The sequence below is a fragment of the Streptomyces sp. NPDC025638 genome, assembly GCF_055558775.1.
Genome location: NZ_JBVHLX010000004.1, coordinates 339755 through 566497, shown reverse-complemented (window position 1 = coordinate 566497; position 226743 = coordinate 339755). Strand labels below are relative to the sequence as shown.

Genomic DNA, 226743 nt, shown 5'->3' with positions numbered 1-226743 from the left:
GCTGACCGAGGACTCCTTCCCCGGCATGCTCGCCAACGTCATCTCGGGCCGGATCGCCAACCGGCTGGACCTCGGCGGGGCCAACTACACCGTGGACGCGGCCTGCGCCTCCTCGCTGGCCGCGGTGGACGTGGCGTGCAAGGAACTCACGGCGGGCACCAGCGACGTCGTCCTGTGCGGCGGCGCCGACCTGCACAACGGCATCAATGACTACGTCCTGTTCTCGTCGGTCCACGCGCTCTCCCCGACGGGCCGGTCACGGGCCTTCGACGGGTCGGCCGACGGCATCGCGCTCGGCGAGGGCGTCGCCTGCGTCGTCCTCAAGCGGCTGGCGGACGCCGAACGCGACGGCGACCGGATCTACGGCGTGATCAAGGGGCTGGGCTCGTCCAGCGACGGCCGCTCCCTCGGCCTGACCGCGCCCCGGCCCGAGGGGCAGCGGGTCGCGCTGGAGCGGGCGTACCGCAACGCGGGCGTCTCACCGGCCACGGTCGGCCTGGTGGAGGCGCACGGCACCGGGACCGTCGTCGGCGACCGCACCGAACTCACCGTCCTCGGCGAGGTGTTCGCCAAGGCCGGGGCCCGGCCCGGCGGATGTGTGCTGGGCTCGGTCAAGTCGCAGATCGGGCACACCAAGTGCGCCGCCGGTCTCGCGGGCCTGATCAAGACCACCCTGGCGCTCTACACCGGCGTACGGCCGCCCACCCTGCACCTGAAGAGCCCCAACGCGGCGTGGGAGGAGGGCGCGGGCCCCTTCGCCTTCCACACGCGGGCCCAGCCGTGGGCGACTCCGGCCGGCGAACGCGTGGCCGGAGTGAGCGCGTTCGGCTTCGGCGGGACCAACTTCCATGTGGTGCTGGGGGCTTACGCCGACGCCGTACCGCCGGAGCAGGGTCTGGAGGAGTGGCCCGCCGAGCTGTTCACCTTCCGCGGGAGGGACGCGGCGAGTGCCGGTCGGGCGATCGAGGCGGTCCTGAAGGCCGCCGAGGCCGACGGCCGTCCCTGGCGGCTGCGTGACCTCGCGCTGAGCGCGGCCCGGCGCTCCGACGCCTCGCCGGAACCGGTGCGGGCCGCGGTCGTGGCCACGGACGTGGACGGTCTGATCCGGCAGCTGCGCAGGGCCCTGGCCGGGGAGCACGACCCGGCCGCGGGCATCCACCTGGCCGACGCGGCCGCGCACGGCGAGGACAAGGTCGCCTTCCTGTTCCCGGGCCAGGGCAGCCAGCGCCCCGGCATGCTCGCCGACCTCTTCATCGCCTTCCCCGAACTGCACCACTACCTTCGGCTCGGCCGGGCCCACGCCGACCGGCTGTACCCGCCCGCCGCCTTCGACGACGCGGCCCGCGAGTGCCGGCGGGCCGGGCTCACCGACACCCGGGCCGCCCAGCCCGCCCTCGGCATCACCGGCCTCGCCGCCCACGCCTTCCTCACCACGGCGGGGGTGAGACCGGACATGGCGGCCGGACACAGCTACGGCGAACTGGTCGCCCTGTGCGCGGCCGGCGCCCTCGACCCCGAGACGCTGCTGGAGCTGAGCACCGAGCGGGCCTCGGCCATCCTCGCGGCGGCGGGCGACGACCCCGGCAGCATGGCCGCCGTCTCCGCCGGCGCCGAGGACGTCGAAGCAGCTCTGCGCACGGCCGGGGTGCCCGCTTCGGTCGTCCTCGCCAACCGCAACTCGCCCCGGCAGACGGTGATTTCCGGCCCGACCGAGGAAGTCGCCGGCGCCGTACGGCTGTTGCGCGAGGCCGGGTTCGGCGCCAAGCGCATCCCGGTCGGCTGCGCCTTCCACAGCCCCTTGGTGGCGGGTGCGGGCGAGACGTTCGCGGAGGTCCTCCGGGACAGGACCGTACGCCCGGCCGAGTTCCCGGTCTGGTCCAACCGTACGGCCGCCCCGTACGCGGCGGACCCGGACGCGGTGCGCGCGGAGCTGGCCGCCCAGATCGGGGCGCCGGTCGCCTTCGCCGCGCAGATCGAGGCCATGTACGAGGCGGGAGCACGGATCTTCGTAGAGGCGGGACCCGGCACGGTCCTCACCCGGCTGGTCGAACAGATCCTGGGCGACCGCCCGCACCGCACCGTCGCCTGCGAGCCCCGCGACGGCAGCGGGCTGCGCGGCTGGCTCGACGCACTCGCCCAACTGGCCGTCGCGGGTCGGCCGGTGCGCACCGGCCGGCTCTTCCGGGGGCGCGATGCCGTCGACGCCGTCCGCACCCCGGCACCGAAGCGACCCGGCTGGACGGTCGACGGCCACCTGGTCCGCACCGCCGCCGGAGAACTCCTTCCCGGTGCCCTGGCACCGGCCCGACGAGTCGTGGAGACGACTGTGACGACGAACCACCCGTACGGCGTCCCGGCCGGCCAGGACGCGCTGATCTCCGAATTCCTGCGCACGAGCCGGGAGATGATCGCCGCCCAGCGCGATGTTCTGCTCACCTATCTGGGCGCGGTGCCGGGCCGGTCCGCTCCCGCACCCGCGGCGCCCGGCCCCCTGGTGGCGCCCCAGATCCAGCCCGCCGAGCTCGTCGCCGCCCCTCAGCCGGTCCCGGAGTCCGCCCCGGCCGACACCGGCACGGACCCGGCAGCCGATGTGGAACGCGTCGTCCTGGAGATCATCAGCGAGCGCACCGGCTACCCCGTCGACATGATCGAGCCCGACCTCGACCTGGAGGCGGACCTGAGCATCGACTCGATCAAGCGGGCCGAGATAGCGGGCGAACTCGCCAAGCGGCTGGGGATCGGCGCCGGGGCGGACGTCACGGCCCTGGACGACGCGGAGCTGGAGGAGCTGGCCAAGGCGCGTACGGCGGCGGCCGTGACGCGCTGGCTCGCGGCGCGGCTGCACGGGGCCGGGGAGCAGAGTGCCGTCCCGTCCGAAGTTGCTGGTTCCGCAGAGGAGTTGACGGAGCGGGTCGTCGGCGTCGCGCCGAAGAGACTTCAGCTCCGTCCGGTGCCTCCGAGGCAGCCGGACCGCCCGGCGGATCCGGCCACCGTCCTGTCCGGGAAGCGGTTCGTCGTGCTCGGCGACGGAGGCGGCGCGGCTGCGGAGATCGCGGCGCGGCTCGCTCCGTACGGCGCCGAGGTGGTGACCGTCGACGCGGAACACCTGCCGACCGAGGCGGACGACGTGGTGGACGGCGTGCTGTACATGGGGGCGCTGCCGGGCGCCGAGCCGCCGGTCCTGCCCGACGCCTTCCCCACGCTGAAGGCCGCCCTGGCGCACGGCCCGCGATGGCTGCTGGCCGTACGGCCCGCCGACGGCGACGACGCGCTGCGGGCGGCGGGGCTGGACGGCCTGTTCCGCACCATCGCCCGCGAATACCCGGAGACGGTCGCGCGGACCGTCGCCCTCGCCGACACGGGGCCGTCCGCCGTCGCGGACGCCCTGCTCGCCGAACTGCTCGCACCCGACCCGGCACCCGTCGTCCTGCGCACCGCCGCCGGCCGGCACGGTTTCGAGCTCGTCGAGGCACCCCTCGGCACGCTCGGCAGCACCGGCGCGGGACCGGCCGGCGACGGTGCCGCCGAGGCCGCCGCGCTCGGCCTGGACCGGGACTCCGTGGTGCTGCTGGTGGGCGGTGCCCGCGGGATCACGGCGAAGTTCGCGGCCTCGCTCGCCGCGGCCTGCCGCTGCCGCATCGAACTGCTCGGCAGAACGCCCGCGGCCACCGGCCCCGAGGACCCGCGGACCGCCGCCGCGCGCACCCCGGCCGAACTGCGGGCGGCCCTCGCCTCCGGCGGCTCGCTCGGACCCGCCGAGGTCAACCGGGCCGCCGAACTGATCCTCGCCCAGCGGGAGATCGCCGCGACACTCGCGGAACTCACCGCGCTCGGCAGCCGGGTCCGCTACCACGCCGTGGACTTCCGCGAGCAGGACGCCGCGCTCCAGGCGGTCAAGGAGATCCATGCGGAGCACGACCGCCTCGACGGGGTGGTGTTCGCGGCCGGGGTGATCGAGGACCGGCTGATCGCCGAGAAGACCGCCGAGTCCTTCCAGCGCGTGTACGGCACCAAGGCGGCCGGAGCCGCCACCCTGCTCACCGCGCTGGAGGAACTGCCCAACGGGCCGGGGTTCACGGTCCTGTTCGGCAGCATCTCCGCCGTACTCGGCAATCGCGGCCAGGCCGACTACGCGGCCGCCAACGACGCCCTGGAGACCCTGGGCACCGCCTGGGCCGCCCGCACCGGACACCGTGCGCTGACCGTGCACTGGGGGCCGTGGGCACCCACCGGCTCCCACGGCGGGATGGTCGGTCCGGAGCTCGGCCGGGAGTACGCCCGGCGCGGCATCCGGCTGATCGACCCCGACGAGGGCACCGCGGCTTTGCTGCGGGAACTCGCCTGGGGCGAGGAGTCGGCCCGCGCGGTCGTCTACACCGCCTCGGGGTGGTGACATGCGTCAGGACGCGGTCGCCATCGTGGGGATGGCGGTGCTGCTGCCCGGCGCCGCCGGTCTCGACGCCTACTGGCGCAATCTGCGGGACGGCGTGGACGCGATCGGGGAGGTGCCGGCGGGCCGCTGGGACACCGACTACTACCGCCCCGGCTCCGCGGCCGGACCTGCCGTGGCCGACCAGGTGTACTGCCGGCGCGGTGGCTTCGTGGACGGCCTGGCCGAGGTGGAGGTCACCCGCTACGGCATCATGCCCGCCTCGGTGCCCGGCACCGAGCCCGACCAGCTGATCGCGCTGAACGTGGCCGCCGAGGCGCTCGCCGACGCGGGGGCCGGAGAGCGGCTGCCCGACCGGCACCGCGTCGGGGTCGTCCTGGGCCGGGGCGGCTACCTCACCCCCGGCCTGGTCCGGCTCGACCAGCGGGTCCGCACCGCGGGTCAGCTCGTCCGCACCCTGGGCGAGCTGCTGCCCGACCTGACACCAGGTCAACTGGACCGGGTGCGCGAGGCGTTCACCGACCGTCTGGGGCCGACGAGCCCCGAGTCCGCGATCGGCCTGGTCCCCAACCTCGCCGCGTCCCGGATCGCCAACCGGCTCGACCTGCGCGGCCCGGCCTACACCGTCGACGCGGCCTGTGCCTCCTCGCTGGTCGCCGTCGACCAGGCCGTCGGCGAACTCACCTCCGGGCGCTGCGATCTGATGCTGGCCGGGGGAGTGCACCACTGCCACGACATCACCCTGTGGAGCGTCTTCTCCCAGCTGCGCGCGCTCTCCCCGAGCCAGCGCATCCGCCCCTTCCACCGCGACGCCGACGGCATCCTCATCGGCGAGGGCACCGGCATCGTCGTACTGAAGCGCCTCGCGGACGCCCAGCGCGACGGCGACCGTGTCTACGCGGTGATCCGGGGCACCGGCGTGGCCAGCGACGGCCGTACGGCCGGACTGGTCAACCCCGACCCCGGCGGTCAGGCACACGCCGTGCGCCAGGCGTGGCGGGCCGCCGGACTCGACCCCGCCGCGCCCGGCTCGGTCGGCCTCCTGGAGGCGCACGGCACCGCGACACCTGCCGGGGACGCCGCCGAACTGGCCACCCTCACCGCGGTGTTCGGGCCGGGCGAGGCGTACGGCGACGAACGCGCGGTGATCGGCTCGGTGAAGTCGATGATCGGCCACACCATGCCGGCCGCCGGAGTCGCGGGACTGGTCAAGGCCGCCCTCGCGCTCCACCACCGCACCCTGCTGCCCACCCTCCACTGCGACACCCCGCACCCCGCTCTCGCGGGCACCCGCTTCCGCCCGCTGGAGAAGGCGGTCCCCTGGGAGACCGGCCCCGAGCGGCCGGTACGGCGGGCAGCGGTGAACGCCTTCGGGTTCGGGGGGATCAACGCCCATGTGGTGCTGGAGGAAGCACCCGGCGCGGCCGCGCGGTCCACGGGGAGCCCAGGGCCCCGAGCCACGGTTGCCGTCGCCGAAGCCGAGCGTGTCCTCCTGCTCGCCGCCGACAGCCCCGAGCGGCTGGCCGCCGCCCTGGACACCGACGACTCCGCAGTCCTCGCCTCCGGGCTCGACGCCGCCCACACCCACCCGGACGCGGGCCCGGCCCGCCTCGGCATCGTCGAACCGACCGCCAAGCGGCTCGCCCTGGCCCGCCGGGCGGTCGCCAAGGGCCGGGCCTGGCAGGGCCGCAACGACGTATGGTTCCGCCCCCGGCCGCTCCTCGGCGGCGCGGACGGCAGGCTCGCCTTCGTCTTCCCCGGCCTCGAAGGCGACTTCGCGCCCCGCGTCGACGACATCGCCGCCCACTTCTGCCTCGCCGCGCTCGCTCCCGCCGACGAGGAGGTGCGGGTCGCGGACGTGGGCCGGCACGGATTCGGTGTCGTCGGCGTCGGGCGGCTCCTCGACGCCGCGCTGCGCCGCATGGGGGTCGTCCCCGACGCGGTGGCCGGGCACAGCGTCGGCGAGTGGACGGCGATGGCCGTGGCAGGGCTGTACTCCGGCGATCAGGTCGACGCGTTCATGGCGGACTTCGACCCGGACACGGTGACCGTGCCGGGCCTCACCTTCGGCGCGGTCGGCGCGTCCGCCGAGCGCGTCCGGGCGGCCCTGCGCGAGGACTGGGCGGGTGCCGGGATCGTGCTCTCTCACGACAACGCCCCCCACCAGTCGATGGTGTGCGGGCCGGACGGCGCGGTGGAGGAGTTCGTACGGTCCTTCCGGGCCCAGGGCGTGATCTGCCAGGTGCTGCCGTTCCGGTCCGGGTTCCACACGCCGATGCTGGAGCCGTACCTCTCGCCCATCAAGGAGGCGGCGGACCGGTTCCGGCTCCATCCGCCGACCGTGCCCGTGTGGTCGGGGACGACCGCGGCACCCTTCCCCGAGGGGGAGGCCGCGGTCCGCGAGCTGTTCGTCCGGCATCTGCTGGAACCCGTCCGCTTCCGGCAGCTCGTCGAGGCCCTGTACGCGGCCGGCCACCGCACCTTCGTCCAGACCGGCCCGGGCAGGCTCGCCTCCCTCATCGGCGACACGCTCGGCGACCGCGACCACCTGGCCGTTGCGGCCAACTCACCGCACCGCCCGGGACTGTCCCAACTCCGTTGCGTGGCGACGGCGTTGTGGACGGCGGGCGCGAGCGTGGCACCGGCACTGCCGACCCCGGCCGCCCGGGCGGCCGGTCGCGGTGTCCCCGAGCGCCGACCGGTCCGGCTCGATCTCGGGGGAGCCCTGGTCTCCCTCGACGACCGGGTCCTCGGCGGGCTCCGTACCGACCTGCGCACGGCATCCCCGGCGCCGTCGGGTGCCGTACGCGTCGGCGCGGCCGATCCCACCCCGTCGCCCCTCGACGCCGTGGCCGGACGCTTCCCCGTGGCCGCCGAGCTGAGCGCGCTGCTGCGCGACACCGCGGACATGGCGGCCGCGCTGATCGGCGCGGCCGACCGCCCACCGAGCAGGGCCTACGTTCCGACCGCGGTCCGGCCCGGGGCGCCCGCCAAGGCTGTGCACGGGGCGGTCACCACCCCGACCGCGCCCCACGGCAGCTCCACGCCCCATCAGCCACCGACCACCCCCGACACCTGGCAGACCACCCTCCACGTGTCCCCGCACACCATGCCCCACCTCCTCGACCACTGCTTCTTCCCGCAGCGCCCCGGCTGGCCGGACGTGGCCGACCGCTGGCCCGTCGTCCCGGCGACCACGATCGTGCGGCACATGATGGACGCGGCGGAACGGGCCGCACCGGGCATGCGGGCGGTCGCCGTGCACGGGGCGCGCTTCGACCGCTGGCTCACCGCGACGCCCGCCGTCGACGTCCCGGTCACCGTCACCCGGACCCCCCAAGACCCGAACCGGTGCACCGTCACCTTCGGCCCCACGGCCCGCGCGGTCGTCGAACTGGCCGCGGCCCACCCCACCCCGCCCCACGTCCGAACAGAGCCGCCCCGACCCGAACGCACCCCCGACCACACGGCCGCCCAGCTCTACGAAGAGCGCTGGATGTTCCACGGCCCGGCCTTCCAGGGCGTCACGGAACTCACCGCGATCGGCGAGAAGCACATACGCGGGGTGATCACCACACCCGCGGCCCCCGGCGCCCTGCTCGACAACGTGGGCCAGATCCTCGGCTACTGGATCATGGCCACGCGCACCGAACGGACCGTGGTCTTCCCCGTGCAGATGCGGCACATGCGCTTCTACGGGCCGCATCCGGCTCCGGGCACGCAGGTCGAATGCCTGGTGCGCATCACCTCGCTCGCCGACACCCTCCTTGAGGCGGACATCGAGCTGACCGTCGCGGGCCGGGTGTGGGCGCAGCTCACCGGCTGGCAGGACCGACGCTTCGACAACGACCCGCAGACCCGCCCGGTCGAACGCTTCCCCGAGCGCAACACCCTCTCCGAACCGCGCCCCGGCGGCTGGTCGTTGCTGCACGAGCGGTGGCCGGACCTCGCATCGCGCGAGCTGATCATGCGCAACTCACTCGGCGGAGCGGAGCGTTCCGAGTACGCCGCGCAGGCCCCGCGCGGCCGCCGGCAGTGGCTGCTCGGCCGGATCGCCGCCAAGGACGCGGTGCGCCGGTGGCTGTGGGAGCACGGCGAAGGGCCCTTGTTCCCGGCCGAACTGCGGGTCCGCAACGACGACTTGGGCCGCCCGTACGTCACCGGCGAGCACGGCCGCGCCCTGCCCCCGCTGGACGTTTCCCTTGCGCACCGCGCCGAGGCCGCCGTGGCGATCGTACGGCCCCACACCCCCGGTCCCGGCCCCGGTATCGACATCGAAGAGGTCAGCGAACGCGACCCGGCGGCCCTCGCCGCCGCCCTGGGCGCCGACGAACTCCGGCTCCTGCGCGCCCGGTGCGCGGACGGCGAGGACTCCGAGCCACTCTGGTTCACCCGGTTCTGGGCGGCGAAGGAGGCGGTGGCCAAGGCGGAGGGCACCGGATTCGGCGGACGGCCCCGGGACTTCGCAGTGTTCGACGCGGCCCCGGACGGCAGCCGCCTGCTGGTCTCGGGCCGTCTGGAACGCGCGTACACGGTGCACTGCCGATCCGTCCGCAACACCCCCGCACTGCCGGACCGGGAGTACGTCGTGGCCTGGACGACGGGACCGGTGGAGGCCGGAGAACTGCCCGCAGCGGCATCGGACGAAGAGGAGCACCGTCGATGAACCCCATCCAGCCGACCACCGAGCCCGCCGACGAGGAGGCCGTGCTCGCCGACATCAGAGGCATGCTCCTGATCCTCCTGGAGGAGTACGGCGAGGACGACGTGGAGATCGGCATGAGCACCACGTTCAACCGCGACCTGGAACTGGAGAGCATCGACCTGGTGACCCTGGCGGGCCTCCTGGAACAGCGGTACGGAGACCAGGTCAACTTCGCGGAGTTCCTCGCCGGTATGGACTTCGACGAGATCATCGAGCTCACCGTCGGCAGGCTCGTCGAGCACGTGGTGCAGAGCCTGAAGGCCGCGGAGGCGGGCTGACACATGGCGATCGTCGACACCGGTGACATCCGGCTGCACGTACAGAGAATGGGCCCCCGCCAGGGGCGCCCGAAGGTCGCGACCGCGGTGCTCGTGCACGGGCTGCTCACCGACAGCCTGGCCAGCTACTACTTCACCGTGGCCCCCGCCTTCGCCGTGGCGGGCATCGACGTGGTCATGTACGACCTGCGCGGTCACGGCCGCAGCGAACGCCCGCGGAGCGGCTACACCCTCGACCACAACATCGACGACCTGGAGGCGCTCCTCGACCGGCTGGACGTCACCGGCCCCGTCCACCTCGTCGGCAACTCCTACGGTGGCACCATCGCCTTCGGCTGGGCGGCCCGCCACCCCGGGCGCACGGCGAGCCTCACCCTGATCGAGTCCGAGCCGGCGACCGCGGCCTGGGCGGCGAAACTGGGCGGCATCCTGGACCGGGTGGTGACCGAGCTGGCGTACAACGAGCCCGACGCGATCGCCTGGATCACGTCCCACCGCAGCCACAACACGGCCCGTCTGGCCAAGGGCGCGGCGCGGCTCGCAAGGGAGACCACCCTCGGCCGGGACATCCCCGCCAGCCGCGTGCTGACCGAGGACGAGATCAGGTCCGTGCGCTGCCCGGTCCTCGGGGTCTACGGCGGTGACTCGGACCTGGTGGAGCTGGTGTCCCTGAAGGAGACGCTGCTCGGGGACTTCCGGTCCGTCGTACTGCCGGGGCACGAGCACTCGGTGCTGGTGGAGGCGCCGGGGGCCGTCGGCGGGCACATCCTGGAGCTGATCCGCACGGCGAGCGGGGGCCGGCCGGTGGGGGCCGAGGCCCGGTGAGCCGTTTCCTGTTCGTGGTGCCGCCCCTGGTCGGGCACATCAACCCGACGGTCGGCGTCGCGGCCGAACTCACCGCGCGCGGGCACCGGGTGGCGTGGGGGTGCGCCGATCCCGGGCTGGTGCGCAGGCTCGCGGGAGCGGACGCCGACGTGTTCCCGTGCGACGGCGTCACGGGGGTCGAGCGGCCGCCCGACCTGCGTGGCCCGGAGGCGCTGAAGTTCCTGTGGGAGGGGTACCTGGTGCCGCTCGCCGACGCGATGGCCCCGGGCGTGCGGGCGGCGGTGGACGGCTTCCGGCCGGACGTGGTCGTCGCCGACCAACAGGCTTTCGCCGGCGCCCTGGTGGCCGAGCGCCTGCGGCTTCCCTGGGCCACCTCCGCCACCACGTCGGCCGAGTTCACCGACGCGTACGACGGCATGCCGAGGGTCGCCGCCTGGCTGCGGGAGCGGCTGACCGAACTGCGGGGACGGATCGGCGACCCCTCCGGCACCGCCGATCCGCGGTTCTCACCTCACCTGGTCCTGGCCTTCACCACGCCCGAACTCGTCGGCCCCACGGGCGAGAAGGGGGAGGCGATCCGCTGTGTCGGCCCCTCGATCGCGGACCGTCCGGCCGAGCCCGGCTTCCCCTGGGAGTGGCTGGACCCGGGCCGGGCCAAGGTCCTGGTGACCCTCGGCACCGCCAACGCCGACGCCGGTGGCCGGTTTCTCGCCGAGTGCCTGACCGCGCTGCGCGAACGGGCCGACCGGGTACAGGCGGTGCTCGTCGATCCGGGCGGCACCCTGGCCGCGACCGGTGGCGACGAGGACGTACTGATCCTGCCCGCCGTGCCCCAACTCCCGCTCCTGGCAAGGGTCGACGCGGTGATCTGCCACGCCGGGCACAACACGGTCTGCGAGGCCCTGTGGCACGGGGTTCCGCTGGTCGTCGCCCCGATCCGTGACGACCAGCCCGTGGTGGCCGCGCAGGTGGTCGACGCGGGAGCCGGCATCAGGGTGAGGTTCGGCCGGGTCACCGCACCCCGGCTGGGCGCGGCCCTCGACACCGTCCTGCACGAACCCGCCCACCGCGAGGCGGCCGCCCGCCTGCGCACGGCGTTCCGCACCGCGGGCGGCGCCCACGCGGCGGCGACCCACCTCGAACGGCTCGGGACAGGCCGAGGGCACGACCGACAGCCATGAGCGGAGACGCGATGAGCGACAAGACACAGTCGAACGGCGGGAGCGAGCCCATGGACGCAACCGAATCCGTGGGCGACGGAGAGCTCGCGGACGCAACCGAACCCGTGGGTGGCACGGAGCCCGTGGGCGCCACGGAACCTGTGGACGCAACCGAGTCCGCCCACGCCCCCGACCGCGCCGCGCGCATCGCCGCCCTGCGCCCCCGCTACCAGGCCGATCTGGCCGACGGCGTGGGCCGGTTCTTCGAGCCGCGGCGCACCAGCTGCCCCTGGTGCGGCTCGGAGCGGCTGAGCACCCGGCTGCGCACCACGGATCTGCTCCAGCACAAGCCGGGCCGCTTCGAGCTCGACCGGTGCGAGGACTGCGGGCACACCTTCCAGAACCCGCGGCTGAACGAGGCCGGTCTGGAGTTCTACTACCGCGACTTCTACGACGGCCTCGGCGAGCAGAAGATGGGCGGCACCTTCGGCGGCCGGACCAAGATGTACCGAGGCCGCGCCGAATCCATGCTGCCGCACGACCCCACCCCGAAGAACTGGCTGGACGTCGGCACCGGCCACGGCCACTTCTGCGAGGCCGCCCGCGAGGTGCTGCCGGGCACGGTCTTCGACGGCCTGGACTTCACGGACGGCGTCGAGCTCGCCGAACGCGAGGGAAGGGTGGAGCACGGCCACCGCGGCTCCTTCCCGGAGCTCGCCCCGGAACTCACCGCCCGCTACGACGTGGTCAGCATGTTCCACTACCTGGAGCACAGCACCGACCCCGACCGCGAACTGCGGGCCGCGCACGAGGTCGTACGGCCCGGCGGCCATCTGCTCATCGAGGTCCCGGACCCGCAGAGCCGCTACGCCCGCCTCCTGGGCCGCTGGTGGCTGCCCTGGCTCCAGCCGCAGCATCTGCACTTCGTGCCCGTCGCCAATCTGCGCCGCCGCCTGACCGACCTGGGATTCACGGTGGTCGCGGAGCAGCACGCGCAGCCGCACGACCCGGTGGATCTGCTCGCCGCGGTCTGGCTGGCCCTGGACCACACCGCCCCGCGCGAGGACGCGCCGTGGCTGGCGCAACCGCCGGGCGCGGTCCGGCGCGGGCTGCGCACCGCCGTGGTCCTCGCGGGGGTGCCCGCCCTCGCCCTCGGCACGCTCCTGGACCGGTTCGCGGTACGGCCCCTCTCGCACCGTCTGGGGCTGTCCAACGCCTACCGGCTCGTGGCCCGGCGCGACTGAGCCGGGGCTCAGAGCACCTTGGCGCGGATCAGTGCCGACAGCACGAGGGCCCCCGGCAGCAACGGCAGCCAGTCCGTCAGCACCCGGAAGCCGATCACGGTCGCCGTGGCCAGGGCCACCGGGGAGCCGAAGGCCGCCAGCGTGAACACCAGCGCCGCGTCCACCGCGAGGCCCCCGGGTGCGGGCACCGCCCCCACCGCGGTGCCCGCGGCGAGGTAGGCGAGGACCACGTGCGCCCAGGGGACCGGCAGCTCCAGCGCGGCCCCGACCGAGGCGATCACGCACCCCTGGAGCAGCGGCATCGCGGCCGCCCCGCCCCACAGGGCGAGCACACGGCAGGGCCGGGTGTGCAGCAGGCGCGCGTCGGCCAGGGCGGTGCGCAGCAGCCCCGTCACCGGGCGGCGCAGCGGACGTACGACGGCCAGGGCCAGCCCGGCGACGGCGGCACCGGTGCCGACGACGGCGAGCACCGGTACGAGCGTCCGCCCGTCCGGGAGCAGCTCGCCCAGCCGCCGCCAGGCCGGGGAGGCCGCAAGGAACACCACGAGCACGATCGCCTTCGCGACGGACTTGGCCAGGGAGTACAGGGCGATCGAGGCGGTGGCGCGGTCGAGCGGTACCCCGCGGCCGCGCAGGAAGCGCACGGTGACCGCGTGCGCGCCGATGCCCCCGGGCAGCGCGTGGTTCGCGGCCCCGGCGGCGAACTGCGAGGCCAACAGCAGCCCCGGCGGCAGCCGGTCCGGCACGGCGCCCTGGCGGACACACGAGGCCGCGACCCAGCCCAGGCAGGTGAAGCCCCCGCCGGCCAGCAGCCACCAGGGGTCGGCCGCGACCAGCCGCGCGGCACCCTCGTGGACGAGGGACCGGTTGGTCAGTCCCCAGATCCCGGCCAGCAGGAGAGGGCTCAGGCACAGCGCCAGCCGGACGGGACGGGCGACCATCGGGTGCGCGGGCGCGTCGGAGCGGAGTGGGGACGTCGATGAGAGCGAGGACAGCGAGGACACGGGCACGTCGTCCTTCCGCATCGGGCCGCGCGGCGGGACCGGGAGATGCGAGGCGGCGGGGGGAACCGCGGGGGAGCCTTCCCGTTCCGTGTGACATGCGGATGTCCGAAAACCGAAGGACCGTCGGCGGGACGGTGCCGTGCTGCCGGGGCTTGCCCGGCTGCCGTCGCGCGGCGAGCAGGTAGCCTTCCTTGGGGCGCGCCTTACGGGTGACGTCCCGGAAAGCAAGGACGCGACAGGGGAGGAAACGGCGTTGCACGTCCAGGAATGGCTCGACACCGTGCCGGCGGCCGCCGTCTATGCCGTGGTGGCCCTGGTCATCGGTCTGGAGAGCCTGGGTATCCCGCTGCCGGGCGAGATCGTCCTGGTGTCGGCGGCCCTGCTCTCCTCGCAGCACTCGGGCATCAACCCGATCGTTCTCGGTGCCTGCGCGACCGTGGGCGCCGTCGTCGGCGACTCCATCGGCTACGCGATCGGCCGCAAGGGCGGGCGTCCGCTGCTGGCCTGGCTGGGCAAGAAGTTCCCCAGGCACTTCGGCGAGGGCCATATCGCCACCGCCGAGCGGTCCTTCGAGAAGTGGGGCATGTGGGCCGTCTTCTTCGGCCGCTTCGTCGCCCTGCTGCGGATCTTCGCCGGCCCGCTCGCGGGTGTGCTGCACATGCCGTACTGGAAGTTCCTGATCGCCAATGTCCTCGGCGGCATCTGCTGGGCGGGCGGCACCACGGCGGTCATCTACTACGTCGGCGTGGTCGCCGAGGACTGGCTCAAGCGCTTCTCGTATCTGGGCCTGGTGGTGGCCGCGCTGATCGGCCTGACGTCGGTGCTGGTGCTGAAGCGGAAGGCGAAGAAGGCGGCGGCCGAGCGGGCCGCGGAACAGGAACCCGTCCCGGCCGCCGACTAGGACCGGGAGCAGGAGCAGGAGCAGGACCAGGACGTCAGCAGGGCGTCACGCCTTGTCGTGCACGTCCTGGTGTGCCTTCGCCAGGTCCGCGTACAGCGTGCCGTTCAGGGTGACGCCCTCCCGCTCCTCGGCGGTCAGTTCCCGCTTCACCTTGGCCGGCACCCCTGCCACCAGTGAGCCCGGCGGCACCACCATCCCCTGCGGTACCAGCGCCTGAGCGGCGACCAAAGAGCCCGCGCCGATCACCGCCCCGTTGAGCACGGTCGCTCCCATGCCGATCAGACAGTCGTCCCCGACGGTCGCCCCGTGCACCACGGCGTTGTGCCCGATGGAGACCCGCTCGCCGACCGTGACCGGAAACCCGGGGTCCGCGTGAAGGGTGGCGTTGTCCTGGACATTGGCGCTCGCACCGACGGTGATCCGCTCGGTGTCGCCGCGCACCACCGCGCCGTACCAGACACTCGCTCCCGCGAGCAGGACCACGTCGCCGATCACACAGGCCGTGGGCGCGACGAACGACTCCGGGTCGATCTCGGGGTCCTTGCCGCCCATGCCCACGATCAGCGCCTTGTGCGTCATCACGGTCTCCCGGTCTTTGGTCGTGTTCGGTACCCCCGCACCGTACGCCAACGGTGGGGCGAAGATCACAGCGGTCCGGCCTCATGGGCACAGTCGGTGCTGAGTACCGTGAGTGGGTGCCCAAGCCCAAGAACACGTTCTCATCCTGGCGGCGCCGCATCGCCCAGCGGGCGGTCCACGCCGGCTGGGCCTGGGTGCAGCGCACGGGATCCGTCACCGCCGAGCGCCCGGGGCGCCTCCGCTTCGGCGCGATGGGAACAGGTACCAGACTCGCCTTCCCGCTCGGCACGGTCTTCGGCGAACCCTGGATCCATCTGGGCTCCCACTGCATCGTCGCCGAGCAGGTCACCCTGACCGCGGGCCTGATGCCCGATCTCGACCTCGGCCCCGACCCGATCCTGCGCATCGGCGACGGGGTCGTCCTGGGCCGCGGCAGCCATGTCATCGCCGACACCACGGTGACGATCGGCAGCGACTGCTACTTCGGTCCGTACGTCTATGTCACGTCCACGAACCACTCGTACGACGATCCGCACGAGCCCATCGGCAGGCAGTGGCCGCGGATGGAGCCGGTGGAGATCGGTCCGGGCTGCTGGATCGGCACGGGTGCGGTGATCCTGCCGGGCGCGCGGATCGGCCGGAACGTGGTCGTGGCGGCCGGTGCCGTGGTCCGCGGGACGGTGCCCGACCACGCCGTGGTGGCCGGGGCACCCGCCCGGGTCGTACGGCGCTGGACTCCCGGCGACGGCTGGCAGCCGCCGCTGCGCACACCCGCGCCGGTACCGATCCCGGACGGTGTCACCCCGGATCAGCTGCGGGCCCTCGCGGACCTCGACGAGGAGGGCGCCGAGCGGCTGGCCCGGCTGGAGGCCGACGGCTGACTCAGCCGGTCGCCAGCAGGAGCGTCCCGAGCAGGGCGAGTCCGGCACCCGCGGCCTGGACGGCCCGCAGCCGTTCGCTGAGGAAGCCGCGTGCGGCCAGGGCGGTCACCACCGGGTAGAGCGAGGCGAGGACCGCCGCCACGGTGACCGGGCCGTGCTGGGCGGCGACCGAGTAGGTGCCGTTGGCCGCGACGTCGGCGAGGCCGACGAAGGCGAGCGCGGGCAGCGAGGCCCAGGGGAAGCCGCCCTCGGGAAGGGCGGCGCCGCCCCGCCGGACCGACACGTACAGCGCGGCGCCACCGACCGCGACATTGGTCAGCCGCTGTACGAACAGGGCCAGGAACAGGCCGGTGACGGTGGTCGAGGCCTCGGTGATGAGCGCGAACACCGTGCCGAAGCCGAGCGCCGCGACGAGCGTGAGCACGATCGTCTGCCGCTGTACGGGGGCGCCCCTGAGCTGGGGACCGCCCGCGAGTACCACACCGGTCACGGCGACGGCGATGCCCGCGACCTGCAGCAGCCCCGGACGCTCGCCGAGGAACAGACCGACACCCACGGGAACGCCCACGCTGAGTGTGGCGAGCGGGGAGACCACGCCCATCGGGCCCAGGGCCAGCGCCTTGTAGAAGGCGAACAGGGCGACCGGACCCACCAGGCCCGCCGCGAAGGCGAACCACAGCCGTGGACCCGCCTCGGTCCAGCCGCTGGTCGCCACGACGACCGCGCCGAGGACGGCCGCCGCGATCCCCTGGGAGACGACCACCACCGTCAGGGCCGGAGTGCGCCGTGTCAGCAGCCCGCCGCCGAAGTCGGCCAGGCCCCACAGGAGACTGGTGGCCAGGGCGAAGAATGCTGTCACGGGCCGCCTCGCAGTACAGTTCGGTGAACGATCAGGTGCACCCCACCGTAGTTCATTCAATTAAACTATGTCATCCAGAATATTGGACGGAAAGTGTCGGACCTCGACCTGCTGACCCAGTCCCTGGCGCGCACCGTCAAGCACTGGCGCGCGGTGCGCGGCTTCACCCTGGACGTACTGGCCGCCCGGGCAGGCGTCAGCCGCGGCATGCTCATCCAGATCGAGCAGGCCCGCACCAACCCCAGCCTCGGCACCGTCGTCAAGATCGGCGACGCGCTCGGCATCAGCATCACCACACTGCTCGACTACGAGCAGGGCCCGAAGGTCCGGATCGTCCCCGCCGAGCAGGCCGTACGGCTCTGGCACACGGACGCCGGCAGCTACAACCGGCTGCTCGCGGGCACCGAGGCCCCCGGTCCGCTGGAGATGTGGGACTGGCGCCTGATGCCCGGCGAGCACAGCTCCTCCGACCCGCACCCCACCGGCACGGTCGAACTCGTCCATGTCACGGCCGGGGAGCTGACCCTCACCGTCGACGGCACGGACTACCGCGTCCCGGCCGGCGCGAGCGCCTCCTTCGAGGCCAACACACCCCACACCTACGGCAACACCGGCGACGTACCGATGGAGATGGTGATGGCGGTCTCGGTGCCGCCCGTCCCCTGAGACGTCCGGCCGCCCGCCGTTTCACGGCTGTTAGCGTGCGGCCATGCGCGCACCCATCGGACACTTCGACACCGCCGCACCGGCCCCCGACTGCCTGGACGAACTGACCCGCCCGGTCGCCGACGCCGTACGCCAGTGGCGCGGCAGCGTCCCCGCCGACCAGATCGTCTACGTCGAGACCGATCCGCAGTGGGCCGACACCGCCGTCTTCGTCGAGCACTACGGCCGCGAGCTGCTGGAGCGGTCGGCCAACTGCGTGGTGGTCGCGGGCAAGCGGGGCGGCGAGACCACCCTGGCCGCGTGCGTCGTGCTGTCCACCACCCGGGTCGACGTCAACGGCGTCGTGCGCCGGCAACTCGGTGCCCGCAAGGCCTCGTTCGCCTCGATGGACCTGGCGACGGGGGAGACCGGCATGGAGTACGGCGGCATCACCCCGGTCGGACTGCCGGGCGGCTGGCCCGTGCTGGTGGACTCCGCGGTCGTCGATCTGCCCTATGTCCTGGTCGGCAGCGGACGCCGGCGCGGCAAGCTGCTCGTGCCCGGCAAGGCGTTCGCCGAGCTGCCGGGCGCGGTGGTGCTGGAGGGGCTGGGGATCGCCTGACGCCGGACCGCGGCGAGCGGGGCGTCAGCCCGTCAGATGGTGGGCCAGGGCCAGATGCGGGTCCGCCTCGCCCGGCACGGGTGCCGGATCGGCGTGGACCAGCGCCGCGGTGAGCCTCGGGACGGCGTGCAGCAGGGCGTGCTCGGCCTCGACGGCGACGGCGTGCGCCTGCCGTACCGTCGCCTCGCCGTCCACCACGACCGCGACCTCGGCCCGCAGCCGGTGCCCGATCCAGCGCAGCCGCAGCTCGCCCACCTCGCGTACGCCCGGCACCTCCCGCAACGCCCGCTCGGCCCGGTCCACCAGTGCCGGGTCGACGGCGTCCATCACCCGCCGGAACACCTCGCGCGCCGCGTCCCGCAGCACCAGCACGATGGCGGCGGTGATCGCCAACCCCACGAGCGGGTCGGCCAGGTGCAGACCCAGCGCCGAACCCGCCGCGCCCACCAGCACGGCCAGCGAGGTGAATCCGTCCGTACGGGCGTGCAGACCGTCGGCGACCAGCGCGGCCGAGCCGATCGACCGGCCCACCCGGATCCGGTACCGGGCCACCCACTCGTTGCCCGCGAATCCGACCAGGGCGGCCATGGCCACGGCCGGTACCTGCGCCACGGGGCGCGGATCGAGGAGCCGTTCCACCGCCGCCCACGCCGCGAAGGCCGCGGACGCGGCGATCGTCAGCACGATCGCGATGCCCGCGAGGTCCTCCGCGCGTCCGTAGCCGTACGTGAAGCGCCGGGTCGCGGCGCGGCGGCCGAGCACGAAGGCGATGCCCAGCGGTACGGCGGTCAGCGCGTCCGCGGCGTTGTGCACCGTGTCGCCGAGCAGGGCCACCGACCCGGACACGACCACCACGACCGCCTGTATCAGCGCCGTCGCGCCCAGCACGGCCAGCGAGACCCAGAGCGCGCGCATGCCCCGGGCCGAGGACTCCAGGGCCGGGTCGAGCTTGTCGGCGGTCTCGTGGGAGTGGGGGGTGAACAGATGGGTGAGGCGGTGGCGGAGACCGGTCGAGGGATGGGTGTGGGCGTGGTCGTGCCCATGGTCATGGCCGTGCCCGTGGGCGTCCGCGTGCGCATGGCCATGGTCGTGGGAGTGGTGCCGGTCGCTCACATCGATCACCTTCCGGTGCGCGGGAGTGGACGGGGGACGCCCACGGAGCCCATTATGTGCGTATGAGCGCACGCATGCACCTATCACCTGCGCATCATGCGCATCCGCGTACCCCCGGCGACGAGCAGTTCGCGCTCGCCGCCGATCTCCTGGCCCTGCTCGGCGACCGCACCCGGCTCACGCTCCTGCACGCGCTCACCGCCGGGGAGGCCGATGTCACCACGCTCACCCAGGCGTGCGACGCGGCCCGGCCCGCCGTGAGCCAGCACCTGGCCCGACTGCGGCTCGCGGGCCTCGTGAACACCCGCAAGGAGGGCCGCCGGGTGGTCTACTCACTCAGCGACGGCCATCTGCGCCGCCTGGTCGACGAGGCACTGAAGGTCGCGGACCACCGGCTCGGCGAAGCGCAGCGCCGAGCCGCTCCTTCGTGAGGCGGGAAGGGGCTGCCGGCCGCACTGAGGAGCGTGCGGCGGCCGTCGCACGGGTCGGGTTCGGCCCTTCGCCTCGACGGTGCCTGACCTCGGGGCTGCGGGCCGTGTGACCGGCGAGGCCGCGCGGATGGCTGCCGAACCGCACACGGAAGACGGCGGCGCCTGGGCGAGCAGCGCCGGAGCCGGCGACAAGGTCGCAGTGCATCAGTCGGCGTTGCCCCGCCCTAGGGCAGAAGTACGACACCGCGGGCTGGTCCGTGTCCAGGTCGTGCAGCCGTACGTCCCGCACGCCGAAGCGGATGCCGCCGCCCTGTGCGTCGGCGTACTCACGCACCGGATCCGTGACCGGCAACGGCTGTGTGCAGACGTAGTGGTGACGCCCCGTCAGCCTCGACGCTCGCGACACCGCACCCCCCCGCATGACGGTGTCCCGTCCGCCGCGGCAGGGCAGCCGTGGTGGACGGGACACCGTCGACGATGCGTCGGTCAGTGCGCCGGGGCGTCGGTGATCACGACCTCGTCGATGCTGCGCTCGATCTCCTCGGGACGCGCCGCGGTCGCCTTGGCCCAGTAGTAGATCAGCAGCGAGAAGGCGGTGACGACGAGGATGTCCCACCACAGGGGAATCGTGCCCTGGCCGCCGAAGCCGCCGAGCCAGGAGATCACGCCCATGCCCACCAGGTAGCCGGGCAGCCACTGGGCGGACTTGAAGTTCATCCGGGGAGCGTCGGGCAGCCCCTTGCTGGTGGCGTACCAGGCGTAGCCGCCGAGCAGCACATAGCCGAGGACGATGGCGAAGCCCAGCCGCCACAGGGTGTCCCAGCCGGCCCAGTAGATGATCAGGTTGGCCACCACGAACGACAGCGGGGAGATGATCTTGCCGAGGGGCAGACGGTAGGGGCGCTCGTGGTGCGGCAGGCGGTCGGAGAAGACGCCGTACGCCAACGGCGCGCCCGCGTACATCAGCACGCTCGCCGAGGTGATGAAGCCGACCAGCTCCTGCCAGCTCGGGAACGGCAGGAAGCAGACCACGCCGGTCACGAAGGACATGATGAGGCCGAACCACGGCACGCCGCGGGCGTCGGTCTTGGCGAACGCCTTCGGCGCGTAGCCGTTCTTGGCGAGGCCGTAGGAGACGCGCGAGGTGGCGGTGGTGTAGATCAGGCCGGTGCCGCCGGGGGAGATGATCGCGTCGAGGTAGAGGACGAAGCCCAGCCAGCCCAGGCCCACCAGGGTCGCCAGGCCCGCCCAGGGGCCGCTGATGCCGGGGAAGTCGAGCTTGGCCCAGCCGTGCGCGAAGGAGGTGTGCGGCAGCGCGGCGATGAACACGACCTGGAGCAGGATGTAGATCACGGCGCCGATCGCGACCGAGCCGAGGGTCGCCCGCGGCAGGTCGCGCTTCGGGTTGCGGCTCTCGCCCGCCAGTTGGATCGCCTGCTCGAAGCCCAGCAGCGCGAAGATGATGCCGCTGGAGCTGATGGCGCCGAGCACGCCCTTGGCGCCGAACGGCGCGAAGCCCTCGGACGTGAAGTTCGACGTGTGGAAGTTGCCGATCGCGATGATGAAGATCGCGGCGAGCGGGACGGCGATCTTCCACCAGGTCGCGGCGCTGTTGGTGTGCGCCAGCGCCCGCACGCCGAAGAAGTTGACCCCGACGAAGACGGCCATCAGGGCGACGGCGATGACGAAACCGCTGGTCGTCAGCGTTCCGTCGGTGTGCTGGAGGCCCTGGGCGAACTTCCAGTGACCGGCGTAACCGATCATCGCCTCGACCTCGATCGGGGCCACGGTCGCCGCCTGCAGCCAGGCGAACCAGCCGAACGACATGCCGGCCAGGCCGCCGAACGCGTAGTGCGGGTAGCGGGCCGTGCCGCCCGCCACCGGGAACATGCCGCCGAGTTCGGCGTGCACGAGGGCGAGCAGCACGATCGCGACCGCGCCGATCACCCACGAGATGATCGCCGCGGGCCCGGCCACCACGACCGCCTTCTCGGCGCCGTAGAGCCAGCCGGAGCCGATGATGGAGCCCACGGAGGCCCACATCAGGCCGATCAGCCCGACGTCGCGCCGCAGGCCGCCGGTCTCCTTCGTGGCTTGGGGCACGGCATGGTCGACATTCACCATGTCAAGGGGCCTCTCAGATCTGTACGCGGGTCTAACGGACAAGAGGCCACAGGTTAGGGACTTATTCGCGAGCCGCAAAAGACCGTTTCCCAAATTTTGACTCAGTCCTTGGGCTGCTGTTGGGGTGGTCTTTACACAGGTCAGCGGCTGATAACGAATGTGTGTATTCAGTTGCGTATTGCGCGAAGATCGCTCGACAACTACCGGAGAGTAGGAATTTCGATCGCCGGGCAGCGGTCCATGACCATGTCCAGCCGGGCGTTTCGGGTCCTTTCGTACGCGTCCTCGTCGACCACTCCGAGCTGGAACCAGACGGCCTTCGCGCCCTTGGCGACCGCCTGGTCCGCGATGAGCCCGGCGAGGTCGCTGTTGACGAAGACATCGACGACGTCCACCTCGAAGGGGATGTCCTCCAGAGAGGCGTAGCCGGGCTCGCCGTGGACCGTCTCCGCCTTCGGGTGCACCGGGACGACCCGCTTGCCGAACCGCTGGAGCACCTCCGCCACGCCGTACGCCGCGCGCCGCCGGTTCGAGGACAGGCCGACCACCGCCCAGGTGTCACCGAGCTCGGTCAGGATCCTGCGGATCGTCGCTTCGTCGCCGTACACGGTCGGCCTCCTCGGGCTCCGGGGATGTGTGCTCCCGGCAACAGCGCGGGCCGGAGCGCGATTCCCCCGCCCGGCCGGGAGGAGTACCCGATCTTGCGGCACGGTGTCCGGATTCGGCACCAAGTGCCTGCGTACGGCCCTCCGTCCGCCTACGCTCGGCCCGTGCTGCGCATCACCGACGCCCGAAGCGGCGAGACCGTCGACGCCGCCCCCGCCCGCCGGGGCCTGACCCGGGTCGAGGCGCATGCGTCGGCCTTCGACCCCTCATCCCTGCGTGTGCTCCTGGTCGCCGACCTCCTCGTCCGGGCCCTGGAGCTCGGCGGCACCCCCGTCTGGGCGATGCTGACCGGCCACCGCCGCCAGGCCGAGCTCCGCGGGGCGGCCGCGACCCTCGGCATCCGCCCCTTCGAGGACGCCCACGACCTCGCCTCCGGGCTCGGCGAGGCACAGATCGTGCACGTCGTGGGGGACGGCGGTGCCACGCCGGCGGACGGAGTCGTGGTCGGGGTCGCTCCCGCCGTCGGGGCGGGGGAGCCGTCCGGCAGCGCCTCCACGGTGCGGGCCGGTGAGCCGTCCCCGGCTGCTTCCGCCGATCTCCCCGGCCTGCTCTCCGACCCCTCAGCCCTGCGCTTCGCCCTGCTGGCCGGCCCGCGCACCGCCCCCGTGCGACTCGACGCGGCCGCGCTCGACGAGGCCGGGCGGACGCTCGCGCGCTGGCGGCAGGCCGTGGCCACCTGGGCGCGCCGGCCGTCGCGGCCGATTCCCGACGAGGTACGAGGGCGGCTGCGCGCCGCATGGGAGGACGATCTGGACGTGCCCGAGGTACTCGATGTCCTGCGGTGGGTGGAGACCGCCCCCGACCTGACGGACGGCGCCCGCTTCGAGACCTACGCCTACACCGACCGTCTGCTGGGCCTCGACCTCGCCCGCGACCTCGGGACCCTCGCGTGATCGCCCGCGCGGGAGTGGGCCCGCTGCGCCGGCTGGTCGTCCTGCGGCACGCCAAGTCCGCCTGGCCCGAGGGCGTCCCCGACCACCAGCGGCCGCTCGCACCGCGTGGCCGCCGGGACGCCCCGGCCGCCGGCCGCGCCCTCGTCGAGGCCGACTGCCTGCCCGACCTCGCGCTGTGCTCCACCGCCGTACGCGCCCGCCAGACCTGGGAACTGGCCTCGGACCAATGGGGCACGCCTCCTCCGGTGCGGCACGACCGGCGGCTGTACGCGGCCGGTGCGGAGGACCTGCTGGACGTCGTGCGCGAGGTACCGCCCGAGGTGGAGACGCTCCTGCTGGTCGGGCACAACCCGGGCCTGGAGGAACTGGTCCTCGACCTCGCGGGCGACGGCCTGGACGACGCGCTGGACCAGGTGCGGGCGAAGTTCCCGACCTCCGCGATCGCCGTCCTGGCCTGGCACGGCACCGGCTGGGAGGCACTGGGCCCGGGCACGGCGCTGCTGACGTCGGTGATCGTGCCGCGGGGGAAGAAGGAGTAGGCACGGGAGCGGGGGCCTCCCGGGCCACCGCGGGAGTCCGCATAGGCTGTCCGGATGCAGGACGAGTACCGCACCGTCGCCCACGCCGGCGTGCACGAGACAGAGGTCAACCGCTCCCGATTCCTGTGCGCCCTCGCCCCGGCGGCCACCGAGCAGGAGGCCCAGGACTTCATCGCCGCGATCCGCAAGGAGCACGCGGACGCCACCCACAACTGCTGGGCGTACGTCATCGGCGCCGACGCCTCGACCCAGAAGGCCAGCGACGACGGCGAACCGGGCGGCACGGCCGGAGTCCCGATGCTGCAGATGCTGCTGCGCCGCGACATGCGGTACGTCGTAGCCGTCGTCACCCGCTACTTCGGCGGGGTCAAGCTCGGCGCGGGCGGCCTCATCCGGGCCTACGGCGGGGCGGTCGGCGAGGCCCTGGACGCGCTCGGCACCCTCACCCGGCGCCGTTTCAGGCTGGCCACGGTGACCGTGGACCACCTGCGCGCGGGCAAGGTGCAGAACGACCTGCGCGCGACCGGACGCGAGGTGCGCGACGTGCGCTACGGCGAAGCGGTCACCATCGAGATCGGCCTGCCGGACGCCGACGTGGACGCCTTCCGCGCCTGGCTGGCCGACGTCACCGCGGGAACGGCCGGGTTCGAACTGGGCGGGGAGGCCTACGGGGACGCGTGACGCGCGATGCGGGATGCGCGACGCGGGATGCGTGATCACGCCGGCTTCGGGGTCTGTTCGCCGTGTTCCTCCTTCCGGCCCTGACCCTGGCCCTGGCCGTCGGGGAGTGTCGGACGGTGATCACCGGTGGCGATCCTGGCCGCCATTCCGGCGAGCTGCCCGCAGGCGCGCGCGATCTCCAGCTGGGTCTGGTTGCGCTCGGCGACGGCTGCCGAGAGCAGGAGCGCGGTCAGCGCGGTGGAAGTGTTGAACGCCTGCAGGGTGATCATGTTGGTGAGCAGGTCGTGACCGGCGAACGGGCCCGATCCCCGGGTGGCCGAGATGATCGCGAAGGTCGAGATCGCCAGTGCGCAGGGCGCGGCCCCGGCCAGCTGGAAGCGGAAGCCCGCCCAGATCAGCAGGGGGAAGCCGAGGAACAGCAGCGGCGCGCGACTGGTTTCGAGGAGACCGACGCCGGCCGTGGCCGCGACAAGGAGCAGTGCCTCCGCCCAACGGGGCGGCGGCACGTCCCTCGGCAGGCGCGCCGAGCGGAGGACCAGCAGGACCGGCGTGACCACCAGGACGCCCATCGCGTCGCCGGTCCACCAGACCGACCACGCCGGCCAGAAGTCGTCGGGGCCCAGCACTCCGGCCAGGCGCAGGGTCCCGCTGCCGATCGTCGAGCTGACCAGCATCCCGGTGAACGCACCGAGAAAGATGAGCGCCAGCGCATCCCGCAGACGGTCCAGTTCGACGTGGAAGTCCGCACGACGGAGCAGCGCGTACGAGCAGATGGGCGCGAGGGTGTTGCCCGACGCGATCGCGAGCACGGCCAGGGCGGTCGGCCCGAGCGTGATGTTGACCAGGAAGGCGCCGATCGCGATCCCGGGCCAGACCCGGGGTCCGCGCAGCAGCAGGCTCGCCAGGGCGATACCGGTCGGCGGCCACAGGGGGGTGATCTGGCTGCGCACCAGCTGCTGGAGCAGCCCCAGCTTGGCCGAGCCGAAGTACAGCCCGGCGACCACGCAGATCTCCAGGACAGCCAGGCCACCGCGCCGGAGCCGGTCACGCCGCTCGACACTCATCGGGCGACCTCCGTATCGACATCGCCACGAGGTCCATCATCCGTCCGATCCCTCGGATCCTCCACGGCACACCCGAGCCGGCCCGTCCGGCACCGTCGGCCGGCGTGCGGCCCGGGGGTCAGACGGGCGGGGTGCGCAGGGCGAGGATCGCCATGTCGTCGTGTCCGTCGCTGGGGTGCTGATCGGCCAGCACCTGAACGAACTCCCGCAGGGGCAGATGGGCATGCGCGCCGGCGAGTGCGGCGAGCGCGTTCAGACTCGTGTCGATGGAACGGTGAGGATCCTCGACCAGCCCGTCGGTGAAGAAGACCACGGTGGCGTCCGGGGGCAGGAAGCGGGAGTGGTCGGGGCGCGGCTGCTCGGGGTCGACCCCCAGCGGCAGCCCGGGCTCGGCGAACAGATATTCCGCCTTCTGCTCCGGGGTGATCAGCAGGGGCGGGACATGGCCCGCGGTGCTCCAGTGCATTCGCCAGCCCGGTCCCTCCGGCTCGATGCGCGCCAGTGTGGTGGTGGTGACGGGATTGTTCGTGATGGCCTGCAGGGTGCGGTCGAGCCGGGCGAGGACCGCGCCGGGCGTATTGCCCCGGTCGAACAGCAGCGCACGCAGCATGTTGCGGGTGGAGGCCATGGCGGCGGCGGCCCGCAGATCATGGCCGACCACGTCACCGATGACGACCGCCACGACGTTGTCGGGCAGCGGGACGGCGTCGTACCAGTCCCCGCCGACCTGACTGGGCTCGGCGGCGGGCCGGTAGATGGCGGCGGCGGTGAAGGGCCGCAGGTCGGGGAGGGTCGGCAGCAGAAGCCGCTGGAACTGCTCGGCTCCGACGCGCACCTGTTCGAACAGGCGGACGTTCTCGATGGCGATACCGGCGGCGCTGGCCAGGGCCACCAGGATGTTCTCGTCGTGGGCGTCGAAGGGCAGCCCGTCGTGCCGCTCCGAGAGGTAGAGGTCGCCGTAGATCTCGCCGCGGACGGTGATGGCGACGCCGAGCAGGGTGCGCATACGAGGGTGGCCGGGCGGGTAGCCGACGGAGGCCGGATGGGTCTGGATGCTGTCGACCCGCAGGGGCGCTGGATGGCGGATCAGGTGGCCGAGGACACCCAGACCGCGAGGCGGGTCGATCTCGGCCAGGTCGGCGCGCTCCCGCTCGGACAGACCGGCGGTGATGAACCGCTTCAGGCACTCTCCGTCCTCGTCGAGTACGCCGAGCGCTCCGTAGCGGGCGCCGACCAGGTCCATGGCGGTGGTCACGATGCGGTCCAGCACCGCGGGCAGCTCCACCTCCCGGCTGATGGCCACCACCGCGTCCAGCAGGCCCTGCAGCCGGTCCATGGCGTCGAGCAGGGAGCGCAACTGGTCGTCGATGCGGCCCAGCTCGGCACGCAGACGCAACTGCAGGTCGGGAAGGTGTGGCTGCCGGGGTCGTTTCCCTTCCTTCTCTCGTGCCATTGCTCTTGGTCGCCTCCAGCCCACGGATCCGCCTGTACAGCGTCTCATCCGAGGGGTGCAAAAGGTGCAGATATCAATTTCCTGGTCACACTACGCCTGCTCGGATCATCACGGATATATCTGGTCATGTGCCACCGGATGCGAGTGACACATCGAGGTCCGTGATGGATCAGGCACCCAGAGGCGTTAGCGTGGTGGGTGCCGACGGCGCGCCTGTTGCCGGTCGGTGCTGGTCCGAGGGGCGTCGGAGGGGGAAGCGTGCGGGGCGGAGCGGTTTCTTGAGATTGCTGCACACGTCCGACTGGCATCTGGGCCGGGCGTTCCACCGCGTGAACATGCTGGGCGCCCAGGCAGAGTTCATCGGTCACCTCGTCACCACCGTGCGCGAGCGCGAGGTGGACGCGGTGGTCGTGTCGGGAGACGTGTACGACCGCGCGGTGCCTCCGCTCGCCGCCGTCGAGCTCTTCGACGACGCCCTGCACCGGCTCGCGGCACTGGGCGTGCCCACGGTGATGATCTCCGGCAACCACGACTCGGCCCGCCGGCTCGGCGTCGGCGCCGGTCTCATCGGGCGGGCCGGTATCCATCTGCGGACCGAGCCGGCCGCCTGCGGCACGCCGGTCGTGCTGGCGGACGCCTTCGGGGACGTGGCCCTCTACGGGCTGCCGTACCTCGAACCCGCCCTGGTGAAGGACGAGTTCGGGGTCGAGAAGGCAGGCCACGAGAGCGTGCTCGCGGCCGCCATGGACCGCGTCCGCGTCGACCTCGCCGCACGCCCGCGCGGCACCCGCTCCGTCGTCCTCGCGCACGCCTTCGTCACCGGGGGCGAGGCCAGCGACAGCGAACGGGACATCACCGTCGGCGGAGTGGCCGCCGTACCGGCCGGGGTCTTCGACGGCGTCGACTACGTCGCCCTGGGCCATCTGCACGGCTCCCAGACCATCACCGAGCGCGTGCGCTACTCGGGCTCCCCGCTCGCCTACTCCTTCTCGGAGACGGATCACCGCAAGACCATGTGGCTCGTCGACCTCGGCGCCGACGGCTCGATCGGCGCCGAGCGCCTCGAATGCCCGGTCCCGCGACCGCTGGCCCGCATCCGCGGGACGCTGCAAGAACTCCTCGCCGACCCCGGCCTCGCCCGGCACGAGGACGCCTGGGTGGAGGCGACGCTCACCGACCCGGTCCGCCCCGCCGACCCCATGGCCCGGCTCGCCGAGCGCTTCCCGCACGCGCTCAGCCTCGTCTTCGCGCCGGAGCGCGCCCCGGACGACCCCGACGTGTCCTACGCCGGACGCCTCGCGGGCCGCAGCGACCAGGAGATCGCCGAGGACTTCGTGGCCCATGTCCGGGGTGCGGGTCCCGACGAACGGGAGCGGGCGGTGCTCCGCGACGCGTTCGACGCGGTGCGCGCGGGCGACGTCGTACGGGAGGTGGCGCGGTGAGGCTGCACCGGCTCGACGTGACCGCCTTCGGTCCCTTCGGCGGCAGCCAGAGCGTCGACTTCGACGCCCTCTCGGCCGCCGGGCTCTTCCTGCTGCACGGACCGACGGGCGCCGGAAAGACCTCCGTCCTGGACGCCGTGTGCTACGCGCTCTACGGCTCCGTGCCCGGGGCCCGGCAGACCGGCCAGGGCCTCTCCCTGCGCAGCGACCACGCCGACGCGCGCACCCGCACCGAGGTCCGCCTCGAACTGACCGTCGCCGGACGACGGTTGGAGGTCACCCGGCAGCCACCGTGGGAGCGGCCCAAGAGGCGGGGCTCCGGTACGACGACGGACAAGGCCCAGAGCCTGCTGCGCGAGTACGACGCGCCGGCCCGCGCCTGGAAGGACCTCAGCCGCTCGCACCAGGAGATCGGGGCCGAGTTCGAGCAGCTCCTCGGCATGAGCCGTGAGCAGTTCTGCCAGGTCGTCCTGCTGCCCCAGGGCGACTTCGCGCGCTTCCTGCGGGCCGACGCCGAGGCCCGCGGCAAGCTGCTGGGCCGGCTCTTCGACACCCGCCGCTTCGCCGAGGCGGAAAAGCGCCTCGCCGAACGCAGGCGTGCCACGGAGGTACGGGTGCGGGACGGCGATGTCGCGCTGCTGGCCGACGCGCACCGCATGCAGCAGGAGGCGGGCGACGCCATGCCGCTGCCCGAACTGGCCCCGGGGGAGCCGGGCCTGGCCGAGGCCGTGCTGGGCGCCGCGGCCGTCGCCCGCAGCACCGCTCGGGAACGGCTCACCCTCGCCCGCTGCCGCCTCACCGCCGCCGAATCCGCCCAGGCCGTCGCCGACCGTGCCCTGGCCGACGTACGCGAACTGGCGCGGCTGCAGGGCAGGTTCGCCCAGGCGCGGCAGCGGGCGGCGCAGCTGGAGGAGCGGTCCGGGGCCCACCGTGAGACGCAGACGCGGATGGAGCGGGGCCGCAAGGCGGACACGGTGGCGCCGGCCCTGGAACTGCGGGAGGCCGCCGACGCCGAACACCGGGCAGCGGCCGCCGCCGAGGCACGCGCGCGTGGACCGCTGCCGGAGACCTTCACGGACGCCGGTCCCGCCGGGCTGGCCGCCGCCGCCCGCCGGGCCGCAGAGGAGCTGGGCGGCCTGGAATCGGCCCGCCGCGCGGAACAGCGGCTCGCCGAGATCGCCGACGAGCGGGCCGGACTGGACCGTCAGGAGCGCGCCGACGAGGACGTGCTGCGGGAGGCCGCGGGCTGGCTCGCCGGATGGGACGACACGCGCGCGGGGCTGCAGGCCCGGATCGACTCCGCGCAGGAGGCCGCCACCCGCTCCGAGCAGCTCGCCGTACAGCGCGATCCCGCGCGGCGGCGGCTGGGCGCGGCCCGGATGCGCGACCAGTTGGCCGGTGACACCGAGGGGGCCCAGAAGCGGGTGCTCGCCGCCGAGCGGCAGGCCCTTCAGACCCGTGCCCACTGGCTCGACCTCAAGGAACAGCGCCTGAACGGCATCGCCGCCGAACTCGCCGCGCACCTCACCGAAGGCGAACCGTGCGCCGTCTGCGGAGCCACCGAACACCCCGCGCCCGCCCGCAAGGTCGCCGGGCACGTCGACCGCGAGGCCGAGGAGCGCGCCCTGGCCGCCTCCCGGCAGGCCGACGAGCAGCGCACCGAGGCCGAGCGCCGTCTGGGCGTCGTACGGGAAGCCCTGGCCGCCGCCACCGCCGAGGCGGGCGACGCGCCCACGGCCCGGCTCGCCGCCGAGGCGGACGAGCTGGAGCGCGCGTACACACAGGCCCGCCGGGACGCCTCCGCGCTGCACCCCGCCCACGAGGAGCTGCGGCGGGCCGAGCGCGAACGCGAGCGCCGCCAGGCCGAGCTTCGGCAGGCCGAGGTCGCCGCCGCCTCCCGGATCGCCCGGCGCGACACCCTGGAACGCGAAACAGCCACCCTGGAAGAGGAGTTGACGCAGGCGCGGGGCACCGCCGGCAGTGTGGCAGCGCGGGCCGCGCAGCTGGAACGGCAGGTCGCGCTGCTGACCGACGCGGCCGACACCGCGCGCGCCGCCGAGGACACCGCCCAGCGGCTCAAGGACGCCGACGCCCGCCTCGCCGACGCCGCCTACCGGGCCGGCTTCGAGACCCCGCAGGCAGCGGCCGCGGCGCTCCTCGACGATGACGAGCACCGCGAGCTCCAGCGGCGCCTGGACGCCTGGCAGTCCGAGGAGGCCGCCGTACGCGCGGTCCTCGCCGAGGCCGACACCGCTGCGGCCGCCCAGCAGCCGCCGGCCGACCTCGCCGCTGCCGAACGGGACGCGGCCGCGGCCGCCCAACGCTTGCGCGACGCGGCCTCCGCCCGCGACTGGGCCGCCCGCTGCTGCGCCGAACTCGACCGGCTCTCCGCCCGGGCGGCCGACGGCGTACGACGGCTCGCGCCGCTGCGCGAGGAGTACGACCGTGTGGCCCGCCTGGCCGCCCTCACCGCGGGCACCTCGGCGGACAACGAACGCAAGATGCGCCTGGAGTCGTACGTCCTCGCGGCCCGCCTCGAACAGGTGGCTGCCGCGGCGACCGTCCGGCTGCGGCGCATGTCCTCCGGCCGCTACACCCTCGTCCACTCCGACGACCGCACCGGCCGTGGCCGCAGCGGGCTCGGGCTGCATGTGGTCGACGCCTGGACCGGACGCGAGCGGGACACGGCCACGCTGTCGGGCGGCGAGACGTTCTTCGCCTCCCTCGCGCTCGCCCTCGGTCTCGCGGACGTCGTGACGGACGAGGCCGGCGGGGTCCGCCTCGACACGCTCTTCATCGACGAGGGCTTCGGCAGCCTGGACGACCAGACCCTGGACGAGGTCCTCGACGTGCTCGACTCCCTGCGCGAACGGGACCGCAGCGTCGGCATCGTCAGCCATGTCGCCGATCTGCGGCGCCGGATCCACGCGCAGCTGGAGGCCGTGAAGGGGAGAACGGGATCGGTGCTGCGGCAGCGGGGTGCCGGCTGAGGTCAGCGCCCCAGCGGGCGCCGGGGCAGGGGCGACGAGTACACGACGCTCGTGGTCACCGAGCCGAGCGCGCCGATCTTCCCCGAGATCGCCTCCAGATGGGACATGGACCGCGCGGCGACCTTGATGACGAAGCAGTCGTCGCCCGTCACATGGTGCGCCTCCAGGATCTCGGGCGTCGCGGCCACCAGGTCGTGAAAGGGCTTGTAGTTGCCGTTCGGGTACCTCAGCCGCACGAACGCGAGGATCGGCAGGCCCAGACGTTCGGGGTCGACGACCGCCGCGTACCCCTGGATGACTCCGGCCTCCTCCAGCCGGCGGACCCGCTCGGTGACGGCGCTGGAGGACATCGAGACGGCACGGGCGAGCTCCGCGAAGCCGGCGCGGCCCTCGCGTTGCAGGATGTCGAGGATCCGCCAGTCGGTGGCGTCCGGGGAATAAGCGGTCATCACCGAGAAATAGCAGGGGAATCCCCGGCCGATCAAGGGGAACCCCGGGCATCTCTACTTCAGGGAGCGGGTCGGCGGTCATAGATTCCTTGCCATGATCACCGACACCGTGAACCCCGTCCTGCGGGTCGCCCCCGCCGTCCCCGCCGAGGCCGCCGCCCACTTCCGGGCGAGCCTCGCCTTCCACGCCGACGTGTCCGACGTGGCCGCCGCGCTCGCGGGGGACGGCGATCCCGGCTTCGTCGTCCTCGACTCCCGCTCCACCGCGTCCTGGGACCAGGGCCACATCCCCGGCGCCATCCACCTGCCGACCGCTCTCATTCCCGAGCAGGCCGAGCAACTCCTCGACAAGTCCGTGCCGGTGGTGACGTACTGCTGGGGCCCCGGCTGCAACGGCGCCACCCGGGCCGCCCTCGCCCTGGCCGAACTCGGCTACCAGGTCAAGGAGATGCTCGGCGGATTCGAGTACTGGGTGCGGGAAGGCTTCGTCTACGAGACCTGGCAGGGGCCGGAGCGCCGGGACGCCGATCCGCTGACGGCACCCGTGGCAGGCGAGTGCGGCTGCTGACGCCCACCCGTGTAGGTTCTGCCCATGGCTCGATACGCGGAACCAGGCGTTCTGGAGTGGGTGGAGTCGGGAGGCGGCCCGCTCATAGCCGTCCCGGAGGCGGTGCTGCCGTTCTGGTCCGGGGCCGACGGCGAGGAGATGGACACCGACTACGACCGGGCGTGCGAGGTCGACGGATACGTCGGTCTGCTCCCCGTCGGCGACAGCGCGGCCCTGGTCCTCGGCGACGAACCGGCCTCCACCTCCTTCCTGCCCGACCACGGCACCTTCGTACGGTGGAGCGCCGCGAACTCCGAGGACGAACTGCTGGCCGGCGTTCCCGCCGCACTCGACGCGGCCGTGTGGGAGGACGCGGTCGGCTGGGACATACCCGGCCCCGTCGTCCTGTTCGACTCGGCCTGGTCCGGCACGGACTCCGCCCACCAGGAGCACCTGAGAGTGCCGCTGGAACCGGGCCGGTACGCGGTCCGTGCCGCCTACGCCCAGCCGGGACCGGAGACCTGGGTCGGGCTCGTACAGCTGCGACGGCTGCCGCACTGAAGCGGCGGCCGGTGACCGGCGGCGCCCACGCGGGTGCCGCCGGTCACGCGCTCGCTCAGAGCTGGGACAGCTCGTCCACCAGGTCGTCCAGGCCCAGCGAACCCTGGGAGAGGGCCGCCATGTGCCAGGCCTTCAGGTCGAAGGCGTCGCCGTGCCGCTCGCGCGCGTTCTCCCGGCCCAGCAGCCAGGCCCGCTCGCCGAGCTTGTAGCCGATCGCCTGGCCCGGGATGGTCAGATAGCGGGTCAGCTCGCTCTCCACGAAGTCCGCCGGGCGGCTGCTGTGCGCGCCGAAGAACTCCTGGGCGAGCTCCGGCGTCCAGCCCTCACCCGGGTGGAACGGCGAGTCCGCCGGGATCTCCAGCTCCAGGTGCATGCCGATGTCGACGATCACGCGGGCCGCGCGCATCATCTGCGCGTCGAGGTAGCCGAGGCGGTGCTCCGGGTCCGTGAGATAGCCCAGTTCGTCCATCAGACGCTCCGCGTACAGCGCCCAGCCCTCCGCGTTGGCGCTCACCCCGCCGATCGTGGCCTGGTAGCGGGAGAGGTCCTTGGCCACGTGCGCCCACTGCGCCAGCTGGAGGTGATGACCGGGCACGCCCTCGTGGTACCAGGTCGACACCAGGTCGTACGCCGGGAACCGGGTCTGGCCCATCGTCGGCAGCCAGGTGCGGCCGGGGCGCGAGAAGTCCTCCGAGGGGGCCGTGTAGTACGGGGCCGCCGCGCCGCCGGGCGGTGCAATGCGGGCCTCCACCTTCCGCACCCGCTCGGCGAGTTCGAAGTGCGTGCCGTCCAGGTCGGCGATCGCGCGGTCCATCAGGCCCTGCAGCCACTCACGGACCTCGTCGACTCCCTCGATGTGCGTACCGTGCTCGTCGAGGTGCGCGAGCGCCACCCACGGCGTTTCGGCACCCGGCAGGATCTTCTCGGCCTCCTGCTTCATCTCGCCGAGGATGCGGTGGAACTCCGACCAGCCGTACGCGTACGCCTCGTCCAGGTCCAGGTCCGTGCCGTTGAAGTAACGCGACCAGCGCGCGTACCGCTCGCGGCCCACCGTGTTCGCAGAGCCCTCGATGGCCGGCGCGTAGACGTCCCGCAGCCAGTCGCGCAGCTCCACGACGGCCGCGGTCGCCCCGTGGGCGGCCTCGTCCAGCTCCGCGCGCAGCGCCTGCGGCCCGGCCGAGACGAAGTCCTCGAACCAGCCGCGCCCCTGGCCGTCGGTGTCCGACCACTCCGTGAGCTGGTCGACGTGGGTGGTGGTCGGACGCGGAGCCGCGTACAGCTTCCGCTCCAGACCGAGCGCCAGGGACTCGCGATAGCCGGCCAGCGCGGCCGGGACCGCGCGCAGCCGCTCGGCGATCGCCGACCAGTCCTCGTCCGTCTGCGCCGGCATCACGGTGAACACGTCGCGCACCGCGTGTCCGGGCGTGTGCAGGTTGCCGATCGCGCGCAGGCCCTCCTCGGCCTCGTGCACCGCGAGCTCGGCGGTGAGCCGCTCGCGCAGCAGACGCCCGCAGCGGCGCTCCACGTCACTGTCCGCCCCGGGCTGCCGCTCGGCCTCGTCCAGCTTCGCGAGGGTGGTCCGCGCCAGTTCCGCCAGGGCCTGCTGGCCCGCGGGAGAGAAGTCGGGCAGCCTGCTCGCACTCTCCTTCACGCCGAGGTACGTGCCGGTGATCGGGTCGAGGGCGACGAGCTCGTCGACGTAGGCGTCGGCGACTTCACGGGGCAGCGGGCTCTTGGTCTCAGACATGCCGCCCATCCTCATACGGCGACGATGTCTGCGTCACCCATGTATTCCTGATTCAGCTGTGGGCGTGGCCGGGGGCAGCAGGGGGCCGCACTCCCACTGCTGGAAGATCAACCGGGTCTCCACACGTGCCACTTCGCGGTGGGCCGTGAAGTCGTCGAGGACCAGCCGCTGCAGGTCCGCCATGTCCGCCACCGCCACGTGCACGAGGTAGTCGTCGGGCCCGGTGAGGTGGAACACCGTCCGTGACTCCGGCAGCGCCCGGATCCGCTCCACGAAGGGGCCCACCAGCTCCCGGCGGTGCGGCCGCACCTGCACCGAGAGCAGCGCTTCCAGGCCGCGCCCCAGTTTGGCCGGATCGAGCCGGAGCTGATGCCCGAGGATCACGCCCGAGCGGCGCAGCCGGGCGACCCGGTCCAGACACGTCGACGGCGCCACGCCCACCTGGGTGGCGAGGTCGCGATAGGTGATCCGGGCGTCGTTCTGCAGCAGGCGCAGCAGATGGAGGTCCACCGGATCCAGTACGACAGATTCGGCCATTGGCCGAACGTAGCACGGTGTTCGATTCTTGTGACCCGCTCTGTGTTCACCCTCAGCCCATGGACTCAGCGAGCACGGGTGCCTACGACGCCGTACGCACCGCATCGAGAGCACTGGCCACCGAGGCCGTGCACGCCGGACGCGACGACCTCGCCCGGCAGGGCCTGCACGCCCCGCCCATCGACCTGTCCACCACCTACCCCTCGTACGACAGCCGGGGCGAGGCCGCCCGCATCGACGCCTTTGCCGCCACCGGCGCCGCCCTGGACGGCACGCCGGTGTACGGGCGGCTGGGCAATCCGACCGTGGCCCGCTTCGAGACCGCGCTGGCCCGGCTGGAGGGCACCGAGTCCGCGGTCGCGTTCGCCAGCGGGATGGCGGCGCTGAGCGCGGTCCTCCTCGCCCGCTCCGCGACGGGCCTGCGCCACGTCGTTGCGGTCCGCCCCCTGTACGGCTGCAGCGACCACCTGCTGACCGCCGGACTGCTGGGCACAGAGGTGACCTGGACCGATCCCGCCGGGATCGCGGACGCGCTGCGCCCGGACACCGGCCTCGTCATGGTCGAGACCCCGGCGAATCCGACGCTGGCCGAGGTCGATCTGCGGGCGGTCGCCCACTCCTGCGGCTCCGTGCCGCTGCTCGCCGACAACACCTTCGCCACACCCGTGCTCCAGCGCCCGGCCGAGCAGGGCGCCCGGCTCGTGCTGCACAGCGCCACCAAGTACCTCGGCGGGCACGGCGACGTGCTCGCGGGCGTGGTGGCCTGCGACGAGGAGTTCGCGCGACAGCTGCGGCAGACACGGTTCGCCACGGGCGGCGTGCTGCATCCGCTGGCCGGCTATCTGCTGCTGCGGGGACTGTCCACGCTGCCGGTGCGGGTGCGGGCCGCCTCCGCGAGCGCCGCCGAACTGGCCCGGCGCCTCGCCGCCGACCCGCGTGTCGCGCGCGTCCACTATCCGCGGATCGGCGGCGCGATGATCGCCTTCGAGGTCCAGGGTGACCCGCACGAGGTCATCGCCCGGGTCGGGCTGATCACCCCGGCCGTGAGCCTGGGCAGCGTCGACACCCTCATCCAGCACCCGGCGTCCATCAGCCACCGCATCGTGGACGCGGAGGACCGGCGCGGAGCCGGAGTGAGTGACCGGCTGCTGCGGATGTCCGTGGGACTGGAGGACGTCGAGGATCTGTGGGCGGATCTGGACGCCGCGCTGGGCGAGCACGGCGAGGTGTCGTCGACGGCGGAGCTTCAGGCGGCGGTGAGCTGAGGCCTGGCACGGGGCAGGTCGACGGGTGAACGGCCCGGCGGGGTTCCGCCGGGCCGCTCGCCGTTCGCCGAGCGGACGCTCGGTCCTGTCCCTCTCAGTCCCGGCTGGCCGGCCCGCCGAACTGCCCCTGCCTGCCGTCGTACGACAGCAGCGAGGTGACCGGGGCGGCGTCCAGGCGGGCCGTGATGACCAGCGTGCCCTCCTCGATCTGGTAGTCGAGGGGCAGCCCCAGACCGCGCATGGCGGTGACCATGCCGGTGTTGGACGCCTGCGTCACGGCATACACGCTCGCGCAGCCGGCCTCGACCGCCATCGCCACCAGACGGCCCAGCAGTTCGCCGCCGATGCCGCGCTGCTGCCACTCGTCCTCGACGAGCAGCGCGACCTCCGTCTCGTCGCCGTCCCACAGCAGATGACCGAGGCCGACGATGCGGCCCGACGTCGTCTGCACGGCCAGCGTGCGCCCGAAACGCGGGCTCAGCAGGTGGTTCAGATAGCGGTACGCGTCACCGATCGGCCCGTGGTAACGCATGCCGAGCGTCCGCGCCGAGCACCGCTCGTGCATCGCCTTCGCCGCCTCGACGTCCCGCGTGTCGGCCCGGCGCACGGTGATCGCGTTGCCCTCGGGCAGCGTCAGCACGTCCTGGCTGCGCGGGATGCGCGGGCCGAGCCGGGCGTCCAGCTCCACCAGCGCCCGCGCCCGCGCGAACTCGGTCGGCGTGAACGGCAGATACGGCCGCTCCACGGTGATCACTCCGCCTTCCGGCGCCCGCAACCGCATCACGGTGTCCTCAAGTGCTCCCTCGGCCGGCACCTCCTCCGGTGCCCGGCGGCCGCCGACCGGCGTGGCGGGCAGCGAACGGATGGTGCACCGTCCCAGCAACTGCCGCAGCGCCAGCGGAAGTTCCGCCGCGTCCAGCGCGGTGCGCGCCGCGAGGCCCAGGACCCGGGTCGGCGCGTCCACCAGGTCGTGCGCGTCGGCCCGCTCGATCCAGGTGGTCGTGCCGCCCGCCCGCGAGAGCGCACGGCTGATCTCGGCAGCCGGGAGCTCACCCGGGGCGCGCAGCAGGAACTCGTCCACCGTGCCCTCGGCCAGCGGATGCGTCTGCAGGCTCAGGATGTCGACCCGCAGCCCGGCGAGAGCCGTGCACAGCGCGGCCAGCGAGCCCGGCTCGTCCTTCACCGTCGTCCGCATCCGCCACAGCGTGCTCGGCCCGGCCACCGCCCGGGGCGTCGCCGCGCGCTCGTCGGACGGCCCGGCCTGGGTGATCGGCCGGGCACCGGTATCGCTCGTCGGCGGTGCGTGACCGTGGCGCCGTGACCACCAGATGTGGAACCCCGCCGTCGCGGCCAGCGCCACCGCCGAGATCAGCAGCAGCGCGGGGCCGTCGGGGCCGTGCCCGATCAGGTTCGCCACCACGTCCGCCACCGCGACGGCCGTGAACAGGGCGGCGAGTTCGACGACGTCCCGTCGCCAGTGGTGCACGGGACGCCCGTGCTTCGTCCGTGTCACATCAGACATTCCTCGATTCATGCAGCCACTGTGAAGGAACGGTGTTGCGTGATCACGAACGACTTGTGACCGATGGGTAAAGCATGCTTCTGCCCCTTTTGTTGTTCTTTCTATTACTGGGCGGGAGCGGTCTATTGCCGGGCGGGCGCGGCCAGGGCGTCCTGCAGTCGCCGGGCCTGGGTAACCAGCCGGGACGAACCACGCCGGGCAGCCGTCTCGGCGAGGTGCGGCAGCTCGCCGCGCGCCCCGGACCGCTCGGCGCACTCGGCGGCCACGGCCAGCAGGTCCCCGAGCCCACGGGCCGACGCGGTCTCCAGGTCCGCGAGCAGCACGGGCAGGGTGTGGCGGAGCATCTCCCATATCGTCGCGTTCGCCCCCGTGGCCGCCGCAGTCCGGGCCGACTCGGCGAGTCGGAGCGGCTTCACCGTGCCGTTCTGCACCAGCAGGCCGAGATCCGTCCCCAGCCGCTGTACGTCGAGCTGGCCGCGCGCGGCGAGCACCAGCAGCGCGTCCACCGCGGCGAGCCGGTCCTCCGCCTGCCGGGCGCCCAGTCCGTACGCCACGCACAGGTGCACGCTCTCGCCCGCCTCACCACCGGACTCGGCCAGCAGCGGGAGGACGCCGACGGGGCCCCGGGTGTCGTTCACGGCCGCCCTGGAGAGGTCGTGCACCATCCGTGCCGCCACCAGTTCGCGCTGCTCCGGGAGCGCGGCCAGCCAGTGCTGCCGCAGCTCGTCGTTCCAGTGGGAGCAGTGCCAGTGGGCCCCGTAGGCGGCCAGCGGACGCCCGAGCCGCTGGAATTCCGCGGGGAAGTCCTCCTGCAGTTCCCGCAGTTCGCCGAGCTCGACCACGATCCGCGTCGCCGAGGTCTCCCGGCCGGCCCGGGGCAGGGTGGGGCCCTTTGCGGCCAGCCAACGGGCGAGCCGGTCTCCCTCCGCCGTGCCGAGCGCCGCCGCCCGCTGTGCCGCCGCGGCGGCCGCCGTCCGGTCCGTGCGCCGCACCCGCAGGAGGGCCTGCGCGAAGTCGGCCGCCGAGACGCGGGCGCCCAGGCGCCGGTAGGTGCCGAGGCGGTCCACCAGCTCGTCCGGCTCCAGGAGTCCCGTGCTCCAGGTGGGCGTCGACAGCAGCAACGGCAGCGGGTCGGTGCGGAGCCGGTACGCCACCTCCCGCAGCCGGGCGTCGAACGCCTGGGAGAGGCCACCGTGTACGCAGCCGGCGCCGTTCGAGCCGTTCCGCAGCGCACGGTGGAGCGTGCTGGTCTTCACCCCACCGCGCAGCGTCGCGAGGAGGAGGTCGAGAGCGTCCTGGGCGCTGTGCAGGTCGTTGTGCGGGTTGAAGTACGAGTCCGCATGCCGCCACTGGCCCGGTTCCGCGGTGTGCCAGTGGCGTCGGACGATCACCGGTTCGAGCGCGTCGAGCAGGGCGTCGAGGTTCTGGTGGGCCTGGCGCACCAGGCCGTCCAGGGCCCGCTCGAACGCGGCCACATCACCGCCGGCGGCCAGCAGGGCGCTCACCTCTTCGGCCAGTTCGACCGCCGTCCCGGGTGCCGCCGCGAGGCGCACCGGCTCCGGAGCGGGCGGCAGCACCTCCTCGTACACCGCCGGTGCCGGGTCCACGCCCGTGAGGCCCAGGCCGGCCACCGCGCGGGCGCGCAGGGAGGGCGTCAACTGCTCCACCGCGAGCGCCAGTTCGTCTCGAAGGGCGTCGGAGTCGAGCCTCTTTGCGTGGCGCTCGACCAGTTTGAGCGCCCGCTCCTGCACCTGGGTGTCCTCGTGCCCGAACACCTGGGCCGCGACGGGAAGCAGCTCGGCCGCCACGGACGGATCGCGGGACAGCACCTTGCCGAGCAGCACGAGCTGGGCCCGCACCAGTTTCTTCTCGGCGCGGAACAGCAGCCCTTCGGAGGCCTCGGCCAGCAGCCGCGTGGTCAGCTCGCCGTCCAGCGCGAGGGAGGCCAGGACCGACTGGGCGTGGGAGGCGACGGGGGAGGCGGCGTCGCGGGCCAGGGCGATCCAGTCGGCGGTCCGCTCCCGCTCCTCCTCCCGGGTGAGGTCGAGCAGTTCGAGCAGGGGGAGGAAGACCCGGTGGTCGGTGGGGCCACCGCCGCGCAGGAGGCGGGCGACACAGGCGTCGACCATGGTCGTGCGGTCCAGCGATCCCTTCCGGGTGAGCTCGGCGAGGGCGCTCTGCCAGGAGTTCGGTCCGTCGCCGAACAGCCAGCGGACCTCACTGAGATCCGTGAGGTCGAAGAGGCCGGACACGAGCCGGGCCAGATCCGGCTCCCCGCGCAGCCGGTCGATGATCGAGCCCTGCCCCCAGGAGCTGCCGATGTGCCGGATCCAGCCGACCACATAGGCGTCCGTCACCGGGACGTCGCAGCCCGCCCGGTGCACCAGCCCGGACATCAGCTCGTACGGCACGTCCGCGGACACCGGCCGCTGCGCGAGCCGGTGCGCCACATCGGCCAGCCATGCGCCGTCACGGCCCTCCAGCGCCTGCAGCAGCAGCTTGGGCGACGCCTGCCACCAGCGCATGTCCGCGCCCGACAGCCAGCTCGCGGCGGCCGCCGCGCCCGTGTGGCAGACCGCCCCGGCCGCGTGCAGCGCCGGGTGGGCGTCGCGGGACGCGTTGCCCCAGGGATCGGTCCGCAGCTCCTTGCGGACCGCCTTCAACTCGGGCAGCAGCGCACGCCGTTCGCCGTCCGTCATCCCCTTGAGCAGGCGCAGCGTCTCGGCCGTCCGCCCCGCCCGCACGGCCGTCATCACCGCACTCATCGCGCACCCCCGTCGACTCCCGCGAACTCCTGCCCCACCACGGCACCCCGCCGCACCATCCGCACCGCCAGCGCGTGCTTGCACGGCCCGCGCCCGCCGCGGTACTTCGCCCACCACAGACAGCTGCAGCTGAGCACCCCGGCCTCGTCGCGCACCCGGTGCACATGGCCGTCCTCGGCGGTCACCGTCCCCAGCGGTCCGTCCAGGGCGACCGCGCCCGCGTCCACCAGCGCCCGGGCCGAACGCAGCCGCGGATTGTGGCGCTCGACGCGCCCGGCGTCGTACGGCAGCTCCCGGTGGAAGTAGGCCGCCTCCGCCGTGTCGTAGCCGACGCGTCCGGAGGTGCCGAGCCGGACCAGGGCCGCGCGCACCCGCTCCGGGGTGAGCCCGCAGGAGTCGGCGAGGTCGGCGACGTCGACGCGGGGCTCCCAGGCCAGCAGCACCTCGACCAGTTCCGCGTCCTCGGCGGCCTCATCGGTGGCGAGCGCGTCCAGCACGCCGCCCTCGCCGGAGAACCCGCGCGAGGCGTCGGGCGACAGCGTGAGCGTGAGCCGCATGCCCGGCAGGACCACCTCCCAGGCGGCCGCGGTGGCGCCGGCCCCGGCACCGGCGACCGCCGGGCCGTACACCCGCAGGGCCGTCGCGTGTCGCAGCACCCGCTGGAGCGCGGCCAGCCGCTCGGGGCCGGGCAGGCACACCGCGCCCGGCACCTGCCGGGTGGTCGGCCGCAGCCCGCGGCCCACCGGCACCACCCAGCGCGGACCGCCCGCGGCACGCCCCGATCCGCCCGCCCGGGGCAGCCCGCGCAGGAACCGCACCGCCTCGTCGGCCGGCAGCTCGGCCCGCAGGTCGAACCCGGCCGCGATCACCTGGGCCTCGGCGAATCCGCGCAGCCAGCGGTCCGGGAGCGGCACCTTCTTCTCCACCACCGGCCCGTCCAGCGTGGTGACGGCCAGCTCCTCGGGGCCCACGCGCAGATGGAGCGGGTCGGCCGTGCCGATCCGGGACAGGGCCTCGCGCAGCGGGTTGTTGACGTCGACGTTGGTCGTGCCGTGGCCCACCTCGCCGCCGTCGAGGCCGGGGCCGAGGATGTCCAGGCGCGCGTACACCCCGCCGCAGCCGGAGAAGGACTCGAAGCGCAGCCGGTCGCCGTTGCCGGTCACCACCGGGTCGAGCGAGGCGCGCAGCTGCGGCTGGTAGTAGCGCGCGGCCGCCACGTCAGCGACCGCGAGCAGCCCGGCCGCGGCGACCTGAGGCGTGGTCAGGAAGCCCGCGAAGAAGCGCGGATGGTCCTCGACACCGGTGGGTGTCGCGCCCCGGGAGGTCTCGAGTCCGAGGCGTCGTCCGTCCGCTGCTGATTCCAGCACGGAGGGTTGGCGATAGGCCACGGCCTGTACAGATCGCGTCATGGGAAAAACCGTAGAGGCGACCACTGACAATCGGTCCTGACCTGCGAAAACGCCCCTCCCGGCGATGAGTTGGGAGGGGCGGTGCGGTGCCGCGCGCCGGGGGATGACGCCGGTGCGCGGCACACGGAGAGGGTACGAGAGTTACTGGCCGACCAGGCCCGGATGAAGCGTCTGGGTGAACAGCACGGTGCCGTCCTGCTCGCGCAGCCGCACCGTCAGCTCTCCGCTGTGGCCGTCGATGTCGACCTCGCCGAAGAACTGGTAGCCACCGGCGGGCGAGACGTTCGAGGCGGTCGGCGCCTTCACGAACACCCGCTCCGGACCGAAGGTGTTGTCGAGGGTGTTGGCCGGGAAGGCGCCCGCGTTCAGCGGACCCGAGACGAACTCCCAGAACGGCTCGAAGTCGGTGAAGGCGGCCCGCGACGGCTGGTAGTGCTGGGCCGAGGTGTGGTGCACGTCCGCCGTCAGCCACACCGTGCCCGTGATCCGCCGGTGCTTGATGAACCGCAGGAGCTCGGCGATCTGCAGCTCACGGCCCAGCGGCACGCCGGGGTCGCCCTGGGCCACCGCCTCGATGTTCGGCAGGCCCTCCATGGGGTCGGGCACGACCAGCCCGAGCGGCATGTCGGCCGCGATCACCTTCCACACCGCCCGCGACCGGGACAGCTCCCGCTCGAGCCACTCCAGCTGCTCCCGGCCGAGGATGCCCTGCGGGTCCACGGTCTGGTTGTCGGGGGAGTTGGCGTTGCGGTACGTCCGCATGTCGAGGACGAACACGTCGAGCAGCGGCCCCTGCCGCAGGACGCGGTACACCCGGCCGTCCTTCGCGCCCGGCCGGAGCGTCGAGACGGGGAAGTACTCGCTGAACGCCCGCCGGGCGCGGGCGGCCAGGACGTCGATGCTCTTCTCGGTGTAGCGGGTGTCCGAGGCGGCGATCACCTCGCCCGGGTACCAGTTGTTGCGCACCTCGTGGTCGTCCCACTGGATGATCGAGGGGACCTGCGCGTTGAACCGCCTGAGGTTCTCGTCGAGCAGGTTGTAGCGGAAGTTGCCGCGGTACTCGGCGAGGGTCTCGGCGACCTTGGACTTCTCCTCGGTGGTGATGTTCCGCCAGGCGCTGCCGTCCGGCAGGGCCTGGGTGGCCGAGATCGGCCCGTCGGCGTAGATGTTGTCCCCGCTGCAGATGAAGAAGTCGGGGTCGAGCTTCGCCATCGCGTCGTAGATCCGGTAGCCGCCGAGGTCGGGGTTGATGCCCCAGCCCTGGCCCGCCAGGTCGCCGGACCACAGGAACCGCACGCCGTCGCGCCGGTGTGCGGACACGGTGCGGAAGGTGCCCGGCACCGGCTCGCCGGTGCGCCGCGGGTCGTCCGGGTCGGCGAGCAGCACGCGGTAGTGGATCTGCTCGCCGGACGGGAGGCCGCGCAGCCGCGTGGTGCCGGTGAAGTCGGTGTCCGGGCCCAGCAGCGGACCGTGCCATCTGTGCGGGTTGCGGAACGAGTCGGTGGCCGACGTCTCCACGATCATCCGGGCCGGCCGGTCCGAACGCACCCACACCAGACCGGAGTCGGAGGTCACGTCGCCCGTCTGCACGCCCCAGCCCGCCTTCGGGCGTCCGGACAGGGCGAATGCCGGTGCCGCGCCCAGGGCCGTGGGCAGGGTCAGGGCCGCCGACGCGGCCAGGGAGCCGCGCAGGACGCTGCGGCGGCCGGGGAACGGACGATGTGACATGGAAGGGCCTCCTGAACGGGATCCGGCCGATGTGCACTGTCACAACTACTGGTGCGCCGCAGCGCACACGGAAACCACAAATGAACAACTGACCCCATCGGCAAGGGAACCGGTGTGGGATTCAGAGGGTGCCGGAGGCCCCGGCCGTCACCCCGGTGGCCCCGGCCCTCACCCGGCCAGCGCCTCGGCCATCAGCCGCACGCCCGCCCTGATCCGCGCCGGCGACAGATGCGCGTACCCCAGGACCAGCCGGACACCGGAGGCATCCGTACGCGCGTGTGCGCACGCGCTGAGCGGACGCACCGCGACACCGGCGGCGGCCATCCGCTCCAGGAAGCGCTCCTCGGGCCCGTACCGCCGCGGCAGTTCGGCGATGGCGTGCAGGCCCGCGGCGATCCCCGAGACCCTGGCCTGCGGGAAGTGCTCCTCCAGCGCCGCGACCAGGACGTCGCGCCGCTCGCGGTAGGCGCGCTGACAGCGGCGCAGCTGCCGGTCGTAGTCGCCGTGCTCCAGGAAGCGCGCGAACAGCGCCTGGTCCAGCGAGGGATGCCCGAGATCCATGGTCCGCTTGCGCTCGACCACCTCGTCGGCCAGCCACTCGGGCACGAGCAGCCAGCCCAGCCTCAGGCCCGGGGCGAGGGACTTGCTGACCGACCCCGTGTAGGCGACCCGCTCCGGGTCCAGTCCCTGGAGCGCGCCCACGGGGGCACGGTCGTACCGGAAGTCGCCATCGTAGTCATCCTCCAGGATCAGCCCGTCCCCCGCCCGGGCCCAGTCGAGCAACTCGGTGCGCCGCCGCGCCGAGTACGCGATCCCGGTGGGGAACTGGTGGGCCGGCGTCGTCACCACGGCGCGGACTCCCGAGGCGCGCAGCGGGCCCAGGGCCAGGCCCTCGTCGTCCAGGGGCAGCGGTACGGTGCCCATGCCGGCCGCGGTGTACAGGGCCTCGTGCTGCGGGCTCCCCGGGTCCTCGACGCCGACCGTGCGCATCCCGCGCGCGTGGAGCACGAATCCCAGCAGGGTCGTGGCCTGCGCGACGCCCGAGACGACCACGATCCGCTCCGGGTCGGCGGCCACGCCCCGGCGACGGCCCAGCAGTTCGGCGAGGGCGGTGCGCAGCCGGGGCAGTCCGCGCGGGTCGGGGTAGCCGAGGTCGTGGTGCGGCAGGTCCGCCAGCACCGCCCGCTGCGCCGCGGCCCAGGCGGCGCGCGGGAACAGCGACAGGTCCGGTGTCCCGGGGACGAAGTCGGCGCGCGCGCCGGGGGAGCGTGGCGCCAGGTCACGCGCGCGGGGCGAGGCCGCACGCACACCGCCGCCCACCCACGTCCCCGCTCCCCGGTCGCTGCGCAGATAGCCCTCGGCCGTCAGCTGCTCGTACGTCTCGGTGACAAGCCCGCGCGACACCCCGAGGTCGGCCGCGAGGTCCCGGCTCGACGGCAGCCGGGTGCCCGGCGCGAGCCGCCCCGAGCGGACCGCCTCGCGCAGTGCCGCCTGGAGCGCGCGGCCACGCGCGCGTGCCGGCGTCGATGCGGCCGGGAGCAGCAGTTCCCATGCGGCGGTGCCCGTCAGCCCGCCCGGATTGGTCCCCGATGACGTCATGGAAGTGGACCTTAAACCGGGCCGCCGCGCTCCCTAGCGTCGCCGTCATGAACGCCACCCGTCACGGCGCCCTGCTCGCCGCGTTCGCCTGCGTGCTCGTCGGAGGCTCCTTCACCGCCAACAGCCTGCTCGGCGACTACCCGTACGCGGGCGGCCAGTGCCTGCGCTACGGACTGGCCACTCTGCTGCTCCTCCCGCTCGCCGGCCGCGGGTCGACGCGGCGCCTGCGCGGGCTCACACCCCGCCAATGGGCCCGGCTGGCGCTGCTCGCCGCCGTCGGCATGGTCGGCTTCAACCTGTCCGTCATCGCCGCCGAGCGCACCGCCGAGCCGGCCGTACCGGGCGTCTTCGTGGGCTGCGCTCCCGTGGTGGTGGCGGTCGTCGTCCCGCTCCTCGACGGCCGCCGTCCGCAGCGCGTCGTGCTGTACGGCGCGCTGCTGGTCGCCGTCGGCGCGTTCACCGTGCAGGGGTGGGGCCGTACCGACGCGGCCGGGATCGCCTTCTCCACCTGCGCCCTGGCCGGTGAGGTCGGGTTCGCGGTCCTCGCGGTCCCCGTGCTGCGGCCGCTGGGACCGCGGCTGCTGTCCGCGATTGTGAGTGCCGTCGCCGCCGCCGAGTCGGCCCTCGCCGGCGTCGTCCTCGACGGGGACGGGTGGCTGCGGCGCCCCGACGCCACCGAGGCCGCCGCGCTGCTCTGGCAGGCGGCGGTCGTCACGGTCGTCGGCTTCGTGTGCTGGTACATGGGCATGCAGCGGATGGGCGCGGAGCGCGCCACGCTCTTCTCCGGGCTCATCCCGGTGGCGGCCGCCTGCACCGCGCCCTTCGCCGGAACCGGCTCCTACCATCTCGCCCAGGCCGCGGGCAGCGCCCTGGTGGGCGCCGGAGTCGCCCTGGGTTCGGGGACCTTGACCGGGGTCCGGCGCCGGTCAGTGGCTGCCGTCGAGGATCACGCGGGCGACGAGCGCAGGGTCGTCGTTCATCGGGCAGTGCCCGCAGCCGGGCAGCCGCACCAGCCGGGCCCGGGGGATGACCTGCTTGGCGCGGACGCCCTGGCGGCGCACCAGCAGCCAGTCCCTGGTGCCCCAGCCCACGGTGACCGGGATCCCCGGGAGGTCGTCGGTGAACTGGACGGCGGCGCCGGCCCGCAGCGTCGCGTCGAATCCGGTGGCCTGGGCCAGCGCGAGTGTCTCGGCGACCACGGCCTCGGGTGAACGGCGGGCCGGACGGGCGTAGATGGTGCTCGTCAGGGCCGTCCGGCCGGCCGCCGTGCGGGCCAGCCGCTCGACCAGCGGCACCGGGAGCTGCTGGGAGATCCGCCGCATCGCGATGAGGACGCCAAAGGCGTACAGCCGCTCGGCCTCCGACCAGAACCCGGCCGGGGACAGGGCGGTGACCGACCGTACGAGCTTCTCGCGGCCCAGTTCCAGGGCCAGCAGGCCGCCCAGCGAGTTGCCCGCCACGTGCGGGCGGTCCAGATCCAGTGCCTCGAACAGGGCGGCGAGCACGGAGTTGGTGGTGGGCAGGTCGTAGGCGAGGCCGTCCGGCAGGGCCGGGGACGCGCCGAAGCCGGGCAGATCCACGGCGATCACATCGCGCTCGGTCGCGAGGATGTCCACCACGGGGTCCCAGGCCTGCCGGTGGTGGCCGATGCCGTGCAGCAGGACCAGTGGGTCGCCGTCCCCCACGCGCGCGTAGGAGACGGTCACCGGCCGCTGGCCGTGCGCGGAGGGGACCGTGAAGGAGACGGTCGCGGACATGGGGTGCTCCTCGTCTGGACTGGCCGATGGACGCCGTAGACAGCTTGTCAGCAATTGCTACCGGCGGGTAGCCCCCAGTTGCGGCGTGTCGCGCCGCGGCAGGGGCCTCAACGCGCCGTACGGACCTGCACGTTGAAGTCGGCGTGGCCGAGGCTCTGCATCAGATTCATCCACAGCGGCAGATACATCTCCAGGGAACGCGCCGCCCGGATACCGCCCAGGTCCAGGACCCTTTCGGCCGGCCAGCCGAACTCGCCGAGCAGGGCCGTCACCTGCTCCTTGGCGTCGGCATCCTCCCCGCACAGGAACATCTGGTGCTCACCCGGCACCCGCGCCGGATCCACCATCACCTGGCAGTTGACGGTGTTCAGCGTCTTCACCACGCGCGCGTGCGGGAAGGCCCGCTGGAGCCGTTCGCCCACACTGTCCGACTCGACCGGGTCCAGCCGCAGCTGCCCCTCCTCGAACGCCAGCGGGTTGGAGACGTCGACGACCACCTTGCCGTCGAGATTCGCCGCGCCGGCCGCCTCCAGAGCCATCGGCGCCACCCGGCCGCCCACGGCGTTCACGATCACCTCGGCGGCCGCGGCCGCCTCCGCGAACGTCCCGGCACTCGCCCCGGCGCCCGCCTCCCGCGCCCACTCCAGAGCGGCCGGATTGTCCTTCGTGCGCGAGCCCAGGGTCACCTCGTGCCCCAACCGCACCAGCTTGCCCCCCAGGGTGCGGCCCACCTCGCCCGTGCCCAGCACCGCGTACCGCATCGGCCACCTCCCGTGCCCGGTCCGCCGACCGCCGACGGTCCGCCGATCATTGTGGTCCGGGCGCGCTCTGGACGGGTCGATTCCGCCTGGACAGCACGCGTTGTGTCGGATGGGATGGAGGCGTGAGCGCCGACACCGTGACCGACGTCTTCGAGGAGCACCGTCCCGTTCTCATGGGCGTCGCCTACCGCATGCTCGGGCGGGTGGCCGACGCGGAGGACGTGGTCCAGGACGCCTGGCTGCGCTGGTCCGGCGCGGACCGCGGCGACGTGCGCGAACCGCGCGGCTACCTGGTGCGCGTCACCACCCGGCTGGCCATCGACCGGCTCCGTCAGATCCGGGCGCGGGGCGAGGCGTACGTCGGCCCGTGGCTCCCGGAGCCGTACGTCACCGACTTCGGCGACACCGTCCCGGACACGGCGGAGCGCGCCGTGCTGGCCCATTCCGTCTCCCTCGCCGTGCTCGTCGTGCTGGAGTCGCTGTCCCCGCTGGAGCGCGCCGTGTTCGTGCTGCGGGAGGCGTTCGCCTATCCGTACGCCGACATCGCGGCCATGCTCGACCGCGGGGAGGCGGCGGTGCGTCAACTCGCCGGGCGGGCCCGCCGGCACGTCGACGAACGGCGGCCGCGCTACGAGGTCGACCCGGCCCAGCGCCGGGACCTGACGGAGCGGTTCCTCGCCGCGGCGGCCGAGGGCGACCTCGCGGGCCTGATGGCACTGCTGGCCCCCGACGTCCGCCTGGTCGGCGACAGCGGCGGCAAGGCGAAGGCACCGCTGCGGATCCTGGAGACCGCCGACAAGGTGGGCCGGTTCGTCATCGGCGCCGCGCGCAAGGACGGAGCCGGGCTGTCCTTCCGCCTCCTGGAGGTCAACGGCGGCGTCGCGGTGCTGGCCCTGTCCGGGGACAAGCCCGACAGCGTGCTGCAGATCGACGCCGCCGACGGCGTCGTCCGCGCGGTGTACGTCATCCGCAACCCCGACAAGCTGCGGTCCCTGGCCGCCCGCTGATCCGTACCGTCCGAGGCCCCCGTCGTGCGACGGGAGCTTTGCCGCGATGTCACGAACACGGCCTCGTGAGAACGCCTCATGAACGCTCCGCGGCGCCGGTCCTGTGCGTTGCGTAAGGGATCGAGGATTGGTCTTGACCAAGGGTGGGGGCCGCCCTATGGTCGCAGATAAGTGCAACAACCTTTAATAAACAAGGGCGCCAAAAACGCCGCCGGACCACGGCGATTGCGGAGGACAGGGTGGGGACCACGCAGCTGGAATCGGTGCCGGAACCGAAGTACTGGCACCTCAAGACCGTGCTCAGTGAGGCACTCGACTCCGAGTTCTCGGTCGGCGAGATCCTGCCCAACGAGCGCGACCTCGCCGCCCGCTTCGGCGTCGCCCGCGCCACGCTCCGCCAGGCCCTCGAACAGCTTGAGCTGGAAGGCCGGCTGCAGCGCCGCCGCGGCGTCGGGACGACCGTCGCCCCGCCGCGCGTCGGCGTGTCCGTCGGCGCCGAACAGCACGTCTGGCCGGGCGCCGCCGGTGACGCCTGGCAGCCCGCCGACAGCACGCGGACGGCACCGCCCGCCACCGTCGCCGTCGCCCTGGGGACCGACCCCGAGGAGCCCGTGCACATCGTGCGCCGCTCCCGTGTCTCCCACGGCCAGCCGGTCGCCGCCGAACTGCTCTACATCCCGGCCTCCTCGGTGCCCGACCTGTCGGCGATCGACGCACCGAACGGCACCGCACGCGCGCGTGCCGTCCTGCGCGAACTGCAGCGCCTGGAGCTGGAGGGCCAGGACCGCTCCGTGGAACTCGGCTCGGCCCGCGCCGACGACGCCAAGGAACTCGACCGCCTTCCCGGCGCGCCCGTCCTCGTCGTCACCACCCGCTTCTTCGCCGAGGGACGCACCGCCGCGCTCTCCGTCGCCACCTACCGCGCGGACACCTGCCGGCTGACCTTCGGCGACTCCGGCGGCGTGGAGATCCACCACGGCCCCGAGCGGCAGGCCTCGTAACCCCGCGCCACCTGAGCCCCGACACACACCGACCGCGCCCCGGAACGCCACCGGGGTGCGGTGCTTTTCCCGTCATCTGCGGCAGCACCCGACTTTCCGCAGCAGCCGTACGCCGTGCCCGCCGCGCCCGGAGTCAGCGGCGTGCGGTCACCGTGCCCTCCACCGCGAACAGCTGCTCCTCCACATGGTCCAGGGCGAGCCGTAGGGCGCCCGTGGCCACGGCCGCCTCGCCCAGGAGGGAGAGCGTCACCCTGGGGGGTCGCAGACAGTAGCGGGCCAGTTCATGGCGCAGTGGCTCCAGCACGCCGTCCAGACCGGCCGCCCAGCCGCCGACGACCACCAGCTCCGGGTCGAGGGCCAGGACCAGCGCCGCCACGTCGTGGACCAGCCGCTGGATGAAACGGTCGACGGCCGCGCGGGCCCGTTTGTCGCCCTCGCGCGCGAGCGCGAACACCTCCGCCACCGCCTGCTCGTCCAGCGGGTGCAGCGGCTCGTCCGTGGTGGACAGGAGCGTCTCCGGGGTCGCCTCCCGGCCCAGCAGATGCAGCGCGCCGATCTCACCTGCCGCCCCTCCGTACCCGCGGTGCAGCCGCCCGCCGATCAGCGAACCGGCGCCCGGGCTCAGTCCCGCCAGGACGAACACGACGTCGTCCGACTCGGTCGCGGCACCCTTCCAGTGCTCGGCGACGGCCGCGGCATTGGCGTCGTTCTCGACCAGGACCGGGCACTTGAAGGAGCGGCTGAGCCGCTCGCCGAGCCGCAGGCCCGTCCACTGGGGCAGCGCGGTGCCGAGCCGCACGGTGCCGTCGGCCTCGACGATCCCCGGTGCGCCGACGCCCACCGCACGCAGTGAGCCGCGCGCGACCCCGGCCCGGCGCAGCAGCTCGGCGACGGCCGTCCGCAACCGCTCCAGGCGCTCGTCCGCGTCGGCCGTCTCGTCGACCTCCTTGGCCTGCGCGCCCAGCACCCGGCCGTCGAGGTCGGCCAGGAGCGCGGCGACGCGGTGCGCCCCGATCTCCAGGCCCAGCAGATGTCCGGCCTCGGCCCGGAACCGGAAGCGCCGCGCGGGTCGCCCCTGACGCCGGGTGACGCCCTCCTCGGCGGCCTTCTCGACGACGAGACCGCCCTCGATGAGCCCCTCGACGACGCCCTCGACGGTCGGCCGGGACAGTCCGGTGACCCGGGTGATCTCGGTGAGCGTCGCACAGTCCGTGGCACGCAGCGCGTGCAGCACCACCGCGGAATTGATCCTTCGGAGCAGCGAGGGATCGCCGCCGGTCAGCCGCCCCAACGTCCGTCCTCCCAGCTCGTGCGCGTGTTGGGCGGATCGTACTCGGCACGGCGGAGCCGGGCGAGTGCCGGGCTGCCCGGAACGCGCGGGCGCACCGGATCAGCCGGGTGCCACGAACCCCGACTCGTACGCCGTGATCACCGCCTGGGTGCGGTCCCGGGCGCCGAGCTTCGCCAGTACGGCGCTCACATGCGACTTGACCGTCTCGGTGCCGACGACCAGCCGGTCCGCGATCTCCGCGTTCGACAGCCCCCGGGTCATCAGCCGCAGCACCTCGGCCTCCCGCTCGGTCAGCCGGGCCCGCTCCAGCACGGCGCGCGCCGCCCGGTTTCCCCCGCCGTCGCCGTACTGCGCGGCGAGTTGGCGCACCGACGCGGGGAACAGCAGCGACTCGCCCGCCGCGACCAGCCGCACGGCGTGCACGATCTCGGCGGGCCGGGCCCGCTTCAGCAGGAACCCGTCCGCGCCCGCGCGCAGCGCCTCGTACACGTACTCGTCGTTCTCGAACGTGGTCACCACCAGGATCTTCGGCGGATCGTCGACGGTGCGCAGCACCGCGCGCGTGGCCTCGATCCCGTCCAGCAGCGGCATCCGCACGTCCATGGCGACCACATCGGGCCGCAGCTGCCGCACCAACGGGATCACCGCCGCCCCGTCGGCCGCCTCGCCGGCCACCTCGATATCGGGCTGCGCCTCCAGCACGGCTCGCAGACCGGCGCGGACCAGGGGTTCGTCGTCGACTAGGAGAACGGTGACCGGCATCCGCCAAGCCTAGATCACCGCAAGGGCAGTTCGGCGTGCACCTGCCAGTCGCCCTCGTGCGGTCCGGTGTGCGCGCGCCCGCCGAGCAGGGCCGCGCGCTCGCGTATGCCCCGCAGCCCGCTGCCCCGGCCGGGACTGGGTACCGGGGCCGTGAGCGGATTGCGCACCTCCAGCGCGAGGGTGCCCCGGGCCACCGTGACACGCACCCGCACGGGCACGGCCCCCGCATGGCGCAGCACATTGGTCAGCGCCTCCTGGAGGATGCGGTAGCCCTCGCGGGAGACCGGTCCCGGCACCGTCTCCACGGGACCGGTCACCTCGGCGTCGACCTTGGCGCCGGAGGCGCGCGCGGAATCCAGGAGCCGGCCGGCGTCGGCCAGGGTGGGCCGGCCGCTCACCGGCCGCTCCGACTCGCGCAGGACACTGAGCACCCGCTCCAGGTCCTCCAGCGCGGCCCGCCCCGTCTCCTCGATGGCGCTCAGGGCGCGGTCGGTGAACTCCGGGTCGCCGGCCGTCCGCGCCGCGCCCGCCTGCACCACCGCCACCGTCAGCGCGTGCCCGATGGAGTCGTGCAGCTCACGGGCGATACGGGTGCGCTCCAGGAGCTGCTCGGTCCGCTCCTCCAAGGCGGCGAGCCGCTCGGCCGCGGACGTACCGAGCAGCCGCCGCGCTACGGCGGTGACGAGCTCGCCGAGCCCGACGAGGGCGCCGTAGAGCGCGACCAGGGGGAGCGGGATCAGCAAGGCGTAGGCCCAGTGCGGCTCCGCCCGGTCCAGTACGGGGACATCGGCAACGTGTCCCCACGCCATGCTGCCGAGTTCGTACGCGAGCAACGGCAGCCACACCGAGGCCATCGAGGTGGCCACGCCCAGGACCAGCCGCACCTCCATCCACAGCACCGTGCGCAGCCGGTCCGGCCAGGTCGCCGACGGCGTCACGGAGATCCCCGGCTCCTCCACGCCGGGCGTGAGCAGCAGCCGCGCCTGCACGCCCTCGCCCATCCGCACGACCGGGAGGAGCCCGAACGGAACGAGCACGAGCGCGGGCACCCACGGCTTCGACGAGTCGATGAACATCCACACGCTGAAGATCAGCATCGGCAGCCACAGATGCAGCAGCCGTGTGTACGTCGTCCCCCGCGTCAGCGGGCGCAGAAAGCGGGCCATCGGACCATCGTGGCAGGTGGCACCGACAACAGGCCTCCCCCGGGCGGGGGAGAGGATCTCCACCGGCGGGGGAGGAACCAACGCCCGTGAGGCGTCAGGGTGTTGCCATGACCAGCATCGAGGTACGAGACCTCACCAAGGAGTACGGCAGCCGACGGGCCGTGGACCGACTCACCTTCCGTGTCCGCCCCGGCCGCGTCACGGGCTTCCTCGGCCCCAACGGCGCCGGAAAGTCGACCACCATGCGGCTCGTCCTCGGCCTGGACCGGCCGACCTCAGGCACCGCCACGATCGGCGGCCGCGCCTACGGTGAACTCCACGATCCCCTGCGCAAGGTGGGCGCCCTGCTCGACGCGCGGGCCGCGCACGGCTCCCGCACCGCACGCGACCATCTGCGTGCCCTCGCGGCCTGCAACCGCATCCCGGACCGCAGGATCGACGCCGTGCTGGAACAGACCGGACTCGCCTCCGTGGCCCGGCGCCGGGTGAAGACGTACTCCCTCGGTATGCGCCAGCGGCTCGGCATCGCCGCCGCCCTGCTCGGCGACCCGGAGGTGATCCTGCTGGACGAGCCGGCCAACGGCCTCGACCCCGAGGGCATCGTCTGGATCCGCACCCTGCTGCGCTCACTGGCGGCGGACGGCCGGACCGTCCTGGTCTCCAGCCACCTGATGCACGAGACCGCCGCCTTCGCCGACCACCTCGTGATCCTCGGCCGCGGCCGCCTCCTCGCCGACACCCCCGTCCAGGAGTTCATCCACGCACGCGTACGGCCCCAGGTCAGGATCCGCACCACCGACGACGCCGCGCTCGGCGACCTGCTCGCCCGGCACGGTCACGACGCCTCCCGGGGCGAGGACGGGACGTGGACCGTACGCCACGCGCGCGTGGACGACCTCGGCCGCCTCATGTCCGGGGCGGGCGTGCCCGTACTGGAACTGGCCGCCCAGGAGGCCACCTTGGAGCAGGCCTACTTCGATCTGACCGCGGCCGAGGCCGAGTTCACCACCCAGCCCCAGGAGACCTGACCATGCCCTTCGCACCCGTTCTGCACGCGGAGTGGATCAAGATCCGGACACTGCGCTCGCTCGTCGGCAGCCTGGTGGCGATCCTCGTCGCCACCGCCTCCTTCTCCGCGCTGGCCTCCGCCTCCGCGGACGCGGGCACCGACGACACGGACCCGCTGTTCTCGGTGTTCTTCGGCATCAGCTTCGGGCAGATCGCCGCGATCGCCTTCGGTACGACGGCCCTGTCCTCGGAGTTCCGGGGCGGCGCGCTGCGGCTGACCCTGGCGGCCGTGCCCGACCGGCGGCGCTGGTTCGCCGCGAAGGCCACGGCGATCGCACTGCCCGTCCTCGCCGTCGGGCTGGTCACCGGGATGGTGACCTTGCTGGTGGGCAAGGCCGTCCTCGGCGCCTCCGGGCCGACCTGGGCCGAGGGAGTGCGCGGCGCGCTCGGCTGTGGCCTGCACCTCACGCTGATGGCACTGTTCGCCGCCGGACTCGCGGCCGTGCTGCGCAGCGGCGTCGCGACCCTCTCCATCCTGATCCCGTTCCTGCTGATCGTGTCCTTCGTCATCGGCGACCTGTCCGCGGGTGTCGCCGACTACCTGCCCGACCGGGCCGGCCAAGTGACCCTGCACAGCACGTGGGACGGCTCCCTCGGCCCCTGGACCGGGCTCGCGGTGACCGCGGTGTGGGCGGCGGCGGCCCTGTGCGCGGGAGCCTGGAGCATCCAGCGCAGGGATGCCTGACAGCCCGCCAATTGTCAGTGGGGCCCGCTTTACTGGATCACATGGACATCGCGAACTGCCTTGCTGTGATCGAGCGACTGTGCGTCCGGGAGTTCCCTGAGGCGGACGGCAGGACCGATGTGGGCACGGGCGGGCCGGGGTACCTGATAGCCGAGTTAGAGACCAGCGGCGATTTCTACGAGGACGACGGCACCGAGCGGGAGGAGACGGAGGCGCAGTACGAGGCCGACCGGGACGCGTTGGCGGAGCGGCTGGCCGAGCGGTGGGGACCGGCGGACGTGTTCAGCCTGGACAGCGTGTTCCGGCGCGGCATGGAGGGGGAGGAGCCGGCGGAGCCGTGGGGCACGCTCGCCTCGCACGTCCCCGATGTGCATCTGTGGCGGACGGAGTCGGGCCGCTGGCTCGCGCTGGGCGTGTCCCAGTGGGACACCGAACTGCCCTTCCAGCTGCTGGCGGTGGTCACCGAGACCGACCCGCCCTGACCCGTCAGGTCCGCGCGGCCTCCCGCAACCGCCCGAACTCCTCCGCCATCGTCGCCGCCGTCCAATGGGCGTTCAGCCCGCTGGGATTGGGCAGCACCCACACGCGCGTGTCCCCGATCGTCCGCTCCTGCGGCCCCACCTGGGCCCCGCGGTCCCCGAAGGCGGCCCGGTAGGCGGTCACCCCGACCACGGCCAGCCACGTCGGCCGCAGTCGCGTCACCTTCGCCGACAGCAGCCGCCCGCCCTCCACGTACTCCTGGGGCGTCAGCTCGCCGGCCCGCGCGGTCGCCCGCGCCACGACGTTGGTGATGCCGAGTCCGTACGACAGCAACTCCTGCTGCTCCGCGGGCTTCATCAGCCTCGGCGTGAACCCGGACCGATGCAGCACCGGCCAGAACCGGTTCCCGGGACGGGCGAAGTGGTGACCCGTCGCCGCCGTCATCAGCCCGGGGTTGATCCCGCAGAACAGCACCTGGAGACCGGCCGCGACCACGTCGGGGACGAGACGGTCGCGGGCAGCCTCCAGTTCCGCCTGGGTGAAGCGTGTCAGAGGATCGCCCCCGGTGTGTAACCGGCGGCCTCCGGGTGCTGCTTGACGATCTCCTGGATGCGGCCGACGACGACACCCACCTGATCGGCGGCGGCGCCGGTGAAGGACAGCTTGTCGGCCATCAGCTCGGCGAGCTGCGCGCGGTCGAGCGGGAGGCGCTCGTCGGCGGCCAGCTTGTCGAGCAGGTCGTTGCGCTCAGCGCCCTGCTCGCGCATCGCGAGCGCGGTGGCGACCGCGTTCTCCTTGATCGCCTCGTGCGCCACCTCACGGCCGACGCCCGCGCGAACCGCGCCCATCAGCACCTTGGTGGTGGCGAGGAACGGCAGGTAGCGATCGAGCTCACGGGCGACGACCGCCGGGAAGGCACCGAACTCGTCGAGCACGGTCAGGAAGGTCTCCAGCAGACCGTCGAGCGCGAAGAAGGCGTCCGGCAGGGCGACCCGGCGCACCACCGAGCAGGACACGTCACCCTCGTTCCACTGGTCGCCCGCCAGCTCGCCCGTCATCGAGGCGTAGCCGCGCAGGATGACCATGAGGCCGTTGACGCGCTCGCAGGAGCGGGTGTTCATCTTGTGCGGCATCGCGGACGAGCCGACCTGACCGGGCTTGAAGCCCTCGGTCACCAGCTCGTGCCCGGCCATCAGCCGGATCGTCTTGGCCAGCGAGGACGGCGCCGCCGCCAGCTGCACCAGCGCGGTCACGACCTCGTAGTCCAGCGAGCGCGGGTAGACCTGGCCGACCGAGGTGAAGGCCCGCGAGAAGCCGAGGTGCGCCGCGATCCGGTCCTCCAGCTCGGCGAGCTTCGACGCGTCGCCGCCCAGCAGGTCCAGCATGTCCTGCGCCGTACCGACCGGGCCCTTGATGCCGCGCAGCGGGTAGCGGGACAGAAGCTCCTCGACGCGGCCGTGGGCGACGAGCAACTCGTCGGCCGCGGTCGCGAAGCGCTTGCCGAGGGTGGTGGCCTGGGCGGCGACGTTGTGGGACCGGCCGGCCATGACCAGCTCGGCGTACTCGCCGGCCAGCCTGCCCAGCCGCGCCAGGACGGCCACCGTACGGTCGCGCATCAGCTCCAGCGAGAGCCGGATCTGCAGCTGCTCGACGTTCTCCGTCAGGTCGCGGGAGGTCATGCCCTTGTGCACGTGCTCGTGCCCGGCGAGGTCGTTGAACTCCTCGATACGGGCCTTCACGTCGTGCCGCGTGACCTTCTCGCGCTCGGCGATCGAGGCCAGGTCGACGGTGTCGAGGACGCGCTCGTAGTCGGCGATCGCCTCGTCCGGCACCTCGATGCCGAGGTCCTTCTGGGCGCGCAGCACGGCGAGCCAGAGCTGCCGCTCCAGCTTCACCTTCTGCTCGGGGGACCAGAGCGTGGCGAGCTCGGCGGAGGCGTAGCGTCCGGCGAGGACGTTCGGGATGCGGGGCTTGGCGGGCGCTGAAGTCACGTAGACGGATTCTACTGGCGATTCATGCAGGCCAGCGCCACGGGGCCGTTCGGCGGAACCTACAAGGGGCCGGCGAGGCCCAGGACACATCGTTCCCGAGGCCTAGGACACGTCGTCCGTGTCGGCCAGTTCCGCCAGCACGTCCGCATGGCACGGCTCGGGTGCGCACCAGCAGGCCAGCCTTTTCCCGCGCAGCTCCGGCACCAGGTCGAGCAGCTCGGGCCGCTCCAGTAGGTACGCCCGGTACATCGCGATGACCTCGGCCCGGGTGCCCTGCCGCTTCTTCTTCGGGGTGTCGTAGGCGAAGGGGTTGTACAGCGGGTGCCGGGGCAGGTCCCAGCCGCCCAGCGTCCAGCGCCGGCCGACATAGACCACGTCCTCGGGGGCGTGCTCCAGCCGCGGGCCGAACTCGTGGATCCGGCCCCGGACGTTGATCACCCGCGTGGTCACGGCCGCTACGCCGCCGGACCCTCGTACGGCAGCAGTTCCGGCCGCTTCGCCGGGCGGCCGTCCCCGGACGAGCGGCCGGTCAGTCGGCGGCCGATCCACGGCAGCAGGTGCTGCTTGGCGAACCGCGCGTCCGCGGCCCGCCGGGTGACCCAACCCGGTGGCGGCGTGGCCGCCATCGCGGTGCGCCACTCGGTGTCCTCGGGCGGGTAGCCGAGCGTCTGCCAGACCGCCTCGGCGACCCGCCGGTGCCCCTCGGCCGTCAGATGCAGCCGGTCCACGTCCCACATCCGCGGGTCGGCCAGCGAGGGCGCCCCGTAGAGGTCCACCACCACCGCGCCGTGCCGCTCCGCCAGCTCGTCGACGCAGGTGAACAGCTCCTCCATGCGCGGCCGGAACCGCTCCAGGACAGGACCCTGGCGGCCGGGGCTGCGCATCAGCACCAGCTGCCCGCAGGCGGGCGCCAGGCGCTCCACGGCCTCCGTCAGCAGACCCTTCACCCGTCCCATGTCGCACTTGGGCCGCAGCGTGTCGTTGAGCCCGCCGACCAGAGTGATCACATCGGGGTTCATGGCCGCCGCCACGTCGATCTGCTCGTCGACGATCTGCCCGATCAGCTTGCCCCGCACCGCCAGGTTGGCGTACCGGAAGCCGGGGCTGCGGGCGGCCATCCGCGCCGCGAGGAGGTCGGCCCAGCCCCGGTAGGAGCCGTCCGGCAGCAGGTCCGACATGCCCTCGGTGAAGGAGTCGCCGATCGCGACCAGGCTGGTGTGCGTGGGGTGTGTGGGATTCGTCTGCATGGCGACAGCGATGGTATCCGGGCTCCATACCCAGCGGTCGGTCGGCCCCTGACCGCCGACCCGGGAGCGGTCAGGCGTGCTGCCCGAAGAGCTCCCGCAGCACGTCCTCCATCGTCACCAGCCCCGCAAGCCGTCCGTCCGCGCCGAGCACGCCCGCCACATGCGTACGGCTGCCCCGCATCGCGGTGAGCACGTCGTCCAGCGGGGTGTTCTCCCGCACGCGCGCGATCGGCCGCATGTCCCGCAGCCGGAACGCCTCGTCCCGCGGCGAGGCGTCCAGGGCGTCCTTGACGTGCAGATAGCCCACGATCCGACGGCCCTCGTCCACCACGGGGAAACGGGAGAAGCCCGACTCCGCCGACAGCCGCTCCACCTGCTCCGGAGTGACACCCACGCGCGCGTAGACGACACGTTCCAGCGGGACCACGACGTCCCGCACCGGCCGGCTGCCCAGCTCCAGGGCGTCGTGCAGCCGCTCCCGCGCCCGGTCGTCGATCAGGCCCGCGTCGCCGGCGGCCTTGACGATCTGGGCCAGTTCCGCGTCCGAGAAGGTCGCCGCCACCTCGCTCCTGGTCTCCACCCTGAGCAGCTTGAGCAGACCGTTCGCGAACGCGTTGACCGTGAAGATCACCGGACGCAACGCACGGGCCAGGGCGACCAGGGGCGGGCCGAGCAGCAGCGCGCTGCGCACCGGTTCGGCGAGCGCGATGTTCTTCGGCACCATCTCGCCGAGCAACATGTGCAGATACGTCGCCAGCGTCAGCGCGATCACGAAGGACACGACGTGACCCGCGCCCTCGGGCACGCCCAGCGCATGGAACACGGGCTCCAGCAGATGCGCGATCGCCGGCTCCGCGACCACACCCAGCACCAGCGTGCACAGCGTGATGCCGAGCTGGGCGGCCGCCAGCAGCGCCGACACGTGCTCCAGGCCCCACAGCACGGCCTTCGCGCGCCGGTCGCCCTGCTCGGCGTGCGGCTCGACCTGGCTGCGGCGCACCGAGATCAGCGCGAACTCGGCTCCGACGAAGAAGGCGTTGGCGACCAGCGTCGTCAGACCGATCAGCAACTGTACGGCGGTCACTTCGCGCCCTCCCCCTGCGTGCTCTGCTCGTCGTCGAGCGGCGCGTGCAGCAGCACCCGGGCCGCCCGGCGCCCCGACGCGTCCACCACGTCCAGCCGCCAGCCGGCCACCTCGACGCGGTCACCGGTCCGCGGTATGCGGCCCAGTGCGGTCGCGATGAGGCCGGCCAGTGTCTCGTACGGCCCCTCGGGTGCCCGGAGGCCGACGCGCGCGAGCTGGTCCGTGCGGGCGGCACCGTCCGCCGAGTACAGCGCCCGGCCCTCCTCGTCGGCCCCGGCGGGGGCGAGATCGGGGGTCTCGTGCGGGTCGTGCTCGTCCCGCACCTCGCCGACGACCTCCTCGACGATGTCCTCCAGGGTCGCGACGCCCGCCGTACCGCCGTACTCGTCGATGACCACGGCCATCGTGCGCTTGCCGGAGAGCCGGTCGAGGAGCCGGTCGACGGTGAGCGACTCGGGGACCAGCAGGGGCTCGCGCATCACCTGGGAGACGGGCCGGTGCGGCCGCTCGTCGGCGGGCAGGGCCAGGACGTCCTTGATGTGGGCGATGCCGACGACCGAGTCGAGACTGCCGCGGTACACGGGGAACCGGGACAGTCCGGTCGCACGGGTCGCGTTCGCCACGTCCTCGCAGGTGGCCTGGACATCCAGGGCGACGACCTGGACGCGCGGCGTCATCACGTTCTCCGAGCTGAGGTCGGCGAGGTTCAGGGTCCGTACGAACAGTTCGGCGGTGTCGGCCTCCAGGGCGCCCTCCTTGGCGGAGTACCGGGCCAGCGCCACCAGCTCCTGGGGCCCGCGCGCGGAGGCCAGCTCCTCGGCGGGCTCGACACCGAAACGGCGCACCACATGGTTGGCCGTGTTGTTGAGGTGGGTGATGAAGGGGCGGAAGGCGGCGCTGAACAGGCGCTGCGGATTGCCCACCCGCTTCGCCACGGCCAGCGGCGAGGAGATCGCCCAGTTCTTGGGCACCAGCTCGCCGACGACCATCAGGAACACGGTCGACAGAGCCGTGCCCAGCACCAGCGCGACCGAACTCGCCGTGCCCGAGGAGAGCCCGAGCGCCTCCAGTGGGCCCGCGATCAGTTTGGCGATCGACGGCTCGGAGAGCATGCCGACCACCAGGTTGGTGACGGTGATGCCGAGCTGCGCGCCGGAGAGCTGGAACGTCAGGCTCCGTACGGCCTTGAGGGCGCCCGCCGCGCCGCGCTCGCCGCGTTCGGCGGCCCGCTCCAGCTCGCCGCGCTCGACCGTGGTCAGCGAGAACTCGGCGGCGACGAAGGCACCACAGGCGATCGAGAGCAGCACCGCCACGAGCAGGAGGAGCACTTCGGTCATCGGGTCACCTCCGTCCCATCGTCGGACAGGGCAGGGGGGAACGCGCGATGTCGTTGGCCGGGAGGCTCGCCCATGGGCGGACGCTCACACCTTTCGTCGGAGGCCGAGTGGCCGGAGTCGTTCCCTCAATAGTAAAGGACGGGCAAAGTGACTCAGTCGGTCAGCGGCTTCACCCAGCGCCGCCAGTGCTCCTCCGGCGCGTACCCGGACGCCCGCCAGGCGTGCTGAGCGGTCTCGTTGCGGACCAGCACCATGGCGTCCCCGCGCCGGCCGCCCAGCCGTACGAACCGCTCCTCGGCGGCGGCCAGGAGCGCCGAGCCGATGCCCTGCCGACGCCGCCCGGGATGCACCGCGAGCCGGTACAGATGACAGCGCCAGCCGTCGAAGCCCGCGATCACCGTGCCGACCAGCTCCCCGCCCAGCTCCGCCAGGATGAGCGCCTCGGGGTCGCGGGCGACCAGCCGCTCCACACCGTCCCGGTCGTCGCTGATGCTCGTGCCCTCCGCGGCCGACTTCCAGAAGGCCAGCACGGTGTCGTGGTCGTCGGGTCCGGCGGCCCGTATACGCAGTTCCGTCATGCGGACGATCACACCACGGGCCATGGAACCCGACGCGGAATTCCGGCATGCGGACGGCTACTCGCCGCGCAACTCCGCGATCACCGGCGCGAACTCCTCCATGTACGGCTCCAGCACGGTCAGATACGAGAACCCGTACCGCTCGCGCCGCGCCCGCACCTGCTCGACGAGCCGCTCCAGCGGGCCGGCCAGCACGATGGGCAGCTCCAGGGCCTGTTCGGCGGTGAGTTGCGGCTGGCGCTCCAGCAGCGGTTTGAGCGCGGTTCCGGGGTCGTCCGTGAGAGCCACCGTCTGGAGGAGCAGGTTCAGCTCGGCGGGCTCCGTTCGTCCGGCCGCCAGTTCCCGGTAGCGGCCCACGCGCTCGTCCAGCTCCCCGGCTGTCATGGGCCGCAGCCGTCCCGTCGTGCTCCCCGGCACCAGCCCGACCCCCGTGAAGCCGGCGATGTCGGCGTGCTCGGCGGTCAGGCGCAGGACACGGTCGCCGTTGCCGCCGATCAGCAGCGGGACCCGCGACTGAGCCGGGCGGGGCTGGTGGTCCGCGGAGCCGAGCAGCCGGTCCAGTTCCTCGACCGTGCGCCGGAGATGGTCCACCCGCTCGCGCGGTGAGCCGTAGGGCAGGCCGGCCGTGTCGTGCTCCGCCTGTACGTAGCCGGTGCCGAGGCCGAGTTCCAGGCGGCCGCCGGTCAGCGCGTCGGTCGTCGCCGCCTCACGGGCCAGCAGCGCCGGGTTCCAGAAGCCCGCGTTGAGCACGAATGTGCCCAGGCGCGGCCGCTCGGTCGCCTCGCCGGCCGCCACCAGCGCCGGGAACGGCGCGGGCATGCCGAGGTGGTCGGGGACGAGGATCACGTCGTACCCGAGCTCCTCGGCACGCCGGCACTTGGCGCGCCACTGTGCGGTCGGCGCGGGAGCGAGCAGGTTGACCCCGAAGCGGAACGGACGCGGCATGAACTCTCCTCGACGGACGTGACTTGAGATTCCGCCGCGATTCCATCACCCGCGGGCGATGGCCGTCGGCACGTTCCTCACGCATGCGCGGCGGCCGCCGGCACCTTCGTCATTCGTGTGCGATGGCCGCCAGCACATTCATGCGGGAGGCACGCAACGCCGGCAGCAGTGCCGCCACGATGCCCACGACCGCGGAGCCGATGACGACCGCGACGATCGTGCCCCAGGGGATCGCGAGCGCCGTCATGCCCTGCAGCGCCAGCACCTGCTGGGTGCACACGCCCCACACCAGTCCCAGCGCCAGCCCCAGGACCGCGCCGAACACCGCGATCACCACCGACTCCAGCCGGATCATCCGGCGCAGCTGCCGCCGGGCGAGCCCGATCGCGCGCAGCAGGCCGATCTCCCGCGTACGTTCCACCACCGACAGGGCGAGGGTGTTGACGACACCCAGTACCGCGATGACGATCGCGAGACCGAGCAGCGCGTACACCAGGTACAGCAGCACCGCGATCTGGTCGTGGACCAGCTTCTTGTAGTCGGCCTGGTCGCGCACCTGCACCTGCGGATACGCGGCGAGGGTCTTCTCCAGGCGCGAGCGCAGCTGGTCGGCGGAGGTGCCGGAGGACTTGTTGACGTACAGGGACGCGTCCTGGCCCCCGGGCACGTACTTCTCGGCCGTGCCGATGCCGAAGAACAGCCCGCCCTGCATGCCGAACCCGCCGGAGCCGGCCTGGTCGGTGAGCGCGCCGACCTTCATCTCGGTCGTCCGGCCGCCCGGGAACTCGACCGGGATCACACTGCCGAGGCGCACCTTGTGGTCCTTGGCGAAGTCGGAGTCCATGCCGAGGCTGCCGTCCGCCAGCGCGGCCGCGGTGTTGCCGCTCGCGTAGGTGACGTGGGCGACGTCGTCGACCCGGGAGTCGTAGCCGGCGGCGGTCGTCTTGATCCGCTTGCCGTCCGGCAGCCGCACCGCCACGGGCGCGAACCGCTGCCGTACGACCAGGCCCACCCCCTCCGTGCCGCGCACCTTGTCGGTGATCTCCTTGGTGAACGGCAGGAAGTTGCTGTTCTGCACGACGAAGTCGGCGCCGAGCGTCTTGTCGATCTGCTGGTCGAACGACTTGGACATGGAGGCGCTCGCCACCGACATCCCGCCGACCAGGGCCAGTCCGACCATCAGGGCGGCCGCGGTGGCGCCGGTGCGGCGCGGGTTGCGCAGCGCGTTGCGCTGGCTCATCCGGCCGACGGAACCGAACAGCGCGGGGAAGGCCCCGCCGAGGACGTGGATCACCGGCCGGACGAGCAGCGGTCCGGCTATCACGGTCGCGATGAGCGTCAGGACGACACCGAGGCCGAGGAACGAGGCCGCCGAACTCGTCCTGGTCGCCGTCGCGCACCCGGCGAGCGCGGCCGCGCCGGCCGCCCCGACGACGGATCCGACGATCGCCCGCGTCCGCAACGGCCGCCCCACACCGGCGATCTCGGCGTCCGCGAGCGCCGCCATCGGCGACACGGTCGCCGCGCGCCGGGCGGGCAGATACGCCGCGACGAAGGTGACGCCGACACCGACGACGTACGCCGCGACGGGGGTCGGCCATCCGACGACCATCTCGGTCGCCTTGAGGTTCATGCCGAACGCGCTCATCAGCTTGATCAGCCCGAACGCGAGGCCGATCCCGGCCGCCAGACCCAGTGAGGAGCCGACCACGCCGAGCAGCACCGCCTCGGTCAGCACGGACCGACGCACCTGGCGCCGGTCGGCGCCCAGGGCACGCAGCAGGCCGAGTTCGCGGGTGCGCTGGGCGATCAGCATGGAGAAGGTGTTGACGATCAGGAAGATGCCGACCAGGACCGCGATCCCGGCGAAGCCGAGCATCACGTACTTGATCACGTCGAGGAATCCGCCGAGGTCGGCGGCGTCCGACTTGGCCTGCTCGTCGGCTGTCCTCAAGTCGTAGCCGCCGGTGCCGATCGCCTGGCCGACGCGCTGTTTGAGCACGTCGTCGGTCACGCCCTTCGCCGCGTCCACCGAGATGGCGGTGGCCTGTTCGGCGGAGCCGAGCAGTTCGCGGGCGGCCACGGCGGGGTCGAGGAAGACGAGCGCCGCGCCCGGGTTGGTGGTGGTGAAGGTGGCGATGCCGACGACCCGCACCTCGAAGGTGCCCGGCTGAGCCTGCACGGTGAGCGTGTCGCCGATCCGTACGTGCTTCTTGTCGGCGGTGTCCGCGTCGAGGAGCGCCTCGCCCGCGCCGCGCGGGGCGTGGCCGGAGGTCAGCTTCACCGGACTGCGGTCGGTGACGTACCAGTCGGTGGCGATGGTCGGGGCGCCCGTGGTCGGGCCGACGGACTTGTTCTTGCTGTCGACCACCACGATGTTCTGCACGGACACGTCCGCGTGGGTCGCCGCGACCCCGTCGACCTTCGCGACCTGGTCCGCGAGGGCCGCGGGGACGGTCGGCACGGCGCCGGTCGGCACGGACGACTTGAGGTCCTCCTTCGGCCCCACCGTCACATCGGCGGCGGTGGAGGCGAAGAGCCGGTCGAAGGTGCGGCTGACCGTGTCGGAGAAGATCAGGCTGCCCGCGACGAACGCCACGGACAGGACGACGGCCAGCGCGGACAGCAGCAGCCGTCCCTTGTGGGCGAGGAAGCTTCTGAGAGTTGCCTTCAGCACCGGGTCAGTCCTCCTCGGCGGCGCCGTCGCCGTCGCCGTCGAACGAGCCGCGTGCCACGTCGAACCGCTTCATCCGCTCCAGGACCGCCTCCGCCGTCGGCTGCTCCATCCGGTCCACGATCCGTCCGTCGGCGAGGAAGAGGACCAGGTCGGAGTGGGCGGCCGCGCCCGGGTCGTGGGTCACCATGACGACCGTCTGTCCGAGGTCGTCCACGGCGTCCCGCAGGATCCCCAGCACTTCGAGGCCGGCGCGCGAGTCGAGGTTGCCGGTCGGCTCGTCGGCGAAGATCAGCTCGGGCCGGGAGGCCAGCGCCCGCGCACAGGCGACGCGCTGCTGCTGTCCGCCGGACAGCTGCGTGGGCCGGTGCCCCAGCCGGTCGCGCAGCCCGAGGGTGTCGATGACCTGGTCCAGCCACTTCTCGTCGGGCTTCTTGCCCGCGATGTCCATGGGCAGGGTGATGTTCTCGGCCGCGTTCAGCGTCGGGATGAGGTTGAACGACTGGAACATGAAGCCGATCCGGTCCCGGCGCAGCCGAGTCAGCTCCCGCTCCTTCAGACCCGTGATCTCGGTGTCGCCGAGCCACACCTGACCGGCGGAGACGCTGTCGAGCCCCGCCAGACAGTGCATGAGGGTGGACTTGCCGGAGCCCGAGGGCCCCATGACCGCGGTGAAGCGGCCACGGGCTATGTCCACGTCCACCGAGTCGAGGGCGCGCACCGTGGTTTCGCCCGAGCCGTACGCCTTCGTCAGACCACGCGCACGGGCGGCGGTCCCGTCGACCGACCGCCCCGGCGGGTGCTCCGCAGCAGGTGTGGACAAGGCCGCCTCCTCGCTCGCCTGGACTTCAGCACTCCCTTGCCGCGGCCGAGCCTAGTGTGACGGTGGGCACAGCCGGTATCCCCCCTGTGGCCGAGGCGGTCTCCGCCCCAGGAAGGGTCCCTGATACCGGTGTAAGGGGCAGCCTTCACCCCGCTGGATCAGCTCTCCGCCGCGCCCGATGCGCGATCGGCGGCCCCCTCGGCGTGGCCGGGGCGTCGTGCCGAGCCCAGTACGCAGTACGAGGTGGGCAGCTTCGGCCCCTTCTCCGGCATCAGCACCTGCCGGTACGGGCCGAGTTCGAACCCGGCCTCGCGCAGCGCGGCGACCGGTTCCCGGGCCAGGTGGCAGCCGCCGCTCAGCGCGGGCCACAGCGTGCGGTCCAGGGCGCGCTGGGTGAAGGTCATCGCCCGGCCGCCGCCCCGGCCGTGCTCGAAGAACCGCACCTCGCCGCCGGGGCGCAGCACGCGCCGCAGCTCCCCGAGGGCGCGCGGTACGTCACGGACGCTGCACAGCACCAGGGACAGCACGGCCGCGTCGTAGGCCTCGCTCTTCACCGGGAGCGCCTCCGCCGCACCCGGCACCACGTCCACCGGCACCTCGCAGCGCCGGGCTGCCTGCACGGCCAACTGCCGCAGCAGGCGCTCCGGTTCGATCGCGACCACCTCCGACACCGTGCCCGGGTAGTGCGCGAAGTTCAGTCCGTTGCCCGCGCCGATCTCGATCACGCGCCCGGACAGTCCGGCCAGCAGCCGGTCGCGCACCCGGGCCATGCCGAGTCTGGTCTCGGCGCGTGTACTGACGCGGGCGTAGCAGCGGGCGAACAGCGGGTGGTGGACGGGATCCCGCGCCAACTTGCCGGAGTCCGCGGGTCGAACCCCCATGGCAACCTCCCAGACAGGACGGCCAGGTCGTACGGGGATTGTCCCCCGTGGGAGCCCGTCACACCCCCCGCCACGGGCTCACGCGATGAAGTCGCGCACCTGTTCGTATATGCCGTGGTCGTTGTTGGTGTCGGTGTGCGAGACGCAGCCGACGTCGACGTTGGCCGCCCCGCTCAGCTGCGCCGAGGAGTCCGGGTTGATCGCCTCGTCGCAGTGCGACCAGTAGGCCGCGTACGACAGGCTGCCCGGGGTCTCGTCACCGGAGTTCAGCGCGGTCAGGAACGAGCTGCCCGTCTGCATCTCCTTGCAGGACGTGTACAGCCACCCGCACAGGGAGGCGATGTCGGTGCCGTGGTTCACCCCGGCGACCGACACGAAGTCGTCGACGTACGACGTCCCGCCGAGGTTCTTCAGGTAGTACCGGCCGCTGAGCGCGCCCATGGAGTGGACGACCAGGTCGACCTTCGAGGCGCCGGTCTTCGCGAGCACGTTCTTGACCTCGGTGGCCAGCTGCGAGGCCGTGGTGGCGTTGGACTGGGACCAGTCGTAGGACCACGCGAACAGCTCCGAGGACGAGTAGCCGTCGGCCTCGAAGTCCGCGACCCAGTCGTTCCAGCTGCTCGACGAGCTGCTGATCCCGTGCACGAACACGATCGGATTGTGGCTCGCCGCGTGCGCCGGGGCCGCGGTGAGGGGGAGCGACAGAAGGAGCGATGCGGTCATCGCCGACAGTGCCGTGGCGATGCGACGCTTGTGGCGTTGCATGGATGCCTCCTGAAAAGGGTGGGGTTGTTCAGGAGTGTCGGGACGGGTCTACGCGCGCCGCATCGGTGAAGTCGCCAGTCTTTACGAGTCAACTAACTCGCCAGTAACGTCAATTGCGTGGTGACGCCGGTGAATCCCCCACCTCTTGACCGCACTTTGCCACCGCAGCTCACCGACGCGGGGCGACGCCTGGATCCCGCGCTCCCCGAAGGCGTCCGCGCCCGGGTCCTGCGGGTCGCGCACGGCGATCCGCATGCCGCCGCCGAACTCGCCGCCCGCCTGACCGAACGGCAGACCGCGGGTCTCGACCCGCTGCCCACCGAACCCGTCGACGTCGCCCCCGAGTTGCTGCGCGCCCACCGTGGCGAGATCCGCGCACTGCCGGACGCGACCCGGCTGCTGTTGCTCCTCGCCGCCGCGGACCAGTACCCCCTCGCCACGCACGCGTTCCCGCGCGCGGTCGCGGCCGCCCGTCTCGACATCCGCCCGCTGGACGCCGCCGAGGCCGCCGGCGTCGCGCACGCCACGGTCGGCGGCGTGGCCTTCCGGGACGCCTGGACGCGGATCGCGGCCTACGAGACCGCGTCCCCGGCGGACCGGCGCGACGCCCACCGGCTGCTCGCCCGGGTACTGAGCGGAGCGGGGGAGACATCCCTCCGGTCCTGGCACCGCGGAGCGGGGTCGCTCGGGCCCAGCGGACGGCTCGCCGCGGAACTGCGCACGGCCGCGGACCGCTCCCGGGCCGCCGGCCGGCTCGCCCTGGCCGGTGCGCTCACCGAACGCGCGGCCGCCCTCTGCCCCGAACCGGCCGAACAGGACCGGCTGGTGGCCAGGGCCGCGGCCGACGCCTGGTCGTCCGGAGACGCCGACCGGGCGCGCCGGCTCGCCGCCCGCACGGACGACCCCGCGCTGAGCGGCATCCTCGCCCTCCGGGCGGGAAACGCCCCGGAGGCCTTCGACGCCCTGCTCGCGGCCGCGGTCCGCCGGCCGCGGGCCGAGGACGCCACCGAACTGCTGGCACTGGCCACCGAAGCCGCCGTCTACACCGGGGACCTGAGGAGATGCCGCGAGGCGTTCGTCGCCGCCCACTGGCTGGGCGTCGCACCGCCCGGCGCCCTCGCCGGGCTCTGCGCCTCCGTCGAGGGCCGCTACGAGGATGCCCGTGCCGTACTCAAAGCGGCAGCGGGCCGGTGCGGGCCCGGCGGCGACCCCACCCTGCTGATCCACTCCGGAATCGCCGCCCTGATGCTCGGCGACCACACCCGCGCCGCCACCGCCACCCTCCGGGCCGCCGCCTCCGCGCGGGCGCGGGGCACCCCCGTCACCGCCGTACAGGCCATGGAGTTCCGTGCCTACGCCGACTTCTGGACCGGACGGACCCGGGCCGCCGAGGCCGCCGCACAGGACGCGCTGGCCCAGGCGTACGCCACCGGGCAGGACAACGGGGCCTGCCATCTGCGGGCCGCCCTCGCCATGTTCGCGGCGGTCACCGGGGACGAGGACGCCTGCCGGGAACGCGCCGCGGACGCCCGCGCGCACGCCCTCGCCCGCGGCCTGGGCCTGCCCGCCGCGCTGGCCCAGTGGGCGCTCGCCTTCCTGGACCTCGGCAGCGGGCGGTACCCCGCCGCCGCGGCCCGGCTGCGCGCCCTCGCCGGATTCGGGCCCGGCCACGGTCACCGTGCCATCCGGCACCTGGCCACCCCGCACTACGTCGAGGCCGCCGCACGCACCGGGGACACCCGGGTCGCGCGCGCCGCCCACGCCGACTACCAGCGCTGGGCGAGCGCCGTCCGCAGCCCCGACGAGCTGGCGCTCGGCGCCCGCTGCCAGGCCCTGCTCGCGCCCGGCGCCGAGGCCGTGGAGCACTACCGAACGGCCCTCGATCTGCATGCCCGCGGCACCCGCGACTTCGAACGCGCCCGCACGGAACTGCTGTTCGCGGGCACCCTGCGCCGACTGCGCCACCGCACCGAGGCCCGCGACCGGCTGCACAGCGCCCTGGAAGCCTTCGAGTCCTTCGGCGCCCCGCACTGCGCCACGCAGGCCCGTGCCGAACTCCGCGCCCTGGGCACCCCGGTGCCGGCGCCCGCCGCCACGGATCCGGCCGCCGTGCTCACCGCCCAGCAGCTGATGGTCGCCCGCATGGCCGCGGAGGGTGCCACCAACCGCGAGATCGCGGACCGCCTCGCGCTCAGCCCCCGCACGATCGACCACCACCTGCGCGGCGTCTTCGCCCGGTTGGGCATCCGGTCACGGATCGAGCTGGTACGGCTGCTTGCGCGGGGCGACGGCTGAAGCGCTCCGGAGCGCGGGCACGGGGCGGCCTTGCGCCCAGTCCGCCTACGGGGCCTCTCGTACCCGGAACGCCTCCGCGTCCCAGCTGCCGTCCAGGCGAGGCGACAGCCAGCCCGGAGCCGCGCTGCGGAAGTCGGCGGGTGACAGTGCCCCAGCCCCGGCGGGCAGCGCGCCCAGCAGTGGGGCGGCCGCCACCTCCGGCAGGTCCGCGAGGTTGCAGCGCGAGGCGAGGTCGGGTTCGTCGGGCCAGCTGCCGATCACCACGCCGAGCAGCCCGATCTCCCGGAACCGCAGTTCACGCGCCGTCAGCTCGGTGCTGTTCAGGGTGCCGAGTCCGGCGCCGGCGACGACCAGCACGGGCGCGTTCAGCAGTCGCGCCGCGTCCGCCAGCGTCCCGCCCGCCGCGTCGAACCGTACGAGCAGCCCGCCCGCCCCCTCGACCAGTACGAGGTCGTGGTCGGTGGCCAGCTTGGCGGCCGCCTCGGCCACCTCGTGCGGGTGCACGGGTGCGAGGCCCGCCCGCCGCGCCGCCGTGCCGGGCGCCAACGGGTCGGGGTAGCGGGCCAGTTCGGTCGCCGTCACCGCGCCCGCGAGACGCGCGACCTCGTCGGCGTCCCCGCGCTCGTCCGGCCGTACCCCGGTCTGCGCGGCCTTCAGCACGGCAACCGACCGTCCGGCCGCGAGCGCGGCCGCGGCCACCGCGGCGGTCGTGACCGTCTTGCCGACCTCCGTGCCCGTGCCCGTGATCACCAGTACCGGCATCTCACCCCTCCCGCGCCGCCGCGCACACCGCGCGCGTGATCCGCGCCAGGTCCGCGTCACCCGTCACATAGGGCGGCATCGTGTAGATCAGATCGCGGAACGGTCGCAGCCACACGCCCTCCCGCACGGCGGCCCGGGTGGCCGCCGCCATGTCCACCTCGTGGTCGAGCTGTACGACCCCGATCGCGCCCAGCACCCGGACGTCCTTCACCCCGGGCAGGTCTGCGGCCGCGGCGAGCCCGTTCCGCAGGCCGGTCTCGATCCGCTTGACCTCGGCCTGCCAGTCCTGGCCGAGCAGCAGCCCGATCGAGGCACAGGCCACGGCCGCCGCCAGCGGATTGCCCATGAACGTCGGACCGTGGGCCAGCACCGGCACCTCGCCCTGCGAGATGCCGTCGGCCACCCGCGATGTGCACAGGGTGGCCGCCATGGTCAGATAGCCGCCGGTGAGCGCCTTGCCCAGGCACATCACGTCCGGCGTCACGGCCGCGTGGTCCGCCGCGAACAGCGCGCCCGTGCGCCCGAACCCCGTCGCGATCTCGTCGAACACCAGCAGCACGTCGTGCGCGTCGCACGCCTCGCGCAGCACCCGTAGATAGGCGGGGGAGTGGAAGCGCATCCCGCCCGCGCCCTGCACCACCGGCTCGACGATCACGGCGGCCAGTTCGCCGGCGTGCCGCTCGATCGCCGCGCGCAGCTGCTCGGCGTACGCCTCCTCGTACTCGGCGGGCGGCGCGTCCGTGAACACCTGGCGCGGCAGGATGCCGGACCACAGCTGGTGCATGCCGCCGTCGGGATCGCACACGGCCATCGGCTGCCAGGTGTCCCCGTGGTAGCCGCCCCGCCAGGTCAGCAGACGCCGCTTCTCCGGACGGCCCAGCGAACGCCAGTACTGCAGGCACATCTTGACCGCGACCTCGACCGACACCGAGCCGGAGTCGGCCAGGAAGACATGCTCAAGTCCATCCGGCGACATGTCGACAAGAAGCTTCGCGAGCCGGACGGCGGGCTCGTGCGTGAGCCCGCCGAACATCACATGGCTCATCCGCCCGAGCTGCCCCCGCGCCGCCTCGTCGAGCACCGGGTGGTGGTAGCCGTGGATCGCCGACCACCAGGACGACATGCCGTCGACGAGTTCGCCCGAGCCGTCCGCGAGCTTCAGCCGCACCCCGCTCGCCGACTCCACGACGAGCGGTTCGACGCGCCCGGGCATCGGGCCGTACGGGTGCCACACGTGCCGCCGGTCGAGCTCCAGCAGTTCGGGCACGCTCAGGTCAGGCATTGGGCGCGAGATCCGTTCCGGCGCCCCGGCGGCGCACGGCGACCAGATCGGTGCGCGGCTCGTTCGCCTGCGCGGTGGCCTCCGCCGGCGCGGCGGCGACGGAACCGCAGACCCCGCCGCCCTCGTGCGACCCGCAGCCGCCGCCCTCGTGCGACCCGCAGCCGGCACCTTCGTGCGACCCGCAACCCGCCTCGGTGTGCGAACCGCAGCCGCCCGCGGCATCCGCGCGGTGCTCCGGGAGCGTCACCTGGTCGGAGCCCTCCACCTCGAACCCGGCGTCCGCGATCATCTCCAGGTCCGCCTTGCCCGCCTGGCCCTCGCTGGTGAGGTAGTCACCGAGGAAGATCGAGTTGGCCAGGTTCAGCGCGAGGGGCTGCATGGTGCGCAGATGCACCTCGCGGCCGCCCGCGATCCGCACCTCGACGTCCGGGCAGACGAACCGGACCATCGCCAGGATGCGCAGACACCGCTGCGGGGTGAGGTTCCACTCCTTGCCGAGCGGGGTCCCCTCGAACGGGATCAGGAAGTTCACCGGCACCGAGTCCGGGTCGAGCTCGCGCAGCGAGAAGACCACGTCCACCAGGTCCTCGTCGCTCTCGCCCATGCCCGCGATCAGACCGGAGCACGCGGACAGACCGGCCGAGTGCGCCTTCTGCACCGTGTCCACCCGGTCGGCGTACGTGTGCGTGGTTGTGATGTCCGCGTATGTTCCCTCGGACGTGTTGAGGTTGTGGTTGTACGCGTCCGCGCCCGCGTCGCGCAGCCGCTCGGCCTGGCCGTCGGAGAGCAGACCGAGACAGGCGCACACCTCGACGCCCTCGTTCTGCTCCTTGATCGCCTTGATGGTGTCCGACACCCGGTCCACGTCCCGGTCCGTCGGGCCGCGTCCGCTGGCCACCAGACACACCCGCTTGGCACCCCCGGCCAGGCCCGCCGCGGCGGCCTGGGAGGCCTCGTCGGGCTTGAGCCAGGTGTACTTCAGGATGCCCGCGGTGGAGCCGAGCCGCTGCGAGCAGTAGGAGCAGTCCTCCGGGCACAAGCCGGACTTGAGGTTGACCAGGTAGTTAAGTTTTACGCGCCGGCCGAACCAGTGCCGGCGCACCTTGCCGGCCGCGGCCACCACATCGAGCAGGTCGTCGTCGGAGGTGGCGAGCACGGCGAGTGCTTCGTCGCGGGTCGGCAGCTCGCGCCGAAGCCCCTTGTCCACCAGCGTGTTCAGCAGGTCCATAAGGTCCGATCCTGTCCTACGGGACCGCCCCGGGCCAAGGAGAGTTTGTACAACGGAGACCGATCACCGTGTGGGTATTGCCACACCCTGGGCGGCTGGGCGTCCGGCTAGTGTCTGTCCGCTACCTACAAAAGCCCCGGAGGACCCATGGCGTTCGGCTGGATCGACGACCAGGTGGAGCAGCGCCGCCGCGCCGGACTCGTACGGACGCTGCGCCCCCGCCCCGCCGACTCGCCCCTGTTGGATCTGGCCAGCAACGACTATCTCGGACTGGCCCACCACCCCGAGGTCACCGAGGCAGCCGCGGCCGCCGCGCGCACCTGGGGCGGCGGTGCCACCGGGTCCCGGCTGGTCACCGGCACGACCGAACTGCACACCGAGCTGGAGCGCGAGCTGGCCGGGTTCTGCGGCTTCGAGGCGGCCCTGGTCTTCTCCTCCGGTTACGCCGCCAACCTCGCCGCCGTCACGGCACTGGGCCCGCACGGCTCCCTGATCGTCTCCGACGCGGGCAACCACGCCTCCCTGATCGACGGCTGCCGGCTCGCCCGCGGCGCCACGCAGGTCGTGGGGCACGCCGACCCGGACGCGGTGCGCAAGGCGCTCGGCATGCACGAGGGACCGGCGATCGTCGTCTCCGACACGGTGTTCTCGGTCGACGGCGACGCCGCGCCGCTGGCCGCGCTCGCGCGGGCGAGCCGGGAGCACGGCGCCGGGCTGGTCGTCGACGACGCCCATGGGCTGGGCGTCCTGGGCGACGGCGGGCGGGGCACCCCGCACGCGGCCGGACTCGCGGGCGCCAAGGACGTGGTCGTGACCGTCACCCTGTCCAAGTCGCTGGGCAGCCAGGGCGGTGCCGTGCTCGGTCCTGCCCGGGTGATCGACCACCTGGTCAACGCGGCACGGACGTTCATCTTCGACACGGGCCTGGCCCCCGCCGCGGCCGGCGCGGCCCTGGCCGCGCTGCGGCTGCTGCGCCGCGAGCCGGCGCGGGCGGAGCGGGCCCGCGGGGTGGCCGCCGAACTGCACGCACGACTGACCGCCATGGGTCTGGAGGCGGTGCGCCCGGACGCCGCGGTCGTCTCCGTGCGGGCGCCCTCCCCCGAGGCGGCGGTGCGCTGGGCGGCCGACTGCCGTACGGCAGGCCTGGCCGTGGGCTGTTTCCGTCCTCCTTCCGTGCCCGACGGCATCTCACGGCTCAGGCTGACCGCCCGCGCGGACCTCTCCGAGGCCGAGATCGAACGCGCTGTACGTGTGATCGGCGAGGCGCGACCATGAGTCGGCGTGACACGGCCGTGCGCCGCCTGGACGGAACCGATCAATAGCGATCGGCCGGATCGGGTCGTACGGGGATCAGCGGAACGCGGCCAGGAACCCCGCCCAGCTCTCGGGGGAGAGGAGCAGCGCGGGTCCGGCCGGTGCCTTGGAGTCGCGCACGGCGAGCAGTCCGGTCAGCGGACCGGAGCGCGGCCGTGCCGTCTCCACGCAGTTGTTCGCTCCCGTGCTGTAGCTGCTGCGCAGCCATCGCACGTCGTGCAGATCGGTACTGGTAGGTACGTTCCGAGGCAGTGCAGACATGGTGCCTCCTTACGCGCCGTCAGCTATCCCGGCGATGTAATCCAACGATTCCTCGGGCGAAAGGGCGTGGATCCGAAGGGTGTTGAAGGCCTCGGAGTAGGCCTGGAGGTCTTCTTTCCGTTCGAGATAGAGGCTACTCGTCAAGTGGTCGAGAACAACCACATCCAGATCAGATGTGCTCGGAAATGAGAAGATAACGAAAGGGCCTGTGATGCCGATGTGCGCTCCGGCCGCGAACGGCAGGACCTGAAGCCTCACTTGGGGCAGGCGCGCCGCCTCCACCAGCCGTTCCAGCTGCCGCGCCATGACGTCCGGGCCGCCCACCTCCCGCCGCAGCACCGCCTCGTCCAGGACGGCTCGCAGCTCCAGCGGCGGCTGTGACCGCAGCACGTCCTGCCGGGCCAGCCGCACCTTGACCAGCGCGTCCAGCCGCTCCTCGGCGTCGTCGAAGCCGCTGACGGCCGCCCGGGTCACCGCGCGGGCGTACTCGGGCGTCTGCAGCAACCCCGGGACCACCGACGTCTCCAGCGTGCGCATCCCGCGCGCCTGCGACTCCAGGCTGATGAAGTCCCGGTAGGCGGGCGGCAGCACCCCGCGGTACGCGTGCCACCAGTGGTGCCGGCCGCCGACGTCGTCCGAGCCGGCCAACACCATCAGCAGCTCGCGAAGTTGACCGTCCACCACGCCGTACGCGTCCAGGAGTAACCGCACATCGGCCGGTTTCACCCCACTGGCGCCCGTCTCGATGCGGCTCACCTTCGACTGGTGCCAGCCCACCAGTCGGGCCGCCTCACCGCTCGTGAGGCTCGCCCCGGTGCGCAGTGCGCGCAGTTCGGCGCCCAGTTTCCGGCGGCGCACCGCGGGACCGTTCTGCATGGGCTACTCCCTACTCCCTTCGAGCCGCCCAAATACGCTCTGCCGTCGCAGAGTTCACCGCTTCGAGCGACAGATATATGCATATCTTGGTGGATCGCCCCCGTGACACGTGCCGCAATGGCAGTCTGACGACGAAGCACCAGTCCGGGACCGTACTCGAACCATCCGGCTCCGTGCCGGACTGCGGTCCCGTGGGAAAGGGACGACGTCGTCATGGCAGACCATCTGGAAGCATCCGTCACTCTGCCGAGCGATCCCGCCTCGGTCGCCGCGGCCCGTTCCTATGTGCTGGCCACTCTCGCGGAGTGGGGTCTGCCACCGGACACGGAAGTGGCCGACACGGTCCGGCTCATCGTCTCCGAACTCGCCACCAACGCCGTACAGCACACCTTCGGTCAGTCACCCACCTTCACGGTGGACCTCGTGCTCGACCGTGACGAACACCTGCGTATCGGCGTCACCGACAGCCATCCACGCTTCCCGAAGAGACTCCCCGCCGCCGTCCAGCAGGACAACGGCCGCGGCATGGTGATCATCCGCTGGCTCACCGCCGAATGCGGCGGCAAGCTACGGGTCCGGCCCACCCGCGAGGGCGGCAAGACCGTCTCCATCGAACTTCCCTGGACGGTGCCCGCCCAGCCGGTCACGGCGGCCGGACAGCAGGAGCCGTAACACTCAGGCCCCCGGAATCCGATGCGCACGCCCGAACGCCCCGCGCAGCAGGGCCCGGAAGGCGTCGGCGGCCGGAGCCACTTCCTCGGCCCGGTACGCGACCGAGATCGTACGACGCAGTTCTCCCGCCCCCAGCGGGCGCACCCCGACCGGAGTGACCGCCGTCCGCGCCACCATCTCCGGTACGACGGCCACGCCGAGCCCGGCACTCACCAGCGCGCACACCACGGCGTAGCCGGGGGTCGGCACCAGCACGGACGGAGTGGCCCCCGCCTGCGCCAGGAGCGCCTCCACGCCCTGCCGGGCGGGCAGTTGCGGAGCCATGCTGACCAGCGGCTGACCCGCAAGCCCCGACAGCGGCAGCCGGGAGGAGCCACTGCTCAGGGCGTGCCCCGGGGCGGTCACCAGGACCAGCTCCTCCACCAGCACCGGCTCCAGACCCACCGAGGACGGCACCGGAACCGGCTCCGCCGGGTGATATGCGTGCGTCAGCGCCAGGTCCACCGCCCCGCCCGCCACCGCCGCCACGCCGGCCGGCGGATCGTAGTCCGCCACCGACAGTTCCACATCCGGATGCGCCCGGCGGAACGCGCTCAGCACCGGCGGCAGCAGATGGATCCCGGCCGTCGGAAACGTACCGAGCCGGAGTGTGCCGCCCGACAGACCGGCCAGCCGGGCCAGTTCGTGCCGGGCCCGCTCCAACTCGTCCAGCACCCGGCGGGCCCGGGCCACCAGCAGCTCGCCCGCGTCCGTCAGTCGCGCCCCGCGGTGGTGCCGGACCAGCAGCGCCGTCCCCGCCTCCCGCTCCAGCTTGGCCAACTGCTGGGAGAGCGCGGGAGGTGTGTAGCCGAGCCGCTCGGCGGCACGCGTGATGGACCCCGCCTCCGCGACCGCGACGAGGGCGGCGAGTCGGGTGGGGTCGTACATACCGGTTGCCTGCCCAGAGGAATGTCCGAAGAATGCGAGCCCAAAGGAACGCTTAAGGCTCACCCAGAATATCCGAAATACCTGCTGAAGGCCCGTCCACGGCAGGCTGGCAGCCATGGACGGACAGCTCATCGCCTTCACCGGGATCGCCGCCGGCATGGTCGCCATGCCCGGCGCCGACTTCACCGTCGTCGTACGCAACGCACTGGTCTCCCGCCGGGCGGGCATCGCCTGTGCGCTCGGCATCGCGGGCGGGCTGCTCGTCCACACGGCTCTGGTGGCCGCGGGGGTCGCCACGGTCCTGGTCGCCGTGCCCTCGCTGTTCCGCGCTCTGCAACTGCTCGGCGGCGCGTATGTGCTGTATCTGGGCGGTCGGACGCTGTGGTCGCTGCGGCAGCCGCAAGGCGGCGACACGGACAGCGGCACGCCCTCGGCCGCGAACCCGCTGCGTCAGGGGTTCATGACCAACGCCCTCAACCCCAAGGCCTCGCTGACCTTTCTCAGCCTGCTGCCCCAGTTCGTACCGGCGGGCAGCGCCGCGCTGCCCAGGACCCTGCTGCTCGCGCTGATCGTGATCGGGCTGACCCTGGTGTGGTTCCCGACGGTGGCGCTGCTGGTGGACCGGCTCGGCCGATGGCTGCGCCGGCCGCGGGCCGCCATGGCCCTCCGGTCGGCGACCGGTGTGGCGCTGACGGTTCTCGGTGCCGCCCTGCTCCTCGAACCGCTCCTGGCGTGACACCGGTTCAGGCCGGAGCGGACCCGAGGGGGTGACGGTGCGACAAGGCCCGCCACCCCCTCGGGCGGGTCAGCTGACCCGGCCGTACCAGACGCTCCTCGTCCAGATCTTCTGCAGCTTCACCACGTCCCCGGTCTTCGGGGCGTGCCAGATCTTCCCCTTCCCGGCGTAGATCCCCACGTGGTACACGCTGGAGCCCGAGTGGAAGAAGACGAGGTCACCGGCCTTGCGGTTCTTGGCCGAGATGTGGTGGGTCTTGTTGTACTGCTGGGCGGCCGTACGGGGCAGGGTCTTGCCCGCCTTCTTGTACGAATACAGCGTCAGCCCGGAGCAGTCGAACCTCCGCGGCCCGGTGGCGCCCCACTTGTAGGGGGACCCCTTCTTGGAAGCCGCGACCTGGAGTGCCTTCGTCGCCATCGTCGCGGCCGATGCGTCGGCGGCGACACCCGGAACCACGATCGAGCCGCCCACGGCGGCGATGGTGAGGGCCGAGGCCGTACCGGCCCGGGCCATGAGCGACGGGACACGATTGAGCGCAGTCATGCGCAACCCTTCGTCAGCCGCCTGTGAAGGATGACCTGTCGGATTCGGGCTGGCGAAGTTGCCCGGCCGCGTTGCCGCGGCTTCACCCCAAGGGCTGCTCGGAACGAACAAACAGACGAACGAACATCCGTTCCGGCGACCCGTCTTGCTTGGGTCCTCCACTCCTGCCGATCCACTCCTGTCGACCGGTCATCCGGGCGGCGGCAGGACTCGGCGTCCGCCCGGACCGCCCCGCCGCTGTGGCGGGGGCTTGTCGTCAGACAGGGATCTTCACTCACAGGTGTCCGAAAATCCCAATGGAATCGGGGATTTGTGGTGTTACTCACCACTCACCCGTTCGGGTGGACATCGCTGTGTTCGAGTCATGGTCGAGGGGGTCAGGTACCCCCGGACCAGCGCGGAAGCACCTCACCGTCCCCTCCGGGCAAGCGTGTTGCGCAACCTCCACGGCCTCGGAAAAGGACCCGCGACTACTCCGAACAGCGGTACGCCTTTTGGGTCGTTTCAACTGCGTTGCGGACGGCAGCGCGTCAATCGGCGGCAGGGGGTGGGACGGTGACCCTCGCGGTCCGGCGCTCGCCGTCCAGCACCCGCAGTGCGCGCGCCAACGTGGCAGCGTGCAACTCCGCCTCGCCGCGCTGGTGCATGAGGGTCAGCGCGTCGCGCAACTCCGCCGACGCACGGACCAGTGCCTGGGCGGCCCGCAGTCCGCGATAGGTGTCCGAGTGCTGGGCCGGATTGATCCGGCCGAGCAGGTCGACCACATCGAGGTAACGGTCGATCAACTCACCCTCGGCCCGCGTCAGGGCGGGCAGCGGTGGCAGCTCCGGAGGCAGCATCCGTCGGCTCACCCCGCGTCCCGAGCGGTGCGGGAGGCCTTGCGGCTGGGGATGATCCCGTCCACCAGCCCGTATTCCAGCGCGCCCGGCGCGTCCAGGATCAGATCCCGCTCCAGGTCCTCGTGGACCTGCTCGGGGCTGCGTCCCGTGTGCCGAACGAGCATTCCTTCGAGGAGGGCCCGGGTCCTGGTCAACTCCTCGGCCTGGATGACGAGGTCACTCGGTTGGCCCTGCACCGGTTCGGACAGCGATGGCTGCCGGATCAGCACACGCGCGCCGGGCAGCGCGAACCGCTTGCCCGGTGTCCCGGCGGCGAGCAGCACCGCGGCGGACGAGCCGGCCTGCCCCAGGCAGATCGTCTCCACGTCGCAGCCGACGTACCGCATCGTGTCGTAGATCGCCGCCATCGCACTGAACGAGCCGCCGGGCGAGTTCACGTACAGCGAGATGTCCCGGTCCGGGTTGTCGTGTTCGAGATGCATGAACTGCGCCATCACGTCGTTCGCCGATGTGTCGTCGATCGGCGTGCCCAGGAAGACGATCCGCTCCTCCAGCAGCTTGGAGTACGGATCCAGCGTGCGGTGACCCGTGCTGGTGCGCTCGGTGAACTCGGGCAGGACATAGCGGGCGGACGGTCGGGACATGGCGTACCCCTCCTTGCGGCAGAGCCGACTCCGGCAGAGCTCTCTGTAGAAAATGTACAGGATGTACAGAGCGCGGGTGCAAGGGTCCGTCCGCGACGCAGAACCTGCGGGCCGCCGGAGGGGTCCCCTTAAGCTGGGGGTATGGCCTACGAGATTCCGGTGACGCAAGCCAGGGCTGAGCTCGCCGACCTGATCAACCGGGTGGTGTACGGCGGTGAGCGCGTCGTCGTGACGCGGCACGGAAAGCCTCTCGTCGCCCTCGTCTCCGCCGCCGACCTCGAACGGCTGGAGGAGCTCCAGGAGTCCGCGGAGGACCAGGTGATCACCTCGGTCGCCGGCGTCCACGAGTCCGCGCCCGCGCCCTCGGCCCACGACCGCCGGCGATTCGGCATCGCGGCGGAGCATCGGGGGGCCGGCGGCGCGTAGGGCCTCCGGCCCGCCTTCGCCGGGAGCGGTTGGACGGGTCCTGGCCGTGCGGTGATGGGGGCCGGTCCGTCGTCGGCCGTCGCCGGGCCGTCGTCGGTGTGACGGCAGGGTTGAAGGCCGCGAGGAGCAGACCGAAATGACCGTGCACCCCCGTCCGCTACGGCGGGGATGCACGGCCGCTTGTGCGAGCGCAGGTCAGCCGATGGGTGCGAGCTCCCGCTCGGGCACCGGTTCGCCGCTGCGGGCACGTGACTTGAGCGCGCTGCCGAGCAGCACCGCGCCCAGGCCCAGCGCCGCCCACCAGCCCAGGGTGAGGGCGGGGACGGTCGCCGCCGCGCCGTCGAAGTACGACACCGAGCGCAGCAGGGTCGTCCCCGCGCCCGGCGGAAGCCACTGACCGACCGTCCCGACCGGCTCGGGAAGCATCTGCGGGGCCGAGGAGGCGCCGGAGAACGGGTTGCCGAGCAGCATCACCACGCCGGCGGCGATCCCGGTCCCGGAGGTGCCGACGAGCGCGGCCAGTCCGGCGACGGCACCGCTCACGGCCAGCGTCGACAGCCCGAACGTCGCCGCCTCCGCCCACCAGTCGCCCGTGATCACCCCGAGCCAGCTGTCCGCGATGCCGGCGGCGGCCACGCCCACCAGGGCGGAGGCCCCCACCAGCGCGGTCACCGCGCGGACGCCGCGCAGCCCGAGCAGGGTCACCACCGCGCCCGCCGCTATGCCGGCCAGCGCCAGCGGCAGCACACTCGCGGTCAGGGCCGCGCCACGCGGGTCCTTCGGGGAGGCGGCGACGACGTCGACCGTCTTCATCGGCGTACTGGTGGCCGAGGCCTGCCCGGCCACCGCCTGCTGGAGGAACTGGGCGACGACCGGGCTCGCGGCGGAGGCGGTGAGAAGTTCGGGACCCCGGTCGGTCACGACCACCGCGCCGTATACGGTCCGGTCCTCGATCGCGCCGCGCGCGGCCGCCTCGTCGGCGTAGCGATGAACCTCGAACGCGCCGTCGTGCGCCGCCAGTTGCTGCTCCACCTGGGCCGTCGCGGCCGCCGGGCCGGCCACGCCGAGCGGCAGGTCGCGCGGTGCGGTCCGGGCGGCGGGCCAGGCGAAGGCCCACAAGGCCAGCGCGGCCAGGGCGGGAACGAGGACGATCACCGCGATCAGGCGCCGGGCGGGTGCCCTGGTGGGGGTCGCGGAGGCGGTGGACATGGCTTCTCCTCGGATCGGGGAAGGGGTGGTGCGGGTGCCGGGCCGGGGTGGTCCTGTCGCCCGCGGCCAAAAAGAATGATCGTTCGTTCTACGGTGCCCTCACCATCCTCCGAGTGGTGTGGCTTGTCAAGAAGGAACGTTCGTTTTAAGTTGTGGACCATGGCCCGCGTATCCCAGGCGCACCTAGACGCCCGCCGCCGCCAGATCCTCGACGGCGCCGCCCTCTGCTTCGCCCGCAACGGTTTCCATGCCACGTCCATGCAGGACGTACTGAAGGAGACCGACCTCTCCGCCGGTGCCGTCTACCGCTACTTCAGCGGTAAGGACGAGCTGATCGGCGCGATCGTCGGCGAGGTCCTCGACGTGCTGCGCGAGACCTACGAGGGGGCGGCCGTGGAGACCCCGCCGCCGCTGCCCGACGTGCTGGTCCCCCGGGCCCTGCGGCAACTGCGGGAGGTCAGGCCGGGGTTGCTGGAGAGCGGGGAGTGGGTCTTCCCGCGGCTGATGATCCAGGTGTGGGGCGAGATCCTGCGCAATGCGGAGCTCGCGCAGATCGTGCAGGCCGGCTACGACCGGGTCCGCGCCGCCTGGGCGAGGGTCGTCGAGAGCTACAAGTCCGCCGGCCTGATCTCGGTGGACGCCGATGCCGATGCCATGGCCCGGGTGATGATCGCGCTCGCGCAGGGATACGCCGCACAGCTCGCCGTCATCGGCGACCTGCCGCCCGGAACCCTGGCGGACGGACTGCGGGCGCTGATGAGCATGCGGGACCCGCGCTCGGCCGGGTGACGATCACAGTTTGTTTAACGTGCCCGAAATCCGGTCCAACTAGCCTGCCCCTCCACGCCACCAGGCCCTTTGCCCCGTGGCCGCGGCAACCGGACCCCGCACGGTCCGGAGCGAGGACTGTGAGGTGGGACGTGCAACTGACCCCGCACGAGCAAGAGAGGCTGCTGATCCATGTGGCGGCCGACGTCGCCGAAAAGCGCCGGGCCCGTGGGCTGAGGCTCAACCACCCCGAGACGGTCGCGCTCATCACGTCGCACATCCTCGAAGGCGCGCGTGACGGCCGTACCGTCGCCGAACTGATGGCCTCGGGGCGCAAGCTGCTCACCCGGGACGACGTCATGGAGGGTGTGCCCGAAATGATCCACGACGTCCAGGTGGAGGCGACCTTCCCGGACGGGACCAAACTCGTCACCGTCCACGACCCGATCGTCTGACGGGGGAGGCCGCCGTGATTCCCGGAGCGATTCCCGGAGAGATCCTCTTCGCCGAGGACCCGATCGTCTGCAACGAAGGCCGCGAGGTCACCCGCCTCACCGTCCTCAACACCGCCGACCGGCCCGTCCAGGTCGGCTCTCATTACCACTTCGCCGAGGCCAACCCGGGCCTGGAGTTCGACCGTGGCGCCGCGCGGGGCAAGCGGCTGAACGTCGCCGCCGGCACCGCCGTGCGCTTCGAGCCCGGGATCCCCGTCGACGTCGAACTCGTTCCGCTCGCCGGCGCCCGGGTCGTGCCCGGACTGCGCGGGGAGACCGGAGGTGCCCTCGATGCCTGAGATCTCCCGCGCCGCCTATGCGGACCTGTTCGGCCCGACCACCGGTGACCGGATCCGGCTCGCCGACACCGACCTGCTGATCGAGATCGAGGAGGACCGCTCAGGCGGGCCCGGACTTGCCGGTGACGAGGCGGTCTTCGGCGGCGGCAAGGTCATCCGCGAGTCCATGGGCCAGTCGCGAGCCACGCGCGCGGAGGGCACCCCCGACACCGTCATCACCGGTGCCGTCATCGTCGACCACTGGGGGATCGTCAAGGCCGACGTCGGCATCCGCGACGGCCGGATCACCGGGATCGGCAAGGCGGGCAACCCGGACACGATGGACGGGGTGCACCGCGATCTGGTCATCGGCCCGGAGACCGAGGTGATCGCCGGCAACGGCCGGATCCTGACGGCGGGTGCGATCGACGCGCACGTCCACTTCATCTGCCCGCAGATCGCCGACGAGGCGCTCTCCGCGGGAATCACCACCCTGGTCGGCGGCGGTACCGGGCCGGCCGAGGGATCGAAGGCGACGACGGTGACACCCGGGCCCTGGCACCTGGCCCGGATGCTGGAGTCGATGGAGGCCTACCCGCTGAACATCGGTCTCCTCGGCAAGGGCAACACCGTCTCGCACGAGGCGATGCTGTCGCAGATCCGTGGGGGAGCGCTCGGACTCAAGCTGCACGAGGACTGGGGGTCGACGCCCGCCGTCATCGACGCGTCCCTCACCGTCGCCGAACAGACCGGGATCCAGGTCGCGATCCATACGGACACGCTGAACGAGGCCGGGTTCGTGGGCGACACGCTCGCCGCGATCGGCGGGCGCGGCATCCACGCCTACCACACCGAGGGTGCGGGCGGCGGGCATGCGCCGGACATCATGACCGTGGTGTCCGAGCCGCACGTGCTGCCGAGTTCGACCAACCCGACGCGGCCGTTCACCGTCAACACCGCAGAGGAACACCTCGACATGCTGATGGTGTGCCACCACCTGAACCCGGCGGTGCCGGAGGACCTGGCGTTCGCCGAGTCCCGGATCCGGCCGTCGACGATCGGGGCGGAGGACATACTCCATGATCTGGGCGCGATTTCGATCATTTCATCCGACTCACAGGCGATGGGGCGGGTCGGCGAGGTCGTCATCCGGACCTGGCAGACGGCCCATGTGATGAAGCGGCGACGGGGCGCGCTGCCCGGTGACGGGCGGGCGGACAACCGGCGGGTACGGCGGTACGTCGCCAAGTACACGATCAACCCTGCACTCGCGCAGGGCCTCGCCCGGGAGGTCGGCTCCGTGGAGACCGGCAAACTTGCCGACCTCGTGCTGTGGGAGCCCGCGTTCTTCGGGGTCAAGCCGCATCTCGTCATCAAGGGCGGGCAGATCGCGTACGCGCAGATGGGCGACGCGAACGCCTCGATCCCGACACCGCAGCCGATCCTTCCGCGTCCGATGTACGGGGCGATCGGGCGGGCGCCGGCCACCAACTCGGTCAACTTCGTGGCGCCGCTCGCCGTCGAGGACGGGTTGCCGGAGCGGTTGCAGCTGGGGAAGCGGTTCGTCGCCATCGACTCGACGCGTGGGGTGACCAAGGCGGACATGCGGGAGAACGACGCGCGGCCCCGGGTGCGGGTCGATCCCGACAGCTTTGCCGTGCACATCGACGGGGAGCTGGTCGAGGCGACTCCGGCCGCGGAACTGCCCATGGCCCAGCGCTACTTCCTGTTCTGATGTCCAGGGCAGCGCTACTCGTACTGGCCGACGGCCGGTTTCCCGCCGGGGGGCATGCGCACTCCGGCGGGGCGGAGGCGGCCGTCAAGGCCGGGCGGATCACCGGGGCGGCGAGCCTGGAGGAATTCTGCCGGGGGCGGTTGCACACGGTGGGGCTGGTGGCCGGTGCGCTGGCCGCGGCGGCCGTGCTCGGTGTGGATCCCGGGGAATTGGACGCGGCGGCCGATGCGCGGACGCCTTCGGTCGCGCTACGGGTCGCTGCGCGGCGGCTCGGACGGCAGTTGACGCGGGCGGGGCGGGCGACGTGGCCGTCCGGCGAGCTCGATGCGCTCGCGCGCGACTTTCCCAAGGGGGCGCATCAGCCGGTGGTGCTCGGTGTCGTGGCGCGAGTGGCCGGGCTCGGGGCGGACGACGCGGCGTACTGCGCGGCGTACGAGAGTGTGAGCGGGGCGGCCACGGCTGCCGTGCGGTTGCTGAGTCTGGATCCGTTCGATGCCACGGGGGTGTTGGCTCGGCTGGCGCCGGAGGTGGATCGGGTGGTGGATGCGGCCGTTGAGGCGGGGTGGGGAGTGGTCGAGGGCGGGGTTGACGCGTTGCCTGCGGGGGCTGCGCCGTTGTTGGAGGTCGGGGCGGAAGCGCACGCCGCTTGGGCCGTGCGGTTGTTTGCGTCGTGAGTCTCCTTGCCCACCTGCCCACCCGACTCGGTGGGCCGAGAGCGACCGTCCCCGGGGCTCCGCCCCGGCCCCCGTCCTTGCCCACCCGCCCGACTCGGTGGGCTGGAAGGCACCCCACCCCCTGGGGCTCCGCCCCAGACCCCGGCGGGGACTGGGTCCCCTGCACCCCTGGCGGGGCTTCGCCCTTGCACCCCGGCGGGAGGTCCGGTGCTGGGCAGCTCTCGTGGGGCTTCGCCCCTGCACCTGTCTGGGGCCTTGCTTGCCCACCAGCCCATCGACTCGGTGGGCTGGAAGGTAGTCCGCACCCTGGGGCTCCGCCCCAGACCCCGGCGGGGACTGGGTCCCCTGCACCCCTGGCGGGGCTTCGCCCCTGCACCCCGTCAGGGGTCCTGCACCGCCCCCCAGGCCCTGCCCCCGCACCCCATCAGTCACCCACCCCCACGGCCCGAAGGCCCCCGGCCTCGGATATCAGGTTTGCTGAATGAATCGTTCAGAGCCAGCTGGATTGGAGCCGCTGCTATGCACCTTGATCACACCCACCACCACGCGTCCGCCGCCGTAAGTGCCGATGCCCGGCGGGTGGACGGGAGTCGGCGGGCGGTGCGGATTGGGGTTGGTGGGCCCGTTGGGTCCGGTAAGACCGCTACCGTTGCCGCGTTGTGTCGGGTGTTGCGGGACGAGTTGTCGCTGGCTGTCGTCACCAACGACATCTACACGCGCGAGGATGCCGAATTTCTGCTTCGTGAGGCCGTGTTGCCGCCTGAGCGGATCGCGGCCGTGGAGACGGGGGCCTGTCCGCACACGGCGATCCGGGACGACATCTCCGCCAATCTCGAAGCGGTGGAGGATCTGGAGGATCAGGTCGGGCCGTTGGATCTGATCCTTGTCGAGTCCGGTGGGGACAACCTGACCGCCACCTTCTCCAGGGGGCTGGTGGACGCGCAGATCTTTGTGATCGATGTGGCCGGAGGGGACGACATTCCTCGTAAGGGCGGGCCCGGTGTCACCACCGCCGATCTGCTCGTCGTGAACAAGACCGACCTCGCGCCCCATGTCGGCTCCGACCTTGGTCGGATGGCCGCCGATGCCAAGGCCCAGCGCGCCGAACTACCTGTTGTTTTCCAGTCGTTGAGGAGTCAGGCGGGAGTGGCCGACGTGGCTGCTTGGGTGCGTGAGCGGGTTGTCGCGTGGAACGGGTGACCGCGAGCGGCGTGCGGGGGGCCGTGCGGATCGTCGCCCGGGAGGATGGGCGGGGCGGTACGTCGCTGCCCGTGCTGGAGGGCGGCGGGCCGCTTGCCGTGCGCCGCACACGGGCCGGCGGGGGCGAGGCGCGGGTCATGCTCGTGGGGGCGATGAGCGGGCCGCTCGGCGGTGACCGGTTCAGTGTGGAGGCCGAAGTGGGGGAAGGGGCGCGGCTGGATGTGCGCTCCGCCGCCGCCACCATCGCGCTTCCCGGGCAGGCGAAGGGACGGGCGACGTACGACGTGCGGCTGCACGTCGCCGACCGGGGTGAACTGCGCTGGCTGCCCGAGCCGTTGATCTGCGCGGGTGGGAGTGATCTGTGCGCGAGCACCAGGGTTGAGCTCGGGGGCGAGGCGCGGCTGTTGCTGCGGGAGGAGCAGGTGCTCGGTCGGGTCGGCGAGGAACCCGGGCGGCTTGCCGGCCGTCTGACAGTGCGGGTCGCGGGGCGGACCGTGCTCGACCAGGAGTTGGTGTGCGGGCCCGGTGCGCCGGGCGGCTGGGACGGGCCCGCCGTGCTCGCGGGACACCGCGCCGTCGGGCAACTCGTCGTCGTACGGCCCGAGTTCCGGCGGGAACAGCCGGCGGCCCGGGTGCTGGGGGAGTGCGCGGCGCTGACTCCGCTCGCCGGTCCCGCCGTACTGGTGACCGCCGTGGCGGCCGATGGCCTGCGGCTACGGCGGGTGCTGGACGAGGCGCTGAGCCTCCTCGGGTAGCCCACCGCTCAGCGGGACATGATCGTCCGGTTATCGGATTGGTAAAGAAGGTCTACTACCCCTGGTCTCAGGCTTCTCACAGCCGCGAGGATCCCCGTGACCATTCGCAGACATGCACGGGGAGGGGCCCACTTGAGGGACATCAGACCGAAGAACCGCGCGCTGGCGCTCGGTTCGGCCGGAGCGCTCGTCACCGCGACCCTGATAACCGGCGCCCTCGCGGCGCCCGCGGCCGGTGCCGAGAACCGCCACGGCCAGGACCGGGAGGCCCGCGGCGCCGCGATCGCCGCGGAGCGCGCCGCGAAGGCGGGCATCAACTGGCAGGACTGCCCCGCCGACTGGGGGCTGGAGAAGCCCATCCAGTGCGGCTGGGTCAGCGTGCCGCTCAACTACGCCAAGCCGTACGGCAAGCAGATCAAGCTCGCCGTCGACCGCATCGGCAACACGGGGACGAAGAAGGACCGCCAGGGCGCCCTCGTCTACAACCCCGGTGGTCCGGGCGGCTCCGGGATGCGCTTCCCGCGCCGGGTCACCACCAAGAACCCGCTGTGGGCCAACACCGCCAAGGCGTACGACTTCGTGGGCTTCGACCCGCGCGGCGTCGGCCACTCCGCGCCCATCTCCTGCATCGACCCCCAGGAGTTCGTCAAGGCGCCCAAGGCCGACCCGGTGCCGGACACCGAGGCCGACAAGACCGCGCAGCGGAAGCTGGCCCGCGAGTACGCGGACGGCTGCTACGAGCGCAGCGGCGAGATGCTGCCGTACATGACCACGCCGAACACCGCCCGCGACCTCGACGTCATCCGGGCCGCCCTCGGCGAGAAGAAGCTCAACTACCTCGGCGTCTCCTACGGCACCTACCTGGGCGCCGTCTACGGCACGCTGTTCCCGGGCCACATCCGCCGGATGATCGTCGACAGCGTCGTCAACCCGTCGCGCGAGAACATCTGGTACCAGGCCAACCTGGAGCAGGACATCGCCTTCGAGGGCCGCTGGAAGGACTGGGAGGACTGGGTCGCCGCCAACGACGCCACCTTCCACCTGGGCACGACCCGCGACGCCGTCCAGGCCAAGTGGCTCCAGCTGCGTGCCACCGCCAAGAAGAGCCCGATCGGCGGGATCGTCGGGCCGGCCGAGCTGATCTCCTTCTTCCAGAGCGCCCCGTACTACGACTCCTCGTGGGTGCCGGTCGCCACGGTCTTCAGCAAGTACGTCGCCGGTGACACCCAGGCCCTCGTCGACGCGGCCGCCCCGGACCTGTCCGACACCGCGGGCAACATCTCCGCGGAGAACGGCAACGCCGTCTACACGGCCGTCGAGTGCACCGACGCCAAGTGGCCCACCAGCTGGCGGAAGTGGGACCGGGACAACACCCGGCTCAACAAGGACTACCCGTTCATGACCTGGGCCAACGCATGGATGAACCTGCCGTGCGCCACCTGGCCGGTCAAGCAGCAGACCCCGGTGAACGTCAAGACGCACAAGGGCCTGCCGCCGGTGATGATCGTGCAGTCCACGCGTGACGCCGCCACCCCGTACCCGGGCGCGGTCGAACTGCACCAGCGCTTCAAGGGCTCCCGTCTGATCACCGAGAAGGACGCGGGCTCGCACGGTGTGACCGGCCTGGTCAACCCGTGCATCAACCAGCGGGTGGACGACTACCTGCTCACCGGCAAGCTGGACGCCGCGGACGTGACCTGCGCGCCGCACGCGACGCCCAAGCCGTGACCGCGGAGCGGTAATTCGGTACGAGGGCGGGGCGGCCGGAGCGAATCCGGCCGCCCCTTCCCTTTCCGGCGGCCGGCCCTCGCCGCGCCGCCGCCCAGGTCAACCGAGCGGTGCCCGTGGGAACTTGCGCTCCCGCTCGCCCTTCGCCGCGGCCTCGTCCGCCTTGACGACGGCCGCGTACTGGTCGACGTACTCCTGCTCGGACAGCGACAGGATCGCGTACATGATCTCGTCGGTCACGGCGCGCAGGATGGCCTTCTCGTGCTCCATGCCGGCGTAGCGGGAGAAGTCGAGGGGCTTGCCGAAGCGGATGACGACCGGGTGGATGTGCGGGATGACCTTCCCCGGCGGCTGCGCCTCGAACGTGCCGATCATCGCGCACGGAACGACCGGCACACCCGCCCTCAGCGCCATCACGGCGACACCGACCTTGCCCTTGTAGAGCCGGCCGTCGTGGGAGCGCGTGCCCTCCGGGTAGATGCCGAGCAACTCGCCCTTGCGCAGCACTCCGAGGCCCTCGCGGATCGCGGCCTGGCCCGCGTCCTTGCCGGAGCGGTCCACCGGGATCTGGCCCGCGCTGCGGAAGAAGGCCGCGGTCAGCCGGCCCTTGATGCCCGGGCCCGTGAAGTACTCGGCCTTGGCGAGAAACGTGATCCGCCGCTTCAGTATCGCGGGCATCAGGAAGTGGTCCGAGAAGGACAGGTGATTGCCGGCGACGATGGCCGGACCCGACGCCGGTATGTTGTCCAGCCCCTCTATTCGGGGACGGAAGATCAGTCTCAGCAAAGGCCCCAACAGTACATATTTCAGCAGGTAGTAGAACAAAGGGGGTCACTCCTCACTCCGGCGGATCGCTTGGGTCGCCGACTTCTCGCAGGTCAACCGGCATGTGATGGGGTGCCAGTGTATGTGCAGGCGCAGTGAGCCGGAACAGTCGCGGACGCCCGTCGCCGGACCACACTGCTGGCTCGGGCGGTGGCGCGGCAACCCGAAGCCGCAGCCTGGCGTGATCATTTCGGGGACTGGCAGACGCGCCGGTCTTGCCGCCGCGGCGTCCGGTGCTCACCCCCTCGGGCGGCGGCGGGCCGGAACGGGTCGCGAGGCCCAACTCGTCGATGCCGCGGACGAGTTCCTGAAACAGCCCCAGCGGCGCGGCGTTGCCGCCACCCGCGCTGCTGCAGCAGGTTCGGCTCACGGGCCACACCGCCCATCCAGACCGCCAGACTCACGCCACCGGTCACGCGCTTCTCGTCCCGTATGGACCGCTCGGCCATGGCTCTCCCAGGAAGCGAGGTAAGTGCAAGCCACTCCAAGGTGTTCCCGTGCGGCGCGCGGGGAAAGGCGTCCGACGGTGCTTATCACCCGATCGTGGTCCTCCGCTTCCCGTCCGGACGCACCCCGCCGAACGCGCAGTCGTGACTCTGCCTAGAATGGGCCCGATGAACCGAGCCGAGCAGTCCGCTGTGCGATCGCCTCTGGGGCGATGGCGGGCGCTGCTCGTGCTGGGGCTGCTGGCCGGCCTCCTCGGTATGCACGCCCTGGCCCCCGGCGGTGCCATGGGCCACGCGGAGCGGGCTCACGGCGTGCACATGACGGCCGAGGTCACCGCCGTCGACGACTGCCCCGGCGCCGGTCACTGCGGCGGACACCATCTCCAGCACGCCGACGCGACCTGCGCCTCAGGCGCCGTGAGCGGGGGACCGGCGCTGCCCGCGCTCGTTCCCGACCCGGTGACCACGCCCGTACGGGCCGACTCCTTGTGCTCCCGTGCCGCCGCGGCGCCGGACGGCGCCCGGGCGCCACCGTCCCTGGCGGAACTCCAACTCCTGCGGATCTAAAGGCCGCGAGGACCGCACCGGCGACCGGCCGGGAGCGGTCCACGACGTGCCCGAATCCCTTTTGCACAGCAGGAGTTCACGCATGACCACTCGTACCCTCGCGCGCCGTTTCGCCCTCGTCGCGGCCACCGCCACCGCCGCGTTCGTCCTCGCCGCCTGTGGCGGCGACAGCGGGGACAGCGGCGACGGTGCCGCCCACGACACCGGTCACGGTGCCTCGGCGTCCCCGGGCGGCCAGACCGGCGCCGGTGCCCACAACGCCCAGGACGTCTCCTTCGCGCAGGGCATGATCCCGCACCACCAGCAGGCCCTGGAGATGGCTCGGCTCGCCTCCTCCCGCGCCTCGTCCGCCCAGGTCAAGGAGCTCGCGGCGGGCATCGAGAAGGCGCAGGACCCGGAGATCAGCACGATGACCGGATGGCTGAAGGCCTGGGGCGAGGAGGTGCCCATGGCCGGGATGGAGATGGACCACTCCGGTCACTCTGGCATGGCCGGAATGATGAGCACCGAGGACATGACGGCGCTGAAGAAGGCCACCGGCAAGGACTTCGACACGATGTTCCTGACCATGATGGTCGACCACCACAAGGGCGCCGTCGAGATGGCCACCACCGAGAAGACCAAGGGCGAGTACGGCTCCGCCACCGGCATGGCCGACGACATCGTCACCGCGCAGAACGCGGAGATCAAGGAGATGAACCGGCTTCTCGGCAAGAGCTGAGCCGGACGGGCAGGGGGCCGGCGCCACGCCGGCCCCCTGCCCCGGGGTTCAACGACCCTGGGTTTCAGTGGCCCTGGGTCTCAGCGACCCTGGGTCAGGACCTTCTCCAGCGCGCCCAGCGCGGAGCGCAGTTCCTCGGCGGTGATGGTCAGCGGCGGGGCCAGCCGGATGGTGGAGCCATGGGTGTCCTTGACCAGGACGCCCTCCCGCATGAGGCCCTCGCTCACCTCGCGGCCGGTGCCGATGGCCGGGTCGACGTCGACGCCCGCCCACAGCCCGCGCGAGCGGAAACCGAGTACGCCCTTGCCGACCAGCGTCGACAGCCCGTCCCGCAGGATCACACCCAGCTCGTCGGCCCGGCGCTGGAACTCACCCGTCTCCAGCAGTTCGACCACCGCCGTGCCGACCGCGGCCGCGAGCGGGTTGCCGCCGAACGTCGAGCCGTGCTCGCCCGGCCGCAGCACGCCCAGCACGTCACGCCGGGCCACCACCGCCGACACCGGCACGATGCCGCCGCCCAGCGCCTTGCCGAGCAGCAGCACGTCCGGCACGACCTGCTCGTGCTCGACGGCGAGCGTACGGCCGGTGCGGCCCAGGCCGGACTGGATCTCGTCGGCGATGAACAGACAGCCCTTGCGGCGGGTCAGCTCGCGCACACCGGCGAGGTAGCCCTCGTCCGGGATGATCACCCCGGCCTCGCCCTGGATCGGCTCGATCAGCACTGCCGCCGTCGTCTCGTCGACGGCCGCCTCCAGCGCGGCGAGGTCGTTGTAGGGCACGATCCGGAAGCCCGGCGTGAAGGGGCCGAAGCCCGCACGGGCGGTCTCGTCGGTGGAGAAGCTGACGATCGTCGTCGTACGGCCGTGGAAGTTCTCCGCCGCGACCACGATCGTGGCCTGGTCGGCGGGGACGCCCTTGACCTCGTACGCCCACTTGCGGGCGACCTTGATGCCGCTCTCCACCGCCTCGGCGCCGGTGTTCATCGGCAGCACCATGTCGAGACCGGTCAACCCGGACAGCCGCTCGGCGAATTCGGCGAGCTGGTCGTTGTGGAAGGCACGCGAGGTGAGCGTCAGCCGGTCGAGCTGGCGGTGGGCCGCCTCCACCAGGGCCGGGTGACGGTGGCCGAAGTTGAGGGCCGAGTAACCGGCCAGCATGTCGAGGTAGCGGCGGCCCTCGACGTCCTCCACCCAGGTGCCCTCGGCACGGGCGACGACCACCGGCAGCGGGTGGTAGTTGTGCGCGAGAACCGGCTCCTCGGCGGAGATCAGGTCGGCGGAGGTACGGGTGCGGGCGGTCGTCCCGGCGGGGGCGGTCATGAGCGGATCTCCTGGGTGCAGCACTTGATGCCGCCGCCGGCCTTGTGGAACTCCGACAGGTCGACGGGGACGGGAACATAGCCGTGGTCGGCCAGACGCGAGGCCAGATTCTCGGCCCGCGGCGCGATGAAGACGTGACGCCCGTCGGAGACGGAGTTCAGACCGAACGTCGTCGCGTCCTCGCGGGTGGCGAGCACCGCGTCCGGGTACAGACGCTCCAGCACCTCACGGCTGCCCGGCGAGAAGGCCTCCGGGTAGTACGCGATGTTGTCGTCGTCCAGGACGAACAGCGCCGTGTCCAGGTGGTAGAAGTACGGGTCCACCAGCGTCAGGCTGATCACCGGCACACCGAAGAACTCCTGCACCTCGCGGTGCGCCTCGCGGGTCGTCCGGAACCCGGTGCCGGCCAGCACGTAACGGCCGGTCGGGACCAGGTCGCCCTCGCCCTCGCACACCGCCTCGGGGCGGTAGACGTCGAAACCGGCCGCCTTGAACCACGTGTCGTAGTGGGTCGACTCGGGACGGCGTTCGTTCGCGTGGAACAGGGAGCCGAAGACACGGCCGCCGACGACGACCGCGGAGTTCGCGGCGAAGACCATGTCGGGGAGACCGGCGACCGGCTCCACGGTGTGGACGGAGTGCCCGTGGGCACGGTAGGCGCTGATCAGTCCCTGCCACTGCTCCTGGGCCAGGTCCACGTCGACCTGGGAGTCGGGCTGCATCCAGGGATTGATCGCGTACTGCACGGCGAAGTGTCTGGGTTCGCAGACTAGAAAGCGCCGAGGGCGCGGCACACGGCTTTCGGGCACAGAGGTGTTCCTCCGCTTTCCTGCGGTGTCGGCTGGGGGTGACACCAAGGTAGGAAGTGAGGGGGTAGGACGACAAGAAACGACAGCTGCGTATGCGCGCAGGAATGCTGCGTTGTGTCCGGTCGTCACGCAGGACTGCTGCGTGCCGTGAGGTCTACTCCGGAACCGCGTGGGTGGCGCCCGCCTCCGGGCTCTCCGGCAGCAGATGGGAGAGGACCATCACGCTGATCGTCTTCCGGATGAACGGCTCCACGCGGATCCGCTCCAGCACCTCCTCGAAGTGCTCCACGTCCCGCGCCCGCACGTGCAGCAGCGCGTCCGCGCCGCCGGTCACCGTCATCGCGGCCGTGATCTCCGGATAGTTGCGGACCACCTCCGCGAGGCGCCGGGGCGGGGCCGCGCCCTCGCAGTACACCTCGACGTACGCCTCCGTGCGCCAGCCGAGCGCCGCCGGCGTCACCGTCGCCGTGAACCCGGTGATCACACCCGTCTCGCGGAGCCGGTCCACCCGCCGCTTGACGGCGGTCGCGGACAGGCCGACGGCCGCCCCGATCTCGGCGAAGCTCGTCCTGGCGTTCGCCATCAGCGCTGTGGTGATCTTCCGGTCGAGCTCGTCGAACGCGGCGGTCGTGCTGTTCATGTCGGCACTGTATCCAGCGCGAACGTCCACGCCCGGCACATGTCCTGCCGTACGGATTGCTCCTACACTCCACGTTCATGCTGCGCGCCCTCGCCGTCGACGACGAACGCCCCTCGCTGGAGGAACTCCTCTACCTGCTGCGCGCCGACCCGCGCGTCAGCAGCGTCGAGGGCGCCGGCGACGCGACCGAGGCGCTGCGCCGTATCACCCGCGCCCTGGAGTCCGGGCCGCACGGCCCCGAGGCCATCGACGTCGTCTTCCTCGACATCCAGATGCCGGGCCTCGACGGCCTGGAGATGGCCCGGCTGCTCACCGGCTTCGCCCGCCCTCCGCTGGTCGTCTTCGTCACCGCGCACGAGGACTTCGCCGTACGCGCCTTCGACCTCAAGGCCGTCGACTACGTCCTCAAACCCGTACGCAAGGAACGGCTCGCCGAGGCCGTACGCCGGGCCGCAGAGCAGCGCGGTGCCGTCCCGCGGATCACCGTCCATGAACCCGACCCCGACCACATACCCGTGGAACTCGGCGGCGTGACCCGCTTCGTCGCCGTCGACGACATCACCCACGTCGAGGCCCAGGGCGACTACGCCCGGCTGCACACCCACCGCGGCAGCCACCTGGTCCGCATCCCGCTGTCCACCCTGGAGGACCGCTGGCGCTCGCGCGGCTTCGTCCGCATCCACCGCCGCCACCTCGTCGCCCTGCGCCACATCGGCGAACTCCGCCTGGACGCGGGCACGGTGAGCGTCCTGATCGGCACCGAGGAACTCCAGGTCAGCCGCCGGCACACGCGTGAACTGCGGGACCTGCTGATGCGCCGGACCACGGGCTAGGGGAGGCCGACATGGAACCCACCGAGCGCCGAGTCGTCGTCACCGGACCGCCGCGCCGCATCCGACGGGCCTCCGGCTACTACCGGCCGCGCACCGAGATCGACGAGCAGACCACCCTCGGCCACACCTATGTCCGCTCGCTGATGCGCACCCAACTGCGCGCCGCCCTCGCGGTGTTCGCGGTCCTCGTGCTGCTCATCGGCCCGCTCCCGCTGGTCTTCGCGGCCGCCCCCGACCGGCGCCGCCTCGAATGGCTGGTGCTCGGCTTCTGCCTGTACGCCCCGCTGATCCTGCTGGCCCGCTGGTACGTGCGCCGCGCCGAACGCAACGAACGGGACCTCGTCCGCCTGGTCGAGGACCGATGAACTCGAGCTATGCGGTGCCCGCCGTCGCCCTGGTCGTCGTGGCGACCGTCCTCGTCGGCGCCTTCGGCCTGCGGGTCTCGCGCACCACCTCCGACTTCTACGTCGCCTCGCGCACCGTCGGCCCCCGCCTCAACGCGGCCGCCATCAGCGGCGAGTATCTGTCCGCCGCCTCCTTTCTGGGCATCGCGGGACTCGTCCTGGTCCAGGGCCCGGACATGCTCTGGTACCCGGTCGGCTACACCGCCGGCTATCTGGTCCTGCTTCTCTTCGTCGCCGCCCCGCTGCGCCGCTCCGGCGCCTACACTCTGCCCGACTTCGCGGAGGCCCGGCTCGCCTCGCAGGCGGTGCGGCGGCTCGCGGGGGCCTTCGTCGTCGGGGTCGGCTGGCTCTATCTGCTGCCCCAGCTCCAGGGCGCCGGGCTCACCCTGGCGGTGCTCACCGGCGCGCCCGGCCCGCTCGGCGGACTCATCGTGGCCGTGGTCGTCGTGGCGACCGTCGCCGCGGGCGGCATGCGCAGCATCACCTTCGTACAGGCGTTCCAGTACTGGCTCAAGCTCACCGCCCTCCTCGTGCCCGCCCTCTTCCTGGTCCTCGCCTGGCAGAGCGACGGCGCACCCCATCACGCCTTCGACGAACCGGCGGCCTTCCGCGAACAGCGCACCGTCCGCGTCCAGGACACCCTCGACCTCGAACTCCACCGCCCGCTCACCGCCACGGTGACCGGCACGGTCGACGGCCGGCCGCACGACGACACCCGGCTCACCCTCGCCGGGGGCACCCACCGGATCGCCGCCGGCACCCGGCTGACCTTCGCCCGGGGCACCCCCGTCCCCATGGCCGACCGCGGCACCAACGGCGGCATGTCCACCTCGCTCGCCGAGAGCCGCCAGGAACGCCCGCTGTACGCCACGTACGGACTCATCCTCGCCACCTTCCTCGGCACCATGGGCCTGCCGCACGTCGTCGTCCGCTTCTACACCAGCCCGCACGGGGTCGCCGCCCGCCGCACCACGGTGGCCGTGCTGGCGCTGATCGGCGGCTTCTATCTGCTCCCGCCCGTATACGGCGCCCTGGGCAGGATCTACGCCCCCGAGCTCACGATCACCGGCGACGCGGACGCCGCCGTGCTTCTGCTGCCCGACCGGATGATCGGCGGACTCGGCGGCGACCTGCTCGGCGCGCTGGTGGCCGGCGGTGCCTTCGCCGCGTTCCTGTCCACCGCCTCCGGGCTGACCATGGCGGTCGCCGGAGTGCTCACCCAGGACGTCCTCCCCTCGCGCGGGGTGCGGCACTTCCGGCTCGGCACGGTGCTCGCCATGGCCGTACCGCTGGCCGCGAGCGTGCTGGTCGGCGGGCTGCCGGTCGCGGACGCGGTCGGGCTGGCCTTCGCCGTCTCGGCCTCCTCCTTCTGCCCGCTGCTCGTCCTCGGCATCTGGTGGCGGCGGCTGACCCCGCCCGGCGCCGCCGCGGGCATGCTCGTCGGCGGCGGCTCCGCGTTCCTCGCCGTGGCCGTCACCATGGCGGGCTTCCCCGGCACCGGCCCGCTGCACGCCCTGCTCGCCTGGCCCGCGCTGTGGTCGGTCCCGCTGGGCTTCCTCACCATGGTGCTGGTGTCCCTGGCCACCGCTGCACGGGTGCCGGCCGGGACGGCGGCGATCCTGGCGCGGTTCCACCTGCCCGAGGAACTGTGGGCGGAGGCCAAGGCGTGAACGGCTTCCTCGCGGGTCTGTGTGTCGCCGTGCTCCCGTTGCTGGCCGCCGGTTTCTGGCTCGGGCGGCGCACGGCACGGCCGGAGAGCCTCGGTGACCTCGGCACGCCCGTGGAGCACGCCACCTTCCAGACCCTGCACACCGCCTCGCTCGCCGCGCCCCCGCTGCGGGCGGGCCTCACGGAGGAGACCGCGCGCAGATCGGCCCGCAGACTACGCTCACTGCTCGGCACGGACGCGCTGTGCCTCACCGACCGGGGGCAGGTGCTGGTCTGGGACGGAGTGGGCGGCCACCACCGCGCCGAGATCATGGAACGGCTGGCCGGACCGCTGGAGAGCGGCCGCGGCGAGGCCTTCCGGCTGACCTGCGAGACCCCCGACTGCCCGGCCCGCTGGGCCGTGGTCGCCCCGCTCACCGTCGACGACCGGGTGTACGGCGCGCTCGTCGCCTGCGCGCCGCGCGAGTCCGCCGTGCTGGTACGGGCGGCCGGCGAGGTGGCCCGCTGGGTGAGCGTCCAGCTGGAGCTCGCCGACCTCGACCAGTCCCGGACGAGGCTCATCGAGGCCGAGATCAAGGCCCTGCGCGCCCAGATATCCCCGCACTTCGTGTTCAACTCGCTCGCGGTGATCGCCTCGTTCGTCCGCACCGACCCCGAGCGGGCCCGGGAACTCCTGCTGGAGTTCGCCGACTTCACCCGCTACTCGTTCCGCAGGCACGGCGACTTCACCACCCTCGCCGACGAGCTCCACGCCATCGACCACTACTTGGCGCTCGTCCGGGCCCGCTTCGGCGACCGGCTCTCCGTCACCCTGCAGATCGCGCCCGAGGTACTGCCCGTCACGCTGCCGTTCCTGTGTCTGCAGCCCCTGGTCGAGAACGCCGTCAAGCACGGTCTGGAGGGCAAGGCCGACGGCTGCCACATCCAGATCACCGCGCAGGACGCCGGCGCCGAGGCGCTCGTCGTGATCGAGGACGACGGCGTCGGCATGGACCCCGAGCTGCTGCGCCGCATCCTCGCCGGCGAGACCAGCCCCTCCGGCGGCATCGGCCTGTCCAACGTCGACGACCGGCTCCGCCAGGTGTACGGCGACGACCACGGCCTCGTCATCGAGACCGCGGCCGGAGCGGGCATGAAGATCACCGCCCGGCTGCCGAAGTACCAGCCGGGGGTGCACTCGGCGGCCCGCCTGGCCGCCGAGTGAGTCCCAGGTGCTGTGCGAGCGGGTCTCAGGTGCTCTGGGTGGCGATCATCGCAAGCGTGAGCAGCCCCAGCACCACCCATCCGAACCACAGCCAGCCATTGCTCCCCAGCGCCACCGTGTACGCCGTCACCACGACGAGTCCGCCGACGGTGAGCACCCCCATCGCCTTCGTGGAACCGTTCGTAGAACCGGGCATCGCAACACCCTCCTCATGGTTCGACTCCCTCCATGGTGCCCCCGTTCCGCCTCCACACGGCACAGACGACGAAATACGCACCCGACGCCCAGGGATCCTCGCTGGTCCAGGACACGGCCCGGGGCTGCGTCCCGTGTCCCCCTCGTCAGCTCCTACGGGCGTTCAGTGAGGCCAGATAGGCGTTGTACGCCTCGAGTTCCTTGTCACCGTCCCGGTCGGCCGCGCGGTCCTTGCGCTTGGCCTGCCGCTGTTCGGAGCCGTACCACTGGAACAGCAGCGCGATCAGCACCAGGACGGACGGGATCTCGCTGAACGCCCAGGCGATGCCGCCGGCCGCGCTCTGGTCGGAGAGGGCATCGATGCCGAGTGAGGCGGGCGGGTTCTTGAACGTCTCGACCATCGGGGCCGACGCCATCATCAGCGCGATTCCGAAGAAGGCGTGGAACGGCATGCCCGCGAACAGCTCCAGCATCCGCATCAGATGGCCCGGCCGGTGCGGGCCCGGGTCCACGCCGATGATCGGCCAGAAGAACGCCACGCCCACCGCCAGGAAGTGCACCATCATCGCGACGTGCCCCGCCTTCGACCCCATCAGGAAGTCGAAGAGCGGTGTGAAGTACAGCGCGTACAGGCTCGCGATGAACATCGGGATAGTGAACCCCGGGTGCGTGACGACCCGCATGTAGCGACTGTGCAGCAGCGCCAGCAGCAGTTCGCGCGGGCCCTTGCGGCCCTTGCCCGCGACCGGCAGCGCGCGCAGCGCCAGCGTGACCGGGGCGCCGAGGAGGATCAGGATCGGCGACAGCATGCTGATCACCATGTGCTGCACCATGTGCACGCTGAACATCACCATGCCGTAGTCGTTCAGCCCGGTGCACATCACCAGCATGATGGTCAGCACGCCGACGACGTACGACACCGTCCGCGCCACCGGCCACGCGTCACCGCGCCGCCGCAGCCGCACCACACCCCACCCGTACAGCCCGAGCCCGAGCAGGCAGGCGACGAGGAAGAACGGGTCCGCCGACCACTCGAGACCCCGTCCCAGCGTGAACGGCGGCAGATCCATCGTCATGCCGTGCCCGCTGTGATCCATCCGCCGGCTCCTGATTCGTGGGGGTTGTGCGCTGTCTGTCCACAGCTGTCTGTCCGCACCCAGACTAGAACCGCCCCCGGTCACTGCCGTGACCGGGGGCGGGTTTGCGCACAGGCGGCCTACCGGCCTACAGAACGCACTCGGCCTCTTCGTACCGCTCCTCGGGAACCGTCTTCAGCGTCTCCACGGCCTGCGCCAGCGGCACCATCACGATGTCGGTACCCCGCAGCGCGGTCATGTGGCCGAACTCGCCCCGGTGCACGGCCTCCACGGCATGCCACCCGAAGCGCGTCGCCAGCACACGGTCGTACGCCGTCGGCGTCCCGCCGCGCTGCACATGGCCGAGGATGACCGGCCGCGCCTCCTTGCCCAGCCGCTCCTCCAGTTCGACGGAGAGCTGGCGGGCGATCCCGGCGAAGCGCTCGTGGCCGTAGATGTCCTTGCCGCCCTCGTCGAACTCCATGCTGCCGGCCCTCGGCTTGGCCCCCTCCGCGGCGACGACGATGGCGAACCGCTTGCCCGCCTCGAACCGATCGCCGACCCGCTTCGCCAACTCCTCGATGTCGAACGGGCGCTCCGGTACGACGATGGCGTGGGCACCGGCCGCCATGCCGGAGTGCAGCGCGATCCAGCCGGTGTGGCGGCCCATGACCTCCACGATCAGCACGCGCTGGTGGGACTCGGCGGTGGTCTTCAGCCGGTCCAGGGCCTCGGTGGCGACGCCCACGGCCGTGTCGAAGCCGAAGGTGACGTCCGTGACGGCGATGTCGTTGTCGATGGTCTTCGGCACGCCCACGATGGGCAGGCCGTTGTCCGACAGGAGCCGGGCCGCCTTCAGCGTGCCCTCGCCGCCGATCGGGATGATCGCGTCCAGGCCCAGGTCCTGGAGGTGGCCCTTGGCCCGGGCCACGCCGTCCCGCAGGTGCTCGGGACGGACCCGGGAGGAACCGAGGATGGTGCCGCCGCGGGCCAGGATGCCGCCCACGGCGTCCAGGTCCAGCTTGAGGTAGTCGCACTCCAGGAGGCCTTTCCAGCCGTCCCGGAAACCGATGACCTCGTCGCCGTGGTCGGCGACGGCACGGTGCACGACGGACCGGATGACGGCGTTCAGGCCGGGGCAGTCGCCGCCGGACGTGAGGACACCAATGCGCATAGCCCGAAATACCTTCTCAACGTGGGCCGGGGACCGGACCGCGCTGTCCGGTTGGAACCCGGTCACCCTACCGGCGTCTGGGGGTGGCTCCGTAGCGGGCGTCCGCCTGCTGGACGCGCCCGCACATGTGAGCGGACGGCCTGTCAGGCGGGCCCGTTGACGACCATGCCGGAGGACGCTAAAAGGTGCCTTCAGTACCTCTGGAACGCAGCGGTCACGCAGGCTGCTGCGCAGCTGTACCTACGCAGGCTGCTGCGCAACTGTACCTACGCAGGCTGCTGCGCAGCCGCGATGCGCTCGTTGCGGAGCGCCTCGTACCAGCGGTCGTCGATCGGCGGCAGCGCGTTGACGTCGAGTGCCAGCTTCAGCAGCAGGTCCGCGATCAGCGGATTGCGGGCGAGGACGGGCCCGTGCATGTAGGTGCCGAAGACCGTCCCGTTGTACGCGCCCTCCGTGCCGTCCCCGGTGCCGTTGCCCCGGCCCTTGCGGACCTGGGCGAAGGGGCGGGCCGAGGGGCCGATGTGGGTGACGCCCTGGTGGTTCTCGAAGCCGGTCAGCTGGGGCAGGCCGAGCTGCGGGTCGATGTCCGCGAGGACGTCGCCGACGCACCGCTCGCCCTCGCCGCGCACCGACGTCACATCGAGCAGGCCCAGGCCCGGCTCGCGCTGTCCGAGGTCGTTGATGAACTCGTGGCCGAGGATCTGGTAGCCGGCGCAGACGGAGAAGACGATCGCGCCGTTCTCCACCGCCCGGTGCAGATGGCCGTCGCGCCGCAGCCGCTCGGCCGCGAGACGCTGGGGCCGGTCCTCGCCGCCGCCGATCAGATAGATGTCACCGGAGGTCGGGATCGGCTGGTCGCTGCGCACGTCGAGCCGCGCCACGTCCAGCCCGCGCTGCCGCGCCCGCCGCTCCACGACGAGAGCGTTGCCCTGGTCGCCGTAGGTGCTGAGCAGGTCCGGGTAGATCCACACCAGCCGAAGTTGGTTGTCGCTCATGAAGTGATCGTCCTCCCTGGTCAGTTGCCGACGATCCGGCGCAGGTCCTGGAACGCGGTGTAGTTCGCGATGACCTCGATCCGGCCCGGCGGCGCCTGCTGGACGGCCTGGTCGAGGTTCTCACAGACCTGGAAGTGCTGGTTCGCGACCTCCAGGCGCACCGCGAGGTCCAGCTTCCGGTCGCCGATCACGAAGATCGGGTGGCCGGTCAGGCGGGTGTAGTCGACGTCCCACAGCCAGGAGGTGTCGGTGCCGTCGGCGCCGCGCGCGTTCACGGACAGGACGACCGGCGTCGGCGGCGGGTCGATCAGGGAGAACGTCTCCAGCCAGCCCGCGGGGTTCTTCGCCAGCAGCAGGCGCAGGTCGCGGCCCTGGTACTGGACGACGTCATAGCGGCCGGCGACCGCCTGCACCTGGTACATGCGCTCCAGGGCCACCTGCGGCGGGACGCCGAAGACGGCGGCGACGGCCGCGGAGCTCGCGGCGTTGGCCTTGTTGGCGCGGCCGGGCAGCTGGAGGTGGATCGGCCAGGCCGAACCGTGCGGGTCGAGGACGTGGTCGCCGGACAGTGCCCAGCTCGGCGCCGGACGGCGGAAGCCGCACTCGCCGCAGTACCAGTCGTCACCGGGGCGCTGCATCACGCCGCCGCAGGACGGGCAGGACCAGGCGTCGTCCTTCCACATCTGGCCGGCCGCGACCCAGATCACATTGGGGGAGGAGGACGCGGCCCACACCACCAGCGGGTCGTCGCAGTTGGCGACGATCACGGCCTTGGAGCCGGCCAGGCCCTCGCGCCAGTTCTCCGCGAGCATGCGGGTCTCGGCCGCGCGGTCCAGCTGGTCGCGGGAGAGGTTGAGCAGCGCGATGCACTTCGGGGAGGTGTCACGGGCGACGCCCGCGAGGTACTTCTCGTCGACCTCGATCACGCCGAACTTCGCGTCCGAGCCGCCGGCGAGCGCCGAGGTGATGCCGGCCGGCATGTTGGCGCCGAGCGCGTTGGAGACGACCGGACCGGCGGCGCGCAGGGCCTCGGCGATGAGGCGGGTGGTCGTGGTCTTGCCGTTGGTCGCCGAGACGAGGACGCAGTCCAGGTTCTGGGCGAGCCGGCCGAGCAGGTCGGGGTCGAGTTTGAGTGCGACCCGGCCGCCGATCACCGATCCGCTGCCGCGCCCCGCGGCGCGAGACGCCGCCGCGACCGCCTTGCCCGCGGTCACGGCGAGCTTGGCCCGCGGCGAGAGCGGGTCCGAGTTGCCTGCCATCAGTTCTCGATCCTCCTTGCGTACGCGCCGCGCCTCAGCCATTCGGTAACGTGGCGTGGGCCTCAGCCTATCGAGATCTATTCGCACACCCGAATCCCGGCCCACGCCTGCGCGGCGGGCGTGGGCCGAGGGAACCGTACCCTTGCCGCCATGCGACACGGCTCGATACCGGGCGCCCGCGGGCGCGTCCGGCCTCTCACCCTGCTCGGCGACCCGGTGCTGTACGCACCCTGCGCGGAGGTCACCGACTTCGGTCCCGAACTCTCCCGGCTGGTGGAGGACTTGTTCGCCACGATGTACGCGGCCCAGGGCGTGGGCCTGGCCGCCAACCAGGTGGGGGAGTCCTTGCGGGTGTTCGTGTACGACTGCCCGGACGACGAGGATGTGCGACATCTCGGACATGTGGTGAACCCGCGACTGGTGGAGGCGGACGGCGTGGTGATCCGCGGGCCGGAGGGCTGTCTGTCCCTGCCGGGCCTGGAGGCGGGGACCGAGCGCTACGACCATGCGGTCGTCGAGGGCTTCACGGTGACCGGGGAGCCGGTCACCGTTCATGGGACGGGGTTCTTCGCCCGGTGTCTGCAGCACGAGTGCGACCACCTGGAGGGCGAGGTATATGCGGAGCGCCTCACCGGCCGGCGCCACCGCCGTCTGATGAGGCAGGTGCGCCGGGCCTCCTGGCACCGGTGAGGGTCAGAACCCGGGGCTGCCCATCTTGTCCCCCGCCGCCGCCAGCCGTCCCCACAGCAGGTCGGCCAGGCTCTTCACCAATTCCGCGCGGGAGCAGGGCCGTTCGCCGAGCCACCAGTCGCCCGCCGCGTGCATCATGCCGACGATCCCGTGCCCCCACACCCGGGCCAGCTGCTGGCTCCCCGGTCCGAGGTCCAGCCGGTCCTCGATGACCTGGGCCAGCTCCTCGCCCATCCTGCGCAGCAGCGGCGCGGAGTGCTTGCCGACGTCGAAGCCCTGGTCGACGCCCTGGCCGCCCTCCGAGGGGTGCATCAGGAAGCGGTAGACCTGGGGCCGTGCCTCGATCGCCGCGAGGTAGGTGTCCAGCGTGGCCTCGACCCGCTCGCGGCGCTCGGCGGGGGCGTCGAGCGCCGCCCGCAGCGAGTCCAGCAGGGCGTCGGTGTGCCGCTTGGCGAGAGCGGCGTAAAGTCCGCCCTTGTCGCCGAAGTGGCGGTAAAGGATGGGCTTGGTGATACCGGCCTCGGCGGCGATGGCGTTCATCGAGGCCTGCGGGCCGTCGCGCAGCACCACCCGGTCGGCGGCCTCCAGCAGCTCGCGCCGGCGGCGGTCGGCGGTCCGCTGCTGATCGGTCCGCTGTGTGGTGTCCATGAGCTCTCCCCACCCGTGCTGTTTCGGTGACGCCTGCGCAAACTAACACTGACTGTGTCCGGCACATCGAACGGGATGCCGACAGGTCATCGAGAGTTGACTTTTCCTACCCGCCGGTAACAGACTCGGGTTACCGCTAGTAACATGCAAGTACCGCCGCTGGAGGGGACATGGCCGAGTTCACCATGGAGCTCAACGACGAACAGAAGGAGGTCCGGGACTGGCTGCACGGTTTCGCCGCCGACGTCATCCGCCCCGCGGCCGCCGAATGGGACGAGCGTGAGGAGACTCCCTGGCCGGTCATCCAGGAGGCCGCCAAGGTCGGTATCTACTCACTCGACTTCTACGCCCAGCAGTACTTCGACCCCACCGGCCTCGGCATTCCGATGGCGATGGAGGAGCTGTTCTGGGGCGACGCGGGCATAGCGCTCTCGATCGTCGGCACCGGTCTGGCCGCCGTGGGCGTCCTCGCCAACGGCACCGAGGAGCAGATCGGCACCTGGATCCCCCAGATGTACGGCGACCCCGATGACGTCAAGGTCGCGGCCTTCTGCTCCTCCGAGCCCGACGCCGGCTCCGACGTGGGCTCCATGCGGACGCGTGCCGTGTACGACGAGGCCAAGGACGAGTGGGTGATCAACGGCACGAAGACCTGGGCGACCAACGGCGGCATCGCCAACGTCCACGTCGTCGTCGCCGTGGTCGACCCCCACCTCGGCTCCAAGGGCCATGCGTCCTTCATCATCCCGCCGAACACGCCCGGCCTGTCCCAGGGCCAGAAGTTCAAGAAGCACGGCATCCGCGCCTCGCACACCGCCGAGGTCGTCCTGGAGAACGTCCGTGTCCCCGGCTCCTGCCTGCTCGGCGGCAAGGAGAAGCTGGACGAGCGGCTCGCGCGGGCCCGTGAGAGGGCCAGGGCGGGCGGCGGCGAGCGGGTGAAGAACGCGGCGATGGCCACGTTCGAGGCCTCGCGGCCGGCGGTCGGCGCGATGGCCGTCGGCACGGCCCGGGCGGCGTACGAGGTGGCCCTCGACTACGCCATGACCCGTGAGCAGTTCGGACGGCCGGTCATCGACAACCAGGGTGTCGCCTTCCAGCTCGCGGACATGCGCACGCAGATCGATGCCGCGCGTCTGCTCGTGTGGCGTGCCTCCTGGATGGCGGTCAACGGGAAGCCGTTCACCGCGGCCGAGGGCTCGATGTCCAAGCTGTTCGCCAGCGAGACCGCGAAGAAGGTCACCGCCCAGGCGATCCAGATCCTGGGCGGCAACGGGTACACGCGGGAGTATCCGGTCGAGCGGATGCACCGGGACGCCGCGATCTACACGATCTTCGAGGGGACGAGTGAGATCCAGCGGCTGGTGATCGCCCGTACCTTGTCGGGGATGCCGATCCGCTAGCGGCGATCAGCGGCGCCGCAGCGGCGATCACCGGTGCTTCAGCGGCGTGAGCTGCTCGATGTCGTAGCGCCTGCGCAGGTCCTCGATCGCCTCGTGGTCCGGCGGCCCCCCGCTCCCCAGGATCTCCAGCAACTCCTCGAAGTAGCGCTCGTGATCCGGGGGCGGGGACGCCTGGAAGAACACCTTCGCCGCGGTGTCCGTCGGGTTGGCGAAGGCATGGGGGCAGCCGGGGGGTACGACGATGAGCGTGCCGGGGGTGGCCCGGACCACGCGGGTGCCCGAACTCGACTCCCACTTCTGCCAGTTGTCGGGTGTGCGGATGCGCGGCTCGAAGGCGAGCACATCGAGCTCACCGTCCAGCACGTAGAACAACTCCTCGCTGCGCGTGTGCACATGGGCGCCGACATCGAAGCCGGGCGGGACCTCCACCTCGAAGGTGGACGCCGTCCGCGAGTGCGTGCCGGTCACCTTGAACGTCACGCGCTGGGCGGGCGTGTGCACGACGCGGCCGTGACCCGGGGGCACGAGCAGCCCCTCGGACTGCGCCGTCTGCTGGGGCGGCGCGTCCGCCCGGGCCGTGGGTCCTTCGGGTACCGCCAGTCCTTCGGTCGTCGTCATCGCCAATCACCACGTCACGGGAAGGGCCTCGGGCCCACGGATCAACGCGCCCTTCTTGAAGGGCACCTGGTCGGGCGGTACGGCCGGCCGCAGCCCGGGCACCCGGTCCAGCAGCGTGTCGACCAGCAGCTCGGACTCCAGCCGGGCGAGCTGGGCGCCGGGGCAGTAGTGCGGGCCGAAGCCGAACGTCAGATGCGGGTTGGGGCTCCGGGAGAAGTCGATCGTCTCCGGGTCCGGGAAGACCTCCGGGTCGCGGTTGGCGGCCAGGTAGGAGACGTACACCGGGTCGCCCGCCCGGATCCGCACGCCCCTGATCTCCACGTCCTGCGTGGCGATCCGGGACAGCCCGACCGCGTTGCGGTGCGGGATGTACCGCAGCAGTTCGTCGATGGCCTTCGGTCTGATCTCCGGCCGGGTGCGCAGCTGTGCCACGAGATCGGGCCGGATCATCAGGAGGTAGAGCAGCTGCCCGCTGTTGTCGGTGACCGCCTCGCCGCCGATCTGCAGCAGCACCGCGAGCCCCGTGGCCTCCTCCGGCGTCACCTCGCCGCGGCCCACGGCGGCGCCGAGCAGTGAGGTGACGTCCTCGCCCGCACTGTTCTCGCGCCGGTGGATGAGGCCGCGGAAGTAGGCGCTCATCTCGTTCCTTGCCTTCTCGCTGACCTGCTTGCCCTGCGAGGAGGACAGGATGAGCCGGGTCCAGGTGTGCATGCTGTGCCGGTCGGCCGCCGGGACGCCCATCAGCTCGCAGATCACCGCGACGGGGAAGGGACTGAGCACCGCACTGGTGAGGTCGGCGGGCGCTCCGTCCTGGAGGAGCTCGTCCACCAGTTCGTCCAGCAATACCTGGGACTTCTCACGGAGCCGTGCCACCCCCTTCGCGGTGAACGCGGGCGCGACCGCGCGGCGCAGCCGGGTGTGGTCCGGCGGATCCAGGAAGCCGACCGCGCCACGGGTCGGGATGAAGTGCGGGGCGAGCCGGGTGACCGGGTGGTCCATGACCGCCTCGCGGCTGAACCGGGGGTCATTGGTCACCGTGCGCACGTCGTCGTAGCGGGTGAGCAGCCAGGCCCAGCCCTCGCCGTTGGGCAGTTCGATGCGGCTGACCGGGCCCTCGTGCATCAGCTCGGCCAGCACCGGATCGAACTTCACCCCGGCCAGGTCGGCCGCCGGCCAGAGCCGGACCGGCGGCGGGACCTCGGTGAGCAGCTCGTCGATCATCGCGTCTCTTCGTCCGTGCCGACCCAGCGGCCCACGGTCATCTCGGCGGTGATGCCGGGGCCGAACCCGGCGAGCAGTCCGCGCGCCCGCTCGTCGGCGCCGCCCTCGTCGAACAGCCGGCGTAGCGCGTCCAGTACGACGGCGCTGGCGATGTTGCCGTACTCGGTGAGGGTGGCCCGGCTGAACCGGAACGCGTGCGGGTCGACCTGCAGGAACTTGCTGAGGTCGTCGAGTATTCGGGGCCCGCCCGCGTGGATGATGTAGAAGTCCAGGTCGGACGCGTCCCAGCCGTGCTCGCCCGCCAGGTCCTGGAGCGCCGGGGCGAGCGGCTCCATGGTGGCGGGCACCCGCTTGTCCAGCAGGAAGTGGAACCCGGTGGCCCGGACGTCGTACATGATCCAGTCCTCGGTCTTGGGGATCAGGTACGAGCCGTTGCGCTCCAGCCGGACGCCCGTGCCGCCGCTGCCGCGCACCACGGCCGCGGCGATGCCGTCGCCGAACAGTCCGTTGGAGAGCAGCGAGCCGACGCCGAGGTCGGTGGGCTGATAGCACAGCGAGCAGAACTCGCAGGCCACGATGAGTGCGTTGGCCTCGGGGTAGGCCGTGCAGAAGTCGTGCGCCCGGTTGATGGCCGCACCGCCGGCCGCGCAGCCCAGCTGGGCTATCGGCAGCTGCCGGGTGGTGCTCGGGAAGTCCATCTCGTTGATCAGCCACGCGGTCAGCGAGGGCATCATGAAGCCCGTGCACGACACGTAGATGATGACATCGATGTCAGAGGTCAGGAGTTCGGCGTCGTCGAGCGCCCGCTGGATGACCGCGGGGACCCGGGCCTTCGCCTCGCTCTCGTACACCTTGTTGCGCTCCTGGAAGCCGGGATGCTTCAGGGTCTCCTCGATCGGCTGGACGATGTGCCGGGTGCGGACGCCAGTGTTCTCGATCAGCCGGAGGGCCAGCGGGAGCTGGGGGTGGTCCGGATGACGCTCGCGCGCCAGGTCCAGCGTGTCCTCCATCGTGATCACGTGTTCTGGTACGGACACCGAGGGTCTGCACAAAGTAGCCATGAGCCGTCCCTGCTTTCGCCTTCCGGCAGGCCTTCGCCCGCCGGTCAGAAGGTGGTCCACCCAGGTTCACCCGACGGGGCGACGATCTCGCGCCGGATTACTCCGAATCGGGGACAACGGGTAAGGGGCGCCTGAGAACTCCCGGTCACCCGACCGGCCTCTCCCGCTGATCGCCGGCGGCGCGACCGGCCACGGTGAACCCGAACCCCCGCACCGGACAGAACCCCTACGGCGCCCCACTGCTGTGCGCGATGCACGCCACGTCGATACGGTCGGCGAGCTTCGCGAGCTCGATGGTCAGCGCGGCAACGGTGTTCTCGTCCAGCCCCTGCTGCCCGGCCTCGACGAGGTGCAGCCACCTTCCGCCCACGGTGCGGAGCAGCTTGCTCACGTCGGCCGCGGCCACCTGCAAGGTACCGCGGTCGTCGACGATCAGAGGCAGAGTCACTTCGCGGTTCACAGACGGGATCGTAGCCGCGGAAACGTCACGCACCCTGCCAAACAGTGGTGATGTTGCAGAACTCGCGGATCCCGTGCCCGGACAGCTCACGCCCGTACCCGGACCGCTTGACCCCGCCGAACGGAAACGCCGGATGGGACGCGGTCATCCCGTTCACATACACGGCACCCGCCTCCAGATCCCGTGCGAACCGCTCCGTCTCGGCCTCGTCGCGCGTCCACACATTCGAACTCAGGCCGAACGGCGAGTCGTTGGCGATCAGCACGGCCTCGTCCAGGTCGCCGGCCCGGTACAGCGTGGCGACCGGCCCGAACGCCTCTTCGCGGTGGATCCGCATCTCGCGGGTGATCCCGGCGAGGACGGTCGGCGGGTAGAACCAGCCGGGCCAGTTCGGGCGCCGCCCACCGCACAGCACGGCCGCCCCGCTGCGCTTCGCGTCGTCGACCAGTTCCTCCAGGTCGGCCCGCCCCTGCTCGCTGGCGAGCGGTCCGACCTCGGTGTCCTCCTGCAGCGGGTCGCCGACCTTGAGCGCCTTCATGCCCGCGACGAACCGCTCCGCGAAGGCGTCGTACACGTCCGTGTGGACGATGAACCGCTTGGCGGCGATGCAGGACTGCCCGTTGTTCTGCACCCGGGCGGTCACCGCGACCTGGGCCGCCCGGTCGATGTCGGCGGAGGGCATGACGACGAACGGGTCGCTGCCGCCCAGCTCCAGCACCGTCTTCTTGACCATGTCCCCGGCGGTGGACGCGACCGCCCGCCCCGCCGGTTCGCTGCCGGTGAGGGTCGCCGCCCTGACGCGCTCGTCGCGCAGGATGCCGTCGACCGCGCCGGAGCCGATCAGCAGGGTCTGGAAGCAGCCCTCGGTGAAGCCGGCCCGGTGGAAGAGGTCCTCCAGATACAGGGCGGTCTGCGGGACGTTGGAGGCGTGCTTGAGCAGACCCACGTTGCCGGCCATCAGGGCCGGCGCCGCGAAGCGGATCACCTGCCACAGCGGGAAGTTCCACGGCATCACGGCGAGCACCGGCCCGAGCGGCCGGTAGCGCACCCGCACCCGGGACGCCCCGGAGTCCGTCACATCGGCATCGGCGGGCTTCTCGTCGGCGAGCAGCGCCTCGGCGTGCTCCGCGTACCAGCGCATCGCCCTGGCGCACTTGGCGGCCTCCGCCCGGGCCTGTCTGACCGGCTTGCCCATCTCGGTGGTCATGATCCGGCCGATGTCCTGCCGGTCCTCGTCCAGGAGGTTGGCGGCCTGGAGGAGAAGACGCCCACGGTCCACGACGCGGCTCATCCGGTACGTGCGGAACGTCGCCTCGGCGAGCTGGAGCCGGCGCTCGATCTCCTCCTCGCCCATGGCCTCGTACGTCTTGAGCGTCTCGCCGTTCGCCGGGTTGACCGTCGCGATGGGCATGGCTGACCTCCCTGGGAGCGGGCTTGATTCGACCTTCCCGCGCGTCGGTGACGACCGCAACGCGTGCATCGCCTACTCGGCCGAGTGCTCCGCCAGCCGGTCCAGGAACGCGGCCTGCGCCGTGACGATCACCCCCCGGGCGCGGTCCAGACCGAACCACTCCACCCGGTCCAGTTCGGGGAACTCCTGGACCCGCCCCGACCTCGGCGGCCACTCCATCGTGAAGGTGCCGGGCTCGATCGACTCCGGGTCCACCTCGGCCTCGACCGCCCACGCCGTGACGATCTTCCCGTTGGTCTGCCTGACCTCGCCCAGCGGCGCGGCCTCTCCGTCGGGCGGCGGCAGGCCCAGCTCCTCCTGGAACTCACGGCGAGCCGCGTCCCAGGCGGACTCGTCGGGTTCGTACTCGCCCTTGGGGACGGTCCACGCCCCGGCCTCCTTCTTGGCGAAGTAGGGGCCGCCCATGTGGCCGAGCAACACCTCCAGGCCGTTGCCGGTGTGCCGGAACAGGAGCAGACCGGCGCTCCGCTTCTCTTTCAAACCCTCACCTCCGGTTCTCCTCAAGCCTTCATCTCCGGGTGCGCGGCCAGCAGCGTTTCGACCGTGTCCGCGTCCTGCGGTCGCTTGTCCTCGCGGTAGCGGACCACCCGGGCGAAGCGGAGGGTGACCCCGGCCGGGTAGCGGGAGGAGCGCTGGAGACCGTCGTAGGCGATCTCGACGACGAGTTCGGGGCGTACGGTCACCACCCAGCCGTCGTCCTGGACGGCCAGCCCCTGGAGTCGTTCGGTCTGCCAGGTGAGCATGGCGTCCGTCATGCCCTTGAAGGTCTTGCCGAGCATCGCGAAGGTGCCGTCCGGGGTGCGGGCGCCCAGATGGAGGTTGGACAGCTTGCCCGTGCGGCGCCCGTGGCCCCACTCGGCGGCCAGCACGACCAGGTCGAGGGTGTGCACCGGCTTGACCTTCAGCCAGGAGGCGCCGCGCCGGCCCGCGCTGTAGGGGGCGTCCAGGGCCTTGACCACGACTCCCTCGTGGCCGCGCCCGAGCGTCTCGGCCAGGAACTCCTCCGCCCCGGTCACGTCCTGCGGGCCGGACACCGCGGTCCGCCGTACCCGCATCGGCTCGGGCACCAGCCGGGCCAGCTCCGCGTGCCGCTCCGCGAACGGCAGGTCGAGCAGATCGCGGCCGTCGACCGCGAGGACGTCGAAGAAGACGGGGGAGACGGGGACCTCCTCGGCGGCCCTCGCCACGTCCACGCGGGAGCCGACCCTCCCCGCGGTCTCCTGGAAGGAGCGGGGCCGCCCGTCCGGGCCGAAGGAGAGCACCTCGCCGTCCAGGACGAACCGGTCGCCCGCCAGCTCCAGGGCCGCGGAGGTCACCTCGGGCAGCCGGTCGGTGATGTCGTCGAGGGTGCGGGTGTGGACCCGCACCGTGTCGCCGTCCCGGTGGACCTGGACACGGATGCCGTCCAGCTTCTCCTCCACCGCGCACGCGCCCAGCTTCCCGACCGCCTCCGCCACCGAGGAGGCGGTCTGCGCCAGCATCGGCAGGACCGGGCGGCCGACCGTGAGCCGGAACCGGTCGAGGGCCGCCGGGCCGTCCGCCAGCAGGGCCCGCGCCACCGTCTGGAGCGAACCGGCGAGCATCACCGCCCGGCGTACGTCCGCCGCGTCCGCGCCTGTCGCCGCCGCCAGCCCCTCCACGGCCACGGCGTCCAGGGCGCCCTGGCGCACCTCACCGGTGATCAGCCCGAACAGGAAGCGCTGCTCGTCCTCGGTGGCCGCCCCCATCAACTCGCCGACCAGCCGGGCCCGTTCCGCCTGGGAGCCGGGCCCGGAGACCTTGCCGAGCTCGGTGAGCCGGGCGTCGACCTCACGCACGGTGAGCGAGGGCTGCGCGGCCGCCGGTACCTTCCGGCTCAGCACCTTCCAGCCGATGCCGAGGCGCCCCTGCGGGAGCCGTCCCGCCAGATACGGGATGACGATCGGTACGTCGTCCGCCTCCGCGTCCCGGAACAGCTCCGCGAGCAGGGCGGTCTTCCGGGACCGTGCCGCGGTGGCGGCGACCTCCCGGGACACTTGGGCGAGCCGGGTCAGCAGCATGCAGCCATGGTGCAACGCGGGCGCCGGGACTACACCCGTGCGGACGCGTCGAGGTCGGCGAAGAGCAGTTCCCCGTTGATCGCCGCCCCGGCCCGGTAGCCCCGGCTGGCAGCGTTCACCACCTGCTCGGCGAAGCCGCTCGCGTTGCCGGCCGCCCACAGCCCGGGAACGGTCGTCAGACCGCGCTCGTCGATCACCGGGTACATGCCGAAGGGCGTCTCGCGCATCTCGGCGCCCAGCCGTGCCAGGAGATCCGTCCGCGGTACGGCACGCGGTGCCACGAACAGCACCTCGCGGGAGTGCACCGTGCCGTCCGCGAGCCGGACCCCGGTGAGCCGGTCCTCTTCGGCCGTCACCTGCGCCACTTCGCCCGGCACCACGGTGACCCCGGCCGCCGCCAGCCGGCGCAGGTCGTCGTCGGCGAGCTCCGACTCGGCGACCCGGTGCAGGAAGAGAGTCACGTCCTTGGACCACTGGGTCACCATCAGCGCCTGGTGCACGCTCATCGGGGTCGTGGCGAGCACCCCGAACGCGCGGTCGCGCACCTCCCAGCCGTGGCAGTACGGGCAGTGCAGCACATCCCGGCCGAATCGCTCGGCCAGGCCCGCGACCGGCGGCAGCTCGTCCTTCAGCCCGGTCGCGACGACCAACTGCCGCGCCCGGACATCGCGCCCGCTCGCCAGGGCCACCGTGAAGTCCCCCTCCCGTCGGACGTCCACCGCCCGGTCCCGGACCAGCTCCACGCCGTACCGCGCGATCTCCTCGCGTCCCACGGCGAGGAACTCGGCCGGTGACATGCCGTCCCGCGAGAGATATCCCTGCATGTGCGCGGCGGGCGCGTTGCGCGGCTCGCCCGCGTCGACGACCAGCGTGCGGCGCCGGGCGCGGCCCAGGACGAGCGCGGCGGACAGCCCGGCCGCGCCGCCTCCGACGACGACGACCTCGTAATGATCGGTGTTCTTGGTCATGGATGACCACCTCCGCGGCCGACGGTCGCGCGCCCCCTGTCGGATTGACAAACTTGTTTGCCGAAACTGCAATACGGACATGACCACCGACGACGTTCTCGCGGGCGTGGGCCCCCGGCTGCGGCGGATCCGCAAGGAGCGGGAGGTGACCCTCGCGGCGCTGTCCGAGGCGACCGGCATCTCCGTCAGCACCCTCTCGCGGCTGGAGGCCGGCCTGCGCAAACCCAGCCTGGAGCTGTTGCTGCCGATCGCGCAGGCCCATCAGGTGCCGCTGGACGAACTGGTGGGCGCCCCGCCGGTCGGCGATCCCCGGGTGCGGGGCAAGCCGATCGTGCGGCACGGACGCACCCACTGGCCGCTCACCCGGCAGCCGGGTGGCCTTCAGGCGTTCAAGGTCCTGGAGCCGCAGCGGGTGCTGGAGCCCGATCCGCGGACCCATGAGGGCTACGAGTGGCTGTACGTCCTGTCCGGCCGGCTGCGGCTGGTGCTCGGGGAGCACGACGTGGTGCTCACCGCGGGGGAGGCCGCCGAGTTCGACACGCGGGTGCCGCACTGGTTCGGCTCGACGGGGGAGGGACCGGTGGAATTCCTGAGCCTGTTCGGAGCGCAGGGCGAGCGGATGCACGTACGGGCACGCCCCTCGCGCCCGCGACGCGAAGGCACGTGACACGCGAGACTGTTCCCTGATGGCAAGCGACCGCTTAGTATGCGATCGACCCCGGTCAGACGAAGCAGTCCCGTGGAGGCACCGCATGCAGGCATGGCAAGTGCACGAGAACGGCGAGCCGAGCGAGGTGATGCGGCTCCAGGAGGTGGAGCGGCCCACGCCCGCCGACGGCCAGGTTCTGCTGAAGGTGCGTGCCGCCAACATCAATTTCCCGGACGTGCTGATGTGCCGCGGCCACTATCAGGTGCGGCCACCACTTCCGTTCACTCCTGGGGTGGAGATCTGCGGTGAGACCGAGGACGGCCGCCGGGTGCTCGCCAACCCGGCGCTGCCGTACGGCGGTTTCGCCGAGTACGCCGTCGCCGACGCCGCCGCGGTGCTGCCGGCACCCGACTCCCTCGACGACGCGGAGGCCGCCGCGCTGCACATCGGCTACCAGACGGGCTGGTTCGGTCTGCACCGCCGGGCCGGTCTGGAGGCCGGCGAGACGCTGCTCGTCCACGCCGCCGCGGGCGGGGTCGGCAGCGCGGCCGTGCAGCTAGGCAAGGCGGCCGGCGCCAAGGTCATCGGTGTCGTGGGCGGCCCCGACAAGGTCGCCGTCGCTCGTGACCTGGGCTGCGACGTGGTGATCGACCGGCGCGGCGAGGACGTCGTCGCCGCGGTGAAGGAGGCCACCGGCGGCCGCGGCGCCGATGTGATCTATGACCCTGTCGGCGGCGAGGCCTACACACAGTCCACCAAGGTCGTCGCCTTCGAGGGCAGGATCGTGGTCGTGGGTTTCGCGAGCGGCACCATCCCCAGCCCGGGGCTCAACCACGCCCTGGTGAAGAACTACTCGATCCTCGGCCTGCACTGGGGCCTGTACAACACCAAGAACCCGAAGCTGGTCCAGCACTGTCACGAGCAGCTCACCGAGCTGTCCGCCCGGGGCGCGATCAGGCCGCTGGTGAGCGAGCGCGTGCCGCTGGACGGGGCCGCGGCCGCCGTGCAGCGGGTCGCCGACGGTGTCACCACCGGCCGGGTCGCCGTCGTACCGTCGCTGGAGAACGGAGCCGCCGCATGACCGACGCAGTCGAACTCGAACGCCGCACGGCGGAGTTGCTGGCCGCACACCCGCCCGCGACCACCGACCGCCTGGACTTCCTGAGGGCCCGCTTCGACGCGGGGCTCGCCTGGGTGCACTACCCCGAGGGCCTCGGCGGCCTCGGTGCCCCGCGCTCCCTCCAGGCCGTCGTGGACGCCGAGCTGGAGGCCGCGGGCGCCCCCGACAACGACCCGCGGCGCATCGGCATCGGCCTCGGGATGGCGGCTCCGACGATCCTGCGCTACGGCACCGAGGAGCAGAAGCGGCGGTACCTCAGGCCCCTGTGGACGGGCGAGGAGGTCTGGTGCCAGCTGTTCAGCGAGCCGGGCGCCGGCTCCGACCTGGCCGCGCTCGGCACCCGAGCGGTCCGCGAGGGCGACAGTTGGGTGGTCAACGGGCAGAAGGTGTGGACCTCCAGCGCCCACATCGCCCGCTGGGCCATCCTCATCGCCCGCACCGACCCGGACGTGCCCAAGCATGCGGGCATCACCTACTTCATCTGCGACATGACCGACCCGGGCGTCGAGGTGCGGCCGCTGCGCCAGATCACCGGCGAGGCCGAGTTCAACGAGGTCTTCCTCACCGACGTGCGCATTCCCGACTCCCGCCGCCTCGGCGAGGTCGGCGACGGCTGGCGGGTCGCGCAGACCACCCTGAACAACGAGCGCGTCGCGATCGGCGGCATGCGGCTGCCCCGCGAGGGCGGAATGATCGGCCCGGTCTCCAAGTCCTGGCGTGAGCGCCCCGAGCTGCGCACCCACGACCTGCACCAGCGCCTGCTCAAGCTGTGGGTCGAGGCCGAGGTCGTCCGGCTCACCGGCGAACGCCTGCGCCAGCAGCTCGCCCTCGGCCAGCCCGGCCCCGAGGGCGCCGGCATGAAGCTCGCCTTCGCCCGCCTCAACCAGGAGATCAGCGGCTTGGAGGTGGAACTCGGCGGCGAAGAGGGCCTGCTGTACGACGACTGGACCATGCGCCGCCCCGAACTGGTGGACTTCGTCGGCCGCGACGCCGGCTACCGCTACCTCCGTGCCAAGGGCAACAGCATCGAGGGCGGGACCAGCGAGGTCCTGCTGAACATCGTCGCCGAGCGCGTCCTGGGCCTGCCCGCCGAACCGCGCACCGACAAGGACGTCGCCTGGAAGGACCTCGCCCGATGAGCACACAGCCGGATCTTCTCTACTCCGAGGAGGAAGAGGCGCTGCGCGCCGCCGTCCGCGACCTGCTCACGGACCACTGCGACGCGGCGGGTGTCATCACCCGCACCGAGTCGGACGCCCCGCACGACCTCGCCCTGTGGAAGGCGCTCGCCGAAGGCATGGGCCTGGCCGGGCTCCTGGTTCCGGAGGCACAGGGCGGCCAGGGCGCCTCGCATCGCGAAGCCGCCGTGGTCCTGGAGGAGTTGGGCCGCGCCGTGGCCCCCGTGCCCTACCTCACCAGCGCGGTCGTGGCCACCGAGGCCCTGCTGGCCTGCGGGGACGAGGACCTGCTCGGCCGGCTCGCCTCGGGCCGCACCATCGGCGTCCTTGCCGTCGCCCTGCACACCGCGCCGGGCGCCGCGCTCAGGACCGTACGCGTCGAGGACGGCCGGCTGCACGGCGAGCTGACCGGGATCGCGGACGCGGCCGCGGCCGACGTCCTGCTGGTCCCGGCTGCCGACGGCGGGCTGTACGCGGTCGGCGCGGACGCCGTCACGGTCACCCCGCAGACCTCCCTGGACCTGACCCGGCCGGTGGCAACCGTCACCCTCGACGGGGCCGCCGGACGCCGCCTGGGCGATGCGGAACCGGCCGTACGACGGGCCCTGCGGGCCGGGGCCGGGCTGCTGGCCTCCGAGCAACTCGGCGTCGCGGACTGGACGCTGACCGAGACGGTCCGGTATCTGAAGGAGCGCAAGCAGTTCAATCGGCAGGTCGGCGGCTTCCAGGCGCTCAAGCACCGGCTGGCCCAGCTGTGGCTGGAGGTGGTCAACCTCCGGGCCGCCGCGCGTAAGTCCGCCGACGCGCTCTCCACCGGCGAGGACGCGGAGGTCTCGGTCGCCGTCGCCCAGGCCTATGCGTCGGGCGTCGCCGTGCACGCCGCCGAGGAGGCGCTCCAGCTCCACGCCGGTATCGGCATGACCTGGGAGCACCCGATCCACCTCTACCTCAAGCGGGCGAAGGCCGATTCGATCGCCTACGGCACAGCAGGCGCCCACCGCGAGGCACTGGCCGAACTGGTCGACCTCCAGGCACCCTGACCGCACCACGAGAGGCCCGCCCACCTGGGGCGGGCCTCTTCGCGCGCAAGTGAACAGAGGGCGGCGGTCCGGCCAACTCCCCGCAGGGAAGGGCTACTTGGGCACGGATCGAACGCATACTCCCTTCGGTCCCATACGGCCCTACAAGGGAGGCAGAGCATGGCCCTCACCACCCGTCGCAGAGCCCTCACCACCCTCGGCGCCGCCCTCGCGGGCACTTTCGCGCTGCCCGCCGCACAGGCCTGGGCGGGCGGCGGCCACCACGGCCCGCGTCCGCTGTGGCGCGCCCACGCCCACAACGACTACGAGCACCCGCGCCCCCTGTTCGACGCCCTCGACCACCGATTCGGCAGCGTCGAGGCCGACATCTTCCTCGTCGGCGAGCAGCTCCTCGTCGCCCACGACGCCACCGAGCTCGACCCGACCCGCACCCTCGAATCCCTCTACCTCGACCCGCTGGCCGCCCGCGTCAAGGCCAACCACGGCTCCGTCTACCGGGGTTGGCGCAGGCCCCTGCAGCTCCTCATCGACATCAAGACCGAGGGCTCGTCGACGTACCTCGAACTCGACCGCCACCTCCAGCGCTACAAGCACCTGTTCACGACGTTCGCGCACGGACGCGTGCACCCCGGCCCGGTCACCGCCGTGATCTCCGGCGACCGCGCCGCCCGCGTGCCGATGGAGGCCCAGACCGTGCGCCGGGCGTTCTACGACGGCCGGCTCACCGACCTCGGCACCTCGGCGTCCGCCTCCTTCATCCCGCTGATCTCCGACAACTGGACCCTCAACTTCACCTGGCTGGGCGACGGTCCGTTCCCGGACGCCGAGCGCCAGAAGCTGCGGAGCATCATCGGGGCCGCGCACGCACGCGGGCAGCGGGTCCGGTTCTGGGGCACACCGGACGCGGCCGGTCCGGCGCGGGACGCGCTGTGGACGGAGCTACTCGCCGCGGACGTCGACTACTTCAACACGGACGACCTGGCGGGCCTGGAGGCGTTCCTGGACGCCCGTCCCACCGCCTGACATCCGCCCAACCCCCCCACGGCAGGACGACACCACACGAACGGAGGACACGTCAGCCGCCCGGATGAACCCTCCGCTACGCCACACTTGCGGCCGAACGCCGCGAAATGGGCGTGGCGGAGGAGGTTCGCGATGGCCGTTTCCATCTCTGTGGTGCTGCTGCTCCTGATCCTGGCCGTGATCTTCATGCGCAACGGCGCACTGAAGATCTCCCACGCTCTGGTCTGCATGCTGCTCGGCTTCTACCTGGCGAGCACGAGCATGGCGCCCACCATCAGCAACGGGCTCACCGCGACCGCGGACCTGGTGAGCAGCCTGCGGCCCTGAGTCACGGCGCCGAGAAGACCCCGATACCGTTCGGTACGGGGCGCTCGGCGCCGCCGCTGGGGTGGTTGCGTACCGACACGGCGCTCTCGCCCGGTGCGCGGGCGACCAGCGTCGTGGACCCGCCGCCGTCCAGGCTGAACGCGTCGGTCGATCCCAACTTCCGCATCTGGGCGGCGACTTCGGCGATCGTCAGGCCGCTGCGGTAGGCGGGCGCCCCGTCCAGCGCCAACAGCACCAGCCGTCGCCCGCCGGACGCGAAGCCCACGGCGGTGCGCACGGCCGCGGTGGCGTTGTCGAGACCGGCCAGCGGCTGCCCGTCGCGGAGGACCGGACAGCCGCCGAGGGCGAAGCGGTAGGGGGTCTTGGACGCGGACGGCAGCAGCCGGGTCCGGACACTCACCCGCTCGCCCAGGGACAGCTTGCGCAGCTGCTGGGCGCCCGCCTCCCGGCCCACCAGGACCGTGGTGCCCGCCCCGATGGGTCCCCTGCCCGGGGTGGTGGAGGCCGACACGACCCGGCCGCCGCGGACCGTCACCTCGTAGGTGTCCTTGCTGCACGCGGCGGCCCGGTCGGTGTCGGTGCCGCAGGTCGCGCGCATCCGGGAGGCGCTGCCCCACCGTGCGGTGTACGCGCCGACGGAACCCGTCGGCAGCGCGTACTGGTTGAGGCCTCGGATCGGCAGCGGCCCCTCGGCCGTGCGGACGGTCCCGAGCAGGGTGAGCCGGTCCAGGCGGGCCCGCCGGTCCACGCCCACGCCGAAGACCTCCCTGGTGTTCGTACCGGGCGGCAGCGCGGGCCCGAACCGCTGTCCGGTCGGCACCGCCGCCTTGAGCACGTGCTGGTGCGCGATCGCCGGTCCCACGCTCGCACCCGTCGCCTCGACGCCCGGGTGCTGGGTCTCGGTGATGTTGAAGAAGTCGCCGTTGACGCCCCCGACCGCGCCCGCGGAGTTCGCGAGCTTCGAGACGGGAGCGCGGGCGGCCACCGCGCCCGGGTACAGCAGGTCGAGGTGCACATGCGTATTGCGCAGGTCGACGAGCAGCACATGGGCGTGGGTCACGCCCTTGGCCGCCGCGATGTCGAACTGCTCGTAGGAGACGCCCTGCGCGATCGGGACGGTCTTCCGAACGGCGTCGGCCGGTGCCGCCCCCGTCAGGGCCGCACCGGCCAGCACACCGAACGTCGTGAGGACCGTCAGTACCGTTCTTCCAGCGGTCAATTGCTTGTGACGACGCGTCACTTCGCCCCCTGAAGTCTCGTCAACTCTGCCAGGACTCAGGGGAAGTGCACCAGAACGCGGTTTCCGCCGGGGTGGCTAGACCTCTATGACACGAGAACGGGTGAGAAAACGTACCCCCTCGGGTGCTTCCAGCGAGAAACCGCTCCCTCGGCCGGGCACCACGTCCACGATCAGCCGCGTGTGGCGCCAGGCCTCGTACTGGCTCAGCGACATCCAGAAGGTGACCGGCTCGTCGACGCCCTCGACCTCCAGCTCGGCCAGCAGCACATCGGAGCCGCCGGTGCGGAACTCGCCGTCCGGATAGCACATGGGCGCGCTGCCGTCGCAGCAGCCGCCCGACTGGTGGAACATCAGCGGCCCGTGGGAAGCGCGCAGCCGGCGCACCAGCTCGGCGGCCTGCGGGGTGAGTTCGACGCGGGGGATGTCCTGATCCATGGTCACCGTCCTGGGGCGTGACGTGGCGTGGCGTCGGGTCCGGCCGGGTCGGGTCGGATTGGGTCGGTCCAGTCTCACGGTTCGCCGGGGGCCCGTCCAGCACTGTTTCTCATCGGCCGAGGGCCCTATGGACACCCTTTGCCCGGGGCGGCACAGTGAGGGAACGGTGCCGGACGGCGGGGGGCGTCATGAGCAACGCGTCGGGGGACGAATCCTCGATACTGACCGAGCAGAACACCGACGAGGCGATGCGGCGGCTGCGTGCCATGTCCGTCTCCCATGCCCAGGCCGTACGACTGGCCAATGTGCGGATGGGTATCTCCGTGCTCCTGGCGGCCGCCGGTCTCGTCAGCACGGTCAGGCCGTCGTGGGCGGTACCGGTGACCGTGCTCGGCGGGGTCTGGGCCGTCGCGTACTCCGTCGGCCTCACCTCCTGGGAGGACGGCGCGGCCCGGCGAGCGGCGCTGCTCCAGGAACTGTTCGACGTACGGCTCTACGGCCTGCCGTGGAACGACGTCCTGGTCGGTGATCCACCCGGCGCGCAGCAGGTCAGCGGTCTCAGCCGGCGCTTCCGGGGCGACGAGCACGAACTGCGCGACTACTACGAGGTGCCCGACCTGCCGCGCCCATACGACGTGCTGGCCTGTCAGCAGCAGAACCTCGGCTGGGGAGCCCGGGTCCGGCGCCGGTACGCCCGGGTCCTGCTGGCGTTCGTGCTGACCTGGCTGGCGGCGGGACTGGCGGTCGGCGTGGCCGCGGGCCTGAGCGTGCTGGACCTGGCGCTGCAGTGGTACGTGCCTTCGCTGGCCGCGGTGATGATGGGGCTGGACACCTGTCGTACGCAGTGGAGCGTGGCGGCGGAGCGGGAGCGGGTGCTGGCCCTGCTGGACCGCGCGGTCGCGGAGCGCGGCGAGAGCGACCGACTGCTGGGGCTGGCCCGGCAGGTGCAGGACGTGATCTTCCAGTCGCGGCAGCACAACACACGCGTCCCGAACTGGTACTTCCGACGCTTCCGAAGCGCGGACCGAGCCGATTTCCAGGCCGCCATGGCCGAGTTGCAGAACGTGGTCCGGCGAACGACGACCCAGTGGGGCTGAGCCGGCCCCGGTGACGAGTACCGGGGGCTGCGCGTCACCGCACCGGGTGCTTGCTCATGATCGAGATCCGGTTGAACGCGTTGATCGTGACCGCCACCCAGATCACCGCGGATATCTGGTCGTCGGTGAGCACCTCCCGCGCGGCGGCATACGCGGTCTCCTGGGCGACGGCGTCGGACGGTTCGGTGGTCGCCTCGGCCAGGGCGAGCGCGGCGCGCTCCAGCGGGGTGAACACCTCGGTGTCCCGCCAGGCCGCCAGCACCCCCAGCCGGCGCGTGGTCTCACCGGCGCGCAGGGCGGCCCGGGTGTGGACGTCCAGGCAGTAGGCGCAGCCGTTGATCTGCGACACGCGGAGGTTGATCAGCTCCACGACGGTGCGGTCCAGGTCCGCCTCGGCCGCGGTGGTGCGCACCGCCTCGGACGTCTGCACCAGGGCGTGGTACGGCTTGGGACTCTGCTTGTCGACGAAGATCCGCCGGGCCGCCGACCCGGGCGCGGGGCTGCTGCTCAATCCGGGGCTCCCTCGGGCATAATCACTGAGCCTATATTGTTGAATTCGAAACTATCATGATTTCGAGAGGTGGTTCCGATGGGCGAGGCCGACGCGGCGACGACCGATGAGCGGAAGGTCGACATACTCACCCCGCGTGACGTGCCCCTGGGCGGCCCCAGGGCGATGACCGTGCGCCGCACACTGCCACAGCGGGCCCGGACCCTGATCGGCGCCTGGTGCTTCGCCGACCACTACGGCCCGGACGACGTCGCCCGAACCGGCGGCATGGAGGTCGCCCCGCATCCGCACACCGGGCTGCAGACGGTGAGCTGGCTGTTCAGCGGCGAGATCGAGCACCGGGACAGCCTCGGCAGCCATGCGTACGTACAGCCCGGCGAGCTGAACCTCATGACGGGCGGGTACGGCATCAGCCACTCCGAGGTCTCCACCCCGCGGACCACCATCCTGCATGGCGTGCAGCTCTGGGTGGCCTTGCCCGGCGAACACCGGTACGCCGAGCGGGCCTTCCAGCACTACGTGCCCGAGCCGGTGCGGATCGACGGCGCCGAGGTCAGGGTCTTCCTGGGCGCCCTCGCCGGAGCCGTCTCGCCGGTACGGACCTTCACGCCCCTCCTCGGAGCCGAGATCACCCTCGAACCGCAAGCGGCGATCACTCTCGCGGTGGACCCCGCCTTCGAACACGGCCTCCTCGTCGACCACGGGCACGTCCGCGCGGCCGGCGCTGCGCTGCGCCCTGCCGAACTGGGCTACATCCACCCCGGAACCGAGACCCTGACCCTCGTCAACGAGTCGGACGAGCCCGCGCGCGCGGTCCTGCTCGGCGGAACCCCGTTCGAGGAACAGATCGTCATGTGGTGGAACTTCATCGGCCGCACTCACGAGGACATCGTCCGGGCCCGAGAGGAATGGGAGAACGCCTCCGACCGTTTCGGGGCCGTCGAGGGATACCCCGGGGACCGGCTGCCGGCCCCGGCCCTGCCGAACGCCACCCTCGCACCGCGCGGCAATCCACCGCGCGACTGAACGGCAGCCGACGAACCACACTGCATGATCCGCATCCGAAGGGAATCGCGATGAACCAGCCTTCCACGGCACCGACCGTCGAGCGCGTGGACGCCCGGCACCGCTACGAGATCAAGGTCGACGGCGAACGCGCCGGCCTCACCGCATACCGCGACCGCGGTGAGCAGCGCGTCTTCTTCCACACCGAGATCGACGACGCCCACGCCGGGCAGGGCCTGGCCGGGCAGCTGGTCCAGCAGGCGCTCACCGACGTGCGCGCACTGGGCAAGCGCATCGTGCCGGTCTGCCCCTACGTGGCCAAGTTCCTGCTGAAGCACGACGAGTTCGCCGACATCACCGACCCCGTCACGCCCGACGTCCTGAAGTGGCTGGAGGCGGAACTGGGCTGATGCCGCGGGCCCCAGCGCCATGCCCGCCGCCTGGGTGAGCCGTGTCTCACGCGTGCGGCGGCTCTTGTCTATGCAACGAGTTGCATAGCAGGATCAAGGGCATGGCGCTCGAGCACGCGATCCTCGTCTCCCTGCTGGAGAAGCCGGGCTCCGGATATGAGCTGGCCCGGCGGTTCGACCGGTCCATCGGTTACTTCTGGACCGCCACGCACCAGCAGATCTACCGCGTGCTCAAGCGCATGGAGAGCGACGGCCTGCTCGCCGTCCGCGAGGTGCCGCAGCAGGGCCGGCCGGACAAGCGGGAGTACTCCGTCGCCGGCCCCGGCCGCACGGCCCTCTCCCAGTGGCTGCACGAACCGATCGAGCCCGAGAGCATCCGTCATGAACTCGCCGTGAAGATCCGCGGCGCGGCCTTCGACGACCCCGCCGCGCTCATCCGCGAGGTGGAGCGGCACCACCAGGTGCACAGCGACCGGCTCGCGCACTACCTCGTCGGCGAGATGCGTGACTTCACCGGGCCCGCCGCGCCCGCTCCGCTCGACGCCGGCCAGGAACTGCAGCACGTCGCGCTGCGCGGCGGCATCGCCTACGAGCGGATGACGGTCGCCTGGCTCGAAGACGTCCTCACCACCCTCCACCGCCTCGCCGGCCCGCCCCCGCCCTGCGCCTGAACCACGTTCGACCGACCCCTGCCCCCGACCCCTCAGAAGGTGGACCTCCCATGGCCGACCCCCTGCTCTTCAACCCGCACACCTACGACCCGGCGCACTTCGACCCCGAGACCCGCAGGCTGCTGCGCGCCACCGTCGACTGGTTCGAGGAGCGCGGCAGGCGGAAGCTGATCGAGGACTACCGCTCCCGCGCCTGGCTGGGCGACTTCCTCGCCTTCGCCGCGAAGGAGGGCCTGTTCGCCACCTTCCTCACCCCGGCCTCCGCCGCGTCGGCCGGTTCCCAGGACCAGCGCTGGGACACCGCCCGGATCGCCGCCCTCAACGAGATATTCGGGTTCTACGGCCTCGACTACTGGTACGCGTGGCAGGTGACGATCCTCGGTCTCGGCCCCGTCTGGCAGAGCGACAACGCCGCGGCGCGCGGCCACGCGGCGGAACTCCTGTCCCAGGGAGAGGTCTTCGCCTTCGGCCTGTCCGAGAAGACCCACGGCGCCGACATCTACTCCACCGACATGCTGCTGGAGCCCGACGGCAACGGCGGCTTCCGGGCCACCGGCTCCAAGTACTACATCGGCAACGGCAACGCCGCCGGACTCGTCTCCGTCTTCGGCCGCCGCACCGACATCGAGGGCCCCGACGGGTACGTCTTCTTCGCCGCCGACAGCCGCCACCCGGCGTACCACCTGGTGAAGAACGTCGTCGACTCCTCCAAGTTCGTCAGCGAGTTCCGCCTGGAGAACTACCCGGTCGCCCCCGAGGACGTTCTGCACACCGGCCGCGCCGCCTTCGACGCGGCACTCAACACCGTCAACGTCGGCAAGTTCAACCTCTGCACCGCCTCGATCGGCATCTGCGAGCACGCGATGTACGAGGCCGTCACCCACGCGCACAACCGCATCCTCTACGGCCGCCCCGTCACCGCCTTCCCGCATGTGCGCCGGGAGCTGGCCGACGCGTACGTCCGGCTCGTCGGCATGAAGCTGTTCAGCGACCGCGCCGTCGACTACTTCCGCTCGGCCGGCCCCGACGACCGCCGCTATCTGCTCTTCAACCCGATGACGAAGATGAAGGTGACCACGGAGGGCGAGAAGGTCATCGACCTGATGTGGGACGTCATCGCCGCCAAGGGCTTCGAGAAGGACAACTACTTCGCCCAGGCCGCCGTCGAGATCCGGGGGCTGCCCAAGCTCGAGGGCACGGTGCACGTCAACCTCGCGCTGATCCTCAAGTTCATGCGCAACCATCTGCTGGAGCCGGTGGCGTACCCCGCCGTGCCGACCCGGATCGACGCCGCCGACGACGACTTCCTGTTCCGGCAGGGACCGGCCCGCGGCCTGGGTTCCGTACGCTTCCACGACTGGCGCACGGCCTACGACGCGTACGCCGAGGTGCCGAACGTCGCCCGCTTCCGCGAGCAGGCCGACGCCCTGTGCGAGTTCGTGGCCACCGTTGCCCCCGATGAGCGGCAGAGCCGCGACCTCGACTTCCTGCTCTCGGTGGGCCAGCTGTTCGCGCTGGTGGTGCACGGACAGCTGATCCTGGAGCAGGCCCGTCTGACCGACCTGGACGAGTCGGTGCTCGACGAGCTGTTCTCCGTGCTGGTCCGCGACTTCTCCGGGCACGCCGTCGAGTTGCACGGCAAGGACTCCGCCACGGAGGCCCAACAGCGCTGGGCACTCGGCGCGGTCCGGCGTCCCGTGATCGACGAGGCACGTTCGGCACGGGTCTGGGCGCGCGTCGAGGCGCTGTCCGGCGCGTACGAGATGGCGCCGTAACAGCGCGGCCGGGGCCGGACGACGGCCGAGCCGCCCGGCCCGGGGGAGATCCCGGGCCGGGCGGCTGCTTCGGCGCGGCTAGAAGAAGCCCAGCTTCTTGGCGGAGTAGCTGACCAGCAGGTTCTTCGTCTCATGGTGGTACAGCTGCCGCACTGTCGTTGACCAGTAGGAACGCAGTTCATGGCCGCGACCGTTGGGCCGTCGGCCCGTGCACGGTCCGGATCTCGGTCGGCCGGGCCGGGGACGGCACGGATTCAACCGGCCGTCCCCGCTCCGTTGCCGCTCCCGGGCTCCCCGCCCGGCCGGAGCATCTGGCTCGCGGCCAACTCGCGGTAAAGGGCGCTGCCGGCCAGCAACTCCTCGTGGCGCCCGGCGGCGGCGGTGTGGCCGTCGTCCAGCACGACGATGTGGTCGGCGTGCTGCACGGTGGACAGGCGGTGGGCAATGACCAGCAGAGCGCACTCCTGGGCGACGTCCTTCATGACGGTCGTGAGCGCCGATTCATTGATCGCGTCGAGGTGAGAGGTGGGCTCGTCCAACAGGAGCAACGCGGGGCGGGCCAACAACGCGCGGGCGAGGGCGACGCGTTGGCGTTCGCCACCGGAGAGGGTGCTGCCACGTTCACCGATGACCGCGGTCATGCCGCCGGGTAGCCGGTCGACGACTTCTTCGAGCCGGGCCAGTTCGACGACGCGCCGGATCTCGGCTTCCGCGGCGTCGGGCACGGCGTAGGCGATGTTGTCGCGCAGGGTGCCGTGGACGACGTGGGTGTTCTGGTCGACGACGGCGATGCGCCGGCGGCATGCGTCACGGGAGAGCTCGGTCGCGGGCTGCCCGTCGAAGAGCACGTGACCCGCTTCAGGCTCGTAGAACCTCGCCACCAGGGCGAACACCGTGCTCTTGCCGGCCCCGGACCGCCCCACCAGGGCGACGTGCTGCCGGTGCGCGACGGCGAACGAAACGCCGCGGAGGACCGGCCGGTCCGGGTCGTAGCCGAAGCGGACGTCGCGCAGGGCGAGGGCGGGCTGTTCGGGAGTGGCGGACGGCCCCGTCGGCCGGGGCGTGTGCGCGCGGACTCCTGCCATCCGCGGTGCGGTGGGCTCGACAGGCAGACGGAGCGCCTGGTCGATGCGCTGGTGGGCGCCCATCCCGCGTTGGATGAGGCCCACGGCACGGAAGACGGAGGACAGCGGCAGGACGAGGTACGAGGCGTACAGCAGGAAGGCGACGAGGTCGCCGAGGGAGCCGGCACGGCCGTTGACGCGCAGGCCGCCGACGACCAGGACGATGAGGAAGGAGCCCTGGACGGCGAGTTCGACAGCGGGACTCATGACGGAGGCGAGCTTCGCGGTGCGTACCCCCGCTCCGTAGGCCGCCTCCACGCGTGCGCCGATGCCCGCCGCCTCGCGCTCCTCGGCGCGGTGCACGCGGACCATCGGCAGGGCGCCGAGGGCGCGTTCCAGGTCGGCGGCGATGGCACCCACCGCATCCTGCATGTGTTCGGACGCGCTTCTGATACCCGCGAGCAGCGAGGCGACGACCACAGCCGCCGCGGCCACAGTGAAGGCGACCAGGAGCAGCAGCAGGGGGTCGAGCCAGGCCATGAGGACGATCGCCCCGGCGGCGACAAGGCTTCCCGTCACCAGATCGACGAGGGCCTGCGACACGACGTCCCGGAGCAGGGTGGTGTCGGCGGTCACCCGGGAGATGAGGTCGCCGCCCCGGTGGCGGTCGTATTCCCTCATCTCCAGCCGGAGCAGCCGTCCCACCAGCCCGTGCCGGAGCTGCCGTACGACACCTTCGCCCATCCGTTCCAGGAGGAAGCGACCCGCGGCTCCCGTCGCCGCTTCGGTGACGAACAGCGCGCCGAGGAGTGCCAGCAGTGGCCAGATGACCTGCCCGCGACCGCTCGCGTCCACAACATGCTTGGCGACGAGCGGCTGGGCCAGTCCCAGGGCGGAGCCCACGAGGGTCAGTACGGTGGCGACGGCGATGGCGCTCCGGTTCCCGACGGTGAGCCGGTACATCGTGGCCACCGCCGCCCGGGTGGACTTGTCACCCTCGGCGACCGCGGCCCGGTCATCGTTCGGAACAGTCGTGCCGGTCATCGGTCCGTCGGCCGTGGCAGCGGGTCGACGGCCACCAGCCGGGCGAAGTAGCCCTCCGGCACACCCTCGCCGACAGGACGGCCCTCCGCCTCGATCCAGGCGTGCGCGGTGAAGGGCGGAACGACGCGTACGCCGGTGCACCAGGTCGGCCATGTTCCGCCGAGCCGGCACAACAGTGCCGCCCCCAGGGAGCGCGGCAGGCACCCTTTCGGTCCGGCGCAGCGCAGGCTGGCGGCGCACATGGCGTCGCGCGCGTTCTGGGCCTGCGCGGTGGTGGCGGGCGCGGCACCGCGTCGCAGGATGCCGAGTCCGGTGCGGATATGGCGGGGCGGCAGGAGGGAGAGGGCCACGGCGGGGAGCAGGACGAGCCGGGCCGCCAGCCGTCGGGCCAGGGGAACACCCGTGGGCCGTTCCAGTGCGCTGGGCGTCGTCATGAGGCGAGCCCCGAGCTCCGCAGCTCCCGAACGAGCGTCTCGACGTCCTGCAGGGCCTGCGCCTGGTCGACGTCGAACTCCCGGACCAGTGCGGCGGCCGCGTCCGACTCCTCGCCGCCGTCGAGCAGTGTCCGCACTACCAGGGTGGAGGTCGGATTCAACTCCCAGTAGGCACCTGCCCGTTCGTCCAGCAGCACCGTGCCGTAGTCGGTCTCGGCCGTGGATACGTCGTCGCCGAACCGCAGGGGCATGTGGAGGCCTTTCTGACGTAGGGATGTGGTCAGGGGTGTGGGACATGGGTGCGGCTGCGGGCGAGTCCCCGCAGCCACACCTCGGCGGCGATCGTGGAGTAGAGGATGGCGTCGGACAGCCCCGGAGAGGCGGGCCGCCGGGCGAGGCGGCGGAGTTCGGCGCCGTCCACCAGGCCCAGTTCCTCCAGCCGCGAGTCCTCCCACAGGGCCAGCAGGTCCGCGCGGTGTTCCCGCAGTCCGTTGGAGGCGTCCATGGAGGCAGTGGCTTTGTTGGCCCGCCGCAGGCAGGCCTCGGGCACGATCCCGCGCATCGCTGCGCTCAGGACGGGCTTGTACGCCCAGGGCGTGACGCGCTCGCTCGGACGTACGGCGAGACACGCCTCGATGACGCGGTCGTCGAGGAAGGGAGAGGCCATCGGCAGGCCGGCGCGGGCTGCCATCCGGTCCCACTGCCGGATGACGCGGGTGCACGAGCGGATCTGCTCCAGGTCGGTGTGCAGACCACGGTCCGGATGCAGCGGCGAGATCGTCGCCGCTGCCGTGAGCAGTGCCCGACGGGCCATCCGTTCGGCGTCGGGAGTCACCCAGTCGAACAGGCGCGGGGCCATGCCCCAGCCGAGACCCGTCGCTACCGACGGGGCCAACGGTTCCCGCAGATGGCCGACGGCGTCGGCGAGCCACTTCCCGTACGGCCGGGAGTCGGCGAGAGCGCGGACCGTGCCCGCGAGCGGCCACTGCCACAGTGCCCGGAACCCGCGCAACTGGCGCAGGGCGAAGAGCGGGCGGGTGTGTAGCAGCCGGTGGTAGTACGCCTCTGAGCACCATGCCACGTGGTCGCCGCCGATGCCGGTCAGGTGCAACCGGCTGCCGCGTGCGGCGAGGCCGGGCAGATGATGCAGGACCCGGGAGCGGTCCATGACGCCGATGGTGGGCTCGTCGAGGAGGTCGTCGATGGCGAGCAGGTCCTCGTAAACCAGCGGCGATGCGTCGGCGTCCCAGACCACGTGCTCGATGTCCGGGAGGTGCCCCATCGCCTGTTCGGCCCAGTACAGGTCGGTGTCCGCCGGATCGCGTCCCGGCCACGTACTGGCCACCACGCGGGCGGGGGAGCGGTCGGCCAGGAAGCAGATGGAGGTGGAGTCCAGGCCGCCGGACAGGTCGCAGCTCACCACGCCGCCCTGCCGGGTACGCGCGCCGACGGCCTCCTGAAGTGCCGTCCGGATCATGGGCGCCGCTTCGGCGAGCGGCCGGACCGGCTCGGGCGGCGCCCACCAGCGGGTGTGCCGTACGGTGCGCCCGTCCGCGGCGACGAACACGGCGTCCTGCGGAGGAACGGCGGTGACCGCACGCCACAGGGACGTCTCGAACAGCGGATACGGGGCGGGCCAGAGCAGCCTTACGGCCAGCTCCTCCACGTCGGGGTCGAGGCCCAGGACGGCGGCGAGCGTGTCGGCACGGGTGGCGGCCACCCGCACGCCGTCGATCTCCGCGTGGAAGACCAGTCGCAGTCCGGAGGCGGTGCCCTGCACCCTGATCTGTCCGTCGAGGGCGCCGACGAGGTGGAAACTGCCGGGGAGGGAACGGGCCAGGGCGTCGAGCTCCGCGAGATCGCGCAACCGTGCGGCCCGCCGCCGCAGTTCGCCGGCGTCGATGGGGCAGCAGCCGACGACGGCGACGGCGGCACCGCCGGCGCTCGCCGCGACCATTTCGTCGTCGTGCCACTGGCCGACCAGCCAGGGCCGGCCCGACGCATGCACAAGGGTCCGGCTTCCGGGGCGGGCGAAGGACCGGGCCACGGCGACCGCGTCCGCGCGGTCGGTGAAGACCGCGAAGTGCGCGTCGCCGGGGCCCGTCCCCGCACTTTCGTGCAGTTCAGTCATGACGTCGGATCAAGGACCGTCGGTCGTCAGTTCTTGCTCAGGATCAGCCGGTCGTTGCCGGAGCGCTGGAGGAGCCCCGTCTCCTTCCGGAAGGTGCCGAGCCGGACGAGCGTCGGGGCCTCATATGTCTTCTTCACGACTACTCCTCAAGTGCGGATTTCCCGACCACCTCCCTGACCGACGGCCCAGGCACCGCCCGGTGTGCTGTCGGTCTGCCCGGGCTCATCGGGAACCCGGGCCGAGAAGTGAACGCAGCACCTAGCTAGCTGCAGACCGTGAGCCCCGGGCAAGAGCGTTTACGAAGCTCAGCTAATATGGAGAATTCGAATTCCTCGGAGTGTGCGCCTCTCCTTGTGATTGTTTCTGACGCTGCAATGTTTTGAGGCTTGGCTGTGCGCTTGTCGAAAGAAACGTTTTGACTTGTGTCTTGGCAGATGCCTGCCGCTCCTCTCGGATGCGCCTGACGACGGCCACGGGCGGCGGCGCCGGGCGCACTCTTCGCTCCTGGACGTGCGCCGTTTCCCGCCTCTCCACCTCCGAACCGCCCCGGACATCTCACCGGCCGCCGAGCGCAGGCGGAATCGGCGGCGCCGTGCCGGGACGCAGGCAACCGGCTCAAACGCCTCCCGTACCGGCCGAGGTCCTCGACGGCTTCATCGCCGGAACCGGCCTGGCCCTCGACGACTCGACGTCACCCTGACGAGCCAAAGCCAGGTAAACGGGGACCTCACCAACAAAGCAGCGACTGCCCAGGCGGACCAGTTGGAATGGACAGGACCCGAGCACCCGGGGCCAACTGGGAGAAGAGGTCCGCTGGGGTCGTTTCCTGCGGCTGTCTGGATGCGCCGTCCGACACCATGGAGCGCACCGGAGGCTCGGGCTCCACCTCTATTCGGGACAGCGCACCCGAACGCAAGGAGTGGTCTCCCGATGACCGAGCACATCGCATCTCCGGCGGAGGCAGCCGCCGTTCCAATTGAACCGCACTTCACCGTCCTGCTCTTGAGGGACGGGATCGTGCACGTCGAGGGCCTGCTGCGCCAAGTCGCCGACGCCCAACACTTGCTGGTCCTGGCGATCGCCAAGCGCAGCGATGCATGCGCCGCTGCGTGGTGCTGCCCAAGCGGTGGATCGTCGAGCGCCTCTTCGGCCACCTGATGCGCACCCGCCGCCTGGCGCGCGACTCCGAACGCCGCACCCTGGTCGATGACCGTGCTCATGACGCGCCGCCCGGCCCTGCACCCCGCGGGCAGGCATGAACCGGGCCCGGCGTTGGCGCGGCCAGCCAGCCGCGCGCGACCTCGCTGGCGCCGTGCGTGCCGGCGTCACGGTGCGACCGAGCCAGGCGAACGCGGAGCATGCCCGGCTGCTCCTCTCCCAAGGAAGCACCGCCTGACGTTCCCGTTGGCCTTCCCTCGGCTTGGCATTCGCCCACGGCAGATGAGAAAGAGCCTGGAAAGACTGGAACCTGCTCCGAGAGCATGTCAACGTACAACGTCCCGGAAAAAAACCAGGTCAGTGAGGGTATCCAGGCTTGCGAGTCGGCCTATGGACAGGTCGGCTGTGACGGCGGACGGCACCTCATGCTGCCCGATCTCATCGCAAAGACCCCGACCCTCTAATCCGCCCGATTCATCGCCCCCATCCGCTTGGCACTTGGAGCTCCGAACGTATGGACCACATCGGAGCGAGAGAACTACGGCGCTCCTCCGCGGCGCTGTGCTTCTGTGTCTGTGCGGCCGTGTTGGTCGGCGAGGACTTGCTGCAACATAGCTACCGCCGGGACCGAGCGGTCCTCGCGCACATCGCGACACACCTGCGGCCCCCACCCAGACATGTAGCCCGAGTCGTCGCTGCTCCCGAGCACGTTGTTGCACGCGATCTTGACCGGCTCATTGACGACGGGCTGGGGGTGCTCGTGACGGACGGCGCGACCCCGTCCTCCGATCGTACCGGCGGGCCCCCTGAGTTTTGCCCGCCAGTAATCGTCCGTGAATTTCCCTGCGGGGACGCACAACATAGACCACGATCGCCGGTTGGCCAAACCGGCGATCGTGACGACCATTGAGGGTGTTCGCAGCGGCTGTGCTTGGCGGTGGAGCCCTTCGGACACTACAGCCCTTCATGTCGGTGCCCCGCACCCGCAATTGACAGCGCCTGCACATCAGCCGTGACGGAGTGGGTGCAAGTTGCGCGCTGCCGCTTGGGCGGCCGACAAATCCGGAATCCCCGAGGAAACATCAATGGCTCGTCCACCTGCGCTCAAGCTCGCCGAGGTTCTAGCGGAAATCCGGATGAGTCAATCGGCCTTCTACCGCCTACGCGCTCGCGGCCAGGCACCCCGAATGATCAAGCTACCCAATGGTGAACTGCGCTGTCGCCGCGCTGACTTGGATGCGTGGTGGGAGGTGTGCGAAAGGGATACGCCTGAATGGCGATGAGTTACAAGGTCCGATTCTGGGACATTCGCGAGCGGCCCGACGGCCGCAAGGGATTTGAGGTCCGTTGGACGGTCAACGGGCGTGAAAAGTCCGAGTCCTTCTTCACCAAGGGGCTGGCGGAGAGCCGTCGCGCCAAGCTCATGACCGCCGCTCGCGACGGCGAACCCTTCGATGCCCGGACGGGTCTTCCGGCCTCCGAACTTCGGGCACTGAAGCAGCGGATCACTTGGTACGTCCTGGCCCGGGAGTACATCGAGCAACGGCGGGACCGAACACCAGGGAACACGCGACGCACGCTGGTAGATGCCTTGGCGACCATCACGCCAGCCTTCGTTGAACCAGGAGCCAGCTACCAGGCGCCCCGCGTGCTGCGGCGAGCGCTCTACTCCTGGGCCTTCAACAAGAACGCCTGGAAGGTCGATGCGTCAGAAGAGTGCCAGGCGGCATTGGACTGGCTGCAGCGCCACTCGCTGCCTGTAGGTGAGTTGGATGATCCCGATGTGCTGCGGCGTGGCCTCGACGCGCTCTGTCGGAAGGTCGATGGAACGGCCGCTGCCGCGAAGACCGTGAAGCGAAAGAAGGCTGCGGTCAACGAGGTGTTTGGTGTAGCCGTTGAACGCGGATACTTCGCGCAGAACCCGCTGATCGGTCTTCGCTGGACGGCGCCGGAAGTCGCCGATGAAGTCGATCCCGACTGCGTGCCGAACCCTGCTCAGGTTGCCAGACTCCTAGCCGCAGTCAGAGCCCTACCCGGCCGTGGCCCTCATCTGTACGCCTTCTTCCGCTGCATGTACTACGCCGCCATGCGCCCAGCCGAGGTGATCCATCTACGGAAATCCCAGTGCCGTCTACCAGCGAGCGGCTGGGGCCTTCTGAACCTGAAGGGCGGCGTCGTGACTGTCGGTAAGGAATGGACGGATGACGGCGCCGTCCACGAGATCCACTCCCTGAAGCGGCGGGCAGTCAAGGCGACACGCCCGGTGCCGATTCCTCCAGTGCTCGTCCGCATGTTGCGCGAACACATAGGAAGCTTCGGTGTTGCACCCGACGGACGCCTGTTCCACAACGCAGAGGGGAACTACATCGACGCCTCGGCGTACGGCATCACCTGGGGGCGAGCGCGTGAGGCTGTTCTTACGCTTGACGAGCACACCCTTGACCTGGCGAAGCGTCCCTACGACCTGCGCCACGCCGGCATCTCGTTCTGGTTGGCCTCCGGCGTCGACCCCGCAGAGTGTGCGCGCCGGGCTGGACAGAGCATCCAGGTTCTCTTCCGCTACTACGCCAAGTTCCTGGCTGATGCGCGGAACCACGCCAACACCCTGATCGAAGACTCCATGCGGCGATGGGAGGAGGCGACGGACGATGACGATGCGGAGAGCGCCTTAGCGGGACCTTGGCCCGGAAATGCCCCGGAACTGCTGGTCAGAGCTGGGATACGGTTGGGAGATATCGGGAGTAAGGGCGTGTTTCGACTCGCCGCTTAGATGTGCGCCGAGAAGGGCGCCTGCCGGGCATCTGCTCTGGTCAGGCGCCCTTTTTCTGCGTCTAGAAGAAGCCCAGCTTCTTCGGCGAGTACGACACGAGCAGGTTCTTCGTCTGCTGGTAGTGCTCCAGCATCATCTTGTGCGTCTCACGGCCGATCCCGGACTGCTTGTAGCCGCCGAACGCCGCGTGGGCGGGGTACGCGTGGTAGCAGTTCGTCCAGACGCGGCCCGCCTGGATCGCGCGGCCCGCGCGGTACGCGGTGTTGACGTCGCGCGTCCACACACCGGCGCCGAGACCGTACAGCGTGTCGTTGGCGATCTTGATGGCGTCGTCGAAGTCGTCGAAGGACGCCACCGACACCACCGGGCCGAAGATCTCCTCCTGGAAGATCCGCATCCGGTTGTCGCCCTGGAAGATGGTCGGCTGGACGTAGTAGCCGCCCTTCAACTCGCCGTCGTACTCGATGCGTTCGCCGCCCGTCAGGATCTTCGCGCCCTCCTGGCGGCCGATGTCCAGGTAGGAGAGGATTTTCTCCAGTTGGTCGTTGGAGGCCTGGGCGCCGATCATGGTGTCCGTGTCCAGGGGGTGTCCCGGCTTGATCAGCCGGGTGCGGGCCACCGCCGCTTCGAGGAACTCGGCGTAGTGGCCGCTCTGGACCAGAGCCCGGGACGGGCAGGTGCAGACCTCGCCCTGGTTGAGCGCGAACATCGTGAAGCCCTCGAGGGCCTTGTCCCGGAAGTCGTCGTCACGCGCCCAGACGTCGTCGAAGAAGATGTTCGGGGACTTGCCGCCCAGTTCCAGCGTGACCGGCTTGATGTTCTCCGAGGCGTACTGCATGATCAGCCGCCCCGTCGTCGTCTCGCCGGTGAACGCGACCTTGGCCACCCGCGGGCTGGACGCGAGCGGCTTGCCCGCCTCCACGCCGAAGCCGTTGACGATGTTCACCACGCCCGGCGGCAACAGGTCCGCGATCAGGCTCATCCAGTAGTGGATGGAGGCCGGGGTCTGCTCGGCCGGTTTGATGACGACCGCGTTGCCCGCGGCGAGGGCCGGCGCCAGCTTCCAGGTCGCCATGAGGATCGGGAAGTTCCACGGGATGATCTGTGCCACCACACCGAGCGGCTCGTGGAAGTGGTACGCCACCGTGTCGTCGTCGACCTGGCTCAGCGAGCCCTCCTGCGCCCGGATCACGCCCGCGAAGTACCGGAAGTGGTCGATGGCGAGCGGGATGTCGGCCGCCAGCGTCTCGCGCACCGGCTTGCCGTTCTCCCAGCTCTCGGCCACCGCCAGCGGTTCGAGGTAGGCCTCCATACGGTCGGCGATCTTGAGGAGGATGTCGGAGCGTTCCGTCACCGACGTACGGCCCCAGGCCGGAGCCGCCGCGTGCGCCGCGTCCAGTGCCCGCTCCACGTCCTCCGCGGTGCCGCGCGCGATCTCGGTGAACGGCTGCCCGTTCACCGGGGACGGGTTCTCGAAGTACTGCCCGCGAGCCGGCGGCACGTACTCGCCCCCGATGAAGTGGTCATAGCGCGCCTGGTAGGAGACGATCGCGCCCTCGGTACCGGGCGCCGCGTAACGGGTCATGCTGGTCTGCCTCCTTCAGAAGCGCTGCCCGCCGTTGGGCAGCTCTCGCGGGGAGGGTAGGAACCCGGACGTTGCAACCACGTTGCGCGCCGGGTCAGCGCGGTGTCCGACGGGCCGGCAGCGCCAGCTCCGACTCCAGCGCCGCCAGATGCGCCCGTACCGTCGCCGTCGGCCGCACCGCCGCGAGCGCCCACCACACCTCGAGGTCGTCCTCGCCCCAGGGTGCGTGCGCCCAGTCCGCCAGCAGGTCCGGATCGCGCCGCGCGATCAGCGCCGTGCGCAGCCCGTCGGCGAGGCGCCGCCTGAGCCGCACCACCGCCGGTGCCTGCGAGCCGGGCAGCAGCGGACCGGAGTACGCCGCCACGGCAGCGGTGACCGCCCCTGCCTCCAGACGCCGCTCCACCACGGCGACGTCCGACTCGACCGGAGCCGTCAGCCGGTACGGCCTCGACGCGAGCATGCCCGGGCCGAGCAGCCTGCGCAGCCGGGCCAGTTCGGCGCGCAGCGTCACCGGCGTCACCGACTCGTCCTCGTACAGCGCGCACAGCAACTCGTCCCCGGTCAGCCCCTCCGGATGCCGGGCCAGCAGCACCATCAGCTCGCTGTGCCGGCGGCTGAGCCTGATCCGGCGGCCGTCCAGCACAAGCTCGGCCTCGTCCCGGCCCAGCGCCGTCAGCCCGGACGTCCGGTCCGTGGGCCGCGGCGGGTCGAGCAGCGCGAGCTGCGATTCGGCGGCGCGCGCCACGGCCTGGACGAACCCCAGGCTGTGCGGATGGGCCAGGTCGTCGCCGCCCGTGAGGTCCACGGCGCCGAGCACCCGCCCGGTGCGCGGATCGTGCACCGGTGCGGCCGCACAGGTCCACGGCTGCACCCGGCGGATGAAGTGCTCCGCCGCGAAGACCTGCACCGGCCGGCCGACGGCGACCGCCGTGCCCGGTGCGTTCGTCCCGACCGCGGTCTCCGCCCAGCGCGCACCCGGGACGAAGTTCATCCGGTCGGCCCGACGCCGGGTGCTCGGATGGCCCTCGACCCACAACAGCCTGCCGTGCGCGTCGCACACGGCGAGCAGATGCTCGCCGTCGGACGCGAACGTGCCCATCAACTCGCGGAACAGCGGCATCACCCGGGCCAGCGGATGCTCCGCCCGATAGGTTCCGAGTTCCCCGTCCATGAGTTCCACGCTCGCGCTGCCGTCCGGCCCCACACCCGCCCGTGCGGAACGCCGCCACGAGTCCGCCACCACCGCCCGCACCGGTAGCGGCACGGTGCCGGCCGTGGTGAACGTCTCGTGCGCCCGGCGCAGCGCCCGTACGCGCTCGGCAGGGTCGGCCCCCGGCTCCAGGGCCACCCACGGATCGGACAACTCGGCCTCCCCGAACTGCGATGCTGGGGACATCGTCACTCGGGGTGTTCACGCGGGCAACAGGTTCGACTCCGGCCTGCGTGAATTCGACTCCGGCCTACGTGAAATTGACCAGTGCGATGTACCGGTCCCAGTCCCAGTCCGGCCCCGGATCTGTGTGGTCGGAGCCCGGCACCTGGTAGTGCCCGATGATGTGGTCCCGGTCCTTGGGGATGTCGTACGTGGCGCAGATCGCCGCGGTCAGCTTCGCCGACTCCGCGTACAGGGCGTCGGTGAAGTAGGCGGGCCGATCCACCCAGCCCTCGTGCTCGATGCCGACGCTGCGGGTGTTGTAGTCCCAGTTCCCCGCGTGCCAGGCGACATCGGCCTCGCGCACGCACTGCGCGACGTGCCCGTCGACCGACCGCACCACATAGTGCGCGGACACCTCCTTCTTCGGGTTCTGGAAGATCGACAGTGTGTCGGTGTACGACTCCTGTGTGACGTGGATGACCACGCGGTCGACGTGATAGCTGCCGGGCCGGTCGGACGCCGTGTAGTTGGAGGCGCTGGCCGCCCGCCACTCGGCGAGCGGGTAGTCGACGGTGCGGGACTGCGCACCGGCCCGCGCGTCGGGGAGCAGCGCGTACGGCACGGCGGCGAGAGCAGCGCCCTTGAGGAACCGTCGCCTGCTGGGGATCGGTCTTGCCCGGTCCATGGTCGGTTGCCTTTCCATCGTGGGGGGGGTCGGGGGCATGCGGCACGCAGTCACCGGCGGAGACCTCCCGCGGTCTCGCACAGCCGGGCGTGCAGCCCGCGGTAAGTCTCGCGCTTCGGCAGCCAGTCCTTGCGGAGCTTGGCCACGCACGTGTAATTGGTGTCGCACACGTTCGCCAACGGTGATTCCACCGCCTGGGTTGCGAATTGATACGCGTCCAGTTGTCCGAACCCGTAGTCGCGCACCAGCCACTGCACCAGGTCCAGCTGGGATATCCGGAAGGCGTCCTCCAACGGACGCGCCGAGCCGGTCGAGATGATGTGCGTGTCCGACTCCAGGCGCGGCCACGGGGTGGCGACCCCCTTGAGGAGCTCGACGATCACCACCGTGTTCATCGCGCACTCGACCGCCACCCCACAGGTCTCGCCCTCACCCTGCCGGGCATGCCCGTCACCGAGGCTGAGCAACGCACCCTCGACGTTCACCCCGAGATAGCAGGTGACGCCGGCTCGCATCTCGGGCGTGTCCATGTTCCCGCCGTGTGCGTCGGGCACCAGGGCCGAGCGCACCTCCAGATTGGCGGGGGCCACGCCCACCGTGCCGTGCATCGGGTCCAGGGGCAGCTCGGTCTCGATGTCGCCTTCGTGCGCCCGGAACAGCGTCGTACGCCGGGTCCGGTCCAGTGGCCAGATCCACACCGTCTCCGGCAGCGGCGGCTGCAGCGTGGCCGTGGTGTGCGTCGAGGTAAGCGCCCCGAACAGGGGGACGGTGGTCGACGCGGCCCAGTCCCGGGCCGGTTCGATCGACACGAAGTGCACGGCGACCGTGTCGCCCGGCTCCGCGCCCTCGATGTGGAAGGGGCCCGTCTGCGGATTCAGGAACGGGAACTCGCAGACCTCGGAGACCAGATCCTTCTCGGACCGCACCCGGCCCGCGAAGCAGTCCTCCGTGTACAGGTCCAGGACGGTGCCGGGCGCGATCCGCGCCACGGGCGGTGCCCCGCCGAACGTCCAGGCGTACTCGCCGGGTTCGGGGCGCACCGTCAGGATGCGGGGGTCGGTCATCGCTGCACAGCTCCGTTCTGCCGTTGGCGGGTTGGGCGCGGGCGAGGTGGGTGAGGCGGGTGAGACGGGTTCGACGAGGTGGGCGCGGGCGGTCGCCGGTGGTCGTGGCCGGTCCGGCCCGGATGACGCCGTATCAGCACGACCTGCGCCGCGTCCGGATCGGACACCCCGTCCATCAGGCAATGCCGACCGCCGTGATGCACGTTGCGGCGGCGCCTCGCGTGAATCACGGTACGGGGATCGCGGGTTGGGCAGAAGGCCGTCACGTGGTTCGGTGGACGACGCCGGGACTGTGGACAACTCGGCCACTCGATCGGTGGCCCTGTGACGGTTCTGTGACCGGAGGAGTGGCCTCCGCCACAGCCTGCCGTGATCGCGTTCTGATCGACTCGGCGGATGCGTGCCATCTCCCGCGGCCTGTCCGCCGCCTTCGCCGGACTCCTGCTCCTGACGGCGTGCGGCCAGGAGACCGGCGCGGCCCACCGGTCCGGCCGCTCCGCGTGCGGCACCGGGTTCTCCTCGAAGCCCGCCGCGTCCCGCGAGCCCTCCGCCGAGGAAACGGACGGTGTCGTCGTCACCGGCGTCGGTGGCGGACCCCACCAGTGCGCCACCTACCAGGTGACCAACCGCGGGACGGAACCCTTCACCTACGCCGTCACCTTCAAGCTCGTCTCCGATTCCGGAGCGGCGCCGGAGTCCAGGTTCGCGACCGTGCCGTCCGTCGGCCCCGGCCGGACCGTGACGGGCAGCGTCTCACTGATCACGGACGTGCCGGACGCGCCGGAGTGGTCGCGCGTCGAGGTCATGAAGGTCAGGAGCGTCCCCGTCGACGAGGCACCTGTCGAAGGCGGGCGCTGCCCGTCGTCCGGGGTGCGTCTGTACGCCGACGACGGTGATGCCGCGATGGGCCTTCGCGTGGTGACGCTCCATCTGGAGAACTGCGGGACCGGCACGTTCCGCGTCGACGGTTACCCCCGGGTGAGTCCCCTGGGCGAGGATCACCGGCCGGTGAACGGGGTGCGCGTGCTGCACGACGGCTCGTCCATCGCCGGGAGCACCGGAGCCGACGGCCCGCCCCGGCCGCTGGCGCTGAAGCCGGGGGAGCGGGCGTATGCGGGTCTGGTGTGGCGCAACACGGTCCTCTCCGGCACGCCCGTGAACGCCCCCTACGTCAGGGTGTGGGCCGAGCAGGGTGCCGCGCCGGTGACGGTGACACCGGAACTGGACCTGGGCACGACAGGAAAGATCGCCGTCGGCCCGTGGAAGAAGGGAGAGTAGGCCGCGGTCACAGGGGCAACCCCTCCCGCAGACAGGCGACCGTTCCGGACAGAGCGGCGGTGTGCAGTGCGGTGAGCGTGGGCAGCCGTGCGGTGAGCGGGATGCCGGCCAACTCGTCGGGAGCGAACAGCGCGTGACGGTCGTGCTCGGCGCTGAGCCGGACGCGCGTGTCGTCGGCGAGGGTGCCGCCGTGGAAGAAGCAGTCGAGGACCGGCCCGGTGCCGAGGACGTCCTTCCGGTGGTCGATGCCGATCAGGTGGGGAGCGGGCCCGAGTTCGACACCGGTCTCCTCGCGCATCTCCCGACGTGCGGCCGTCCACGGGTCCTCCCCGTGGTCGAGCATTCCACCCGGCAGCCACCAGGTCCCGGCGACCGGCGCCTTGGGCCCGTAGCGCAGGAGCAGGATGCGGTCACGTGCGTCCAGCATCAGCACGCACGAGGCGAGCAGGGCCTGGGGCTGGGTCTTGATCCAGATCTCACGGGGTATCCACTCCGCCACGCCTGCCTCCCCAGTCGGATGACGGATCCCTGCCCGGATCCCGGCGGCCCGGAACCCGGTTGCCCCGCGCGGACGCCGCTGCCAGGGTCGTCCCCATGTCCCACTTCACCGCGTACGACGGAACCGAGCTGGTCTACCACGCCTGCGGCGACGGCCCACCCCTGATCTGCCTGCCCGGTGGGCCGATGCAGGCCTCCGCCTACCTCGGCGACCTCGGGGGTCTTTCCGGACACCGTCGGTTGATCATGCTCGATCTCCGGGGAACGGGGGAGTCGGGCGTGCCCGAGGACCGGGCGTCGTACCGCTGTGACCGGCTCGTCGCGGACGTGGAGGCGCTGCGCGAGCATCTGGGACTGGACCGGGTGGATCTGCTCGGGCATTCGGGCGGCGCGAATCTGGCCGTCCGATACGTGGAGCACCATCCGGACCGCGTCGGCAAGCTGGTGCTGATCACACCCGGCCCGATGGCCGTCGGTCTCACGATCAGCGGGGATCTGCGGCGCGAGACGGCCATGCTCCGAAGGGACGAGCCCTGGTTCCCGGAGGCTTTCGCGGCGCTGGAAACGATCGTCGCGGGCCGGGCCACCCCCGACTCCTGGCAGGCCATCGCGCCCTTCTACTACGGCCGTTGGGACGCGGCGGCACGCGCTCACCGCGCCGCGGAGGACGCACAGCGGAACCAGGAGGCCGCGGCCGTCTACGGAGCAGAGGGCGCCTACGCCCCCGACGCCACTCGCACCGCACTCGCGGCCTTCGGGCAGCCGGTACTGCTGCTCGCCGGCGAGTTCGACCTGAACTCGCCGCCACCCGCGATGGCCGAGTTCGCCGGGCTGTTTCCCGACGCCCGGTTCGTCGTCCAGCCCGGCGCCGGCCACTTCCCGTGGCTGGACGACCCCGAGTGTTTCCGCACCACGAGCGCGGCGTTCCTGGGCTGAGGTGCCGTCAGGCTCCGAAAAACCCTCACGCCCTGAGGGGCTGTCAGACGTGCTCCGCGACCATCGTCGGGTCGTCGAGGACGGCCCGCACCACAAAGTGCGCGGCGCCCAGCAGCGGCCCCTCGGACCCCAGCCGTGACACCGACACCGGACACGCGGGCCCCGCCGTGCGGTCTGCCAACTCGCGCTCCAGCGACGGCAGCAGCCAGGGTGAGAGCCCGGCCAGCGCGCCGCCCAGGACGACGGATTCCGGGTCGAGCAGGTTGACCGCCCCGGTCAGGGCGATGCCGAGTGCCGTCCCGGCGTCCCGCAGGGCCCGTCGTACGTCCTCGTCGCCCCCCTCGGCGCGGTGGGCCAGGAGCCCGACGAGATCCTCGCCGGGCTCCAGGCCGGCCGCGCGCAGGACCGCCTCCTCGCCGGCGTACTGCTCCAGGCATCCGCGCCCGCCGCACGGGCACGGCGGCCCGTCCGGCCGCACGGGCACATGGCCCAGCTCGCCGGCGAAGCCCCGGGTGCCGCGCAGCAGTTGCCCGTCCACGACGACCGCGGCACCGATGCCGATCTCGGCCGACACGTGCAGGAAGTCGCTGGGCGTGCGCTCGCCGAGCCAGAGTTCGGCGAGCGCGCCGAAGTTGGCCTCGTTGTCCACGGTCAGCGGGATGCCGGTGGACAGCAGGGCGCCGAGGTCCAGGTCGTTCCAGTCGAGGTTCGGGGCGCGTACGACCGTCCGCGCGTCGCGCGCCACCAGGCCGGGTACGGCGACCGCCAGCCCGGCCGGCCACAGCCCCTCCCGTTCCGCCTCGGCGACGACCCGGCGGACCAGGGCGGTGAGTTCCCGGATCACCGGTCCGGGAGCGCGGCCGCGGTTCGCGCCGTGCCGCACGGCCCGCGCGCGGACCGCGCCGCGCAGATCCACCGCGCACACCGCGAGATGGTCGACGCCGACCTCCGCCCCGATGCCTGCCGGACCGTGCCCGCTGACGGCGAGCGCCGATCCCGGCCGGCCCACCCTGCCGGGCCGTTCGGGGCCCAGTTCCTCCAGCAGCCCGGTGCGGATCAGCTCGTCCACGAGGGTCGACACCGCCGCACGCGTCAGACCGATGCGCGAGGCGACTGCGGCACGCGAGAGCGACCCCTCGGCGCTGACCGCGTGCATCACGCGGGCGAGATTGCGGCGGCGGATGCCCTGCTGGGTGTCGGGCAGAGCGCGGCCGGGACCGGCCGGCCGGGCCTCGTGCAGCGGTGCGGTCATGCCTCCGTCAGTCCTCGGTCCGTGTCCCCGGCAGACGTCCTCTGCCGGGCTCCGTCGATGGGCGTCGGTCAGTGGGCGTCGGTCAGGGGGCGTCCGTCCCCCGCTCCAGCAGCGGGGCCGCGTCGGAGAGTACCCCGGAGATCCGGGCCAGTGTCTCCTCGTCCCGCTCCACGGCGTCCAGCACCGGTCCGGCGGCGGTGTTCCAGCGGCGGGCGACGGAGGCCGGGTCCTCGCCGGTCAGCAGTCCGGCCGCCTGTGCCGCGGCACCGAGCGCGACCAACTCCTTGGCCTCGGGCACCTGTACCGGCCGGCCCGACAGCCGCCGTACGGTCTGCTGCCAGGCCGTGCCGCGGGCTCCGCCGCCGATCAGCAGCAGCGGTGCGCTGCGGTCCGCGTCCTCGTCGAGCACCAGGTCGAGCGCACCGAGCAGCGAGTGGACGGCGCCGTCGTACGCCGCCTGCAGGAGCTGCCCGCCCGTCGTGTCGTGGCGCAGCCCGTGCAGCAGACCGGCGGCGTTCGGCAGGTTCGGGGTGCGCTCGCCGTCCAGGTACGGCAGGAGGGTGACCGAGCCGCCGGCCTCCACGGACTCGCGGTCCAGGCCCAGCAGCGCCGCGATGCGATCGACGGCGAGGGCGCAGTTCAGGGTGCAGGCCAGCGGCAGCCAGTCGCCGTGCGCGTCGGCGAAGCCCGCGACGGTGCCGGTCGGGTCGATGGGGCGGTGCTTCGACACGGCGTACACGGTGCCCGACGTGCCAAGGCTCAGTACCGGGGTGCCGGGGCGCAGCCCGAGGCCCAGCGCGGCCGCCGCGTTGTCGCCGGTGCCCGGCGCGACCAGGGTGCCCTTGGAGAACGGCAGGTCGTGGCTGTCGCGCACCGTTCCTGCCACCTCGCCAGGCCTTACGACCCGGGGCAGCAGTGCCGGGTCGAGTCCCACGTGCCGCAGGGTCTCCTCGTCGTACGACTCGGTCCCGGACGCCCACCAGCCGGTGCCGGAGGCATCGCCCCGGTCCGTCGTGCCCTGGCCGGTGAGGCGCTCGGTGAGGTAGTCGTGCGGCAGGCGCACGGCCTTGACGGCGCGGACGGCGTCCGGCTCGTTCTCGGCGAGCCAGGCCCACTTCGTGACCGTGAAGGAGGCGCCGGGCACGCTCCCGGTGCGCTCCGCCCAGCCCTTGGGGCCGCCGAGCTCCTCGACCAGACGGCGGGCCTGGGGCGCCGAGCGGACGTCGTTCCAGAGCAGGGCGGGCCGCACCGGCTCACCCCGGGCGTCCAGGGTGACCAGGCCGTGCTGCTGACCGCCGATCGACACCGCGGCCGCCTCGTGGGCCGCGTCACCGCACTGGCGCAACGCCTCGCACAGCGCGTCCCACCACTGGCGCGGGTCGCTCTCCCGGCCGGCGCCGGAGGAGACGGTGTGGGGAGCCTGGCCGCTCGCCACGACCTCCCCGGTGGACGCGTCGACGACCAGCGCCTTGGTGGACTGGGTGGACGTGTCCACGCCGACGACGAGCGGACCCTCGGCTGCTGACATCGGGCTCTCCCTTTTCCCCGGCTCGCGGGATCTGGCCTGGTGTTTTCCGATGTGTCCAGGGAGTGGCGACCGGTACGTCACCCCTTCGAGGACATCTTGTCCCTTCCCAGAGACGCGAGCGCATACTAATTTGTAAACCGCCATGACGAAATAGTCGGAGCAAGCAAGGAGTCGCGGCATGAGCTACCAGCCCACCCCCGAGGACAGGTTCACCTTCGGCCTGTGGACCGTCGGCTGGCAGGGACGGGACCCGTTCGGCGACGCCACCCGCCGTGCCCTCGACCCGGTCGAGACGGTGCAGCGCCTGGCCGAGCTGGGCGCCTACGGTGTGACCTTCCACGACGACGACCTGATCCCCTTCGGGTCCTCGGACGCCGAGCGCGAGTCGCACATCAAGCGCTTCCGCCAGGCCCTGGACGCGACCGGCCTGACCGTGCCGATGGCCACGACCAACCTCTTCACCCACCCGGTCTTCAAGGACGGCGCGTTCACCGCCAACGACCGCGACGTGCGCCGCTACGCGCTGCGCAAGACCGTCCGCAACATCGACCTCGCGGTCGAGCTGGGCGCGAAGACGTACGTCGCCTGGGGCGGCCGGGAGGGCGCCGAGTCCGGCGCCGCCAAGGACGTGCGCGTCGCCCTCGACCGCATGAAGGAGGCCTTCGACCTCCTGGGCGAGTACGTCACCTCCCAGGGCTACGACCTGCGCTTCGCCATCGAGCCCAAGCCGAACGAGCCGCGCGGCGACATCCTGCTGCCCACCGTCGGCCACGCGCTCGCGTTCATCGAGCGCCTGGAGCGCCCGGAGCTCTACGGCGTCAACCCCGAGGTCGGCCACGAGCAGATGGCCGGACTGAACTTCCCGCACGGCATCGCGCAGGCCCTGTGGGCGGGCAAGCTCTTCCACATCGACCTCAACGGCCAGTCCGGCATCAAGTACGACCAGGACCTGCGCTTCGGCGCCGGTGACCTGCGGTCCGCCTTCTGGCTGGTCGACCTCCTGGAGACCGCCGGCTACGACGGTCCCCGGCACTTCGACTTCAAGCCGCCGCGGACGGAGGACTTCGACGGCGTGTGGGCGTCGGCGGCCGGCTGCATGCGCAACTACCTCATCCTCAAGGAGCGCTCGGCGGCCTTCCGCGCCGACCCGGAGGTCCAGGAGGCCCTGCGTGCCTCGCGGCTCGACCAGCTGGCGCAGCCCACCGCGGCTGACGGTCTGCAGGCGCTGCTCGCCGACCGCACGGCGTTCGAGGACTTCGACGCGGAGGCGGCCGCCGCGCGCGGGATGGGCTTCGAGCAGCTCGACCAGCTGGCCATGGACCACCTGCTGGGCGCACGGGGCTGAGCCGCACGCGCGTGGGGCGGCCGTTTCATGGCTGCCCCACGCGCGCGTGCCGGTGTCGGTCTCTGCCGAGCGACCTCTGGACGGAATGCTCCGGAACCGTGCGGTCCCTGTACGAGTCCGTATCAACTTCCTTGCGGGGGTCGCGCGTTGCCCGCTACGAGGCGACCCTTGACGGTATGGCCATGCCGCCCGTGCCACCCCGGCCGCCCGGACCTCCGAGCGACACCCCGCCTCCGGGCGGAGGCTTCGGACCGCCGCCCGGAGGCTACGACCCGCCGACGACCCCCTTCAGTGCTTTCGAGGCCCCGAGCAGGCGCCGGGCCCCGCTGTTCGCCGTGCTGGCCGTCCTTGTGACCGCGGCGGCCGTCGCGGCCGTGGTCCTGATGGCCTCGGGCGGCGACGGCTCACCGGAGAAAAAGCCGCCCGCGCAGAACAGCGCGAGCACGGGCGGCTCTCCCAGGCCTTCCTTCAGCATCCCAACCGAACTGCCCAGGAGGCTGCCGAGCGGGCTGCCGAGCGGGCTGCCGTCGGGGTTCCCCACCGAGGTGCCGAGTGACCTCGAATCGATCCTGCCGCCCCTCGCGGGTGAAATTCCCTGACGGGGCGGCTGGGGGGTGTTGTTTGGATCAGGTCGGCTGTGACGAACGGTGCGGGTTGGCCGACCCCGGGCGGGGTCATGGGGGGTGCCTGCTGCTCGAGCGAAGCCGAGAGCTTGGGGGACAGTGACGACAACGCAGCTGGGGGTCCCCCTGCTCGAAGAGCTTGGGGGAGTGCGTGCCAGACCCCGCGACGCCGGGATGATCCAAACGACACCCCCTAGATGTTCCCCTAGATGCCCTCGGGCAGGCGGACGTAGGTCACCGTCGTCTCGATGCCGCTGTCGACCAGACGGCCCTGTGCGTCGAAGGCGCCGGCGCCGTCCGTCATCCCGAGGTCGTTGTCGTTGATGAGGGCGAGCGTGTCGCGGTCCACGCGCGCGATGCCCTCGATCTTCCCGGGCACACCGCTCACCGTGCCCAGGTCCACGACGAGCCGCTTGGCGAGCACCGGGACGCCGGCGGCCGCCGGGTCCTCCAGCTGCTCCAGCGACGGGGACGTCGTGTCGTCGTCCCAGGGGCCGCCGAGGACGTCCGCCTTGTGCCCCAGCCTCACCAACTGCAGCCGGGCCGTCTTGTCGGTGCGCTCCTCGACCAGCAGCCGGTCACCGCCCACGGCGACCACCGAGGAGATCTTGAGCTCGGACGGGTCGTCCTCGCTCGGGTCGACCACGTTCACCGGGTCGAACCGGTAGGCGTACTCGCCGGTGACCGCCTTCTTCTTCGGCGAGAACCGCAGCAGACGCGTCGTGCGCGAGGCGTCACCGGCGTTCGCGTCCGGCAGGGAGAGCGGGCTCTGCACGGCCATCACCAGGTCTCCGCAAGGCAGTTGGGTCAGCCCCTCGAACCCGCGGTTGATCTTCCGGTGCAGCAGCACGGACGGCAGCGCCTCGACCACCGGGTAGTCGGTGCCCGTGAGGTTCAGCCCCTTGGGCACGTAGCGCGTGAGCACCTTCCCGCGCGCGGAGACATGGATCAGCGACGGGCCGTACTCGTCGACGAGCCAGAAGGTCCCGTCCTCGGCCCGCACGATGCCCTCGGTGTCCACACCGTTCGGGTTGTACGCCAGGGGGGTCTTCGCGTCATAGCTGTACGGTGTCTCGTCCCGGCCCTGCTGGTTGGGCAGTCCGGTGACGGCCTTGCCCGACCGGGTGGTGAGCGGAATCGCGTCGATCACCTCCACCTTGTCCCCGGTCACCCGGATCTTCACGATCGCCGGGTCGAAGCCCGGTACCGGGAACGTGCGGTGCTTCTTGCCGTCCACCTTGATCTGGCCGTTGGGGCCGCGGTCGGTGACCGTCCAGTACTCGCCCTGGCGGCCCGCCGGGTAGATGTCGCTGCCGATGCCGCCGAGGTCCACACCCCGGTCGTTGTCCACGCTGCCGGGAAGCAGGGCGTTGCTGAACGCGCCGAGCGGGATGTCGCCGAGCGTCGCCGTACGGATGACGTGCGCGGCGTCCCCGGACGGTGCCGCCGCGGCCGTACCGGCGGCCACGAGAGCGGCCGCGAGGGCCAGGGGCAGACCCGTCGTGACGGAACGGTTGACGACGCGGCGCCGACCGGTGGCGTGCGGGGACATCAGGCCTCCTGGGAGCAAGTTCATTGACAGCGGTCAGATTTGGGTCCCCGACGGAACGTCGTACGACCGTCGGATGAACGGAGGGCGTCTTCCACTCGTCGGTCGTGATGGACTCGTGCGGGGCTGGGGATCGCATGAGTGGCGGATCGTCAGGAACCGGAGAAGGCACCGGCCTTCCTCAGGACCCTCCGGACGGTTCGTCATCGAGCGACAGCCGGGCCGCCGCAAGTGCCGTCGCCGGATCCCGTTCCGGGCCTCCCGCGGGCAGCCAGAGGCCGCGCTCCTCGACGTACGGCCACCAGCGGCAGTCCCGGCCCAGGCGCAGCTGGATCCCGGCCCCCGGGACCGTCCACCGGTTGCCCGACGCCTGCAGCTGCGGCCGATCGTTGTCCTCGCCCGAGGCCACTTCGAGCGCGGCACGCGCGCGTGCGAGCGCTTCGCCCGTCACCTGCCACTCCTCGTCCAGCACGGACAGCCCTGCCGCACCACCGTGGCGCCAGGCGCGCACAGCAGCCGAAAGCCCTTTCCGGCCACGCCCCGCTCCCTCGGCGAGCCGGTCCGCGACGGCTCCCTCGGGGGCGCCGACGGCCAGGCGCACGGCATCCTTCTCCGCTGTCAACTCGGCTCGGAAGGGCCCTGGTTCCGGTACGGCGCCGAGTGCCTCCGCCAGCAATCGGTGTGCCTCCGCGGCGGTCCGCGCGGCCAGGTACGCCAGCGCCGCCGGATCGACTCCAGGGGCGGGCGGAGCCTCGGCGTCCAGGGACGCGGGCGCGCCGGGTACGTCCGGGAGGCCGGGCAACGCGGGCAGCGGAGGGAGGATGTCTCCGGCCGCCCAGGCCTCCGCGGCATCCACCCCCACCTGTTCGGCGGGCCGCTCCTCGGGGGAGGCGCCGCGCGACTGCAGCGCGTCGAAGAACGCGCTCTTTCCGATGCCGCGCATCAGCAACAGGACGAACGGATCCTCGTCCAGCAGCCGCGCCACCTGGTGGCAGAGCGCCGCCGTGTGTCCGCAGTGGTCCCAGGCGCCGCAGCCGCACTCGGCTTCCAGATCGCCCAGGCCCGGCAGGAGTTCGATCCCTATGGCCGCCGCGTCCTCGACCAGGTGCGGGGGGAGCTCCCGGTCGAGCAGCGCCGCCACGTGCCCCGCACGCTCGACGGCCAGGTCCAGGAAACGGGCCCACTGCTCGTCGGTCAGCCGCGGCAGCAGGACGTCGGCCCGGTGTGCCGCGCGCCCCGGCTCGCGCACCATCGCCGTCACACGGCCCGGGCGCACCGACACGGCGCCCACCGCACCCGCGCGGGCGAGCCTGCGTCCCGCCTTGACCTGCGCCGCGTCCAGCGCCGTGTCCTCCAGGGACCGCAGCCAGGCCCGGCCCCACCACGTCCGAGCGAAGCCCCGTCCGCGCGCGGGCGCCGGCGCGGGGAACGTGCGCTCCGTGTCGTCGTCGTACCGGCTCATCGCGCCTCCCCGCGCAGTGCCACCAGATCGGCCAGTTCCGCGTCCGTCAGTTCGGTGAGGGCCGCCTCGCCGGATCCGAGCACCGCGTCGGCCAGCTCGCGTTTGCGGCCCAGCAGCTCCGCGATGCGGTCCTCGACCGTGCCCTCGGCGATCAGCCGGTGCACCTGTACCGGCCGGGTCTGGCCGATGCGGTACGCGCGGTCCGTGGCCTGCGCCTCCACAGCGGGGTTCCACCAGCGGTCGTAGTGCACCACGTGCTCCGCCCGGGTGAGGTTCAGGCCCGTGCCGGCGGCCTTCAACGACAGCAGGAAGACGGGCATCTCACCGTCCTGGAACCGTCGCACCATCGCCTCACGACCGGCGACGGGCGTGCCGCCGTGGAGAAGCTGCGACGCCACCCCACGGGCCGACAGATGGCGTTTTAGGAGGCGCGCCATGCGCACGTACTGGGTGAAGACCAGAACGCCCGCCCCCTCGGAGAGGATCGTGTCGAGCAGTTCGTCCAGAAGCTCCAGCTTCCCCGAGCGCCCCGCGATGGTCGGGCGGTCCTCCTTGAGGAACTGCGCCGGGTGATTGCAGATCTGCTTCAGGCCGGTGAGCAGCTTCACGATCAGGCCCCGCCGCTCCATGCCGTCGGCCGCCCGGATCCGCTCCAGTGTCTCGCGCACCAAGGCCTCGTACAGGCCCGTCTGTTCCTCGGTCAGCGGCACCGGGTGATCGGTCTCGGTCTTCGGCGGCAGTTCGGGCGCGATGCCAGGGTCCGACTTGTGGCGCCGCAGCAGGAACGGCCGCACGAGCCGGGAGAGCCGCTCTGCGGCGAGGGGGTCCCGGCCGCTCTCGACGGCCTGCACGTACCGCGCGCGGAAGGTGCCGAGGCGGCCCAGCAGCCCAGGGGTCGTCCAGTCGAGGATCGCCCACAGCTCGGACAGGTTGTTCTCCACCGGGGTTCCGGTGAGCGCCACGCGTGCGCGTGCGCCGATGGAGCGCAGCGCCTTGGCAGTCGCCGAGTAGGGGTTCTTCACGTGCTGGGCCTCGTCGGCGACGGCCATGCCCCAGGGCACCTCGCCGAGCCGGGCGGCATCCATGCGCATCGTGCCGTACGTCGTGAGGACGAACTCCCCGTCGGCCACCGCGTCGAGACTGCGCCGGGCCCCGTGGAACCGGCGCACCGGTGTGCCGGGCGCGAACCGCTGGATCTCGCGCTGCCAGTTGCCGAGCAGGGACGCCGGGCAGACGACGAGCGTGGGACCGGCGGCCGACGCGTCCGTCTGCCGGTGCAGATGCAGGGCGATCAGCGTGATCGTCTTGCCGAGGCCCATGTCGTCCGCCAGGCAACAGCCCAGGCCCAGAGAGGTCATGCGGGCCAGCCAGCCGAGGCCCCGCAGCTGGTAGTCGCGCAGGGTCGCGTCGAGGGCGGCCGGTGGGACGACCTCTTCCCGCGCCTCCGGGTCGGCGAGCCGGTCCCGCAGTTCCGCCAGCCGACCTGTGGCCCGTACGTCGACGGGGATGCCGTCGATCTCCGCCGAGCCGGTCAGTGCGGCGCCGAGTGCCTCGACCGCGCTGACCTTGCGGTTCTGCCGTGCGCGGGCGCGGCGCGCCTCCTCGGGGTCGATCAGGACCCAGCGGTCGCGCAGCCGCACCAGCGGACGCTTGGCCTCCGCAAGGCGGTCCAGCTCCTCGCGCGTGAGTTCCCGCCCGCCCAGCGCGAACCACCAGCTGAAGCTGAGCAGGGCGTCGGTGGACAGGAACGAGGGCATGTCCGCCGGATCCCCGTCCCGCCCCGGCTCGCCGTCCGGCGGACCGACGGCCGCATGGACGGACAGTTCGCGCGACAGCTCCCGCGGCCAGTGCACGTCGACACCCGCCGCGGCGAGGGCGCGGCCGCCCTCCCCGAGAAGCTCGGCGACTTCGTCGTCCGCGAGTTCGACGGCGTCGGGCACGCCCGCCGAGAGCAGGGGCGTCAGCGGCGGCCAGGCGCGCGCAGCGCGGCGCAGCGCCAGCAGGGCGTCCATCCGCGCGCGGGGGCCGAAGGCACCGCCTGAGGGGCCGGATCCCGCCCACATCTCGGCCGCGTCCGCGACGACGGCGGGTCCGCTCACCCGGTGCACCTGGAGCACGGCACGGAACCGCACGGGCGTGTCGTCGTCCACCTGGTCGTCGACGGCGTCGTGCGCGGCGTCCTCGAGTCCGGGCACTTCGATGCGCAGCGAGAGCCGTACGCCCGCGTCGTGGCCCGCGGCGATGTCGTCGGCCCAGGCCCGTTGCGCGGGCAGGTGCTGCGGCTCGGGCGCCGCGTAGGCCGGGCCACCCGTCACCAGCCGCGCGGCGGGGGAGCGGGGGAGCGCGTCGGCCACCGCGTCCAGGAAGGCGCGCAGCAGCCGCTCGGGGTCCGGCATCAGGGGCGCGTCGGCGGAGCCGGCCGACGGCACGGCGTGGGCCTCGGGCGGCATGGCGGCGGCGAGTTCGCGGACGAGTTCCGTGTCCCGGGCGGACAGGGGCCCCACCCGCCAGGCGTCGTGATCGGCGGGGGACAGGCCGGGCAGCAGCAGACCGCGCGCCAGGAAGTGCAGGGCGAGCACACCCGCCGTGCCCCAGAACGCGGTCGCCCGGTGCGCGTGCGGGAAGACACGCGCGCGTGTGAGGAGCGGAAGCGCGGTGCGCACCGGCATCAGCACCGCGGGCACCCGTACCCGCTCGACGCCGCCCCCGCGGGGCAGCAGGGCGGTCAGGTCCGCGACCGCTCCCGACGCGACGGCCGGGGGAGCCTCGCCGTCGGGTCGCCAGAAGCCGACGGTGCCGGTGCGAGCGGGATCCGCCGGTACGAAGACGGTGCAGCATCCGGCCAGTTGGGACAGGTCGGAGAGTGGTGCCGCGGGGATTCTCTGCACAGCTCTGCCGCACTCCTCAAATTTGACTACTGAGATCCGGGTCGCCGAGGGTACAGCACATGGACGCGCGACCTGGAATGGCTAGGCTGTGACCCGAGCCACTTCACCAGGTGTTCGATTTGCAGTGCCGGTGCGGGCGCTCAGGGACGCGTAGGGGTTGCGTCTCAGGGACGTCTCAGGGTTGCGCTCCGGAACCGCGGGAGGCGCGGGCCCGTTTTCAGATCAGAGAGCGGCAGTGGCCGCGAAGGAGGCGACGCACATGTCGAATAGCGCGAAGATCGCCGCAGGGGGTGTGGCGGTCGGGCTCATCCTGTTGATCTGGGTGCCCTGGTGGGTGTCGTTCCTGATCGTGCTGGGAGTCCCGGCGGCCGCGTACCTCACGCTGGACCCCTCGCAACGGCGCAGGCTGCGCCGTGTCGCGCGCAAGGAGATCGGCCGCTGAGGTGCCGTCGCCCCTGCGTGTCCCCGCCCATGGCGCCCGGACATCGCCTCGGTGGCCTCCTCGGCGCCCCGGACGGCTGATGACACGAGTCCCGGCCCGTTGGCCGGGACTCGTCCCGCGTGGGCTCAACTGGGCCGTACGGCCAGCTTGTCGAGTGCCTCCAGGAGGCCGGGGAGCTCCGGGCCGCGGCCCACCGGCAGGACCTCGCCCGGCTCGTCGTCCAGCAGCACGAACGCAATGTCGTCCGTACGGGCCACCATCGACCAGCCGGGGCCGTCGGCGCGCAGGGTCCGGGCATCGCCGGGCGCGAACGAGGAGCGGACCCGGCCGAGAGGCGGTGGCGAGTCCACGTACGCGCGTGCTTCCGCCAGGACCCGCCGGACCCCGCCGTGGCCCTTCGGTGCGTCCTCCGTGCCCTTCGGAGCGTCTTCTCCCGCCTCCTCCGGCGCGTTGCCCGGCGTCGGGAAGTCGGCGTCGTCGATCTGTTCCCGCCACACCGCCCACTGGAGCGCGATCTCGTCCGCGCCCAGGCGCCGCTGGGCCGGGCCCCAGCAGCTTGTGTCCGGCGGGGTCAGCGGGTTGCCGTCCGCCATGTCGGGGCCGGGATCGTGCGGCGCCGGTACGCCCGGAGCCGCAACGGCGACCGCGAGGGGCCAGCCCGGCAGCGCGGCGACGACCGTGCGCTCGTCCGGCGACAGTTCGTACTCCATGCCGCAGTCCCAGGACGCGATCGCGACCGCGACCAGCGAGACGTCGTCGATGACGACCGTCCAGCGGGCCCCGTCGCCGTCCTGGCCCAGCACCAGCCCGTATCCGTCGGCGCGCGGCGCGAGGCCCAGCGCCGTACAGGCCTCCGGATAGTCGTCACCCAGCACGCTCGGAAACTGCGCCGGCGTGAGCAGCACCGCCGTGAGCACGTACAGCGCATCGTCCGCGGCGGCGACGGCCTCGTCTTCTGTCTCGGCCATCCCAGCCTCCCCAGTGGTTCGTCCAACGGCGCGCACCCTAGTGCGAGCGGAAGGCGGTTGTCACGACTCCCCATCACACCCGGAGCTGCAGTTTCCACCCGGAGCGGGCGAAACGACCGGATCCGCGGCCGGTAGGTCAGGACACCGGCAGCCCGAGAAGGTCGCGGGCCACTGTCCGGGGCGACTCGTCGCGCTCCCGGGCCAGCACGATCACGGCCCGGCACGCCAGCTCACTCACTCCGAACGACAGTGCCTCCGGGGACACCCAGCCTGCCGCTTCGTCGATCCGGTCCTGGTCGTCCTCCGCGCGGGCCGACACATAGGCGGCCGCGGCCTCGAACAAGTTGTGTGCGCGCTTCTCCCGGCCGACGGCCTCCTTTGTGCTCGTGGAGGATCGGAATCCGGTGACGTACTTACGGATCCTGTCGAACATGCGGACCGCCTTCCGCCTCTGCGGCTTCGACTCTGATCGTTCATCTGCTCCTGTTCAACGTAGAGTTGGAGCTTCGGCAACAGAAGAGGGTCGAATCGGTTAAGTGGTTCGAGCGGCCCGAACACGGACGTCTCAGCGGCCGGCCTCGTCGAGTGAGGCGATGGTGTCGCGCAGCCAGGTGAGTTCGGCCCGGCTCGTGGCACGCGCGATGGTGAGGATGCCGCTCCGGAAGGGGTCGTCCAGCTCTTCGGCGCGCAGCGGCCGGTCACCCTCGTAGAAGAAGCTCGCCGGCTCCTCCAGGAAGGCCAGTCTGCGCCGCAGGACCGTCGCCTGGGCGGCGGGGTCGTCCAGGTGTCCGAGGAAGGCGAGCACCGTGAACCAGCGGTTCTCGTCGGTGATGTCGCGCTGCGCCGGTTCGGCGAGCCGACGGCGCAGCTCGCTCCTGCCCTCCTCGGTGAGTGTGAGCACATGGCGCGGCGCGGCCACGGACCCCGGCTCGGTGGCCCGCGCCAGGAGGCCGGCCTTCTCCAGCCGCTTGATCGCGGGATAGAGCGTGCTCTCGGCCACGGGGCGGACATGTCCGGTCAGTGCGGCGATGTGCTTGCGCAGGACATAGCCGTGCAGCGGGGCGTCGTAGAGGAATCCGAGGATCGCGAGCTCCAGCATGCCCGCATTCTCTCGTATGCGCGCTGTACATCGAGACCTCGATACTTCGACTTACATATACCTCGTTACCGATGTATCTTGGCGGCGTGCCGAACGCGGCATTCGAGCGACTCAGGGGGACCCCGTGAAGCAGACCGAGTTCGACGGCAAGGGCAGCTGCATCCGCTGGACGGAGACGCCCGGCGAGGAGCCCGCGCGGGTGTACGTGCACGGACTGGGGTCGGTCTCGTCCGTGTACCACGCGCACATCGCGGCCCGCCCGGAACTTGCCGGCCGGCGGAGCCTGTTCGTCGATCTGCCCGGACACGGCATCAGCGACCGGCCCGAACACTTCGGGTACACGCTGGAGGACAACGCCGACGCCCTGGCCGCGGCACTGGACGCGGCCGGTCTCACCGGGGCCGAGCTGATCGCGCACAGCATGGGCGGGGCGGTCGCCATCGTGCTCGCCCGTCGGCGGCCCGATCTCGTCTCCCGGCTGGTTCTCGCCGAGGCCAACCTCGACGCCCTCCCGCCGGCGACGGCGGGGAGCAGCGGCATCGCCTCTTACGAGGAGGACGAGTTCGTCGACGGGGGGCACGCGCGCGTGCTGCGAAAGGTCGGCCCCCTCTGGGCGGCGACCATGCGGCTCGCCGACCCGCGGGCCCTGCACCGCACCGCCGTCGGGCTCCGGCGCGGCTCGGAACCCGTCATGCGCACCCTCCTGGAAGGACTGGAGATCGACCGTCTGTACCTTCAGGGCGAGCTCAGCGGTGAAGTCCCGGGCAGGGAGGCCCTGGAAGCCGCCGGCGTTCGTGTGGTGACCGTGCCCGGCGCCGGGCACAACGTCATGTTCGACAACCCGGACGCCTTCGTGGCGGCGGTCGCGGGGCGCGTGTGAGGGGCCGTTCCGGCACACGACCCGGCGGCGCCCAGCGTGCGTGGACCCGCCGCCGTGCGCGGCAGGGAGGTCGCGCTCAGCGCTCCCGGACCGCCAGCGCGAGGAAGCGGGTGTCCTCGTCGACGTACGACGTCATACGCCACCCGGAGCCTGCCAGCAGGGGACCGAGGTTGGCCTCCGCGCGCAGGTCGTCCGGGGTGATCTGCCGCCCCTGGCGCGCGGCCAGGGCCGCCCGGCCGATCGGATGGAACAGTGCCAACGTGCCGCCGGGCCGTACCACACGCGCCAACTCCCGCAGATTCTCGGCCGGATGGGGCAGGTGCGCGATGAGGCCCGCGCCGAACACGGCGTCGAGGGACTTTGACCGAAGCGGCAGCGCGGCGACGTCGGCGAGCACCAGCCGGCCGTCGCGGTCCCTCCCGGCCCGTACGGCCGCCTGCAGCATCTCCGGAGTCAGATCGACGCCCACGACCACGCCCGAGGGTCCCACGGCCGCGCGCAGCGGCGGCAGGGCGCGTCCCGTGCCGCAGCCCGCGTCGAGCACCCGGTCCCCCGTGCGCAGCCCCAGGTCGGCCACGGCGGACGCGTAGGCGGGGCCGTCGTCGGGGAACTTGCTGTCCCAGTCGGCAGCACGGGCCCCGAAGAACTCCTGGACGTGTGTGTGGTCGTCGCTCATGCTCCGCATGATCCCTCACCGTCACGGTTTCGTACGTCCACTGGTGCCTCTACGCCCATGACGCAGGGTGCCATCTACGCGCATGTTCGAGCGGGACGCGATCGTTCCAGCGCGTCTCCATGTCATATTCCAGCACCTTTCGAAATGCGCCCCCTTGGTGCACCCGTGCACCCCTAGCGTCCCGGGGCCATGGGACACCTCGACCACGCCGCCTTCGGCTGGCTGACCCCTGTGCTGTCGTATGCGATGGCCTGCATCGGCGCCGCACTGGGGCTGCGCTGCACCGTCCGCGCGCTCGGCACCACGGGCCGCTCGCGCCGCAACTGGCTCGTCACCGCGGCCTCCGCGATCGGTACCGGCATCTGGACCATGCACTTCGTGGCCATGCTCGGCTTCGGGGTCAGTGGCACAGGCATCCGCTACGACGTGCCGCTGACCATCCTCAGCCTGCTGGTCGCCATGGCCGTCGTCTGCGCCGGTGTCTTCGCCGTGGGCTACGGCCGGAACCGCACCCGGGCGCTGTTCCTCGGCGGCCTCACCACCGGGCTGGGTGTCGCGAGCATGCACTACCTGGGCATGGCGGCGGTACGGCTGCACGGCGACATCACCTACGACCCGGCGCTCGTCGCGCTCTCCGTCGTGATCGCCGTGGTCGCGGCCACCGCGGCCCTGTGGGCGGGGCTGAACATCAAGTCACCCGTCGCGGTCACGGTTGCCTCCCTCGTCATGGGAGCAGCCGTCAGCAGCATGCACTACACGGCCATGTTCGCGGTGAGCGTGCGCGTCACGCCCTCCGCCTCGGTCCTGCCCGGGGCCACGGCGATGCAGTTCATCTTCCCCCTCGCCGTCGGCCTCGGGTCCTATCTGTTCCTCACCTCGGCGTTCGTCGCCCTCTCGCCTGCGGCGGGCGAGCGCGAACCGTCCGCTGCCGCCCGGCGGACGGTCGAGAGCGCCGCCGCCCGCTAGTGGGCTCCGGCAGGGCGCGCCCCGCACCACTACCGAGCGAGGACCCATGCGTACACCCCGTAGGACCCCCACAGCAGGAGCGGAGACGCAGGCCACGCCACCATTGCGCGGCCGCCGTGCGCACGCGGGACCGCCGGCCGACGAAGGCACGGACGCACCCCCGGGCGCGACGTCGGACCACCCGCCCACGCGCGCGGTGCGATGGCGGATACGGCCGCGGACCGTCCGGGCCAAGGTCGTCTGCCTGCTGATGGTGCCCGTCGTCTCGCTGCTCGCCCTGTGGGCGTACGCCACCGTCAGCACCGTCCAGGACGTCGCCCGGCTGCGGCAGTCCCAGCGCGTCGACTCCGAGCTGCGGTCCCCGGTCGCCGCCGCCGTCACCGCCCTGCAGGCCGAGCGCGCCGCGGCGGTGCTCTGGGCGAGCGACCCGGCCGCCGGACGGAGCGGCAACCTCCGTACACTCGCCGCGCGCACCGACCGGGCCGTCGCCAGGCTGCGGCTCGGGCGCGACACCACCGTCGCCGACAGCGAGGAACTGCCCCGCGGTGTCGCCCGGCGGCTGGCCGACTTCGTCACCGGAGCCGAGCACCTGGCCGCGTTGCGGACGGCGGTGCTCGACCGCCGGGCCGGCTGGGACGACGCGTACGCGCAGTACACGAAGACCATCGCGAAGGCCTTCACCGTGGAGGGAGCCCTCACCGGCGTCCAGGCGGACGACCTCGGCTCCGACGCACGCGTGCTGCTCGAATTCTCCCGCGCGAGGGAGGCGTTGGCCCAAGAGGACACGGTGCTTGCGAGCGCCCGCCCCACCCGCGCTCTCCAGGGCGAGCGGCTGTGGCTGTTCACCGGCGCCGCCGCCACACGCCGTACGCTCACCGAATCCGCCGCGGCGGACCTGCCCGAGGCCCAGCGTGCCGCCTGGCTGGACCTCGCCGACAGCAGTGCCTACACCGCGGTCGGCACGCTTGAGGACAAGGTCCTCGCCGGTGCTCCCGGTTCCCGGGCGCTCGCTGCGGCCCCCGTGGCAGCCTGGAGCGCGGCCCACGCGCGCGTGCGGGACGGGATGCGGTCCATCGAGACGGACGCCGCTCGCACCGTCGCGGGCCGGGCCGATCCGTTCGCACGAGGTCAGCTCACCCCGGCAGGCGCCGCGGTCCTCTTCGGCCTGGTCGCCGTCGCCGCCTCGCTCGTCATCTCCGTCCGCATCGGGCGCGCCCTCGTTGTGGAACTGGTGAGCCTGCGCAACAGCGCCCTGGATCTCGCCCGCCGCAAACTTCCCGAGGCGATGCGGAAGCTGCGCGCGGGCGAGGAGATCGACATCCGGGCCGAGGCGCCGTCCGGACCACCCGCGGAGGACGAGACCGGCCAGGTCGCCGAGGCCCTCGGCACCGTGCACCGCGCCGCGCTGCGCGCCGCCGTGGAGCGCGCCGAACTCGCCGACGGGATCTCGGGGGTGTTCGTCAACCTCGCTCGCCGCAGCCAGATCCTGGTCCATCGCCAGCTCAGCCTCCTGGACAGCATGGAGCGCCGCTCCGAGGACCCCGACGAGCTCAGCGACCTCTTCCGCCTCGATCACCTCACCACCCGTATGCGACGCCACGCGGAGAGCCTGATCATCCTCTCCGGAGCGGCACCGGGACGGGCCTGGCGTATGCCGGTGTCCCTGAACAACGTGGTGCGCGCGGCCGTCTCCGAAGTCGAGGACTACGCGCGCGTGGAGGTACGCCGGCTCTCCGAGGCCTCCGTCATCGGCGCGGCCGTCGCCGACCTCACCCATCTGCTCGCCGAGATCGTGGAGAACGCCGCCCAGTTCTCGCCGCCCCACACGCGCGTGCGCATCACCGGCGAACCCGTCGGCAACGGTTACGCCGTGGAGGTCGAGGACCGGGGCCTGGGCATGGGTCAGGAGACGCTCGCCGAGGCGAACCGGCGCATCGAGCAGTCCGAGGCACTCGACCTGTTCGACAGTGACCGCCTCGGGCTCTTCGTGGTCAGCAGACTCGCCGCGCGCCACGGCATCAAGATCCATCTGAAGACCTCGCCCTACGGTGGCACGACCGCCGTGGTCCTGCTGCCCACCGCCCTGCTGCACAGCGGCGCGGCGGAACGTTCCCCCCGCTCGACGGGGGACGGGGAACGGGCGGCGGAACGCGAGTACGCGCGCGTGCCCGGTGCCGCTTCGCTCCCGGAGGCCGTCGCCGCGTCGGCCGACCGACCCGCCCTGGCGGCCACCGTCCCGGCACCGACGGACACCCCGAGCGGCCCCCCGCCGCCTGGAGTCGCCACCTTGCGGCCGCACCGCCCACCCCACGACCCCGGGGGCTCCGACAATCTCCCGCGCCGGGTACGACAGGCGAACCTCGTCCCCCAACTGCGCGAGCGGCGCACCGGGGAGCCGGCCGGGACACCAGCCTCGGGGGAGGACGACCGGCGCACCCCCGAACTCGTGCGGGACCGCATGGCGGCCTACCGCGACGGCTGGGCGCGCGGCGGGGGCAGGCACCCGGGCCGCGGCACCGCCCCGGACCCCGAACCGGGCACAGACAGCAGCGAAGGAGACCCTGCATGATCCAGGACCCGAGCATGAGGGCCGCCCAGCGATCCGGTGAACTCGACTGGCTGCTGGACGACCTGGTGGTACGCGTGGGGGAGGTGCGGCACGCCGTGGTGCTCTCCAACGACGGCCTGGCCGTCGGTGCCTCGAACGGCCTCAAGCGCGAGGACGCCGAGCACCTCGCCGCCGTCGCCTCCGGCTTCCACAGCCTGGCCAAGGGCACGGGCCGGCACTTCGGAACGGGTGGGGTACGCCAGACCATGGTGGAGATGGACGACGCGTTCCTGTTCGTGGCCGCGGCCGGCGACGGCTCCTGCCTCGCCGTCCTCACCGCCGTGACCGCCGACATCGGACTGGTCGCGTACGAGATGGCCCGGCTGGTCAAGCGCGTCGGCGAGCACCTCTGCGCGCCGCCGCGCGTTGCTGCCCGCCCGCCCGCCGCCCGCTGAGCCGAGAGGGCGGTCGGCACCGATGACCCAGGACATGAGGGGCAGCCCGCGGGAGCCGGACAGCCAGTGGTACGACAGCGAGGCCGGGCCCCTGGTCCGCCCGTACGCCATGACCGGCGGACGTACCAGACCCGGGCCCTCCGGAGTGCGGTTCGACCTGATCGCGCTCGTGACGCTCGAATCCGCCGCGCCCGCCGTCCACGACGACCCCGGGCTCGGGCCCGAGCACCGAGCGCTCCTCGACCTGTGTCGCACGGAATCCCAGTCCGTCGCCGAGCTCGCCGCGGGCGCCGACCTTCCTGTGGGCGTGGTCAGGGTGCTCCTCGGCGACCTCCTGGAACTGGGCTGTGTCACCGTCAGCCGCCCAGTGCCACCGGCGCAACTGCCCGATGAACGGATTCTCCGCGAGGTCATCGAGGGACTGCGGGCGTTGTAGATGAAGGTTCAGAACCAGCCGCGGTACGGCACAGGGTTGCACTCCCTTCCGCCGACAACCGGCCCGATCCGGTCGGATGGTGACGATATCGGTGCAATCCCTCGGAAGTGAACGTCAGTTGTCATGATGCTGACTTCGCACACAGACGTCGAACACAGCCGGCACTCCCGAGAGAAGTGATCATGGTCTCCGAGCATTCCGATGCCACGCATGGCGAGACGTCCGCCCTGGCGCTGAAGATACTGGTCGCCGGCGGATTCGGCGTCGGCAAGACCACCCTGGTGGGAGCGGTCAGCGAGATCAAGCCGCTGCGCACCGAGGAACTGCTCAGCGAGGCAGGTCAGTTGGTGGACGACACGAACGGTGTGGACCAGAAGGTCACCACGACCGTCGCCATGGACTTCGGGCGCATCACCATCCGTGACGGCCTCTCCCTGTACCTCTTCGGCACACCCGGCCAGGACCGGTTCTGGTTCCTCTGGGACGAGCTGTCGCAGGGAGCTCTCGGTGCCGTGGTGCTCGCGGACACCCGGCGGCTGGAGGACTGTTTCCCGGCGGTGGACTACTTCGAGCACCGGCGCATCCCGTTCGTCGTGGCCGTCAACTGCTTCGCCGGCGCCCGCACCTACGGCCCCGACGACGTCTCCCACGCCCTCGATCTCGACCGGGGAACACCGGTGGTCCTCTGCGACGCCCGCGACCGGGACTCGGGCAAGGAAGTACTGATCCGCCTCGTCGAATACGCCGGGCGGATGCACACCGCCCGGCTCCTCGACTCCGTGAGCTGAGCGGGCGCCTCAGGCCGACAGATCCTTCACCGCCACGACGTTGTCGACGGCGACGCGGACCACGAGCTCACCCGGAACGCCGTTGCGGGCGCCGAACTCCTCGGCGCGCTCCTCACCCATGTACCGAGCCGCGATCCGGGTCGCCCAGGCCCGTACCTCGTCGAGGTCCTCCGACACCTGGGCGCGACCGTTCAGGACCACGAAGTGGAACGGCGGCCGGTCGTCGTCCACGCACAGGGCGATCCGTCCGTCGCGGGCGAGATTGCGCCCCTTCACGGTCTCCTTGCCGGTGTTGAAGACCACTTCGTCCCCGTCCAGCAGGAACCAGATGGGGGCCACATGCGGGCTCCCGTCTGCCCGTACGGTCGCCAGCTTGCCGGTGCGGGTCCCGTGCGAGACGAACGCCCGCCATTCCTCGTCGGTCATCTTCTGTGCCATGCCCCCATCCTCCTTGCCCGGACAGCGGTCGTGGGGAAGGCTGGCGGACAGACCCTCCGGCCAGGGGGAGACATCACACGGGGAGACGGAGCATGGCGCAGAACCAGGGACTCGGCTGGCTGCTCGACGACCTGACGGAGCGGGTGGAACACGTACGCCACGCGCTGGTCCTGTCGAACGACGGCCTGGTGACCGGGGCCAGCACCGGCCTTCGCCGCGAGGACGCCGAGCACCTCGCCGCCGTCGCTTCCGGACTGCACAGCCTGGCCAAGGGTTCGGGACGCCACTTCGGCGCGGGCACGGTGCGCCAGACCATGATCGAGTACGACGACGCCGTCCTGTTCGTCACCGCGGCCGGCACTGGCAGCTGTCTGTGCGTGCTCAGCGGCGCGGAGGCCGACATCGGTCAGATCGCCTACGAGATGACCCTGCTCGTCAACCGGGTCGGCGAACATCTCGGCGTGGACGCCCGACGCCCCGAGCGAACCTCCCCAGCAGACCTCTGACCTGCGCATTTTTCATTCCCCTCGGAGTTATCCACAGGCTTGCCACGCGATTCGCCAAACCGGCTACGGTTTTTTCACGGCGAGCGCACACGGCGTGAGCCACCAACTCCACGGGGGAGTACGACCATGTCAGGCAACACCGTCACTCAGCCGCGTTCCCTCACCTGCACGCCGAGCCGCGCCGCACGCGAACTGAATCTGAAACGAGGTGAGTTCGACCTCGCCGTGCACCTCGGCCGTATCAGGACCGTGCCGGACGAGGGAGGAGGCGGAGGCCGCCGGGTCGAGCGCGCCGAGATCGACCGGCTGCGCTCGGGTGAGGGGTTCCCCGAAGCGCTCCGCGACAGCGTCAAGGCCGTGGGCACCACGGAGGGCGCGGAGATCATGAACGTGTCGGCCACCAGGTTCACCCGCTTTGCGCGCCTCGGGCTGGTGGTTCCGGTGAACTTCTACCTGAATCGCTATCGAGCCGTGGTCTGGCTCTATCTTGCCGAGGAACTGCGGGAGTTCGCGGCCGACGAGAAGAACGCGTCCCTGCTGACCGGCCGTACGCCCGAGGTGCTGCGCTCGCAACTGGACACCGGCCTGGATCTGCGTGCCCGGAACTGGCGCGGACGTCACCTGGGCTTCCTGCTCCGCCAGGCCGGCGATCCCTGGGAGCGCGCCGGAGCCTTCGCCGCGTTCCTCGACCCCGCCCATATCGCGGACGTGGTCAAGGACCCGTACGAGCGCTCCCATCTGAACCGGTTCCGCCCGGCGCCACCTGCCCACGGGGCACCGGGATCGCCCTCGGCGCATCTCGCCGAGAAGATCATGACGGCGGACGACCTGGACGAGATCGGCTGGCTGAGGAGCGACCTGGCCCGAGGACTGGAGCAGGCCCGCGCCTACCGACCCGCTCCGCGTCCCGCACCGCGACACGACCCGAAGGCACCCGCACCCACACCCGGACCCACACCCGTGCCCGAAGCGCCGGAGCGGCCGCATGGGTTGCTGGGCCGGCTGCGCCGCAGAAGCCTCCGGCCCGCGGGACTGTGAAGTCCCGGCCTACAGGGCTCTGAACAGACCCTCCTGGACGACCGAAACGAGCAGGCGCCCCTGCAGGTCGTAGATGCGCCCGCGAGCCAGACCGCGGCCGCCCGTCGCGATCGGCGACTCCTGGTCGTACAGGAACCACTCGTCCGCGCGGAACGGCCGGTGGAACCACATGGCGTGGTCCAGTGAGGCCATGTCGAAGTTCCGCGCGCCCCACAGGGGTTCGACGGGTATGCGGACCGCATCCAGGAGAGTCATGTCGCTGGCGTAGGTGAGCGCGCAGGTGTGCACCAGCGGGTCGTCGCCCAGAGGTCCGACCGCGCGCATCCACACCGCGCTGCGCGGCTCCGCGCCCTTGACCTCGTCGGGATTCCACCGCAGCCGGTCGACGTAACGGATGTCGAAGGGCTGACGGCGTGCCATCCGCTCCAACTGCTCCGGCAGAGCGCCCAGATGCTTGCGGATCTCCTCCGTGACCGTCGGCAGGGACTCCGGGTCCGGCACGTCACGGGTCGGCAGCTGGTGCTCGAAAGGTCCTTCCTCAGGCATGTGAAAGGAGGCGGTGAGATTGAAGATCGTGCGGCCCTGCTGTATGGCGGTGACCCGCCGCGTCGTGAACGACCGCCCGTCGCGGACCCGCTCCACCTGGTACACGATCGGCACGCCCGGCCGGCCCGGGCGCAGGAAGTACGCGTGCAGCGAGTGCACCGGACGCTCGCCGTCCGTGGTGCGCCCCGCGGCGACCAGCGCCTGGCCCGCCACCTGGCCGCCGAAGACCCGCTGGAGGGATTCCTGGGGGCTGCGGCCACGGAAGATGTTGACCTCGATCTGCTCCAGGTCGAGCAGGTCGACGAGCCTCTCGGCCGGGTTCGTCATGGGCGGCATTCTCCTGTGTTCACAGCTGGCCGACGTCGGTCACACGGACGACCGCACGGCCCTCCGCGTCGGAGGCCGCGAGGTCGACCTCCGCGCTGACGCCCCAGTCGTGGTCGTCGTTCGGGTCGTCGAAGATCTGGCGGACGCGCCACAGCCCGTTCTGCGGCTCCTCCTGGATCACAAGCAGCTTGGGGCCGCGGGCGTCGGGGCCGGTGCCCAGGTCCTCGTACTCGTCCCAGTACTTGTCCATCGCCTCGCCCCAGGCCTGCGCGTCCCAGCCGGACTCGGCGTCCATCTCGCCCAGTTCGTCGACCTGGTCGAGGGCGGCGAGCTCCACGCGGCGGAACATCGCGTTGCGGACCAGCACGCGGAAGGCGCGCGCGTTGGTGGTCACCGGCTTCACCTCGTCGGCCCTCTCCTGGGCCTCCTCGGCCGTCATCTCCTCCGGGTTGGCCAGCTGTTCCCACTCGTCCAGCAGGCTGGAGTCGACCTGGCGCACCATCTCGCCCAGCCACTCGACCAGATCCTGGAGGTCCTCCGACTTGATGTCGTCGGGGACGGTGTGGTCCAGGGTCTTGTAGGCGCCGGCCAGGTAGCGCAGCACAATGCCCTCGATCCGGGCCAGCTCGTAGAAGGACACCAACTCCGTGAAGGAAAGGGCCCGTTCGTACATGTCACGGATGACGGACTTCGGCGACAGCGGATGGTCGCCGACCCAGGGGTGGCTCTTGCGGTAGGTGTTGTACGCGTGGAAGAGAAGCTCCTCCAGCGGCTTCGGCCAGGTGACGTCCTGGAGGCGCTCCATGCGCTCCTCGTACTCGACACCGTCCGCCTTCATCGCGGCCACCGCCTCGCCGCGCGCCTTGTTCTGCTGGGCGACCAGGATCTGGCGCGGGTCGTCCAGCGTGGACTCCACGACGGACACCATGTCCAGGGCGTAGGACGGCGACTCAGGGTCCAGCAGTTCGAACGCGGCGAGCGCGAACGTGGACAGCGGTTGGTTGAGCGCGAAGTCCTGCTGGAGGTCGACCGTGAGGCGGACGACGCGGCCCTCGGTGTCGGGCTCGTCGAGCTTTTCGACGATGCCGCCGTCGAGCAGCGAGCGGTAGATGGCGATGGCCCGCCGGATGTGCCTGAGCTGCTGCTTGCGCGGCTCGTGATTGTCCTCCAGCAGCCGCCGCATCGCGTCGAAGGCGTTGCCGGGCCGGGCGATCACCGACAGCAGCATCGTGTGCGTCACACGGAAGCGGGACGTCAGCGGTTCCGGCTCGGAGGCGATCAGCTTCTCGAAGGTGTTCTCCGTCCAGCCGACGAACCCCTCGGGCGCCTTCTTGCGGACGACCTTGCGGCGCTTCTTCGGGTCGTCGCCCGCCTTCGCGAGCGCCTTCTCGTTCTCGATGACGTGCTCGGGCGCCTGCGCGACCACGAGTCCGGCCGTGTCGAACCCGGCTCGGCCGGCCCGGCCCGCGATCTGGTGGAACTCACGGGCGCGCAGGGTGCGCACGCGGTTGCCGTCGTACTTGGTCAGGGCCGTGAACAGCACCGTCCGGATGGGGACGTTGACGCCCACGCCGAGGGTGTCGGTGCCGCAGATGACCTTCAGCAGACCGGCCTGTGCGAGCTTCTCCACCAGGCGCCGGTACTTGGGCAGCATGCCGGCGTGATGGACACCGATGCCATGGCGGACGTAACGGGACAGGTTGCGGCCGAACTTGGTGGTGAAGCGGAAGTTGCCGATCAGCTCGGCGATCTGGTCCTTCTCCTCGCGCGAGCACATGTTGATGCTCATGAGCGCCTGCGCCCGCTCCACGGCCTGCGCCTGGGTGAAGTGGACGATGTAGACCGGCGCCTGCTTGGTCTCCAGCAGGTCCGTGAGGGTCTCCGTGAGCGGGGTGAACTTGTACTCGTAGGAGAGGGGCACCGGGCGGGTGGCGGAGCGCACCACCGAGGTCGGGCGGCCGGTGCGGCGGGTGAGGTCCTTCTCGAAGAAGGAGACGTCGCCGAGCGTGGCCGACATCAGGATGAACTGCGCCTGCGGGAGTTCGAGCAGGGGGATCTGCCAGGCCCAGCCGCGGTCGCCCTCCGCGTAGAAGTGGAACTCGTCCATGACGACCTGGCCGATGTCCGCGTCCTTGCCGTCGCGCAGCGCGATGGACGCGAGCACCTCGGCGGTGCAGCAGATGACGGGCGCGTCGGCGTTGACGGACGCGTCGCCGGTCAGCATGCCGACGTTCTCGGTGCCGAAGAGCTTGCACAGCTCGAAGAACTTCTCCGACACCAGCGCCTTGATCGGGGCCGTGTAGAAGGTGACCTCGTCCCGGGCCAGGGCGGCGAAGTGGGCGCCCGCGGCGATCATGCTCTTGCCGGAGCCGGTGGGCGTCGACACGATCACGTTCGCGCCGGAGACCACCTCGATCAGCGCCTCCTCCTGGTGGGGGTAGAGCGTGAGCCCCCGCTCCTGTGCCCACGACTCGAAGGCTTCGTAGAGGGCGTCGGGGTCGGCGGTCGGCGGCAGCTGATCGATGAGGGTCACGTACCCATCTTGCCTGGCCTCCCGGCCGATGGGGGAATCGGCTGCGGGTGCGAAGATCACGGCAGCTACGCTGTGGCGCCGACGGAGCGTCAATGCACCCGGTCAACTGGACAGCGGCACACGAGGAATGGGGCGGGGAACGGCCATGATGGGACCAGCACACTCACTGTCGGGAGCCGCCGCCTGGCTCGGCGTCGGAGCGGCGGCCGCCGCGGCCGGGCACCCCATGCCCTGGCCGGTCGTGCTGGTCGGGGCCCTGATCTGTGCCGGCGCGGCGCTCGCCCCCGACCTCGACCACAAGGCGGCCACCATCTCGCGCGCCTTCGGGCCGCTGTCGCGCTGGCTCTGCGAGATCGTCGACAAGCTGTCGTACGCCGTCTACAAGGCCACCAGGAAGCAGGGCGACCCGCGCCGCTCCGGTGGACACCGGACGCTGACGCACACCTGGCTGTGGGCGGCCCTGATCGGCGCGGGCTGCTCGGCGGCGGCGATCACCGGCGGCCGCTGGGCGGTGCTGGCGATCCTGTTCGCGCACATGGTGCTGGCGATCGAGGGCCTGCTGTGGCGGGCGGCCCGTGGCTCCAGCGCCGACGTCCTGGTCTGGCTGCTGGCGGCGACCAGCGCGTGGATCCTCGCGGGCGTCCTGGACAAGCCGGGCAACGGCTCGGACTGGCTGTTCACCGCGCCGGGCCAGGAGTACCTGTGGCTGGGGCTGCCCGTCGTGCTGGGGGCGCTGGTGCACGACATCGGGGACGCGCTGACCGTCTCCGGCTGCCCGATCCTGTGGCCGATCCCGGTGGGCCGCAAGCGCTGGTACCCGGTGGGTCCGCCGAAGGGCATGCGGTTCCGGGCGGGCAGCTGGGTCGAGCTCAAGGTGCTGATGCCGGCCTTCATGCTGCTCGGGGGAGTCGGCTGCGCGGCCGCCCTCAATGTGATCTGACGGCCGGGCCGGGGTCAGCCGGCTCCCCGGCTCCCGTCGGGGTCCTGCCCGGCCCCGCCGTAGCGCCGCTCGAAGCGTGCGACGCGGCCCTCCGAGTCGACCGTGCGGGCCTTGCCCGTGTAGAAGGGGTGGCTCTCCGAGGAGATCTCGACGTCGACCACGGGGTACGTCTCGCCGTCGTCCCACTCGATGCGCTGGTCGCTGGTCGCGGTGGACCGGGTCAGGAAGGCGTATCCGGCGGAGCGGTCGCGGAAGACCACGGGATGGTAGTCGGGGTGGTTGTCCTGCTGCATGGATGCTCCTCGCACGGGGCGGCAGGCGGGTGGTGGACGTCGGGGTCAGCCGTAGTAGGTGTCCTCGTCCACGATGTGCATCGCGGCCTCCTCGGCGGAGGCGCCGGCGCCGTCGATCCCGACGTCGGTGGCGACGAGGGCGCTCTCCTCGTCCTCGTGCGCGCCTTCGTCGGGTGCCACGAGGCGGCCGGAGCGGAGCCCGCCGACCTCGTTGTCCAGGAGTTCGCCGTCGGTGCCCTGGCAGTCGCCGATGCCGTCGTCGTCCGGTGCGGCGAGATCGGGCAGCTCCTCGGCGAGGCGCTGGTCGAGGGTCTCGCCCTGGTGGCGCTCCGCCGCCGTCACGCCGGTGTGCTCCACGGCCCACGGCCGCTCGGGAGGGGACCAGCCCCGGTCGAGGGGATCGTCGACACCGTCGGCGACCAGCGTGTCCTCCGCGTCGAGCAGCCCCGAGTCCTCCTGGATCTCGGATCCATCGGGCTGGTAGACGTCGTCTCCCCATCCGTCGGCGCTGTCCACGGGTACCTCCAGGTGCTGGGGACGGCTCCTTCTCACCACGGTCGGCGCAGGGCCGTCGGCGCGCGCGGCACGAGTTTCACCCGGCTCGAACCGGACGGTTCCCGGGTGTCCCCCGAACCGGTGCTGCTCTCCAGCCTTCCACCCCGGTTCGGCACCGCGCAACGGCACGGGCCCTGGCCTGGGGGTGCACGTCCGCGCCACGGTCCGAGGCGGCCGGCAGGGCGGCCCGGCGCGGGGCGGGGCTGCTGCTGTCCGGGCCGGCCGCTTCCGGACCGGCGGCTTTGCCGGGGTGGCTCCCGCCCCACCCCGGCCGGCTGTCATGGGCCCGGTGACCTGCCTGTTCGCTCACCCGTGCCAGGACCGCCAAAGCGCCGCGTAGGCTCCGTCCGCCGCTACGAGCTGGTCGTGGCTGCCGAGCTCGCTGATGCGGCCGTTCTCGACGACGGCGATGACGTCGGCGTCGTGGGCGGTGTGCAGGCGGTGGGCGATGGCGACCACAGTGCGGCCGTCGAGGACGCGGGCGAGGGACCGCTCCAGATGGCGGGCCGCGCGCGGGTCGAGGAGCGAGGTCGCCTCGTCCAGGACGAGCGTGTGCGGGTCGGCCAGGACCAGCCGGGCCAGCGCGATCTGCTGGGCCTGGGCCGGGGTGAGCGCCACACCGCCCGAACCGACCTCGGTGTCCAGGCCGTCGTCCAGTGCCCGCGCCCAGGCGTCCGCGTCCACCGCGCCCAGGGCCGCCCACAGCTCGGCGTCGACGGCGTCGGTGCGGGCGAGCAGGAGGTTGTCGCGCAGGGAGCCCACGAACACATGGTGTTCCTGGTTGACGAGGGCGACGTGGGAGCGGACCCGTTCCGCGGGCATCCGGGACAGTTCGGCGCCGCCCAGGGTGATCCGGCCGTCCCGGGGCGCGTAGATGCCGGCGAGCAGCCTGCCCAGCGTGGACTTGCCCGCGCCGGACGGGCCGACCAGGGCCAGCCGGGTGCCGGGCGCGACCTCCAGCGACACCTTGCGCAGGACGTCGACGCCCTCGCGGTAGCCGAAGTGGACCCGGTCCGCGTGCACGTCGCGTCCGTCGGGGGCCAGCGAGGCGTCCCCGGCCTCCGGCTCGATGTCGCGGACACCGACCAGGCGGGCCAGCGACACCTGGGCGACCTGTACCTCGTCGTACCAGCGGAGGATCAGGTTCACCGGGTCGACGAGCATCTGGGCGATGAGCGCGCCGGTCGTCAGCTGACCCACGTCGATCCAGCCGTTCAGGACGAAGACCCCGCCGGCCATCAGCACCGAGCCGAGCACCAGCACATGCACGGTGCTGATCACCGGGAAGAGCACGGACCTCAGCCACAGGGTGTACCGCTCCCAGGCCGTCCACTCCTTGATCCGCCGATCCGACAGGGCGACGCGGCGGTCGCCGAGGCGGTGCGCCTCGACGGTGCGGCCGGCGTCCACGGTCTCGGCGAGCGAGGCGGCCACGGCGGCGTATCCGGCGGCCTCCGAGCGGTAGCCGGACGGTGCCCGCCTGAAGTACCAGCGGCACCCCACGACCAGCACCGGCACGGCGAGCAGTACCGCGGCCGCGAGCGGTGGCGCGGTGACGACCAGTCCGCCGAGCAGCAGCACGACCCACACGGAGCCGATGGCCAGCTGCGGCACCGCCTCACGCATGGCGTTGCCGAGCCGGTCGATGTCCGTGGTGATCCGGGACAGCAGGTCGCCCGTGCCCGCCCGCTCCAGGACGCCCGGTGGCAGGCCGACCGAGCGCACGAGGAAGTCCTCGCGCAGGTCGGCCAGCATCCGTTCGCCGAGCATCGCGCCGCGCAGCCGTACTTCGCGTACGAACACGGCCTGCACGACCAGCGCGAGCACGAAGAGCCCGACGGTCAGGCCGAGATGGAGTTCCCGCGCTCCGTCGGACACCCTCTCGACGAGCCCGCCCAGCAGATAGGGGCCCGCCATGGAGGCCATCACGGCCACGGTGTTGACGCCGATGAGGAGCAGGAAGGCACGGCGGTGCCGGCGGAACAGTTCGGCCACATAGTCGCGGACGGTTGCGGTGGCACCGACGGGCAGGGTGGTGGCCGTCGTCGGGGCTGCCGGGTCGTACGCCGGTGGCGCGACGCCGATCATGCGCTCTCCTCGATCTCTTCGAACGCGCCTCGCCGGGCGGCCTCGTGGTGGTCCGACACACCCCGCAGGGCGGCTGTCCCGTCCTCGGTCTCGCGGGTCACGACCGCCCGGTACCGGGGTTCCGTGCGCACCAGTTCGCGGTGCACACCGACCGCCGCGACCTCGCCCTCGTGCACCAGGACCACCCGGTCCGCCCAGTCCAGCAGGAGAGGCGACGAGGTGAACACCACGGTCGTGCGCCCCGTCCGCAACTGCCGCACCCCCTCCGCGATGCGGGCCTCGGTGTGCGAGTCGACGGCGGAGGTCGGTTCGTCCAGGACGAGCACCGCGGGGTCGGTGATCAGGGACCGGGCCAGCGCGAGCCGCTGGCGCTGGCCGCCCGACAGCGAGCGTCCCCGCTCGGTGATCCTGGTGTCCATCGGGTCGGCCGCGTCCAGCGAGCCCTGTGCGAGCGCCTCCAGGACGTCCCCGCACTGCGCGGCGGCCAGCGCGCCCTCGGCCGATACGGCACCGGATGTGGGGACGTCGAGCAGCTCGCGCAGCGAACCGGACAGCAGCACCGGGTCCTTGTCCTGGACGAGGACGGCGGTGCGGGCGGATTCCAGGGGCAGTTCGTCGAGCGGCACACCCCCGAGCAGGACCGGCACACCGGTCTCGGTGGGATGCCCGCCGAGCCGTTCCGCGAGCCGCCCCGCCGCGTCCGGATCGCCGCACACCACGGCGGTGAACCGGCCGCTCGGCGCGAGCAGTCCGGTGGCGGGGTCGCACAGGTCGCCGCCCGGCAGCTGGGCCTCGCGTGCCCCCGCGGTGTCCGTGGCCCGTTCCAGGGACAGTACCCGCGCGGCCCGTTTGGCCGACGGGCGCGAGAAGGAGTACGCCATGGCGATCTCCTCGAAGTGACGCAGGGGGTAGGTGAGGATCATGACCGCGCTGTAGACGGTGACGAGTTCGCCGACGGTGATCCGGCCCTGGTGGGCCAGGTCGATGCCGTGCCGGACGACCGCGATCAGCAGCAGCCCCGGCAGCAGTACCTGGATCGCGGAGATCAAGGCCCACATCCGGGCGCTGCGTACGGCCGCGTGCCGCACCTCCTGAGAGGCGCGGCGGTAGCGGTCGAGGAACAGGTCCTCGCCGCCGATGCCGCGCAGTACGCGCAGTCCGGCGACGGTGTCCGAGGCCAGCTCGGTGGCCCGGCCGGCCTTCTCGCGCTGGAGGTCGGCGCGCCGGGTCGCCCGGGGCAGCAGCGGCAGCACGGCGAACGCCACCACGGGCAGCCCGACCGCGACGATCACGCCGAGCGCCGGCTGGTAGACGACCAGGCCGACGCAGACCACGACGACCGTCAGCGCGGCCGCCGTGAAACGTGACACGGCCTCGACGAACCAGCCGATCTTCTCCACGTCGCCGGTCGAGACGGCCACCACTTCGCCGGCCGCCACCCGCCGGGTCAGCGCCGAGCCCAACTGGGCGGCCTTGCGGGCGAGCAGTTGCTGAACGCGGGCGGCTGCCGTGATCCAGTTGGTGACGGCGGTCCGGTGCAGGAAGGTGTCGCCCACGGCGATGCCCGCACCGCACAGCACCATCAGCAGGCCGGTCAGGGCCAGCCGGGTGCCGGAGCGGTCGACGACCGCCTGGACGGCGAGGCCGACGCAGAACGGCAGCGCGGAGACGGACACGAAGTGCAGCAGGCCCCAGGCCAGCGCCTTCAGCTGTCCGCCCAGTTGGTTCCGCCCCAGCCACCACAGGAATCGGGGACCCGAACGAGCGTCCGGTACGCCCGGGTCGGGATACGGAAGGTCTTGAATCTGCATGACGTCCCAGTGGCTCGTGTCAGGCGGGGGGAGCGGCAACAAGCCGTGAAAGGTTCGCGTCGGAGCGTGGTCGAAATCAAACGGTTTTCCATGAACCTTGGCGGCGAGCCAGGTCAGGGGTGCGCCACGGCGTCGGGAGAAAGCGTGCAGGGGCAGACCCGTCACGGAAGGCAAACGGGCCCGCCCCTGCGCGTCGGCGCCCACTCGCCTCCCCCCGGAGTGGCAGGCGCCTGTGACCCCGCCCGGGGTCACTTCGTTCAGCGGCCCGTGCGTCAGGAGTGTCACTGGGGTTTGCTGATGGTTGCCAGGTCAACACCGGTGTGATGGGACGCGCTTGCCGGCGCCACGATTCAGCCACGAAGCATCCACACGGGCCCGCCGTCGTCCCGATGCGAGGCCCCCTGCCGTGTCAGTGGTGGTGGCCGTGTCGGCCGAGGGTCTCCACGGGGGTCGCGCCGGGGCGGGTCCACTGCGGCACGGGGCGGCTGGTCGGGCCCCAGGTGGCGTTCCCGTCCGCGTCCGAGCGCCAGGACCAGCACGGGCTGAGGCCCTCGGGCCAGCCCTTGGGGTTGTCCTCCCATGCCTCGCCGCGACCGTAGGGCGTCATGTCGAGCAGGCCGAGGGACCCGTTGACCCGCTCGTTGCCACGGCCCGTCGTGGAGTAGGTGAGGAACACGCGGTCGCCGTCGCGAAGGAAGCAGGTGATGTACCCCATGTCGCCGCCGACCGGCGCCTCCACGTCGCGCACCGAGTACCAGGGCTGGGTGTAGCCCATGAACTCGACGTAGCAGGCCACCTCGTCCCACCGGCCCGTGGTCAGGACGGCGTACGAGACGCCGCGGGCGTTGAGGTAGACCGCGTCCTTCAGGTGCCAGGCCGTGGTCGTGCAGCCCTCGCACTGCCCCTGGTGCGGCGCGCCGTCGTACCACATGTGCTTGTAGACCACGAGCTCGTCGCGGCCCTGGAACAGATCCAGGAACGGGACCGGGCCGTCGGGTCCCACGACCTCGACCGTCCCGTCGAACTCCACCATCGGCAGCCGGCGGCGGGCCGCGGCGAGGGCGTCGCCCTCGCGGGTGTGGGCCTTCTCGCGGACCAGCAACTCGTCACGAGCGGTCTGCCAGGTGGCCAGGTCGACCACGGGCGGGCGGCCGGGCAGCGCCGGGGTCGGGTCGTTCGGCGTGGTCGTCATCGTGTCCTCCGTGGTGTCTCGTGCGGGGCAGCGTCGTACGCCGTCCTCCTACGGTCACCAGAACAGACTCGCGACCCGGCCGGAACTCATCGCGGCGCGGGCGCCCTCGGCTGCACACCAAGGGGGTACCCGTGGACCCCCGTCCCGGTGAGCAGTGCCAGGATGACCCGGTGCGGATCGACGGTGTGCGACGTGTGGTGGTCGTGGTGGCGGCCCTGGGGACCCTTCTGACGGCTCTGTCCGCGTGCGGCACGGCGGCGCGCGACGAGGGTGACCCGGAGGGCGTCGGACACGCTGGGCCGCCGTCCCGCGCCGAAAGTCACGACCCCACCCGTATTCCGGACGTCGGTGACCGTCTGCAGCGGCGGATTCCGGCCGAGTCCGGGCAGGTGGTGGCGGTCTACGGGGAGGGCAAGGACTCGGCGCGGTCCACGGTCGTGCTGTACACCAGGCACGGCACGGCCTGGCAGCGGACACGCAGTTGGGCGGGGCACAACGGCAAGAGAGGCTGGACCACCGATCACCACTCCGGCGACCGGCGCAGCCCCGTCGGCGTGTTCACGCTGACCGATGCGGGGGGTGTGCTCGACGATCCCGGTGCCGGGCTGCCGTACACACAGGACCCGTCCTTCGCCGCCCCGCGCTGGTGGGCAGAGTCGCACTGGCACGACTTCGACTACGTCATCGCCATCGACTACAACCGGGTCAAGGGAACACCGCCGAACGACCCGCGGCGCCCCGAGGGCGAGGAGCGGGGCGGGAGCATCTGGCTGCACATGGACCACGGCAGCGGTACATCGGGATGCGTCAGCATGTCCAAGTCCGACATGGAGTACCTGTTGCGCACGCTCGATCCGGACCGGCACCCCGTGGTGGTGATGGGGGACAGGGGCGAGTTGGCGGCCTGATCGCGCGGGGCCTCATTGCGGCGGGCGCCTCGATCCCCGTAGAACACCGGCCATGAGAAGCCGGATAGTCATGTCCATGCTCGCCGGAGCGACCCTCCTGGCGGGCACTCTCGTCGGAGCGAGACCCGCCCCCGCGCAGGCCGCCCCCATCCAGGCAGCCATCGTGCAGGCCGCCTCCACGCAGGTCGCCCCCGCCCCTTCGGCCGCCGCCCGGTCCTCCGACGTCCCCGCCGAGTTCGGCACCGACTGGCACGACCCGGTCACCGCCGCCCCGCCGGTCGCCGAGCCGGGCGGCACGTCCTGCCGGGTGACCCTCGCCGAGGCGCAGTTCCGTGACTTCACCCCGTACAAGGGCAGGTACACACCACCCGAGGGCTGCGGCGACCGCTGGAGCAAGGTGGTCCTGCGTCTCGACGGCAAGGTGAAGGGCCGTCAGTACGACCGGCTCGGCCAGCTGCACGTCGGGGGTGTGGAGGTGCTCCGTACGTCGACACCCGAGCCGTCCCCGGACGGCATCGAGTGGTCCGTCGAGAAGGACGTCACGCGCTACAGCGACACCTTCCGCAGCCCGCAGGACGTCGAGATGCTCATCGGCAACGTCGTCGACGACACCTACACCGGCGTCATCGACGTCAAGGTCACGCTGACCTTCTATCAGGGCAGCGGCGTTGCCAGGTCCACCGCCCCCGACCGTGTCCTCACCCTCGCCGACACGGCCGGCGGCACGACCGTCACCACGCCACGCAACAGCGAGCGCATCGTCGCCGAGGTGTACGCCACCGGATCCGGCGGCGGCTGCGAGGAGTTCTGGTATCTCACGGTGGCCGACCCGGCGCCGTACTCCTGCAAGGCCGACCACGGCCCCTACCGCGAGGTGCAGATCAAGGTCGACGGCCAACTGGCCGGAATCGCCGCGCCGTTCCCCCACGTGTGGACCGGCGGCTGGTCCAACCCCTTCCTCTGGTACGTCATTCCGGGCCCGCGCGCCTTCGACGTCAAGCCGATCGAATACGACCTGACCCCCTTCGCCGGGCTGCTCAACGACGGCCGCCCGCACCGCGTCGAGGTCTCCGTCGTCGGTGTTCCCGAGGGGCAGACCGGCTGGAGCGCCCCCGTGAACGTGCTGGTGTGGCAGGACCCGCACCGCGCGCACGTCACCGGCAGCCTCACCGTGGACAAGGCCGGCGACCTCGCCGACTCCTCGACGTACACGCCCGGTTCCACGGAGCACCGCGTCGACACCGAGGCCGGTCACCGGCTGACCGTCGCCGGATACGTCGACACCTCGCACGGCCGTGTCACGACCACCGTCCGCCGTACGCTGGCGAACACATCCGCCCATCGCTGGACCGACGGTGAGACGACCGACGGACTGGTCGCCACCTGGACGGACGACGAGACCGTCACGGTCGACGGACGCGGTCCGGCGCGGACGGCACACACGCACCGGACCTACACGATGGACGGCACCACGACCCTCGGCACGGACGACCGGCTGCGCACCGTCCTGACGCTCGGCGACCGCGCGGCGGTCGTGGAGACGCGGGAGGGCCGGCGCACGGCGTGGTCGCGGTTCGACGACACCTACACCGGTGATGCCTCGTACACCGTGAACGTGCCCCGCGACCAGCGCCATGCGGTCGGTACGACGAGCGAGCGCTACCGGCTGTACGGGTCGGACGGCTGCTACGACCGCTCCCTGACCACCGTCCAGGGGATGCTCACGCGGGACGACAGCGGCTGCTGAGGCCGGCCGACGGTATCCGGACGCGCCGCGGCTCCCACTCCACCGGTACGGAGTGGGAGCCGCGGCCTTCTGTACGTCTGTACGTCCGCCGATCAGCAGCGCGTCACGGCCTCCCCGTCGATCAGCGTGTCCAGCAGCCCGCCGAGCAGCACGCGCTGCTCGTCCGACAGCGGGGCCAGGATCTCCTCCGCCGCCGACCGGCGCGCACGGCGCAGCTCACCCAGCGTCCTGTGCCCGTCGTCGGTCAGCTCGATCCGGGTGACCCGGCGGTTCGTCGGATCGGGCACCCGGCGCACCCTGCCGCTCGCCTCAAGCCCGTCGACCAGCGTCGTCACCGCCCTCGGCACCACCTCCAGGCGCTCGGCGAGGTCGGCCATGCGCGGCGGCGAGCCGTAGTGCGCGAGGGTGCGCAGCAGGCGGGACTGCGCCGGGGTGATGCCCAGCTCGCGCTGCTGCAGATGGCGCTTCTGGATCCGGTGCACCCGACGGGTGAGCCGCAGCAGCTGCTCGGCGAGCTGGCCCTCGGGATCGGGGGTGGTCATGCGGGAACAATATCAGGACCTAGTTCATTGTGAACATAGGTAACAATGAGCTATGCTCCGTCAGTCATCGTCGGCCGACGTCCGCGCCGACGCCCGCACACCTCCGTAGGAGCCCATGCATCCCGACCGTGAACCCTCCTGGACACCCTCCGACCCCGCCGGGGATCAGCCCCGACAGGTGCGCCGCATCCTGAAGCTCTTCCGCCCCTATCGCGGCCGGCTCGCGATCGTCGGCCTGCTGGTCGGCGCCTCGTCGCTGGTCTCGGTGGCCACACCGTTCCTCCTCAAGGCGACCCTCGACATCGCGATCCCGCAGGGCCGCACCGGCCTGCTGAGCCTGCTCGCCCTGGGCATGATCCTGAGCGCCGTCCTGACCAGCGTCTTCGGCGTGCTGCAGACGCTGATCTCCACGACCGTCGGCCAGCGCGTCATGCACGACCTGCGCACCGCCGTCTACGGCCGCCTGCAGCGCATGTCGCTCGCCTTCTTCACCCGCACCCGCACCGGCGAGGTGCAGTCGCGGATAGCCAACGACATCGGCGGCATGCAGGCCACCGTCACCTCGACCGCCACCTCCCTGGTCTCCAACCTCACCAGCGTGGTCGCCACGATCGTCGCGATGATCGCCCTCGACTGGCGGCTGACCGTCGTCTCGCTGCTCCTGCTGCCGGTGTTCGTCTGGATCAGCCGCCGCGTCGGCAACGAGCGCAAGAAGATCACCACCCAGCGCCAGAAGCAGATGGCCGCGATGGCCGCCACCGTCACGGAGTCGCTGTCGGTCAGTGGCATCCTGCTCGGCCGCACCATGGGCCGCTCCGACTCGCTCACCGCGTCCTTCGCGGAGGAGTCCGAGCAACTGGTCGATCTCGAGGTGAGGTCGAACATGGCCGGCCGCTGGCGGATGGCCGTCATCACGATCGTCATGGCCGCCATGCCCGCCGTCATCTACTGGACCGCGGGCGTCGCCCTGCAGACCGGCGGATCCCAGGTCTCGCTCGGCACCATCGTCGCCTTCGTCTCGCTCCAGCAGGGCCTGTTCCGCCCCGCCGTCAGCCTGCTGGCGACCGGCGTCCAGATCCAGACCTCGCTGGCGCTCTTCCAGCGCATCTTCGAGTACCTCGACCTGCCGATCGACATCACCGAGCGGGACGAGCCGGTCCACCTCGACCACATCAAGGGCGAGGTCCGCTTCGAGGGCGTCGAGTTCCGGTACGACGGCGGCAATGACGCGGTCGGCCCGGTCATCGACGGCATCGACATCACCGTCCCGGCGGGCAACAGTCTCGCGGTCGTCGGCCCGACCGGCGCGGGCAAGTCCACGCTCGGCTATCTCGTGCCCCGGCTGTACGACGTCACCGGCGGCCGCGTCAGCCTGGACGGCGTCGACGTCCGCGACCTCGACTTCGACACGCTCGCCCGGGCGGTCGGTGTCGTCTCGCAGGAGACGTACCTCTTCCACGCCTCGGTCGCCGACAACCTCCGCTTCGCCAAGCCGGACGCCACCGACGAGGAACTGCACGCGGCCGCGAAGGCGGCCCAGATCCACGACCACATAGCCGCGCTGCCCGACGGCTACGACACGGTCGTCGGCGAACGCGGGCACCGCTTCTCGGGAGGCGAGAAGCAGCGCCTCGCCATCGCCCGCACCATCCTGCGCGACCCGCCGGTCCTCATCCTCGACGAGGCGACCAGCGCCCTGGACACCCGCACCGAGCACGCCGTCCAGGAGGCCATCGACGCCCTGTCGGCCAACCGGACGACACTGACCATCGCGCACCGGCTGTCCACCGTTCGCGGTGCCGACCAGATCGTGGTCCTCGACTCGGGGCACATCGCGGAACGCGGCACGCACGAGGAGCTGTTGGAGGCGGAGGGCAGGTACGCGGCGCTGGTCCGACGGGACGCGCAACTGGAACCGACAAGCTGACGATATGCCGGGTTTGCGGAGATATGCGGGTTAACGTGCCCGCATGCAGAAGAACACTCCGCCACGGAGCACGATTCGACTGACGCGCCGGGGCAAGCTCGTCATCCTCGTGACCTGCGCCGTCGTGGCCGGCACCGCCGTGGCGGTGCCGCTGCTGCACGTGGCCGGCGGCGGGAACGCCACGTCCAAGACCCTGGTGATCCCGGAGGGCTGGCGCGCGAGTCAGGTCTACGACGCCGTCGACAAGGTCCTCGCCCTGCCCGCGGGCACCACCCACAAGTCCATCGGCAAAGCCGGCCTGAAGCTGCCGAGCGACGCCCAGGGCAACCCGGAGGGCTACCTCTTCCCGGCCACGTATCCGGTCGGGGAGGAGGCCACGCCGCAGTCGCTGCTGCAGTACATGGTCGACACGGCGAACCAGCGATTCAACCGGGCGCCGCTCGCGGCCGGTGCGCAGCGCAACGCCATGAACCTCTACCAGGCGGTCACCATCGCGAGCATCGTCCAGGCCGAGGCCGCCACGAAGGAGGACATGGGGAAGGTGGCCCGGGTCGTCTTCAACCGGATGGAGCGCGGCATGCCGCTGCAGATGGACTCCACCCTCAACTACGCGCTGAACCGCAGCACGCTCAGAACGAGTACGGACGACACCCGGATCGAGAGCCCCTACAACTCCTACCAGCGCATGGGCCTGCCGCCCACGCCGATCCACAACCCCGGCGAGCAGGCGATGCATGCCGCGCTCAACCCGCCGCAGGGCAACTGGCTGTACTTCGTCACCGTCAAGCCCGGCGACACCCGCTTCACCGCCGACTACGCGGAGCACCAGCGCAACGTGGCCGAGTTCAACGCACACCTGAAGAGCAGCGAGCCGCAGCAGAGCCAGAGCCAGAGCCAGAGCCGGAGCCGGAGCCGGAGCCGGAGCCAGAGCCCGCAGCGGAGCGGAAGCCCGCAGCAGCACCAGAGCCCGGCGCAGCAGTCCCCGACCCCGCAGCCCCCGAAATGACCCGGGCGACGACCCGACGGGACATCACGCGGCGACAGGCTCCTCGGCCAGCAGCCGCCTGATGTCCCGTACGGCCGCGCGTCCCGCGCGGTTGGCGCCGATGGTGCTCGCCGAGGGGCCGTAGCCGACGAGATGGACCCGCGGGTCGGCGACCGTGCGGGTCCCCTCCATGCGGATCCCGCCGCCCGGCTCGCGCAGCCGCAGCGGGACCAGATGGTCCAGAGCGGCCCGGAACCCGGTCGCCCACAGGATCACGCCGGCGTCCACGTGCCGGCCGTCCTCCCATTCCACCCCGTCCGGTGTGATCCGGTCGAACATCGGCAGCCGGTCCAGGATCCCGTCCCGAAGCCCTTGCCGAATCGCGTCGTTGAGCGGCAGCCCCGTGACCGAGACCACACTCCGGGGCGGGAGGCCCTGCCGCACCCGCTCCTCCACGAGCGCGACAGCCGCCCGCCCCACGTTCTCGTCGAACGGCCCGTCGCGGAAAACCGGCGGCCGCCGGGTGACCCAGGTGGTGGCGGCCGCGTGCGGGGCGATCTCCAGGAGATGCTGGGTGCCGGACGCACCCCCGCCGACCACGACCACCGGCTGCCCGGCGAACTCCTCGGGCCCCGCGTACTGAGCGGTGTGCAACTGCCGCCCGCGGAACGTCTCCTGGCCGAAACAGCGCGGCCAGAACGGCCGGTCCCAGGTGCCGGTTGCGTTGATCAGCGCCCGCGTCGACCAGGTGCCGTCCGAGGTCTCCACGAGCAGCCTGCCGTCCTCCCCCTCGCGCACGGCCCGTACGTCGACCGGGCGCCGTACCCGCAGATCGAAGGTGCGCTCGTAGGTGTCGAAGTACTCGGTGACGACCTCGGCCGACGGCCGCGACGGATCGGCGTCCGCCAGTTCCATGCCCGGCAGCGAGTGCATCCCGTGGACCTTGCCGTACGTCAGCGACGGCCAGCGGAACTGCCAGGCGCCGCCCGGACCGGGGGCGTGGTCCAGCACCACGAAGTCGCGGTCCGGCTCGAAGCCGGTGCGGCGCAGGTGATAGGCGCTGGACAGACCGGCCTGTCCAGCGCCTATGACGACTACCTCGACCTCGCGCGTGTTGTTCACGCCTCTGCCAACAGGGCCCCGGCCGAGGATCTTCCCGACGCGGCCGCGCGCGGCGACCCGGCGGTCAACGGGGTTGCGCGGACGGGTCAGGATGGTGGCATGTCAGATGCCTTCACGACACGAGTGCTGAACGTCGCCACCGGTTCACGGGAGCGGGTCGTCGACCTCACCGGCGACTGCGAGGTCTTCCTGCGCGAGACGGCCGGCGGCCGCGACGGCCTGCTGAACCTCTTCGTCCCGCACGCGACCGCCGGTATCGCCGTCATCGAGACGGGCGCCGGCAGCGACGACGACCTCCTCGCCGCCCTGCACACCCTGCTGCCCGCCGACGACCGCTGGCAGCACCGCCACGGCAGCCCCGGTCACGGCCGCGACCACGTCCTGCCGGCCATCGTCCCCCCGCACGCCACCCTGCCGGTGCTGGGCGGGCGCCTGGTCCTGGGGACGTGGCAGTCGGTGTGCCTGGTGGACACCAACCGGGACAACCCCAACCGCCAGGTCCGGTTGAGCTTCCTCGGCTAGGGATTCGCCTCGGGCGGCCGCTAGTCTGGTCGTCGGTTGTGATCTCCGGTCACATCGCGGTGGTGGGGCTCGCCGTACCCGAACCGCGGCATCGACGCCGCCGACAGTCCCTACTTGCGAGGGAGTGTGCCCATAGGTCCGTGGGCACCGGCGAGTAGGAGACGTACGTACATGACTGCCCCCGACTCCAGCGTGACGGACGAGCCCACGGACCCCGACGTCGATCTGCACGTGCGCGCGCAGCGGCGGCAGTCGTGGCGGGCGCAGCGGCCGATCGTGGCGGTGGTGGCGCTCGGCGGGGCGGTCGGGGCGTCGGCCCGGTACGGGGCTTCGCTGATGTGGCCGGGTGCGGCGGGCTCGTTCCCGTGGACGACGCTGTGGGTCAATGCCGTGGGCTGCGCGGTGATCGGCGTGTTCATGGTGCTGATCACGGACGTGTGGGCGGCGCACCGGCTGGTCCGGCCGTTCTTCGGGACCGGGGTGCTGGGCGGGTTCACGACGTTTTCCACGTATGCCGTGGACCTTCAGAAGTTGGTGGCGGGTGGTCGTCCCCGGGCCGGGCTCGCGTATCTGGCCGCGACGCCGTGCGCGGCGCCGGCGGCGGTATGGCTCGCGGCGGCGGTGACGCGCCGCTTGGTGTCGTGGAGGCAGCGATGACAAGGCTGACACGGCCGGTGTCCGGGGGGCGGCAGCCGGAGCGGTCGTCGGCGGGGATGGGGCCGTGGCGGTTCGTGGTCTGGTTCGGCACGGTCAGCCTGCTCGCGGACGTCGTCTACGAGGGCGCCCGTTCGATCACCGGCCCGCTGCTGGCCTCGCTGGGCGCCTCCTCCCTGGTCGTGGGGACGGTCACCGGAGCCGGGGAGGCGGCGGCGCTGGGGCTGCGGCTGGTCTCCGGGCCGATGGCGGATCGGACCCGCCGATTCTGGGGCCTGGCGATCGCCGGGTACGCGCTGACGGTCGTCACGGTGCCGCTGCTGGGCGTGGCGGGTGTGCTGTGGGCCGCGTGCGTGCTGGTGATCGCCGAACGCGTCGGCAAGGCGGTGCGCTCGCCCGCGAAGGACACCCTGCTGTCACACGCCACCGCCGCGACCGGCAGGGGCCGGGGCTTCGCCGTCCACGAGGCGCTGGACCAGATCGGCGCCATCGCCGGCCCGCTGCTGGTGGCGGGCGTGCTCGCGCTGACCGGGAACGACTACGGCCCCGCGCTCGGCGTGCTCGCCGTCCCTGGCATCGCCGTACTCCTGCTGCTGTTCCGGCTACGGGCCCGGGTGCCCGACCCGGAAGCCTACGAACGCGGGGTGACCGCCGCGGCGCCCCAGCCCGAGACGCCGGAGCGGCGGGACGGGCGGCTACCGAGGGCGTTCTGGACCTACGCCGGTTTCACCGCGGCCACCACGACCGGGTTCGCCACCTTCGGTGTGCTCTCCTACCACCTGGTCCAGCGGCACCTGCTGACCGCGGCCTGGGTCCCGGTGCTGTACGCGGCGGCGATGGCGGTGGACGCGGTCGCGGCGCTGGCCACCGGTTGGGCCTACGACCGGGTCGGCCCGCGTGTCCTGGTGGTTCTGCCGGTACTGACCGCGGGCGTCGTGGTGCTGGCGTTCTCCGACACGGTCGCGATCGCGGTGGCCGGGTCGCTGGTGTGGGGTGCCGCCATGGGCATCCAGGAGTCCACCCTGCGCGCGACGGTCGCGGACCTGGTGCCCGGCGGACGGCGGGCGACCGCGTACGGCCTGTTCGCGGGCGTGGTCGGTGCGGCCAGTCTGGTCGGCGGTGCCCTGACGGGCGGTCTGTACGGCTACTCGGTCCCCGTGCTCATCACGGTGGTCATCGCCATCCAGGTGGCCGCTGTGGTGCTGCTGGCCGTCACCCGGGTCGATCGGCGCTGAGCCCGCCGGCGCGATCTCGATGAGGCGGTTGCGGCGGCTGCAAAGGGGTCCAGCCGCCCTTTGGTTGCCGCTCCGGCCGTGCGGCGGGAGACTGCTGGTATCCGGCGATGGGGCCCGCCGGCAACCGTACCCCCGCGGTGCCGATGGCCTCCACCCGCTGACCGCGCTCATGTCTGAGGAGGTCAGGGCCATGCCCCGGATCACCGTTGACATCGACGCCACCGTCTCGTCCACCATCCGCAAGTCCGACGACGGCGCCTCCGGCCGCCTCACCTCACAGGGCTGGCCGGTCGGACACGGACGGGTCCCGGACACCCTTGACCCCGATGGGCTGCCCCTGGACGCCCTGGTGGTGATGCCCGAACCGGCCCTGGCCGGCGCCACGGTGCCCGCTTGGCCGCTGGGCGTCCTGCACCGTATCGGCGCCGAGTCCGAAGGTGCCGCCCCGGTACTGCTGTGCGTGGCCGAGGACCCTTCCTTCATCGACCTCGTCGACACCCACGACCTGCCACGCTGGCACGCCGAGGGCGCCACCTGGGCCGCCGTACTGGCACGCCTGCAGCGCCAGGCCGTCGGCAAGGTCACGGACTGCGGTACCCGCGCCGAGGCCGAGCACCTGATCAGCGATGCTCATCACGCCTACGAGCGGCTCACGGGATGCCTCGAATGAGGGGCGGTGCCGTCGGCCCGGGGGAGCGGCCGCCCGCGTTCCACGCCGCGGCACACAGTGACCGGTCCACTTCGTCCGTGTAGACGGCGGCGGCGAGCCAGGCGCGGGCGAAGCCGCCCGTGTCGGCCGGGAGGAGCCGGCCGAAGGGGTCACGCGCACGGGCCGGCGCGGCGGCGTGCAGCTCGTCCAGCAGATCGGCCGCGGTCGCCAGGCCGTGCCCGCGCAGACGTGCGGCGTCCGCGGCGCCGTTCCCGGGAAACGCGAGCACCTGCCGGCCGCCGGACGCGGCCTGCTGCACACGGCGGCGCAGGAGGTGCAGCGGCGCTTCGTCGGGCGAGGGTACGGCGGCCTGGGCGGCCGGTGCCGTCGCGGCGGGCAGGTCCGCGTGCTGGAGCCGGTCCAGGCCCAGGTCGAGACGGGTGCCCGGCTCCTTCGGGTGCTCGGCGGCCAGGAGCAGGGCCCGCGGGTGTGGGGCAGGGCTGAGGCGGGCGACCACCCGCAGCCGGCTGCCCGGGGCGGCGGCCAGCAGGCGGAGGTTGTCGCGGTAGGGAAGCGCGGGGTCGTCGTGCGCGGTGATCAGACGGAGCGTCAGCCCGTCGCACTCGGCCAGCAGACAGTCGCCCGCCGCCTCACGGACCGTCCCGGTGAGCGTGACCTCCAGGAACAGCAGGTCGTGGCCGCCGGCCAGGGCACGCGCGACCTGATCGGCGACCGGCACGGCCCAGAGCCGGCCGAGCGGTTCGCCCTGCCAGTCGGCACCGGACGCCCGAACCGCCCGTACCCCCGCCCCCGCACCCAGCCGCCCGGTCGGCGAGACGGTCGCACCGGACACCGCGAGGCCCGCGCGCGACAACTCACGGTGGGTCAGGGCCGTGTCCCCGATGCGCACGGTCCGGTCGGCCGCCCCCACGGCCCGGCCGGGGCCGCCCGGGGCCACGTCGGAGACCGTGTGGAGACGGCCCTCGGCGTCGGCGGTCCAGGTGACCGCGCCCGCATAGCCGCTCGCCGTGAGCACGGGCTCGGAGAACAGGCCGTACAGCCGCAGCGAGCCGTCCGGGGTGTACGGCCGGCGTACGGTGCCGCGCAGGGCGGTCAGTTCCGGGCCGGTGGCGTACGGGACGCGGTGGGCGACGGCCAGGACCTCGCGCAGGGTGGAGACGAGGTCGGCGAGGCGGTACGCGGGGTCCGCCGAGCGGGCCGCGCGCACCGCGGTGACCACGCAGACCGCGGCGGCGGCCGCCCTGGGGAGTCCCGCCAGCCGTGCGGTGTGCGCAGCGCGCAGCAACTCGGCCTGCAGCACCGCCCCGGCGCCGTCGGTGCCGGCGTCGAGGACCCCGGCCGCGGCGTCGTACAGCGCCTGCGCGGCGGCGCGCTGCTCGGCGGTGGCCGTGTCGGGCTCCGCCGTGGACGGAGTCCTTGCCTCCGACGGGGGCTTGGCCTCAGACCGGTCCTTTGCCTCCTTGGCCGGCTCTGCGTCGGCGATCGGGGCCGCCGACGCCGCGGCGGCCCGGTGCAGGCAGTCCGGTGCCAGCAGACAGCCGCAGCGGATGCCGTCGACGTCGGTCACGGCGCCGCCGGGGGCGTGCAGTTCGAGGTCGGTGTCGTCGTCGATGGCGATGCGCACGGTGTCGCCGTCGCGCACCACCGGCCGGTCCGCCAGCTTCGCGATGCCCGCGTCCAGTCGCTTGCGCAGCCGTGGCGACAGCGCCGCGACCAGTTCGGCGGTCACGGACGGGACGACCGGAGGAAGGTCCAGGTTCATGCGATCTTCTCCCCTACCCAGCGGGCGAGTTCGAGCGGGCTGAGGGCGGCGACGGGCATCCCCGCGGCGACGAGCTGACCCGCGACACCCGTGGAGTACCGGGGACGGCCCGAGTCGTCGAGGCTCGCGCAGCCCAGGACATGGCAGCCGGCGCCGACGAGGGCGCGGACCTCGGCGAGCAGCCCGCCGAGCGGATAGCCCTCCTCGAAGTCGCTGACGACCACGACGAGCGTGCGGGACGGCACCGTCACCAGTTCGCGGGCGTGCCGGAGCCCCGCCGCGATGTGGGTGCCGCCGCCCACGCTGACCTCCAGCAGCAGGGACAGGGGGTCCTCGACGCGGTCGGTGAGGTCGATGACCTTGGTGGAGAAGGCCAGGAAGTGCGTGGACAGGGTCGGCACCCCGGCCAGCACCGAGGCCGTGAGGGCCGCCCAGATCGTGGACGCCTCCATGGACCCCGACACGTCGGTGACCAGGACGAGCCGCCAGTCGGAGGCACGCCGGGCGCGGGTACGGAACACGGGACGCTCGGGGACGACCTGGACCGTGCCGTCCGGGCCGCGCCGGGCGGTCGCCAGGTTGGCCCGCAGCGTACGGGGCAGGTCGAGGCCGCCGCCCGGCCGCCGGCTGGGCCGTGGCAGGGCCGTGCCGTGCAGCGCGGGGCGCAGCCGGGTCGCCAGCTCCCGGGTCAGCGCCTCGACCAGGCGTCGTACGAGCGGACGCAGCGCGGCCAGCCGGGCCTCGGGCAGCCCGCCCGCGTGCCGGAGCACGCTGCGCAGCAGGTCGACGGAGGGCCGGACGCTGTCCGGATCCAGCTCGGTGAGCACGTCCTGGCGGCCCGACGCGGCGGCCGCCGCCAGTACCTCCTCCCGGATGCCCGGCCCGAACAGGGCCGCCAGTTCCTCGGACCACTCGCGCACCCCGGGGTACGGCGCCTCCCGGCCACCGCCCCGGCCCCGGCCGCCGAGATTCCCCCTGCTGCCCTCGCCGCGTCCGCTGCCGTACAGCTCGTCCAGCGCCGTGGCCAACGCCGACGCGGACCGGGGCAGTTGGTCGGTACGGCGGCCGAGCAGCAGCCGCCAGCGGTCGGCGGGGGCGAGCCGGTGTGCCTCGCCGGGGGCCTGGGCCTTCTCCTCGTGGGTGGCTACCGGTTCGGCCGCGGGCCCCGGCTGTTCGCGGTCCCGCGGTGCCGGCAGGAGCCCGAGCGCGCCCAGGGCCTCACGTGCCGCGAGGTCCGCGCGCGTCCAGGTGGCGAGGGCGTCGGGGTCGATACCGGAGGTGTCGGCCGGATGACTGGTGCCGAGCCGTTCCTCGACGGCCGAGAGGAGGCGGTCGCGGGCGGCCGGGCTGAGCGTGTCGAAGCCTCCCCGGAGCGCGGGGAGCCGGTCGAGGAAGTCCCGGTCGGGCAGCTCCGAGACTCGGCTGAGCAGGGGCTCCAGCGCGGGGGCCGCGGACTCCAGGAGCCGGCCCGCCGCGGTCAGTAGTCCCGTGAGCCGGGCGGTGAGCGCCGCCCGGGACCCGGCGTCGGTGGCCGAGTCCACCCAGGAGGCGACGCGGTCGCCGAGGACCCGGGGATCGTCGTGTCCGAGGAGCACGCGTACGGCTCCCGCGGCGCCGCGCATCAGCGGGGAACCCTCGGCCGCCAGCCGGGTGAGGGCGTCGGTGAGCCGTATGCCGCCCAGGAGGTCGGCGCGGTGGGCGAGTTCGAGCAGTGCGTGCGCGTCGGCGGGGTCCTCGGAGCCGGTGAGGCCGTCCACCTGGCGCACCGCGGCGACCGTGAGCAGTTCGGCCACTTCGGCCACTTCGGCCGCACGGGCCGAACGGTCCTCGTCGGCCTCGAGTCCGGCGATGTGCCCGGCCCGCAGCCGGTCCAACAGGGCCAGCCCGGCGAGGAGTTCGGGCAGGGTGGCGGAGTGCGGCAGCACGTCGGCCGTGTCCGCGAGCCGCTCGTCCGCCAGCCCCGGCAGACCGCACTCCGCCGCCCGCTCCAGACCGTCCAGGGTCTGCGCGGCCGTGGGCCCGCCCTCGTCGTGCTCCGCCCGCCGCCGCTCCCGCAGTACGCCCTCGGCGGCCTGGGCCGGGGTGACACCGCGGATCCCGGCCGTGGTCAGCATGGCCGCGGTGGCGGGGGTCCAGCGCACCTCCCAGCGCGAGGTGAGCGCCTCGGCCCCACCCGCGCCGACGACCTCCTTGGGCTCGGCGTACGGCACCCCGCACACCGTCAGCCGGCGCAGCAGGAGTTCACGCCGGCGGTCGAGGTCGGAACGGAGCGGATCCAGACGCAGGTCCCGGGCCGCACCGGGGCCGCCGTCCGCCGGGCCGGGCAGGCCCAGCGCCGCCAACTCGGCCTCGACTGCGGGGGCGAGACCGCTGCGGGGCGCTCCGGGGGCGGGGCGGCCGCCGCGCGACCCGACCAGCACCCGCTCCATCGCCCGTGCGACGGCCCGCCCCCGGCCGTACGGCTCGCCCTGGGTGAGCACCGTCTGCACCGCCTCGACCAGCTCGCCCCGGCCGGCCGCGGGCAGCCCGCGCAGCCGGGCGAGGTCTCCGGCCAGCCGGGTGATCTCGCGCGCGTCGGCGGGGCCCGACGGGTGGCCAAGAGCGCGGAGTTCCGCACACACCCGTACGGCCGCCCGGGTCAGCGCCTCCTCCAGCGCGGCCGGATCACCCGCCGCGCCCAGCACCAGATGCTGCCACTCCGGATCGCGGATACCGGCCGGATAGCCGGAACGCTCGTCCAGGAGCGCGTAGGTGTAGGGGATGAGCGAAGTCGTCCAGAGGGGGCGGTCGTCGGGGGCGGCGGAGCCGGGGTTCACGGAGGGCGAGACCGGCTCGGGCCCGCCGGATCCTGCCGGGGACAGCAACGACGGGGCGTGGAAGGCGCCCACGAGTACCGCGGCGCGCTCGCCGTTCGCGGTGGCGGCCGCCAGACAGGAGCGCATCCGGCTCTCGCGCCGCAGGTCCAGCTCCGGCACACCCCCCGACGCGGCCGCGTCCTCACGCAGCGCCCACCCCGTCAGCAGGGCCGCCCGGCGCAGCGCTTCCGGTGCCGAGCCCGGAGCCGTGGCCTCGACGAGCCGGTCCCACAGGTCGTCGCCGGGACGACCGGTGAGACGCGAGCGCAGGGCCGTGGTCAGGCGGGGGCCACCGGGAGCCTGTGCCCGCTCCGGGCGTTCCTCCCCCCACGCCGGGTCGGCCAGCGGCAGGTCGCAGGCGACGACCCGCACGCCCCGCCGCGCGGCCCAGCGCACCGCGGCGAGTTCGGGGGAGAAGTCGGCGAAGGGGTAGAAGGCCGGGCCACCGCCCCCGCCCGCCGGAGCGGCCGCGAGTGCGACCGGGGCCCTGGTCTCCTCGTGGGCCAGCCAGGGCAGCCACTCCTGCATCTCGGCGGGGAGCTCGACGAGCAGCACGTCGGGCTCGGCCGCGTCGAGGAGCGCGGGTACCGCCGCGGCCAGCGAGGGCGCGTGGTGCCGTACGCCGATGAGGTAGGGCGCCCCCGGGTCGGTGAGGGCCGCGACGGCCTCGTGGGGGGAGACGGGGGAGAGGGGGGAGACGGGGGAGGCGGTGGAGAGGGACACGGCCGTCAGCCCTCCAGGACCGTGCGCAGGTCCCACAAGGTGCGCCAGGTGGCGGAGCCCTGCTCGGCGCGGCGCCGTACCGGACCGTCCCAATAGCCGCGCAGCCGGGCCGCGTCGGCCGGGTCGTCCTTGCGTACGACGCCGAGCAGATGCCCCGGCAGCAGCCCGAGCACATCCCGGTCCCCGGGGAAGTAGGCCGCGGCCAGCCCCAGCGCGCCGGCGACGGAGACGGCCTCCGCCGTGCTCATCACGGTGGAGGGCCGCTCCACCTCCCAGCCCTCCGTCGACCGGCCCTCCCGCAGGTCGCGGAAGGCGGTCACGAGCGCCTCCAGCACGGCGTCGTCGACCTGGAACGCCGCCCCGGCCCGCTCGACGGACGCCCGGGCCTGGCTGCGCACCAGCGCGGTCTCGGCGTCGAGGTCCGGGATGGGGCCCACGGTCTCGAAGTTGAACCGGCGCTTGAGCGCGGCGGACATCTCCGACACGCCCTTGTCCCGCAGGTTGGCGGTGGCGATGAGATTGAAGCCGGGCGCGGCATGCGCCAGGGCGTCGTCCGTGCCCGCCAGTTCGGGGACCGCGATGCGCCGCTCGGAGAGCAACGACACCAGGGAGTCCTGGACTTCGGGCAGACAGCGGGTGACCTCCTCGACCCGGGCGAGCGCGCCCCGGGTCATGGCGGTGAGGACGGGGGAGGGCACGAGGGCTTCCCTGCTCGGCCCCTTGGCGAGCAACAGGGCGTAGTTCCAGCCGTACTTGAGCTGGTCCTCGGTCGTGCCCGCCGTGCCCTGCACCACCAGCCCACTGGTGCCGCACACGGCGGCGGACAGCAGCTCGGAGAGCATCGACTTGGCGGTGCCGGGCTCGCCGACGAGCAGCAGACCGCGCTCACCGGCGAGGGTGACGACACACCGCTCGACCAGTGCCCGGTCACCGACGAACTTGCCCTCCACCACGAGCCGGCGCGGCATCCCGGCGGGCACCTCGGCGCCGTCCGGCAGCTTCAGCGCCTGCCCGCCGCTGCCCATCACGAACGTGACGACGGCACGCGGGGTGAGATGCCAGGCGGGCGGGCGCGGCCCGTCGTCGTACGCCGCGAGGAAGGCCAGTTCGACGACGTGGCGGTCCTCGGGCGGGACGATCTGACGGGTCGCGTCGGGAGCGAGGGCGGTGGTCATGGGCGGTGGTCCTTCGGGGCGGTACGGGTGGTGGTCGTCGGCAGGGGAAGCGGCGCGGTCCTCGACAGCGGGAGAGGCGCGGCCATCGACAGCGGGAGAGGCGCGGCCATCGACAGCGGGAGAGGCGCGGCCGTCGGCTGGTGAAGGAGCGCGGTCGTCGGCGGGTGAAGGGGCGCGGTCACCGGCGGCGTCCCTTCCGGCCGGTCCGGGTGGTGAGTTCCTCGTACGCCGGAGCGTCTCCCGCGCGGACGCGGTCCCAGGCGCGGGCGAACAGCTCGGGCACCGCAAGGAGCGGCACGGCGCGGCCGGTGACCGGGTAGAGGCCCTCCTTCCAGGTCTCCACCGGCACCGCGGGGGCCTTGAGGTCGTACCAGCCGCAGGGCAGGAACAGGGTGCGCCCGGCGCGCGGCCGCTTGGCCTCGACGACCAGGTCGGTCGCGGCCAGTTCGGCGCGGGCCTTCTTCATACGGGCGGGCTTCCAGCCGGTCCAGCGGGCGCAGTTGCGGTCCGTCGGATCGGGGAGCGCCAGCAGCTGGAGATAGAGAGCCGCCGCGTCCTCGCCCAGGCCGTGGGCCGTGGCGACCTCGGCGACGAGAGCGGGCACGCTCGTGCTCGCGTCCTGGGCGTGGCCCGTGGGCCCCTCGGTGTCCGTGCCCGCCGCGAGGGCCCGGGCGAGGTCGTCGCCGAGGACGGTCCGCAGCGCCCGCACACCGCCCCGGCGCGCCGGGGCCACCAGGCCCTCGACGAGCCCGAGGACCGCGTCGTCCGGGCAGGTGAGCCCGGCCGGGCGGACCAGGACCGTCTCGGTGTCGCCGTACCAGGGACGCAGCACGAGTGCCTCGCCGAGCCGGGTGAAACCGTACGCGTCGGCGCCTCCGGTGGCGGGCAGACCGTACGCCTTGCGGAGTTCGACGGCGGTCGGCCCGCCCTTCTCCGTCCACTCGATGTCGAGGTCGACGAGCAGTTCCGGGTCGGCGACGCGGCGGCGCAGGGCGGCCAGGCCGTCCGGCAGGGCGGCGCGCAGCGGATGCCCGTACGGCAGGGTGTAGGCGAGCTCGGCCAGGGCGTCGACGGCACGGGTGAGGTCGTACCGCCCGGGGAGGGCCGCGGGGTCCTCCGCGACCAGGTTGCCGTCCTTGTCGGGGCGTTGGACCGTGGTCCGGCTGAGCCAGGGAGTGCGCCCGGGGTTGAGCAGGGCCTCGGCGGAGCCGACGGACATTGCGGAGAGGCCGGCGGCGACCTCCTCGGACAGCCGGACGAACGAGCCGAGCCGCTCGGTCCACACCCGTCCCGCGGCCGCCGTGTCCGGTCCGGCCGTCCACAGGTCGGCGGGGTCCTCGGGCAGCAGGGCCCCGATCAGTGCCGCCCGGTCCCGCCGGTCCACCGAGCCCAACATGCCGTTGCCGAAGTCCCTCTGCCGCGGCTTGAGTCCCATGGTGGCCAGGCCCTCGGCACCGGGGGCGTGCGGCTGCCCGGCTAGCAGCACGGTGGCCTGGACCGGGCCCAGCCCGCCGCTCGTCGCAGCGGCGAGCGCCTCGGGTGCCTCGGGCCGCCAGGGGGCCGCGCCCTTGTCCCGGAGCAGCCGGGTGACGTCGGCGAGCCGCTCGGCGGTGATCGCCGAGGTGTGCCTGGTCTCGGTCTCCAGCGTGAAGTGGGCGACCGCGCCGAACGCGCCGGACGGGTCGTGGTCCAGGGCCAGCCAGTTGACGCGTTCCCGTTGGCCGTCGATGCTCTGGCAGCCCAGGAGCACGACGGTACGGTCGGCACGGCGCAGCACCTGACCGGCACGCTGCTGCTTGTCGTGCGGTTCGCTGAGCACGATCTCGCGGAGCGTTCCCGCGGGGGTCGCCAGCGGCCCTTCGGCGATCGCCTCGAACAGCAGGAGCAGCGGCTCGCGTTGGTCGTCGGTCAGGGCGGGCGAGGCGGCCCGGTAGGCGAGCGGGCGCAGCGTGCTCAGCACGGACGGCCACACCATCCCGATGCCGGGGACGGTGTGCTCGTCGCTGCGCCAGCCGTCGGTGAGGACGGCGAGTCGCTCTCCGGGCAGCGGCTTGCCGTCGGCGGGCCTGCCGGCGAGCACGTGGTTCACCGCGCGGATCTGCTGGAGCACGCTCCAGCGTTCGCCGCCCCACCAGCCGTTCAGCTCGGCGATGCCCGTGGCGGCGTCGTGCAGCGTCCGGTCCTCGCCGTGCCGGGGTTTGTAGTCGGCGAACATGCCGTGGGTCCGGTTGGCGGGCTGGAGCGGCCGCTGCTGGGGCGGGGTCACGAAGGCGGTGGCGGACTCGGCGATGCGCAGCGCCGAGCGCACCAGGGCGGCGACGCCCATGAGGAGCCGCTGGTCGGTGAGTTCCGGCAGGGCGTCACGCACGGCGCGCAGAGCGACCTCGTCCGCGGTCGGCACGGTCGGCTTGACGTCGGCGGCCTGTCCGGCCGTCCGTCCGTGGAGGTTCTGTCCGGGCACCGCCGCGCCGGGCGCCGCAGCGCCGGAGCCGCCCGCCCGGGCGATCCGCTCCTGCCGTTCGGCCAGGGCCGCGGCGGTGACCCGCAGCACCTCGGCCGCCCGTTCGTCGGTGAGGGCGCGCAGCACCGCCGACCCCCGCTCGTCGCGGGGGCGCAGGGCGTGCCAGAAGGCGACCGGGGGCACGAACCGGGTGCCGGCGGCGAACTCCCCACCCCGCTCGTGCGGCGTCACACGGCCGAGCTCTCCGGTGGAGGAGGTGTCGTCGGCCGCGAACAGGGAGACCCGCATGTTGACGCGCGCGACGACCGGCTCGGCCCCGCCGGGCAGCCGCAGCGCGCCCAGCGGAACACCGTGCGCCCAGCCCCACTCCCCGGACAGCGTGACGGTCCGGCCGTCCGGGGTGCCGGCGACCGTGCGTGCCTCGGCTCCCTTCCCCTCCCTGCGCACCCAGCGGCCGAGGACCGTGCCGTCGGTGCCGAAGGGGCTGTGCTCCAGGCCGGGTTGCAGGGGCAGGACCTCGCAGCCGCCGAGCTGCAGGGACGCGTCCTCGCGGATACCGGCCCGCAGGAAGGCGGGGAGCGAGGCACGTCCGTGCGTGCCCGTGCCGGGGTCGTACTCGAGCCACACCGTCTGCCGGCCCTGTCGGCCCTGGCGCCAGCACGTCGTGCCGTCGCCGATCACGGACCGGGTGGGCGGCAGGACGGTGTCACCGGCGTGCAGGGTCCGGCCGCCGGTGGCGCGGCCGCCGCCGGGCAGCGGGATCGACGGGGTGCCGGTGTCGTTGCCGGACCACCAGGTGGGGATCTGCTCGCCGCCGAGGGTGAACACCTCGGCCGGCCGGGCGGACCAGTAGGCGGACTGCTTGCTGCCCTGCCGCCACATCACCAGCAGTTCGCCGTCGGTGTAGCGGAAGCGGGGGCGCTGCCAGCGGTCCAGGTCCGCGGGGAGACGCAGGTCGTGTTCGAGCAGGATCTTGTCCGGGCCGACGACGACCGCCTTGTGCGGGCGCGCGAGGATCAGCGCGGGCCAGGCCTCGGTGACGGTCAGCGTGTTGTCCTCGCCGTTCCTGGGCTCGGTGTCGAGCAGCCGCAGGGCCTCCTCCAGAGCGGGCCAGCCCAGCTCGTCCAGGATGCCCGCGCGCAGGGTGCGGCCGAGCAGCGGCGCGACCCGGTGCTCCGCGACCGCGGCGACGGCGAGCGGACCGACCTCGGCGGCCACACCGCGGAACGGGCGCAGCCGCTCCAGTGCCGTGCGGGCGCCGGGCAGGCCCACCGAGCCGGCGAACTCCTTGGCCGAGGCCTCCAGCCACTCGCACAGTACGTCGCGGAGCACGGGGTGCTCGGCGGCCTTCAGCAGGTCGGTGGCCGAACGGTGGTCGCCCAGGGTGCCCACCGCCTGGAACAGCAGGGCGCGCAGCCGCGGATCCGCCGCGGTGGCGACCAGGTCGCGCCGCTCGTCCCGGGAGCCGCGCAGCCAGCCGTCGAGGCCCAGGTGGACGTCCACCCCGGCGTCGGGAAGGGTGAGCGGGACGCCCTCCGCCGCGCACAGGTCCAGCAGGTCCAGCTCGGCACCGTCGCGCCAGCGGCCGGTGAAGAGGTCGACCGCCCGGCCGTCGGCCCGCAGCCGGGGCGCCATCCGTGCGACCAGCGCGAGCGTGGCCGGGGAACGCCTGGAGACCGCCCCGCCGTGCTTGCGGTGCAGAGCCCAACGGCTCAGCCAGTCCGCGGCGTCGACCTCGTCCCCGTCCGTCAGCAGCCGCTCGGCCCCGCACTCCGCGAGCAGGGCCAGCCAGAACTCGTCGTCCGCGACCTCGCGGCCCAGCCCGGCCGGCATGATCTCCAGCAGCCGGGCCCGGACGGCCGGCCGGCGTTCCGCGAGGTCCGGCAGGACGGAGCGGTAGGCGGTCCAGAAGGAGGCGGGCGCCCGGACGGCGGCGGGGGAGGCGATCAGGTCGGCGACGAGGCCGCACTCCTCGGTGACCCGGTCCAGACCGGCCGCCTTGATCAGGCCCCGGGCGTCCTGCGGCAGCGAGGCGTACGGCGGCATGCCCGCCGCGCAGCGCTCCACCGTCAGCTGCCGGAACTGCGCCCAAGCGGTCGCGGGGTCGAGGCGGCGGGCGAGGTCCTTCACATACTCCTTGAGCGCCTTGACCGTCAGCGCCCCCGCGAACGCGAACTCCAGGAACACGGCACGCTGCCGCTCCTCGTCCACGGTGAGGGCGTGCACCCGCTCGGCCTCGCGCGCCTTGCCGAAGAAGGCGGCGGCGTACGTGGTGTTCTCGTGCTGGAGGAAGACCCGGGCCGCCTGCTCGTAGAAGGTGGGCAGGAAGTGCGGCACGGTGCGGCCGAGCCGGGTGCCGAGCTCCTCGAAGCCGTCCTTGGCGTTGCCCGGGCGGGACTTGGCCTGCCGGGCGAGCTGCTCGACGTCCTTGACCAGGGCCAGCGCGTGGTGCCCGTTGGCCGGGTCGTTGACCAGCGCCCAGGCGGGAAAGCCAAGGGCCTCCCGGCGCACCTGGCCGACCTCGGGGGTCTTTGGTTCCCGGGCCAGTCCGAGGAACTCCAGGGCCAGGTCCTCGGCCTCGCCGAGGGTGCCGGGCACCAGCCGGACCACACTTCGCTCCGCCAGGGCCGGGTGGGTGTAGGTGCGCACGGTGAGGACGTCCGCGTCCTCCCGGGCGGTGCTGCCCGGCGGCAGGACGGCGCCGGCGTCGAGCAGCGCGGCCACGGTGGTCCCGTCGTATGTCGTCGTGGTCGTCATGCCGCCCGCTCCTCGTCCTCGATGTCCCGCCCCGCGTACAGCGCCGCCGCCATGCGCATGCCCTCCGACCAGGCCACCGGCCCGACCTGACCGAGCTTCAGCGCCCGGCCCGCGCAGTCCGTCCACATGAGGGGACCGGTCTCCGTCTCCTCGTAGCCGTCGTAGTCGCCGATCCACACGCGGGCCTCGGCGCCGCGGCCGTCCTCCAGCACGGAGCAGACGGCGTGTCCCCCGCGCACGCGGTAGCCCAGCTGCGCCGCCCTGCCGTGCAGGAACCGCAGCTCCTTGAACGCCCCGCCCGCGTACTCCTCGACCTGTGTGCCCTCGGCGTCGAGCGCGGCCGGGCGTTGCCACACCTCGCGGAAGAGCTGCTGGGCGCGCTGCTCGACGCCGAGTTCGACGGCGAACTCCCGCAGCTCCTCCAGGTCGTCGAGGAGCACCGGGTGCGGGATGCGGACGAGGTCGGGGGTGATGCGCACGGTGTCGCCGTCGAGGTCGACCAGACCGAGCCCGCGCTCGGGGTCGGCGTCCCTCAGGAACCCGGCGACCTCTCCGTCGGCGCCCGTGACGACGACGTCGCGCAGGGCGGACCGCCAGGCGGGGTCGGGCCAGACCCCGGCGAGGACGGTGAGCGGCACCGGGAGCGAGCGCACCATCCACCGCTCGACATCGGCCAGGCACTGGCGGTCGTGCCGCTCCAGCCACTCGGCGAGCTGCCGCAGCCCGGTCACCGCGGGATCGTCCGCGAGTTTGGCCGGAACGGACTTGAGCCGTCGTCCGGCGGCGTTGCGGCACACCACCTTTCCGCCGTCGAGGGCGACCTCGTAGTCGCCCGCCGGAACCCACCCCATACGTGCCTCCCCGCACCGCAGTGATCAAGTGACGGGAACTGTAGGGGAGGCCACTGACAGCGCCCCGGGCCGGTGGAGATGACGGTCCGTGGAGGTGACCCCGGCGGAATTGGCCACCGTGGATTGTGTACGACTGGAGAAGGCCTGGAGATGGTGTGTGGGACCGCGTGTCACCGTCGGCGCGGTGTCCTCCGGGGTTCCCGGGAGAGCCGGGATCCGACCGCCTTCCTGCGCGGACGGCCTCTGTGCAGAAGCTGTGGAACGGCTGTCGAGGGCGCGCGGGTGTGGCGTGTGAATACCGGGAGTTGACCTTCACGAAACCTTTTCCCGGGGTGGCCGGAAGGTGCCTTGTTCCGTCAACTCCGCGCGCATCAAGGTGGATTGAGCACTTGAGCATCAGGAGTCACAAGCACGTTGCTTGACCCGGACCACCGACCGGCCCGGGTGCTGACGGGGGAAACTGATGCGGTGCGTTCGGTCGCCGTCGCCCTGCGCGCGGGGCCGTTTGCCGCGCCGAATCCGGAACACATTCCTCCACCAACTGTCTCTTGGTGTCTTCGTCCGGTGCCCGAGACAGGGATAGGAGGGGGAAAGCCGATGAGCGCGGTGAGCGCCGCCAAGCCGACGTATCCCGGCGTCTACGTCGAAGAGCTTCCCAGCAGCACCCGCACGATCTCGACCCTGACCACGTCGGTGACGGCCTTTGTGGGCCACACCCGGCGAGGTCCGCTGAACGAGCCGGTACGCGTCACCAGCTTCGCGGAGTTCGAGCGCCGCTTCGGCGGACTGAGCGCCCGCAGCGCCGTCGGCTACGCGGTGCACCAGTTCTTCGGCAACGGCGGCTCCGTCGCCGTCATCGTCCGGGTCACCAAGGCCGGCAGCGGCAAGGCCGCCTGCGTCACCCTGGAGTCCACCGAGGGCCACAGCGAGAGCAGGGTCCTGGAGGTGCACGCCAAGGAACCCGGTGTCTGGGGCAACGGGCTGCGCGTCGCCGTCGACCACGACACACCGTGCCCCGACGACACGTTCAACCTGCGGGTGTACGACGCCAGGGGCGACGCCCGGGAGAGCTTCACCGGCCTGTCCATGGACCCGTCCAACGGCCGCTACGCGCCGACCGTGATCAACGCCGGCTCCCGGCTGATCCGCGTCGAGGTCGTCGGCGAGGGCCGCCCCGACCCGTCCGGCACGGTCTCCAAGCCGTTCGGGCACGAACTGCCCGACCTCACCGTCGACCTGACCGTCAAGATCGGTGACGTGGAGCGCGAGTTCACGCTCTACGACCCCGACTGCGACGGCGAAGCCCCGTGCACCGTGGCCGAGTTGGCCCTGCTCCTGGAGCGCAAGCTGCGCGCGCTGCCGGACGCCCCGGGCAAGCACGCCTTCGCCGGTGCCGAGGTCACCGCCTTCGGCCGGCGCATCCAGGTCGTCGCGGGCTCCACCGACCCCGAGGACGTCGTCCGCTTCCTCGGCGAGTGCGCCAACGACCTCGGCCTGGAGGCGTCCGTCAACCCGCCCGTCTTCCCGCTGGAGGGCGGCGAGGACGGCGAGGCACCCGGACCGCGCGACCTCATCGGCTCCGAGGCCGACAAGACCGGCATCCAGGCGCTGCGCGGGGTCGCCGACGTCAACCTCCTCGTCCTGCCGGAGCTGGCGGCGTACGAGAAGACCGAGGACGCGATCACGGTCGTGTCCGCCGCCCAGCGGCTGTGCCAGGAGCGGCGGATCTTCCTGCTCGTCGACGCCCCCGGCACCTGGGTCAGCGTGGACACGGCACGCGCCGGAATCGCCGCCTTCGACGCCGTACGCGGCAACCACGCCGGCCTGTACTTCCCGCACCTCCAGCTCACCGACCCGCTCACCGGGCGGCTGCGCTCCTTCCCGCCCTCGGGAGCCGTCGCGGGCGTCATCGCGCGCACCGACTCCGAGCGCGGCGTGTGGAAGGCACCGGCCGGCACCGAGGCCCGGCTGGCCGGCGTCCACTCGCTCACGGTCAACCTGACCGACCGCGAGACCGGACTGCTCAACCCGCTCGGCGTCAACTGCCTGCGCACCTTCCCGCTGACCGGCCCGCTGGTGTGGGGCGCCCGCACCCTGGAGGGGTCCGACGCGCTCGACAGCGAGTGGAAGTACGTCCCCGTGCGCCGTCTCGCGCTGCACGTCGAGGAGAGCCTGCAACGAGGCCTGCAGTGGGTGGTGTTCGAGCCCAACGACGAGAACCTGTGGCAGCAGATCCGGCTCAGCGCCTCCTCGTTCCTGCACACGCTGTTCCGGCAGGGCGCCTTCAAGGGCGGCACCCCGCGCGAGGCCTACTTCGTCAAGTGCGACAGCGACACGACGACCGACGAGGACATCGCCAACGGCGTCGTCAACGTCCTCGTCGGCATCGCACCGGTCCGCCCGGCGGAGTTCGTGATCGTCAAAATCCAGCAGACCTCCGCGCAGTTCGAGCTGTAGGCCCCGGGAATCTTGGAGAACTGAAGGAATCCGATGGCAGAGTTCACCGTCAACGCCCATCGTTTCGACCCCTACAAGAACTTCAAGTTCCTGGTCCTGTGGGACGGTCGTACGGTCGCCGGCATCAGCAAGATCAGTCCGCTGAAGCGGACCACCGAGGTCGTCAAGCACCGCCATGGCGGCGACCCGTCCTCCCCGCGCAAGTCGCCGGGACGCTCCGAGTTCGAGGGCATCACCCTGGAGCGCGGCGTCACCCACGACCCCGAATTCGACCGCTGGGCCAACAAGGTGTGGCAGGTCGGCGCCGGACTCGGCTCCGAGGTGTCCCTCGCCGACTTCCGCAAGGACATCGTCATCCAGGTCCTCAACGAGGCGGGCCAGGTCGCCGTCTCGCACAAGCTGTACCGGACCTGGCCCAGCGAGTACCAGGTGCTCGGCGAACTGGACGCCAACGCCAACGCGGTGGCCATCCAGTCGCTGAAGCTGGAGTGCGAGGGCTGGGAGCGGGACTACGAGGTGCCCGAGCCCGAGGAGCCCTCCTTCCTCAACCCGGCGTGAGGCGGCGGTAGTCGAGGAAATCGGGGGGAGACATGGCGATCACCGGGGCGGCCGGGCTGCTGGCCACCTGGGAGGCGGGACTCGCCGAGGCGCCCGCCGGGCGCGCAGTGCTGCTGCACGGCACGGCGCGTCCGGACCTCGACCCCGCCACACTGCCGACGGTGCCGGTGGGCGAGCGCGAGTCCGACCTGTTCGCACTGCGCCGGGCGCTGTTCGGCGAGCGCATGCAGGTGCGGATGGAGTGCCACGCGTGCGGTGCGGACATGGAGTTCGACCTGGACGCCGGGGAGTTCGCCAAGTCGCCGGGCGGGGTGGGGGAGTCGGTAGTCCGGCTGTCGGAGGACGGCTGGGACCTCGCGTTCCGGCTCCCCGGCCCCGCCGACCTGACGGCGGCGGCCCGGGCCGCCGACCCGCGCGCCGCGCTGCTCGCCCGCTGTCTGGTCTCTGCGGTCCGCGACGGGAGCGCCGTGACCGCCGACGCCCTTCCGGCGCCGGTACAGCGGCGGATCGCCGATGCCGTCGAGGCGGCCGACCCGGGCGCCGACGTGACGCTCAACGTCGGCTGCCCCGAGTGCGGCGCGGCCACCCGGGCCGAACTCGACATCGCCTCCTACCTGTGGACCGAACTGGACGCCTGGGCACGGGACGTGCTCCTCGACGTCCACCTGCTCGCCACCGCCTACGGCTGGAGCGAGCCGGAGATCCTGGCGCTCAGCCCGCTGCGGCGCCGCTACTACCTGGAGCTGTGTGCGGATGTCTGACTCCTCCTCGGGGGCGCCGCCGGCGGAGCCCGACTTCCTCGACCGGCTGATCGCCCGGCACGCCGCCCCACGACCGGACACGGTCCGGGTACGACCCCGGCTGCCCGGCCCGTTCGAGCGGGTGGAGGCGGTACGGTCCCGGACCGCGGACCCCGACGCCACAGACCCGGTGACCCGGCCGTCCGCCCTGCCGACCGCCGTACCGGACCGGGACGCGCCGCGCCCGGCCGCCGCCGAGGTCCGGCGGCACACGGAACGGGAGCGGACCGTCGTACACACAGAGCGCGCCCCCACCGAGCCCCAGGCGCGCCCCGCTTCGCCCCTCGCGGCAGAGACGCCGCTGCTGCGTCCCGCCGCGCCCCTGGCGCCGGGACCGCTGTCGGCACCCCGGACCGGGCCGCGCACCTCCGGGCGAGGCCGCCCGGAACCGGGCGTGGACCGGACCGCGGCGTCCGCGCCCATCCCCCCGGGCACGGACGCCGCTCCCCCCACCGTTGTGTCCGCGGCACCACGCCCCACCGCCGCGGACACGGCGGCGGCCCGTGACGCCGTCCGGCTGGCCGCCGCCCGACGGCCGGCGCGGACACCCGAGCAGGTGGTGCAGGTACAGATCGGGCGCCTGGAGGTGACGGCCGGCCGGCCGGGCACCGGGGCACGGCAGCCGGCGCGGCGCGCCGAGCGGCCGGGGGCCGCCGTGAGCCTCGCGGACTACTTGTCCCGGGGGCGCGAGTGAGCCGCACCGGCAGTGACAGCGGCAGGACCGGCAACACGAGAGGAACCGAGGAACTGACGTCATGAGCAACGCACTCGCCATCGCCCATGTCAGCCAGGCCCTCGCCCTGCTGATCGAGTCCCATCTGCGGCCGGAGATCGACATGGGCGTCAAGGTGGAGCCGCGCAAGCCGCCCGCCGAACCACCGACGGACCCCACCATCTCCGTGTTCCTGTACCAGGTCACGCCCAACACCTCGCAGCGCAACAACGACATGCCCACGCGCGCGTCCGACGGCACGCTGATGCGCCGGGCCAGTGCCGCGCTCGACCTGCAGTACGTGATCAGCGCGTACGGCGACGAGACCGAGCTGGTCGGGCAGCGGCTCATCGGCTCCGTGGTGCGCACCCTGCACGAGACGCCGATCCTGCCCCAGGACATCATCGAACTCGCCGGTGAGCGGCCCTACTTGACGGGAAGCAATCTCGCGGAGGCGGCGCAGCGGGTGCGGTTCACGCCGATGGTGATGGACGTCGACGAGACGTCGAAGCTGTGGGGGATGCTCTACCAGACCCCCTACGCGCTGTCGGTGGTCTACCAGGCCTCGCTCGTCTTCATCGACGGCCGCGAGACGCCCGTCCCGGCGAAGCGGGTGGAACGGTCCGAGGTCCGGGTGCTGCCGTTCGGTGCGCCGGGCGCGCCGGTCCCTCCGGGGCCCGGGCCGCGTGCCGACGAGCCGTCCGGCGGTTCGGACGGTTCGGGCGACGCGGATGGGCCGGATGCCGGGGCGACCGACGCGGGGAAGGCCGCGAAGGTGCCGGCGAAGGCCGTGGCCAGGACCGCGGCCAAGGCGCCGGCGCGTCCGCGCAAGGCGGCGGTGCCGCCGGTCAAGGCCGCTACGAAGCAGGCGAAGACCGCGAAGACCGCGAAGACGGTCCGGACGGCCAAGAGCGCGCCGCCCGCCGAGCCCATGGACCCGGGCTCCGCAGCGGGCACGGGCGGCGACGAGGGCACGGAGAACTGAGGCGACGTTGGGGTCGACGGGGGCAGGTGAGCACATGGGGACATACGAGGCGAGCACCGCGGAGACGGGCGACGGCAGCGCGGCGCTGAGCGCCGAGATCCGCCGCGTCCTGGCATGCGTCGACACCCACGCGGCACGCGCCACCACCGCACCGGACGCGGTGGCCGGCGTGGGTGCCGGTTCCGTGGCCGAAGCGAGCGGCGGATCCGACGCGGACGCAGCGGACGGCGCATCCGGTGCCCGCGCCGGTGTCCGGCGCCGTGCCGGTGGTGTGCGCGGGAACGCCGTCGTGCCCGCCGTCCCGGCCCCCGCCCTGCTTGACGCCCTCGTCACCTGTTTCGGGCTCACCCCTTTCGAGCGTGACCTCGTGCTGCTCACCGCCGCCTACGAGTTGGAGCCCACGGCCGGTGCCCGGTGCGCCGCGGCCGCCGGGGACCCGGGGCGGGCCCACCCCACCTTCTCGCTCGCCCTGGCCGCGCTGGACGGTCCGCACTGGAGCGCGCTCACGCCCGTGGCACCGCTCAGGCGCTGGCGGATCGTCGAGCTGGAGGACGAGACACGGCTGACCACCTCCCGGCTACGGCTGGACGAGCGCATCCTGCACTTCCTGCTGGGCTCGCCCCACCTGGACGCCCGGCTGCACGGGCAGGTGCGCCGCACCCCGGTGCCGGACGCGCTGCCACCGTCGTACGACCTCGCCGCGAGCCGGCTCGCCGAGGGCTGGACCGAGGGCGGCCGCGCTCCGGGCGCGCCCCTGCTCGTCGAAATCACCGGCGGCGACCTGCGCAGCCGCGCCGACCTGGCCGCCGCGGCGGCCGCCCGGTCGGGGCTCGGGCTGTACGCGATGAACGCCGAGGACATCCCGACCGATCCCGCCGAGCGCGACCGGCTGGCCCGGCTGTGGCAGCGGGAGGCGATCCTGTTGCCCGCCGTGCTCCTCGTGGAGGTGGGTGAGCTGGACCGCGATCAGCGGGCGGCGGTCGAGGCGTTCCTGGCCGGTGCCGCCGTACCGGTCGTCGTGTCGAGCGAGGACCCGCTGCGCACCGAGCGCCCGCACGGCGTCCGCGTGGCCGTGCCCCGGCTCGACGACGACGAGCAACTCGCCCTGTGGGCCGATGCGTTCGAGGAGGTCGCCGACCTGGAGGAGAGCGAACTGCGGTCACTGGTGGCGCAGTTCCAGTTGCCGCCGCACGTCGTCGGTTCCGTGGCGGCCACCGTGCGCCGCCGGCTGCCGTACGAGGACGAACTCGACGCCGCCGCTCTCGCCTGGCGCTCCGGTCTCGACGAGGCCCGGATCGGCATGGACGAGCTGGGCCGCCGGATCGAGCCGCAGGCCGGCTGGGGCGATCTGGTGCTGCACGAGCGGCAGACGGCCGTACTGCGGGAGATCGTCGCGCACGTGCGGCAACGCGCCACCGTCCACCAGGAATGGGGCTTCGCCGCGACCCTGCGCCGCGGCCTCGGCGTCACCGCCCTGTTCGCGGGCGGCTCCGGCACCGGCAAGACGCTCGCCGCCGAGGTCATGGCGCGCGAGCTGGGCCTCGACCTGTTCGTCGTCGACCTCTCCCAGGTCGTCAGCAAGTACATCGGCGAGACCGAGAAGAACCTCCGGCGGGTCTTCGACGCCGCCGAACGCGGCGGCGCGCTGCTCCTGTTCGACGAGGCGGACGCCCTCTTCGGCAAGCGCAGCGAGGTCAAGGACAGCCACGACCGGTACGCCAACCTCGAAGTCAGCTATCTGCTCATGCGCATGGAGGCCTACCGGGGCCTCGCCATCCTCACCACCAACATGAAGCAGGCCCTGGACACCGCCTTCCTGCGGCGCATCCGCTTCGTCGTCGACTTCCCCTTCCCGGCCGAGCACGAACGCGCGGAGATCTGGCGCCGCGTGCTGCCACCGCAGGCCCCGGTCAAGGACATCGACCATGCCCTCCTCGCCCGGCTCGCCGTGGCCGGCGGCTCCATCCGCAACATCGCCCTGTCCGGTGCGTTCCTGGCGGCCGAGGAGGGCGACCGGCTGCAGATGCGGCACATGCTCGCGGCCGCCCGCACCGAATACCTCAAGCTGGAGCGCTCGCTGACGCCCTCGGAGGTGCGCGGATGGGTGTGAACAGGCAGCCCTCGGCGATCCGCGTGGAGATCGGCGAACTCGTCCTCGACGGCTTCCGGGTGGATCCGGACCGGGTCTCGGCCGCGTTCGAGGGCGAGTTGGCCCGGCTGGTCCGGGAGCAGGGCGTCCCCCTGGCGGCGAACGGCACCGTGAGCGTCGACGCGCTGACCGGTCTTCCCCCGCTGCCCGCCGGGCTGTCCGCACGACGGCTCGGCCAGGAACTGGCGCGCGCGGTGCACCAGGGACTCAGCGGCCACGGGGAGGTGACCCCGTGACCTCACAGGCGCAGCAGGCCGGTTCGGAGCAGGCCGCCGAACAGCGCCGCCGCAAGCGCAAGGAGCGAGCCGCCAAGTCCCGCGCCCCGGAGCCGAAGAACATCGTCAGCGGCGCGGGCCAGCCGCTCGACCCCGGCGTCCGCCGCGAGCTGGAGGAACAGCTCGGGCACGACCTCGGCCGCGTACGGCTGCACACCGGCCGCGACGCCGCACAGCTGACGGAACTGCTCGGGGCGGACGCGGTCGCCGTCGGCCAGGACATCCTCTTCCGCGAGGGCGCGTTCAAGCCGGGCACGGACGAGGGCCGCCGACTGCTCGCCCATGAGTTGCTGCACACCGTGCAGAATCCGCACGGGCTGGGGGCGTTGCGGGCGGGGCGGGAGCCGGGCGCGGTGAGCATGCCGCAGCAGGCGATCGAGCGGGAGGCGGAGTCGGCGGCGCAGGATCTCGTACGACCCGAGTCCGCGCCGGCCGCCGATTCCGCACCGCAGGTGGAGCAGGGGCAGGCGACCCCCGGCTGGCTGCGCTACGCGACCGTCCACGCGGACCGTACGCGCGCCGAGCGCGTCGACCCGGAAACGCTGGTGGACCGCCTGGCCAACGACGTCCTGCGGTCCCTGCGCGGCGACCCCGAGGACGCTTCCGGGCGGGTACGCCAGCACCTGGGGCGGATGTCTCCCGATCTGCAGGACCTGGTCCTCGACCGACTGGAGATCCGGCTGCCCACACCGGATCACGACCGGCTTCTCGACCTGGTCGACGAGGTCGAGGAGGGCCCGCTCCCCGTGGAGGCGGGCACGGCTCCGCACGCCTTGCCGGACGCGGCCGAGGAGCTGGAGCAGGACCGCGAGAGCGCCGAGTCCGCTTGGCAGGCGCGGCTGGAGAACGCCGAGCAGCTGGAGGACGAGCGGATAGCGGAGGCTCAGCGGCGCAAGGCCGAGGACCCCGGGGCCTTCGAGCAGGCGAGGAAGGACGGGAGCGCCGGGGCCTCCCCGGCGGCCGGCCCTGATGCCGGGACGGTCCCGGAGCCGTCCGCGTCCCTTGCCGCGTCCGCAGCGTCTGCCTCTTCCTCGACGGACTCCCAGGAGGCCAAGCCCCTTCAGGTGGCGGACGGTTCGGCCGATGCTGCGCAACAGGACGGGGGCGGCGATGCCCGGGGACGGTCCGCCGCGCCCGGGAAGGACGCCGGTGCGGGGTCGCGGGAGTCGCAGACCCCGGCGGCGCCCGCCCGCGCCGCCGCCAAGGATTCACCGGCTCGTCCGGTCGGTGCGGTACGGCCGGAACCGGTGGACAGGAGCGCGGCCGAACGGGACGACACCCGTGCCCCGGCCCAGGAGGAGGCGGCGCCCGGCATCGACCAGGACCCCGACGACGAGCCGCTGGGTCTGGACGAGAGCGGTGCGGCAGAGGCCCTCGCCGAGTTGGAGAACCTCCTCGACGAGTCCGAGGACGAGGCCGACGCGGAGCCGGAGCGCAGTCCCCGACCCGAGGAGGACACCGCGCCGCTCTCGGGCGACACCAGCACGGTCAACGCGGCGGCCCTGGGCGGGACTTCGGCCCCCGACGCGGAGAACGGCGCGCGCAGCCGTCCGCCCGAACCCCGTGTGACCGCGGATGAGGCCGAGGAACTCGCCTCCGCCCTGGAGGAGGACGGCCCGCAGGAGGACACCGCCGACGACGCACCCGAGGCCGCGGACGAGCCTGCCGACCAGCAGGTCGGCCCCGACCCGGAGAGCGAGACGGCCGACCGTCCGGAACCCGTCGCGCGCCCGGACGCGGACGACGAGGGCGCCGACCGGGCCGACCGGGCGGAGGACCGCGACCTGGCGGCCGAGACGCGCCGTGCCAACGAGCGGGCGGGCGGGGGCGGTTCCGACGGCGGCGCCGAGGGTACGACGGGCGCACCGGGGAAGCTGGCCCGTGCGGACGAGGACGCCCGCGGCCAGGAGACGGGCAGCCCCTCCGGAAGCGGCGGCACCACGAGCAGCGGTTCCACGGCTCCCGCACCGAAGAAGGCTCCGGAGGCGGAGGCGAGTTCACCGGCTCCGGCCGTCGCGAGCTCGCCCGGCCCGGCGGCCGGTGGCGACACCGGCGTCGGTGACCAGGCCGTCGAGGTGGAGTCGGCGACACCGAGGACCGAGGCCCCGCCGCGGCACGAGCCCGCACGCCAGGACGATGACACGCCCGTCGTCGCCAAGGCGGCGGCCCCCAGGGGGAGGAGCGGCGGGAGCCGTGCTCCGGGCGGAGGCGGCGGCGGTCGCGCGGGAGGCGCCGCCGCCAAGCCCAAGAAGCAGGCCGCTGCTGCCGATGTCGGCAACGCCACCCCCGAGGCCGGTCTCGCCGTGGCCGAGAGCCTCCAGCCGCACCTGGCGCTCACCGCCCTCAAGGGCGTCGACACGGCCGTCGGCCGTTCGGTGGACAAGGAGCGCGGCTCCCTGAAGGACGCCCCGCCCAGCATGGCGCGGCCCGTCGGCTCGCCCACGACCGTGCACGGCGGACCGAAGCCCGGCGAGCCGGGCGCCTACACCTCGGAGCAGGTCCGCGAGACGGAGGCGGCGCAGGGCAATACCCCTCAGATCCAGGGAGAGAAGACCCCCGAAGGCGAGTTGCCCGGCGCGAACATGAAGGAGCCGGGCTGGTGGGACATCACCATCGCGATCGGCGGCGCGCTCGCACGGAAGCTGCTGTCCCATCTGCTCCCGCTCCACAAGCTCACCGACTCGATCAACGATCTGCCCACCACCGACAAGGGACTTCAGGGCGCCAAGGTCGGTGACGCGCCCAAGCTGCCGCTGAAGGACGATTCGGACCCGGAGCGCACGGACAAGCAGAGCCGGCTGCTCGACGACAAGAGCGCCGAACTGCACGAGTCCGGCCGTGACGACGCGGCCCGCCCGATGGGCGAGGACCAGATCTACCCGGACGTGCCCAAGGAGACCCTCACCGCGAAACTCGGCGGCGGCAAGCCGCAGCCCGGCGCCGACGGCGGGCCGCCCGGCAGTCCCGGCGCCGGCCTGCCCCCCGAGGCGGTCTCGGCCGTCGCCGAGCATGAGCAGGGCCCCCAGATCAAGCAGGCCTTCGGGCAGGCGCGGCAGAAGATGACCACCGCGCGCAAGGAGAAGGACGACAAGGCCCGGCAGGACCGCAGCCAGTACGAGCGGGACGTACGGCGTGAGGTGGACGCCAACGCCAAGGAGCAGGCGGACGCCCGCGGCCAGGGCCGTTCCGACATCGCCGGCTCCCGGGACAGCTGGCGCAAGGAGCAGGACGACAAGCTCAGCGAGGTCGACGGCAAGAAGAGCAAGAAGTTCACCAAGGTCCGCAAGGACATCAAGGACAAGCAGGACAAGACCGATCAGGACGTCGATCGGCGGACCAAGGACGACCAGAAGAAGATCGACGACCAGCGCACGGGGTCCGAGAAGGACGTTCAGCAAAAGCGGGACGACGGGAAGAAGGACTCTGGGAACTGGTTCGAGAAGGGCCTGAACTGGATCAAGGACCAGTTCAAGAAGCTCAAGCAGGCCATCAAGGACGTCTTCGAGAAGGCCCGCAACTACGTCAAGGGCGTCATCGACGACTTCAAGAAGCAGGTCTTCAAGTTCATCGACGACGCCCGCAAGTGGGTCATCGACCAGATCAACGCCTTCGCGGACGAGCTGATCCGGCTCGGTGACGAATTGCTCAAGGACTATCCGGCCCTGCAGGCAAAGTGGCGTCGGACCATCAACGGACTGCGCGACGCCGCCGTCCGGAAGGTCAACGAGGCCGCGGACAAGCTCAAGAAGATCGCCGGCACCCTGATCGACGCGTTCGGCGGCATGCTGCTGGCCGGCCTCGACCTCATGGAGCAGGGACTGCTGGCCGCCGTGAACCTCGCGGAGACGGTCACGGTCAAGGCCATGGAGCTGGGCTCGGCGATCCTGAACAGCCTGGGTGAATGGGCGGCCATCGCGACGGACATCCTGTCCGACCCGGGTGGCTGGCTGGGCAAGGCCAAGGACGCCGCGGTCGTCGGCGCCAAGGAGCACCTGTTCACGGAGATCAAGGCCGCCGTCCGGGAGTGGTTCAACCAGAAGATCCAGCAGCTCATCGGCATCCCGATGGAGATGTTCAACCGGCTGATCAGCGGAGGCGTCTCCAAGGAGGAGATGGCCAAGATGGCCTGGGACGAGGTCGTCCCCCAACTCCCCATGATCATCGGCGAGCTGATCGTGACCAAGGTGGTCGCGAAGCTGATCCCTGGCGCCGGCTGGGTGATGGCGGTCATCGACGCGCTCAAGACGGCGTACGAGGCGCTGAGTTCCGTGCTGCGGGCGTTCGGCCTGTTCATGAACTTCCTGAAGTCCGTCAAGAGCGGCCAGGGCGCGCTGCCGTTCGCCAAGGCGGTGGCCTCCGGTGTCGTGGCCCTGCTGGAACTGATCTACCAGTGGCTGGTCGCCGGCATCGGCAAGTACCTCGGCAGGGTGGCCCGCACGCTCAGGGAGCGCGCCGGGAAGCTGTTCGGCAAGGGCCGACCCGGGGGTGGCGGGAAGTCGGGGTCCGGTGACGAGCATGCCCCGAAGAAGGACGCCCAGCAGCCCCGGAAGGACGACCCCGCTGCGCAGACGGCCGCTCCCAAGCCGAACCGTCCCGACCCCGCGCCCACACCCGGCCGCAAGCCCGAACCGCCGTCCTCGAAGACCAAGGAGAAGCGGGACGACGAGGACCGCCGCAGGGACGGCCGCTATGTCAACTCCGCCAACCGGGGCGTGAAGGACGCGGCCCACGACGCGAAGTCCCCGTCCCGACCGTCACCCTCCCGCCCCGGAGACCGAGGCCCCGAACGCCCCTCCACTCGCCGCCGACCCGGCGACAAGACCCCGGACAAGTCCCGGCCTGGAACCAAGCACCCGGACGGAAAGCACCCCGACACCGGCCGGCCGGGCGACAAGCACCGCCCCGACCTCCGCAAACCGGACCGCGACCCCAAGCGCGACCGCACGGGCAAGGACCGAGACCACAAGGACCACACGAAGACCCCGAACCGCCGCCGCCCGCTCCAGCGTGTCCGCAACGCCGTCAGCAAGGCCCTCGCCAAGGTCCGCCGCGCCTCCCGCGCCCTGCTCGGCAAGGCCCGCGACCTGCGCAACAGGCTCCGCAACCTGGCGAAGCGGCTGCGGGAGAAGTGGCAGCGGATGAAGGACCGGTTGCTCGGGAGGCAGAAGCACGAGCGGGACCGGCGGAACCGGGACAAGCAGCAGGACCAGACACGCGGCTACGAAATGCCCAAGGTCCGGTTCCACGACCAGCAGGGTGAACTGCACACCCTGCTGTACCGAGGCCGTGGGCGTGGCGCCGACCTGATGGTGCGCAGCAATCCGGCTGCGATCCGCTCCTATCTGGCGGCCTGGGCGAAGGACATCAAACCGATCCAGGACACGCCGCGAGGCCGAACCCAAGAGGCGATCCGGATCCAGGCGGAAGGCGCTTTGCTGCATGTGACCGAGATACAGAAGCTGCTCCCTCCGACCGTGACGCGCGCTGAGTACCAGCGGGTCATGTCCGTGCGCAACCGGCTGCACACCCAGATGGAGCGGCTTGCGTACCTCCTGGAACAGCGCGAGTTCCCCGACGACAAGCCGCCGTTGCTGGAGACCATCATGCCGAAGTTCCAGGATGGGATCCGGGGTCGTGGCTTCGAGGTCACAGGCATCAACAAGAACATCAAGCGAGGCGAGATCTCCACCCAGGCTCGTCCAGGCAACCCTCTCGGCTGGGACACGCTGCCGAGCACCGACAACACCTGGGTGCGAATGCACCTCCTCACCGAACGGCTCGAGGGCCCCGCCAAGGGGTCCAACCTGGTGCCGGCGCCCGGTTCGGAAGTGAACACCAAGTTTGCGTTCCGGCTGGAACTTCCGGCTCACCGCGCCGTCGCGGTCGACAAGAACGAGGACATGATCTGGTACAAGGTCGACGTCGCGTTCCATTCGGATGACCGGGCCAACCCGGACTACCCCTACCCGAAGTTCATCGGAATGAGGTGGGGTGGCTACGAGGTCAAGAACAGGACGTGGGTCAGAAAACCGACCAAGATGTCCTACGAGCGCGACAACATCGAGAAGCCGGGCCGCTATGCGAAATTCAACATCAACGGCCGGAGTCCGGCGCGGATCGTGCGAAAGTTTGGTGTGACTCCGGTGTTCGCGAAGGCAGTCGTTCTGCAGGCGCCCTATCGCGACTTCGTGGAGCTCAAACTGAGTATGACGAAATACAAGAGGTCCCTACCCGCGGGTCAGCTGACCAGTTTCAAAGACGACCTGCAAAAACTGGAAAACCGCCAGAACGAACTTCGCTACAACTGACCCCGGAGAACGATGTGCCCGAACTGACCGACCAGGAGGGGCGTTTCCTGAACCTCCTCGATGAACTGAACGACGCGCCTGGTTTGGACGTCCTTTTCGAAGAGAGGGGGCGCATCGCCGAGTACATCGGCGATGCCGACGAGGCCTTCGAACTGATCGCCGAGGAGAGGGGAGTCCTCCTGGATTCCTCGCTGCGTCGCAGTTATCTTCGGTTCGCAGGACTGTCCAGTCACTGGGCCGTCGAACGGCCCGGCCTGTACCTGACCGGAGAATTTTCCCTGCGGCACATTGCCGCGGCAATGCTTATGCCAGGCGTGGAACCTGCCGTCGACGAGCCGTCCGAGCAGGAGAGTCTGCTCTGCACCGAACTGCGACCTTTCGACGAACACCCCAGAGGGGGCGGTGGCACCCTTGCCGCCTTGCGTGTCCCGCCAGGGACGACGGTTCCCGAGGTCTGGTACTACCAGGCCACACGGGGGATCTTCCGCATGGACATCGGATACCCGGAATACCTGGACGCCTTGCTCGTCACCAAAGGGGCCTACGGATGGCAATACCTCTTCACAGAGGTCGCGCTCGACGATATCGACTTCCAGGGTGCCGCAGAGAACATCCACCACATGCTGCAGGTGTTCCCGGAAATCTTCCCTGAACACGACTACACGCCTTTCGCGAGGCGACTCGCGGAGCGCCTGGGCAAAGAAGGTGGAGACACGGCATGACCCGCTACGCCGACATCCCCAAACCCATCCGCTCCGGCCTGGTCGTCGTCGCCCCCGACACCGGCACCCCCCAGCGGATCATCGTCCTCCAGTTCAACCCCGACACCCTGGAGCGCAGCATCGCGCCCCAGTCCGCCGGGGACAGCGGTGACGGTGGTGCTGGTGGAACCGGTAGCGGGGACCGCAACGAGGCCCTCCGTCTGAAGGGCCCCGCCCAGGAGACCTGGAAGTTCACCGCCGAGATCGACGCCACCGATCAGCTGGAGATCGCCGCGCCCGACGGGATCCACCCGCAACTCGCCACCCTCGAAATGCTCGTGCAGCCGACCACCGCGCAACTGCGGGCCGCGAGCAAGCTGACGCAGAAGGGGACCATCGAGATCAGCCCGATCGAGATGCCGCTGACGCTGTTCACGTGGGGGAGCAAGCGGGTCATGCCTGTCCGGCTCACCGAACTCTCCGTCAACGAGTCCGCCTTCGACGTGAACCTCAATCCGATACGGGCCTCGCTGAGCATCGGTATGAAGATCCTCACCGTCAGCGACCTGCCCGCAGGGCACCGCGGTGCCGACCTGTACATGGCCCACCTCGCGCAGAAGGAGCGGCTCGCCGCCGCCGCGCGGGGCGGCAGCCTGGGTGCCCTCGGGCTCGGGGGCACCGATCTCGTGACCGGAAGGGGCTGACCCGAAGCCATGGCCGACATCGAGCCGTACGAGAGCGCCCTGGACGCGATACCGGGCGCCCATCCCTATCCGCGCACCAGCCGTTACCACGACGCCGAGATCGGCGTGCACCGGATGGCCGACGGCACCGAAGTCCGGTACGCCAAGCGGCGGTTGCTCCCTCCGCTCGACGAGGAGACCGAGCCGCACGTCGTCGGGGCAGGGGAGCGGCCCGATCTGCTCGGGCAGCGCTTCCTCGGCGCCCCCGGGCAGTGGTGGCGGATCGCCGACGCCAATCCCGTCCTCGATCCACGGGAGTTGACCGACGAGGCGGGGCGCGTCATCGGCATTCCGCTCGCCGGCGGCTTCCCGCGCGGAGAGCGGCGTGTCTGAACAGCCCGTGGGGCAGGGCCCCGTCCACATCCAGCTCCTCATGGGGCCGACCCTGGCCCGACCGGTCCCCGTCGAGGTCGCCGAGGCGCTGCTGTCCGCCCAGATCACCGCCACCGCCGGTGAACGCAGCGGCTTTCAGCTCGCCTTCGACCTCACCAAGAACGGGATGGTCAACCAGCGGCTGCTGCCCGAGGGGTTCTTCGACCCGAAGACCCGCGTCATCGTCACCGTCAGCGTCCGTGGCACCCCCGAGGTGCTCTTCGACGGACTGATCGTGCGTCAGGAGGTCGGCGCCAGCAACCGCCCCGGCCACTCCACGCTCACCGTCACCGGCGAGGACCTCACGCTGCTGATGGACCTGGAGGAGCGCACCGCCCGCTACCCCAATCTGCCGCCCTCCGAGCGCGTCCTCGCCATCCTGCGCCGCTACTCCGACTACGGCGTCCGGCCCGATGTCTACACCGAGAAGGTGGCCCAGCCCCCGCACCAGGACCTGCGCGTCCACTACCAGACCGGCACCGACCTGCAGTACGTCACCGAGCTGGCGCGGGCCAACGGCTACACCTTCTATCTGGAGCCCGGACCCAACCCCGGCCAGTCCTCGGCCCGTTGGGGCCCCGAGGTCCGGCTGGGCCTCAGGCAGCACGCGCTCAACGTCAACATGGACGCCAACTCCACCGTGGACCAGCTGACGTTCGCCTACGACGGCACCGCGCGGGAGGAGCCGCAGGCGCGCTGGCAGGACCCGGGGACCCGGCAGGCCACCCTGCTGCCGCAGCCGCCCATCAGCCCCCTGCGGCCGCCCCTGGGCAGGCGGCCCACCCCGGCCCTCAAGCGCAAGACGCTGTCCGGCACCGCCAAACAGCAGCGCGAGCAGGCCGAGGCCGAACTCCTCGCCAGGGCCGCGGTCTCCGCCGACGTCGTCTCGGGCTCCGGCTCCCTCGACGTCAACCGGCACGGCTACATCCTCCAGCCGCGCCAGCTCGTCGGCGTGCGCGGCGCCGGACGGGCGTACGACGGCGACTACTACGTCAAGTCCGTCACCCACAACCTGCGCCCGGGCTCGTTCCAGCAGAACTTCACCCTCTCGCGCGAGGGACTGGAAGCGCGCAGCGACTACGTCCGGCCCTAAGACGACCAACGACCCACTCATCAGGAGCAGTTCAGCATGGCGGCACCCAACAATCGCTACCTCGGCAAGTTCCGCGGCCGGGTCGTGAGCAATGACGACCCGCTGCGGATCGGCCGCATTACCGTCGAGGTCCCGGACGTCCTCGGCGACGAGGCGTCCACCTGGGCACTGCCCTGTCTGCCGTTCACCGGGCCCGAGGCGGGCCAGTTCGTGGTGCCGCCGCCCGGTGCGGGTGTGTGGGTGGAGTTCGAGCAGGGGGATCCCAGCTTCCCCGTGTGGACCGGGTGCTGGTACGGCGACGCCGGCGAGCTGCCGCCCGACGCGCGCCGCGAGCTCCAGGCGAACGCGCCGAGCAAGCCCGTGGTCGTCCAGACCCCGCAGGCCCACAAGATCGTCATGAGCGACACCGCCGGAGCCGAGCAGGGGATCCTCCTCCAGGCACAGGGCGGCGCCTACATCCGTATCACCAAAGAGGCCGTGGTCATCGCCAGCGGCGGGGGCGCCGAGGTCATCGTTCGCGGCGGCGAAGTGACCATCAACCAGGGCCAGTTGACCGTGCACTCCAAGCGATAGACAACGGGGGAAGAAGTTGTCCGGAAGTCTGCTGGACGCGGGCGCCGTGATCGGCTGCCCGCACGGCGGCCGCGTCATGCCCGCCACCACACCCACCGGCGGCACACGCATCGCGGGCGCGGCCGTCGCCACGGCCGCCCACGCCTATGTCGTCACCGGCTGCCCGCACATCGTCGACAGGGTGCCCTCGCCGTGCGTCTCGGTCCGCTGGACCGCCGACGACGTCGGCGTCACGGCCGACGGCGCGGCCGTGCTGCTCGACACCTCCGCGGCCCAGTGCTTCACCGCGGCCTTCGTCCCGCAGGGGCCGCCCGTCGTCCAGGCCGCGCAGCGAAAGGTCACCGTCCGATGAGGCCGATGAGTCAACGAACCCGACCGCGTACCGACATCGGGTTCCCCTTCCACGCCGACCGCCGGGGCCGCACCGCGCACGCCGGCCCCGCCGAGCACGTCCACGACCTGATCGAGCAACTGCTCTTCACCAGCCCCGGCGAGCGCGTGATGCGCCCCGACTTCGGCTGCGGACTGCTCGACCTGGTCTTCGCACCCAACAGCCCCGAGCTGATCAGCACCCTCGAACTCTCCGTCCAGGCCTCGCTGCAGCGCTGGCTCGGCGACCTCGTCGAGGTCGTGGCCCTCGACATCGAGGGCGGCGACGACGTCGTACGCGTGCATCTGTCCTATGTCGTACGCGCCACCGGCGCCGTCCGCGAGGACGTCTTCGAGGGGAGGGCGGCATGAGCGCGGTCACCACCCGGCGCGCCAAGGTGCGCGCCGCCCAGCTCAACGGCGTCGACGCCGTCGAGGTGAGCGACGACGGGCTGCTGCTCACGGTCACCTTCCTGGGCAAGGCTCCGCACGGCCTGGGGCCCGAGAACGTCCGCATCGACGGCGGGCGCCGGATCACCGGCATCACCGCGGTCGACGTCAGCGTCGAGCGCGAGGAGGACCCGGAGCTCGACGACCGGCTCTACGTCACCCTCGACAGGTCCGGCGACACCTCCCGCTACCGGCTGTCGCTGGTGGAGCCCGACCCGTACGGGCGGCCCGGCACCGAGCCGTTCCGCGGCTTCGACCAGCGCTACCACAGCGCGGAGTTCGCCTTCCGGCCCGACTGCCCGACCCCCTTCGACTGCACGGACGACCACGAGCCGGAGCCCGCCTTCCCGGCCACCCCGGTCGTCGACTACACGGCCCGCGACTACGACACCATCCGCAAGCTGCTGCTGGACCGGCTCGCGCTCACCACCCCCGACTGGGTCGAGCGCAACCCCGCCGACCTGGGCGTGACCCTCGTGGAGCTGCTCGCCCACACCGGCGACCAGATCAGCTACCAGCAGGACGCGGTCGCCACCGAGGCCTACCTCGACACCGCGCGCCGCCGGGTCTCCGTACGCCGGCACGTCCGGCTCATCGACTACGCGATGCACGACGGCTGCAACTCCCGCGCGTACGTCACCGTGCAGACCGCCGCCGACCACACCCTGGCGCCCGGCACCTTCCGCTTCGCCTCCGTCGACGTGCGCCGCCTCGATCCGCACGACCTTCCCGAGCCCGGCACCGTCATCGACGAGAACGACCTCGGCGACCTGGACGAGCGCGGCTCGGTGGAGGTCTTCGAACCGGTCGTCACCGCCGACCCGCTGGAGCTCAGGGTCGCGCACAACGCCATCCGGCTGTGGAACTGGGGCGGTGAGGTGTGCGCCCTGCCGAAGGGCGCCACCGCGGCCACCCTGCGCGACGAGTGGGTGGACCAGGAGACCTGCCGGGACCGCCGACTGGCCCTCCAGCCGGGCGACGTCCTGGTCCTGGAGGAGGTGAAGGGCCCGCGCACCGGCACCCCCGGCGACGCCGACCCCACCCACCGTCAGGCCGTGCGCCTGACCTCCGTCACACCCGGACTGGACCGCATCGAGGACCAGCCCGTCCTGGAGGTCACCTGGGCCGCCGAGGACGCCCTGCGCTTCCCGCTCTGCCTCACCACCCGCGGCGGACGCGACTGCCTGCCCGTCGAGGACGTGACCGTGGCCCGCGGCAACGCCGTCCTCGTGGACCACGGCCGCTCCGGACTCCACGAGACGGTCACCGTGCCGCCGGTACCCGCCGTCGTGGCCCCCTGCGACCCGCCGGACTTCGGCTGCCCCGACCGTACGGAGGGCAACGCGCCCGCCCGGCTCATCCACTCGCTCACGGACCGGGCGGAGCGCGGCGAGGCCCTGGCCCCCGACGACGTCCGCGAGCTGTTCGAGGTCGTGGGGGAGAGCGCCACCATGCGCGCCGGAATCGGCCTGGAACGGGCCGGGCAGCGGCACGAGCGGGTCGTGCCCGGTACGGCGTACGCGCAGGCCGCCGCGCTGCGGACCCTGCTCGCGCAGTCCGTGTACCCGGGCATCGCACCCCGCTTCCGCCCGGTCCTCGGCCGTGCGCCCGTCACCCAGGCCGTGCCGTTCCCCGACCCGGCCACGGTCGCCGCCGGGCAGGCGGAGCGGATCGCGGGCATCCCGGGCCGGGTCAGGCAGCGGCTAGTCGAACTGTGGCGCAGCGCCCGCGACCGCGACGGACTCGGGGAACAGGAGATCGACGAACTCGCCGTGATCTACGGCCTGAAGGTGCTGGAGCGATTGGAACTCCGCCGCCATCCGGTCCGCGCGCTGCGTGAACTCCTGCATCGCAGCGACCAGTTGCTCGACGCCAAGCTGCGCCGCGCCGAGATCCTCGCCGCACGGGCCCAGGCCGGCACGGTCCTCGACGGACACATCGCCTGGGAGATCGCCCACAGTTGGGGCCCGGCGTACGCCGCCGGACTCCACCCCGACGAGACGGTGCTGCGCGGCTCCGCGACCGGCGCCCTCGCCCAGGATCCACGCCGCGCCCTGCCCGCCGTACGACTGCACGACACCGACGCCAACTGGGAACCGCACCGCGACCTGCTCGGCAGCGCGCCCCGCGATCGGCACTTCGTCGGCGAGACGGAGGACGACGGCCGCCTCGCCCTGCGCTTCGGCGACGGACGCCACGGCGCGCGGCCGACGCCCGGGGCCAGGCTGTCCGTGCGCTACCGGCTCGGGGGCGGCAGCGCGGGCAACGTCGGCGCGGAGGCCATCAACCATCTGGTCGTCGAGGGCGACTGCGAATCGCCCGCCGCCACCGTCCGCAACCCGCTGCCCGCCACCGGCGGCACCGAGCCCGAACCCGTCGACCAGGTACGCCAGTCGGCCCCGCTCGACCTGCGCCGCACCCGGCTGCGCGCGGTCACCGCCGAGGACTACGCCGCCCTCGCCTCCGCCCTTCCCGGGGTGCAGCGGGCCGCCGCGGAGCTCCGCTGGACCGGCAGCGTCCAGGAGGCGCACATCGCCGTGGACGCGCTCGGCACCGGCGCCCCGACCGAGCGGCTGCTCGCCTCGGTGGCCCAGGCCCTGGAGTCGTACCGGCGCATCGGCCACGACCTGGTGGTCGGCCCCGCCCGGCTGGTGCCGCTCGACATCGCGCTCACCGTGTGCGCCCGGCCCGGCCACCAGCACGGGCAGATCCTGGCCGAGCTGTACCGCGTGCTCGGCAGCGGCCGGCTGCCGGGCGGACGCCTGGGCTTCTTCCACCCGGACGCGCTGACCTTCGGCGAGCCGGTCCGGCTCAGCCGCCTGGTCGCCGTCGCCGCGGCCGTCCCCGGTGTGGAGAGCGTCCAGGTCACGCGGCTGCGACGGCAGTTCGACGAGGACCGAGGAGAAAGGGAGGACGGCGTGCTGCGGCTCGGCCCGCTGGAGATCGCCACCTGCGACAACGACCCGGACCGGCCGGAGAACGGACGGCTCGCGATTTCCCTGGGAGGTGACCGATGACCGCCGTGTGCTCCTGCGGCGGCGCGTGCGGCGGGCACGACGAACGCCTCGCCCCCGCCCCGCTCCACAACCCGCCCGGCCGCACCGCCCTCGACTACCGCGTCGGCGAGTACGGCTCCTTCCTCGCCGCGCTCCTCGACCGGCTCGCCTCACCCGCCTACCCGGCCCTCGACGGGCTGACCGTGCGCACCCCCGACGACCCGGCGATCGGCCTGCTCGACGCCACCGCCGTCCTCGGGGACCTGCTCACCTTCCACTCCGAGCGGATCGCCGACGAGGCCTACATCCGCACCGCCAACGAGCACCGCTCGCTGGTGCTCCTCGGCCGGCTCGTCGGCCACCGCCCGCGACCCGGCGTGGCGGCCGGCACCCATCTCGCCTACACCCTCGAACGCGATCCGCGCGCCGAGGCCATGCCGGTGCTGATCCCGCGCGGGGCACGCAGCCACAGCGTGCCCGCCTCCGCCGACGAGCAGTCCCTGACCTTCGAGACCGGCCGGGACCTCACCGCCCGCTGGGACTGGAACGAGCTGAAGGTGCGGCGCCGCCGCCCCTCCCTGATCACCCCCGACGACCTCGACCGCCGCTCGCAGCTGTTCGTCGAGGGCACGGCGAACTCCCTGCAGACCGGCGACCAGTTGCTCTTCGTCTTCGGTGAACAGGCGGGCGGCGAGCGCAAGCTGCTGCCCGTGGCGAACGTCCGGATCGACCGCGAGGAAGAGATCACCGCGATCTCCCTGCCCAAGTCGGCCCCGCCCACGCTGAAGGAACTCGTCGACGAGGTACGGCGCTGGACCGCGGAACCGGTGGACCCGGGCGAGCCGGGCGACGAGCCCCCCACCCCCGAGGTCCCCAACCCGCGGCCGGTCAGCCGGCTGATCGAGGACTTCGACGACCAGGTCCTCGCCCCGCTGCGGGCCGACCTGGACGGCATCAAGACCCCCGGCGGCCTCGCGGCCCGCCTCGCGGACCCCGTCGCCCGCCTGGGCGAGGCCCAGGTGCTCGCCGAGCCGTACGAGGACGTGGCGGCGTGGTTCGAGCAGTTGGAGGCGGTGCTGGCGGAACTGGCCGAGCGGGCAGGGGAGTTGGCGCCCGCGCAGCCCGCCGATGCCGCCACTCCCGACGCCTCGTCCGGGGCGGGCGGCGCCGACGCGCGGCAGGGAACGGCCAGCGACCCCCGCCACGCCGCCCTCCAGACCCTGAGCAGGATTCTTCCCGCCCTGCGCTCCAGCGCCCCCGCACCCCGGGGAGGCGGCCGCCCCCACCGTCCCGGCACCGACACCGCCCGTCTCCTCGCCGCCCTCGACCCGGGGCTCGGCAGCCTCTACCCGGCCTGGCGCACGGCCGCCGCCCCGGGCACCCCGCAGTTGCTGCGGGAACTGCTCGCGATGCGCGTCACCGCGGCCCCCTTCGGCGCCACCGCCCCGCTCAAGCCCGTCCAGGACGTGAACGGCCGGGTCATCCGCACCGCGGACTGGCCGCTGACGGGCGCGGTGCTGGCGAGCATGCGCGTGGTGTACGACACCGCGGGCAAGGTGCCGGTCCGGGCGGAGTTCCAGTACGTCGAGGGCAGCAGCTCCGACCAGCGCGCCGAGAACCTGCCCGTCACCCAGCAGCTCACCTTCCCGCTCGGCCCCGGCCAGGTCGACCTGTCGACCCGCGCCGCCCAGGACCGCGAGCTGAGCCGGCTCAACCGTCGCCCGGCCGTCGCCGAGGAGCCCGGCGTCACCGCCCGCCTTCACTCCGGCCTGCCCGAACGCACCCTGTTCGTGTCCCGGCCGGAGGACGACGGCACGGTCCACGTGGGCATCCACAATGGCACGCCGCAGGAGTTCACCCTGCGCCCCGGGGTGCCCGTGCAGGTCACCCACGGCGCGTACGAGGTGACCCTCAGGTACACCGTGGGCAGCACCGAGCCCAACGTCGAGATCGTCATCGCGAGCAAGCCGGAGCCGGTCAACCGCCGTGTCCTCCAGCTGGACAGCGTGCACGACGGCATCACGGTCGGCAGCTGGGTGGCCGTCCAGCGCCCGGCCAAGGGAGCCGCCGTACCCGGCGACGCCAAGCTGGCCTTCGTCACCACACAGGTCGTGGCGGCGCGCACCGCGGCGTACTCCAACTACGGCATCACCGGCCGCGGCACCGAACTCACGCTCGCCGACCCCTGGCTGGACGAGTTCGACGTCCTGCTCTCCCACATCCGCGACACCACGGTGCACGCGGCGGGCGAGCCGCTCCGCCCCGCCGACGAGCCGCTCGGCGAGGACGTGCACGGCAACGAGATCGAACTCGCCGAGCTGTACGACGGGTTGCGCCCCGGCCGCGCTCTCATCGTGAGCGGCGAGCGCGCCGACATCCCGGGCGCGACCGGTGTCACGGCCACCGAGGTGGTCACGCTCGCCGCCGCCGACCCGGCCGTCGATCCACGGCTGCCCGGCGACCACGTCCACACCCGGCTGACCCTCACCGCCGACCTCGTGCACCGCTATCGCCGCGCGAGTGTCCGGATCCTCGGCAACGTCGTCGAGGCCACCCACGGCGAGAGCCGCGAGGAGGCCATCGGCAGCGGGGACTCCGACCGTGTCAACCAGACCTTCGCGCTCTGGCAGTCCCCGCTGACCTGGCTCGCCGCGGACAATCCGCTCGGCGCCACACCCGTCCTGGAGGTGCGTGTCGACGGGGTGCTGTGGCACGAGGCCGACAGCCTCGCCGGGCGCGGCCCGACCGAGCGGGTGTACATCACGGGCACCGCGTCCGACGGCCGGACCACCGTGACCTTCGGCGACGGCGTGCACGGCGCCCGCCTGCCCAGCGGCCACGAGAACGTCCGCGCCCGCTACCGCTTCGGCACCGGCCGGGCCGCCAACGTCCCGGCCGACCGGATCACCCAGCCCCTCACCCGGCCGCTCGGTGTCACCGCGGTCACCAACCCCCGCCCGGCCACGGGCGGCGCGGACGCGGACGGGCCGGGCCTCACCCGCCGCACCGTCCCGCTCGCCGTCTCCGCCCTGGACCGGCTGGTCTCCCCGGTGGACTACGAGGACTTCGCCCGCTCACGGGCGGGCATCGGCCGGGCCGCGGCCCGCGAGCTGTTCGACGGACGCCGGCGCGTGCTGCACGTGACGGTCGCGGGCACCGACGACGTCCCGATCGCCGACGACTCCGACGTGCTGCGCGCCCTGCGCGGGGCGCTGACGGAGTACGGAGACCCGAACCTCCCGGTCCGCGTGGACGTACGCGAACTCGTTCTGCTGCTGATCGCCGCCAAGGTGAAGGTCGCCCCGGACCACTCCTGGGAGATCGTCGAACCGCGGCTGCGCCAGGCCCTGGTGCGGCGACTCGGCTACGAGGGCCGGGAGCTGGGGCAGCCCGCCCGGCTCTCCGAGCTGCTGGCCACGGGGCACTCCGTGCCCGGCGTCGACTACGTGGACGTCGACGTCTTCACCGGAGTCCCCGCCTCCGCCGGCCCGGAGGAGCTCACCGCGCTGCTCACCGGACCCGGTACACCCGGGCCGTCCGTACCGGCGCACCCGGCGACGTACGAGGAGAGGACCCACACCGTCCGCGACGAGCACGGCGAGACCCTGTCGTCCGTCTGCGCCCGCTACGGCATCCCGCTCGCCGAACTCCTGCGCCTCAACCCCGACATCACCGACACCCGGCCCTTGGCGAAGGGCCGGACGGTGTTCGTCTTCCGCGGCATCCGCCCCGCCCAACTCGCTCTGCTGTCGGCACGGGCCGCGGACACCCTGATTCTCACGGAGGTCAAGTGATGGCCGCGCATTCGGCGGATGTCCAGTTGGAGACGCCGGCCCCGGTGACGCCCCGGGAGCCCGACGGGCTCGCCGAGCTGCTGCCCCGCTGGCACCGGCTGCGCGACGCCGAGGAGGGCGAGCCGCTGCGCGCCCTGCTCGCCGTGATCGCCGAGCAGCTCGACCGGGTCCGCGACGGGGTCCAGCAGGGCTACGAGGATCTGTTCGTGGAGACCGCGGCCCCCTGGGTGCTGCCGTACCTCGGCGACCTCGTCGGCTATCGCACCCTGCCGGGCTACGAACGCGTCCTCACCACCGGTCTGCACGTCGGCGGCCGGGACGCCCTGGCCGAGGCCATCGCCCCGCGCGCGGACGTGGCCGCCACCGTCGCCCACCGCCGCCGCAAGGGCACCCTCCATCTGCTGGAGGAACTCGCCGAGCAGGTGGCCGAGTGGCCCGCCCGCGCGGTCGAGCTGTCCCGGCACGTGGCCCACACCCAGCCGGTGAAGCTGTACGGCACCGGCCGGCGAGGGGAGCGCGGCCGCCTCCTCGACCTGCGGGACGGCGCGGGACTCGCCCTCGCGGGCGGCCCGTTCGACGAGGCCGCCAGGACCGTCGACGTACGCCGTGCCGACTCGTCCCGGAGGCAGGGCGGTTGGACCCCCGCCGGGGTCGGGCTCTTCGTCTGGCGGCTGAAGTCCCACTCCCTCACCTCGTCCCCGGCCTACTGCATCGACCGCGCCCGCAACCTCTACACCTTCTCCATCCTCGGCAACGACACCCCCCTGGTCACCAAGCCGGTCCCGGAACCCTCACCGGCCCACATCGCCGCCGTCGACAACGTCCCGGCGTTCATCACCCGCCGCCTGCTGCACGACCGGCTCGCCGACTACTACGGCCCGGGCAAGAGCCTCGTCATCCGGCGCGACGGCGAGGACCGGCCGGTACCGCCGTCCGACATCGTGGTCGCGGACCTCTCCGACTGGCGCTACCGGCCCAAGCGCGGCCAGATCGTCGTCGACCCGGAGCTGGGCCGGATCGCGTTCGGGTCGCGGTCGGCGCCCCGGCAGGGCGTGTGGGTGGACTATCACCACGCGTCCGTCGCCGACATGGGCGGCGGCGAGTACGAGCGGGCGGACCGCGAGCCCCGGCCCGACGCCGACTTCTACCGCGTCGGCCCGGAACAGCCGTACCGCAGGATCATGGACGCCTACCGGGCCTGGCAGGACGAGCGCAGCCCGGACCGTACCGGCATCATCGAGATCACGCACAGCGGCGCCTACCAGGAGCAGCTGGACTTCGACCTCGATCCGGGCGACCGGCTGGAACTGCGGGCGGCCGAGGGCACCCGGCCGGTGATCCGGCTGCTCGACTGGTACAGCAACCGCCCCGACGCCCTCAACATCCGTGCGGTGTCCGACGACTGTGCCCCGCACGAGCGGCCCCGCCTCGTCCTCGACGGGCTGCTGGTCGCCGGGCGCGGCATCAACGTCACCGGTCCGATGGGCGCCGTCGTGGTCCTGCACTCCACGCTGGTGCCGGGCTGGTCGCTGGAGCCCGAGTGCGCGCCGCACTCACCCGACGAGCCCAGCATCGTCCTGGAACGCACCACCGCCTGCCTCCAGATCGAGCACAGCATCCTCGGCACCATCGAGGTCATCGGCGACGAGGTCTCGGAGGACCCCCTCGACATCCATCTGCGCGACAGCGTCCTGGACGCCACAGGCCACGACCGCGAGGCCCTCTCCGCCCCGGACTGCCGCCACGCCCACGCCGTGCTCCATCTGCACCGGACGACGGTGATCGGCGAGATCCACACGCACGCCGTACGGATCGCCGAGAACTCGGTCCTCACCGGCAGGCTGCACGTGGCCCGGCGCGGCATCGGCTGCCTGCGGTACTCGTACGTCCCGCCCGGCTCACGCACGCCGCGCCGCTACCGCTGCCAGCCGGACCTCGCCGGACCCGAACAGGCCGCGCACGTACGGCCCTTGTTCGCCTCCGAACGCTATGGGACGCCCTGGTACGGGCAGTTGGCGGACCGGTGCGCCGAGGAGATCCGGCGCGGCGCGGACGACGGCGCCGAGCTCGGCGCCTTCCACGACCTGTACCGGCCGCAGCGCGAGGACGGTCTGCGGGCCCGGCTCGCCGAGTACACGCCCGCGGGCACCGACGCCGGGATCTTCTTCGTGACGTGAGCCGAGCCGCACCTCCTACGCCTGATCCGAGACATCCCGAACCAGGGGGACCCCTTCCATGCACGCTGACCTCTCCCGCGCCACGTTCCGTCCGGAGCGGCACTACTCGGCGGTCGTCGCCCAGCAGGGCCGCGTCCAGCTCGACGCCGACCTCAACGAGCAGACCGCGATCCAGCTCCACCAGGCCCGCACCCTCACTGCGGACCTGATCGGCCGGTACGGCGGACCGCGCGACGCGACCGGCTTCCGCATCGAGTACGTGGGCGGCAAGCACGACATCGACACCCTGTACATCCACGGCGGCCGCTACTACGTGGACGGCATCCTGTGCGACGCGGACCGCCCGGCACCCGGCACGCCCGTGCCCGACGAGGATGCCGGGGAGCCGGAGCCGGCCGCGGAGACGTACTGGGACTACTGGAACCAGCCTGATGGCTTCCGCGACCCGGAGAAGCCCGGCGACCGGCTGCCCTCGCCCGCCCAGACACCGTTCCTCGTCTACCTCAGGGTGTGGGAGCGCGCCGTGTGCGCCGCCGAGGACCCGGCGCTTCGCGAGGTCGCCCTCGGCGCCGCCCTGCCGGACACCGCCGTCCGCGCCAAGGTCGTCTGGCAGGTCCTGCCGCTGTCCCTGGCCGAGCTGGAGATCGAGGACGCCGAACCGGCCAAGGAGGTGGTGCGCGCCGCCTTCGACCGCTGGGCGCAGGGCCAGGTCGCCCCCTCGGCGCGGCTCGCCGCCCGCAGCGAGCGGCCCGAGCAAGCCGACGAGGACCCGTGCCTGGTCCGGCCCGACGCCCGCTACCGCGGCCCGGAGAACCAGCTGTACCGCGTGGAGGTGCATGCGGGCGGAGAGGCGAAGGACGCCACCTTCAAGTGGTCCCGGGAGAACGGCTCGGTGGTCTTCCCGGTCGACGAACTCGACGGCACCTGGGTGCAGTTGGCCACCCTCGGCCTCGACGACAAGCTGGACCTGGACGTCGGCGACCTCGTCGAGTTCACCGACACCGCCTACGCCTCCCGCCTCGAAGCGCTGCCTCTGCTGCGGGTCGAGGAACTGGACCTGCCGGGCCGGCGCGTCCGCCTCTCCGGCGAGCCGGACCCGGGCGTGGGACGGCTGCGGCATCTGCATCCGTTCCTGCGCCGCTGGGACCACCACGAGGGGCCGCGCCGCAAGGGCCGTACCGCTGCGCTGAAGGGCGGCGCGGTGCCCGTCACCGAGGGGGAGTGGCTGCCCCTGGAGGACGGGGTCGAGGTGTACTTCGCCAAGGGCGGCGGCTACCGCACCGGCGACCACTGGCTGATCCCCGCCCGCACCGCCACCGGCAGCGTCGAGTGGCCCACCGACCCGGCCCGCCGCCCCCTGCTGACGGCGCCCGCCGGGATCG

General features: G+C 72.3%; 198 protein-coding genes, 1 pseudogene and 1 riboswitch (2 of these 200 only partly in view). Of the genes and pseudogenes, 101 read left to right on the top strand and 98 right to left on the bottom strand.

The genetic code is table 11. The features are described from left to right. From ACZ4EG_RS13580 to ACZ4EG_RS13555, 6 genes are all read left to right on the top strand, one after another. Positions 1-4393 carry the 3' portion of an SDR family oxidoreductase gene (locus ACZ4EG_RS13580; RefSeq protein ID WP_467790750.1) on the top strand. It extends 2477 nt beyond the left edge of the window, so only the last 4393 of its 6870 coding nucleotides appear in the window; the start codon falls outside the window, past its left edge; its stop codon occupies positions 4391-4393. 1 nt (position 4394) lies between these two features. Then, positions 4395-9056 (top strand): beta-ketoacyl synthase N-terminal-like domain-containing protein, encoded by a 4662-nt coding sequence (locus ACZ4EG_RS13575; protein WP_467790749.1) that lies wholly within the window; start codon positions 4395-4397, stop codon positions 9054-9056. Next, on the top strand, positions 9053-9373 hold the full coding sequence (locus ACZ4EG_RS13570) for an acyl carrier protein (RefSeq protein WP_467790748.1): 321 nt from the start codon (positions 9053-9055) through the stop codon (positions 9371-9373). The genes ACZ4EG_RS13575 and ACZ4EG_RS13570 overlap by 4 nt, the downstream gene beginning before the upstream one ends. Positions 9374-9376: 3 nt before the next feature. Continuing rightward, positions 9377-10198, top strand: a complete 822-nt coding sequence (locus ACZ4EG_RS13565) for an alpha/beta fold hydrolase (RefSeq protein WP_467790747.1) — start codon at positions 9377-9379, stop codon at positions 10196-10198. After that, on the top strand, positions 10195-11379 hold the full coding sequence (locus ACZ4EG_RS13560) for a glycosyltransferase (RefSeq protein ID WP_467790746.1): 1185 nt from the start codon (positions 10195-10197) through the stop codon (positions 11377-11379). Before ACZ4EG_RS13565 ends, ACZ4EG_RS13560 begins: the two co-directional genes overlap by 4 nt. A 185-nt stretch (positions 11380-11564) precedes the next feature. Beyond that, positions 11565-12602, top strand: coding sequence for a class I SAM-dependent methyltransferase (locus ACZ4EG_RS13555; protein WP_467790814.1), 1038 nt, complete (start codon positions 11565-11567; stop codon positions 12600-12602). An 8-nt stretch (positions 12603-12610) separates the two neighbouring features. On the opposite strand, the gene ACZ4EG_RS13550 is transcribed toward ACZ4EG_RS13555, so the two are convergent. Then, complete coding sequence (locus ACZ4EG_RS13550; protein WP_467790745.1) at positions 12611-13606, bottom strand: lysylphosphatidylglycerol synthase transmembrane domain-containing protein; 996 nt, start codon at positions 13604-13606, stop codon at positions 12611-12613. A gap of 253 nt (positions 13607-13859) precedes the next feature. Between ACZ4EG_RS13550 and ACZ4EG_RS13545 the strand changes: the two genes are divergently transcribed. Further along, positions 13860-14507: a DedA family protein gene (locus tag ACZ4EG_RS13545; RefSeq protein WP_453554045.1), complete on the top strand. Its 648-nt coding sequence runs from the start codon at positions 13860-13862 to the stop codon at positions 14505-14507. Between the two features lie 45 nt (positions 14508-14552). Here ACZ4EG_RS13545 and ACZ4EG_RS13540 read toward each other — a convergent pair whose 3' ends face one another. After that, positions 14553-15086 (bottom strand): gamma carbonic anhydrase family protein, encoded by a 534-nt coding sequence (locus ACZ4EG_RS13540; RefSeq protein WP_453554043.1) that lies wholly within the window; start codon positions 15084-15086, stop codon positions 14553-14555. 116 nt (positions 15087-15202) lie between these two features. Here ACZ4EG_RS13540 and ACZ4EG_RS13535 point away from each other — a divergent pair, with 116 nt between their 5' ends. Then, positions 15203-15967, top strand: a complete 765-nt coding sequence (locus ACZ4EG_RS13535) for an acyltransferase (protein WP_467790744.1) — start codon at positions 15203-15205, stop codon at positions 15965-15967. 1 nt (position 15968) lies between these two features. Here the strand turns inward: ACZ4EG_RS13535 and ACZ4EG_RS13530 are convergent, their stop codons facing one another. Continuing rightward, the gene (locus ACZ4EG_RS13530) at positions 15969-16826 is read right to left on the bottom strand and encodes an EamA family transporter (protein WP_467790743.1); all 858 of its coding nucleotides are present in this window, start codon (positions 16824-16826) and stop codon (positions 15969-15971) included. Between the two features lie 93 nt (positions 16827-16919). Here ACZ4EG_RS13530 and ACZ4EG_RS13525 point away from each other — a divergent pair, with 93 nt between their 5' ends. Together ACZ4EG_RS13525 and ACZ4EG_RS13520 are read left to right on the top strand one after the other, a co-directional pair. Then, complete coding sequence (locus ACZ4EG_RS13525; RefSeq protein ID WP_363299947.1) at positions 16920-17492, top strand: helix-turn-helix domain-containing protein; 573 nt, start codon at positions 16920-16922, stop codon at positions 17490-17492. 43 nt (positions 17493-17535) lie between these two features. Next, positions 17536-18093 carry a YbaK/EbsC family protein gene (locus tag ACZ4EG_RS13520; protein ID WP_453554038.1) on the top strand — a complete coding sequence of 186 codons (558 nt, stop codon included), beginning with the start codon at positions 17536-17538 and terminating at the stop codon, positions 18091-18093. A gap of 24 nt (positions 18094-18117) precedes the next feature. Here the strand turns inward: ACZ4EG_RS13520 and ACZ4EG_RS13515 are convergent, their stop codons facing one another. Beyond that, positions 18118-19206 (bottom strand): cation diffusion facilitator family transporter, encoded by a 1089-nt coding sequence (locus tag ACZ4EG_RS13515; RefSeq protein WP_467790742.1) that lies wholly within the window; start codon positions 19204-19206, stop codon positions 18118-18120. Between the two features lie 62 nt (positions 19207-19268). On the opposite strand from ACZ4EG_RS13515, the gene ACZ4EG_RS13510 reads away from it, so the two are divergent. Beyond that, positions 19269-19637 (top strand): ArsR/SmtB family transcription factor, encoded by a 369-nt coding sequence (locus ACZ4EG_RS13510; RefSeq protein ID WP_467790741.1) that lies wholly within the window; start codon positions 19269-19271, stop codon positions 19635-19637. A gap of 486 nt (positions 19638-20123) precedes the next feature. Here ACZ4EG_RS13510 and ACZ4EG_RS13505 read toward each other — a convergent pair whose 3' ends face one another. Both ACZ4EG_RS13505 and ACZ4EG_RS13500 read right to left on the bottom strand, forming a co-directional pair. Then, positions 20124-21761: an APC family permease gene (locus ACZ4EG_RS13505; RefSeq protein WP_467790740.1), complete on the bottom strand. Its 1638-nt coding sequence runs from the start codon at positions 21759-21761 to the stop codon at positions 20124-20126. 200 nt (positions 21762-21961) lie between these two features. After that, positions 21962-22369 carry a CoA-binding protein gene (locus tag ACZ4EG_RS13500; protein WP_453554030.1) on the bottom strand — a complete coding sequence of 136 codons (408 nt, stop codon included), beginning with the start codon at positions 22367-22369 and terminating at the stop codon, positions 21962-21964. A 123-nt stretch (positions 22370-22492) separates the two neighbouring features. On the opposite strand from ACZ4EG_RS13500, the gene ACZ4EG_RS13495 reads away from it, so the two are divergent. The 3 genes from ACZ4EG_RS13495 to ACZ4EG_RS13485 are packed head-to-tail and all read left to right on the top strand — an operon-like array spanning position 22493 to position 24540. Next, positions 22493-23320 (top strand): hypothetical protein, encoded by an 828-nt coding sequence (locus ACZ4EG_RS13495; RefSeq protein ID WP_467790739.1) that lies wholly within the window; start codon positions 22493-22495, stop codon positions 23318-23320. Next, positions 23317-23859 carry a SixA phosphatase family protein gene (locus ACZ4EG_RS13490; protein ID WP_453554026.1) on the top strand — a complete coding sequence of 181 codons (543 nt, stop codon included), beginning with the start codon at positions 23317-23319 and terminating at the stop codon, positions 23857-23859. The genes ACZ4EG_RS13495 and ACZ4EG_RS13490 overlap by 4 nt, the downstream gene beginning before the upstream one ends. Before the next feature lie 54 nt (positions 23860-23913). After that, a complete protein-coding gene (locus ACZ4EG_RS13485) occupies positions 23914-24540 on the top strand; it encodes a YigZ family protein (RefSeq protein ID WP_390710367.1) in 627 nt (208 codons plus the stop codon). Between the two features lie 35 nt (positions 24541-24575). Here ACZ4EG_RS13485 and ACZ4EG_RS13480 read toward each other — a convergent pair whose 3' ends face one another. Both ACZ4EG_RS13480 and ACZ4EG_RS13475 read right to left on the bottom strand, forming a co-directional pair. Continuing rightward, positions 24576-25604: an MASE1 domain-containing protein gene (locus ACZ4EG_RS13480; protein ID WP_467790738.1), complete on the bottom strand. Its 1029-nt coding sequence runs from the start codon at positions 25602-25604 to the stop codon at positions 24576-24578. Positions 25605-25722: 118 nt separating this feature from the next. Further along, positions 25723-27057 (bottom strand): PP2C family protein-serine/threonine phosphatase, encoded by a 1335-nt coding sequence (locus ACZ4EG_RS13475; RefSeq protein ID WP_467790737.1) that lies wholly within the window; start codon positions 27055-27057, stop codon positions 25723-25725. Between the two features lie 278 nt (positions 27058-27335). Here ACZ4EG_RS13475 and ACZ4EG_RS13470 point away from each other — a divergent pair, with 278 nt between their 5' ends. Then, on the top strand, positions 27336-28499 hold the full coding sequence (locus ACZ4EG_RS13470; protein ID WP_467790736.1) for an exonuclease SbcCD subunit D: 1164 nt from the start codon (positions 27336-27338) through the stop codon (positions 28497-28499). Beyond that, the gene (locus tag ACZ4EG_RS13465; protein ID WP_467790735.1) at positions 28496-31489 is read left to right on the top strand and encodes an AAA family ATPase; all 2994 of its coding nucleotides are present in this window, start codon (positions 28496-28498) and stop codon (positions 31487-31489) included. Before ACZ4EG_RS13470 ends, ACZ4EG_RS13465 begins: the two co-directional genes overlap by 4 nt. A 2-nt stretch (positions 31490-31491) precedes the next feature. On the opposite strand, the gene ACZ4EG_RS13460 is transcribed toward ACZ4EG_RS13465, so the two are convergent. Next, positions 31492-31938 (bottom strand): Lrp/AsnC family transcriptional regulator, encoded by a 447-nt coding sequence (locus ACZ4EG_RS13460; protein WP_453554014.1) that lies wholly within the window; start codon positions 31936-31938, stop codon positions 31492-31494. A 94-nt stretch (positions 31939-32032) separates the two neighbouring features. Between ACZ4EG_RS13460 and ACZ4EG_RS13455 the strand changes: the two genes are divergently transcribed. Together ACZ4EG_RS13455 and ACZ4EG_RS13450 are read left to right on the top strand one after the other, a co-directional pair. Further along, complete coding sequence (locus ACZ4EG_RS13455) at positions 32033-32506, top strand: rhodanese-like domain-containing protein (protein WP_467790734.1); 474 nt, start codon at positions 32033-32035, stop codon at positions 32504-32506. Positions 32507-32530: 24 nt separating this feature from the next. Next, positions 32531-33046: an immunity 21 family protein gene (locus ACZ4EG_RS13450; RefSeq protein ID WP_467790733.1), complete on the top strand. Its 516-nt coding sequence runs from the start codon at positions 32531-32533 to the stop codon at positions 33044-33046. 55 nt (positions 33047-33101) lie between these two features. Here the strand turns inward: ACZ4EG_RS13450 and ACZ4EG_RS13445 are convergent, their stop codons facing one another. Both ACZ4EG_RS13445 and ACZ4EG_RS13440 read right to left on the bottom strand, forming a co-directional pair. Then, entirely contained in the window at positions 33102-34793 is a 1692-nt protein-coding gene (locus tag ACZ4EG_RS13445; RefSeq protein WP_467790732.1) for a DUF885 domain-containing protein, read from the bottom strand. 33 nt (positions 34794-34826) lie between these two features. Beyond that, positions 34827-35330, bottom strand: coding sequence for an Lrp/AsnC family transcriptional regulator (locus ACZ4EG_RS13440; protein ID WP_467790731.1), 504 nt, complete (start codon positions 35328-35330; stop codon positions 34827-34829). 59 nt (positions 35331-35389) lie between these two features. Here ACZ4EG_RS13440 and ACZ4EG_RS13435 point away from each other — a divergent pair, with 59 nt between their 5' ends. Next, positions 35390-36595 carry a trans-sulfuration enzyme family protein gene (locus ACZ4EG_RS13435; RefSeq protein WP_467790730.1) on the top strand — a complete coding sequence of 402 codons (1206 nt, stop codon included), beginning with the start codon at positions 35390-35392 and terminating at the stop codon, positions 36593-36595. A 94-nt stretch (positions 36596-36689) separates the two neighbouring features. Here ACZ4EG_RS13435 and ACZ4EG_RS13430 read toward each other — a convergent pair whose 3' ends face one another. The 5 genes from ACZ4EG_RS13430 to pdxR form a co-directional block, all read right to left on the bottom strand. Further along, a complete protein-coding gene (locus ACZ4EG_RS13430) occupies positions 36690-38117 on the bottom strand; it encodes a GNAT family N-acetyltransferase (RefSeq protein WP_467790729.1) in 1428 nt (475 codons plus the stop codon). A gap of 122 nt (positions 38118-38239) precedes the next feature. Then, on the bottom strand, positions 38240-40882 hold the full coding sequence (locus ACZ4EG_RS13425) for a DUF7824 domain-containing protein (RefSeq protein ID WP_467790728.1): 2643 nt from the start codon (positions 40880-40882) through the stop codon (positions 38240-38242). Next, on the bottom strand, positions 40879-42291 hold the full coding sequence (locus tag ACZ4EG_RS13420) for an SWIM zinc finger family protein (RefSeq protein WP_467790727.1): 1413 nt from the start codon (positions 42289-42291) through the stop codon (positions 40879-40881). Before ACZ4EG_RS13420 ends, ACZ4EG_RS13425 begins: the two co-directional genes overlap by 4 nt. Before the next feature lie 141 nt (positions 42292-42432). Next, the gene (locus ACZ4EG_RS13415; RefSeq protein WP_467790726.1) at positions 42433-44019 is read right to left on the bottom strand and encodes an alkaline phosphatase D family protein; all 1587 of its coding nucleotides are present in this window, start codon (positions 44017-44019) and stop codon (positions 42433-42435) included. Between the two features lie 168 nt (positions 44020-44187). Further along, positions 44188-45618: a MocR-like pyridoxine biosynthesis transcription factor PdxR gene (gene pdxR / locus ACZ4EG_RS13410; RefSeq protein ID WP_467790725.1), complete on the bottom strand. Its 1431-nt coding sequence runs from the start codon at positions 45616-45618 to the stop codon at positions 44188-44190. Here pdxR and ACZ4EG_RS13405 point away from each other — a divergent pair. Then, positions 45546-46067 (top strand): annotated as a pseudogene (locus ACZ4EG_RS13405) (EamA family transporter); the annotation flags it as partial. The gene pdxR and the pseudogene ACZ4EG_RS13405 sit on opposite strands and share 73 nt — an antisense overlap. A 477-nt stretch (positions 46068-46544) precedes the next feature. Here the strand turns inward: ACZ4EG_RS13405 and ACZ4EG_RS13400 are convergent. Together ACZ4EG_RS13400 and ACZ4EG_RS13395 are read right to left on the bottom strand one after the other, a co-directional pair. Next, positions 46545-47375 (bottom strand): alpha/beta fold hydrolase, encoded by an 831-nt coding sequence (locus tag ACZ4EG_RS13400; protein ID WP_453553867.1) that lies wholly within the window; start codon positions 47373-47375, stop codon positions 46545-46547. Positions 47376-47482: 107 nt separating this feature from the next. Continuing rightward, positions 47483-48136: an NADPH-dependent F420 reductase gene (locus ACZ4EG_RS13395; protein ID WP_467790724.1), complete on the bottom strand. Its 654-nt coding sequence runs from the start codon at positions 48134-48136 to the stop codon at positions 47483-47485. Between the two features lie 122 nt (positions 48137-48258). On the opposite strand from ACZ4EG_RS13395, the gene ACZ4EG_RS13390 reads away from it, so the two are divergent. Both ACZ4EG_RS13390 and ACZ4EG_RS13385 read left to right on the top strand, forming a co-directional pair. After that, complete coding sequence (locus ACZ4EG_RS13390; protein WP_467790723.1) at positions 48259-49143, top strand: RNA polymerase sigma-70 factor; 885 nt, start codon at positions 48259-48261, stop codon at positions 49141-49143. A 239-nt stretch (positions 49144-49382) separates the two neighbouring features. After that, on the top strand, positions 49383-50144 hold the full coding sequence (locus tag ACZ4EG_RS13385; RefSeq protein ID WP_467790722.1) for a GntR family transcriptional regulator: 762 nt from the start codon (positions 49383-49385) through the stop codon (positions 50142-50144). Positions 50145-50277: 133 nt separating this feature from the next. On the opposite strand, the gene ACZ4EG_RS13380 is transcribed toward ACZ4EG_RS13385, so the two are convergent. The 3 genes from ACZ4EG_RS13380 to ACZ4EG_RS13370 form a co-directional block, all read right to left on the bottom strand. After that, on the bottom strand, positions 50278-51435 hold the full coding sequence (locus ACZ4EG_RS13380; RefSeq protein WP_453553859.1) for an ROK family transcriptional regulator: 1158 nt from the start codon (positions 51433-51435) through the stop codon (positions 50278-50280). A gap of 99 nt (positions 51436-51534) precedes the next feature. Beyond that, entirely contained in the window at positions 51535-52197 is a 663-nt protein-coding gene (locus ACZ4EG_RS13375) for a response regulator transcription factor (RefSeq protein WP_263206198.1), read from the bottom strand. A 14-nt stretch (positions 52198-52211) separates the two neighbouring features. Beyond that, positions 52212-53363, bottom strand: coding sequence for a sensor histidine kinase (locus tag ACZ4EG_RS13370; RefSeq protein ID WP_467790721.1), 1152 nt, complete (start codon positions 53361-53363; stop codon positions 52212-52214). Positions 53364-53470: 107 nt separating this feature from the next. Between ACZ4EG_RS13370 and ACZ4EG_RS13365 the strand changes: the two genes are divergently transcribed. The 3 genes from ACZ4EG_RS13365 to ACZ4EG_RS13355 are packed head-to-tail and all read left to right on the top strand — an operon-like array spanning position 53471 to position 55598. After that, a complete protein-coding gene (locus tag ACZ4EG_RS13365; RefSeq protein ID WP_467790720.1) occupies positions 53471-54391 on the top strand; it encodes an ABC transporter ATP-binding protein in 921 nt (306 codons plus the stop codon). Between the two features lie 2 nt (positions 54392-54393). Further along, positions 54394-55116, top strand: coding sequence for an ABC transporter permease (locus ACZ4EG_RS13360; RefSeq protein WP_467790719.1), 723 nt, complete (start codon positions 54394-54396; stop codon positions 55114-55116). 41 nt (positions 55117-55157) lie between these two features. Further along, positions 55158-55598 (top strand): hypothetical protein, encoded by a 441-nt coding sequence (locus tag ACZ4EG_RS13355; RefSeq protein WP_467790718.1) that lies wholly within the window; start codon positions 55158-55160, stop codon positions 55596-55598. A gap of 4 nt (positions 55599-55602) precedes the next feature. On the opposite strand, the gene mug is transcribed toward ACZ4EG_RS13355, so the two are convergent. The 12 genes from mug to ACZ4EG_RS13295 all read right to left on the bottom strand — a co-directional run bounded on the left by mug (position 55603) and on the right by ACZ4EG_RS13295 (position 67921). Beyond that, a complete protein-coding gene (mug, locus tag ACZ4EG_RS13350) occupies positions 55603-56148 on the bottom strand; it encodes a G/U mismatch-specific DNA glycosylase (protein WP_467790813.1) in 546 nt (181 codons plus the stop codon). Beyond that, complete coding sequence (gene purB / locus ACZ4EG_RS13345; RefSeq protein ID WP_453553849.1) at positions 56145-57587, bottom strand: adenylosuccinate lyase; 1443 nt, start codon at positions 57585-57587, stop codon at positions 56145-56147. The genes mug and purB overlap by 4 nt, the downstream gene beginning before the upstream one ends. Positions 57588-57689: 102 nt before the next feature. Then, positions 57690-58037, bottom strand: coding sequence for a DUF4326 domain-containing protein (locus tag ACZ4EG_RS13340; RefSeq protein ID WP_453553847.1), 348 nt, complete (start codon positions 58035-58037; stop codon positions 57690-57692). A 5-nt stretch (positions 58038-58042) separates the two neighbouring features. Further along, a complete protein-coding gene (locus ACZ4EG_RS13335) occupies positions 58043-58834 on the bottom strand; it encodes an SGNH/GDSL hydrolase family protein (protein WP_467790717.1) in 792 nt (263 codons plus the stop codon). Between the two features lie 70 nt (positions 58835-58904). Next, entirely contained in the window at positions 58905-59918 is a 1014-nt protein-coding gene (locus ACZ4EG_RS13330) for a hemolysin family protein (RefSeq protein ID WP_453553843.1), read from the bottom strand. After that, positions 59915-61255, bottom strand: coding sequence for a hemolysin family protein (locus ACZ4EG_RS13325; RefSeq protein WP_467790716.1), 1341 nt, complete (start codon positions 61253-61255; stop codon positions 59915-59917). Before ACZ4EG_RS13325 ends, ACZ4EG_RS13330 begins: the two co-directional genes overlap by 4 nt. A 152-nt stretch (positions 61256-61407) precedes the next feature. Beyond that, the gene (locus ACZ4EG_RS13320) at positions 61408-61833 is read right to left on the bottom strand and encodes a GNAT family N-acetyltransferase (RefSeq protein ID WP_467790715.1); all 426 of its coding nucleotides are present in this window, start codon (positions 61831-61833) and stop codon (positions 61408-61410) included. A 57-nt stretch (positions 61834-61890) separates the two neighbouring features. Next, on the bottom strand, positions 61891-62778 hold the full coding sequence (locus ACZ4EG_RS13315) for an LLM class F420-dependent oxidoreductase (protein WP_467790714.1): 888 nt from the start codon (positions 62776-62778) through the stop codon (positions 61891-61893). Between the two features lie 109 nt (positions 62779-62887). Then, a complete protein-coding gene (locus tag ACZ4EG_RS13310) occupies positions 62888-65455 on the bottom strand; it encodes an ABC transporter permease (RefSeq protein ID WP_467790713.1) in 2568 nt (855 codons plus the stop codon). 4 nt (positions 65456-65459) lie between these two features. Further along, positions 65460-66275 carry an ABC transporter ATP-binding protein gene (locus ACZ4EG_RS13305; RefSeq protein WP_453553833.1) on the bottom strand — a complete coding sequence of 272 codons (816 nt, stop codon included), beginning with the start codon at positions 66273-66275 and terminating at the stop codon, positions 65460-65462. 158 nt (positions 66276-66433) lie between these two features. Next, a complete protein-coding gene (locus ACZ4EG_RS13300) occupies positions 66434-67156 on the bottom strand; it encodes a class I SAM-dependent methyltransferase (protein WP_467790712.1) in 723 nt (240 codons plus the stop codon). 78 nt (positions 67157-67234) lie between these two features. Further along, positions 67235-67921, bottom strand: coding sequence for an esterase/lipase family protein (locus ACZ4EG_RS13295; protein ID WP_453553829.1), 687 nt, complete (start codon positions 67919-67921; stop codon positions 67235-67237). Between the two features lie 117 nt (positions 67922-68038). Here ACZ4EG_RS13295 and ACZ4EG_RS13290 point away from each other — a divergent pair, with 117 nt between their 5' ends. Further along, entirely contained in the window at positions 68039-70216 is a 2178-nt protein-coding gene (locus ACZ4EG_RS13290) for a helix-turn-helix transcriptional regulator (protein WP_467790711.1), read from the top strand. 45 nt (positions 70217-70261) lie between these two features. On the opposite strand, the gene bioD is transcribed toward ACZ4EG_RS13290, so the two are convergent. The 3 genes from bioD to bioB are packed head-to-tail and all read right to left on the bottom strand — an operon-like array spanning position 70262 to position 73488. Then, positions 70262-70978, bottom strand: coding sequence for a dethiobiotin synthase (gene bioD / locus ACZ4EG_RS13285; RefSeq protein ID WP_453553825.1), 717 nt, complete (start codon positions 70976-70978; stop codon positions 70262-70264). A gap of 1 nt (position 70979) precedes the next feature. Continuing rightward, positions 70980-72260: an adenosylmethionine--8-amino-7-oxononanoate transaminase gene (locus ACZ4EG_RS13280; RefSeq protein ID WP_467790710.1), complete on the bottom strand. Its 1281-nt coding sequence runs from the start codon at positions 72258-72260 to the stop codon at positions 70980-70982. Beyond that, positions 72253-73488, bottom strand: a complete 1236-nt coding sequence (bioB, locus tag ACZ4EG_RS13275) for a biotin synthase BioB (protein WP_467790709.1) — start codon at positions 73486-73488, stop codon at positions 72253-72255. The genes ACZ4EG_RS13280 and bioB overlap by 8 nt, the downstream gene beginning before the upstream one ends. Positions 73489-73635: 147 nt before the next feature. On the opposite strand from bioB, the gene ACZ4EG_RS13270 reads away from it, so the two are divergent. Continuing rightward, positions 73636-74763 (top strand): 8-amino-7-oxononanoate synthase, encoded by a 1128-nt coding sequence (locus tag ACZ4EG_RS13270; protein ID WP_467790708.1) that lies wholly within the window; start codon positions 73636-73638, stop codon positions 74761-74763. A 75-nt stretch (positions 74764-74838) separates the two neighbouring features. Here ACZ4EG_RS13270 and ACZ4EG_RS13265 read toward each other — a convergent pair whose 3' ends face one another. After that, positions 74839-75063: a DUF397 domain-containing protein gene (locus ACZ4EG_RS13265; RefSeq protein WP_467790707.1), complete on the bottom strand. Its 225-nt coding sequence runs from the start codon at positions 75061-75063 to the stop codon at positions 74839-74841. 9 nt (positions 75064-75072) lie between these two features. Next, positions 75073-75939 carry a helix-turn-helix domain-containing protein gene (locus ACZ4EG_RS13260; protein WP_453553815.1) on the bottom strand — a complete coding sequence of 289 codons (867 nt, stop codon included), beginning with the start codon at positions 75937-75939 and terminating at the stop codon, positions 75073-75075. 213 nt (positions 75940-76152) lie between these two features. On the opposite strand from ACZ4EG_RS13260, the gene ACZ4EG_RS13255 reads away from it, so the two are divergent. Beyond that, positions 76153-76611 (top strand): ATP-binding protein, encoded by a 459-nt coding sequence (locus tag ACZ4EG_RS13255; protein ID WP_390710409.1) that lies wholly within the window; start codon positions 76153-76155, stop codon positions 76609-76611. Between the two features lie 3 nt (positions 76612-76614). Here the strand turns inward: ACZ4EG_RS13255 and ACZ4EG_RS13250 are convergent, their stop codons facing one another. Next, on the bottom strand, positions 76615-77538 hold the full coding sequence (locus ACZ4EG_RS13250; RefSeq protein WP_467790706.1) for a LysR family transcriptional regulator: 924 nt from the start codon (positions 77536-77538) through the stop codon (positions 76615-76617). Positions 77539-77653: 115 nt separating this feature from the next. Here ACZ4EG_RS13250 and ACZ4EG_RS13245 point away from each other — a divergent pair, with 115 nt between their 5' ends. Further along, on the top strand, positions 77654-78274 hold the full coding sequence (locus tag ACZ4EG_RS13245; protein WP_467790705.1) for a LysE family translocator: 621 nt from the start codon (positions 77654-77656) through the stop codon (positions 78272-78274). Positions 78275-78343: 69 nt separating this feature from the next. Here ACZ4EG_RS13245 and ACZ4EG_RS13240 read toward each other — a convergent pair whose 3' ends face one another. The 3 genes from ACZ4EG_RS13240 to ACZ4EG_RS13230 all read right to left on the bottom strand — a co-directional run bounded on the left by ACZ4EG_RS13240 (position 78344) and on the right by ACZ4EG_RS13230 (position 80300). Continuing rightward, positions 78344-78817: a C40 family peptidase gene (locus ACZ4EG_RS13240; protein WP_453553811.1), complete on the bottom strand. Its 474-nt coding sequence runs from the start codon at positions 78815-78817 to the stop codon at positions 78344-78346. A 3-nt stretch (positions 78818-78820) separates the two neighbouring features. Beyond that, a riboswitch (cyclic di-AMP (ydaO/yuaA leader) is annotated at positions 78821-79027 on the bottom strand. Positions 79028-79347: 320 nt separating this feature from the next. Beyond that, on the bottom strand, positions 79348-79656 hold the full coding sequence (locus tag ACZ4EG_RS13235; protein ID WP_453553809.1) for a hypothetical protein: 309 nt from the start codon (positions 79654-79656) through the stop codon (positions 79348-79350). An 8-nt stretch (positions 79657-79664) separates the two neighbouring features. Continuing rightward, positions 79665-80300, bottom strand: a complete 636-nt coding sequence (locus ACZ4EG_RS13230) for an ATP-dependent Clp protease proteolytic subunit (RefSeq protein ID WP_453553807.1) — start codon at positions 80298-80300, stop codon at positions 79665-79667. A 141-nt stretch (positions 80301-80441) separates the two neighbouring features. On the opposite strand from ACZ4EG_RS13230, the gene ACZ4EG_RS13225 reads away from it, so the two are divergent. Next, the gene (locus tag ACZ4EG_RS13225; RefSeq protein WP_467790704.1) at positions 80442-80726 is read left to right on the top strand and encodes a type II toxin-antitoxin system Phd/YefM family antitoxin; all 285 of its coding nucleotides are present in this window, start codon (positions 80442-80444) and stop codon (positions 80724-80726) included. A gap of 195 nt (positions 80727-80921) precedes the next feature. Here ACZ4EG_RS13225 and ACZ4EG_RS13220 read toward each other — a convergent pair whose 3' ends face one another. Then, positions 80922-81935 (bottom strand): ABC transporter permease, encoded by a 1014-nt coding sequence (locus tag ACZ4EG_RS13220; protein ID WP_467790703.1) that lies wholly within the window; start codon positions 81933-81935, stop codon positions 80922-80924. A 159-nt stretch (positions 81936-82094) separates the two neighbouring features. On the opposite strand from ACZ4EG_RS13220, the gene ACZ4EG_RS13215 reads away from it, so the two are divergent. The 8 genes from ACZ4EG_RS13215 to ACZ4EG_RS13180 all read left to right on the top strand — a co-directional run bounded on the left by ACZ4EG_RS13215 (position 82095) and on the right by ACZ4EG_RS13180 (position 89567). Further along, a complete protein-coding gene (locus ACZ4EG_RS13215) occupies positions 82095-82724 on the top strand; it encodes a TetR/AcrR family transcriptional regulator (RefSeq protein ID WP_453553801.1) in 630 nt (209 codons plus the stop codon). 131 nt (positions 82725-82855) lie between these two features. Further along, complete coding sequence (locus ACZ4EG_RS13210) at positions 82856-83158, top strand: urease subunit gamma (protein ID WP_263206152.1); 303 nt, start codon at positions 82856-82858, stop codon at positions 83156-83158. A 17-nt stretch (positions 83159-83175) separates the two neighbouring features. Further along, positions 83176-83496 carry an urease subunit beta gene (locus ACZ4EG_RS13205; protein WP_363300038.1) on the top strand — a complete coding sequence of 107 codons (321 nt, stop codon included), beginning with the start codon at positions 83176-83178 and terminating at the stop codon, positions 83494-83496. Continuing rightward, positions 83489-85210, top strand: coding sequence for an urease subunit alpha (locus ACZ4EG_RS13200; RefSeq protein WP_467790702.1), 1722 nt, complete (start codon positions 83489-83491; stop codon positions 85208-85210). Before ACZ4EG_RS13205 ends, ACZ4EG_RS13200 begins: the two co-directional genes overlap by 8 nt. Continuing rightward, entirely contained in the window at positions 85210-85884 is a 675-nt protein-coding gene (locus tag ACZ4EG_RS13195) for an urease accessory protein UreF (RefSeq protein WP_467790701.1), read from the top strand. The genes ACZ4EG_RS13200 and ACZ4EG_RS13195 overlap by 1 nt, the downstream gene beginning before the upstream one ends. 519 nt (positions 85885-86403) lie before the next feature. Further along, positions 86404-87084 (top strand): urease accessory protein UreG, encoded by a 681-nt coding sequence (ureG, locus tag ACZ4EG_RS13190; protein ID WP_453558272.1) that lies wholly within the window; start codon positions 86404-86406, stop codon positions 87082-87084. After that, the gene (locus ACZ4EG_RS13185; protein ID WP_453558275.1) at positions 87081-87839 is read left to right on the top strand and encodes an urease accessory protein UreD; all 759 of its coding nucleotides are present in this window, start codon (positions 87081-87083) and stop codon (positions 87837-87839) included. Before ureG ends, ACZ4EG_RS13185 begins: the two co-directional genes overlap by 4 nt. 132 nt (positions 87840-87971) lie before the next feature. Next, the gene (locus tag ACZ4EG_RS13180) at positions 87972-89567 is read left to right on the top strand and encodes an alpha/beta hydrolase (RefSeq protein ID WP_467790700.1); all 1596 of its coding nucleotides are present in this window, start codon (positions 87972-87974) and stop codon (positions 89565-89567) included. A 99-nt stretch (positions 89568-89666) separates the two neighbouring features. Here ACZ4EG_RS13180 and ACZ4EG_RS13175 read toward each other — a convergent pair whose 3' ends face one another. Then, positions 89667-90392: a lysophospholipid acyltransferase family protein gene (locus tag ACZ4EG_RS13175; RefSeq protein ID WP_467790699.1), complete on the bottom strand. Its 726-nt coding sequence runs from the start codon at positions 90390-90392 to the stop codon at positions 89667-89669. A gap of 614 nt (positions 90393-91006) precedes the next feature. Between ACZ4EG_RS13175 and ACZ4EG_RS13170 the strand changes: the two genes are divergently transcribed. Together ACZ4EG_RS13170 and ACZ4EG_RS13165 are read left to right on the top strand one after the other, a co-directional pair. Continuing rightward, positions 91007-91405 (top strand): DUF6153 family protein, encoded by a 399-nt coding sequence (locus tag ACZ4EG_RS13170; RefSeq protein WP_453558283.1) that lies wholly within the window; start codon positions 91007-91009, stop codon positions 91403-91405. An 82-nt stretch (positions 91406-91487) separates the two neighbouring features. After that, positions 91488-92126 carry a DUF305 domain-containing protein gene (locus ACZ4EG_RS13165; protein ID WP_467790698.1) on the top strand — a complete coding sequence of 213 codons (639 nt, stop codon included), beginning with the start codon at positions 91488-91490 and terminating at the stop codon, positions 92124-92126. An 80-nt stretch (positions 92127-92206) separates the two neighbouring features. Here the strand turns inward: ACZ4EG_RS13165 and rocD are convergent, their stop codons facing one another. The 3 genes from rocD to ACZ4EG_RS13150 form a co-directional block, all read right to left on the bottom strand. Beyond that, complete coding sequence (rocD, locus tag ACZ4EG_RS13160; RefSeq protein ID WP_467790697.1) at positions 92207-93445, bottom strand: ornithine--oxo-acid transaminase; 1239 nt, start codon at positions 93443-93445, stop codon at positions 92207-92209. Then, positions 93442-94254, bottom strand: a complete 813-nt coding sequence (ddaH, locus tag ACZ4EG_RS13155) for a dimethylargininase (protein WP_467790696.1) — start codon at positions 94252-94254, stop codon at positions 93442-93444. The genes rocD and ddaH overlap by 4 nt, the downstream gene beginning before the upstream one ends. Before the next feature lie 154 nt (positions 94255-94408). Further along, positions 94409-94894 (bottom strand): Lrp/AsnC family transcriptional regulator, encoded by a 486-nt coding sequence (locus ACZ4EG_RS13150; RefSeq protein WP_390710428.1) that lies wholly within the window; start codon positions 94892-94894, stop codon positions 94409-94411. A gap of 77 nt (positions 94895-94971) precedes the next feature. On the opposite strand from ACZ4EG_RS13150, the gene ACZ4EG_RS13145 reads away from it, so the two are divergent. From ACZ4EG_RS13145 to ACZ4EG_RS13130, 4 genes are read left to right on the top strand one after another with little or no spacing between them, the layout of a single operon-like run. Continuing rightward, complete coding sequence (locus ACZ4EG_RS13145; protein WP_467790695.1) at positions 94972-95727, top strand: LytR/AlgR family response regulator transcription factor; 756 nt, start codon at positions 94972-94974, stop codon at positions 95725-95727. Positions 95728-95738: 11 nt separating this feature from the next. After that, positions 95739-96092 carry a hypothetical protein gene (locus ACZ4EG_RS13140; RefSeq protein ID WP_453558297.1) on the top strand — a complete coding sequence of 118 codons (354 nt, stop codon included), beginning with the start codon at positions 95739-95741 and terminating at the stop codon, positions 96090-96092. Next, positions 96089-97801, top strand: a complete 1713-nt coding sequence (locus ACZ4EG_RS13135; RefSeq protein ID WP_453558299.1) for a sodium/solute symporter — start codon at positions 96089-96091, stop codon at positions 97799-97801. The genes ACZ4EG_RS13140 and ACZ4EG_RS13135 overlap by 4 nt, the downstream gene beginning before the upstream one ends. After that, complete coding sequence (locus tag ACZ4EG_RS13130; protein WP_453558301.1) at positions 97798-99003, top strand: sensor histidine kinase; 1206 nt, start codon at positions 97798-97800, stop codon at positions 99001-99003. The genes ACZ4EG_RS13135 and ACZ4EG_RS13130 overlap by 4 nt, the downstream gene beginning before the upstream one ends. A 25-nt stretch (positions 99004-99028) precedes the next feature. Here the strand turns inward: ACZ4EG_RS13130 and ACZ4EG_RS13125 are convergent, their stop codons facing one another. The 5 genes from ACZ4EG_RS13125 to ACZ4EG_RS13105 all read right to left on the bottom strand — a co-directional run bounded on the left by ACZ4EG_RS13125 (position 99029) and on the right by ACZ4EG_RS13105 (position 103702). Then, a complete protein-coding gene (locus ACZ4EG_RS13125; RefSeq protein WP_263206127.1) occupies positions 99029-99199 on the bottom strand; it encodes a hypothetical protein in 171 nt (56 codons plus the stop codon). Between the two features lie 145 nt (positions 99200-99344). Continuing rightward, a complete protein-coding gene (locus ACZ4EG_RS13120; RefSeq protein WP_467790694.1) occupies positions 99345-100295 on the bottom strand; it encodes a cytochrome c oxidase assembly protein in 951 nt (316 codons plus the stop codon). 127 nt (positions 100296-100422) lie between these two features. Next, on the bottom strand, positions 100423-101448 hold the full coding sequence (locus tag ACZ4EG_RS13115; protein ID WP_453558306.1) for a 6-phosphofructokinase: 1026 nt from the start codon (positions 101446-101448) through the stop codon (positions 100423-100425). Positions 101449-101714: 266 nt separating this feature from the next. Beyond that, a complete protein-coding gene (locus ACZ4EG_RS13110) occupies positions 101715-102443 on the bottom strand; it encodes a type 1 glutamine amidotransferase (protein ID WP_363301438.1) in 729 nt (242 codons plus the stop codon). Positions 102444-102463: 20 nt separating this feature from the next. Continuing rightward, on the bottom strand, positions 102464-103702 hold the full coding sequence (locus ACZ4EG_RS13105) for a Mur ligase family protein (RefSeq protein WP_453558310.1): 1239 nt from the start codon (positions 103700-103702) through the stop codon (positions 102464-102466). A gap of 150 nt (positions 103703-103852) precedes the next feature. On the opposite strand from ACZ4EG_RS13105, the gene def reads away from it, so the two are divergent. Then, a complete protein-coding gene (gene def / locus ACZ4EG_RS13100; protein ID WP_467790693.1) occupies positions 103853-104392 on the top strand; it encodes a peptide deformylase in 540 nt (179 codons plus the stop codon). A 3-nt stretch (positions 104393-104395) separates the two neighbouring features. Here the strand turns inward: def and ACZ4EG_RS13095 are convergent, their stop codons facing one another. Next, a complete protein-coding gene (locus tag ACZ4EG_RS13095; RefSeq protein WP_467790692.1) occupies positions 104396-105040 on the bottom strand; it encodes a TetR/AcrR family transcriptional regulator in 645 nt (214 codons plus the stop codon). Positions 105041-105210: 170 nt separating this feature from the next. Between ACZ4EG_RS13095 and ACZ4EG_RS13090 the strand changes: the two genes are divergently transcribed. Next, complete coding sequence (locus ACZ4EG_RS13090; RefSeq protein WP_467790691.1) at positions 105211-106440, top strand: acyl-CoA dehydrogenase family protein; 1230 nt, start codon at positions 105211-105213, stop codon at positions 106438-106440. Positions 106441-106467: 27 nt separating this feature from the next. Here the strand turns inward: ACZ4EG_RS13090 and ACZ4EG_RS13085 are convergent, their stop codons facing one another. From ACZ4EG_RS13085 to ACZ4EG_RS13050, 8 genes are all read right to left on the bottom strand, one after another. Then, positions 106468-106965 (bottom strand): cupin domain-containing protein, encoded by a 498-nt coding sequence (locus tag ACZ4EG_RS13085; RefSeq protein WP_453558518.1) that lies wholly within the window; start codon positions 106963-106965, stop codon positions 106468-106470. A 99-nt stretch (positions 106966-107064) separates the two neighbouring features. Continuing rightward, a complete protein-coding gene (locus tag ACZ4EG_RS13080; RefSeq protein WP_467790690.1) occupies positions 107065-108279 on the bottom strand; it encodes a cytochrome P450 in 1215 nt (404 codons plus the stop codon). Next, the gene (locus ACZ4EG_RS13075; protein ID WP_467790689.1) at positions 108276-109340 is read right to left on the bottom strand and encodes a type III polyketide synthase; all 1065 of its coding nucleotides are present in this window, start codon (positions 109338-109340) and stop codon (positions 108276-108278) included. The genes ACZ4EG_RS13080 and ACZ4EG_RS13075 overlap by 4 nt, the downstream gene beginning before the upstream one ends. Before the next feature lie 226 nt (positions 109341-109566). Next, the gene (locus tag ACZ4EG_RS13070; RefSeq protein WP_453558328.1) at positions 109567-109800 is read right to left on the bottom strand and encodes a DUF6213 family protein; all 234 of its coding nucleotides are present in this window, start codon (positions 109798-109800) and stop codon (positions 109567-109569) included. Positions 109801-109825: 25 nt separating this feature from the next. Next, positions 109826-111211, bottom strand: a complete 1386-nt coding sequence (locus tag ACZ4EG_RS13065; RefSeq protein WP_467790688.1) for an NADP-dependent succinic semialdehyde dehydrogenase — start codon at positions 111209-111211, stop codon at positions 109826-109828. 72 nt (positions 111212-111283) lie between these two features. Then, on the bottom strand, positions 111284-111751 hold the full coding sequence (locus ACZ4EG_RS13060) for an NUDIX hydrolase (RefSeq protein WP_467790687.1): 468 nt from the start codon (positions 111749-111751) through the stop codon (positions 111284-111286). A 20-nt stretch (positions 111752-111771) separates the two neighbouring features. Then, entirely contained in the window at positions 111772-113310 is a 1539-nt protein-coding gene (locus ACZ4EG_RS13055) for an ATP-dependent DNA ligase (RefSeq protein ID WP_467790686.1), read from the bottom strand. 29 nt (positions 113311-113339) lie between these two features. Then, complete coding sequence (locus tag ACZ4EG_RS13050) at positions 113340-114278, bottom strand: NAD(P)/FAD-dependent oxidoreductase (RefSeq protein ID WP_453558340.1); 939 nt, start codon at positions 114276-114278, stop codon at positions 113340-113342. A 79-nt stretch (positions 114279-114357) separates the two neighbouring features. Between ACZ4EG_RS13050 and ACZ4EG_RS13045 the strand changes: the two genes are divergently transcribed. The 6 genes from ACZ4EG_RS13045 to ACZ4EG_RS13020 all read left to right on the top strand — a co-directional run bounded on the left by ACZ4EG_RS13045 (position 114358) and on the right by ACZ4EG_RS13020 (position 119615). Further along, entirely contained in the window at positions 114358-114945 is a 588-nt protein-coding gene (locus ACZ4EG_RS13045) for a helix-turn-helix domain-containing protein (RefSeq protein ID WP_453558342.1), read from the top strand. 85 nt (positions 114946-115030) lie between these two features. Then, positions 115031-116008: an NADPH:quinone oxidoreductase family protein gene (locus ACZ4EG_RS13040; RefSeq protein ID WP_467790685.1), complete on the top strand. Its 978-nt coding sequence runs from the start codon at positions 115031-115033 to the stop codon at positions 116006-116008. Beyond that, complete coding sequence (locus ACZ4EG_RS13035) at positions 116005-117186, top strand: acyl-CoA dehydrogenase family protein (protein ID WP_467790684.1); 1182 nt, start codon at positions 116005-116007, stop codon at positions 117184-117186. Before ACZ4EG_RS13040 ends, ACZ4EG_RS13035 begins: the two co-directional genes overlap by 4 nt. Further along, positions 117183-118265, top strand: coding sequence for an acyl-CoA dehydrogenase family protein (locus ACZ4EG_RS13030; RefSeq protein ID WP_453558350.1), 1083 nt, complete (start codon positions 117183-117185; stop codon positions 118263-118265). Before ACZ4EG_RS13035 ends, ACZ4EG_RS13030 begins: the two co-directional genes overlap by 4 nt. Positions 118266-118424: 159 nt before the next feature. Beyond that, positions 118425-119288 (top strand): phosphatidylinositol-specific phospholipase C/glycerophosphodiester phosphodiesterase family protein, encoded by an 864-nt coding sequence (locus tag ACZ4EG_RS13025; protein WP_467790683.1) that lies wholly within the window; start codon positions 118425-118427, stop codon positions 119286-119288. 132 nt (positions 119289-119420) lie between these two features. Beyond that, on the top strand, positions 119421-119615 hold the full coding sequence (locus ACZ4EG_RS13020; RefSeq protein WP_316759088.1) for a hypothetical protein: 195 nt from the start codon (positions 119421-119423) through the stop codon (positions 119613-119615). Between the two features lies 1 nt (position 119616). On the opposite strand, the gene ACZ4EG_RS13015 is transcribed toward ACZ4EG_RS13020, so the two are convergent. Then, positions 119617-120813, bottom strand: coding sequence for a phosphodiester glycosidase family protein (locus ACZ4EG_RS13015; protein WP_467790812.1), 1197 nt, complete (start codon positions 120811-120813; stop codon positions 119617-119619). A gap of 117 nt (positions 120814-120930) precedes the next feature. Then, positions 120931-121290, bottom strand: coding sequence for a DUF779 domain-containing protein (locus ACZ4EG_RS13010; protein ID WP_453558359.1), 360 nt, complete (start codon positions 121288-121290; stop codon positions 120931-120933). A gap of 188 nt (positions 121291-121478) precedes the next feature. Between ACZ4EG_RS13010 and ACZ4EG_RS13005 the strand changes: the two genes are divergently transcribed. Further along, positions 121479-122387: an S-4TM family putative pore-forming effector gene (locus ACZ4EG_RS13005; protein WP_453558361.1), complete on the top strand. Its 909-nt coding sequence runs from the start codon at positions 121479-121481 to the stop codon at positions 122385-122387. A gap of 34 nt (positions 122388-122421) precedes the next feature. Here ACZ4EG_RS13005 and ACZ4EG_RS13000 read toward each other — a convergent pair whose 3' ends face one another. Continuing rightward, positions 122422-122898 carry a carboxymuconolactone decarboxylase family protein gene (locus ACZ4EG_RS13000; RefSeq protein WP_467790682.1) on the bottom strand — a complete coding sequence of 159 codons (477 nt, stop codon included), beginning with the start codon at positions 122896-122898 and terminating at the stop codon, positions 122422-122424. 78 nt (positions 122899-122976) lie between these two features. Between ACZ4EG_RS13000 and ACZ4EG_RS12995 the strand changes: the two genes are divergently transcribed. The 4 genes from ACZ4EG_RS12995 to ACZ4EG_RS12980 all read left to right on the top strand — a co-directional run bounded on the left by ACZ4EG_RS12995 (position 122977) and on the right by ACZ4EG_RS12980 (position 126759). Beyond that, positions 122977-123924 (top strand): pirin family protein, encoded by a 948-nt coding sequence (locus tag ACZ4EG_RS12995; RefSeq protein WP_467790681.1) that lies wholly within the window; start codon positions 122977-122979, stop codon positions 123922-123924. Positions 123925-123974: 50 nt separating this feature from the next. Beyond that, positions 123975-124313 (top strand): GNAT family N-acetyltransferase, encoded by a 339-nt coding sequence (locus tag ACZ4EG_RS12990; protein WP_453558369.1) that lies wholly within the window; start codon positions 123975-123977, stop codon positions 124311-124313. A 101-nt stretch (positions 124314-124414) separates the two neighbouring features. Continuing rightward, positions 124415-124984: a PadR family transcriptional regulator gene (locus ACZ4EG_RS12985; protein ID WP_467790680.1), complete on the top strand. Its 570-nt coding sequence runs from the start codon at positions 124415-124417 to the stop codon at positions 124982-124984. 50 nt (positions 124985-125034) lie between these two features. Next, positions 125035-126759 carry an acyl-CoA dehydrogenase family protein gene (locus ACZ4EG_RS12980; protein WP_467790679.1) on the top strand — a complete coding sequence of 575 codons (1725 nt, stop codon included), beginning with the start codon at positions 125035-125037 and terminating at the stop codon, positions 126757-126759. Positions 126760-127013: 254 nt separating this feature from the next. Here the strand turns inward: ACZ4EG_RS12980 and ACZ4EG_RS12975 are convergent, their stop codons facing one another. The 5 genes from ACZ4EG_RS12975 to ACZ4EG_RS12955 are packed head-to-tail and all read right to left on the bottom strand — an operon-like array spanning position 127014 to position 131569. Next, positions 127014-128867, bottom strand: a complete 1854-nt coding sequence (locus tag ACZ4EG_RS12975; RefSeq protein ID WP_467790678.1) for an ABC transporter ATP-binding protein — start codon at positions 128865-128867, stop codon at positions 127014-127016. Further along, entirely contained in the window at positions 128864-129301 is a 438-nt protein-coding gene (locus tag ACZ4EG_RS12970) for a lasso peptide biosynthesis B2 protein (protein ID WP_453558379.1), read from the bottom strand. The genes ACZ4EG_RS12975 and ACZ4EG_RS12970 overlap by 4 nt, the downstream gene beginning before the upstream one ends. Next, on the bottom strand, positions 129298-129552 hold the full coding sequence (locus ACZ4EG_RS12965; protein ID WP_453558380.1) for a lasso peptide biosynthesis PqqD family chaperone: 255 nt from the start codon (positions 129550-129552) through the stop codon (positions 129298-129300). Before ACZ4EG_RS12965 ends, ACZ4EG_RS12970 begins: the two co-directional genes overlap by 4 nt. 29 nt (positions 129553-129581) lie before the next feature. Then, positions 129582-131432, bottom strand: a complete 1851-nt coding sequence (locus tag ACZ4EG_RS12960; RefSeq protein WP_467790677.1) for a lasso peptide isopeptide bond-forming cyclase — start codon at positions 131430-131432, stop codon at positions 129582-129584. 26 nt (positions 131433-131458) lie between these two features. Next, positions 131459-131569, bottom strand: coding sequence for a keywimysin-related RiPP (locus tag ACZ4EG_RS12955; protein ID WP_361073197.1), 111 nt, complete (start codon positions 131567-131569; stop codon positions 131459-131461). Between the two features lie 793 nt (positions 131570-132362). Here ACZ4EG_RS12955 and ACZ4EG_RS12950 point away from each other — a divergent pair. The 3 genes from ACZ4EG_RS12950 (at position 132363) to ACZ4EG_RS12940 (ending at position 135360) form a co-directional block, all read left to right on the top strand. After that, positions 132363-132590 (top strand): hypothetical protein, encoded by a 228-nt coding sequence (locus ACZ4EG_RS12950; RefSeq protein WP_467790815.1) that lies wholly within the window; start codon positions 132363-132365, stop codon positions 132588-132590. A gap of 1085 nt (positions 132591-133675) precedes the next feature. Continuing rightward, entirely contained in the window at positions 133676-133873 is a 198-nt protein-coding gene (locus ACZ4EG_RS12945; protein ID WP_467790811.1) for a helix-turn-helix transcriptional regulator, read from the top strand. Next, positions 133870-135360, top strand: a complete 1491-nt coding sequence (locus tag ACZ4EG_RS12940) for a site-specific integrase (RefSeq protein ID WP_467790676.1) — start codon at positions 133870-133872, stop codon at positions 135358-135360. The genes ACZ4EG_RS12945 and ACZ4EG_RS12940 overlap by 4 nt, the downstream gene beginning before the upstream one ends. Before the next feature lie 61 nt (positions 135361-135421). Here ACZ4EG_RS12940 and adh read toward each other — a convergent pair whose 3' ends face one another. The 4 genes from adh to ACZ4EG_RS12920 form a co-directional block, all read right to left on the bottom strand. Beyond that, positions 135422-136945 (bottom strand): aldehyde dehydrogenase, encoded by a 1524-nt coding sequence (adh, locus tag ACZ4EG_RS12935; protein WP_453558385.1) that lies wholly within the window; start codon positions 136943-136945, stop codon positions 135422-135424. 94 nt (positions 136946-137039) lie between these two features. Then, positions 137040-138341, bottom strand: a complete 1302-nt coding sequence (locus ACZ4EG_RS12930; protein WP_467790675.1) for a GAF domain-containing protein — start codon at positions 138339-138341, stop codon at positions 137040-137042. A gap of 64 nt (positions 138342-138405) precedes the next feature. Further along, positions 138406-139005 carry an N-acetylmuramoyl-L-alanine amidase gene (locus tag ACZ4EG_RS12925; protein ID WP_467790674.1) on the bottom strand — a complete coding sequence of 200 codons (600 nt, stop codon included), beginning with the start codon at positions 139003-139005 and terminating at the stop codon, positions 138406-138408. Between the two features lie 50 nt (positions 139006-139055). Then, positions 139056-140069, bottom strand: coding sequence for an acetamidase/formamidase family protein (locus ACZ4EG_RS12920; RefSeq protein WP_453558389.1), 1014 nt, complete (start codon positions 140067-140069; stop codon positions 139056-139058). 396 nt (positions 140070-140465) lie between these two features. Between ACZ4EG_RS12920 and ACZ4EG_RS12915 the strand changes: the two genes are divergently transcribed. Then, positions 140466-141347, top strand: a complete 882-nt coding sequence (locus ACZ4EG_RS12915) for a DUF4232 domain-containing protein (protein WP_467790673.1) — start codon at positions 140466-140468, stop codon at positions 141345-141347. A 7-nt stretch (positions 141348-141354) separates the two neighbouring features. Here the strand turns inward: ACZ4EG_RS12915 and ACZ4EG_RS12910 are convergent, their stop codons facing one another. Then, positions 141355-141846 (bottom strand): NUDIX hydrolase, encoded by a 492-nt coding sequence (locus tag ACZ4EG_RS12910; RefSeq protein ID WP_467790672.1) that lies wholly within the window; start codon positions 141844-141846, stop codon positions 141355-141357. Positions 141847-141941: 95 nt separating this feature from the next. Between ACZ4EG_RS12910 and ACZ4EG_RS12905 the strand changes: the two genes are divergently transcribed. Continuing rightward, a complete protein-coding gene (locus tag ACZ4EG_RS12905; protein ID WP_467790671.1) occupies positions 141942-142781 on the top strand; it encodes an alpha/beta fold hydrolase in 840 nt (279 codons plus the stop codon). Between the two features lie 43 nt (positions 142782-142824). Here the strand turns inward: ACZ4EG_RS12905 and ACZ4EG_RS12900 are convergent, their stop codons facing one another. Continuing rightward, positions 142825-144033: an ROK family protein gene (locus tag ACZ4EG_RS12900; protein ID WP_467790670.1), complete on the bottom strand. Its 1209-nt coding sequence runs from the start codon at positions 144031-144033 to the stop codon at positions 142825-142827. Between the two features lie 82 nt (positions 144034-144115). Continuing rightward, the gene (xylB, locus tag ACZ4EG_RS12895) at positions 144116-145561 is read right to left on the bottom strand and encodes a xylulokinase (RefSeq protein WP_467790669.1); all 1446 of its coding nucleotides are present in this window, start codon (positions 145559-145561) and stop codon (positions 144116-144118) included. 178 nt (positions 145562-145739) lie between these two features. On the opposite strand from xylB, the gene xylA reads away from it, so the two are divergent. Both xylA and ACZ4EG_RS12885 read left to right on the top strand, forming a co-directional pair. Further along, positions 145740-146906 carry a xylose isomerase gene (xylA, locus tag ACZ4EG_RS12890; RefSeq protein ID WP_467790668.1) on the top strand — a complete coding sequence of 389 codons (1167 nt, stop codon included), beginning with the start codon at positions 145740-145742 and terminating at the stop codon, positions 146904-146906. Between the two features lie 176 nt (positions 146907-147082). Next, entirely contained in the window at positions 147083-147505 is a 423-nt protein-coding gene (locus tag ACZ4EG_RS12885; protein WP_467790667.1) for a hypothetical protein, read from the top strand. A gap of 229 nt (positions 147506-147734) precedes the next feature. On the opposite strand, the gene ACZ4EG_RS12880 is transcribed toward ACZ4EG_RS12885, so the two are convergent. The 3 genes from ACZ4EG_RS12880 to ACZ4EG_RS12870 form a co-directional block, all read right to left on the bottom strand. Further along, on the bottom strand, positions 147735-149081 hold the full coding sequence (locus tag ACZ4EG_RS12880; protein ID WP_467790666.1) for an esterase-like activity of phytase family protein: 1347 nt from the start codon (positions 149079-149081) through the stop codon (positions 147735-147737). 178 nt (positions 149082-149259) lie between these two features. Next, positions 149260-150540 carry an SWIM zinc finger family protein gene (locus ACZ4EG_RS12875; protein WP_467790665.1) on the bottom strand — a complete coding sequence of 427 codons (1281 nt, stop codon included), beginning with the start codon at positions 150538-150540 and terminating at the stop codon, positions 149260-149262. Next, positions 150537-153428, bottom strand: coding sequence for a DEAD/DEAH box helicase (locus ACZ4EG_RS12870; RefSeq protein WP_467790664.1), 2892 nt, complete (start codon positions 153426-153428; stop codon positions 150537-150539). Before ACZ4EG_RS12870 ends, ACZ4EG_RS12875 begins: the two co-directional genes overlap by 4 nt. A gap of 259 nt (positions 153429-153687) precedes the next feature. On the opposite strand from ACZ4EG_RS12870, the gene ACZ4EG_RS12865 reads away from it, so the two are divergent. Further along, entirely contained in the window at positions 153688-153870 is a 183-nt protein-coding gene (locus ACZ4EG_RS12865; protein ID WP_453558412.1) for a hypothetical protein, read from the top strand. Positions 153871-153995: 125 nt separating this feature from the next. Here ACZ4EG_RS12865 and ACZ4EG_RS12860 read toward each other — a convergent pair whose 3' ends face one another. The 3 genes from ACZ4EG_RS12860 to ACZ4EG_RS12850 all read right to left on the bottom strand — a co-directional run bounded on the left by ACZ4EG_RS12860 (position 153996) and on the right by ACZ4EG_RS12850 (position 155937). Then, complete coding sequence (locus ACZ4EG_RS12860; RefSeq protein ID WP_453558413.1) at positions 153996-154838, bottom strand: hypothetical protein; 843 nt, start codon at positions 154836-154838, stop codon at positions 153996-153998. Between the two features lie 136 nt (positions 154839-154974). Then, positions 154975-155271 carry a hypothetical protein gene (locus ACZ4EG_RS12855; protein ID WP_390710472.1) on the bottom strand — a complete coding sequence of 99 codons (297 nt, stop codon included), beginning with the start codon at positions 155269-155271 and terminating at the stop codon, positions 154975-154977. Positions 155272-155403: 132 nt separating this feature from the next. Continuing rightward, positions 155404-155937, bottom strand: coding sequence for a PadR family transcriptional regulator (locus ACZ4EG_RS12850; protein ID WP_467790663.1), 534 nt, complete (start codon positions 155935-155937; stop codon positions 155404-155406). A 124-nt stretch (positions 155938-156061) separates the two neighbouring features. Between ACZ4EG_RS12850 and ACZ4EG_RS12845 the strand changes: the two genes are divergently transcribed. Next, positions 156062-156817 (top strand): alpha/beta fold hydrolase, encoded by a 756-nt coding sequence (locus ACZ4EG_RS12845; protein ID WP_467790662.1) that lies wholly within the window; start codon positions 156062-156064, stop codon positions 156815-156817. A 76-nt stretch (positions 156818-156893) separates the two neighbouring features. Here the strand turns inward: ACZ4EG_RS12845 and ACZ4EG_RS12840 are convergent, their stop codons facing one another. After that, positions 156894-157493, bottom strand: a complete 600-nt coding sequence (locus ACZ4EG_RS12840; protein WP_467790661.1) for a class I SAM-dependent methyltransferase — start codon at positions 157491-157493, stop codon at positions 156894-156896. 189 nt (positions 157494-157682) lie between these two features. Between ACZ4EG_RS12840 and ACZ4EG_RS12835 the strand changes: the two genes are divergently transcribed. The 5 genes from ACZ4EG_RS12835 (at position 157683) to ACZ4EG_RS12815 (ending at position 162686) form a co-directional block, all read left to right on the top strand. After that, positions 157683-158459: an MHYT domain-containing protein gene (locus ACZ4EG_RS12835; protein WP_453558422.1), complete on the top strand. Its 777-nt coding sequence runs from the start codon at positions 157683-157685 to the stop codon at positions 158457-158459. A 46-nt stretch (positions 158460-158505) separates the two neighbouring features. After that, positions 158506-161028 carry a sensor histidine kinase gene (locus ACZ4EG_RS12830; RefSeq protein WP_467790660.1) on the top strand — a complete coding sequence of 841 codons (2523 nt, stop codon included), beginning with the start codon at positions 158506-158508 and terminating at the stop codon, positions 161026-161028. Continuing rightward, entirely contained in the window at positions 161025-161462 is a 438-nt protein-coding gene (locus tag ACZ4EG_RS12825; protein ID WP_453558429.1) for a roadblock/LC7 domain-containing protein, read from the top strand. The genes ACZ4EG_RS12830 and ACZ4EG_RS12825 overlap by 4 nt, the downstream gene beginning before the upstream one ends. Before the next feature lie 22 nt (positions 161463-161484). After that, positions 161485-161898 carry a DUF742 domain-containing protein gene (locus ACZ4EG_RS12820; RefSeq protein ID WP_453558432.1) on the top strand — a complete coding sequence of 138 codons (414 nt, stop codon included), beginning with the start codon at positions 161485-161487 and terminating at the stop codon, positions 161896-161898. A gap of 182 nt (positions 161899-162080) precedes the next feature. Further along, positions 162081-162686: a GTP-binding protein gene (locus ACZ4EG_RS12815; protein ID WP_467790659.1), complete on the top strand. Its 606-nt coding sequence runs from the start codon at positions 162081-162083 to the stop codon at positions 162684-162686. Between the two features lie 9 nt (positions 162687-162695). On the opposite strand, the gene ACZ4EG_RS12810 is transcribed toward ACZ4EG_RS12815, so the two are convergent. Next, on the bottom strand, positions 162696-163124 hold the full coding sequence (locus ACZ4EG_RS12810; RefSeq protein ID WP_453558438.1) for a PPOX class F420-dependent oxidoreductase: 429 nt from the start codon (positions 163122-163124) through the stop codon (positions 162696-162698). Between the two features lie 92 nt (positions 163125-163216). Here ACZ4EG_RS12810 and ACZ4EG_RS12805 point away from each other — a divergent pair, with 92 nt between their 5' ends. Beyond that, positions 163217-163630 carry a roadblock/LC7 domain-containing protein gene (locus ACZ4EG_RS12805; protein ID WP_263206034.1) on the top strand — a complete coding sequence of 138 codons (414 nt, stop codon included), beginning with the start codon at positions 163217-163219 and terminating at the stop codon, positions 163628-163630. Between the two features lie 126 nt (positions 163631-163756). After that, on the top strand, positions 163757-164668 hold the full coding sequence (locus ACZ4EG_RS12800; RefSeq protein ID WP_467790658.1) for a DUF6397 family protein: 912 nt from the start codon (positions 163757-163759) through the stop codon (positions 164666-164668). A gap of 9 nt (positions 164669-164677) precedes the next feature. On the opposite strand, the gene ACZ4EG_RS12795 is transcribed toward ACZ4EG_RS12800, so the two are convergent. Together ACZ4EG_RS12795 and ACZ4EG_RS12790 are read right to left on the bottom strand one after the other, a co-directional pair. Beyond that, entirely contained in the window at positions 164678-165541 is an 864-nt protein-coding gene (locus tag ACZ4EG_RS12795; protein ID WP_467790657.1) for an acyl-CoA thioesterase, read from the bottom strand. 19 nt (positions 165542-165560) lie between these two features. Next, on the bottom strand, positions 165561-168074 hold the full coding sequence (locus tag ACZ4EG_RS12790) for a DEAD/DEAH box helicase (RefSeq protein ID WP_467790656.1): 2514 nt from the start codon (positions 168072-168074) through the stop codon (positions 165561-165563). Positions 168075-168219: 145 nt separating this feature from the next. On the opposite strand from ACZ4EG_RS12790, the gene ACZ4EG_RS12785 reads away from it, so the two are divergent. Further along, entirely contained in the window at positions 168220-169014 is a 795-nt protein-coding gene (locus tag ACZ4EG_RS12785) for a metal-dependent hydrolase (protein ID WP_390710485.1), read from the top strand. A 14-nt stretch (positions 169015-169028) separates the two neighbouring features. Here ACZ4EG_RS12785 and ACZ4EG_RS12780 read toward each other — a convergent pair whose 3' ends face one another. The 5 genes from ACZ4EG_RS12780 to ACZ4EG_RS12760 form a co-directional block, all read right to left on the bottom strand. Continuing rightward, positions 169029-169307: a type B 50S ribosomal protein L31 gene (locus tag ACZ4EG_RS12780; RefSeq protein ID WP_453558451.1), complete on the bottom strand. Its 279-nt coding sequence runs from the start codon at positions 169305-169307 to the stop codon at positions 169029-169031. 45 nt (positions 169308-169352) lie between these two features. After that, positions 169353-169823 carry a DUF5709 domain-containing protein gene (locus ACZ4EG_RS12775; protein WP_390710487.1) on the bottom strand — a complete coding sequence of 157 codons (471 nt, stop codon included), beginning with the start codon at positions 169821-169823 and terminating at the stop codon, positions 169353-169355. A 345-nt stretch (positions 169824-170168) separates the two neighbouring features. Continuing rightward, positions 170169-171950 (bottom strand): ABC transporter ATP-binding protein, encoded by a 1782-nt coding sequence (locus ACZ4EG_RS12770; protein WP_467790655.1) that lies wholly within the window; start codon positions 171948-171950, stop codon positions 170169-170171. Beyond that, a complete protein-coding gene (locus ACZ4EG_RS12765; RefSeq protein WP_467790654.1) occupies positions 171947-173761 on the bottom strand; it encodes an ABC transporter ATP-binding protein in 1815 nt (604 codons plus the stop codon). The genes ACZ4EG_RS12770 and ACZ4EG_RS12765 overlap by 4 nt, the downstream gene beginning before the upstream one ends. Positions 173762-174170: 409 nt before the next feature. Continuing rightward, entirely contained in the window at positions 174171-174953 is a 783-nt protein-coding gene (locus ACZ4EG_RS12760; RefSeq protein WP_467790653.1) for a DUF899 domain-containing protein, read from the bottom strand. Between the two features lie 131 nt (positions 174954-175084). Here ACZ4EG_RS12760 and ACZ4EG_RS12755 point away from each other — a divergent pair, with 131 nt between their 5' ends. Both ACZ4EG_RS12755 and ACZ4EG_RS12750 read left to right on the top strand, forming a co-directional pair. Then, positions 175085-175861, top strand: a complete 777-nt coding sequence (locus tag ACZ4EG_RS12755; protein ID WP_467790652.1) for a L,D-transpeptidase family protein — start codon at positions 175085-175087, stop codon at positions 175859-175861. Between the two features lie 52 nt (positions 175862-175913). After that, the gene (locus ACZ4EG_RS12750; RefSeq protein WP_467790651.1) at positions 175914-177608 is read left to right on the top strand and encodes a peptide-N4-asparagine amidase; all 1695 of its coding nucleotides are present in this window, start codon (positions 175914-175916) and stop codon (positions 177606-177608) included. Between the two features lie 92 nt (positions 177609-177700). On the opposite strand, the gene ACZ4EG_RS12745 is transcribed toward ACZ4EG_RS12750, so the two are convergent. Next, the gene (locus ACZ4EG_RS12745) at positions 177701-178150 is read right to left on the bottom strand and encodes a MarR family winged helix-turn-helix transcriptional regulator (protein WP_467790650.1); all 450 of its coding nucleotides are present in this window, start codon (positions 178148-178150) and stop codon (positions 177701-177703) included. A gap of 115 nt (positions 178151-178265) precedes the next feature. On the opposite strand from ACZ4EG_RS12745, the gene ACZ4EG_RS12740 reads away from it, so the two are divergent. Continuing rightward, entirely contained in the window at positions 178266-180077 is a 1812-nt protein-coding gene (locus tag ACZ4EG_RS12740; protein ID WP_467790649.1) for an ABC transporter ATP-binding protein, read from the top strand. A gap of 43 nt (positions 180078-180120) precedes the next feature. Next, entirely contained in the window at positions 180121-181083 is a 963-nt protein-coding gene (gene mltG / locus ACZ4EG_RS12735; RefSeq protein WP_467790648.1) for an endolytic transglycosylase MltG, read from the top strand. 24 nt (positions 181084-181107) lie between these two features. Here mltG and ACZ4EG_RS12730 read toward each other — a convergent pair whose 3' ends face one another. Continuing rightward, positions 181108-182184 carry an NAD(P)-binding domain-containing protein gene (locus tag ACZ4EG_RS12730; protein ID WP_467790647.1) on the bottom strand — a complete coding sequence of 359 codons (1077 nt, stop codon included), beginning with the start codon at positions 182182-182184 and terminating at the stop codon, positions 181108-181110. 99 nt (positions 182185-182283) lie between these two features. Between ACZ4EG_RS12730 and ACZ4EG_RS12725 the strand changes: the two genes are divergently transcribed. The 4 genes from ACZ4EG_RS12725 (at position 182284) to ACZ4EG_RS12710 (ending at position 185265) form a co-directional block, all read left to right on the top strand. Beyond that, a complete protein-coding gene (locus ACZ4EG_RS12725; RefSeq protein ID WP_453558478.1) occupies positions 182284-182706 on the top strand; it encodes a YjbQ family protein in 423 nt (140 codons plus the stop codon). Between the two features lie 171 nt (positions 182707-182877). After that, on the top strand, positions 182878-183363 hold the full coding sequence (gene crcB / locus ACZ4EG_RS12720; protein WP_467790646.1) for a fluoride efflux transporter CrcB: 486 nt from the start codon (positions 182878-182880) through the stop codon (positions 183361-183363). Continuing rightward, positions 183360-184595, top strand: a complete 1236-nt coding sequence (locus ACZ4EG_RS12715) for an MFS transporter (RefSeq protein ID WP_467790645.1) — start codon at positions 183360-183362, stop codon at positions 184593-184595. The genes crcB and ACZ4EG_RS12715 overlap by 4 nt, the downstream gene beginning before the upstream one ends. A 190-nt stretch (positions 184596-184785) precedes the next feature. Continuing rightward, the gene (locus ACZ4EG_RS12710) at positions 184786-185265 is read left to right on the top strand and encodes an inorganic diphosphatase (protein ID WP_467790644.1); all 480 of its coding nucleotides are present in this window, start codon (positions 184786-184788) and stop codon (positions 185263-185265) included. Here the strand turns inward: ACZ4EG_RS12710 and ACZ4EG_RS12705 are convergent. The 5 genes from ACZ4EG_RS12705 to ACZ4EG_RS12685 form a co-directional block, all read right to left on the bottom strand. Next, the gene (locus ACZ4EG_RS12705) at positions 185246-187027 is read right to left on the bottom strand and encodes a hypothetical protein (RefSeq protein ID WP_467790643.1); all 1782 of its coding nucleotides are present in this window, start codon (positions 187025-187027) and stop codon (positions 185246-185248) included. The genes ACZ4EG_RS12710 and ACZ4EG_RS12705 overlap by 20 nt on opposite strands. Next, entirely contained in the window at positions 187024-190605 is a 3582-nt protein-coding gene (locus ACZ4EG_RS12700; RefSeq protein WP_467790642.1) for a vWA domain-containing protein, read from the bottom strand. The genes ACZ4EG_RS12705 and ACZ4EG_RS12700 overlap by 4 nt, the downstream gene beginning before the upstream one ends. A 5-nt stretch (positions 190606-190610) precedes the next feature. Beyond that, a complete protein-coding gene (locus ACZ4EG_RS12695) occupies positions 190611-191780 on the bottom strand; it encodes an ATP-binding protein (RefSeq protein WP_467790641.1) in 1170 nt (389 codons plus the stop codon). A 178-nt stretch (positions 191781-191958) separates the two neighbouring features. Then, positions 191959-196998 (bottom strand): hypothetical protein, encoded by a 5040-nt coding sequence (locus ACZ4EG_RS12690; protein WP_467790640.1) that lies wholly within the window; start codon positions 196996-196998, stop codon positions 191959-191961. Beyond that, the gene (locus ACZ4EG_RS12685; protein WP_467790639.1) at positions 196995-197849 is read right to left on the bottom strand and encodes a DUF4132 domain-containing protein; all 855 of its coding nucleotides are present in this window, start codon (positions 197847-197849) and stop codon (positions 196995-196997) included. Before ACZ4EG_RS12685 ends, ACZ4EG_RS12690 begins: the two co-directional genes overlap by 4 nt. A 597-nt stretch (positions 197850-198446) precedes the next feature. On the opposite strand from ACZ4EG_RS12685, the gene ACZ4EG_RS12680 reads away from it, so the two are divergent. The 19 genes from ACZ4EG_RS12680 to ACZ4EG_RS12590 all read left to right on the top strand — a co-directional run. Beyond that, the gene (locus ACZ4EG_RS12680; RefSeq protein ID WP_467790638.1) at positions 198447-200306 is read left to right on the top strand and encodes a phage tail sheath subtilisin-like domain-containing protein; all 1860 of its coding nucleotides are present in this window, start codon (positions 198447-198449) and stop codon (positions 200304-200306) included. Positions 200307-200339: 33 nt separating this feature from the next. Then, the gene (locus ACZ4EG_RS12675) at positions 200340-200864 is read left to right on the top strand and encodes a phage tail protein (protein WP_004003113.1); all 525 of its coding nucleotides are present in this window, start codon (positions 200340-200342) and stop codon (positions 200862-200864) included. Between the two features lie 32 nt (positions 200865-200896). Beyond that, a complete protein-coding gene (locus tag ACZ4EG_RS12670) occupies positions 200897-201625 on the top strand; it encodes a T4 family baseplate hub assembly chaperone (RefSeq protein WP_467790637.1) in 729 nt (242 codons plus the stop codon). Continuing rightward, positions 201618-202358: a hypothetical protein gene (locus ACZ4EG_RS12665; RefSeq protein ID WP_467790636.1), complete on the top strand. Its 741-nt coding sequence runs from the start codon at positions 201618-201620 to the stop codon at positions 202356-202358. The genes ACZ4EG_RS12670 and ACZ4EG_RS12665 overlap by 8 nt, the downstream gene beginning before the upstream one ends. 61 nt (positions 202359-202419) lie before the next feature. Continuing rightward, positions 202420-203361, top strand: a complete 942-nt coding sequence (locus ACZ4EG_RS12660; RefSeq protein WP_467790635.1) for a Pvc16 family protein — start codon at positions 202420-202422, stop codon at positions 203359-203361. Positions 203362-203395: 34 nt separating this feature from the next. After that, positions 203396-205471, top strand: a complete 2076-nt coding sequence (locus ACZ4EG_RS12655; protein ID WP_467790634.1) for an ATP-binding protein — start codon at positions 203396-203398, stop codon at positions 205469-205471. Beyond that, positions 205462-205746 carry a hypothetical protein gene (locus ACZ4EG_RS12650; RefSeq protein ID WP_467790633.1) on the top strand — a complete coding sequence of 95 codons (285 nt, stop codon included), beginning with the start codon at positions 205462-205464 and terminating at the stop codon, positions 205744-205746. Before ACZ4EG_RS12655 ends, ACZ4EG_RS12650 begins: the two co-directional genes overlap by 10 nt. Beyond that, positions 205743-212093 carry an eCIS core domain-containing protein gene (locus ACZ4EG_RS12645; RefSeq protein WP_467790632.1) on the top strand — a complete coding sequence of 2117 codons (6351 nt, stop codon included), beginning with the start codon at positions 205743-205745 and terminating at the stop codon, positions 212091-212093. The genes ACZ4EG_RS12650 and ACZ4EG_RS12645 overlap by 4 nt, the downstream gene beginning before the upstream one ends. Positions 212094-212107: 14 nt before the next feature. Next, positions 212108-212815 carry a hypothetical protein gene (locus ACZ4EG_RS12640; RefSeq protein WP_467790631.1) on the top strand — a complete coding sequence of 236 codons (708 nt, stop codon included), beginning with the start codon at positions 212108-212110 and terminating at the stop codon, positions 212813-212815. Then, positions 212812-213498, top strand: a complete 687-nt coding sequence (locus tag ACZ4EG_RS12635) for a hypothetical protein (protein WP_453550838.1) — start codon at positions 212812-212814, stop codon at positions 213496-213498. The genes ACZ4EG_RS12640 and ACZ4EG_RS12635 overlap by 4 nt, the downstream gene beginning before the upstream one ends. Before the next feature lie 9 nt (positions 213499-213507). Next, a complete protein-coding gene (locus tag ACZ4EG_RS12630) occupies positions 213508-213870 on the top strand; it encodes a hypothetical protein (protein WP_467790630.1) in 363 nt (120 codons plus the stop codon). Beyond that, entirely contained in the window at positions 213863-215002 is a 1140-nt protein-coding gene (locus tag ACZ4EG_RS12625) for a hypothetical protein (protein WP_453550834.1), read from the top strand. The genes ACZ4EG_RS12630 and ACZ4EG_RS12625 overlap by 8 nt, the downstream gene beginning before the upstream one ends. 36 nt (positions 215003-215038) lie before the next feature. Next, positions 215039-215575: a phage baseplate assembly protein V gene (locus ACZ4EG_RS12620; RefSeq protein ID WP_453550831.1), complete on the top strand. Its 537-nt coding sequence runs from the start codon at positions 215039-215041 to the stop codon at positions 215573-215575. 16 nt (positions 215576-215591) lie between these two features. Next, positions 215592-215927, top strand: a complete 336-nt coding sequence (locus ACZ4EG_RS12615) for a hypothetical protein (protein WP_390710518.1) — start codon at positions 215592-215594, stop codon at positions 215925-215927. Between the two features lie 5 nt (positions 215928-215932). Next, positions 215933-216316, top strand: coding sequence for a GPW/gp25 family protein (locus tag ACZ4EG_RS12610; protein ID WP_467790629.1), 384 nt, complete (start codon positions 215933-215935; stop codon positions 216314-216316). Then, entirely contained in the window at positions 216313-219411 is a 3099-nt protein-coding gene (locus ACZ4EG_RS12605) for a putative baseplate assembly protein (protein WP_467790628.1), read from the top strand. The genes ACZ4EG_RS12610 and ACZ4EG_RS12605 overlap by 4 nt, the downstream gene beginning before the upstream one ends. Further along, positions 219408-223184: a putative baseplate assembly protein gene (locus tag ACZ4EG_RS12600; RefSeq protein ID WP_467790627.1), complete on the top strand. Its 3777-nt coding sequence runs from the start codon at positions 219408-219410 to the stop codon at positions 223182-223184. The genes ACZ4EG_RS12605 and ACZ4EG_RS12600 overlap by 4 nt, the downstream gene beginning before the upstream one ends. Beyond that, positions 223184-225361 carry a hypothetical protein gene (locus ACZ4EG_RS12595; protein WP_467790626.1) on the top strand — a complete coding sequence of 726 codons (2178 nt, stop codon included), beginning with the start codon at positions 223184-223186 and terminating at the stop codon, positions 225359-225361. The genes ACZ4EG_RS12600 and ACZ4EG_RS12595 overlap by 1 nt, the downstream gene beginning before the upstream one ends. 58 nt (positions 225362-225419) lie before the next feature. Then, positions 225420-226743: the 5' portion of a DUF6519 domain-containing protein gene (locus tag ACZ4EG_RS12590; RefSeq protein ID WP_467790625.1), read on the top strand. It continues 224 nt past the right edge of the window; only the first 1324 of its 1548 coding nucleotides appear in the window; its start codon is at positions 225420-225422; its stop codon lies off the right edge, out of view.

What these genes read in the sequence shown, in the direction of transcription:
- ACZ4EG_RS13575 (WP_467790749.1), top strand. Translation starts at nt 4,395, where the DNA reads ATGCGTCAGGACGCGGTCGCCATCGTGGGGATGGCGGTGCTGCTGCCC.
- ACZ4EG_RS13570 (WP_467790748.1), top strand. Translation starts at nt 9,053, where the DNA reads ATGAACCCCATCCAGCCGACCACCGAGCCCGCCGACGAGGAGGCCGTG.
- ACZ4EG_RS13565 (WP_467790747.1), top strand. Translation starts at nt 9,377, where the DNA reads ATGGCGATCGTCGACACCGGTGACATCCGGCTGCACGTACAGAGAATG.
- ACZ4EG_RS13540 (WP_453554043.1), bottom strand. Translation starts at nt 15,086, where the DNA reads ATGACGCACAAGGCGCTGATCGTGGGCATGGGCGGCAAGGACCCCGAG.
- ACZ4EG_RS13520 (WP_453554038.1), top strand. Translation starts at nt 17,536, where the DNA reads ATGCGCGCACCCATCGGACACTTCGACACCGCCGCACCGGCCCCCGAC.
- ACZ4EG_RS13510 (WP_467790741.1), top strand. Translation starts at nt 19,269, where the DNA reads ATGAGCGCACGCATGCACCTATCACCTGCGCATCATGCGCATCCGCGT.
- ACZ4EG_RS13505 (WP_467790740.1), bottom strand. Translation starts at nt 21,761, where the DNA reads ATGGTGAATGTCGACCATGCCGTGCCCCAAGCCACGAAGGAGACCGGC.
- ACZ4EG_RS13485 (WP_390710367.1), top strand. Translation starts at nt 23,914, where the DNA reads ATGCAGGACGAGTACCGCACCGTCGCCCACGCCGGCGTGCACGAGACA.
- ACZ4EG_RS13480 (WP_467790738.1), bottom strand. Translation starts at nt 25,604, where the DNA reads ATGAGTGTCGAGCGGCGTGACCGGCTCCGGCGCGGTGGCCTGGCTGTC.
- ACZ4EG_RS13475 (WP_467790737.1), bottom strand. Translation starts at nt 27,057, where the DNA reads ATGGCACGAGAGAAGGAAGGGAAACGACCCCGGCAGCCACACCTTCCC.
- ACZ4EG_RS13460 (WP_453554014.1), bottom strand. Translation starts at nt 31,938, where the DNA reads ATGACCGCTTATTCCCCGGACGCCACCGACTGGCGGATCCTCGACATC.
- ACZ4EG_RS13455 (WP_467790734.1), top strand. Translation starts at nt 32,033, where the DNA reads ATGATCACCGACACCGTGAACCCCGTCCTGCGGGTCGCCCCCGCCGTC.
- ACZ4EG_RS13450 (WP_467790733.1), top strand. Translation starts at nt 32,531, where the DNA reads ATGGCTCGATACGCGGAACCAGGCGTTCTGGAGTGGGTGGAGTCGGGA.
- ACZ4EG_RS13445 (WP_467790732.1), bottom strand. Translation starts at nt 34,793, where the DNA reads ATGTCTGAGACCAAGAGCCCGCTGCCCCGTGAAGTCGCCGACGCCTAC.
- ACZ4EG_RS13440 (WP_467790731.1), bottom strand. Translation starts at nt 35,330, where the DNA reads ATGGCCGAATCTGTCGTACTGGATCCGGTGGACCTCCATCTGCTGCGC.
- ACZ4EG_RS13435 (WP_467790730.1), top strand. Translation starts at nt 35,390, where the DNA reads ATGGACTCAGCGAGCACGGGTGCCTACGACGCCGTACGCACCGCATCG.
- ACZ4EG_RS13430 (WP_467790729.1), bottom strand. Translation starts at nt 38,117, where the DNA reads ATGTCTGATGTGACACGGACGAAGCACGGGCGTCCCGTGCACCACTGG.
- ACZ4EG_RS13425 (WP_467790728.1), bottom strand. Translation starts at nt 40,882, where the DNA reads ATGAGTGCGGTGATGACGGCCGTGCGGGCGGGGCGGACGGCCGAGACG.
- ACZ4EG_RS13420 (WP_467790727.1), bottom strand. Translation starts at nt 42,291, where the DNA reads ATGACGCGATCTGTACAGGCCGTGGCCTATCGCCAACCCTCCGTGCTG.
- ACZ4EG_RS13415 (WP_467790726.1), bottom strand. Translation starts at nt 44,019, where the DNA reads ATGTCACATCGTCCGTTCCCCGGCCGCCGCAGCGTCCTGCGCGGCTCC.
- pdxR (WP_467790725.1), bottom strand. Translation starts at nt 45,618, where the DNA reads ATGACGTCATCGGGGACCAATCCGGGCGGGCTGACGGGCACCGCCGCA.
- ACZ4EG_RS13400 (WP_453553867.1), bottom strand. Translation starts at nt 47,375, where the DNA reads ATGTCCGCGACCGTCTCCTTCACGGTCCCCTCCGCGCACGGCCAGCGG.
- ACZ4EG_RS13395 (WP_467790724.1), bottom strand. Translation starts at nt 48,136, where the DNA reads ATGCGGTACGCGGTGCTGGGCACGGGCGAGGTGGGCCGCACCCTGGGG.
- ACZ4EG_RS13375 (WP_263206198.1), bottom strand. Translation starts at nt 52,197, where the DNA reads ATGCCGGTCACCGTTCTCCTAGTCGACGACGAACCCCTGGTCCGCGCC.
- ACZ4EG_RS13370 (WP_467790721.1), bottom strand. Translation starts at nt 53,363, where the DNA reads ATGGCCCGCTTTCTGCGCCCGCTGACGCGGGGGACGACGTACACACGG.
- ACZ4EG_RS13365 (WP_467790720.1), top strand. Translation starts at nt 53,471, where the DNA reads ATGACCAGCATCGAGGTACGAGACCTCACCAAGGAGTACGGCAGCCGA.
- ACZ4EG_RS13360 (WP_467790719.1), top strand. Translation starts at nt 54,394, where the DNA reads ATGCCCTTCGCACCCGTTCTGCACGCGGAGTGGATCAAGATCCGGACA.
- ACZ4EG_RS13355 (WP_467790718.1), top strand. Translation starts at nt 55,158, where the DNA reads ATGGACATCGCGAACTGCCTTGCTGTGATCGAGCGACTGTGCGTCCGG.
- ACZ4EG_RS13335 (WP_467790717.1), bottom strand. Translation starts at nt 58,834, where the DNA reads ATGCAGACGAATCCCACACACCCCACGCACACCAGCCTGGTCGCGATC.
- ACZ4EG_RS13325 (WP_467790716.1), bottom strand. Translation starts at nt 61,255, where the DNA reads ATGACCGAAGTGCTCCTCCTGCTCGTGGCGGTGCTGCTCTCGATCGCC.
- ACZ4EG_RS13320 (WP_467790715.1), bottom strand. Translation starts at nt 61,833, where the DNA reads ATGACGGAACTGCGTATACGGGCCGCCGGACCCGACGACCACGACACC.
- ACZ4EG_RS13315 (WP_467790714.1), bottom strand. Translation starts at nt 62,778, where the DNA reads ATGCCGCGTCCGTTCCGCTTCGGGGTCAACCTGCTCGCTCCCGCGCCG.
- ACZ4EG_RS13300 (WP_467790712.1), bottom strand. Translation starts at nt 67,156, where the DNA reads ATGGGGGTTCGACCCGCGGACTCCGGCAAGTTGGCGCGGGATCCCGTC.
- ACZ4EG_RS13295 (WP_453553829.1), bottom strand. Translation starts at nt 67,921, where the DNA reads ATGCAACGCCACAAGCGTCGCATCGCCACGGCACTGTCGGCGATGACC.
- bioD (WP_453553825.1), bottom strand. Translation starts at nt 70,978, where the DNA reads ATGCCGGTACTGGTGATCACGGGCACGGGCACGGAGGTCGGCAAGACG.
- ACZ4EG_RS13280 (WP_467790710.1), bottom strand. Translation starts at nt 72,260, where the DNA reads ATGCCTGACCTGAGCGTGCCCGAACTGCTGGAGCTCGACCGGCGGCAC.
- bioB (WP_467790709.1), bottom strand. Translation starts at nt 73,488, where the DNA reads ATGGACCTGCTGAACACGCTGGTGGACAAGGGGCTTCGGCGCGAGCTG.
- ACZ4EG_RS13270 (WP_467790708.1), top strand. Translation starts at nt 73,636, where the DNA reads ATGGCGTTCGGCTGGATCGACGACCAGGTGGAGCAGCGCCGCCGCGCC.
- ACZ4EG_RS13265 (WP_467790707.1), bottom strand. Translation starts at nt 75,063, where the DNA reads ATGTCTGCACTGCCTCGGAACGTACCTACCAGTACCGATCTGCACGAC.
- ACZ4EG_RS13260 (WP_453553815.1), bottom strand. Translation starts at nt 75,939, where the DNA reads ATGCAGAACGGTCCCGCGGTGCGCCGCCGGAAACTGGGCGCCGAACTG.
- ACZ4EG_RS13255 (WP_390710409.1), top strand. Translation starts at nt 76,153, where the DNA reads ATGGCAGACCATCTGGAAGCATCCGTCACTCTGCCGAGCGATCCCGCC.
- ACZ4EG_RS13250 (WP_467790706.1), bottom strand. Translation starts at nt 77,538, where the DNA reads ATGTACGACCCCACCCGACTCGCCGCCCTCGTCGCGGTCGCGGAGGCG.
- ACZ4EG_RS13245 (WP_467790705.1), top strand. Translation starts at nt 77,654, where the DNA reads ATGGACGGACAGCTCATCGCCTTCACCGGGATCGCCGCCGGCATGGTC.
- ACZ4EG_RS13240 (WP_453553811.1), bottom strand. Translation starts at nt 78,817, where the DNA reads ATGACTGCGCTCAATCGTGTCCCGTCGCTCATGGCCCGGGCCGGTACG.
- ACZ4EG_RS13235 (WP_453553809.1), bottom strand. Translation starts at nt 79,656, where the DNA reads ATGCTGCCTCCGGAGCTGCCACCGCTGCCCGCCCTGACGCGGGCCGAG.
- ACZ4EG_RS13230 (WP_453553807.1), bottom strand. Translation starts at nt 80,300, where the DNA reads ATGTCCCGACCGTCCGCCCGCTATGTCCTGCCCGAGTTCACCGAGCGC.
- ACZ4EG_RS13225 (WP_467790704.1), top strand. Translation starts at nt 80,442, where the DNA reads ATGGCCTACGAGATTCCGGTGACGCAAGCCAGGGCTGAGCTCGCCGAC.
- ACZ4EG_RS13220 (WP_467790703.1), bottom strand. Translation starts at nt 81,935, where the DNA reads ATGTCCACCGCCTCCGCGACCCCCACCAGGGCACCCGCCCGGCGCCTG.
- ACZ4EG_RS13215 (WP_453553801.1), top strand. Translation starts at nt 82,095, where the DNA reads ATGGCCCGCGTATCCCAGGCGCACCTAGACGCCCGCCGCCGCCAGATC.
- ACZ4EG_RS13200 (WP_467790702.1), top strand. Translation starts at nt 83,489, where the DNA reads ATGCCTGAGATCTCCCGCGCCGCCTATGCGGACCTGTTCGGCCCGACC.
- ACZ4EG_RS13195 (WP_467790701.1), top strand. Translation starts at nt 85,210, where the DNA reads ATGTCCAGGGCAGCGCTACTCGTACTGGCCGACGGCCGGTTTCCCGCC.
- ureG (WP_453558272.1), top strand. Translation starts at nt 86,404, where the DNA reads ATGCACCTTGATCACACCCACCACCACGCGTCCGCCGCCGTAAGTGCC.
- ACZ4EG_RS13170 (WP_453558283.1), top strand. Translation starts at nt 91,007, where the DNA reads ATGAACCGAGCCGAGCAGTCCGCTGTGCGATCGCCTCTGGGGCGATGG.
- ACZ4EG_RS13165 (WP_467790698.1), top strand. Translation starts at nt 91,488, where the DNA reads ATGACCACTCGTACCCTCGCGCGCCGTTTCGCCCTCGTCGCGGCCACC.
- rocD (WP_467790697.1), bottom strand. Translation starts at nt 93,445, where the DNA reads ATGACCGCCCCCGCCGGGACGACCGCCCGCACCCGTACCTCCGCCGAC.
- ACZ4EG_RS13150 (WP_390710428.1), bottom strand. Translation starts at nt 94,894, where the DNA reads ATGAACAGCACGACCGCCGCGTTCGACGAGCTCGACCGGAAGATCACC.
- ACZ4EG_RS13145 (WP_467790695.1), top strand. Translation starts at nt 94,972, where the DNA reads ATGCTGCGCGCCCTCGCCGTCGACGACGAACGCCCCTCGCTGGAGGAA.
- ACZ4EG_RS13140 (WP_453558297.1), top strand. Translation starts at nt 95,739, where the DNA reads ATGGAACCCACCGAGCGCCGAGTCGTCGTCACCGGACCGCCGCGCCGC.
- ACZ4EG_RS13135 (WP_453558299.1), top strand. Translation starts at nt 96,089, where the DNA reads ATGAACTCGAGCTATGCGGTGCCCGCCGTCGCCCTGGTCGTCGTGGCG.
- ACZ4EG_RS13125 (WP_263206127.1), bottom strand. Translation starts at nt 99,199, where the DNA reads ATGCCCGGTTCTACGAACGGTTCCACGAAGGCGATGGGGGTGCTCACC.
- ACZ4EG_RS13120 (WP_467790694.1), bottom strand. Translation starts at nt 100,295, where the DNA reads ATGGATCACAGCGGGCACGGCATGACGATGGATCTGCCGCCGTTCACG.
- ACZ4EG_RS13115 (WP_453558306.1), bottom strand. Translation starts at nt 101,448, where the DNA reads ATGCGCATTGGTGTCCTCACGTCCGGCGGCGACTGCCCCGGCCTGAAC.
- ACZ4EG_RS13110 (WP_363301438.1), bottom strand. Translation starts at nt 102,443, where the DNA reads ATGAGCGACAACCAACTTCGGCTGGTGTGGATCTACCCGGACCTGCTC.
- ACZ4EG_RS13105 (WP_453558310.1), bottom strand. Translation starts at nt 103,702, where the DNA reads ATGGCAGGCAACTCGGACCCGCTCTCGCCGCGGGCCAAGCTCGCCGTG.
- def (WP_467790693.1), top strand. Translation starts at nt 103,853, where the DNA reads ATGCGACACGGCTCGATACCGGGCGCCCGCGGGCGCGTCCGGCCTCTC.
- ACZ4EG_RS13095 (WP_467790692.1), bottom strand. Translation starts at nt 105,040, where the DNA reads ATGGACACCACACAGCGGACCGATCAGCAGCGGACCGCCGACCGCCGC.
- ACZ4EG_RS13090 (WP_467790691.1), top strand. Translation starts at nt 105,211, where the DNA reads ATGGCCGAGTTCACCATGGAGCTCAACGACGAACAGAAGGAGGTCCGG.
- ACZ4EG_RS13080 (WP_467790690.1), bottom strand. Translation starts at nt 108,279, where the DNA reads ATGATCGACGAGCTGCTCACCGAGGTCCCGCCGCCGGTCCGGCTCTGG.
- ACZ4EG_RS13075 (WP_467790689.1), bottom strand. Translation starts at nt 109,340, where the DNA reads ATGGCTACTTTGTGCAGACCCTCGGTGTCCGTACCAGAACACGTGATC.
- ACZ4EG_RS13065 (WP_467790688.1), bottom strand. Translation starts at nt 111,211, where the DNA reads ATGCCCATCGCGACGGTCAACCCGGCGAACGGCGAGACGCTCAAGACG.
- ACZ4EG_RS13055 (WP_467790686.1), bottom strand. Translation starts at nt 113,310, where the DNA reads ATGCTGCTGACCCGGCTCGCCCAAGTGTCCCGGGAGGTCGCCGCCACC.
- ACZ4EG_RS13050 (WP_453558340.1), bottom strand. Translation starts at nt 114,278, where the DNA reads ATGACCAAGAACACCGATCATTACGAGGTCGTCGTCGTCGGAGGCGGC.
- ACZ4EG_RS13045 (WP_453558342.1), top strand. Translation starts at nt 114,358, where the DNA reads ATGACCACCGACGACGTTCTCGCGGGCGTGGGCCCCCGGCTGCGGCGG.
- ACZ4EG_RS13040 (WP_467790685.1), top strand. Translation starts at nt 115,031, where the DNA reads ATGCAGGCATGGCAAGTGCACGAGAACGGCGAGCCGAGCGAGGTGATG.
- ACZ4EG_RS13035 (WP_467790684.1), top strand. Translation starts at nt 116,005, where the DNA reads ATGACCGACGCAGTCGAACTCGAACGCCGCACGGCGGAGTTGCTGGCC.
- ACZ4EG_RS13030 (WP_453558350.1), top strand. Translation starts at nt 117,183, where the DNA reads ATGAGCACACAGCCGGATCTTCTCTACTCCGAGGAGGAAGAGGCGCTG.
- ACZ4EG_RS13025 (WP_467790683.1), top strand. Translation starts at nt 118,425, where the DNA reads ATGGCCCTCACCACCCGTCGCAGAGCCCTCACCACCCTCGGCGCCGCC.
- ACZ4EG_RS13020 (WP_316759088.1), top strand. Translation starts at nt 119,421, where the DNA reads ATGGCCGTTTCCATCTCTGTGGTGCTGCTGCTCCTGATCCTGGCCGTG.
- ACZ4EG_RS13010 (WP_453558359.1), bottom strand. Translation starts at nt 121,290, where the DNA reads ATGGATCAGGACATCCCCCGCGTCGAACTCACCCCGCAGGCCGCCGAG.
- ACZ4EG_RS13005 (WP_453558361.1), top strand. Translation starts at nt 121,479, where the DNA reads ATGAGCAACGCGTCGGGGGACGAATCCTCGATACTGACCGAGCAGAAC.
- ACZ4EG_RS12995 (WP_467790681.1), top strand. Translation starts at nt 122,977, where the DNA reads ATGGGCGAGGCCGACGCGGCGACGACCGATGAGCGGAAGGTCGACATA.
- ACZ4EG_RS12990 (WP_453558369.1), top strand. Translation starts at nt 123,975, where the DNA reads ATGAACCAGCCTTCCACGGCACCGACCGTCGAGCGCGTGGACGCCCGG.
- ACZ4EG_RS12985 (WP_467790680.1), top strand. Translation starts at nt 124,415, where the DNA reads ATGGCGCTCGAGCACGCGATCCTCGTCTCCCTGCTGGAGAAGCCGGGC.
- ACZ4EG_RS12980 (WP_467790679.1), top strand. Translation starts at nt 125,035, where the DNA reads ATGGCCGACCCCCTGCTCTTCAACCCGCACACCTACGACCCGGCGCAC.
- ACZ4EG_RS12975 (WP_467790678.1), bottom strand. Translation starts at nt 128,867, where the DNA reads ATGACCGGCACGACTGTTCCGAACGATGACCGGGCCGCGGTCGCCGAG.
- ACZ4EG_RS12970 (WP_453558379.1), bottom strand. Translation starts at nt 129,301, where the DNA reads ATGACGACGCCCAGCGCACTGGAACGGCCCACGGGTGTTCCCCTGGCC.
- ACZ4EG_RS12965 (WP_453558380.1), bottom strand. Translation starts at nt 129,552, where the DNA reads ATGCCCCTGCGGTTCGGCGACGACGTATCCACGGCCGAGACCGACTAC.
- ACZ4EG_RS12960 (WP_467790677.1), bottom strand. Translation starts at nt 131,432, where the DNA reads ATGACTGAACTGCACGAAAGTGCGGGGACGGGCCCCGGCGACGCGCAC.
- ACZ4EG_RS12950 (WP_467790815.1), top strand. Translation starts at nt 132,363, where the DNA reads ATGACCGAGCACATCGCATCTCCGGCGGAGGCAGCCGCCGTTCCAATT.
- ACZ4EG_RS12945 (WP_467790811.1), top strand. Translation starts at nt 133,676, where the DNA reads ATGGCTCGTCCACCTGCGCTCAAGCTCGCCGAGGTTCTAGCGGAAATC.
- ACZ4EG_RS12940 (WP_467790676.1), top strand. Translation starts at nt 133,870, where the DNA reads ATGAGTTACAAGGTCCGATTCTGGGACATTCGCGAGCGGCCCGACGGC.
- adh (WP_453558385.1), bottom strand. Translation starts at nt 136,945, where the DNA reads ATGACCCGTTACGCGGCGCCCGGTACCGAGGGCGCGATCGTCTCCTAC.
- ACZ4EG_RS12930 (WP_467790675.1), bottom strand. Translation starts at nt 138,341, where the DNA reads ATGTCCCCAGCATCGCAGTTCGGGGAGGCCGAGTTGTCCGATCCGTGG.
- ACZ4EG_RS12925 (WP_467790674.1), bottom strand. Translation starts at nt 139,005, where the DNA reads ATGGACCGGGCAAGACCGATCCCCAGCAGGCGACGGTTCCTCAAGGGC.
- ACZ4EG_RS12920 (WP_453558389.1), bottom strand. Translation starts at nt 140,069, where the DNA reads ATGACCGACCCCCGCATCCTGACGGTGCGCCCCGAACCCGGCGAGTAC.
- ACZ4EG_RS12915 (WP_467790673.1), top strand. Translation starts at nt 140,466, where the DNA reads ATGCGTGCCATCTCCCGCGGCCTGTCCGCCGCCTTCGCCGGACTCCTG.
- ACZ4EG_RS12905 (WP_467790671.1), top strand. Translation starts at nt 141,942, where the DNA reads ATGTCCCACTTCACCGCGTACGACGGAACCGAGCTGGTCTACCACGCC.
- ACZ4EG_RS12900 (WP_467790670.1), bottom strand. Translation starts at nt 144,033, where the DNA reads ATGACCGCACCGCTGCACGAGGCCCGGCCGGCCGGTCCCGGCCGCGCT.
- xylB (WP_467790669.1), bottom strand. Translation starts at nt 145,561, where the DNA reads ATGTCAGCAGCCGAGGGTCCGCTCGTCGTCGGCGTGGACACGTCCACC.
- xylA (WP_467790668.1), top strand. Translation starts at nt 145,740, where the DNA reads ATGAGCTACCAGCCCACCCCCGAGGACAGGTTCACCTTCGGCCTGTGG.
- ACZ4EG_RS12885 (WP_467790667.1), top strand. Translation starts at nt 147,083, where the DNA reads ATGGCCATGCCGCCCGTGCCACCCCGGCCGCCCGGACCTCCGAGCGAC.
- ACZ4EG_RS12880 (WP_467790666.1), bottom strand. Translation starts at nt 149,081, where the DNA reads ATGTCCCCGCACGCCACCGGTCGGCGCCGCGTCGTCAACCGTTCCGTC.
- ACZ4EG_RS12875 (WP_467790665.1), bottom strand. Translation starts at nt 150,540, where the DNA reads ATGAGCCGGTACGACGACGACACGGAGCGCACGTTCCCCGCGCCGGCG.
- ACZ4EG_RS12865 (WP_453558412.1), top strand. Translation starts at nt 153,688, where the DNA reads ATGTCGAATAGCGCGAAGATCGCCGCAGGGGGTGTGGCGGTCGGGCTC.
- ACZ4EG_RS12860 (WP_453558413.1), bottom strand. Translation starts at nt 154,838, where the DNA reads ATGGCCGAGACAGAAGACGAGGCCGTCGCCGCCGCGGACGATGCGCTG.
- ACZ4EG_RS12855 (WP_390710472.1), bottom strand. Translation starts at nt 155,271, where the DNA reads ATGTTCGACAGGATCCGTAAGTACGTCACCGGATTCCGATCCTCCACG.
- ACZ4EG_RS12850 (WP_467790663.1), bottom strand. Translation starts at nt 155,937, where the DNA reads ATGCTGGAGCTCGCGATCCTCGGATTCCTCTACGACGCCCCGCTGCAC.
- ACZ4EG_RS12840 (WP_467790661.1), bottom strand. Translation starts at nt 157,493, where the DNA reads ATGAGCGACGACCACACACACGTCCAGGAGTTCTTCGGGGCCCGTGCT.
- ACZ4EG_RS12835 (WP_453558422.1), top strand. Translation starts at nt 157,683, where the DNA reads ATGGGACACCTCGACCACGCCGCCTTCGGCTGGCTGACCCCTGTGCTG.
- ACZ4EG_RS12830 (WP_467790660.1), top strand. Translation starts at nt 158,506, where the DNA reads ATGCGTACACCCCGTAGGACCCCCACAGCAGGAGCGGAGACGCAGGCC.
- ACZ4EG_RS12825 (WP_453558429.1), top strand. Translation starts at nt 161,025, where the DNA reads ATGATCCAGGACCCGAGCATGAGGGCCGCCCAGCGATCCGGTGAACTC.
- ACZ4EG_RS12820 (WP_453558432.1), top strand. Translation starts at nt 161,485, where the DNA reads ATGACCCAGGACATGAGGGGCAGCCCGCGGGAGCCGGACAGCCAGTGG.
- ACZ4EG_RS12815 (WP_467790659.1), top strand. Translation starts at nt 162,081, where the DNA reads ATGGTCTCCGAGCATTCCGATGCCACGCATGGCGAGACGTCCGCCCTG.
- ACZ4EG_RS12810 (WP_453558438.1), bottom strand. Translation starts at nt 163,124, where the DNA reads ATGGCACAGAAGATGACCGACGAGGAATGGCGGGCGTTCGTCTCGCAC.
- ACZ4EG_RS12805 (WP_263206034.1), top strand. Translation starts at nt 163,217, where the DNA reads ATGGCGCAGAACCAGGGACTCGGCTGGCTGCTCGACGACCTGACGGAG.
- ACZ4EG_RS12800 (WP_467790658.1), top strand. Translation starts at nt 163,757, where the DNA reads ATGTCAGGCAACACCGTCACTCAGCCGCGTTCCCTCACCTGCACGCCG.
- ACZ4EG_RS12795 (WP_467790657.1), bottom strand. Translation starts at nt 165,541, where the DNA reads ATGACGAACCCGGCCGAGAGGCTCGTCGACCTGCTCGACCTGGAGCAG.
- ACZ4EG_RS12785 (WP_390710485.1), top strand. Translation starts at nt 168,220, where the DNA reads ATGATGGGACCAGCACACTCACTGTCGGGAGCCGCCGCCTGGCTCGGC.
- ACZ4EG_RS12780 (WP_453558451.1), bottom strand. Translation starts at nt 169,307, where the DNA reads ATGCAGCAGGACAACCACCCCGACTACCATCCCGTGGTCTTCCGCGAC.
- ACZ4EG_RS12770 (WP_467790655.1), bottom strand. Translation starts at nt 171,950, where the DNA reads ATGATCGGCGTCGCGCCACCGGCGTACGACCCGGCAGCCCCGACGACG.
- ACZ4EG_RS12765 (WP_467790654.1), bottom strand. Translation starts at nt 173,761, where the DNA reads ATGCAGATTCAAGACCTTCCGTATCCCGACCCGGGCGTACCGGACGCT.
- ACZ4EG_RS12760 (WP_467790653.1), bottom strand. Translation starts at nt 174,953, where the DNA reads ATGACGACCACGCCGAACGACCCGACCCCGGCGCTGCCCGGCCGCCCG.
- ACZ4EG_RS12750 (WP_467790651.1), top strand. Translation starts at nt 175,914, where the DNA reads ATGAGAAGCCGGATAGTCATGTCCATGCTCGCCGGAGCGACCCTCCTG.
- ACZ4EG_RS12745 (WP_467790650.1), bottom strand. Translation starts at nt 178,150, where the DNA reads ATGACCACCCCCGATCCCGAGGGCCAGCTCGCCGAGCAGCTGCTGCGG.
- ACZ4EG_RS12740 (WP_467790649.1), top strand. Translation starts at nt 178,266, where the DNA reads ATGCATCCCGACCGTGAACCCTCCTGGACACCCTCCGACCCCGCCGGG.
- mltG (WP_467790648.1), top strand. Translation starts at nt 180,121, where the DNA reads ATGCAGAAGAACACTCCGCCACGGAGCACGATTCGACTGACGCGCCGG.
- ACZ4EG_RS12725 (WP_453558478.1), top strand. Translation starts at nt 182,284, where the DNA reads ATGTCAGATGCCTTCACGACACGAGTGCTGAACGTCGCCACCGGTTCA.
- crcB (WP_467790646.1), top strand. Translation starts at nt 182,878, where the DNA reads ATGACTGCCCCCGACTCCAGCGTGACGGACGAGCCCACGGACCCCGAC.
- ACZ4EG_RS12715 (WP_467790645.1), top strand. Translation starts at nt 183,360, where the DNA reads ATGACAAGGCTGACACGGCCGGTGTCCGGGGGGCGGCAGCCGGAGCGG.
- ACZ4EG_RS12710 (WP_467790644.1), top strand. Translation starts at nt 184,786, where the DNA reads ATGCCCCGGATCACCGTTGACATCGACGCCACCGTCTCGTCCACCATC.
- ACZ4EG_RS12705 (WP_467790643.1), bottom strand. Translation starts at nt 187,027, where the DNA reads ATGAACCTGGACCTTCCTCCGGTCGTCCCGTCCGTGACCGCCGAACTG.
- ACZ4EG_RS12695 (WP_467790641.1), bottom strand. Translation starts at nt 191,780, where the DNA reads ATGACCACCGCCCTCGCTCCCGACGCGACCCGTCAGATCGTCCCGCCC.
- ACZ4EG_RS12690 (WP_467790640.1), bottom strand. Translation starts at nt 196,998, where the DNA reads ATGACGACCACGACGACATACGACGGGACCACCGTGGCCGCGCTGCTC.
- ACZ4EG_RS12685 (WP_467790639.1), bottom strand. Translation starts at nt 197,849, where the DNA reads ATGGGGTGGGTTCCGGCGGGCGACTACGAGGTCGCCCTCGACGGCGGA.
- ACZ4EG_RS12680 (WP_467790638.1), top strand. Translation starts at nt 198,447, where the DNA reads ATGAGCGCGGTGAGCGCCGCCAAGCCGACGTATCCCGGCGTCTACGTC.
- ACZ4EG_RS12675 (WP_004003113.1), top strand. Translation starts at nt 200,340, where the DNA reads ATGGCAGAGTTCACCGTCAACGCCCATCGTTTCGACCCCTACAAGAAC.
- ACZ4EG_RS12670 (WP_467790637.1), top strand. Translation starts at nt 200,897, where the DNA reads ATGGCGATCACCGGGGCGGCCGGGCTGCTGGCCACCTGGGAGGCGGGA.
- ACZ4EG_RS12665 (WP_467790636.1), top strand. Translation starts at nt 201,618, where the DNA reads ATGTCTGACTCCTCCTCGGGGGCGCCGCCGGCGGAGCCCGACTTCCTC.
- ACZ4EG_RS12660 (WP_467790635.1), top strand. Translation starts at nt 202,420, where the DNA reads ATGAGCAACGCACTCGCCATCGCCCATGTCAGCCAGGCCCTCGCCCTG.
- ACZ4EG_RS12655 (WP_467790634.1), top strand. Translation starts at nt 203,396, where the DNA reads ATGGGGACATACGAGGCGAGCACCGCGGAGACGGGCGACGGCAGCGCG.
- ACZ4EG_RS12650 (WP_467790633.1), top strand. Translation starts at nt 205,462, where the DNA reads ATGGGTGTGAACAGGCAGCCCTCGGCGATCCGCGTGGAGATCGGCGAA.
- ACZ4EG_RS12635 (WP_453550838.1), top strand. Translation starts at nt 212,812, where the DNA reads ATGACCCGCTACGCCGACATCCCCAAACCCATCCGCTCCGGCCTGGTC.
- ACZ4EG_RS12630 (WP_467790630.1), top strand. Translation starts at nt 213,508, where the DNA reads ATGGCCGACATCGAGCCGTACGAGAGCGCCCTGGACGCGATACCGGGC.
- ACZ4EG_RS12620 (WP_453550831.1), top strand. Translation starts at nt 215,039, where the DNA reads ATGGCGGCACCCAACAATCGCTACCTCGGCAAGTTCCGCGGCCGGGTC.
- ACZ4EG_RS12610 (WP_467790629.1), top strand. Translation starts at nt 215,933, where the DNA reads ATGAGTCAACGAACCCGACCGCGTACCGACATCGGGTTCCCCTTCCAC.
- ACZ4EG_RS12605 (WP_467790628.1), top strand. Translation starts at nt 216,313, where the DNA reads ATGAGCGCGGTCACCACCCGGCGCGCCAAGGTGCGCGCCGCCCAGCTC.
- ACZ4EG_RS12600 (WP_467790627.1), top strand. Translation starts at nt 219,408, where the DNA reads ATGACCGCCGTGTGCTCCTGCGGCGGCGCGTGCGGCGGGCACGACGAA.
- ACZ4EG_RS12595 (WP_467790626.1), top strand. Translation starts at nt 223,184, where the DNA reads ATGGCCGCGCATTCGGCGGATGTCCAGTTGGAGACGCCGGCCCCGGTG.